The sequence below is a fragment of the Streptomyces sp. NPDC090032 genome, from assembly GCF_044748025.1.
Classification (GTDB): domain Bacteria; phylum Actinomycetota; class Actinomycetes; order Streptomycetales; family Streptomycetaceae; genus Streptomyces.
The window spans coordinates 277,804-504,805 of record NZ_JBIVFF010000007.1 but is presented as its reverse complement, the minus strand read 5'-3'; the positions used below and the strand labels follow the sequence as shown (position 1 = coordinate 504,805).

The following is a 227,002-nucleotide window of genomic DNA, read 5'->3' as shown; positions in this document are numbered from 1 at the left end:
CCCCGGGCGTCCTTCCGTGCCTGGCTGCGCTCCCTCGGGACCTCCGCGAAGACGCTCATCGCGAGTCTGACTGCTCTGTCGGTGGCCTTCTCGGTGGACATCGCGCTGGGCGTGCTCGTCCTGCACGAGCACTGGACCGACTCCACATGGAACGCGGCCCGCGCGCTCACCACGATCGGCTCCTCGCCGGCGGCCGAGCACGGACCGGGCTGGTACAAGGTCCTGTCCGCCGTCTCCATGCTCGCCGTCCTGGTACTGGCGGCCATCTTCACCGCGAGCGTCGTCGACCGTTTCACCGGGCACCGCATGACGAGCATTCTGGGCGCACGCTCCATCCCGCGCCGCGGCCACGTCATCGTCGTCGGCCTCGGACAGGTGGGCCTGCGGCTGTCGGCTCGGCTGAAGGACCTCGGCATCAAGGTCGTCGCCGTGGAGCGCAACCCCCAGGCCGCGTGCCTCCCCCTGGCCCGCTCCCTGAACATCCCCGTCGTCCTGGGCCGCGGCGGTGACCGTTTCCTGCTCGAACGCCTCTCCGTCCTGCGCGCCCGCGGCCTTGCCGCGGTCGGCTCGGACAGTCTGGCGAACATGGCTGTCGCCGTAGCGGCCCGGGCCGTCGCCCCGGACCAGCGGATCATCCTTCGCGCCGGCAGCGACGAGGTCACGACGGAATCGCAGTCCCTGTTCAGGATCGGTGCGGTGTGCGACTTCCCGCGCATCGTCGGCGCGTTCGTCGCCGCGTCGGTACTGGGCGCCGAACCGTCCAGCGTCTTCGTCGCCGAGGACCGCACCTGTGCTCTGTTCCCGGACGGCCAGGTCGTCGACCTCGCCACCTGGGACACGCGCCCCGCCGATCCCCGACAGGGCGCGGAGGAGAGCGAGGCCGGCCGCACCGCGTCGGACGTCGCCGCACCGGTGGCCACGAACTGAGACCGCCCTCATCAGCCGGTGACCTCAACCACCGCACACCGGCTCACCGTCCTGAATCCGACTACAGCCAGAGGCCTGCGCATAGATGGCCGCATGGCGGACCGGCTGCGATGCTTCACCCATGGCGACAAGACGGCGCAGCCAGGCCGAGCGGGACGCGATCACCGTCGAGATCGGCTATGCGCTGGCCAGCGCATGCTTCCTCGGTGGTGTCGTCTTCGCGACCATCGCCGGCCCCGCCGCCGTCTGGCGCCTCCCCCACGCCGTCGAACAGTCCTTGGTGGCCACGGGGACTGTGATGGGCGGTGTCCTGGCGGTGATGCGCGTCGTCCACGTTCTGTGGCGATTCGGCTCGCAACACGACTGACGGGTGTGACCAGACGCGGGCGGACGCCGCGTCAGCACGTGTTGCGGTAGGGAACGTCGGGGATGTGAGCCCTCCATTCCTGTGCCGTCAGGGGCCCGACCTGGCGCAGAGGTACCGGATCAGCCGCGCCGGGGCCCGTATGCCGACTGGTGTGCGGCGGCGAACAGCCTGCCGTCGCCCGGCCTGAATCCGCGAGGAAAGGCGTAGAGAGCAAGAAAGGCAAGGAGGACTTCCCACTCCTTGCCACTCTCAACTTATAGCGCAGTGGGGGCCTTGCGGCAAGGCCCCCGTCATGCCGCACAATCGCTGGCCGAAGCCCGAAGCTGCGGAAGTGGGAGACCAACGAAGTGCATGTGCTGTTGTCGGTTCATGGGTCGTGCGGTGGCGTCGCGCCGGTGTCGGCGCTCGGCGCCGTCATGCGCGTCTGCGCACAGTCGGACCTCGCAGGCCTGACCTCGGATCGGAGCTGATGACATTGACCTCCACGACCACCAGTTCGTTCGGCCTTCCCGAGCGTCTCTCCGCCAAGGCCGATCCGACGCTGATCACTCGGGACGAGGAGCACTTCGCGGCCATCGCGATGAGCCTCGACCAGACGATCACCGAGCTCTCCGACCGTCTCGACACCTTGCGCAGGGCCCCCGGTGGCATCGGCCGGGAGGCGATGGACCGGGACTCGGAGATCCACCGGCTGACCGGCCGCCTGCGCGCCCTGCGACGTTTCGGCCTGGACCTGTGCCTGGGCCGTGTCGTCGGCGCGGACGACGCGGATCCCCTGTACATCGGGCGGCTCGGCCTCACCGACAGTGAGGGCCGACGGCTGCTCGTCGACTGGCGTTCCCCGGCCGCCGAGCCGTTCTTCGCTGCGACCCACGCCAACCCGATGGGCCTGACGAGCCGCCGCCGGTACCGCTGGACCAACGGCCGGATCAGCGACTACTGGGACGAGGTGTTCACCGCCGACGGCCTGGAACAGCGCGCGGCACTCGACGACCAGTCCGCGTTCATCGCCAGCCTGGGCAGCAATCGTTCGGCCCGTATGCGTGACGTCCTCGGCACCATTCAGGCCGACCAGGACGCCATCATCCGGGCGGGGTCCCGCGGCGCCCTCGTCGTCGACGGCGGCCCCGGCACGGGCAAGACCGTCGTCGCCCTGCACCGCTCCGCGTACCTCCTCTACTCCGACCCGCGCCTCAGCCACCGTCGGGGCGGTGTGCTGTTCGTCGGTCCGCACCGGCCCTACCTGGACTACGTGGCCGATGTGCTGCCCAGCCTCGGAGAGGACGGCGTACAGACCTGCATCCTGCAGGACCTCGTCGCCGAGGGCGCCACGGCGAACGCGGAGACCGATGCGGACGTGGCCCGACTGAAGTCGTCCGCGGACATGGTGCGGGCGATCGAGAAGGCCGTCAGGTTCTACGAGGAGCCGCCCGCCAAGGGCATGACCGCCACGACGGCCTGGTCGGACATCTGGGTGAGTGCCGACGACTGGGCCGAGGCGTTCAATGCGCCGGGCCCGGGCGCTTCGCACAACGAGGCGCGCGAGCAGGTCTGGGAGGAACTGGCCACGATCCTCATGGACAAGCTGGCCATGGACGAGGACGAGGACGGCGTCTCGCCCGACCTGTTTCTGCGGTCTCTGCGGCAGGACAGGGATCTGGTCGCGGCTCTCCACAGCGCATGGCCGCTGCTGGAGGCCACCGACCTCGTCTCCGACCTGTGGACGGTCCCCGCCTACCTGCGCATGTGTGCCCCCTGGCTCGGCCGCGACGAGGTGGCGAAGCTGCAGCGCAAGGACGCACCCCAGGCCTGGACGGTGTCCGACCTGCCGCTCCTCGATGCGGCACGGCAGCGCCTGGGCGACCCGGAGGCGGCGCGGCGCAAGCGGCAGCACGACGCCGCGGTCGCCGCCGAGCGCGAGCGTATGGCCCTCGTCATCGACGACATCATCTCGGCCGCCGACTTCAATTCGGCCGGTGACGACAGTGAGGGCGCGGTGCGGATGCTGCGCGGGAAGGACCTCCAGGACAGTCTGATCGACGAGAGCGCGCTGCCCACCGCCGACCCGGACCGGCTCGCGGGCCCGTTCGCGCACATCGTCGTGGACGAGGCGCAGGAGCTGACCGACGCGGAGTGGCAGATGCTGCTCCTTCGCTGCCCGTCGCGGAGCTTCACCATCGTCGGGGACCGTGCCCAGGCGAGGCACGGGTTCACACAGTCGTGGGAGGAACGCCTGGAGGCGGCCGGTCTGGACCGGGTCAAGCTGGCCTCCCTGAGCATCAACTACCGCACTCCGGAAGAGGTCATGACGGAGGCGGAGCCCGTCATCCGGGCCGAGCTTCCCGACGCGAACGTGCCGACGTCCGTCCGCAGGAGCGGCATCCCCGTAGTCCGCGGACCGGTCACGGACCTGGACTCGGTCCTCGACACGTGGCTCGCCGCGCACGACGAGGGGATCGCCTGCGTCATCGGCGACCCCACGTTCCGGGCCACGTCGCGCGTCCGGTCCCTGAGCCCGGAGCTGTCGAAGGGCCTCGAATTCGACCTGGTCGTCCTCGTCGACCCGGAGGAGTTCGGCGCCGGCATCGAAGGAGCGGTCGACCGCTATGTGGCCATGACCCGGGCGACGCAGCAGCTCGTCATCCTGACGAGTTCCTGACCTGGGGAGGCCGGCGGGATCGTCGGCCGGTGTCGGTGGGGGTTGCCGCCGAAGGGTGACGGGTGTGCCCGGGTCCGCCGCGTACGTGGCGGACCCGGGCACACGGTCGTGTCGTATCGGTACGGGTCTCTTCGGGATGCGTCTCTCAGGTGCGGTCGTCGACCAGACGGACCGGCTCCTCCTGACCCGCCAGGGCGCGCGGCATCGGCAGTCCGCCGTCGGTCTCCAGTGTCATCAGGTGCGCGTCGACGGCAGCCTGGCCTTCGTGGAAGCCGAGGTCCATCAGAGCGTCCACCGGCCCGCTGCTGCTCCACGCGTGTTCCTGCCCGTCGCACCGGGCCTCGGTGCCGCCGAAGCCGAGCCGCTTGTCGGCCTGGACCAGGCTGCTGGAGACGAACACCGCGCGAGCGGGTGACGAGGCGTCGCAGCGGTAGGTGCCGGAAAGGGTAAGGGTTCCGCCCGGTGCGATACGGGCCTGCTCATGTGCGGAAATGCTTCCGCTGAAGGAGTCTGCCGACGCGCTCGGGCTGAGCACGACGACTGCGGTCAGGGCGGCCAGGGCCAGTGCGGGAAGGCGCATGAATTCCTCCGTGGGGGCTGGTCGGCGGTGAAGCCGTCGCACCGCATTGTGCTGATCACGCGTACGGAACTCACTCACAGTCACCCGGATGTCGGGGTCACTGCCCCGGACGGCCGCCGGCATGACCGCGCACGCCCACAAAGAGGAGAGTCTCCTTCTGGGAGAAGAAATCCTGGGAGGAGACTCCCCCCTCGACAGCAGAATGCCTCCATGCTCACGCTCACCGACATCGCCGAGGACCCGCTGATCCTGACGCGCGGCCTGCGCCTGCGCGACGCTTCGCCGGCTGTCCTGCGCCCTCTCGTCCACGCCGACGCGGAGCGCCTCGCGGACTTCCTCGCGGGGCTTTCCGCGCAGTCGAGGCGGCTGAGCACCTTCGACGGATACGACCTCGCGGCGGCCCGGGACCTGTGTGCCGCGATCGCGCGCTACGACAAGCTGCGGCTGGTACTCGAGGACGAGTCCTCGGAGCGGATCGTAGGCCTGTTCGAGCTGAGCCTCGCGCTCACCACCTCGGACATCGCGCGCTACCTGGCCGCCGGGATCCAACTCACCGAGCGGACCGACTGCCGCTTCGGCCCGACCCTGGCCGATGCGTACCAGGGCAGCGGGGCGGGCTCGCTGGTCTTCCCGTTCGTCACGGAGGCCGTACGACTGCTCGGCAGGACGCGGATCATCCTGTGGGGCGGCGTCCTCGCCGACAACGCGCAGGCGCTGCGCTTCTACGAGAAGAACGGGTTCCAGCACGTCGGTCCCTTCGCCGGACCGCACGGCACCCCATCACTGGACATGATCCTTCCCCTCCCCGGGCACGAACCACCGCTGACCACCTGACCTGCGCAATCACCGGAGCCGGTCACGGCCCCGGCAGCGGAGGCGGACTCGTCCTCAGGTCTCCGCCTCCACCCCCGGCCTGCACCCATGGCTCTACAAAAGGGGTTCTGCGGTCATACCGGGGGATGACCGGCCACCGCGTCCGACTACCGCAGGCGTGGGCCGGAGTCCGGCCCGGAGGCTGACATCCGGGCTCCGGAATGCGGCGACGATAGAGAGAGAAATCCTGCTGACTTCCCTGACGTGCCATGGCACCGCCGGGCGGTCGCCCCTGCCTCCGCCTCCACCCGACGGGAGTCTCTTTCGCCGTGGCTACCTTCCTTTACAAACTAGGGCGCCTCTCTTTCAGGCGGCGCCGCTATGTGGCACTCCTGTGGGTGCTGCTCCTGGGCGGCATCGGATACGCGTCTTCGGCCGCGCCGGCACCGCCCGCCGACTCGTTCTCCATGCCGGGGACGGACTCCCAGAAGGCCTTCGACCTGCTCGACGAGCGCTTCCCCGCCGCCAGTGCGGAGGGCGCGACCGCCCGTGTCGTCATCCGGGCGCCGGAGGGCGAGAAGATAACCGACCCCGCCGCGAAGGCCGAGGTCAAGCAGCTCGTCGCCGCGCTCGGCAAGGGCTCGCAGGTCGCCGGCGTGGCCGACCCGTACAAGGCGAACGCCGTCAGCAAGGACGGCACCACCGCGTACGCGTCCGTCACCTACAAGGTGATCTCGACGGAGCTCACGGACAAGACGCACGACGCGCTGACCGACGCCACCGACAAGACGCGCGCCGAGGGCTTCACCGTCGAGACGGGCGGTGACGCCGTCCAGGCCGAGCAGGAGATGGGCGGCTCGGCCGAACTCATCGGCATCGCCGTCTCCGCTGTCGTCCTCGTCATCACCTTCGGCTCGCTGATCGCCGCCGGCCTTCCGCTGCTGACCGCCATCATCGGCGTCGGAATCGGTGTCTCCGGCATCGCCGCCCTGGGCAGCGTCCTCAACCTCTCGGGCACGACCTCGACGCTGGCCATGATGATCGGGCTCGCGGTCGGGATCGACTACGCCCTCTTCATCGTCTCCCGCTACCGCGCCGAGATCGCCGAGGGCCGGGAACCAGAAGAAGCGGCGGGCCGGGCCACCGGCACCGCGGGCTCCGCCGTGGTCTTCGCCGGACTGACCGTCATCGTGGCCCTCGCGGGTCTGTCGGTCGTCCACATCCCCATGCTCACCAAGATGGGCCTCGCCGCCGCGGCCACCGTGGCCATCGCCGTGCTCATCGCGCTCACCATGATCCCCGCGCTGCTCGGTTTCGCGGGCAAGCGTGCCCTGCGCCGCAAGGACCGTAAGAACCTCGCGAAGCCGGCCGCCGCGCACCGTGCCGGGGATGCCGAGGGCGCCAAGCCCAACCTCGGCACCCGCTGGGCGCGCCTCGTGCTGCGCCGCCCCGTCACCGTGCTGCTGATCGGTGTCCTCGGTCTGGGCGCGGTCGCCGTCCCGGCGACGAGCCTGGAGCTCGGGCTGCCCGACGAGGGGACGTCGGCGCCGGACACCACGCAGCGCAAGGCGTACGACATGCTGTCCGAGTCGTTCGGGGCGGGCTTCAACGGCCCGCTGATGGTCACCGTCGACACGGGCGGAGCCAAGGACGCTGCTGCCGCCGCCAAGACGGTGAGCACGTCCCTCGCCAAGGTCGACGGCGTTGCCGCGGTCACCCCTGCCTCGGTCAACCCGGCCGGTGACACGGCGATCATCACGGTCGTCCCGAGCACCGGACCGAGCGACCACAAGACCGAGGAACTCGTCAAGACGATCCGTTCGACCACGAGCGGCCTGGAGGCGGATACCAAGTCCGATGTCCTGGTCACCGGGCAGACGGCGATGACGATCGACTTCTCCCAGACCCTCAACGACGCTCTCCTGCCCTACCTGGGGCTCGTCGTCGGACTGGCCTTCCTGCTCCTGATGCTGGTCTTCCGCTCGGTTCTCGTCCCACTGAAGGCGGCCCTGGGCTTCCTGCTGTCGGTCGCCGCGGCGCTCGGCGCAGTCGTCGCCGTGTTCCAGTGGGGCTGGCTCGCGGACATCGTCGGCGTCGACCAGCCGGGCCCCATCATGTCGATGATGCCGATCTTCATGATCGGCGTGGTGTTCGGCCTGGCGATGGACTACGAGGTGTTCCTCGTGACGCGGATGCGCGAGGCGTACGTCCATGGGGCCCGCCCCGCGGAGGCGGTCGTCACCGGCTTCAAGCACGGCGGCCGGGTCGTCGGCGCGGCCGCGATCATCATGATCAGTGTCTTCTCCGGGTTCATCATGGAGAACAACGACATGATCAAGATGATGGGCTTCGGGCTCGCCATCGCGGTGTTCTTCGATGCCTTCGTCGTCCGCATGGCCATCGTCCCCGCGGTCCTCGCGCTGCTCGGCAAGTCGGCCTGGTGGCTGCCACGCTGGCTCGACAAGGTCCTTCCGAACGTGGACGTCGAGGGCGAGAAGCTGCACAAGACCCTCGCGCCGTCGTCGCCGGCGGCCGAGGGCAAGGACGAGCAGGAGCGGGAACTGGAGCCCGTACGCGGCTGATCCCGCGGTCCCGCCCGGTCCGGGACCCTTCCCCGCCACAAGCCCGCCGCCCCGGTGATCACGGTCACCGGGGCGGCGGGCTTGCCTCGTCATCACGACCGCCCTTACGAAGACGGCGGTCGACGTATGACCTTCACCTTCAGCCGCGGATCATCGACATCAACTGCCGGTGGGTCTCGGCGTCGGCGGCCACCACAAGTCCGCGGCCCTCAGGACCAGTTGGAGCGCCGTCGATCCCGGTGACCACGCAGCCGGCGGCCCGGCACAGTGCGATGCCGGCGGCGAAATGCACACTCCCGCTGAGGTCACCGCCATCGGTGATGTACGCGGCGCGCTTGCCGGCCGCGACCCAGGCCAGCGCCAGCGTCGTCGACACGACCCGCGGCCTGAACCGCTCGACGAACGCGGGGTGGGCCAGCAGGTCGACGGCCCGGAAGCCAGGCCGGCCGATGAACGGCGGGTCCAGGTTGACGTCCACCAGCGAGGTGGCGGACGTCGGAGCCAGCGGCTCGTCCACCCCGTCGCGCCGCACCCACGCCCTCGTCCCGTCAGTGAAGAACACCTCGCCGCTGAACGGGTCGGCCACCGCCGCCGCACCGTCGCCCAGCGCCACGTTGACGGCAACGAGCATGCTGCCGACGGCGTAGTTCAGCGTGCCGCACAACGGGTCCACCAACCATTGGCGCGCGGCATTGGCAGTGCCCTGCTGCCCGCCTTCCTCGCCGACCACCGCGTCGCCCGGGCGGGCGGCGCGAAGGATGTCGACAATGGCCTTCTCGGCCTCCACATCGGCGGCGGTAGCAAAGTCCCCCGCGCCCTTGTCGATGCGGGTGAGGCGTCGCCCGTACAGGCTGCGCACCACGTCGGCGCCGGCACTCGCCGCGGCTATCGCGACCGCAGAATCGTCAGAACTCGCAAATGAGTTGATCACGCGGTGCAGAGTATCTGGCGGCGGTGCCGGACCCGGCGGCAGAAAGCTCACCGCCGGGTCTGACCCAAGTGCACATCGCGTTGCGGACGGGTCGTTACGACGCCACTCGCCGGCTCCGCGCTTCCACGGCGGCCGGTTCACTCAGACCGAGGTGGTCGCGCAGTGTGGTGCCCTCGTACTCCGTGCGGTACACCCCGCGCTCCTGGAGCAGCGGGACGACGGTGTCGGCGAAGACGTCGAGGCCACCAGGGGTGATGTGCGGGACGAGGATGAAACCGTCGGCCGCGTCCGCCTGGACGAAGTCGTCGATGGTCTGTGCGACCGTGGCCGGGGAGCCGACGAACGACTGGCGGTTGCCGGTCTCGATGACGAGATCGCGGATCGACCACTTGTTGGCGGCTGCCCGCTCGCGCCACTCACGGGCGGTGGCCAGCGGGTCGCGGTACATGCGGACCTGGGCGCGGCCGCGTGCGACGGTGTGCTCGCCGAGGTCGGGGTCGATGTCCGGGAGCGGGCCGTCCGGGTCGTAGCCGGACAGGTCACGGTTCCAGACGAACTCCAGGTGCTTGATCGCGGTGGCGCCGCTGACCTGCTGACGGCGTACCTCGTGGGCCAGTTCCGCCGCTTCGGCGTCGCTCTCGCCGAGTACGAACGTCGCCGCCGGCAGGATCAGGAGCTGGTCGTGCGCACGGCCGTGGCGGGCGAGGCGGCCCTTGACGTCCGTGTAGAACGCCTGTCCCTCCTTGAACGTGCTGTACCGGCTGAAGATCGCGTCGGCGCTCGACGCGGCGAACTCGCGCCCCTCGTCGGAGTCACCTGCCTGGAAGATCACGGGGCGCCCCTGAGGGCTGCGCGGGACGTTGAACTGCCCGCTGATGTCGAAGTGCTGTCCCTGGTGGACGAAGGCTCCGGCCTGGGCGTCGCGCAGGAAGGTGCCGCTCGCCTGATCGGCGACGATCTCGTCGCCGTGCCACGAGTCGAACAGCTCGCTCGCGGTGGTCAGGAACTCCTCGGCCCGCGAGTACCGCTCGTCCTTCGGCAGGAACCCCCCGCGCCGGAAGTTCTCGCCGGTGAACGCGTCCCAGGAGGTGACGACGTTCCACGCGGCACGCCCGTCCGAGAGGTGGTCGAGGCTGGCGAACTGGCGGGCCACCTCGTAGGGCTCGTTGAAGGTGGAGTTGATGGTGCCGGTCAGTCCGAGGCGCTCGGTGACGGCGGCGAGGGCGGTGAGGATCGTGAAGGTGTCGGGCCGCCCCACGACGTCCAAGTCGTAGATTTCTCCGCCCTGTTCCCTAAGCCGCAGCCCTTCCGCCAGGAACAGGAAGTCGAACTTGGCCCGCTCGGCGGTCTGCGCGAAGTGCGCGAACGAGCTGAACTCGACGTGGCTGCCCGCCTTGGGGTCGCTCCATACGGTGGTGTTGTTGACGCCCGGGAAGTGGGCCGCGAGGTGGATCTGCTTGCGAGACATGGTCTGTGGTCCCTCCGGCTCAGACGGTGGCGGTAGCGGCGTAGCGGTTGGCGGGGCGGGCGAGTCCGAGGAGTCCGCGCAGGGTGTCGGCCTCGTACGCGCTCCGGAACGCTCCGCGCCGCTGCAGCTCGGGGACGAGTCCCTGGGTGATCGCGGGCAGGTCGTGGCCTGCGACGGCGGGGCGCAGCCGGAAGCCGGTGAGACCAGCCTGCTGCAACTCCTGCAACAGATCAGCCAGTTGAGACGGGCTGCCGGTGAAGATCCGGGCGTCGCTCGTGTACGTGTAGCCCGCCAGGCCGTCGAGGCGTTCGCGCCGTGCCGCCGCGGCGGCCGGGTCGTCGTCCAGGAAGACCACCAGGTCGCCGAAGACGTGGAGGGGCTCGTCCGCCCGTCCGGCCGCGGCCTGTTCGGCGCGGATCTCGTCGACGACGGCACGCGCCTGGTCCGCGTCGTGCGGGGTCACGTAGCCGATGTCGGTGGAACGTGCCACGAGTTGGAAGGGCACGCTCCGGTGGGCCAGGGCGCTGACGACCGGCTGGCCTTGGGGCGGACGGGGCGTGATCGAGGGGCCCTTGACGCTGAAGTGCCTGCCCTCGAAGTCGATGTAGTGCAGCTTGTCGCGGTCGATGAAGCGGCCGGTGGCGACGTCGCGGATCTCCGCGTCGTCCTCCCAGCTGTCCCACAGCCGGCGCACCACTTCGATGTAGTCGGCGGCTTCGTCGAAGAGGTCGCCCGTCAGCTCCTTCGTCTCCGGGCTGTCCAGGTCCTCGACGCGCAGGGCGGGGAACGTACGGCGTCCGAAGTGCGCGGCCTCGTTCCGGCGTGCCGACACCTGTACGCGCAGCCCCGCGCGGCCCGAGCTCACATAGTCGAGCGTGGCGATCGCCTTGGATATGTGGAACGGCTCCGTGTGGGTGGCCACCACGGTCGGCACGAGGCCTATGTGCCGGGTCACCGGGGCGACGCGGGCGGCTGTGAGCACGGCGTCGAGGCGCCCGCGGACCTGGTCGGTGCGGGCGTCGGGCTCCGTGAAGTGCGAGGACTGGGGCCCGAGTCCGTCCTCGATCGTCACGAAGTCGAGCAGCCCACGCTCGGCCTCCTGGACGAGGTCGGCCCAGTAGCGGGCGGTGAACAGCTCCCGGGGCCGGGACACTTGCTCGCGCCAGGCGGCCGGGTGCCAGCCGGCGCCGTCGAGCGCCACGGCGAGGTGCAGCGGGGAGGACGAAAGGGGGGAAGAGGGCAGCGCAGAAGACGAGGACACGAAAGGGTGCCTTCCTGATCGACCGTACGAGATGGGCGCCCCTCTGACAGAGACAGAGGGTGCGACGGCGAAGAATCGGTCAGGAACAACAGAGCGCGCCGGCCACGCGCTGGAGGTCGATATGGGCCCGGGTGTACAGGTGCACGGGGCGGTACGGGGCGAGGACCAAGACCCGCAGGCAGGACACCTGGGCCATCAACGCCCCCTCCCCCTCATCGCCGGTGCACAACTGCATTGTCAGCAAGAACGGCCCGCCACCGCTGTCTGTTCCCGCTTCCGACCCCGAACTTGCACAGAACCCCTCGGTGAACAACGGGCGCCTTCAACCGAGGCCGTCCATGGAAACGTACGCGAGGTGCGGTTACGCGGCCGGCTTGCCCGGCTGGTCGTGGGTCGAGCAGTGGATTCCGCCGCCGCCACCCGCGATCGTGTCGATCTTCACGGGCACGATGTCGCGCGTCGGGAAGTGGTCCTGGAGGATCCCCTTCGCACGATCGTCGGCCCGGGAGTCGCCGAAGCGCGGCATGAACACGGCACCATTGGCGACGTAGAAGTTCGCGTACGTCGAGACGAAGTCGTCACCGCGGCCGGTGATCTTGTCAAGGTCCGGCTGAGGCAGGTCGATCACTTCGAGTCGCTTGCCGCGGGCGTCCGTCGCTTCCTTGAGGACCGACCTGGCCTGGTCCGCCGAGCGCGACCAGACGTCCGGCGGGCTGCCGGGGAACGCCTGGTCCACGAGGACGACCCCCGGCGCGGTGAACCTGACGAGGCTGTCGACGTGGGCGTCGGTGATGTCCTGGCCACGCACCCCGGCCAGCCAGAGCACCTTCTCGACACCCAGAGCGCTCTTGAGTTCGGCCTCGATCCGGTCGCGGCTCTTCCCGGGGTTGCGGTTCTTGTTGACGACCGAGCTCTCTGTGAGCAGCAGGGTGCCCTCACCGTCCGTCTCGAAGGATCCGCCCTCGGCGACGAGCGGAGCTTTCGAGCGCGCGATGTCGTACTTCGCCGGCAGGAGACGGCCGACCTGCGCGTCGTTGCGGTGCACCTGCTTGTTGCCCCAGCCGTTGAAGTTGAAGTCGACTCCCAGCAGGCGGCCGTCCGGCTCCTCGACGAACACCGGGACGATGTCGCGCGCCCACAGGTCGTCCACTTCGAGGGGGATGACCTCGACCTGGGAGCCGCAGGCCCGCTGGGCGGCGTCGGCCTGTTCCGGCCGCGCCATGAGCACCACCGCCTCGTACTCCGCCACGGCCCGCGCCACGCGCGCGATGTCGTCGCGCACGGCGGGCAGATCCTCGAACCACACCGATTCCAACGCGGGCCAGGACATGAACGTACGGGTGTGGCTGTCCCACTCCGCGCCGAACCTGCGGCCCGACGCCTTCACCCCCGCCGCGGAGGACGAGGACGCGGAGGAAGCCAGCTCGTCACCGGGACCGCAGGCCGCGGCTCCTAGGGCGAGCGCGCCGATGCCGGCGAAGGAACGCAGGGCGCTGCGACGGGACATGGGGGGATGAGGCACTGAGAACTCCGGAATTCGGCTGACGGGCCCCTCCAGGATCGCTGGATCCTGAATCGTGGGGCCCTGGGGAGAGGAAATATCCGACGAAGGTTGCCATTTCGGGCATCTGGATGCGTCTTCAGGCATCCGCGTGCGTGTGGGGGCTACGGGACGGGTTCGTGCATGGTGGAGCAGTGGATGCCGCCGCCTCAGCCCATGAGGCGGTCGACGTCGAGCTGGATCACCTCGCGCCCGGGGAACACGTCGGAGAGAGCCTCGCGGGCGGCGCCGCCCTTCGTCCGGCCTCCGAACTGCGCGGTGATGACTGCGCCGTTGACGACATGGAAGTTGACTCACCAGGGTCGAGCCAGAGGCCTCTACGGCGTTCACCGTCACGCACGCCGCTACGGAAGCCGACGGCCTGCGGCCCCTACGCGACTGTCGCACTCACCTGTACTCCCCTGTACCCCCCGGGGCGCATGACGCGACCCGGGCAGTGAGCGAGCCGGGCGGCTCGGTGTCACCATGCCCCCATTGTGACACTGACTGGATTTTCAGTCAAAGAGCCGCGCCTAGTTCTGTACGTTCAGCAACGCCTTCAGGAAACCGCCGGGTCTCAGCCCTGGGGATCAGGGCCGCGCATCAAGGAAGGAGCTCGCGCTCCAGCGCGGCGGCCACATGCGCCCTGGCCTCGGCGGTGGTGAGCAGGCCGGCGAGCCAGCGCCCGCTCAGCCCCTCCACCAGCGAAGTCAGCCGAACCGCGGCAGCGCGCGAGTCCACCGAGGCGGGGATGCCCCCCTCGTCCTGACCGTCCTCGATCACCTCGGCCAGCTCGACGAGCCAGCGTTCCGTCAGCGTCGCCAGGACCGGCCGCAGCACCTCGTCGAAGGTGGCCGCCGCCCGCACCTCGCCCCACACCGCGGAGTTCTCGCGTACGGCCCGCTCGTCCTGGAACTCCCCGACCAGCATCCGGAGCAGCAGCTCACGGATGGGGAGGCCATCACCGTCGGAGACACCCGAATACCCTTCGGCACGGTCGTTGACATACTCCAGGGCGCTCGTGACCAGGCCCGACCGGTCGCGGAAGTGGTAGTAGATCAGGGTCTTGGACACCCCCGCCTCGGCGGCGACCTCCTCGACCCGCAGTCCTCTCACTCCCCGCAGGGCGATCACACGGCAGGCGGCTTCCAGCAGTTTGGCGCGTCGCGTACTCACGTCCGTACTGTAACCAGCAGGTCACGGCGGGGCGCGGCGCACACCACCGGAGCGGACAGCACCGAAGCGGGCGCCACCGGGGCGAGCACCAACTACCGGCGCTCCAGCCGCCCCAGTTCGGCGTCGATGGCGTCGAGCATCAACTCGCGGGCGTGCTCGAGCGGGAGGATGCCGCTGAGCCAGCGCATGCTGATGCCCTCCACCAGAAGCGTCAGCCGCTCGGCCGAGGTCGCGAGGGCGGTGACGGTGGCCATCGGCCTTACCTGGCCGAGCAGTTCGGAGATCTCCTGAACCCAGACCAGCGTCGCCCTGGCCAGGTCTTCCCGCAGATCGGGGTCGAAGATGGCACTGGCGCGCAGCTCGCCCCATGCGGTGCTGTTCTCGCGTACGACCGGCTCGTCCTGGAGTTCCAGCAGGAGGGTGCGCTCCAGCTCCTGACGCGGGGTCAGGGGCTCTGCGTCCGCGTCACGCTCCGTGGTGTAGCGCTCGGCGCGGTCATTGATGAACTCCAGGGTCCGGCGCAGGATCCCGGCGCGGTCCTTGAAGTGGTAGTAGATGAGTGCGGTGGACACCCCGGCCTCGACGGCCAGCTCCTCCACCCGCAGCCCGCGCACTCCGCGGCGGGCGATGACCCGCGCGGCTGCCTCCATGATCGCTGTTCTACGGTCGCCCACGATTCCTACCCTAACCGCTTCCACCGGTCGAACCTCCCATCATATTGACTGAAACTTCAGTCACGGGCACCATGCAGTGCATTCCGGAGCGGCCATTCGTCAATGTGCACTCCCCTCACTCGTCTCGCCTCGTCTCGCGCGTGCCGCGCGCAGCCCCCTTCCCGACACCCCCGAGAGGGCCACCGCATGCCTCCGACCGGCGCGCCGCGCCAGCCCCCTTCGAGACCCTGGTCCCCGGGCGATCCGCAAGAGATGAACGGCTACCGGCTGTACGCCCGGCTCGACTCGGGCGGCATGGGCATGTCTACCTGGCCTTGGCTCCCGGAGGCCGGCCGGTGGCCCTCAAGGCGGTGGCGCCGAATTCGACTTCCCCGACGACAGCGACGCCTACATCGCGTACGACGACACCCTGCCCCCCGGCGGCTGCGAGGAGGGAATCCACAGCGAGCCGCTGACCACGCTGAAGTTCGACGACCTGGAGGGCTGGCGTCCGTTCTGCATCCGCAGCGGCGCGAGCGGCAAGGACATAGCGATCGTGCATCTCCTCGACGCCCCGACGGCGAGCGAATCCGTGTCCGTGACGGTCTCGCTCCGCTGCTACCGGAAGACCCCCTGACCCACGGCCGCCGGACTCCACGGGGGAAGGCACCCCGCCCGGCGAACGCTCGTAGAAGTCACACCACGGAAGTCACGTCACCCGTCTTGACTGACTTTTCAGTCAGTGACATCTTCGGGTCAGCACCTGCTGAGCCACCACAGAGAGCACCACCGCAGAGAGCACCACCGCAGAGAGCACACAGAGAGCGACTCACCACCATGCACCTCGACGACGCCACCACCCACGCGCCCACCCGGGGCGGGTTCAGGGAGCCGCCGGTATGCGGCTGACCCCGACGGAGCGCGACCGGCTGCTGCTGTTCGGCGCCGCCGAACTGGCCCGCGCCCGCCGCGCCCGCGGTCTCCGCCTCAACGTGCCCGAGGCGACCGCGCTGATCGCCGACACGGTGTGCGAGGCCGCCCGCGACGGCGCCCGGCTCGCGGAGGCCGTCGCCGTCGCACGCAAGGCCCTCGGGCCCGATGACGTCCTGCCCGGTGTGCCCGACGTGGTCACCGAGATCCACGTCGAGGCGGTCTTCGACGACGGGACCCGGCTGGCCGTGGTCAGCGATCCGTTCGGGGGCGGCAGCCTGGGAGCGCGGGCGCCGGGCGCGGTCCTGCCCGCGGCGGAGGCGCCGTCCGGGCAGTCGGCTCCGGTCCGGACGATCAGCGTCCGCAACACCGCCTCCGTTCCGATCAGCGTCACCTCGCACTTCCACTTCTTCGAAGCCAACCCCCGCCTGGACTTCGACCGGTCCGCCGCCTACGGGATGCGCCTGGCCGTGCCGGCCGGTGCGTCCACCCGGTTCGCGCCGGGGTCGGAAAGCGAGGTGGGGCTCCTTCCCATCGGCGGCGACCGCGTCGTGATCGGGTTCGCCGGTCTGGTCGACGGGCCAGTGGACGCGCCGGGTGTGCGCCGCGACGCGCTGCGCCGCGCGGCGGCCTGCGGCTACCTCGGCGCCAGGCCGGACGACGATCAGGAGGCTTCGGCGTGAGCACCACCATCGATCCGCAGGAGTACGCCGCCGTGCACGGCCCGCGCGCCGGCGACCGCGTCCGCCTCGGCGACACCGGGCTCGTCGTACGCGTCGAATCCGACTCGCAGGCCCCGGGGGACGAGTTCCTGGCCGGGTTCGGCAAGACGGCCCGCGACGGACTGCACCTCAAGGCCGCCGCTGTCCGTGCGACCTGCGACGTCGTCATCAGCAACGTGCTCGTGATCGACGCGGCACAGGGCATCCGCAAGACCTCGATCGGCATTCGGGAGGGGCGCATCGCCTCCGTCGGCCGCGCGGGCAACCCGGACACCCTGGCCGACGTGGACGTCGTGGTCGGCACCGGGACGACGATCGTCTCCGGAGAGGGCATGATCGCCACAGCGGGTGCCGTCGACACTCACGTGCACCTGCTGTCGCCGCGCATCATGGAGGCGTCGCTCGCCTCGGGTGTGACGACGATCATCGGGCAGGAGATCGGGCCCAGTTGGGGTGTCGGGGTCAACTCGCCCTGGGCGCTGCGGCACGCGTTCAACGCCTTCGACGCCTGGCCGGTCAACATCGGCTTCCTGGGGCGGGGTTCGTCCTCCGACCCGGCGCCCCTGGTGGAGGCACTCGCCGAGGGCGGCGCCTGCGGCTTCAAGGTGCACGAGGACCTGGGCGCGCACACCAGGGCGCTCGACACCGCGCTGCGCGTCGCCCAGGAACATGACGTCCAGGTCGCCCTGCACACCGACGGCCTGAACGAGTGCCTCTCCGTCGAGGACACCCTCAGCGTCCTCGACGGCCGCACCATCCACGCCTTCCACATCGAAGGCTGCGGCGGCGGGCATGTGCCCAACGTGCTGAAGATGGCGGGCGTACGCAACGTCATCGGTTCCTCGACCAATCCGACCCTCCCCTTCGGCAGGGACGCCGTCGCCGAGCACTACGGGATGATCTTCAGCGCGCATGCCCTGCAACCTGATCTCCCGGGCGACGCCGCCATGGCGCGGGACCGCATCCGCGCGGGAACCATGGGAGCCGAGGACGTGCTGCACGACCTCGGGGTCATCGGCATCACCTCGTCCGACGCCCAGGGCATGGGCAGGGCCGGGGAGACCGTGCGCCGCACCTTCGCCGTGGCCGGGAAGATGAAGGCCGAACTCGGGCCGATGGACGGCGACGGACATGACGACGACAACGCGCGCGTGCTGCGCTACATCGCCAAGCTGACCATCAATCCGGCGATCGCCCACGGTCTGTCCCACGAGGTCGGCTCGATCGAGAGCGGGAAGCTCGCGGACATCGTGCTGTGGTGGCCCGACTCGTTCGGCGCCAAGCCGCAGATGGTCCTCAAGGCGGGCTTCCCCGCGTACGGGGTGACCGGAGACCCCAACGCCGCCGACGACCGCTGCGAACCGCTCGTCCTCGGCCCGCTGTTCGGGGCGCATGGGGCGACCGCGGCGGATCTGTCGGTGGCGTTCGTCAGCCGGGCCGCGGCCGAGTCCGGCTCCTTCGGCCGGCCCTACGACGCGCTGGCGACCCGGCGCCGGCGGGTGGCCGTGCGCGGCACCCGCGGGATCGGCCCGGCCGACATGGTGAACAACGCCCGCCTGGGTGAGGTCCAGGTGGACGCCGACAGTGGCCTCGTCACTCTGGACGGGGCTCCGATCCGCTCGGAGCCGGCGTCCGAAGTACCGCTCAACCGCCTGTACTTCCTGTAACACACCAGACTTCACGAGTGCCGAGGCCGAACCATCGAGATCCTTCGACCCAGCGGCCTGACTGAATTTTCAGTCACTGATCCGACCTGAACCGGAACCACAGGCTGATCGACCCCCTGATGCACAGACCGACCGCCCCGGACGAACCCGGAGAAGGAGAACCCCGATGACCTTCCGTATGCCCGCCGAGTGGGCCGAGCACGAGCGCTGCCTGATGGCCTGGCCGACCCGCCCCGACCTGTGGGGGAACGTCCTGAAGGCGGTCAAGGGTGAGTACGCCGATGTGGCCCGCGCCATCGCCGGGTTCGAGCCCGTGACCATGGTCGCGCCGCCCGGCCACGGAGCCGAGGCCCGCGACCTGTGCGGTGAGGACGTCGAGGTGATCGAACTGCCCACGGACGACTCGTGGTTCCGCGACTCCGCGCCGCTGTTCGTGCTCGGCCCCGACGGGCGGCGAGCCGGCGTCGACTTCCGCTTCAACGCCTGGGGCGGCAAGCACCACCCGTACGACACCGACGACCGGATCAGTGCGCTGCTGCTCGAACGGCTCGGTGTCCCTGCGGACCGTTCCGAGATGATCCTGGAGGGCGGGTCGATCACCGTGGACGGCGACGGCACGCTGATCACCACCGAGCAGTGCCTGCTCCACCCCAACCGCAACCCTGGCCTGACCAGGGCGGAGATCGAGGCGGAGTTGAAGGCCCGGCTCGGCGTCACCAAGGTCATCTGGCTGCCGTACGGCGGGCTCCTGGACACCGAGACCGACGGTCACGTCGACGGCGTCTGTGCGTTCGTCGCCCCCGGCAAGGTCGTCGTACAGCTCCCCGATGATCCCGAGCACCCCGACTACGCGCGCATGCGAGCCAACCGGGCGGTCCTTGAGGCCACGCCCGATGCCATGGGCCGGACGCTCGAGATCGTCGATCTGCCGCAGAGCGCGTTCGTCGAGGTGGCGGGCGAGCCCGTCGAGGTCGGTTACCTCAACTTCTATGTGGCCAACGGCGGCGTGGTCGTCCCGGTGGCCGGGCTGCCTCAGGACGCGCAGGCCCTGGAGGTCATCGCGCAGGCCTGTCCCGGCCGCAAGGTCGTCGGCGTAGCCGCGCGCGTGATCGCCCACGGCGGCGGCGGTGTCCACTGCATCACCCAGCAGGTCCCCGTCGCGCGCCCGCGCGCCTGAGCAGTTCCTCACCCCTCGGCGACGTACGTACGGAGAGGAACCGCGCCGATGCACACCACACCACCCCGGCGGGAAGACGCGGGGCCCGCCGTCCCGCCCTGCTGGCCGCTGTTCTGTCCGCCGTCCTCCTCGTCCCCGCGTGTGCGGGACCGCCGGGCACGGGCGCCTCGGGCGCGGGGACCGACTTCCGGCTGTCCGCGAGCACGCCACGGGCGAAGGGCCGGATCGACTCGTTCACGTGGGCGCTGTACGCGGAGCCCTCGACGCTCGACTACATCTCAGCGTTCGACTACCCGCAGAACATGATCCTCTCCAACGTGTGCGAGAGCCTGATGCGGTGGACGCCCGACCTGAAACTGGCGCCGGGCCTGGCCAGGAAGGCGTCCCATCCCGACCCGCTTACCTGGGTGTACGACCTGCGCGGCGGCGTGCGCTTCCACGACGGGCGCGTCCTGACCGCCGACGACGTCCTGTTCAGCCTCGGCCGGCAGATGAACCCGCACAACGGGGCGGCGTGGGCGCAGGTCTTCGAGAACGTCGCCTCGCTCGACAAGACCGGCCCGCTCCAGGTCACGGTCAAACTGAAGCGGCCCGACTCGCAGTTCCCCCAGTACATGGCGACCGCCGCCGGAGTGGTGGCGAGCCGGTCCGGGGTCAGGGCCGCGGGCCGGGACTACGGCACGTCCGGTGGACTCGCCTGCTCGGGACCGTACGAGCTGGGCAAGTGGGACAAGGGGCAGTCGATCGAGCTGCGCCGCTTCGGCCGCTACTGGGGAACGAAGGCCAAGTCCGCGAGAGCGGTGTTCCGCTTCCTCAGTGACTCCTCCGCGCGGACCAAGGCCATGCTCAGCGGCGAGGTGGACGGCGGATACCTCATCCCCACCGAGAGCTACGGCGCACTGCGCTCCAGCGGCGTCGGGACCCTCTACTTCGGCGAGGGGCTCAGCACCGTCAACGTCAATGTCACCAACATGCGCGGACCGCTCGGCGATGTCCGGGTCCGGCGCGCGCTGTCACTGGCCCTGGACCGCCGGGGGTTCCTCAAGACGGGCCTGAGCGGCGCGGGAACCGTCACCAACTCCCTTACCACCAAAGCCGCTTGGGCAGCCGCCCCGCAGTCGGTACGCCAGGCCGCCTTCGACGAACTCCCGTCCGCCGAGCCGGACCTCAGCAAGGCCAGGAAGCTCATCAAGGAAGCCGGGGCCACCGGCAGGACGCTCACCGTCGCCACCAGCTCGATCGGTCAGGACGTGTCCCTGCTCGCCACCGCCGTCCAGGCGGCCGGCAGTGAGATCGGGCTCGACATCAAACTGAAGACCGTCGCTCCCAACGCCTTCACCGCGCTGTTCACGGACCCGCAGGCGCGCAAGGGAATCGACATGTTCCCCGAGACGTACTACGACTCGATCACCGATCCGCTGGACCTGCTCGGCAACTTCCGGACGGGCGCCTACCAGAACTTCGCCGGCTACAGCGACCGCTCCTACGACCGACTGGTCGACCGGGCCCGCGCCACCTACGACCCGGTCGAGCGCCTGAAGACGGAGGCCGAACTCCAGCGGAAGGCGGCCGGTCAGGTGCTGTGGATCCCGGTCGCCGAGTGGCCCACCGCCCTGTTCCTCAACAAGCGGATCACCGGCGCCCCCACCACCATCTCCTACCTCTACTCCCCCTGGGCCGCCGGCGTCGGGGCCGCGCGATGAACTTCGTGAAATTCACCGTTCGAAGGCTGGCCGAGATGGCCGCCACCCTGCTCGGCGCCTCGTTCGTCATCTTCGGCGCGATGTATCTGGCGCCCGGCAGCCCGGCGAGCTTCCTCCTGTCGGGGCGGTCCGCCTCGCCGGACGCGCTGCGGGCAGTAAACGAGCAGTACCACCTCGACGACCCGTTCGCCGTGCGGTACTTCAGCTGGCTCGGCCAGTTGCTGCACGGCGACTTCGGCCGCTCGATCACCTACCGCACCGACGTGTCCCGGCTCCTGGCCGACCGGCTTCCCAGTACCCTGCTCCTGGTCACGATGGCTCTGGTCCTCGTCGTGGTAGTCGGCCTCGCCCTCGGCCGGATCGGCGCGGTCCGGGGCGGCGCGGCCGATGCCACGATCCTGGTCACCACCACCCTCGCCGTCGGCACTCCGTCCTTCGTCGCCGCGGTCGTCCTCCAGGGCGTGTTCGCGGTGCGGCTACACTGGTTTCCCGCCGGTGGGACCGGCGAAGGGTTCGGACAGCTGCTCTGGCATCTGACTCTCCCGGCCGTGGCCCTGTCGCTGTACCTGATCGGCATGCTGGCCCGCGTCACACGCAGTGCCATGCTCGACGTCCTCGGCCAGGAGCACGTCACCGTGGCCCTCAGCCGGGGCGTCCCGAAACGTCACGTCATCAGCCGGCATGTGTTCCGTAACGCGCTCGGCACCGTGCTCACCACCGGCGGGCTGATCGTCTCCACCCTTTTGGTGTGCACCGTCCTGGTGGAGTCCGCGTTCGGTGTCGGCGGCATCGGACAGCTCCTCGAACTGTCCATCACCACCAAGGACTTCCCCACCGTGCAGGCCATCTCGCTGACCATGGTCGGGCTGTTCATGGCGGTCAACCTCGTCGTCGACCTCGTCCACCCCCTCGTCGACCCGCGTATCTCCCTCGGCCCGGGGAGGTCCGCCGCATGAGTGTCGCCGTTGCGCGCCGCCCCGGCCTCGCCCGGCTCCGCACCAACCGCCCCCTCCTCCACCTCCTCTGCCTCGGCTTCGTCTGCGTGGTCGTCCTGACGGCCCTGCTCGCCCCTTGGCTGGCCCCGGCCGACCCCAACGCGGCCGACCTCGGCAACGCGCTGGCAGGCACGTCCACCGCCCACCCCTTCGGCGTCGACGCCTCCGGCCGCGACACGCTCTCCCGCCTGGTCATCGGCGCGCGGACCTCCCTGCTCGGCCCGCTCGGCGTGGTCGCCTTCTCGACCGTCGCCGGCGTCGCCATCGGGATCGCCGCCGCCTGGCGGGGCGGCTGGCTCGACTCCATGCTGTCGCGCGGCACCGAACTGGTCTTCGCGTTCCCCGGAATGCTCCTGGCGATCCTGATCGTCTCCGTGTACGGCGAGGGCCTCTTCGCCCCCGTCGTCGCGCTCGCCGTCGCCTACCTCCCGTATGTCAGCCGACTGACCCGCTCGCTGGCGCTGGCCGAGCGCGAACGCCCGTACGTCAGCGCCTGTTCGGTGCAGGGACACTCCGGGTTCCAGGTCTGTCTGCGGCACGTCCTGCCCAACATCGCGCCCGTCGTCCTCGCCCAGTCCGCCATCAACTTCGGCTACGCCCTGATCGATCTGGCGGGTCTGTCCTTCCTCGGACTCGGCGTACCCGCGCTGACGCCCGACTGGGGCCGGATGGTCTTCGACGGCCAGACCGCCATCCAGCGGGGCTATCCCCTGTCGGCGTTCCTGCCGTGTGCCGCGATCGTGCTGACCGTCGTCGCGTTCAACGTGGTCGGCGAGCGCTGGGCCGACCAGGTCGCCAGGAGGGGCCGATGAACGACATCCCGACCGTGCTCGACATACGGGGTCTGCGGCTCCGGCTCCCGGACACCGCCCGACCGGTCCTCGACGGCGTGGACCTCAGCGTCGCCGCCGGGGAGACGGTCGCCCTGGTCGGCGAGTCCGGCTCCGGCAAGTCCCTCACCGCACGCACCATCCTGGGCCTGCTGCCACCAGGGGCCACCGCCGAGGGGACCGTACGGGTCTCGGGCGACGACGTCCTCACGATGACGCCCCCACGCCTGCGCGAACTGCGCACCGGCACAGCCGCCATGATCTTCCAGGACCCCCGCGCCGCCATCAACCCGCTGCGCCGGATCGGCGACTTCCTCACCGAGAGCCTGCGCCTCAACTCCAAGATGCGCGCCGAGGACGCCGACCGGCGCGCCGCGGAGATGCTCGCCGCCGTCGGTCTCTCCCCCGACGCCCTGCGCCGCCATCCGGGCCAGTTGTCCGGCGGCATGCTCCAGCGCGTCATGATCGCGGCCGCGTTGATGGGTGCCCCGGCGCTCCTCCTCGCCGACGAGGCCACCACGGCGCTCGACGTCACCACCCAGGCCGAGGTCGTCGCCCTCCTCGGTGACCTGCGCGCACAGTTCGGCACGGGCCTGCTCTTCGTCACCCACGACCTGGGGCTCGCCGCGACCATCAGCGACCGGGTCTGCGTGATGTACGCGGGGCGGATCGCCGAGACCGGCCCCGCCGAGGCCCTGTTCGACCGGCCGAGGCACCCGTACACGGCCGCTCTCCTCGCGGCCACCCCCCGCCTCGACGCACCACAGGGCCGCCTGGCCGCGATCGACGGCCAACCTCCGGACCTGCGACGGGAGTTGACGGGTTGCCCCTTCGCACCGCGGTGCGCGTACGCAACCGACATCTGCCGGAACGAGGTGCCCGCGGACCGGCCGGTCGGGGACAAGGACGGGCCGCTGCGGCATCGGGTCGCCTGCCACCACAGTGAACGGCTCGAAGGGAAGTCCGGCCATGAGTGAGACCGTCCTCCAGGTCACCCGAGTGAGCCGCTCCTACCGCAGCGTCCAGGCGGCGGACGACGTCTCGTTCACGCTTGGCGTGGGCGGATCACTCGGCATCGTCGGCGAGTCCGGCTCGGGCAAGACGACCACGGCCCGGATCGTCGTGGGCCTGGAGCGGGCCGACGCGGGCGAGGTCCTGGTGCGCGGCGTTCCGCGAACGGCACGGGCGCGGGGCCGGGCGGCCCGCCTGGCGCGGGCCCGGGAGGTCCAGATGGTGTTCCAGGACCCGTTCCTCTCGCTCGATCCGAGAATCACCGTCGACGCGGCGCTGCGGGAGACGCTGCGCCTCCACTTCCCCGACGGGGACCACTCACGGCGTCTCGACGAACTCCTCGACCAGGTCGGGCTCGGCAGCCGGGCGGCCGGCGCCCTGCCCCGGCAGCTCTCCGGCGGCCAGCGCCAGCGGGTCGCCATCGCGCGGGCACTCGCGGTCGAACCGGCCGTACTCGTACTCGACGAGGCCGTCGCCGCCCTGGACGTGTCGGTGCAGGCACAGATCCTCAACCTGCTCGGCGACATCCGCGAACAGACCGGCATCGCCTACCTGTTCATCACACACGACCTCGGCGTGGTGCGCTGCGTCACGGATGACGTGATCGTCATGCGCCAGGGCCGGATCGTCGAGTCGGGACCCACCTCGCAAGTCCTCGATGCTCCCCAACATTCGTACACACAGCTGTTGTTGGAGTCGATCCCGCGGCCCGGATGGAACCCGAAGGCGATCGCCCTGGCCCGCCGCGCGCTGTAGCCCGGGGCCCGGGGTCCGGGACCACCGTCCAGAGATCCGTACACCACAGATGGGAGATCACAGATGAACGACGACCGTGACCGTGCACCTCAGAGCCCGTCCCGACGGCTTCTCGGCAGGAGGAGCTTCCTCGCCGCGACGGGGCTGGCGGCCGGCGCCGCATGGACCGCGAACGGCGGGGGCAAGGCACTCGCCACCCCGGTTCCGGCCGCCGGTACGGGCTTCGCCGTGCCGCTCGACACCGTCCCGCACACCCGGACCTGGATGGCGTGGCCCGACAGCACCGCCATCTGGGGACGCGAGCTGGCCGGTGTGCAGGCGAACATCGCCCTCATCGCGAAGACGATCGCCAAGTACGAACCCGTCACCATGTGCGCCAACTCCGCCAGTGTCCCGCGGGCCCGGAGCGCCTGCGGACCGGCCGTGACCGTGATCGGTTCGATCCCGGTCGACGACTGCTGGATGCGCGACAGCGGCCCGGTCTTCCGCACGGACGGGGCGGGCGGGCTTGATGCCGTGGACCTGAACTTCAACGGCTGGGGCAACAAGCAGACCCACGCGAAGGACTCACTGGTCGCAGAGCGGATCGCGGCCGAGGCCGGGGTGCCGCTCACCACCGCCGGCTTCGTCGGCGAGGGCGGCGCGGTGGAGACGGACGGCAACGGCACGCTCATGGCCACCAGGAGCAGCCTGATCAACGCCAACCGCAACCCGGGCATGACACGCACCCGGATCGAGGCCGCGATGTGCGACGCCTTCGGGGCATCCAAGGTGATCTGGTTCAACGGAGTGAGCGGGCGCGACATCACCGACGACCACGTGGACGCCACCTCCCGCTTCCTCGCGGCGGGTGACGGCCTCGTCCAGATGCCCCTGGCCACCGACACCGACCCGTGGTCGAAGGACGCCCGTCAGCAGTACCAGCTCCTCTCCGCGTCCACCGACGCCGACGGCACGCCGATCGCGGTCACCAAGCTCCAGGGCCCCGACTACGCCCGCATCCGGTCGACCGACCCCGACTTCGTTGCCGCGTACGCCAATTACTACGTATGCAACGGGGCTGTGATCTCGGCCCAGTTCGGCGACACCCGCGCGGACGCCGGAGCCAGGGCCCTCCTTCAGCGGCTGTTCCCGGGCCGCAGTGTCGAGCAGCTCGACATCGACAGCCTCGGGGCGGGCGGCGGCGGCATCCACTGCGTCACACAGCAGCAGCCGCGTCCGTAGCGACCAGGTTCCGGTGCCGGAGCACCGCCCGGCACCGGACCCCTGAGGCGCCTGACCCCGGGTGCTCACCGTTTAAGATCAGCGACGCCGAGGCGGCAACCATGTCATCGGCCAACTCGACGCGGTGAAGGTGGAGCACCGCGTCAGGTACCGCGGAAGGGGCGGGGAGCACATCGTGAGCAAGGGTGGGGCGTCCATATCGGACGAGGAGTGGGAGCGTTTCCAGAAGGAGGCGGAGGCCGGGACTCGGGGTGCGCCCGAGGAACCGTCTGCTCGGGCCCGGATGGTGACGCGACGGCTGCGGGAGGAGACCGCCCGGCCCGCGGGGTGGCGGACGCATGAACCGGCCCGGCAGCGGCGGGGCAGGGGCTGGTACGTGGTCGGTCTGCTCGTCGCCGCGGTCATGCTGTTCGTGGCGCTGGATCCCGGGCGCGTGACCGATTGGTTCGGCGGTGGAGACCGCGCCGAGACACCGCTCGCCGAGGAGTCGGAACGTCCTGGCCGGCCGCCCGTGACGGAATCGGCGGCCCAGCGGCCCACCCTCCAGGAGCCGTTCAAGGGGTCGCCCGCGGCGCGGTGGGGTGACGGAACGGCGGGCATCACCGTCCCCGAGGCCCGGGCGACCGGCTGGATGAGCAAGGCGCAGGTCTCGCAGGCGATCGACAGGTCCCGGGACTTTCTTGCCGCGTCCAATCTGGATTCGGATGTGCTGCTCGGACGGCCGCCCGCGAAGGCGATCGCGTTGATCAATCCGGAGCAGAAGGACGTCCAGGACTACCTGGCGACCGCGTTCCGCACGCCGAGCCAGGACGACGATCCTCTGCTGCTGTTCAGCCGTTTCGCGACGGACAAGGTGCGTCTCGTCGGGGACGTGGTCAAGACGCGCGGGCGGATCACGTACGGGGAGGGCAAGCGCGGTGCGGTCGAGGTGACCACCGACGTCACGTACGTCTATCCGGTCGCCCACGCCGCGGAGGGAAGGGACGAGGTCGCGCGCACGATCGTGCGCCGCGAGGTGGTGATGAGCTGGGACGACCCGGCGAAGGTGATCACCGAACCGGGGACGTTCTCCCTCGTCTCCTACAAGTCGGACACCGCCAACGGCGGCTGTGACAACGACACCGGCTTCTACGTCCCGGAGTTCCCCTCCGCGCGCGCGGACACCGGCCCGGGAGCGGGCCCCGATGTCGACCCGTACGACCGGAGCACAACGATGGACGCGCGCGTGCAGGGCGCCGACGATGCGGAGTGCGGGACCGCGACACGGACGTGAGTGGTGCGGCGGAACAGTGTGAGCGGTGCGGGGTAGCGGACGGGACGCCAAGGGTGAAGTGGGACCGGTCGGCCTGGACACGGGGGCGCGTGCTCGCCGGGCTCGCGGTGGTCACAGCGGGGCTGTCGGCATTCCACCGGGTCGTACCCAATTCCGTGGGGCACCTGGGCAGTCTCCTGGAGCAGTTCCTGCCCTGGCTCGGCCTGGTGGTCGTGGTGCTGCTCGTCCTGGCGCTGCTGCGCCGTTCGGCCGTCGCGCTGGTGGCCCTGCTCCTGCCCGTGGCGGCTTGGACGTACCTCTGCGGCGGGCTGCTCCTGCCGGGGAAGTCACCCGGCGCACACGACCTGGTCGTCGTGCAGCACAACGTCAGTGACGAGAACACCGACCCGGCGGGCACCGCGCGCACCCTGGCCGACGCCGAACCCGATCTCATCGCGCTGGAGGAGCTGGTGCCGGCGGCGCTGCCCGGGTACGAAAAGGTGTTGGCCCCCCGCTACCCGTACCACGCGGTCCGGGGCACGGTCGGACTCTGGTCGAAGCATCCGCTCATGGACGCCCGGGCGGTGGACATCAAACCCCGGGGAATCACGGAGAGTTGGGAGCGTGGGCTGCGAGCCGCTGTCCGCACACCGCACGGCCAGATCGCGGTGTACGTCGCGCATCTGCCCTCGGTCCGCGTCGGGGCGAGCGGGCTGGGATCCACGTGGCGCGACGAGAGCGCGCGCATGCTCGGACGGGCCCTCTCTGCCGAGAAGTCGAATCCGGTGATCCTGCTGGGCGACCTCAACAGCACGGTCGACGACCGGGGGCTGACCCCGCTGACCTCACGCATGAACACGGCCGAGCGCGGCCTCGCGTTCAGCTTCCCGGCCGCCTTCCCGGTGGCCCGGATCGACCAGGTGATGGCCCGCTCGGCGACCGTCACCCACATCCGCACACTGCCCGAAACCGGCAGCGACCACCTGCCCGTCGCCGCCCGCGTCTCACTGGGCCGGTGAGGGGAATCGTCCGGGCCGTGCGTCCGTCACCGCAGGTGGGTGGCGGCCGCACGCGGCGTCAGGACAGCTGATCGGCGAGCGGTCCGATCACGGGGGTCCACTCCTGGACCGACACGTCTCTGACGAGCCCCTGCACGCGGAACGGGTCCGTTTCCGTGACCGCCAACGCCGCCTGCTTGTCGGCGGCGCGGAACAGGAGCAACGCGCCGGGCGCCTCCCCGGCGGCGAAGGGGCCCGAGACGAGGTTGATCCCCTGCTCGACGAGCGCCCCGAGGAACTCCCTGTGGGCGGGGCGGACCGCGTCGCGGGCCGCGGAGTCATCGGTGTAGGTGTAGGTCACGGCGTAGATAGGCATCGTGCTGTTCTCTCCTGTGAGTCCGAGGCAGGTACGAATCGGGCGGTAGGCCTGAGTCCCCAGGCAAGTCTGAGCCCCGAGGCAGGGCGGCGCGATCTCTGTGCGATTATGCTGCCCGGCCTGTCGAAGTGATCGGTACCCCGACCGTGGAGCCTGCTTTCAGGGCGAGCCCCCTCGGGTGGGGACGGCTTGGGGGATAGCGATGCGGGGACGTCCGGGCGGATGCCATTCCGGGACGGCGGCAGCGGTGGCACTGACGGTGGCACTCTGCTGGGGCCTGACCGCCGGGTGCTCGTTCGGCGACAGCTCCGACCCCAAGAAGACTGCGGCCCAACAGCAGCGGTTCTGCGCTCAGTTCGGCCAGTGGCAGCAGGACGACGCCACGCATGACGTCGACTCCGTATCGGCTCAGATGGTGGTCGACGCGGCGAAGGTACTGGACCGGGAGCATCTGGACACGGGCGGCAGTCACATCCTGCGTGACACCGAGGAGGCCGTGGTCCGCCACAGTCACTACAGCGCGGTCAGGGTGACCGCGTACTGCGACCGGGCTGGTTTCGAAATGCTGGTGGCCTCGCCCTAGGGCCTGTCTTCAAATCCCCTCCGTCCGCCCGGTCGGCGGGCCCCGCCGACACGCACGATCGCGTCCGGCCGGGCCTTCGCCACCGCCTCACCGACCGACACTCCGTCCAGCCCCGTCCATCGCGACAGGCTCGGCACCCAGCTCCTCGAGCGGGCCCAGCTTCGCCGTGCTCGTCGTCGTAGCCGTCACCTGGTGCCCCCGGGCCACGAGCTGCGGCACCAGCCGCCGCCCCACGCCCCCGGTCCCACCCGCCGCGAATACCCGCACGGCCATCACCCTCTTGATTCCGATTCGTTCCTTCCCATCTGAGACGGGACGGCGCGGCCTTCTGTGACATGGGGCGTATGGGCGCCCCCGTACTCAGCCGACGTGCAGCGGCAGTTCGGTCAGGCCTCTGAGCAGGGTGCTGGTGCGCCACGTGAGGGTGGCCGGGTCCGTGGCGAACTCAAGAGCGGGGCGGTCACGGAGAAGCAGGCGCAGAGCGATCGTGGCTTCGGCGCGGGCCAGGGGCGCGCCCAGGCAGTGGTGGAGTCCGTGCCCGAAGCCGAGGTGGCTGTTGGGCGCGCGGCGCAGGTCGAACCGGTCCGGGTCGGGGAAATGCAGTGGGTCCCGGGAAGCGGCGGCGAGCGAGACGAGGACCGCGTCGCCCGCAGGGATGTGTGTTCCGGCGATGTCGAGGGGTTCGGCGGCGAAACGGAACGCGCTCGCGTGAACAGGTGAGTTGTACCGCAGCGATTCCTCGATCGCCGCGCCCGTCAGCTCGGGTTCGGCCCTGAGCAGGTCGAGCTGGGCCGGGTGGCTGAGCAGGGCGTGGAGTGTGCCGGAGATGAGATTGACGGTGGTCTCGTGACCCGCGACGAGGAGGAGGAAGGCCATGCCGAGCAGTTCGTCGGTGGCGAGGGGAGCATCACCGGCGGCGCCGGCGACGAGGACACCGAGCAGGCCCGCGTCCGGCGTGCGGCGCTTGCGTTCGATCGACTCGCCTAGATATAGGGTCAGTTCGCTGGCAGCTGTGACCGCCTGCTCGGGGCTCGTCGGCATGACCAGCGCGTTGGACCAGGCGTGGAACGCGGCGCGGTCGGACGCGGGGATGCCGAGGAGATCGCAGATCACGGTGACGGGCAGAGGCAGCGCGTAGGCGCTGACCAGGTCGGCGACTCCCTGGTGCGGGAGTTCGGCGAGCAGGTCGGTGGCGATGTCTGCGATACGCGGGCGCAGGGCAGTGATGCGCCCCGGGGTGAAGTGGCCTGCGACCAGGCGGCGGAGGCGGGTGTGCTGTGGCGGGTCGGTCTGGAGCATGTTGCGCCCGATGGCGTGTCCGCCGTCGTCGCGCCAGGAGGCGGAGTGCCGGATGTCGTTGCTCAGGCGCGGGTCGGTCAGCGCGGCGCGCGCCGCGTCACGCGTGACGACCAGCCACGCCTCACCGCTCTCCGGGACGAGGACGCGGTGCACGGGACCCTTGGCCCGCAGGGCCGCGTATACGGGGAACGGGTCCGCGGCCATGTCATGGCCGTCAGGTGCCAGGGCGTCGAGAGTGGGTGGCTCAGATGACTCGGACGACTCAGGGCGCTTCCCCATTCTCAACACCCCGTCCACAGGCGGGTCACCGTATCCGCGAGCGCCGTGGCCTGGGCATGGCCGGCGCGGGCGGCAGCGGGTCTGCGCGTATCGGCGGTCAGGTCGCGTCCCATGGCGCGACGGGCGGCACGGTCCGGTGACACGAGCAGGATGTCTGCTCCCTCGGCCGCGAGTTCGGCCGTCTGCTGCTGGGCGCTCGGGTGCGGGCCCGGTGCGGTGGTCAACGGAGCGATGACCAGGACACGGCGGTAACCGCGGGCGAGATGGATGTTGGCCGTGGCGCGGCTTCCGCCGTCGATCCAGCGGCGCCCGCCCGCCGTCACCGGCGGCCGGACGACGGGGACCGCGCAACTGGCCGCGACCGCTTCCGCGAGGGGGATCTTTCCGGCCGCGTCGAACGTCTCCAGCACTCCGGTGTGCGCGTCGATCGCCGTGATCCGCAGATCGGTGTTTCCGGGCCAGGCGGTGGCGTCCCGCAGCAGGGTGGCGATCGTGCGTCCGACGTCGGATTCGGGTGCGGTCCGAGCGGCGAGCGCGGCTCGCCCGAGCCGCTGTACGGATCGCTGCGAGTCACGGGACCCGAGTGCCGCCCACAGGAATCGCAGGGTCTGGGCGGCGGTGACCCTCAGGTCGATGCGATCGTCTCGGGCCAACTGCCGCTCGTACGACTCGCGGGCGGGTTCGCCGCAGGCCATACGTGCACCGAAGATCGCGCCCGCCGACGTACCGATGACCACATCGGCCCCACCGAGGAGATCGATCCCGGCGTCGGCGAGCCCGGCCAGCACCCCCGTCATCCAGGCCCCACCCACGGGCCCACCACCACCGAGCACCAACGCGGTGCCGTGGTTGTCGCCACTGTCGCTCACGCCATAGCCCCCTCGAAGCATAAATGGGGAGTGCTCCCCACTTCCTGCCGCGACGATAGCATCGGTTCCGGGGACCACTCCCCGGTACCGTTTGGGGCGATGAAGATGACAGACAGCGCAGACCGTCCGGAGCGGACCGCGGGCAGCGGCAGCAGCGGCGGGGAAGGGACGGGCACCGGCGCACCGGTCCGCCGCCGAGACGCACGGCGCAACAGGGACCTGCTGCTCGAAGCCGCCCACGAGGTGTTCACCGAACTGGGCCTGAACGCGCCACTGGACGTGATCGCCCGTCGCGCGGGCGTGGGAAACGCCACCCTCTACCGGCACTTCCCCCACCGGGCGGCCCTCGTCGACGCGGTCTTCCGCGATCAGCTGACCGGCACGATGGACGCCGGCGAACGCGCCCGGACCACCGACGACGCCTGGACGGGTCTGACCGGCTACCTCCACGCCGTCTTCACCGTCCTGGCCACCGACCGAGGGACGAACGACCTCATGACCACCCACCTCGAGGGTGTCGAGTCACTGGAGGCCGTGCACACCCACAACCACCGCACCGTGGAACTCCTCCTCGACCGCGGTCGCGAGCAGGGCACCATCCGCCCGGACGTCACCACCGAGGACGTGCTCTTCGCCCTCGCCGCACTCGGCCGCGCAGTACCTGCGCTCACCACAGCGACCACCCCCGACGCCTGGCGCCGCCCCCTCGCACTCCTCTGCGACAGCCTCCGCCCCACACCGGCGTCGCCCCCACTCCCCTCCCCCGCACTCACCCCCGCACAACTCAGCGACACGTTGCACCACTTCAGCCGCTGAGCATTACGGTGGCCAGGTGGATCAGGACGAACGTCTCCTTCACAGCTCGTCGTTCGGTGCAGCTGCGACCGCGTACGCCCAGCACCGCCCGGACTACGCACAGGCGGCGGTGCGCTGGGCGCTCGAACCCGCGCCCGGCCTCCGCGTGCTCGACCTCGGCGCCGGAACCGGCAAGCTGACCGCCACCCTGGTCGCACTGGGCGCCGAGGTCGTCGCGGTCGAGCCCGACCCGGCGATGCTGGCCGAGCTGCACCGCGCGCTGCCGGCTGTCCGCGCCTTGCCGGGCAGCGCCGAGGCGATCCCGCTGCCTGACGCGTCCGTCGATGCGGTCGTGTCCGGCAATGCCATGCACTGGTTCGACATGGACGTCGCGGGTCCCGAGATCGCCAGGGTCCTCGCACCCGGTGGCGTGCTGGCCGGCTTGTGGAACGTATTCGACAACCGGGTCGACTGGGTTGCCGGACTCGAGCGGGTCAGCGGCAGCGCGGCCATCGGCCCCCGGGACACGTTCGGCAACTGGCGCGCCCAGACGGCCGGCGCGCACCTTCCGAGCGCCGGCCTGGTCGCCCGGTTCGGCTCGCCGGAGCAGACCGAGGTCCCGCACGGGCAGCTGCGGACCGCCGACTCCCTGGTCGCGACATTCGCGACCAAGGCCGGGATGCTGGTCATGCCGGAACAGGAACGCGAGGCCGCACTCGAGCCGATCCGCGCCTTCCTTGCGAGCAGACCGGAGACCGCCCGCGGCGAGTTCACCCTCCCGATGCTGACCGGTGTGCTGCGCGTCCGGCGCCTGTGAAAGTCATCAACTCGGCGTGAACATCGGTAGTTTCCTCACCCGCAGGGAGTGTGACGCCATTGTGCCGCAGCCCGGCGAGCGCCGCCCCGTTTTGCGTCTTGGTGTCCGCGGCGCGGGCACCGATCGCGTGAACTGGTGTGCGTGCCAGGATTGTTGGGACGTAGGTTAGGCCGTGGAAACAGTTCACGCCTCGGCCGGAAGACGGACGGTACCCATGACGGACCACGCGACGACGCCCGGAGCCTCGTCTCACCAGAAGATCGACACGTCGGTTCCGCACTCGGCCCGGATCTGGAACTACTGGCTGGGAGGCAAGGACAACTACCCCGTCGACGAGGAGGCGGGCGACGCGTACAGCGCCGTGTTCCCCGGCATCTCCACCATCGCCCGCAGCAGCCGCGCCTTCCTGCGCCGCAACATCTCGTACTTGGTCACCGAGGCGGGCATCCGCCAGTTCCTGGACATCGGGACCGGACTGCCGACCGGGGACAACACCCATGAAGTCGCGCAGCGCCTCGCTCCCGAGACCAAGATTGTGTACGTCGACCACGACCCGATGGTCCTCGCGCACGCTCGCGCACTGCTCACCTCGACCCCCGAGGGTGCGACCGCCTACGTCGACGCGAACCTGTCCGACCCCGAACGTATCCTCGCGGCGGCCGCCGAGACGCTGGACTTCACCCGTCCGACCGCCCTGATCCTCAGCAACATCCTGGGCCACATGGGCGACTACGAGCAGGCGCGGGCCATCGTCAAGCGGCTGATGGACGGACTGCCGCCGGGCAGCTACCTCTCGATCAACGACGGGTCCCGCGGCATCGACGCGGGCTTCGAGCAAGCCCAGGACGGCTACAACAGCTCGGGCGCCGTCCCCTACTTCCTGCGTCCTGTCGACGAGATCACGGCGTTCTTCGACGGCCTGGAACTCCTGGAGCCGGGCGTGGTCTCGGTGCCGTTCTGGCGCCCCGAATCCACCTCGCCGGCTCCGGAGCTCATCGCCGAACACGGCGGCCTGGCACGCAAGCTCTGAGCTCTTCCGAAAGCGGAGGCGGAACCGGCTATGCGTCCGGGTTGCTCTTCCGCGACCAGGGACCGGCTCCGAGTCGGCGGCGGCCGGAGTCCGTGAGGTCCGCGTCGTCCGCGAGGCCCGGGTCGGGGAACGGGTCGAGTGGCTGTGGGGCAGCGCCTGCTCGCTCCGCAGCCGTGCGGCCTCGTGCGGCCCGCGCAGGCTCAGCGGCCTGGTCACGGCTCGGTCCGGTGCCCAAGGGGCGGCGGGTATGACTCACACGGGAAAGTCTCGCAGGTCGCCGAGCCGCGTTGCACAACACCCTCAGGACAGCGCCCGCTGAAGGCCGGACCTGTCGGCCGCCGCACCCCGGCCACCGGCCCCCGCCGGATGGCGTAGTGCGATGGCAAGGGGGCGGCAACGCCCCTACGTTGCGGCCATGAAGCGATTCGTGGGCTTTTACCCCTGTATTACCAAGTCAGTTGTCGCCTCGTTCGCCGTCGCGGCGATCGCGGTCGCCCCGGCCGGCGGCGTCGCGGCAGCCGTGCCTCGTGACGATGGGGTGGGCGACCAGATCCAGACCGCGCCGGGGACACCGGACGCTCCGGAGCTGTCCGCCCTGTCGTGGACCGTGACCGACGTCGACAGCGGAAACCTGCTCGCGGCCAAGGCACCCCACCTTCGCCTGCCGCCGGCCAGCACCCTCAAGACGCTGTTCGCGGTGGCGCTGCTGCCGCAGCTACCGGCCACCGCCGAGCACACGGCCGTCACTGCAGACCTCGCCGAGGTGGAGCCCGGCAGCAGTCTCGTCGGCGTGCACGAAGGAACCCGCTACACCGTCGGCGACCTGTGGCGCGGCGCCTTCCTCAGTTCCGGCAACGACGCCGTGCACACACTCGCCAGACTGAACGGCGGAACCCAGCGCACGCTCGACCTGATGCAGGCCACCGCGAACCGCCTCGGCGCGCACGACACCTCGGTCCGCTCCCTCGACGGCTTCGACACCCCGGGGCAGTTCTCCTCCGCGTACGACCTGTCGCTGATCGCGAAGGAGGGTCTGCGGAACCCGGACTTCCGTCGCTACTGCGGCACGAAGTCGGCCCAGTTCCCGGCCGCGGGCGGCTCCGACTCCTTCGGCATCCAGAACACCAACCGCCTCCTGGTCGGATCCCATGGTGTGGAGCCCTATCCAGGGCTGATCGGCGTGAAGAACGGCTACACGTCCGAGGCCGGCAACACGCTCGTCGCCGCGGCCACCCGGGACAACCGCACGATCCTGGTCACCGTCATGAATCCGCAGGACCAGTTGTCCAACGCCGTCTATGAAGAGAGCCGGAAGCTCCTGGACTGGGGCTTCGACGCGGCTCCGGACGCCGTGGCGGCGGGGATGCCGCGAGAGTCGGCCTCGCCCGCAGCGCCGAGTCACCCCGATTCGGCGCACCACGGGACCCCCGCCGTGCGGGCTTCCACCACGTCCGAGGACACGTCGTCCGGCCTCGCCCGTCACCTGGGCGCGGCCGCCGCACTCCTCGGCCTCGCCTGCGTGCCCTTCGTCGTCATGGCCGTACGGCGCAGGCGCAGCCGTACCAAGTGACGGTGCGCGCGCACCGGGGCCCGGCGCCGGACAGGCGCACCTCCTCGAATCCGCGCAGAATGAGGAGGTGGCCACGCCCGGCGCAGCCGTGAACCGGCGCGCCCATGGTTGAGGGCGTACGGGCCAGGAGGGTTTCATGGATCGCCCCATCGAACCGAGCGGCGGGCCCGATACGCAGAGTCATCCCGAGGCCGCCGCCCACGTCGCCCTGGCGGTCAACGGCATGGGCACCTTCTCCTGGGACGTGGCCGCCGGGCTGATGCACTACGACGAGGGCGGCCTGGCCGTGATGGGGTTCAGGCCCGGCGAGTTCGACGGCCGCCTGACCACGCTGGGTGAGCGGATGCTGCCCAGCGAACTCCCGGCCATCACGGATCTCGTGGAGCGTGCCCTGGAGGAGCGGTCCGGATTCAGCCTCTACTTCCGGGTACGGCACCCTGAGGGGCGGCTGCAGTGGACACATGCGCAGGGCCACATCGTCCGGGACGACCACAGCCGTCCCCTGCGAGTCATCGGGATCATCCGTGACGCGAGCCAGGAGCTGCGGGCGGTGGACCAGACCGAGCTGCTGCGGCAGGCCCGGGAGGAGCGCCGCCGTCCGTCCGACGTCGTCGTCCATGTCAGCGACGCGCTCGTGCCGACCGTCACCGTGGAGGACGTCGCGGACGCCCTCACCGACTCGCGGCTGATGGAGCGGATCGGTGCCTCCAGCGTCATCCTGGGCCTGATCGACAACGGCCGCATGGAACTGGTGGGCTCCAACGGAGTCCACGAGGACCTCATCCACGACTTTCACCTGGCGCGTCTGAGCGACCCGCTGCCGCTGACGGAGGCGGCCCGCTCCCGCGAGGCGGTGTTCGTGACGAACAGGCTGGAGTTCATCGCGCGCTTTCCTGCGCTGACGCCGTACCTGTCGCAGTTTCCCGAGGCCGCGGCAGCGGTGTATCTCCCGCTGATCGCCCAGGACACCCCGATCGGTGCCGTCGGGCTCACGTACGAGGGCCGGGCCAGCTTCCCGCCGGAAGAGCGCACCGTGCTGACCGCGCTCGGCAAAGTGATCGCCCAGTCGCTTCAGCGGGCGCTTCTGTACGACCAGGACCACGAGCTCGCCGCGGGGCTGCAGACGGCGATGCTCCCCGGGATCCTGCCGCACGTGCCCGGGGTGCACCTCGCGACCCGGTACCGGCCCACCCGGGCCCGGGGCGGCATCGGCGGGGACTGGTACGACGCCCTGACGCTGCCCGACGGACGGATCGCCGTCGTCGTCGGCGACGTACAGGGCCACGATGTGACGGCCGCCGCCGTGATGGGGCAGCTGCGCATCGCTCTGCGCGCGTACGCCGCCGAGGGGCATCCGCCGTCCACGGCCATGGCGCGAGCTTCCGCCTTCCTCGCCGAACTCGACACCGACCGCTTCGCGACCTGCCTCATGGCTCTCGTCGATCCGCTCACGGGGATGACCTCGGTGGTGCGTGCGGGCCATCCGGAGCCCGTGCTGCGCGCCGCCGACGGAAGCTGTGCCTGGCTCGACACGCCTGGTGGCCTGCCCCTCGGCCTCAACACGCCCAGTGGCCAGCCCGCGTACCCGGTCCTCGAGACGCTCATCGAACCCGGCTCGACTCTGGTGCTGTGCACCGACGGGCTCATCGAGTCGCGGGCCGAGGACATCGACGAGGGGCGTGAGCGGCTCCTCGACGCGCTGCGGGCAGGGCCCGGACAGCCCGACGCCCTCGCCGACCACCTGCTGGACACCATGGCCGCCTTCACCGGCGAGGAGGACGACGTGGCGCTGCTGGTCCTCCAGCGGTCCCGGGGGAAGGCGGCCCCGGCACCCCGGATGGAAGCGGTCATCTCCCCCACGGACCCCGACGCGCTGCGCAACGCACGGGTCGCGTTGCGCGACGCGCTGCACAGCTGGTCGCTGGAGGCTCTCAGTGACACGGCGGAGCTCCTCGCCTGCGAACTTGCCACCAATGCCCTGCTGCACACCGACGGCAGCGCCACCCTGACGGCCAGACCCGTACGGCACAGTGGCCGGGGCCTGCGTCTGGCCGTCAGCGACACGTCGACCGCGTCGCCCCGGCGCCGCGCCGCCCCCGAACGTGCCACCTCCGGCCGCGGCATGATGCTCATCGAGGAACTCGCCACCGCCTGGGGCGTCGAACCCCGCGGCAACGGCAAGACGGTGTGGTGCGAGCTGTCCCTCGATCTGGTCTGACAGGCGTCAAGTACCGCTAGCGCAGGGTGATGTACGGCTCGAAGGCGTCCAGCAGCAGCTCGCGCATCCGTGCCGCGTCCATGTCTCCCGTCCCCGCGAGGACCTGGATGGCCATGCCGTCGACCATGCTGGTGAAGCGGCTGGCCATGGCCTCCGCGTCCGCGCCCCGTGCCATCCCTTCCCGCTGGCAGGTCCGCAGCAGGTCGAGGACGATCTCACGCCAGCGGACGTGGACGCCCTTCTGCCCTTCCCTCAGGGTCGGGTCGAGGATGGCCTCGTTCCACGACTGCACCCACACCGACCATTCGTCGGCGTCCTCTTCGGTGGTCGTCAGCTGCACCTCGATCAGCCGGCGCAGCTTCTCGACGGTGGTGTCGGCCGTTCTGAACTCGTCTTCGAGGCGCGCGTGGAAGCGGTCGGCGTAGAAGACGAGGGCGGCCCGCAGCGCGTCGTCCTTCGTCGGGAAGTGGTAGTGGACGGTGCCGGTGCTGGTGCCGCACGCGTGGGCGATGTCGGCGACCCGAACCTTGTGGAAACCGCGGCGGGCGATGAGCCGGGCGGTGGCTTCCAGGATCTGGGCGCGGCGCAGGTCGGCGTCCACGGCGTCGGCGCGGCGGCGGACGGGCTGCCCGCCGTCCGCCGCCCCGCGCGCGACGGGCGGCCTTCCCGCGCCGGTCCGCAGATACCGCTGGGACACCTTGCCGACCTGGGCGATCGCGGCGACCTCGTGATCCTTGAGACGGCGGTTGCCGCGCAGGGCCTTGGACAGCGCGGTGGGATCCATGCCCACGCGATCGGCGAACTCCCGCTGGCTGATGGGCGCCGAAAGCACCACGAGCCGCGCCCGCTCCGCCAGGGTCGCGGTGTCGTCCGCGACGCCCTCCGCCCCGCCCTGGATCGACGTCATCGCGCTGGGTCCGTTCAGCCTTCCGCTTGGGTCGAGAGTGCCGACACGACCTCGTCGGCCGCTCGCAGGCCCGACGAAATGGCGCCGTCGATGTAGCCGTTCCACACACTAGCCGTCTCGGTTCCGGCCCAGTGCACGGTCCCGGTGGGTTCCCGCCAGCCGCGCCGGCCGTATCCCCTCCAGCCGCCGGGAGTTACGTACGCCTCGTAGCCGCCCTTGGCGAAGGTGTCCTGCGACCAGTTCTTCTCCGTGTAGTCGAGCGGGCGTGCCGCGCGCTCACCGGCCACGGTGGTGAAACTGGCCAGTACGGCCTCGCGGCGGCGAGCGTCGTCGAGGTCGCTCCAGTCGGTGACCCGGTCGCCGTACACGAAGCCGACGAGCACGCCCCGGGAGGCGTCGTCCGGGGAGTTGTCGAACACGACACCCACCGGCCCGTCGTCGTAGAGCGTGGCGACGCCGGAGAGTCCGGCGTCGCGCCAGAACGGGGAGTCGTACACCGCGTGGACCTTGGCGACGCGCCCCATCGGGCTGTGGGACAGCCAGCCGTCCCTGCTGACGGGGAGTCCCGGGGTGAAGTGGATGGTGCGGACCGCTTGGGGCGGCAGCGCGACGATCACCCTGCGGGCCTCCAACACGGTGGACTCGGTCCGGACCCGGACACCGTCGGCGTACTCGATCGACCGCACCTGCTCACCGAGCCGGACGCGTTCGCCGAGCAGGTCGGCGACGGCGCGGGCCGGGCCGGCGGCGCCGGTGACGAAGCGGCTGTCCTGGGCGCAGTCCCGTGTCTCCATGAGCTGCTCGTACCCGCCGGCACAGGCGATGTAGAACAGCACGTGGAACAGGGAGATCTCGTCCGGCTCCGCGCACCACAGGCCCTGGACGGCGAGCGCCAGGCGGCGCCGGGCGTCCGTGTCGTGGGTCTGCTCGCGGAAGAACGACTCGGCTGTCTGGGCGTCCCACTCGGTGAACCGGGGTGTCCGCCAGGGCTGTTGGGTGTCCACGGTCCGGGCGAGGGCGTCCAGGACTTCGCTGACGCGGGTGTACTCCGCGATGCCGGGGCCGTCGGACGGTGCCGCGCCGAGGTAGGGGACGGTGCTGCCGTCGTGCCACACCTCGACGTGCTTTCCGGTCTCCCAGGTCGGGAAGGTGGCGCAGCCGAAGCGGTCCGCGAGGGCGAGCAGGTGTGTCTGGGTCGGGCCGACCCACTGTCCGCCGTGATCGAGGGTCACGCCGGCCTCCCGGATCTCGGAGAGTACGCGGCCGCCCACCCGGTCGGCGGCCTCGACGAGCGTGAAGTCGACTCCCGCGTCGTGGAGTTGAAGAGCTGCGGCCAGTCCCGCGTAGCCGCCGCCCACGACGACGACCTCGGTTTCGACCAGGTCCATTTCGGTCTGTTCCCACATGGCCGCAGAGCATGTCGCAAGACTGATGCGTCAGTCAATCGTTGCGATGAATCCGTCCGGAAGTCTTGACACGCCTCCCCTCGCCAGCATCATTGACCCACGCATCAATCTTGCGAATCGCCGCCCACCCCGGACAGGGGGTCCGCCCATGGCAACGTCACCTGACACCACCTCGGAAGCCGCACCCGACAGCTCGCAGGAAAAGGGCCTGCGCACCGGTGCGCTCGGCATGACGACGAGCCTGATCCTCTCGGTGGCGTCCGCCGCCCCCGCCTACAGCCTCGCCGCGACGCTCGCGTTCATCGTCGCCTTCGTCGGATTCCAGGCGCCGTCGATCGTCGTGCTCGCGTTCGTCCCGATCCTGTTCGTCTCCTTCGGCTACGCCGCTCTCAACCGCCAGGAGCCGGACTGCGGAACCATCTTCACCTGGGCCACCCGCGTCCTCGGCCCGCGCGTCGGCTTCATGGGCGGCTGGGCCATCATCACCTCGTTCACCCTGGTGATGGCGAGTCTGGCCCAGGTCGCCGGCCAGTACGTGTTTATCCTCTTCGGCGCGAAAGGCATCGGGTCCGACCCGTCGAGCCCCTGGGTCCTCCTGGCGGGGCTCGGCTGGATCGCCCTCATGACGGCCGTCTGCTACCGCGGCATCGAAGTGGCCGCCGCCGTCCAACGCGCCCTGCTCTTCCTCGAGTTCGCGATGCTCGGGGTCTTCTCCGTGGTCGCCCTCGTACGGGTCTACACCGGGCACGCCGGTACCGGCGCACGGCAACCGCACTGGTCCTGGCTCAATCCGTTCGAGATCTCCTCACCCAGCGCGTTCGTCAGCGGCCTCGTGCTGATGCTGTTCATCTACTGGGGCTGGGAGACCGCGCTCACCGTCAACGAGGAGACCACCGACCGGCACCGGACACCCGGCATCGCCGCCGTCTCCTCCACGGTCATGCTGCTCGTCCTCTACCTCGTCGCGACCGTGGCGACCCTGGCCTTCGCCGGCATCGGCACGACCGGCACCGGACTCGGCAACCCCGACAACTTCGGTGACGTCTTCTCCGCGATCGGCAGGGCCGTCTTCGGCGACAGCGGCTTCGGCTCCTTCCTGTGGCATCTGCTCGTCCTGATGGTGCTGTCCTCCGCGGCCGCGTCCACCGAGACGACCGTGCTCTCCCTGGGGCGCACGCTCCTGGCCATGGGAGGCCGCGGCGCCGCGCCACGCGTCTTCGCGAAGGTCCACCCGCGCTACTCGATACCGCAGTTCAGCACCATCGCCACCGGAGTCGCGGGGGCGGTCTGCTACGTCGTCATGAACTTCCTCAGCCACGGGCAGGTCATCGGCGACGCCGTGTCCTCCTGCGGCCTCATGATCGCGTTCTACTACGGCCTCACGGGCCTCACCTCGGCCTGGGCCCACCGCACCCGATGGCGGCGCACCGCCGCGGACTTCTGGCTGCGCCTCACCCTGCCCGCCATCGGCGGCCTGACCCTCGTCGCGGCCGGCTTGTGGAGCCTGAAGAACGACTGGGACCCGGCGAACAGCTACACGTCCTGGACCCTCCCCTTCACACCCCACTGGCGCGTCGGCGGAGTCTTCGTCATCGGCGTCGGGACGCTCCTCCTCGGCTACCTGCTGATGCTCACCTACGCGCGCATCGCACCGCGGTTCTTCACCGGGGCGCCCCGGGAGGCCGAAGCCGCCGCCGAGCGCCCGTCCCCGCAGACCGTCCCCCGGTGAACTTCTCAACCCCTCAGTGACCCTGCCACCACGGAGCTCGCCATGCCCTACCCCGTACGCGACGCGCTCGGCCTCTCCGCCGAGCAGCACGACTTCATCCGGCTCGCCCGCGACTTCGCCGCGGCCGAGATCCGCCCCCGCGCCCGCGCCGTCGACGATGCCCAGACCGAGTCGCCGCTCGACCTGTGGGACAAGGCAGCCAGGACCGGCCTGGCAGCCTTCATGATCCCCGCGGCGTTCGGCGGCGGCGGAGTGACCGACATGGTCACGCAGGTGCTCGTACAGCAGGAGCTGTGCCACGGCGACATCGCCATCGGGAACCTGCTGACCTCCAGCGGCTTCTTCGCCGATCCCGTCCTGGAACTCGGCACACAGGCGCAGAAGGAGCGGTGGCTGCGGCCGCTCACCACCGACACTCCCCCGTTGACCGCGCTCGCCGTCACCGAACCCGACCACGGCTCGGACGCCGCCGGCATTCGCACCCGCGCGGTGCGCGACGGCGACCACTACGTGCTCAGCGGTCAGAAGGCCTGGATCTCCAACGCCCCTTACGCACAGCGGTTCGTCGTCTTCGCCACGGTCGACCCGTCGCTCCGCTCACGCGGCGTGACCGCGTTCGTCGTCGACCGGGACACGCCCGGACTGACCGTGGGCAAGCCGATGCGCAAGATGGGGCAGCGCGCCATCGTCAACGCCGAGGTGTTCCTCGACAACGTACGGGTCCCCGCCGCCGACCGGCTCGGCGCCGAGGGACAGGGCTTCCTGGGCCTGATGCGCACCTTCGACGCCTCCCGGATCCTCATCGGCGCGTCCTGCGCCGGCCTGTGCCGGGCCGCTCTCGACCTGGCCGTGGAGTACGCCCAGGAGCGCGTGCAGTTCGGCGTGCCCATCATCGAGCACCAGGCGGTGGCGTTCCGGCTCGCCGACATGGCGACCCGCGCCGACACCGCCCACCTGGTGACGATGCGCGCGGCGCGCCTCTTCGACCAGGGGGAGAAGGTCACGGCGGAGTCGGCGATGGCGAAGCTGACCGGCTCGGAGAACGCCATGTTCAACACGTGGGCCGCCGTGCAGACGCTGGGCGGCTGGGGCTACTCACAGGAGTTCCTGGCCGAGAAGTGGATGCGGGACGCGAAGCTGGAGGAGATCGAGGAAGGCACCTCCGACATCCAGCGGCTGGTCATCTCCAGGGCGCTCGCGAAGTCATGACCACTCTCGACGTCTTCCGCGCCCCGGAGTCGGTCGCCGTCGTCGGCGCCACCGACAATCCGGCCAAGTGGGGCCACTGGCTCGCCCGCGGCGCCGTCGCGGGCGCGCACCGGCGCCACGTGCACCTGGTCAACGCGCGCGGCGGCGAAGTCCTCGGCCGTCGCAGCCACCCGAGCCTCGACACGCTCCCCGAGGTTCCCGATCTCGTCGCCTTCGCCGTCCCCGCCTCCGTCCTCGCCGGCGGAGTCCGCGATGCCGTCGCGCTCGGCGTGCCCGGCCTGCTCGCGATCACCGCGGGCGTCGAGGACGAGGCCGCGATCGGTGACGTGATCGCGGCGAGCGGGACCCGGATGCTCGGGCCCAACTGCCTGGGTCTCTACGACGCGTCGAGCGAACTGGAGCTGGCCTGGGGCCGGTTCACGCCCGGCGCTCTCGCGGTCGTCTCGCAGAGCGGACAGCTGGGCCTGGAGATCGCGGGGATGGCCGCGGACGCCGGCATCGGTGTCTCCAGGTTCGTCTCCGTCGGCAGCCAGCTCGACGTGTGCGCCGCCGAACTGCTCGCCGACCTGGCCCACCACGAAACCACCCGCATCGTCGCCGTCTATCTGGAGAGCTTCGGCGACGGCGAACGGCTGTTGGACGCACTGGACCACCTGCGCGAGGCGGGCAAGCCGGTGCTCCTGCTGACCGTCGGCGCCAGCAAGGCCGCGCGACAGGCGGCCCGTTCGCACACGGGCTCCATGACATCGGGCATCGACGTCGTGGACGCCGCCTGCCGCACGGTCGGCGCCGTACGCGTCGACACACCGGCTCAACTCATCGACACAGCACAGCTGTTGATGCGGTGCGCACCTGTTCGGGGGTGCCGGATCGCGATCGTGACCGACAGCGGTGGGCAAGGGGCCGTCGCCGCGGACACCGCGTCCCGGCTCGGCCTGACCGTCGCCGAGTTCCCCCCGGAGGTCCAGGAGCGCCTGGCGGACCGGCTGCCGTCGCACGCCGCGGTCGCGAACCCCGTCGATCTCGCGGGCGCGGGCGAGGAGGACATTTCCACGTACGCGTCGACACCGGCCGTCCTCGCCGACACCTGCCTCACCGACGCCATCGTGCTCAGCGGCTACTTCGGCAGCTACGGCCGCGACATCCCCGAACACCAGGCGGCCGAGTCGGAGGTCGCCCGGGCCATCGGATCACTGGCGGCCGAGCGGGCGCTGCCGATCGTCGTCCACTCGATGGCCGAACACACCGACACGGTAAGCGAGTTGCGCTCGGCCGGAGTGCCTACCTTCACCGACATCGAGGCTGCGCTGCGGGCGGTGGAGACAGCGCACCGCTTCACTCAGGCACCCCGGCCGCGCATACGGCACGCGTCCGCCGCGAAGTACCGAGTCGCGCCGGGTGCCGGATATTGGGCCGCGCGCGGGCTGTTGGCCGATGCGGGCGTCCCGTTCCCCGCCGCGCTCCACATCGCGCCGGGCTCGCCCGATCCCCGCGCGGCGATGCGGTCCCTCTCGGCTCCGCTCGTCCTCAAGGCCGACTGGCTGGAGCACAAGACGGAGCACGGCGGCGTCGCGACCGGACTTCACGACGCCGACGCGCTCGGCGCCGCCTACGACGACATGGTGGCGCGGCTGGGGTCCCACGGCTACGTGGTCGAGGAGATGGACCGGCGCGCCGACGTGGTCGAGGTGATCGTCGCCGCCCGGCGGGACCCGTCGTTCGGCCCGGTCGTCGTGGTCGGCGCCGGTGGAGTACAGGCCGAGCTCACCCAGGATCTCGCTCTTGAGCTGGCTCCGTGCTCCCACGACACCGCGCGCGAGATGATCCGCCGGCTCCGCTCATGGCCACTCCTGTCCGGCTGGCGCGGCAGCCGCCCTGTCGATGTCGACGCCCTGGCGGCAGTCGTCGTGGCCGTCTCCCAGCTGATCGCCGACCGTGGCGACCTCGGCGAGATCGAGCTCAACCCGGTCCGCGTCTCCCCGGAAGGAGTCCTCGCGGTCGACGCCCTCGTCATAGCGACAGCGGCGCTCGACAGTCCTCCCCGTCCATGACCGCGTCCGGCCGGCGACCACCGGCCGGAACCCGGTGTTCACAAACTCGACCACGTAGAGGTCTAGCCCCAGACCATTAAGTGTCGGCACTCTTGCGCCCGTTGTGTTCGGACGTACGCGTGAGACAAGGGTGAACCGATGACACCGATCAGCCGCAGAGGCTTTGTCGCGCTGGGCGCCGGGATCGCGGCCGGCGCCGCGCTGCCCGCCACCAGGGCGGGCGCAGCCACCACGGGCACCGTCAAGGACGTCAAGCACGTGGTGATCCTCATGCAGGAGAACCGCAGCTTCGACCACTACTTCGGCCGCCTCAAGGGTGTCCGCGGGTTCGGCGACCGCAGCGGCATCACGCTCTCCGGCGGGCAGTCCGTCTTCAACCAGCCGAGCTGGATCGGCCGCCAGTACCCGTGGAAACTCAGCTCCACCCCGGCCGCGGGCGGCGTGGACGGCGAGACGCTCGCCCAGTGCAACGGCGACCTGCCGCACAGCTGGTCCTCCCAGCACTCCGCGTGGAACAAGGGCCGGCTCGACCACTGGGTCGTCGGTGTCGGCAACGTACGCAGCCTCGGCTACCTGGACCGCGGCGACATACCGTTCCACTACGCGCTGGCGGACAACTACACCATCTGCGACGCCTATTTCAGCTCCACCCTGAGCGCCACCGGACCCAACCGCACCTACCTGTGGAGCGGCAAGGTCGACGGCTCCAGCTACGACGGCGGCGACGAGTCGGGGCTGACCTGGGAGACGTACGCGGAGGCTCTCCAGCGGGCGGGTGTCAGCTGGAAGGTCTACCAGAATGCCAATGACAACTACGGCGACAACGGTCTCGCCTACTTCTCGAAGTTCGCCGCTGCCAAGCCCGGCGACCCGCTGCACGACCGGGGCATGGCCTCCGTCCCCGCGGTGACCGGTTCCACGCCCGACGACATCGCCGCCGCGATCAAGGCGGACGCACTGGCCGGCACACTCCCCCAGGTCTCCTGGGTCGTCGCCAACCAGGCGTTCTCCGAGCACCCCTACGCCCCGCCCGGCGACGGAGCCCACTTCGTGGACCTGGTCTACCGCGCCCTGGCGGCCTCCCCCGAGGTCTTCGACTCGACCGTGCTCTTCCTGAACTACGACGAGAACGACGGCTTCTTCGACCACGTGCCCCCGCCGTCACCTCCCGCCGACACGGCCGGCGAGTTCCTGAACGGAACCCCCTTCGGTCTCGGCTTCCGCGTGCCGATGGTCGTCATGTCGCCCTGGACCAGGGGTGGTTGGGTCTCTTCGGAGGTCTTCGACCACACGTCCGTCCTGCGGTTCATGGAGACCTGGACGACTGCCCTCGGCACCCCGGCGACCTGCCCCAACATCAGCGCGTGGCGCCGCAAGGTGACCGGCGACCTGACCGGCGTGTTCGACTTCACCCGGCCCGTGTACGGAATGCCGTCAGGCCTGCCCGCCACCAAGGTCATCGGGTACGACACCTGCGGACCGCTGCCCAACCCCGCGCCGCAGACGAACGCCCTGCCCACCCAGGAGCCCGGCACCCGTCCGGCGCGCGCCCTGCCCTACCAGCCGAACGGCAACCTGGACCACTTCGAGTTCGGCGCGAGTGGCAAGATCCTCGCGTGGTTCTCCATGGCCAACCAGGGCAGCCCGGCGCGCAGCGCCGCCCACCTCTCCATCCACCCGAACGCCTACCGCGACACGACGCCGTGGCAGTACACGGTCGACGCGGGCGGCACGGCCACGGACTACTTCAACATCGGCACGGGGTTCGGATCGGGCGCGTACGACATCACGATGGCGGGGCCGAACCGCTTCCTGCGCCGCTTCCAGGGCGATGCCACGAAGGCCGGCAAGGCGATCGAGGTCGCGGCCCGGTACGCCGTCGAGTCCGGTACGGGCAAGCCTGCCATCTGGTTCAGGATGACCAACTCGGGCTCCGGGGCGGCGCAGTTCACCATCACGTCGAACAACTACCGCTCGGACGGCCCGTGGAACTACACGGTCCCCGCCGGTGGCTCGACGGAGGACTTCTTCAACGCCGTGGCGAACCAGAACGGCTGGTACGACTTCACGATCACGTCCAGCACGGACACGACGTGGTCCCGCCGCTACACGGGCCACATCGAGACCGGCTCGGCGTCCGTCAGCGGCTGATCGCCTTGAACCACTGATCTCCCTGAACCGCTGATCCCCCTGGCCGCACTCGCGGCGACCGGTCGGCCGGGAGCACCCGGCCCGCCTCGATCCCGGCTCCGGCCGACCGGTCCGCGACTACAACTGATCGCTTCTGACCGTTTCTTGCGAGGGGCTGTGACCGAGAGCGGCCGCACGGCAAGATGGGCCCGTGGTAGGCAACCTCCCCGTCATGACGACCAGTTTCGTGGGCCGCGACAGCGAACTGGCCGCCATCGGACGGGCATTGCAGGAACACCGGCTGGTCACCCTCACCGGCGGCGGCGGTGTCGGAAAGAGCCGGCTCGCGCTGCGCGCCGCCGAGGAGGCACGGGACGCGTACGCGGACGGTGCGTGGTGGGCCGACCTCTCCCATCTCTACGACGACCGTCTGTTCACCGCCACCGTCTCCGACGCCCTCGGCCTCCTGGACCACAATCCGCGCGCCCCGATCGAGGCGCTGAGCGAATGGCTGGCCGGGCGGCGTGTCCTCCTCGTCCTCGACTGCTGCGAGCGCGTCCTCGATGCCTGCTGGGACCTGGTGACCGCCCTCCTCGCGGCCGCCCCGCACCTCACCGTCCTCGCCACGAGCAGGCAGCCCCTCGGCATCCAGGGCGAGCACCGCATCGAGGTGGCGCCCCTCTCCACGGGCGACGAAGAGGGCGGCTCCGACGAGGCGGTGCGCCTGTTCCGTGAGCGCTGCGCGACGGCCGCGCCCGACGTGCCGCTCGACTCCCCCGGTGCCGCCGAGACGATCTCCCGTATCTGCCGCCGCCTCGAAGGCATCCCCCTGGCGGTCGAGCTGGCCTGCGCACGGCTGCGCGAGAACAGCCTCGACGAGATCGCCGAGCGGCTGACCTCACGGCTCGACACCCTCGTCGACGACACGATCTGGCCCAAGCGCCACCGCGCCCTGCGCACCGCGATCGGCTGGAGCCACGAGCTGTGCGCCCCTCTCGAACGCCTCGTGTGGGCCAGGCTCTCCGTCTTCCACGGCCCCGTCGACCAGGCGGACGCCCAATCCGTCTGCGCCGGCGACCCCCTCGGCGCCGACGAGATCCCCACGATCCTCGAACGGCTCGCCGACCAGTCGGTCCTGCAACGGGACGGCACCCGCTACCGGATGCTCGACACGGTGCGCGAATACGGCGCCCTGTGGCTCGATGAGCTCGGCGAGCAGCACACCCTGGCCGAGCGCCACGCCGCGCATTTCGCCGGGATCGTCGAGCAGGCCGAGGCCGGCTGGCTCAGCGACCGGCAGGTCGCCTGGTACACCCGCATCTCCGACAGCCACGCCGACGTACGCGCCGCACTCGACCACCTCTTCGTCCAGGACGCCGAGACCGCCGTCGACATGGCGGGACGCACCGGCCTGTTCTGGCCCTGCTGCGGTCACCTGCACGAGTCCCGTGACTATCTGGAGCGCGCCCTCAGGCTCGACACGCCACAGGGCCCCTCCCGCACCCGCGCCCTGTGGGCGCTCGGCATCACCCTCACGCTCCAGGGCGACCACCAGAGCGCCCTGCGCGTCGGCGAGCAGTGCGCCCTCGCCGCACAGCAGGACGACACACCCGAATCCGTACTCTTCGCCGCCCACACCCTCGGCCTCACACACCTCATGACGGGACATCCGCAGGACGCGTACGACGTCAGTGAGCACGCCCTGAACACCCGCGCCTGCACTCCGCCGACCGGCGCCCCGCAGCTCTGCTGCCTGGTGATCAGGGCCTTCGCCCTCTCCGCCCTCGGCCGGCTCGACGAGGCGCACGAGAAGGCCACCAGCCTGCGCCGGCTCAGCCACGAGTACGGCGAACACTGGGCGCGGTCCTACGCCGAGCATCAACTCGCCTTCATCAGCCTCCTCCAGGGCCGCCCGCGCGAGGCCGAGATCCACGCCCGCGCCATGCTCATCAGCAAGCACAACCTCAACGACAACCTGGGGATCGCCCTCGGCCTCGACCTGCTCACGGGAGCCAACGCGGCCCAGGGCAACGGCGTCGAAGCCGCCCGCACCTCCGGCACCGGCCTCGCCTACTGGCACATGCTCGGCCACCCGAACCGCGGCACCCCGGAGCTGTCCGAGATCCGCGACCAGTGGGAGCAGCAGGCCCGCAAGGCGGCCGGGGACAACGCATACGACACGGCGTACCGTCGCGCCCTGACCGACGACGCCGAACACGGCCTCGCCCACGCGCTCCAGGGGCACGCCGGTCCCTGAGGTAGGACCATTTGTGTACCCCGGGCCGCCGACACGTCCGCAGGCTCGAACGGCGGCACGGTCCGCCATACGCTCACGCAGTGTTCAACATGCCCGCTCTGGTCAAACGCCTGGTGATCGGCCGTGCCAAACGCAGCGAAGAGCTGGGCGAGACACTGCTCCCCAAGCGCCTCGCCCTGCCGATCTTCGCCTCCGACCCCCTCTCGTCGGTGGCGTACGCGACCCAGGAGATCCTGCTCGTCCTCACCCTGGGCGGGCTCGCCTACCTGCACTTCACCCCGTGGATCGCCGGAGCGGTGGTGGCGTTGATGACGGTGGTGGTGCTCTCGTACCGCCAGGTCGTGTACGCGTATCCGAGCGGTGGCGGCTCCTACGAGGTCGCGTCCACCAACCTCGGTCCTTCGGCCGGTCTGGTGGTCGCGGCCTCGCTGCTGGTCGACTACGTGATGACGGTGGCGGTGTCCGTCGCCTCCGGCGTGGACAACATCATCTCGGCGCTGCCGGCGCTGAACGACCACCGCGTGCTGCTGGCCGTCGGCTTCGTGGCCCTGCTCACCGCGATCAATCTGCGGGGCGTCCGCGAGTCGGGCAACGCCTTCGCCGCGCCCACGTACCTCTTCATCGGCGGCGTGCTGATCATGGTGATCACCGGCCTGATCCGGTACGCCCTGGGGGACGCGCCGGTCGCCGAGAGCGCCGCGTACGGCATCGTGCCCAAAGCCTCCGACGCGCACCTCGCGGGCCTGGCCCTGGTGATGCTCGTCCTGCGCGCCTTCTCCTCGGGGTGTACGGCGCTGACCGGGGTGGAGGCGATCTCCAACGGCGTACCGGCCTTCCGCAAGCCCAAGTCGAAGAACGCCGCCGCCACTTTGGTGGCCATGGGTCTCATCGCCGTGACCATGTTCGTCGGTGTGACGACGCTCGCGCTGATCTCCAAGGTGCACCTCACGGACGACGCGTGCCGGCTGACGGGACTCGACGGGGACTGCGGGAGCTACACGCAGCGCACGGTCATCGCGCAGGTGGCGGCGGCCGTCTTCGGCGGCGAGCACAGTGTCGGGTTCTTCTTCATCCAGGCCGCCACCGCGCTGGTCCTGATCCTGGCCGCGAACACCGCGTTCAACGGCTTCCCGATGCTGGCCTCGATCCTCGCCAAGGACCGTTTCCTGCCGCACCAGTTGCACAACCGGGGCGACCGGCTCGCCTTCTCCAACGGCATCCTCGCCCTGGCCGTCGTCGCCGCCGCGCTGCTCTGGGGCTTCAAGGCCGATGTCACCAGCCTCATCCACCTCTACATCCTGGGTGTGTTCACCTCGTTCACCCTTTCCCAGCTGGGCATGGTGCGGCACTGGAACCAGGAGCTGGCGACCGAGCACGATCACGTGGTGCGCCGCCGCCACCAGTCCGCGCGGGCCGTCAACGCCCTCGGCGCGTGCGTCACCGGCCTCGTCCTGGTGATCGTGCTCGCCACCAAGTTCACCGAGGGCGCCTGGCTGGCCGTTCTCGCCGCTACGGTGCTGTGGCTGATGATGCGCGGCATCCGCGGCCACTACGACAGGACGTCCGCGGAGCTGGCCGTCGAGGACCCGCACGCCGAACTGGCTTCGCCCTCAAGGGTGCTGGCCATCGTCCTGGTCTCCAGGCTCCACAAGCCCACGATGCGCGCCCTGGCCTACGCGCGGGCGTCCCGCCCCGACCACTTGGAGGCGCTGACCGTGTCGGTCGACCGCGACGAAGCGGCCGCGCTGCGCGAGAGCTGGGACGAGTACGGCATCGACGTACCGCTGAAGGTCATCGACTCCCCGTACCGCGAGGTGACGCGGCCCGTCGTCGAGTATGTGCGCGCCATCCGCCGGGAGAGCCCGCGCGACATCGTCGCCGTCTTCATCCCCGAGTACGTGGTCGGCCACTGGTGGGAGAACCTGCTCCACAACCAGTCCGCGCTCTGGCTCAAAAGCCGCCTCCTGTTCACGCCCGGGGTGATGGTGACGAGCGTTCCCTGGCAGCTCACCTCGTCCGCGCACGCCAACCACCCTGCCCGGCGCGCGCCTGGTTCCGTGCGCCGTGGCGAACCTCAGCGCCCGCGGGCCGGAGCGGGCCGTTCGCGCGGCACCGGGCACAGCTGACGAGCCGTTTACGACCCCGATCCGGGTTCCGCGGGACAGAGGGACGGCATCCCGCCAACTCTGGCGCGAATGAGCGTTGGGTATGCACGAACGAGCAGGTATTCAGGGGGCATGTACCTTCTGCCGATGAAATTTGGACCACTCAACGCAAAAATCGAAGTCCTCGCAGTGGCCCTCGTCCTCTTCGCCGTCGTCTTCCTCTGGTTCAAGCGCTTCCTGCCCCGCATCAACCAGGTGCTGGCCGAGCGCGCCGACCGTACGGAAGGCGCCCTGGAGCGCGCCGAGGCGATCCGCGCGGAAGCCTCGGCCGAGCACGCCGGCGTGCAGGCCCTGCTCGCCGAGGCCCGCCGCGAGGCCGCCAGGGTCACGCAGGCGGCGCGCGAGGAGGGTGCGGCGCTGATTGCCGCCGCTCGCGCGGACGGAATGCGCGAACGCGAGGCGATACTCGCCGACGGCCAGGCCCAGATCGAGGCCGAACGCATCGCGGCGGAGGCCGAACTGCGCCTCACCGTCCCCGAACTGGCCGCCGACCTGGCGAGCCGCATCATCGGGGAGCGCGTCCCGGTCTGACAACGAACCAGGGCCCGGATCCATTGGATCCGGGCCCTGATCGGCAGTAGCGGGGACAGGATTTGAACCTGCGACCTCTGGGTTATGAGCCCAGCGAGCTACCGAGCTGCTCCACCCCGCGTCGGTAGACACCACCGTACGCCATCGGAACAGCTGCTCCTGACCACCACCTGCCAGGACGGCAGGCACCGCTACCGCCAGGAGCTACGCGCCGCTCGCCTTGAGCATGTCGTCACGCTCGACGATCTTCACGCGCTGGCGGCCTTCCGGCTCACCCAGCGCCTTCTCCGCGGCGTCGAGGCGGTACCACCCGTCCCACGTCGTGAAGCGGACGTTCCGCTCGTTGAGGAACGCGTCCACCGCCTCCGGGTCGGGCGAGGCGGGAGTGTGCAGGCGGCCGTTCTCGCGGTCGTCCAGGAGGCTGGCGACCGTCTCGTTGGCGTCGCCCTTGGTGTGGCCGATCAGGCCCACGGGACCGCGCCGGATCCAGCCGGTGACGTAGGTCGACTGCAGGTGCTCGCCGGAGTCCTCGATCACCCGGCCGCCCTGGTCCGGAACGGTGCCCGACGCCAAGTCCCAAGGCAGCTTGGGGAGTTCGTCGGACAGGTAGCCGACAGCGCGGTAGACGGACGTGACGTCCCAGTCCTTGAACTCACCGGTTCCCCTGACGTTGCCGGTGCCGTCGAGAGCGGTCCGCTCGGTGCGCAGGCCGGTGACCTTTCCGTCCTCGCCGAGGATCTCGGTGGGGGACTCGAAGAAGTGCAGGAACAGCTTGTGCGGCCGGGTGCCGACGTCGCGGATGGCCCAGTTCTCGAGCGTCTTGGCGACCATGTCGGCCTGCTTGTTGCCGCGCCGGGTCGCGATCGAGCCGTCGTCGTAGTCGATGTCCTCGGGGTCGACGATGACCTCGATGTTCGGGGAGTGGTCGAGCTCCCGCAGCTCCATCGGGCTGAACTTCGCCTGCGCCGGTCCACGGCGGCCGAAGACGTGGACCTCCAGGGCCTTGTTCGCCTTGAGGCCTTCGTAGACGTTCGGCGGGATCTCGGTGGGCAGCAGCTCGTCCGCGGTCTTGGCCAGGATGCGGGCCACGTCGAGCGCGACGTTGCCGACGCCCAGGACCGCGACCTTCTCCGCTTCGAGCGGCCACGTCCGCGGCACGTCCGGGTGACCGTCGTACCAGGAGACGAAGTCGGCGGCGCCATAGGAGCCGTCGAGGTCGATGCCCGGTATGTCGAGCGCGCGGTCGGCCGTCGCACCCGTGGAGAAGATCACCGCGTCGTAGAACGAACGCAGGTCGTCCAGGCTGATGTCGCCCGGGTAGTCGACGTTGCCGAAGAGGCGGATCTGCGGCTTGTCGAGGACCTGGTGCAGGGCCGTGATGATGCCCTTGATCCGCGGGTGGTCCGGCGCGACGCCGTACCGGATCAGACCGAAGGGCGCCGGCATCCGCTCGAAGAGGTCGATGGACACACCGGGGTCTTCGGCCACCGCGGATTTCAGCAGCGCGTCAGCGGCGTAGATCCCGGCAGGGCCGGCTCCCACAACGGCTACCCGCAGAGGGCGAGGCATGATCAGGTTCCCTTCGTGGCATGGGCACTCGACGGGAAGCCTAAACTAAGGCAAACCTTAGTTAGTAGTCGGGCTGGACCTATGAACCCATAAGGCGGGCTTATGGGCTCCTGCGGGAGGACCTTATGGGTCGCGCCAGGCGTCAAGGGAAGCACATCCGTGACGGCCACGGCGGGCTTCTCGAGCAGGCCGAAATGCGCGTGAGGGGTCTCCACGGCGCTGCCATGCCGCGCCGGTGAATCGTGAACTGACATCAGCTCCTGGAGCGCGGTGCGCCCAGGGGCGACGAACGCGTATTGGATCTGGGGTGCGGCAGCGGGGAGTGGCCCCTGCGGGCCCTCGGCGCGCACCCCCAGCTGCGCGCCGAGGGCGTCGACATCTCCGCGGACGCTCTCGGCCAGGCACGCGAGGCCGCGCGCCCGAGGTGTCGGAGAACGCCTCGCCCTCCATCACCAGGAGGCCGCGGAGTTCCGCTCGCCGCACCCGTTCCTGGTGCTGAGTGTCGGCGCCTCGCATGCCTTCGGCGGCCTGCTTCCCACCCTTGCCGCGACACGCAGGAATCTCGCTCCGGACGGACGCGTCCTGATCGGTGACGGCTTCCGGGAACGTGAGCCGTCACGGGAAGCCGTCGAAATGCTGGGGGACTTCGGCGACTTGGCGACCACCGTGGACCGGGTCGTCACCGACGGATGGACGCCGGTCCACGGACACGTCAGCACGCGGCGCGAACTGGACGACTACGAGTGGGCCTGCTGAGGGTCGCTCGCGTCATGGGCCCTGGACCACCGCGACGACCCGGGCAGCGAGGAGGTACTCGCGACGGCCACGGCGCGCCGCGACGAGTGGCTGCGCGTCTACCGGGACACCTGGGGTTTTGTCAGCCTTGTCCTGCGGCCCACCGACGCGTGACGCGAACGCACCCCCGGCGAAGTCAGTGGTCGGAGTAACTGAAGTCGCCCACGGTCCAGGCGCTCACGTCCTGGATCGCGACGCGGTACATACCGCCCGTCTCGGGGATGCCGACGGTGCCCTGGAGAATGCGGGCCACATGGAAGTGCAGATGGGTGGGCGCGAGGCCACGATCGGGCTCGCCCTCTTCGTGTTCATCGGGCTTCTCGTCGGCGGTGAAGATCTCCGAGAAGGAGCCGAGGTGCTCCGAGTCCGTCAGGACCTCCGAGACGCGTCGCCTCCACACGGCCTCGGGGGCGAGACGTCCGGTGATCACCGCACCGCTGGTGACCACTGTCAGGGACATCTGATTGCTCTGCCCGGACTCGACCATGCCGGCGATGTCGACGAGCAGTTCGTCAGGGTTCGACATGAGAGCGGATTCTAACGGCAGACGCGTCCAGGGACGGCGCCGACGCCCACCTTCCCCAAGGGCTCGGCTTCAGGGCGCACACCTCACGGCCGAGGCCACGGTCGGCCGCCCAGGCGCTCGATGTCCATGTTGAAGCGCCTCAGGTAGGTGGTGAAGGCGGCGATGTCCTCGTCCGCCCAGTCGGTCATGACGCGGTCCAGGCTGCCCACGATGTGATCGCGTTCCTCGTCGAGGACGCGCGCGCCCTTGTCCGTGATACGGAACTTGCGGGCCATGCCGCCCTCGGGATCAGGGATGCGCTCCACCAGTCCGGCGCGCATCGCGGCGGCGGTCTGCCGGTTCAATGTGGAGGCGTCGAGCCCGAAGGCGTCGCTGAGTTCACCGATGGACATCGGCCCCTGCACACGAATGCGGCTCAGCAGGATGTAGGCGCTGCGCTCAAGGGTGCCGCTCTCGGGACGCCCGCCTTTGTGATGCACGAGTCCGTGGCGGCTGAGCAGCATCTGCTCGTACTCGAGCTCGTACGTGGGCCTGGCCATGCGTCTGCCGCCTCCTGCTGTCGTTCCGCGGAGTCGCACCGCGCGTCCGTGTACACCCCCGCGCCAATCGTCGCACAGCCAAATGTAGCTACCACACAATGTGCGCCATACATTAGATGTGTACGATGCACACCCTTACCCCGCCCAAACCCCTCAGTCACCCGAACCCCGCTGACACCCAAGGAGCCCCCTGATGGACGCCCCCCAGCCGACGGCCCGTGCCGGCGGTGTGGTCGCCACCCTGGCCTTCGCCGGCACCACGGCCGCGATCATGCAGACCCTGGTCACCCCGCTCATCGCGGAGCTGCCCAAGATCCTTCACACCACATCGTCCGACGCCGCCTGGGTCATCACCGTGACGCTGCTGGTGGGCGCCGTGTGCGTACCGGTCACCGGCCGTCTCGGCGACCTGATCGGCAAGCGCCCCATGCTGCTGGCGTGCTCGGTCCCGCTCATCGCGGGTTCCGTGGTGTGTGCGCTGTCGTCGTCCGTCGTGCCGATGATCGTCGGACGCGGTCTGCAGGGCATGGGGATGGGCATGGTGCCACTGGGCATCGCCCTCCTGCGGGACGTGGTGGCGAAGGAGAAGCTCAGTTCCTCGATCGCCCTGGTCAGCGCGTCCATGGGCATCGGCGGAGGCCTCGGCCTGCCCATCGCCGCCGCGGTGGCCCAGTACGCCAACTGGCGTGTGCTGTTCTGGGGTTCGGCCGTGCTGGCCGTACTGATCGCCGCGCTGATCTGGTTCCTCGTTCCCGACGTCCCGGCGAGCGCCAGGGGTCAGCGCTTCGACCTGCCCGGCGCGCTCGGACTCGGCGCCGGCCTGGTCTGCCTCCTCCTCGCGGTCTCCAAGGGCGCCGAATGGGGCTGGGGGTCGGCGACGACGCTCATGCTCTTCGCCGCGGCCGTCCTCGTACTGCTGGGCTGGGGCTGGTGGGAGACGCGTACCCGGGACCCGCTGATCGACCTGCGCACCACCGCCCGCCCCCGCGTGCTGTTCACGAACATCGCCTCGGTCTTCGTCGGCTTCGGCATGTACGCGAGCATGCTCGTGCTCCCGCAGCTGCTCCAGTTCCCCGAGGCCACCGGCTACGGCCTGGGCCAGTCGATGCTCGCGGCGGGCCTGTGGATGGCGCCCGGCGGCATCATGATGATGGTCGTCTCCCCGCTCGGCGGGAAGCTCACCGATGCCCGCGGCCCGAAGTTCACGCTCATCTGCGGTGTCCTGGTCATCACCGCCGGATACGGACTGTCGCTCGCGCTGATGGGCTCCGCCCCGGGGCTCATGGTGGTCTGCATGGTCATCAGCAGCGGCGTCGGTCTCGCCTACGGTTCCATGCCGGCGCTCATCATGAGCTCGGTGCCGCTCTCGGAGACCGCCGCCGCCAACGGCTTCAACACGCTCATGCGCTCCCTCGGCACCTCGGTCGGCGCCGCGGTGACCGGCGTGATCCTCTCGCAGATGACCACCACCATGGGCGGCTACAGCTTCAGCTCCGAGGCCGGTTTCCGTACGGCCCTGATCGTCGGCGGAGGCGTCGCGCTCGTCGCCGCGCTGATCGCGGCGGTCATCCCGGCCGTACGTGCCACCCCGGTCGAAGGGGGCACCGAACCGGCTGCAGCCCCCGCCGAGGCCAAGGCATAGGCGCGGGTCACTCCCTGGAGAGGTCGAGAACTGGACTTGCGGGTCCAATTTCTTCGGCGCAGAGTCGGTCTCGCGGTCCGGATCAACGGACCGCCGGGCCGAGTCGGACGGTGTTCCCCGACGGGCTCGTTGAGTGGGTGAAACGAGACTGAGGAGAGCCGACCATGAGTGGACGACTGCAGGACAAGACCGCGCTCGTCACGGGATCGACCAGCAACATCGGGCGGGCGATCGCCGAGAAGTTCGCCGCCGAGGGGGCCCACGTCATCGTGTCCGGGCGCAGTCGGGAGCGCGGCGAGCACGTGGTCGAGGGCATCCGTGCCGCCGGCGGGCGGGCGGACTTCGTCGAGGCCGATCTCGACGGCAGCGCGGACGCCTCCCGCCGCCTCGCCGCGCAGGCGCGTGAGGCACTGGGCGGGCGGCTCGACATTCTCGTCAACAATGCGGGCATCTACCCGCCCGCGACCACCATCACGACGGACGAGAAGACCTTCGACCAGGTCTACGCGGTGAACGTGAAGGCACCCTTCTTCCTGACCGCGGACGTCGCCCCGGAGATGGTGCGCACCGGTGGCGGAGTCATCATCAATCTCGGCTCGTGGATCGCGCGCCTGGGCATCCCGATGGGGTCGCTCTACAGCTCCACCAAGGGAGCCATGGAGACGCTCACGCGCGCGTGGGCTGCGGAGTTCGGTCCGCAGGGGGTGCGGGTGAACGCGATCTCCCCCGGCGTGATCGTCCCCCGCGCGGCCGACGGCACGGAACCGCACCCGGGCGAAATCATGATGAAGGGCACGCCGTTCGGCACGGTCGGAACGCCCGATGCCATCGCGCACGCCGCGGTCTGGCTGGCCTCCGACGAGTCGGCGTTCGTCCACGGCACGGTCGTGGACGTCGACGGAGGCCGCGTGGGCGCCGCAGTGATCGCCGCGTAACCCCGGACGGGCGCCTGTTCCTCGCGGAACCCTCGCATCCGCGCAACATCGATGGCCTAGCGTGGCCCCACAGTTCGAGTGGGCGCCACGCTCGCTCGTTGTTCACCCTCGGCGATTGCGACGTGATACCGCATGCCCCTCGGCCCCACCACACCCCAGCCTGTGCCCTCCCAGGGTGAACGTGCCCTGCAGGCCCACCTCGGCACGAGCGAGCGCGCCGATGACTTCTACGACCGTCAGGTCCAGCCCCGTCTGACGCCGGCGATGCGGGAGTTCATAGGCCGGCAGACCATGGTCTTCCTGTCCACGGCGGACACACGCGGCCACTGCGACGCCAGTTTCCGGGCCGGCCCACCAGGGTTCGTCACCGTCCTCGACGACCTCCACCTGGCCTACCCGGAGTACCGGGGCAACGGCGTCATGGCCAGCGCGGGCAACATCACCGAGAACCCCCATATGGGCCTGCTCTTCATCGACTTCACTCATGACCACATAGGGCTGCATGTGAACGGATCGGCCCAACTGGTGGGCGATCGTGAGCTACGGGCCATCTGCCCCACTCTGCCGAGGGACTCGGCCCCGGGGCGGCAGGCCGAGATGTGGATACACCTCACCGTCCACGAGGCGTACGTCCACTGCTCCAAGCACATTCCCCACCTGGAACCCGCGCACCAGCCGAACCGAAGAGCCTCTGGACGGCCCAAGGACGGTGACTACTTCACCGAGCAGACCACCCACGCCTACCTGGGGTGAGGGTAGGTCAGTTCCCGGCCGGTCCACGCCGCTTCCCGCGGCGACAGGCATATCCGGAGCAGACGGGGGCACACGCTCTGAACGGGGCCGACACGAAAGGCAGGGACATGACGGCAACTTCGGTGCACGCTCATGAGGATGCGCGAGCGCAGGCCACGACGGCAGACGACGCCGACGCGACCGTCGGCGCGGGCGGGCTTCCGTGGGTCGAAGAGGCCGCCAAGGTCGCGCCCAAGGACGCACGGGATCTCTCCCGGGTGTTCTTCGAGCAGCTTCAGGTACTCGAAGAGGGCACTGAGGACTACCAGTACGCCCGCAACACGCTCATCGAGATGAACCTGTCCCTGGTCCAGTTCGCGGCGTCCCGCTTCCGCCACCGTGGCAGTGGCGAGATGGAGGACATCGTGCAGGTCGGGACCATCGGCCTGATCAAGGCGATCGACCGGTTCGACCTCTCGCGTGAGGTCCAGTTCACCTCCTTCGCCGTCCCGTACATCGTCGGCGAGATCAAGCGCTTCTTCCGCGACACCAGCTGGGCCGTCCACGTGCCGCGCCGCCTCCAGGAGTTGCGCGTCGACCTGGCCAAGGGCAAGGACGAGCTGTCCACCGTCCTGGACCACGAGCCGACGGCCAAGGAGCTCGCCGAGCACCTGGAGCTCAGCGAGGACGAGGTCATCGAGGGCATGGTCGCCTCGAACGGTTACACCGCGGGGTCCATCGACATGCCGAGCGATCCCGGCGAGCGCCCGACGGACGCCTCCAGGACGTTCGCCGACGTGCTCGGCGAACCGGACCCGGCGATGGAGACGGTGGAGGACCTCCACACGCTGGCGCCGCTCCTGGAACAGCTCGACGGCCGTGAGCGCCGCATCCTCGAGATGCGCTTCGGCCAGGAGATGACGCAGTCGGAGATCGGCGCGGAGATCGGCGTGTCCCAGATGCACGTCTCCCGCCTCCTGAACCGCACCCTCACGAAGCTCAGAACAGGCATGTTCGCCTGACGACGCGCCCGCTATCGACGTCACCTACGCCCTCGGGCCCTCAACGGCCGTACGTCGTAGGCGTGCAGAGCGGTGCGCGCCGACGCGCACGCCTCAGGACGTTGCGCCGAACGGGCGACAGTGAATCCTTTCGGCTTCTGTCGCCCGTGTGACGGGCCGGCCCATGGGCGAAGCTGCCATGGACCGTCCCCAAGCACCGAATGAGGCTGTTCATGCGCCGTCGCACCACCGTTGCCGCTTCCCTCGCCGCGTTCGCTCTCGCGCTGAGCCTGCCGGCCTCCGCCCACGCCGCCACGGGCGAATTCTCCTACAAGTTCATCGGGCTGGATGGCCGGACGCAGTCGGTCACCCTGCTGGATCCGCCGACCTATCAGTGCATCACCCTTCCGGAGGTCGCGGACCCGGATTCCTCGGAGCCGGCGTTCGCCCCGCACAACAACACGGGCGACTGGGCCATGGTCTTCACCGAGCCCGACTGCGAAGGCGACTCCTGGACGCTGCGTCCGCACGGAAAGCAGGCCACCGACCAGCTCAAGCTGCGCTCCGTGCTCCTCACCCCGGCCGGCAACTGACCTGTCGTACGGCGGAGAGGGGGCGCCCTGCCCCCTCTCCCTCCCCCGTGGGTCTACGCCGACTGCCTGAGCACCAGTTCGGGCTCGAAGATCAGTGACGTGGGCTCGGCCCGGGTGCCCTCGATGTGCTCCTGGAGCAGGCGTGCCATCGCCCCGGCCATCTCCTCGACCGGCTGGCGGACCGTGGTCAGTTGCGGCTTACAGGTGACGGCCACACTTGAGTCGTCGAAACCGACGACCGCGACGTCCTCGGGCACCCTCCTCCCCCGTTCCCGCAGGATCCGGCACACACCCTGGGCCATCAGGTCGTTGGCCGCGAACACCCCGTCGATGTCGGGGTGTTCGCCGAGCAGCCGCTCCATCGCGACCGCCCCGCTGTCGAGAGTGAAGCCGCCTTCGGCGATCGGTACATAGGGGACGCCGCCCCGCTCCATCCCGTCGCGGAACCCCGCCAGCCGCTCCTGACCCGCCGGTACGTCCAGCGGCCCCGACACGGTCGCCACCCTGCGGCGCCCCCGCGACAGCAGGTGTTCGGCGGCGAGCCGGCCGCCGTCCCGATGCGCGAGATCGACGTAGCTGACCGGAACGGCGAGAGCCGGGCGGGCGAAGAAGACGGCGGGCAGCCGCTCGGCCGCGAGGAGCGCCGGCAGCGGGTCCTCGGCATGGGTGGAGACCACGAGCGCCCCGTCCGCGCTGCCCTGCCGCAGATAGGCGGTGACCTGCTTCCTGGCCGTGTCCGACTCGGCGAACATCAGGACCGGGTGCATCGAGCGCGGCCGCAGAAAGCCGACGACTCCGCTCACGATGCGCCCGAAGAACGGATCCGCGAACACGCGTGCCGCGAACGCGTTCTGCTCGCTGTCGGCCTCGTCCCCCGCGCCCGAGACCACCAGGGCGATCGTCTCGGCCCGCCGGGTCACGAGCGAGCGCGCGGCCCGGTTGGGCGCGTACCCCGTCCGGTCGATCGCCTGCCGCACCGTGTCCTGGATGTCCGGGTCGACGTTGCGTACGCCGTTGATGACGCGGGAGACCGTCGCACGCGAGACCCCCGCCTCCCGTGCGACGTCCTCGAGCGTCGGCGCCTGTCTGTTCATGTCGGCACCCTAACTTCCCGCCAGGGGACGGGATAGAGCGCTCTCCCTCCCCTGGCTCCCGTGCGGCCGGCTCAGTTGTAGACGCCGAACTCGTAGAGCGAGTAGCCGTATCCGGTGCCGCGTGCCGTGCCGTTGACGCGGACGTAGCGGCCGGCGCCGTCGACGTCGAAGTCGTCGATCCCGCCGTTGCCCGCCGTCTCCTCGTGGACGGTCTGCCAGTTCTGGCCGTCGTCGGAGGTCTGGATCGTGTACGCCTTCGCGTACGAGGTCTCCCAGTTGAGCTGGACGTGCTTGAAGGACTGGCGGGAGCCGAGGTCGACCTGGAGCCACTGCGGGTCGCTCCAATCGCTCGCCCAGCGCGTGTCGTTCCTGCCGTCGAACGCGTTCGCCGCGGTGCAGGGGCAGTCGCCGCTCCCGGGCTGGTACGAGGACGCCGTGGCGGGCTTGCCGAGGGCGATGTCGGTGCCGCTGACGGGCGGCGGCACGACGCGCACCGAGCGGGTCTCGACGCCGACGTTGCCCTTGCCGTCGGTCGCCTTGACGTAGATCTTCCAGACCCCTGGCCTGTCGGGCGCGGTGACCTTGAACCTGCCTCCGCCCAGGTCGATGAACGGCACCGGCGTGAGCTGCTTGCTCGCGTCGATGTAGTTGCTGTTGGTCAGCACCTCGTACGAGATCTGGTCACCGTCGGGATCCGTGGCCCTGGTCGTCAGCGTGAGGTTTCCGCCGGCGGGCACTTTGGCTGCGTCGCCCTCGACGTTCAACTCGGAGATGACGGGCGGGGTGTTGTCGTGCGACGTGTCGGCGCCGTAGGCCTTCTTCACGGCGTAGTAGGAGAGGCGCTTCTGGCCTGCGGGCAGCAGGTTGAACCAGATGCCTCCGAAGTCGTACTCCGTGCCGTAGTGGAACATGGTGGCGCCCAGGGCGACGCCCTTGTGGCCGGTGACGCAGCCCCAGGCCTTGGTGTAACCGTCGGCCTTGGCCTGGTCGGCCGGCTCGGCAGGCACGCCGTTGGCGTCGTCGGGGACCTCCCACTCGCCCGCGGGACCGGTCTCGGTCACGATGTACGGCTTGGTGTAACCGCCCTGCTTCCAGGCCGACTTGACGTCACACACGGCGTTGTACGAGTTGACCGCGTAGAGATCGAGGTCGGGGGCGTTCTTCTTGTAGTAGGGCCAGGCTCCGACCCAGGCGTCCGTCGAGGTCACGGGGTGGTCGGGGTCGACAGCGTGGACCTTCTTCGTGATGTCGTTGACGAGTGTGGTGTAGGCGTCGCGCTGCTTCTCCAGTTCGTCGCCGCTGTAGCAGTTCTGCAGACCGAGTACGGACTCGTTGCCGACGTTCCACATGAGGACGCCCGGGTTGTCCTTGTAGGTGTCGACCCACTTGGGGAACTCGTCGAGCATCTTGTTCTTGTAGTCGGTGTCCGTGAGGTAGTTGACGCAGCCGCCACTGCCCGGGCCACCGCCGGGCTGGAGCCAGAAGCCCGCGATCACCTTGATGCCGTGGGCCGCCGCCGAGTCGAACAACGGTTTGCTGGAGCCGTCCGTCCCCCAGGTGCGGATGGTGTTGACACCCATGGACCGCAGATCCGGCATGTAGGTGTCGGCGTCGGCCACGGACGGCCCCCAGGTCAGCCCCTTGATCTGGTACGGAGAGCCGTCGACGGTCAGCTGCCAGTTCCCCTGGGAACCGGTGACTTTCACGACACTGCCGGCGGCCTGCGCCTGCTGCGCCGGGAGCGACAGGGCACCTGCGGCGAGCAGCCCCGCGGTGAGGGGAACCGTCAGACGGCGGCGGGATGTGCGAGGTGTACGGGATCTCTGCGCGGTCGTTGCCTGGGTGGCCGTTCCCTGCCTGGTCGTTCTCTGCATGGCCGTTCTCTCCCTGGACGTGGGGGTGGAGGGGGTGCGACGCGGGTGTGCGGCTCCCCGGGCCGGGGCGGCCGGTAACGGTCGGCCCGGCCCGGCCCGGGGAGCGCCTGGGTCAGGGCAGTTCGTAGTTCTCGTCGAGGGCGGCTCCGGCCTCGGGGTGGCTCTGGTCGTAGCCGCGGGGGTCGCACTGGAGTCCGCCGACGACGCAGTGGTCCACCAGCGCCTTCAGGGTCGGGGCGTCCCACGCGTTGAAGAAGTCGTAGTGGAAGGAGTAGCTCGGGCCGCTGGCGAGTCTGAGCTGCGAGAGGTCACCGTTGACCGGGAAGGCCATCTTGAACTCGATCATCGGCAGGGCGACCGGGTGGTCGGCCGGACAGGCGTTGTTGTTGGTGCCGGGGACGACGACCGGGTAGGCCATGTGGCTCTTGTGGTCCGGTGTGTCGAGGTACTTTCCGTCCCAGCAACTGGGCGCCTGGAAGCGGATGTTGAGCTGGGTGTCCGGTGTGGTGGGGCAGTCCTTGGGGAAGTCCACGTTGAAGTAGCTGGTGCCGCACTCCCATCCCTCGACGAAGCCGCGGTGGTCGCGGAACTCCTGGGCGGTCTGCATCGGGCTGCCGACCACGAACCGCAGCCCCTTGGGGAAGGGGCGGACGCTCGTGTAGTCGGTGACGCCGGCCTTGTAGTAGATGGTCTGCTCGCCGACCGGGAGCACGGGCTTGTCCCCGTTGAGCATCGTGGGCATCCAGTACCCGGACTTGTCGCCGGGTGCCAGACACGTGGTGGATCCCGCGTCGAGGGAGGCCGTGGTGCTGTTGGCGTCCGTCGTCGTGTTGCCCATGAAGGTGTGGTCGTGGGACTTGCCCGGCTGTCCCGGATACACGATGGGGTCGTCGGGGCGGGTGTGGGTCACCGTGCAGTGGGCCTGGAACTCGTGGAAGTAGCGGTGCGGGGGCTCCTTCGTGGAGGGTTCCACGCCGGTCACCGGCGGATCGGCGGGGATGTATCCGTCGCCGTCCGGGTCCTCCGCCGAGGCGACGGTGGAAGCGGCCATCACGTGACCCGTGTGCGCTTGGGCCGATGGCCGCGAACTCGGCTTCTCCTGGGCGGCGTTGGCGTTCATCGCCATGCCGCCCACGCCGAGCGACGTCACCAGCAGCGCGCCGGTCACCAGTAACCCTGAAACGATCTTCGATCTCCGTGCCATGGAGACCTCCTGCCACATCGGCATGGATGGGTGGGGGGTGGGTGGCCGGCGCACGTCCTGCGTCACACTGCCACCCGTGGAGCGGGCGCCCCTTGGAGCGGGGCGATGGGAGAGCGCTCTCCGAGTCGGAGTGTTGCGGCAGTGGCGCGAGACTGTCAAGAGACGGTCAACGCCTCTTCTTTCAGAGGGTGTTGGGCTGCCGCCGACGGCGAAGGCACCTCACCCCGAACCCCAACAGCCCCACGCCCGCCACTAATTTCGGCGATTCTGGATTTAAGTCTTGACGCATCGTTCACGCAGATGAAGCATTCGACCGCAAGAGAGCGCTCCCACCCCCCTCATTCGTTCATTTTCTGAACCAGGAGAGTCGCCCTATGCTCACGCCCCCCACGGACGGTTCACCCAGAGCCGGTTCCCCCACAGCAGGTTCCCCCTCCCCCGCTCCCGCCCGCCGCACGGTCCTCGGCGCCATCGCGGCGACCGCTGCCACCGCTCCCGGCCTCCTCGCACTCGGGTCGCCCGCCTCCGCCGCGCCCGCCGCCGACCCCCTGCCCGGCGGCGGTGACCTCGGCCCTCAGGTGATCGTGTTCGACCCCTCCACACCGGGCATCCAGGCCAAGCTGGACGACATCTTCAAGCAGCAGGAGTCCGCACAGTTCGGCACAGGCCGCTACGCGTTCCTGTTCAAGCCCGGCACCTACAACGGCCTCAACGCCCAACTCGGCTTCTACACCTCGATCGCCGGACTCGGCCTGTCCCCCGACGACACCTCGATCAACGGCGATGTCACGGTCGACGCCGGCTGGTTCAACGGCAACGCGACACAGAACTTCTGGCGCTCCGCGGAGAACCTCGCCCTCACCCCTGTCAACGGCACCAATCGCTGGGCCGTCGCACAGGCCGCGCCGTTCCGCCGCATGCACGTGAGGGGCGGCCTCAATCTCGCCCCCGACGGCTACGGCTGGGCCAGCGGCGGCTACATCGCCGACAGCCGCATCGACGGCACCGTCGGGCCGTACTCGCAGCAGCAGTGGTACACCCGGGACAGCTCCGTCGGCGGCTGGACCAACGCCGTCTGGAACATGGTGTTCTCCGGCGTCGAGGGCGCGCCCGCGCAGAGCTTCCCGAACCCGCCGTACACCACGCTCGACACGACGCCGGTCTCCCGCGAGAAGCCCTTCCTGTACCTCGACGGCGCCGACTACAAGGTCTTCCTGCCCGAGAAGCGCACCGACGCGCGGGGGACGACCTGGGGCAGCGGCACACCCCGGGGCACCTCGCTCGCGCTCACGCAGTTCTACGTGGCGAAGCCCGGTGTCAGCGCCGCCACCCTCAACGCGGCGCTCGACCAGGGCCTCAACCTCCTTCTCACGCCCGGCATTTACCACCTCGACGCGGCGGTGGAGGTGAAGCGCGCCAACGCCGTGGTCCTCGGCCTCGGGTACGCCACCCTCATCCCGGACAACGGCGTCACCGCGGTGAAGGTCGCCGACGTCGACGGTGTGCGCCTGGCCGGATTCCTGATCGACGCGGGAGCGGTCAACTCGCAGACGCTGCTGGAGGTCGGGCCTTCCGGCGCGTCCGCCGACCACTCCGCCAACCCCATCACCGTGCAGGACGTCTTCGTGCGGATCGGCGGCGCGGGCCCCGGCAAGGCCACCACCAGCATCGTCGTCAACAGCCGCCACACGATCATCGACCACACGTGGGTCTGGCGCGCCGACCACGGCGACGGCGTCGGCTGGGAGACCAACCGCGCCGACTACGGCGTGCGCGTCAACGGCGACGACGTGCTGGCCACCGGCCTGTTCGTCGAGCACTTCAACAAGTACGACGTGTACTGGGCCGGCCAGCGCGGCCGCACGATCTTCTACCAGAACGAGAAGGCGTACGACGCCCCGAACCAGGCCGCGGTCCAGGACGGCAACGTCAAGGGCTTCGCCGCGTACAAGGTCGCCGACTCCGTGACCACGCACGAGGGTTGGGGCCTGGGGAGCTACTGCAACTACACGTCGGACAACACCATCCGCCAGGACCACGGGTTCGCGGCGCCCAACACGTCGGGGGTGAAGTTCCACGACCTGCTCGTCGTGTCCCTGGGTGGCCAGGGTCAGTACGAGCACGTCATCAACGACATCGGCGCCGCCACATCCGGCACGACCACCGTGCCCTCGACCGTCGTCTCGTACCCCTGACCCCACCGGTGCGGGGCGACGGACCACGGCCTGTCGCCCCGCACCGGCGTCAGTCGATCTCCACCCGGATCGAGTGGTAGCCGCTTGCCCCGTCCGGTACGGGGTCGGCGCGCTTCGCCGTCTGTGTCCGGCCGGTGCCGTCGGTCGCACGGACGGTGAGGCGGTGTCCTCCCGAGGTCGCCTGCCACGGGTAGGACCACTGGCGCCAGGTGTCCCGGGTGTCCTCAGCGGCGAGCGTGGCCCGTTCCCACGGCCCGTCGTCGACGCGGACCTCGACCCTTTCGATCCCGCGATGCTGCGCCCAGGCCACCCCCGCGACCATGACCGTGCCCGCCTTGCGGTTCACGGAGGGCTTGGGGGTGTCGATGCGGGACTCCGTCTTGATGGGCGCCTGCTGGGCCCAGCTCCTCTTCACCCAGTACGCGTCGTAGTCGGCGAAGGTGGTGAGCTCGATGTCCTCGATCCACTTGCAGGCCGACACGTAGCCGTACAGGCCGGGAACGAGCATGCGCACGGGGAAGCCGTGGGCGAAGGGCAGGGGTTGGCCGTTCATCCCCAGGGCCAGCATCGCGTCGCGGCCGTCCATGATTGCCTCGACGGGGCTGCCGATCGTCATGCCGTCGACGGAGCGCGCGACCAGCTGGTCCGCGGGGCCGCCCTTCGACGGGGGCCTGACGCCGCTGTCCGCGAGCACGTCGGCGAGGCGTACACCGATCCAGCGGGCGTTGCCGATCAGGGAGCCGCCGACCTCGTTCGACACGCAGGTGAGGGTGATGGCTCGTTCGATGAGCGGCCTGCGCAGCAGGTCTTCGAAGGTCAGGGTGACCGGGCGCGTGACGCCCTTGCCGTGGATCCGCAGGCGCCATTTCATGGCGTCCACCATGGGCACGACCAAGGCGGTGTCGACCCGGTAGAAGTCCTTGTTCGGTGTGGTGAACGGGCCGATGCCGGGGATCGCCAACTGGGCGTTCGCCGGGGTGGGTCTGCCCGGTGACGCCGGGGCGGGCAGCTTGAGGTTGTTGCGGGACGCCACGGCGTTCACGTCCTGCCGGCCGAGCGTCGACCGCGCCAGCGCTCCGGCGCCGGTGGAGACGACGGCGGCGGCAGTCGCGAGGGTGATGAAACCGCGCCGGTCCCACCCGGGTTCGACGCTGCCCGGGGGCGGCTCCTCGGTCAGCGTGGTCCGCGAGCGGCCGATGAGTGCGTACAGGAGCCAGGCACCCACGAGCGCGCCGACCAGGGACGGCACGGCGTCGGCGATGCTCGTGGAGTCGGGGCGAGTGGTCGCCGCCAGTGCGCCGATCACGCCGAACAGCAGGACGCCGGCCGACCCGGCGCGGCGGTGGCGGGCCGCGACGACGCCCAGGACCACCGCGAGGAGGGCCAGCACGACGACGATGCCCAGCTGCAGTACGAGCTTGTCGTGCGTGCCGAAATTCCGGATCGCCCAGTCCTTGAGGGCAGTCGGCGTGCGGTCGATGGCCGCGCCGCCCACGGCCACCACGGGACTCGCCTGGGGACGGACGACGGCCGCCGCCACTTCGGCGGCGGCCAGAGCCGCGTAACCGGCCAGCAGTCCGCTCAGCGCGCCGAGGTACGCGCGCCGCCGCGCACCGCGCCGCCCCCGGAAATTCCGGCTCTCGCCCGCTCCAGAAATGGGGAAACCTTCCTCGCGGCATGTCCGCCGCACCCTCGAGCTTCGTCAGCCCGACCATGCTGTAGGCGATACCGCGGGCATTCAAGCGGACATGCGCGAGCGTACGGGCGCAAAAGGCGCGGGGGCGCGTCAGGCCGCGTTGCCCCTGAGCCCCCTCCCCTGCCGGTGCCTGCGGACGATGTCCGCGTAGCGGTGGCCGCTGCCCTTGATGGTGCGCCGCTGCGTCTTGTAGTCGACGTGGACCAGGCCGAAGCGCTTGTCGTAGCCGTAGGCCCACTCGAAGTTGTCCAGGAGGGACCAGGCGTAGTACCCGGCGAGCGGTGCCCCCTTGCGGGCGGCGGAGGCGCAGGCCGCGAGGTGCCCTTCCAGGTACTCGATGCGTCCGGGGTCGTCGACGGATCCGTCGGGCCGTACGACGTCGGGGAAGGCGGAGCCGTTCTCGGTCACGTACAGCTTGCGGACGCCGTACTCGTGGGTGAGGCGCAGCAGCAGGGTCTCGATGCCGCTCGCGTCGATCTCCCAGTCCATGCCGGTGCGCGGGACGCCGAGGCGGCGCACCTCGCGAGCGTGCGGGGCGGGGCCCAGGGGGTCGTCGGCGACGACGGCCGGCATGTAGTAGTTCAGGCCGAACCAGTCGAGCGGGGCGGCGATCGCCTCCAAGTCACCTGCCTGCTCGGGCAGTTCGACGCCGTAGACGTCGCGCATGTCGGCGGGGAAGCCGCGGCCGTGGACGGGGTCGAGCCACCAGCGGTTGGTGTGGCCGTCCATGCGGTGGGCCGCCGCGACGTCCTCGGGCCGGTCGGTTGCGGCCTGGACGGTGGAGAGGTTGTTGACGATGCCGATGCGCGCGTCGGGCGCCGCGGCGCGGATCGCCCGGGTGGCGAGGCCGTGGCCCAGCAGCAGGTGGTAGGAGGCGCGGACGGCGGCGGTCAGGTCGCTGATGCCGGGGGCCATGCGGCCTTCGAGGTGGCCGATCCAGGCCGAGCACAGGGGTTCGTTGAGGGTGGCCCACTGAGTGACGCGGTCGCCGAGGCGTCCGGCGACGACGGCTGCGTAGTCGGCGAAGCGGAGCGCCGTGTCACGCTCGGGCCAGCCGCCCCGGTCCTGGAGGGTCTGCGGGAGGTCCCAGTGGTAGAGGGTGACGGACGGCTCGATACCTGCTTCGAGGAGGCCGTCGATCAACTGGTCGTAGAAGTCGAGGCCCTTGGCGTTGACGGGCCCGTCGCCGCCGGGCAGGATCCGCGGCCAGGCCAGGGAGAGCCGGTAGGCGTTGGTGCCGAGCTGTTTCATGAGCTCGATGTCGTCGCGCCAGCGGTGGTAGTGGTCGCAGGCCACGTCCCCGTGGTCGTCGTTGTCGATCTTGCCGGGGGTGTGCGAGAAGGTGTCCCAGATCGAGGGGGCACGGCCGTCCTCGGCGACGGCTCCCTCGATCTGGTAGGCGGAGGTGGCCGTGCCCCAGGCGAAGTCCTTCGGGAGAGCGGCGAAGTCGATGGGCTTGGACACTGACGTCCTTTCGGGCGAGGGGGCGGCTGCTCGGCCGGCCGTACGGGTCACTTCACGGCCCCGGCGGTCAGACCGGCGACGAGGTAGCGCTGGAGCAGCAGGAATCCGGCGACCACGGGGATGCTCACGACGAGTGAGGCGGCCATGATCTGGTTCCAGTACACGTCGTTCTGGGTGGAGTAGTTCTGGAGTCCGACGGCGAGGGTGCGGGTGGTGTCGGTCGTCAGGACGGACGCGAAGAGCACTTCTCCCCAGGCGGTCATGAAGGCGTACACGGCGACCGCGACGATGCCGGGGATCGCCGCCGGGACGACGACGCGGAACAGCGCCTTGAGCGGCCCGCAGCCGTCCACCATCGCGGCCTCGTCCAGGTCCCTCGGGACCGATTCGAAGTACCCGATGAGCATCCAGATCGAGAAGGGCAGGGAGAAGGTGAGATAGGTGAGGATCAGTCCGCCGCGTGAGCCGAACAGGGCGATCCCGGTGGACTGGCCGATGTTGACGTAGATGAGGAACAGCGGCAGCAGGAAGAGGATGCCGGGGAACATCTGCGTCGACAGGACCGTCACCGTGAAGACGCGCTTGCCGCGGAACTGGTAGCGGCTGACCGCGTAGGCGGCGAAGACGGCGATCACGACGGAGCAGACCGTGGCGGCGCCGGCGACGATCAGCGAGTTCAGGAAGTACTTCGCCAGCGGGACGGTCTTCCAGATGTCGAAGTAGGGCCGGATGGTGAGCCCGCTGGGCATCCAGCGGAACTTGCCCGACACGTCCTCCAGCGGTTTGAGCGAGCTGGAGATCATGACGTAGACGGGCAGCAGGACGAAGCCCGTGAGCAGGGTCAGGAAGATCCGGCGGGACCAGATGAAGGAGCGCGGGGACGCCATCGGCGAGCGCGGAGCGCCGCGGGAGACGGTGGGGCTAGCCACGGGAGACCTTCCTCCCTCGTGAGGTGAGCACCAGGTAGATCCCTGTCACCAGGAGCAGGAACAGCAGCAGGAGCACGGACATGGCCGCGCCCGTGCCGAAGTTCCAGGTGGCGAAGGACGACTGGTAGATGTGCACGGAGATGAGGTCGGCCGCCTCGGGCGCCGCCCGCCCGAACAGCACGAACGGTGTATTGAAGTCGTTGAACGTCCACAGGAACAGGACGAGTACGAGCACCTGGTTGACCGGGCGCAGCGAGGGAATGGTGATGCGTCGGATCTGCTGCCAGATGCCCGCGCCGTCCATCGCGGCGGCCTCGTAGAGCTCCTTGGGGATGTTCTGGAGCCCGGCCATCACTATCAGGAAGGCGAACGGCCAGCCCTTCCACACCGAGACGGTCAGCAGTGCGAAGAAGCTGTTGTCGCCGATGAGCCAGAAGGGATGCCCGCCGGTGAGGCCGAGCTGGTCGTGGAGCACGTGGTTGACCAGGCCGTTGTCCCTTTGGAACATGAACGCCCAGGTGATCACGGCCGCGTAGACGGGCAGCGCGTACGGGACCAGGAACAGGGTCCGCAGGAAGCCGCGGCCGGTGAACGTCTCCTGCATGAAGACGGCCGCGGCGGTGCCGAGCAGCCAGCACAGGCCGACCGACATGAGCGTGAAGACGCAGGTGATCCAGAACGAGTGGAGCAGGGCCTTTCCGACGGGTGCGTTGAAGTCGACGGCCACGTCGAAGTTGCCGAGGCCGGCCCAGGGAGCGGCGCCCCAGTCCCGCAGATAGAACTGGGTCAGCTCCTTGAACGCCATGAAGAACCCGATGGCGATCGGCAGCAGGTGGACGAGGATCTCGAGCAGCAGCGCAGGGAGCAACAGCAGGTACGGAAGTCCCAGGCGGCGGATGCGCCCGGGGCGGCGCGGCTTGCGCGTCGCCCCGGGGGTGTCCACACGCACCGCCGGATCCCCCTTCGGGGAGTTCACGATGGTGGTCATGGGCACATCACTCACTGACTGGCCATCTGCTGCTGAGCCTTGGTCAGCTCGGCCTTGACGTCGGCCGTGGAGAGCTTCTTGCCGTTCGCCGCCTGGGCGAAGAGGTTCTTGACGGCGGTGCCGACCGAGGTCTCGAACTGGGACTCGTCCGACACCTGGGGCAGCGCGGTGGCGCTGGTCCCGAGGGTCTCGCGCAGCACCTTGAGCTCGGGCCGGTCGAACGCCGGGTCGCTCTGGGCGGCCTTGACCGGCGGGATGGAGCCGTAGGTCTTGCAGAGCAGCTTCTGCTCGGCGTCGCTGGTCATGAACTTCACGAACTTCATGGAGCCGTCGATGTTCTTCGTGTTCTTGAAGACGGCGAGGTTGATGCCCGCCACCATCGAGTTGGTGGCCTTGCCCGCGCCGGGCGCACCCGACTGGACCGGCACCGGGGCGACGCCCCACTCGTCGTCCTGCATGCCCTGCGACTTGAACGTGGTGGCCGCGGCCTGCCACAGGACCATGGCGGTCTTGCCCTTGGAGAAGTCGCTGAGGGACTGGTTCTTCGCGTACTCGGCGTTGCCGGGCGCGATGATCTTGTTCGTGGCCATCATGTCGACGTACTGCTTGACGGCCGCGACCGCCGCGTCGTTGGTGAAGTCGGCCTTGCCGTCCGCGGTGAAGAAGTCGCCGCCGTGCTGCTTGGCGAGGACGAACACCTGGTGGATGTTGTTGGAGAGGTTGGAGCCCTCGGCGCCGAGTCCCCACTTGCCGCCCTTGGATATCTTCGCGCCGTCCGCGGTGAGTTCGTCCCAGGTCTTCGGCGGCTCGGTGATGCCGGCTTCCTTGAACATCGCCTTGTTGTAGTACAGGGCGTACGCCATCGAGTAGAGCGGTACGGCGGCCGGGTCCTTGCCCTGCGCGCCGGTCGAGCCGAGCGCCGACTCCACGAAGCGGTCCTTGCCGCCGATCTTGTCGAAGTTCTTCTGGTCCCACGGGACGAGGGCGCCGGTCGCCTGGAGCGAGGACGACCAGGTGTTGCCGATGTTGAGGACGTCGGGGCCCTCACCCGAGGTGGTCGCCGTGAGGATGCGGGTGAGCAGGTCGGACCAGGGGACGACCTCCAGCTTGACCTTGATGCCGGTCTGCTTCTCGAACTTGTCGAGTTCGGGCTGGAGGATCTTCTTGTCCGCCTCGACGTTCGGCCCCTGGTTGGACGCCCAGTAGGTCAGGGTCTTGGGCGACTCGTTCGATCCCTCGTCGGATGAACCCCCGCCGCAGGCGGTCGCAGCGGCCAGCAGGGAGACGACGACCGCGCTACTGGCGAGTGCTCGAATTCTTTGCATGGCTCCAGGTGTCCCTTCCTCAGGAGCGTCCAAGCCGGGGCGCGGGTCTGCAGGCCGAAGCGCTCGGCGTTCAGTTCCTGAAGTCACCCACGACTTAATTTAGGCTGTGAGTTAAACCGCGCGGAAAGGTCGCGTCAAGGGTTTGGGCAGGGGTACCTTGCGTCTGTCGCAGGTCAGGAAGGAGCCCAGATGGATCGGCGGAGCAGACGCACGGTGAGTGACCTGCGCAGAGCCAACCGAGCAGCGATACTGCAACAGTTGTATTTCGACGGCCCGATGAGCCGCCAGGCGCTGGGCCCGCTCACAGGACTGAGTTCAGGCTCCGTCAGCAACGTGGTCGCCGAACTAGCCGCCGACGGCCTCGTGGAGGAAGCCGGCAGCATGGACTCCGACGGCGGCCGGCCGCGCATCCTGCTCCGCGTCAGCCCGCACAGCGGCAACCTGATCGGCATCGACGTCGGCGAGACCCGCGTCCGCGTGGAGGTCTTCGACGTCACTCTCACCGAGCTCGCCCGCGCGGACGTCCCGTTGACGGGTGACGGCTACGACGTCTCGGTCGTCGTGGAACACATCCGCAGCGGCATCGAGCAGGTGCTCACCGAGGCCGGCGTGCCGGCGGACGACCTTCTCGGGATCGGGATCGGCGTCCCCGGTGTCGTCGAGCGGGTCCCCGAGTCCGGGGCCGTCGTCCACTGCCAGACGATCGGCTGGGACGCGGTCCCGTTGGAGGCGCTGCTACGGGCTTCCTCCCAACTCCCCTCCACAGTCCCGTACTTCATCGACAACGGCGCCAAGACGCTCGGGCAGGCGGAGATGTGGTTCGGCGCCGGACGTGGTGCGCGCAGCGCCGCGATCGTCCTCTTCGGCACCGGGGTCGGCGCCTGCCTCTTCGCGGACGGCAGGGGCCGGGCGCTGGAGTGGGGCCATCTGACGGTGCAGGCCGGCGGGCGGACGTGCCGCTGCGGCGCGCCGGGCTGCCTGGAGGCGTACGCGGGGGCCGAGTCCGTACTGGAACGGTGGCGCGAGGCCGGCGGGCAGCCGCCCCGGGGAGTCGACGAGGAGACCCAGTTGACGGCGCTGCTCGCCGCCGCGTGCCCGACGGACGGGACCGATCCCGACCCGGTGGCGTACGAGGTGATGGCGAAGACGGCCGAGTACCTGGGCGCCGGACTGTCCGACCTGATCAACCTCTTCCAGCCGGAGCGCATCCTGATCGGCGGCTGGGCGGGGCTCCAGTTCGGCTCCCGCTTCCTCGACGACGTGCGCAGGCACGCCACGAAGTACGCCCTGTCCTACCCGGCCGGAAGGGCCACCATCGAACTGGGCAGACTGGGCCCCGACGCGGTCACCGTCGGTGCGGCGACACTCCCCCTGGAGGACTTCTTCGCCCGCGGCGGCCGCCGCGACGCCCCTGCCAAGGAACCCACACCGCCCGCGTGGCGCACGGCACTTGAGGGCCGCGTTCTCGGGTGACCCGAGCCGGCTTCGTCACCTGGTGGCCGACCGCCGCGCGAGGTCTTCCAGCAGAGCCACCGCCTCCTCCGCCCGCTCGTGGGGGACGAAGAGGTGGTCATGATGGAACCCGGCCACGACGTTGCAGCTCAGGCCCGCGCCGGCGAGATCCTGGGCGACGGCCGCGGTCAGGCCCACGGCCTCCAGTGCCGAGTGGATGCGCAGGGTGATCCACCCTGCCACGTAGTCGTAGCCGAGACCTGCCGCGTCGGCCTCCTCCAGCGGGACCACCAGCGTCAGCGCCTCCCGCTCGGCGACGGTCACCACAGGGATGACGCCGGGCGGAATCGCGCCGGCGACGGTCGTGAAGACGTAGCGCCCAGGGTTCAGCTCCGGCCGCATGCCGCTCAGCAGTGTCCGCAGATCTCTCTCACCACTCATGATCACCAGAGTAGGCGGCCCGCGGCGACCGTCGGCCGACCCGCTGCCCACGGATCATGTTCACCGGCCCCACCGGCACCGCGTCAGGCCTCCGGAGGGGTCGGCAGGGGCCGGTGGGGGGCCATGGCCCAGCGCACCAGCGAAGTGACGCCGCGGCCGAGCGGCCTCACGGCCACGGTGTCGACCAGCGGCAGCCGGAGGAGCTTCAGTTCCGCCGCCGCCCAACCGGGCAGCAGGGAAACGGCGTTCGCGGCGAGAACCCCGTACGGCAGGCGGGCGGCCAGAGGCACCGGTGGGTTCAGGAGGAGGAAGCGGGCGGCGGCGCGGGCCTCGGACGTCGCACGCAGCTCACGCCGGTACGCCGTGAACCGGTCGGCGAGGTCCGCCCGGTTCGTGGGTGGGTCCGGCACGCCGAGCGCGGTGGCGACCCGCGCGGCGTCGGCGACGTAGCCGTCGTACTCGTCGCCGGTCAGCGGGTGGGCGCCGTACCGCTGATGGGCGCGCAGGAAGCTGTCGACCTCCGCGATGTGGACCCAGCCGAGCAGGTGCGGATCTCCTGCGTGGTACCGCTCGCCTTGCGCGGTCACCCCGCGCACCCGCGCGTGGACAGCCCGCACCTGGTCGCAGGCCTCCTGCGCGCCGTCGGCCGGGCCGTAGGTCGTCATCGCCAGGAAGGTGCTCGTGCGCTGGAGCCTGCCCCAGGGGTCGCCGCGGAAGCCGGAGTGGGCGGAGACGGCGGCCATGGCGAGCGGGTGGAGCGACTGGAGCAGCAGGGCGGAGATCCCGCCGATGAACATGGACGCGTCGCCGTGCACCGTACGGATGGGGCGGTCCGGGCCGAACCAGCGCGGTCCGGGGGTCTCGTGGATACGGGCGCGGTTCTTGGGCCCCTCCGGGCCCGCGACACGGGCGAAGAGGTTCTTTCCCAGCCGCTCCTGCACCCCGCGGCCGTCCGGTCCGGTCAGTCTCATGGTGACGTGACGTCCCTTCGGATGCGCGTATCCAGCCTACGTTGTCCGGTCGCGGTGGGTCGTGTGTGTCCGTCCCGGCCACCCGGGGAGACTTCGGCTCGGCGGTGCGGCGAGGATGGGGTCATGATGCAGCAGTCCGGCGGCCAGGAGGAACGGCCTTGAGCACAACGATCCGCACCGTGTCCTATCCCACCGGCAGGGAGCACAAGCCGCTCGACATCCACAACTCCCCTGCAACCGAAGACCCTTGCGTCCTTCTGTGGCACGGCATCGGCCCCGACGAGCGCGATGTACTGGTCCCGCTGGCCCAGGACATCGCCGAACTGGGCCTCACCGTCCTCGTCCCCGACTGGCGTTCGGACACCCCTGACGAAGGCCGCGCGCATCTCACCGACTCGTTGCGGTTCGCCCGCGACTTCGCCGGCCCCTCCCGGCAGCTGGTCGTCGCCGGCTGGTCGGCGGGGGCGGGCGCCGCTCTCGGGGTGGCCCTGGACCCGGAACTCTTCGACGGCCGGCCGCCCGCCGCCGCCGTCGGTATCGCGGGCGGCTACCGGCGCCCGGCGCGCACTACGGGAGCCGTGCCCCTCCAGGCGCTCGGGCGCGCCACGGCACGTGTGCCCGTACGGCTCGTGCACGGCACGGAGGACCCCGCCGTCTCCGTCGAGTCCTCTCGGGAAATGCACGAAGCGCTGCGCGCGCACGGCTGGGACTGCACCCTCGGCGAACAGGCCACCGATCACGCCGGGGTGCTCGGTTGCGTGTACGACCCGGGGGCGGGTCGCTGCGTGGCCGATGCCTCCGTCCGCGCCTTCGGCCTGGCGACGGCCGAGGTGGTGGCGGACGTCGCCCGGTCGGTCTAGCCGGGGGATCCGATGGCGGAGGCCATCACGGACGGCCCGCCTCTCTGTGCCCCCCTCCCCTCCATGACCACTCTCCCCTCTATGGGGACGCCGTCACTGGTCGCGGCGCAGCAGGTCCTCGTACGTCTCGCGGCGCACCACGGCGCGGGCCTCACCGTCGCGGCAGAAGACGACCGGGGGGCGGCGGGCGCCGTTGTAGTTGTTGGAGATCGAGTAGCAGTACGCGCCGGTGACCGGTACCGCGATCAGGTCACCGACGGCCGGGGCGCGCAGCGGTACGTCGCGGATGAGGGTGTCGCCCGACTCGCAGTGGCGGCCGACCAGGTCGCAGGGCTCGCCGCCGCCGACGCGGGAGGTGACGGTCGCCTCGAATCGCTGGCCGTACAGCATCGGTTCGAGGTTGTCGCCCATGCCGCCGTCGACGGCGACGAGGGCACGCGGACGGCCCCGCTTGACGGTGACCGCGCGGTACAGGGTGAGCGCCGACTCGGCGACCAGGGACCGTCCCGGCTCGATGATCAGCCGGGCGTTCGCGGGCAGGTGGGTGCGGGCGGCGTCGGTCAGGGTCCGTACGTACTCGTCGACCGTCGGCGCCCGGTCCTCGTAGGTGTAGCGGACGCCCAGGCCGCCGCCGAGGTCGTACACGGCGTGCTCGCCCAGCTCGCCGAGGGAGGCGATGGCCTCGACGGCGCGGGCGAACGGGGCGGTGTCGAGGAGCTGCGAGCCGACGTGGACGTGCACGCCGTCGAGGCGCAGCCGGTCGCTCGCGCGCAGCCGGGCCGCGGCGCGCACCGCGTCGGGCACGGAGAGGCCGAACTTGGAACCGGCGTGGCCCGTGGCCATCGCCTCGTGGGTGTCGGCCTCGACGTCCGGGATGACACGGACCAGGACGCGCTGCTCGTCCGAGACGATCTTCTCCAGGCGGTCGATGTCGTCGAAGTTGTCGATGACGATCGTGCCGGCTCCGGCCTCGACGGCCATGCCGAGTTCCTCATCGGTCTTGGCGTTGCCGTGGACGACGAGCCGGGCCGGGTCGGCGCCCGCGGCGAGTGCGGCCACGAGTTCCCCGCCTCCGGCGACGTCCACGCCGAGCCCTTCGTCGACCATCACCCGGACCACGGCGGTGCACGGGAAGGACTTCGACGCGAAGACCACTTGTCCGTTCGGCCAATAACGCTTCAGTGCGTCCACGTACTCGCGTGCGCGGGCCCTGAGAGCGCCCTCGTCGACGATGACGGCGGGGGTGCCGAAGCGCTCGGCGAGGTCGTCGAGGCGGCACCCTCCGACAACGATCTCACCGTCGGTGGCTAGTTTTGTCCCCTTCGGGAAGAGGTCGACGATGTCCGAGGTGGCGGTCGTGGCGCTCATGGGCGATGGCTCCTGTCCCTGGTCGATGGGCCTATCCTGACGGCTTCCCCCGTCGCCTTCACCGGCGTCCCGCCCCAGGAATCGAGGCCCCCGTTGTCTGATCGGACAATCCCTGACGGGCGGGCCGCGGGCTCCTTGCGCCTGCTGGTCGGCTCCACCGGCCCGCTCCGGGTCCTCGCCGCGCCCGGTGGTCTCGACGTCCCGGTGCGCGGCACGGTCATCCACGACCCTGGCGATCCGCTGCCCGCCGCTCCGTCGGCGCTGCTGCTGCTCGTCGGCGCGGACGTGGCCGATCCGCGTACGGACACGGTGCTGCGGCGTGCGGCAGGGCAGGGCTACGCGGGGGTGGTCGTCAAGTCCCGCGGCCAGGAGGCGGATCGGCTGACGGCCGAGGCCGAACGGTCCTCGCTGGCGGTCCTTGCCGCCGACGACGCGATGCCGTGGCGGTACGTGGATGCGGAGATCGGCTGCGCGCTCGCGGCGTACGGAGTGGGTGACCTGTCCCCGTCGGCTCCCGCCGGAACCGAGGAGCTGTTCTCGCTGGCCGACGCGATGGCCGCGGTGGTGGGCGGCTCGGTGGCGGTCGAGGACCTGGACCAGCATGTCGTCGCCTACTCGAACGTCCCGGGCCAGCGCATCGACAGCCTGCGCGAACGCGGCATCCTGGAGCGGCGGGTCCCTGACGATCCGGGCCAGCGGCAGCAGTACCGCGACGTGCTGGCGGCCGAGGGCGTGGTGCGCTTTCCCCGGGCTCGTGACGAACTGGCGCGGGCGGCGGTCGCCGTGCGGGCGGGGACGCTGCCGCTGGGGACGCTGTGGGCGATCGAGCCGGAGGACGGCCTGTCGGTACGGGCCGAGTCGGCGCTACGGGACGCGGCGCGGCTGGCGGCCCCGCATCTGCTGCGCGCGCTGAACGCGACCGAGGCCGAGCAGCGCATGCGCCGCGACACCCTGCGCGCGCTGCTCGACGGGTACGGGCCGCCGGCCGAGGAGGCCGCCGCGCGGCTCGGCGTCGGCCAGGGGCAGAAGGTGTGTCTGGCCGCGTTCGCCCCGGACGAGGGCGTCGCCCTCATCGCCCACCTGGAGTCGTCGCTGGTCCGGCACTGCGCGGCACACCTGCCGTCGGCGACGGTGACGGCATCGGCACGTGCGGTGTACGTGCTGCTGACCGCGCGCTCGCCCGCTGCCGCGCGGCGGTTCGCGGACGGTGCGCTGGGGACCGTACGGGCTGCTCTCGGTACGCCGGTGCGGGCCGTGGTGACGCGGGAGTACCCGGATCTGCTGCGGGCCGGTGCGCTGCGCCGCGAGGCGGACGACATTCTCCGGGCCACCGGTGACGGCGGCGCCGACGGCCCCACGGCCACCGCGGAGGACGTACGGCATGTCGTCCTGCTGAACCGGCTCGGCGACGAACTGCGTCGGGAGCCGTGGCTGCGGCTTCCCGGGGTCGCCGCGCTGCTGGCGCACGACGCGGAGCAGGGGACCGACTACGCGGCGACGGTCACGGCCTGGCTGGACGCGACCGGCGACGTCGCGGGCGCCGCCGCCGGTCTGCGGGTGCATCCCAACACCCTGCGCTACCGGCTCCGGCGCGTACGCGAACTCTTCGGCCTCGACCTCGACGACCACGAGGTGCGGCTGGCCGCGTGGCTCGAACTCAGGCTCGCGCAGCGGTAGTTGTCGCGACGGCCTCCTCCGCTGAAACGCCCCGCCCACGCAAGGCGGAGTGGCGGCGGCCGAACACCAGGTAGAGCACCGCCGCGAGCACCAGCCACACGCCGAACAGCACCCATGTGACACCCGGCAGCAGCCACGCGAGGTAGAGGCAGGACGCCGCGGACACGAGCGGCACCACCGGATAGCAGGGCACCTTGTACGGCCGCGGCGCGCCGGGGGCGATGCGGCGCAGGACGATGACGGCCGCCGCCACGGCCACGAACGCGACGAGGGTGCCCATGCTGGTCAGGTCGGCCAGGTACTGCAACGGCACGAACGCGGCCAGCGCTCCGACGCCGGCGCCCACGATCCACGTGTTGCCCACCGGTGTGTGCCGCTTGCGGTCGACCCGGCGGAAGATCTCGGGGACGAGCCCGTCGCGGGCCATGGAGAAGAGGATGCGCGTCTGCCCGTACAGGGTCACCAGCACCACGCTGAAGATGGACACCACGGCACCGGCCGACAGCAGTACGACGGGCCACCCGGCGCCCGTGACGTCGCGCAGGATCTCGGCGAGGACCGCCTCACCCGCGTCGGCCTGCGCACCGAACCGGCCGGTGGGCTGTGCGCCGACCGCCGCGAGCGACACCAGGATGTACAGCACCGTGACCGCGCCGAGCGTCAGGAGCAGCGCGAGCGGGATGGTGCGCCGCGGGTTGCGGACCTCCTCGCTCGCCGTGGCGACGGTGTCGAAGCCGACGTAGGAGAAGAAGACGGCGGAGGCGGCGGCCCCGACGCCGGATGCGCCGTGCGGTGCGAAGTCGGAGAAATGACCGGCGCTGAACGCGGTGAACGCCACGGCGACGAACAGCACGAGGACGCTCAGCTTGATACAGACCATGACGGCGTTGAGCCGTGCGGACTCGCGCGTGCCGCGTGCAAGGAGCAGGGAACAGAGCAGCACCACGACGAGCGCGGGGATGTTCACCACTCCCCCGGCCCCGGGCGGCCCGCTGATCGCGTCGGGCAGCGTGAACCCGAAGAGCGCGTCGGTGAGTTCGTTGAGGTACTGCCCCCAGCTCACCGCCACGGTGGAGACCGCGACGCCGTACTCGAGGATCAGACACCAGGCGACCAGATACGCCGCCCCTTCGCCGAGGGACGCGTAGGTGTACGAGTACGTGCTGCCCGCCACCGGGATCGCGCCGGCCAGTTCGACGTAACAGAGCGCCGCGAGTCCCGCGACGACCGCCGCGACCACGAAGGAGAGCACCACGCCCGGTCCCGCCTTGGGGACCGCGGTGCCGAGTACGAAGAAGATGCCGGTGCCGACGACGGAACTGATCCCCAGCAGGGTCAGCTGCGTCAGCCCCATGCTGCGCCGCAGACCGCCCGGCCCGGAGGCCTCGCCCTCCGCCTCGCCGATCATGCTCTCCAGCGGCTTACGGCGGCACAGTTGACGGACCGTCACGCGCATGCGTCCTCCTGGGTGTCCCGCACCCCGCGGTGGATCGCGAGGGGCTGCGGGGGATGCTGCGGCACCCGGACCACGCACTCAACGTCGGATCCGTGCAAGAGCCGCGGAACGCTTTGGCCGATGCGACAGGTGCGCGAACCATGCGTCGTATCGCCGGAGGCGCAGGTGGCAGCACGGGTGAATGCGCAGGTGAAAACGCCTTCTCCGATTGGCGGTTGATGTCCGCCTTTGTGTTGCTATTACGGCGTTCGGGTGCTCTGGGGGACAGGACGCAACCAACCGGTGGCCCGGCAGCCTCCTGACCGACACAGACCGACACTGTCCGACCGTCGTGAGGAAGTGCCATGAACTCTCCTGCCACCGTCCTGCCGACCCCCGACCTGAACGCGGGCGCCGACTTCCTGCTCCCGCTGCCCGACCCGGGGCAGCGCCTGGACCTGACTCCGCCGACCCGCACGTGCCTGACCTCCCGTGACCGGCACCGCCTCAGCCTGAACGCCACGCTCACCACCGCCGGGATCCCGCCCCACCCCGACGACATGGAAGCCATCGACGCGCTCAGCGCCCTCGACGACACCGTCGCGCTCGCCGTCCAGAGGTGGCTCGTGTCCCGCCCCGCCGCCCTGCTCGGGTGACGTGAGGCACCGGCCTGTCCCCGCCCGCGTGCGCCTTGCGGCGGCTGGTCCATCCGCACCTGCATCAGCCGCGGCCCGATGGCCTCGTAGAACGCTCGTGCCGCGGTGTTGAACTCCCATACGCTCGCGACCAGGCGCCGGCATCCGGCTCGGCGTCCCACGTCACGGACGGCTTCCGCGAGCGCCGCGCCGACCCCGCCCCGAGCGCCGGCGGGGTCCACGGACAGGTGCTCCCTGGAGACCAGCGCGGCGGGCAGGGGGACCAGGAATCCCTCTCATCTCTCGACGCGGCAGAACGTGTAGCCCACCACTTCGCCCTCGTCGGACTGGGCGACCAGGAGGACTTCGCCTGCGCCCTGCTCCGACGCCGAGCGCTCACATGCCTCCGCCGGGCACGCCGCAACGCTCCCGCTCCGAGGGCGTTGCGGCGTCGGCGTGTCACCGCCTCAGGCTCGACTCGGCCACCTTGGCGGCGATGGCGTTCACCTCGTTCTGGGGCAGCCCCGCCTCGCACACGATGGTCACCACGCGACCGTCGTCCAGCGTCGCCCGCCGCACCCCGACGCCCAACGGCACGGACGGTTCCCGCCGCTGCTCCACTTCAAGTTCAAGTTCCTGCTCGGGCATGCGCGCTCCAACCCTCGACGAGGGGCCACGGTAAGCACAGCCGGGAACCCGGATCACGCCAGCCACACAGGTGCTTCACACAAACGAGCTCCCACGTTCCACGCAGACGGAGCACCGCGTCCGTCGGCCGTCAGGACGCGCGGCGCACGCCTGCGATGACGGTGGTGGCCGAGAGCACGAACGCGTCGGGGCGTCGCAGGATGCCGTTCGGCGCCGTGTCGTCGAGCAGGACGTCTAGCGTCTTGCGGTCGTCGGCCTCCAGCGACTCGCTCATCACGTCGCGCAGCCGGGCCAGTTGGTTGCACACGAAGGTGCGGGCCGTCTCACCCAGGGGCGCCGGCAGGTCGAGCAGGTACGTGAAGCTGCCGACATCCGTGAGTCCTGCCTGGCCGAGCATCGCGGGCCAGTCCTCGACCGTGCTGGTGCTGCCCGGCAGCTCGCAGCGCATCCGCTCGAACCAGAACTCCTGCATCGCGTCGAGCCGCGCCTGGAGGCCCGGCGTGCCGATGCCGATGTCGCGGGGGAGGAAGCGCATCGGCAGTCCGCCCTCGGCGACCGCGAGCATGCCGCCGGGCCGCAGCGCGCCGGCGAGCGCGTCCAGGACTCCCTGCTGATCGCCGACGTGGTGCACGGCCTTGCTGCTCCAGATCAGATCGGCCTCGCCGAGACCGCCGCCCGCCTGACCGTCGCCGCCTTCCAGGTCGCCCGGCAGCTCCGCGTGCCGGATCGCCACTCGGCCATCGAGTCCGAGGCGCTCGGCGCGGGCCAGCGCGCGGTCGAGCAGCGCGGGCGCGCCGTCCACCGCGACGACTTGGGCGTCCGGGAACGCCTCGGCGAGCACGCAGGTCATCACCCCGGGCCCACTGCCGATGTCGAGGATGCGGCGGACCTGCTTGTCCGGGCCGAGCAGTTCAGCCAGGCGGGTCGCCGTCTGCTGCAGGGTCGGCAGGTGCAGATCGCCGTTGTTCTCCAGGGTGTCGGCCATGGCCTCCCAGTCGATGTCGGTGCTGTCGGAGTCGGTGCTGCCGGAACCGTGGTCATGCCGGTGCTGGTGTCCGTGGCTCTGCGTGTGTGTGCTCATGGCTGGGAGCGTGCACCCGTCGGGCACGAACGGCAATCTGTGTTGCCGTTTTCGGGACGGCCGGGTGGAATGCCCGCATGGACGATGTGGATGACGTGGACGACGTGGACAAGCCGGCGCCTTATCAAGCGGTCCTCGACGAGGTCGCCCCGCGGCTGAGACGGCTTCGGGACCGGCGCGGTCTCACCCTGGCGGCGCTCTCGGAAGTCACCGGCATCTCCAAGAGCACGCTCTCCCGCCTCGAGTCAGGGCAGCGCCGTCCGAGTCTCGAACTGCTGCTGCCACTGGCCGGTGCGTACGGCGTGCCCCTGGACGAGCTGGTCGGCGCTCCCGAGGTGGGAGATCCCCGGGTCCGGCTGACGCCCCGTCCGATGCCGAGCGGCGGCACGTTCGTCCCGCTGTCCCGGTCTCCCGGCCCTCTTCAGGCGTACAAGATGGTCATCACCGACCGGGGCCCCGAGCCGGAACTGCGTACGCATGAGGGCTACGAGTGGCTGTATGTGCTGGACGGCCGGCTGCGGCTCGTCCTCGCGGAGCACGATCTGGTCCTCGGCCCGGGCGAGGCAGCCGAGTTCGACACCCGGGTCCCTCACTGGTTCAGCAGCGCGGACGGCCGGCCCGTCGAACTCCTCAGCCTCTTCGGGAGGCAGGGGGAACGCATGCACGTCCGCGCCAAGCCCCACAGGTGAGCCGCCTCCCGCGGAAGGCCCGGCGACCGGCACGGTTAAGGTTCCGATGTGTCGTCGTACAGCATTGGCCAGGCCGCGCGCCTGCTCGGGGTGAGTGGGGAGACCGTGCGTCGGTGGGCCGACAGCGGGCGGCTGACGATGGGGCGGGACGGTACGGGCAACCGTGTCATCGACGGCGTCGGTCTCGCGCGGTTCGCCAGGAGCCGGGCCGCGCAGGCCGATCGGGGCGCGGCCGGGGCTCCGCGCACGTCGGTGCGCAACTCGTTCACGGGGATCGTGACGGCTCTCAAGACCGACGACGTCGTGGCGCAGGTGGAGATCCAGTCCGGACCGCACCGGATGGTGTCGATGGTGACGCGCGAGGCCGTCGAGGAGTTGGGCCTCGCCGTCGGGGTCACCGTCACCGCGCGCGTGAAGTCGACGAGCGTGCACCTCGACCGTTCGTAGCCGGGCTCTCGCGGCTCAGCAGCGCGGCCCAGAGGTCGGCGCGGTCGTACAGCCGGGAGAGGTCCCGGCCGGTGAAGTGCTCGATGCGCTGGACGCGGTAGTGGACGGTGTTGACGTGCAGATGCAGTGCCTCCGCGGTGCGCGCCCATGAGCCGTCGCAGGCGAGGAACGTCTCCAGGGTCTGCAGGAGCGCGGCCGAGGACGCGTTCGTCTCGTCGAGCAACGGGCCCAGGACGGTGCGGCCGAACGCGGCGCGCACCTCGGCGGGAACGCCCGTGAGCAGCGTTTCGAGGCCGGTGAGCGAGGCCGCGTCGGTCAGGCGTGAGGCCCTGGGCGTGGTCGCGCGGGACGAGGTCAGGGCGTAACGGGCTTCGGGCAGTGCCCCGTTCAGGTTCCGGGGCGCGGCTGCCGGGGAGGCGATGCCCGCGTGCAGCGGGTCGGACGGGTCGCAGGCCGCGAGCAACGGCCATGCGTCGGCCAGCGTTTCGCCCACGGCGTCCGCCCCGGCGACGACGGCGAACGCGGTGCCGTCGGGGAGCCGTCCCACGGCGGCGGCGGTGTCCTGGACATGGGCGGCCGCCTCGGTCAGCGCGCCCTGCGCCGAGTCCTCACGCCCCGAGCCGACTTCGGCGACGACCACGCGGTACGGGCCTTCCTCGGGGAGCCCGCAGCCTCGGAGCGCTGCTTCGAGGACGGCCTCGTCGGTGTCGGGCGCGGTGAGCAGCGCGCCGAGTTCGCGCACCGCACGGTCCTCGTCGGCCCGGCTGCGGGCCCGGATCTCCTGGCATCGGCCGAGGACCTCCGCGATCTCGTGCAGCATGCGCGGCGGGGCGCCGTCAGGGTCGGGGACGTGCAGATACCAGCGTTCGTAGGGCGAGACCGCGTCGGTGTCGGCCTGGACGGGCAGGGTGACGGACGCGCGGCCGAGCCCCGGACCGAGGCCGGCTCCCGAGGAGTTGCGACTGTTCCTCCGTGGTGGGGCCGTGCCCGTCGTGATCAGGGCGGCGGCGTCCCGTGTCGGGAGGTCGGCCGCGGCGGCGGTGGCGGCCACGGTGCGTCCCGTCGCAGTGAGGACGTGCGCGACCGGCCCGTCGAGGTGGGCGAACGCGGCGTCGACGATCGCGGCCGGGTCCGCATCCTGCGCCAGGAGCCGGCTCAGCGTGACGCGCACGTTCTCGGGCAGGGCGTGGTGGCGGCTGAGCTCGCCCCACTGCTGGAGATAGACCGTGTCGGTGATGGCCCGGAACATGATGTGCGCCGGGACCGCCGCGATGGGGAGCCCGTGGCGGCGGCACGCGTCGACGAGGTCGTCGGGGACGGCGCCGTGCGTCTCCTCCCCCGCGAGGAGCACGGCCGCGCCCGCCGTGCGCAGCGCGGAGACGAACCGGTCCGCCTTGGTCCGCCCGCTCCTCGCGGTCCACCACACCAGGCCGGTGAGTACGACCTCGGCCGTCCGCACGAAGCGGGCCGGGTCCTCCAGGTCGGTGACGGTCACGCCACTGATCTCCTGCCGCAGGTGCGGTTCGTCCGCCCAGAGCAGGCGCAGGCCGAGCGACTCGTCCCTCAGGAGATGTTCGATGTGCATGTGCGCTGACTCCCTGTGTACCCGGGGGCGCAGAAAGCGGCGCCCCCTTTCTCACATTCGCCAGGCGAGTGCGAGTCATCGCATCGTAAATGCCAGAGCGAACGAGCGAAATGCGCCTTGGTTGAACATCCAAGGGCAGGGCCTTCAGGGCTGGAGATTCCGTGCTGCGAACCAGCCGTCCGGACAGCCGCACCTCACACCTGTCCGCTCGCCGTCAGCACGACGCGGAAACGGGGCGCCCGCCTCCGCTCGTAAAGAAACGACCCTCAAACGACCCCGGGCATGTAGTGAAAACCGGCCGCTAGATCGTCACCGTAGAGGCAGGCCCTCCCCTGAGGTGCAACGACGCACTCAGGAGCGGGACCGTCCGACTGTTCCGGCAGCGGTCACATCACGTGGCCATCGAACGTGCCGGTCCGACCACGGGAGCAAAGTGAGGCGATACGTGATCCAGGTGCGCGCCGTCGACGCGAGAGTCCGCGCCGAGCGCACAGGCACGCCCCCGCCCGCTCCCGCCCGGTCCCTCCTGTCACGGAGGCCGTCCGGATGAGGCGTCGGCGGCCGTCCGCGATCGGCCACACATCAGCGAACCATCCCGCCGGCCCGGTCAGCCGTGCCTGATCCAGTTCCACTTCAGGACGACCATGATCGCGGGCCCGAACAGCATGGTGAGGATCCACAGGCCGACACTGGCAGGCGAGTAGATGACGTGCTGCCACGTGTCCGGAAGCGCCGCCGGCGCGAGGAACAGCACGGTCAGAACAACCGAGGTCACCGCCACCACAGTGATCATTCGCACAGCCGTCACATCGTCCTCCCCCTCCGAGACGGCCCAGCATAACCGCAGGCCACGGGCCGTCTCACGCCACCTCACGCCCCTGGCAGGGCTGAGCCTCAGGGGCGCCCCCCGGTCGCCGCGAAGGCGAGCGGCCCGTCCGTACCGAAGGCCAGCGCGTTGAAGCGTTCGCCGATCCGGCGCTGGGTCGCGGCGTCCGGGTGGAGCTGATCCGGCAGCGGCCGCTCGGCGAAGTCCGCCTCGCCGTAGAGGTCGCGGCCGTCGAGGTAGTACAGGTTCGCGTCGTCCGCCGACCGCTGCTTCACAAGACGCGCCAGCTCGTCCCGGATCACGTTGAGCGTCAGCTTCCCGGCCGCCCGCTCCGCCGGGTCACCGAGGGCCACGAACTGGAGCCTGCCCTCGCCGAGGTTGCTGAAGTCCGGGGCGCAGGGTCCCGGAGTGTCCTCGTGGATGGCGCAGTAGATCGGTGACACGACCAGCAGCGGCACGGTCGGGTGTCCCTCGCGGATCGCGTCGAGGAAACCGTGCACCGCCGGGGCGAAGGCGCGCACACGCATCAGGTCGGCGTTGACAATGTTGATGCCGATCTTGACGCTGATCAGGTCCGCGGGGGTGTCCCTCATGGCCCGCGCGGTGAACGGGTCGAGCAGGGCGCTGCCGCCCAGGCCGAGGTTCATCAGGTCCACGCCACCGAGGGACGCTGCCAGCGCAGGCCAGGTCGTGGTGGGGCTCGCGGCGTCCGAGCCGTGACTGATCGAACTGCCGTGATGCAGCCACACCTTGCGTCCGCTGTCCGGTGCGGACTCGACCGGGGCGTCGGTGCGCAGTGTGACCAGCTCGGTGATCTCGTTGTACGGCAGCCAGATCTCGACGTCCTTCAGCCGGTCGGGCAGGCCGGTGAACCGGACGCTGCCGACGGGGCCGGGCCGGGTCTCCCTGGTGCCGGTGGTCATGTCCATCATCTGTACGTTGCCGCCGGTCACGCCGGCCTGCGCGGCCAGGCGGCCGTCGACCAGCAGGTCGTACACGCCGTCCGGACCGGGCGGCGCACCCTTGTAGGCCATCTTGGTCCGGAGCGCGTCCAGCTCGATGACGGTGGCCCGGGTACGGAACACCAGCCGCACGCCGGAGGGCTGGGACTCCGCCATGGCCAGTTGACCGTCGGACCACTGTGCGCGCGCCCGCGCGGGCAGCCGGTGCGGGAGGACGCCGTGCTCGGTGCGCTCCAGCTCGCAGGCGCCGCGCACGAGGTCAGCAGTGACGGGTGTGGTGGTCCAGTTGTCGTTCATGTGCATTGCTGCCTCAACCTGTTGATCAATGTGTCTGGAGGGTCCGGGCCATCCGGCCCGAGCCGTGTGGCGCGTTCGACCGTGGTCAGGGTGCGGGCCAGTTCCGCAGCGTGGCGTCGAGGGAGTCGAGGATCCGCGACCAGCTTTCCTGCGAGTCGGGGGCGCTGTGACTGAACCCTCCCTGCATCTCCAGGCTGACGTAGCCGTGGAAGACGCTGCCCAGGAGACGGACCGCGTGGGTCTGGTCCGGTTCCGTGAGGTCGTAGCCACGCAGAATCGCCCGCGTCATCTGCGCGTGCCTGACGCCGGCACCGGCGGCCGCTGTCTCCGGGTCGAGCCGCAGCTGGGCTGCCGCGTAGCGACCGGGGTGTTCCCTGGCGTAGTCGCGGTAGACGTTCGCGAAGGCGGCGAGGGCGTCCTTGCCCGCGCGCCCGGCCAGTGCCGCGGCACCCCTGTCGGCCAGCTCCTCCAGGGCGAGCAGCGCGATGCCGGTCTTGAGTTCCTGGGAGTTCTTCAGGTGCGAGTACAGGCTCGCGACCTTGACGTCGAACTGTCTCGCGAGCTCCGAGACGGTCACCTTGTCGAACCCGACCTCGTCGGCCAGCTCGGCGCCCGCCCGGATCAGGCGCTCCCTGGTCAACCCCGCACGAACCATGACGTCCACCCCAATCAACGAAATCGATTATGCAGTTTCCTAATACATTTAGGCAACTTCTTAATCACCTTAGGGTCGACGTCCCAGGGCGGGAGCAGCCCGCAGGCGGATCGCTTCAGCGGCGCGTCGCCGGGTCGATCGGGGCCTGGAGTGGTGGCATGGGCGAGGTCATTACCGGTCGCGTCCTTGGGTAGGCGGCCGGATGATCGTCTGGGTGGGCACGCTCATCCAGGCAGGACCGAAGAACAGCGACACCTGGGAGGTAGCAATGTCCTCGAAGCGACGACGCAAGAAGAAGGCCCGCCGCAAGCACGCCGCGAACCACGGCAAGCGCCCCCAGTCCTGAGGGAACTCGCCGGACAGATCAGGGGCGGTGCCGGACGGCGCCGCCCCTGACCCGTTTCGCTCACACTCCTCCGGCATTCGTGTTCACCCGCGCGAGCGCTGACCGGGATCGTCTCGACGGCGACCTAGGATCCGCTGCGTGGCACACACCTTCGACGAACTCGTCGAGAGACAGCAGGCCGCGAACGCGGCACACCACGAGGTCCTGAGACTGCGGGACGGCTATGGACCACCGGGGCTCGAGCCGTTGAGCGAGTCGCAGACGCAGACCTACGAGACGGCCTGGCGCGCGTGGCGGGACCTGGCCCGCGATGTACAGCAGGCCGTCACCGAGTACGCCAAGGACGAGGGCCTCGCCAGGAACGACGTCGAGGCGGACGTGAAGGCGAAGGCGGGTGGCGGCGCCGGATAGCCCGGTCAGGTGGCGAAGACCTGCGCGTCGTCGGCGAACGCCTTGAACTCCAGGGCGTTGCCCGCCGGGTCGAGGAGGAACATCGTCCACTGCTCGCCGGGCTCGCCCGCGAAGCGGACATAGGGCTCGATGACGAACTTCGCGTCTGCGGCGCGGAGCCGGTCGGCGAGCTCCTGGAACGCCGGGATCGTGAGGATCAGGCCGAAGTGCGGGACGGGCACGTCGTGCCCGTCGACAGGGTTGTGGATGTGCTGGGCGCGGGTGGGGGCGAGGTGGGTGACGAACTGGTGGCCGTGCAGGTTCCAGTCCACCCATGTGCCGGCACTCCTGCCCTGCGCAAGGCCGAGCACCTCACCGTAGAAGTACCGGGCGGCGGCCAGGTCGTCCACGGGCATGGCCAGGTGGAACCGCGGGATCGGCGAGTCGGGTTCGGTCATGGTGAGGCGGTCTCCTTCCGGGAGACTGTGCGGTGACGAGGCGTCAGCAGAGCTTGCCGCGTCGGACGACCTTGGCGTACCCGTCCGCAGCGTCGACGTCACGCCGGCGAGGCCGCGATCCGTACGGGCGTCGGATCCTGGCGCGTTTTCGCCGCCCACCGCGACACGGGCCCCAGCGCGTACGAGGCCGCCAGGACCAGACCGCCGAGCAGCAGCCAGCCCGGCGTGCCCATTCCCAGCAGCAGCGCGGTGAGCAGCAGCGGGCCCAGTGTGCGGGCGACCGTGACGCCCGTACCGAAGAAGCCCTGGTACTCGCCGATGCGTCCGGCCGGGGCCAGGTCGAAGCCGAGCTGCCAGGATCCGGCCGACTGGAGCATCTCGGCGGCGACCAAAAGCACCGATCCCCCGACCAGCGCGGCGACCGCGGCCCAGACCGATCCGGAGGCCGAGGCGGCGAAGACACCGCAGGCCAGGAGCATCAGCACGCCTGACCGGCGGATGGCGCGGGCCGCCGTGGGGAGGCCGGAGACCGAGCGGGCCGTGCGGACCTGGAAGAGCATCACGGCGCCGGTGTTGAGGATGAAGAGGGCGGAGACGAGCCACGTGGGGGCTTCGGTGCGCTCGTTGATCCACAGCGGGAGCCCGAGGCTGAGCAGCGGCATCCGCAGAAGAAGGGCGGTGTTGAGGAGCGTCACGGCGGCGTAGGGCCGGTCCCGCAGGACTTCGAGCCGCGCGCCCCGGACGGCCGGGGCCGGTGCGACGCGCGGGAGCCGCAGCAGGACGAGCGCGCACAGGACGAAACTCAGGGCGTCGATCGCGAAGACCGCGAGATACGCGGACCTCGTCCCGGCGGACAGGGCGAGGCCGCCGAGCGCCGCGCCCACCGCGAGACCCGCGTTGAGGGTCGACTGCAGGTGGGCGAGCGCACCAGTGCGGTCCTCCTTGGCCACCAGACCGGCGAGCAGCGCCTGGCGTGCGGCCGCGAGTCCCGACTGTGCACTCGCGTAGAGGCAGGCGGCCACGAGGAAGGGGAGGAAATCGCGTACGACCAGGAAGGAGGCGACCGCCGCGCCGGTCGCGAGGGCGAGCAGGACCGCCGTCCCCCGGGGGCCCCGGCGGTCCGCGATCCGGCCGAGCGGCACCCCGACGACGGAGCCGGCCGCCCAGGCGACGGTGAGACCGAGGCCGATCCTGGCGGGCGCGAGGCCCACGACGTGGGTGAAGTAGAGCGCCGAGGTGACGTAGTACGCGCCGTCGCCCAGCGAATTGCTCAACTGGGCCAGGGCGAGGGTGCGTTGAGGGCCGGCGGGCGGCAGCAGGTTCGGCATGCCAATGACGGTACGCACGTATCGGCCCATCCATGTGGGGCAATTCCGGGCCTTGTACTTGGGCCATTTAGCAGGCGCACTGCGTGGCCGGAAACCGTCGTAGACTCGAACACATGTCCGAACTGCCGCCTGATCTGCCACGGCTCCGCACGCTGGAGACGTGGCTCGTGCTGTCCCTGGACAGGGTGCGCCGCAAGATCGCGGAGGCGGAGCGGCAGGAAGCGGAGAGGCGGCGTGGCGAGCGGGACCGGCCACCGGCCCCCGACTGGCTGCTAGAGATGGGCCTCGGCGGACGCGCCCCTGTGTACGTGCACGTCGGCGGCTGCCACATGGCGGGCAAACGGTCGCGAGGCGTCACGGACGACCAGGCGCGCCGCGCCCTCTGGGAGCAGGTGCCAGCCTGCCCGCACTGCAACCCCGACGCTGTGCTCGGCGTACTGGACTGAACCCTCACGGCCTCCCGTAAGAGCGCCGTCGCGAGGCGGCCTCCGGGTTCCCGCCCCAGGACGCTTCCCGGCCCAGGACGCCTGCCGGCCCAGGATGCTTCCGCCCCCAGGAAGGACCTCTCCCCCCTTTTCGCGCTCGCCCTCGAAAGAACCCGAGACCTTTCACGCGGCCGTCTCCTTCCATGCCACGTCGAGCGACATGTCCGTTGCGGGCGCCGGGCGTTGAGCCCAGCGGACGGCGAAGGGGGCCGCCAGGCCGGTGACGGTGAACAGGGCTCCCATGACGTACCAGCCGGGTCGGCCCCACGTGATGCAGAGCGCGATCAGCAGGCTGGGGCCGAGCGCGTCGGCGAGGCCCGCACCCAGTCCGAACACGCCGAGGTACTGGCCGGTGGCGCGTTCGGGGGCGAGGGCGAAGGACACCTCGAACCCCGCGGCGGAGTGCCACAGTTCGCCGACGGTATGGACCGCCACCCCGGCCAGGAGGAGCGTCGCGGCGGCCCAGGCCGGTGCGCCCGCGGACAGGGAGATCAGCGAACAGGAGACGAGGAAGACCACCCCTGCCCGCCGGTACGCGCCCCCGGCCGCCGCCGGGGAGTTGACGGAGCGGCTGGCCCGCACCTGAAGGGCGATCACGATGACGGTGTTGCCGAGCATCGTGCCCGAGACGAGCCAGTGCGGCGCGCTGGTGGCGACGACCAGCCACAGCGGAATGGCCACGGTCAGCACCTTGAACTGGATCGCCATGATGCCGTCCAGCGCCGTGAGCAGGAGGTAGGGCCGGTCCCGCAAGGCGATCCAGCGGGGGCCGGCGGGCATCGGTTCCGGAGCCACCGGCGGCAGGAAGAGCAGGATCGCGGCGGAGGCGCCGAAGGCGACAGCATTGCCGACGACCAGGAGCTGGTACGCGGTGTGGGTGCCCACCTGGAGAGCCACGCCCGCCAGCAGCGCGCCGAGGGAGATACCGGTGTTGGTGACGGCCCTGAGGTAGGCGCGGTACTCCTGCGGACGGTCCCCGCCGAAGCGCCTGATGAGCGGGCTGCGCGCGGCCCGTCCCGCAGCCGTCGCCCCCGTCGCGGCACAGACGGCCAGGACGAACGGCCAGAAGCTGTCCACCAGGACGAAGCCCGCCGTCGCCAGCGCCTGCACGACGATGGTCGCCGCGTAGACTCCGCGCGCTCCGCACCTGTCCGCGAGGTGGCCCGCGGCTATGCCCATGGCGAGCGAGGCGAAGCCGGCGACACCGAGCCCGAGTCCCACCTGCGTCGCGGGGAGACGGACGTCCTGGGTGAAGTACAGGACGCCGGCGGTCAGGTAGAGGCCACTGCCGACGGTGTTGACGAAGTTCGATGCGGCGATGACGCGTTGGGGTCCTGCTTCGGGCACCAGCTGGGGCATGTCGTGGCTCCGCGTCCTAGGGCGGGCGGTAAGGACCGGGCCAGCTTGTTGCACATTACGTGCAATAGCAAGAGAGTTGCGCAGTAACTCCGTCGGACAACCACTGAAGAGCCCGCACGCACAGAGCGAGCCCCGCCCGGCCGGGGGGGGTGGGCCGAGCGGGGCTCTGTCTCTATCTTCCAGGAAAATCGCCAGGCCACCGGACGCACGCGCCCGGCATTCGGATGACCCTGGCCCCATGGACGTCGGGCCGAACGCCGCGCACCGCACCTCGCCACAGGCGGGCGCAGAGTGGCGGCGCACGGACAGATCCCTCGGTCGCGCACTCCGACATCGCCGAGCCCCTGCGCCAGGCCGGGCTGTCGCCGGACGCGGAGATGCCGCTGCGGGCGAGACGGCCCGTCAGGTCCGCACAGTGCAAGCGGAATTGGCCATGACCGCACCCTTGCCTCCGGACCACCCGGCTCATATAACGTTGTAAAGCGCCACGCGATGAGCACACATGGTGAAGCACGCACGGTGAAGCACCGCCCCGCACCTGCGGTGTGCGCGGCTGCGCGTCGAGGCCGTGAACAAGAGCGCCGAGCCGCTACCTTCTCTGGCAACCCGTCAGCATTCATAGCCCCCTCCGCATTCGGCAACAGCGCCCCCGTGAACGGTGACAACGTTATCAATTGCCCTGCAGCCGTGAGCTGTTGAGCAGAAGGCGAGATCCCGCATGACGTCAGCCTTCCCTTCCCCCTCCTCTCCCTCATCCCCTTCCGCTCCCTCCTCCCCTGCCGACAAGAGAACCCTCACCCGCCGCGGCATTCTGCGCGGTTCGGTCCTGCTCGGCGCCACGGCCGCGACGTCCGGCCTGCTGGGCTCCCCTGTCGCCGCGGCGGCGGCAAGGCCCGTCGCGGCCTCGGGCGGCCGCCGCCTTCCCCCGGCGGACCGCGCGAAGGCGGCCCAGGTGCGCGCCGAGTTCCTCCATGGCTGGAACGGCTACAAGAAGGCCGCCTGGGGGCACGACGAGGTCAAGCCCGTGTCCGGCACGAGCAGTGAGTTCTTCGTCCCGGGCCACCCCGTCGCACTGTCGGTGATCGAGGCGCTGGACACGCTCTACGTGATGGAGCTCGACGACGAGCTGAAGCTGAGCTGCGACTACCTGGAAAAGCATCTCGACCTCGACATCGACGGCGACTTCCATGTCTTCGAGGCGATCATCCGCGTGGTCGGCGGACTCCTGTCCGGCTATCTGGTGACCCGCAGGCCGAGGCTCCTGGAGCTGACCCGCGAGGCGGCGGACCGGCTGCTCCCGGCGTTCACGAAGTCGCCGACCGGCATCCCGTACACGCAGGTCAACCTGCGCACCGGGGCCGTCTCGGGGAACACGCCCCCGCTGGCCGAAGTGGGCACGAACATCCTCGAGTTCGGGGTGCTCTCGCAGCTGACGGGTGATCAGAAATACTACCGGGCGGCGAAGAAGGCCTACCGCGAGACGATGCGGCGCATCTCGCCGCTCGGGCTGCTCGGTACGTCGCTGAACGTCGAGACCGGGAAGTGGGCCGACGGGACCGACACGGCTCCGAACCCGCCGGTGGACTCGTTCTACGAGTATCTGTGGGGCGGCTGGGAGCTGTTCGGCGACCGGGACCTGCTCGACTGGTACCGCGAGACCACGAACGCGATCCTGCGGCGCCAGTCGGTGACCGTCGACGGTCATCTGTGGTTCCGCCAGGTCGACATGAACACGGGCGAGACCACCGGGACCCGCGCCTCGGAGCTCGCCTCGTTCTACGGCGGTCTCCTCGCGATGGGCGGCGACCAGCCGCACGGCGAGGCGTACTACCGGTCCTGGTCTGCGGTGATGCAGCGCTATCCCGTGCTGCCGGAGGAGATCGACTACACCGACTTCTCGGCGACGCAGAAGGGTAACCAGCTGAGGCCGGAGTACGTGAACTCCTCGTTCAACCTCTTCCAGCTAGATGGCCGGCAGGAGTGGCGCGACACCGCGTGGACGTACTTCAAGGGGATGAAGAACCTGCGCGTCGACGGTGGTTACACCATCGCCTCGGACGTGACCACCTCGCCGATGACGCTCGGAGATCTGACTCCGGCGTACTGGTTCGCGGAGAACATGAAGTACCTCTACCTCATCTTCGCCGCCGCCCCGCGCTACGACTACAAGACCGGCTATCTCTCGACCGAGGGCAAGCTGCTGCGCGGCGTGCGCTGATCCCGGCGGGCCCCCGGCGGTACCCGGGGGTCGTCTTGTCATGACCCTGGACAGCGCCCCTGAGGGCGTGCTGTCATGCCAACTGCCCGTTCCTTCCAACGTTGTACAGACGCAGGCGACGAGCCGCCCCCCTTCCTCAGTCAAGGAGGATTCGTGCGCACCAAACGACTCAGAGGCCGACTGGCCATGCTGCTGGCCGCGGGCCTGGGCCTCGCGGCACTCACCGTGTCGCCGTCGGCGACAGCGGCCGGCGACCCGGTCGAACCACACGGCCTCAAAGGCGAGTACTACACCCAGTCCGCCCCCGGAGCCTTCGACTTCCACGAGCTCAAGGCCACCGGTTTCGACCCGAAACTCGACTTCGACACCCTCGAGCCGCGGCTGCGGACCGCCACCGGCCAGGCCGACGACGCCAGTGTGCGCTGGACGGGCAAGGTCGTACCGGAGAAGACCGGCGCGACAACGTTTTCCGTCACCGGCGACAACGGGTTCCGGCTGTGGGTCGACGGCAAGCTCGCCATCGACCACTGGGTCGACGACTGGGACAAGGAACAGACCTCCCAGCCCGTCGACCTGACGGCCGGCCAGGCCTACGACATCAAGGTCGAGTACTTCGAGCACTTCGGTGGCTCGAACCTCCATCTGCGCTGGACCGAGCCGGGCGAGACCAAGGAAGCGATCCCCTCCTCCGCCTTCCGGCTGCCCGACGGCTGGGACTACGACGGAGCGATATCGACGACCGTCCTCAAGGACGGCCGCACTCTCAAGCTCGACTTCGCGCAGTCCCTCGCGGCCCCGCCGGCCGGCATAGCGGATCACCTCCAGGCCGTGATCGGCGGCGCCCAGTGGCCGCTCTCCACGATCAAGGCCGACCCGGCCGACCCCCGCACCCTGCTCGTCGGGCTCAAGGAGCCGGTCGTGGGCAAGAAGGGCGGCGGCGCGTCCGGCCAGGCCGATGTCACGTACGACGGCAAGGGCGGGCTGACCGGAACGGGCGGCAAGGCCGTCGGCCAGTTCTGGAGCAGTGGCCCGAACGACTCCGAGTACGAGCTGCGCACCAAGTGGGCCGATGAGGTGGGGCCGAAGAACGCCCACCCCGAGTACCCGCGCCCGCAGCTCACCCGGGACGCCTGGCAGAACCTCAACGGCGAGTGGCAGTTCGCCGCGGCGAAGTCCGGCGACAAGCCGCCGGTCGGCAAGCAGCTCGGTGAGAAGATCCTCGTGCCCTACCCGGTCGAGTCGCAGCTCTCCGGCATCGAGCGCCACGAGGACCGCATGTGGTACCGCCGCACCTTCACGGTCCCCGCGGGCTGGAAGGTCGGCGACGGCAAGCGCCTCCAGCTGAACTTCGGGGCCGTCGACTGGCAGTCCGAGGTGTACGTCAACGGCACCAAGGTCGCCGAACACAAGGGCGGCTACGACAAGTTCAGTGCCGACGTCACGGACGCGCTGAAGCCGGGGCGCACCCAGGAGCTGATCGTCGGCGTCTACGACCCGACGGACGCGCAGGGCGGTGAGAACCCGCCGGTCGGCAAGCAGCGCCTCGACCCGAGCGGCATCTGGTACACCCCCTCCTCCGGCATCTGGCAGACCGTGTGGATGGAGTCGGTCGCGGCCGACCACGCCGCCGACCTCAAGATCACCCCGGACGTCGCGGCGGGCAAGGCCACCGTCGAGGCCAAGGGCGTGCGGGACGGCGTGCCCGTCACGGCGACGGCGTACGACGGCAAGCGGAAGGTCGCCACGGCGAGCGGGGTCACCGGCGCGCCGCTGACCCTGAAGATCGACAAGGCGCATCTGTGGTCGCCCGACGACCCGTTCCTCTACAACCTCAAGGTGAACGTCGGCAAGGACAGCGTCGGCAGCTACTTCGGGATGCGCTCCATCTCCGTCGAGAAGGTGAACGGTACGCCGCGCACCCTCCTCAACGGCAAGCCCGTCTTCATGATGGCCACGCTCGACCAGGGCTTCTGGCCCGACGGGCTGCACACCGCGCCGACGGACGAGGCGCTGGCCTACGACCTGAAGATGCACAAGCAGATGGGCTTCAACTCGGTCCGCAAGCACATCAAGGTCGAGCCCGACCGCTGGTTCTACTGGGCGGACAAGCTCGGTCTGATGGTGTGGCAGGACATGCCGGCCATGAGCGCGACGCCGGACACGGCCGCGCGCGCCGAGTACGAGCGTGAGATGAAGACGATGATCGACCAGCACAGCAGCCACCCCTCGGTGGTCATGTGGGTCACCTTCAACGAGGGCTGGGGCCAGTACGACGTGGGCCGCATCGCCGAGCAGGCCAAGGCCTGGGACCCGACGCGGCTGGTCAACAACATGTCGGGCCTCAACCTGGGGGCGGACGGCGGGACCGGCGACATCATGGACGAGCACGGCTACCCGAGCCCGGCCCTGCCGCCGCATCCCGACGGCAAGCGCGCCCTGGTCAGCGGCGAATACGGCGGCCTCGGCCTCGCGGTGCCCGGTCACGCCTGGGCGGTGCAGCAGTCGTACGTGGATGTCGACCCGGCGAAGTACACGGACGACTACCTCGCGCGGCTCGCCGAGGTGCACAAGCTGGCCTGCCAGGGCAGCAACGGCGCCGTGTACACCCAGATCTCGGACGTCGAGGGTGAGCTCAACGGCCTGCTGACGTACGACCGCAAGATCGTCAAGCCGGATGTGAAGCGGGTGAAGGCGGCGCAGGAAGCGCTGATCCGCGACGCGTCGCAGGCGACCGTGGCCGGCTGCTCCGGCAGCTGAGCGCGGTCGGTCCGGCAAGTGCCCGGTCCCCCTTTCGCGCCTTTCGGGGCGGAGGGGGACCGGGGCACGGCTCGCCCTCTCCCCTGTGCACGACCCCCTTCGCATCTCCTCCCCCGTACCCCTGAACAGGAGCACCCGCATGCCTGTCAGCAGACGCGCTCTTCTCGGCGTCGGCGCCCTGGGCCTGGGCGCCGCGGCGCTCGGCGGCCCGTCCGCCACGTCCGCGGCGGCGGCTTCACGGCCGTCGGCCGGCACACTGCTTCCGGATGCGTTCCGTAAGCTGCCCTCGGGCAGTGTCACCGCCCATGGCTGGCTCGCCGGGCAGCTGAAGCTCCAGCTCGACGGGCTGTGCGGCCGGTACGAGGACCTCTCCCACTTCCTGGACTTCGACAACACCGGCTGGGTGCACCCCGAGCGCGGCGCGTGGGAGGAACTTCCGTACTGGCTGCGCGGCTATGTACCGCTCGCGGTCGCCACCGGTGACGCACACGCTCTGGCCCGCTCGCGGGAGTGGATCGACGCGATCCTCGCCACGCAGGAGAGCGACGGCTTCTTCGGTCCGCGAGCACTGCGCACCTCGCTCAACGGCGGTCCGGACTTCTGGCCGTTCCTGCCGCTGCTGATGGCGCTGCGGACGTACGAGGAGTACACGCGCGACGAGCGCGTCGTCCCGTTCGTGACCCGCTTCCTGAGTTTCATGAACGCCCAAGGGCCCGGGGCGTTCAACTCCAGCTGGGTTTCCTTCCGTTGGGGTGACGGCCTCGACATCGTGGTGTGGCTGTACCGCCGTACCGGGGAGAAGTTCCTCCTCGATCTGGCAGGCAAGATGCACACCCTCGGGGCGGACTGGACAGGCGATACGCCCTCGCGCCACAACGTGAACATCGCCCAGGGATTCCGTGAGCCGGCCCAGTACGCGCAGCTCACCGGATCGGCCGAGCTGACCCGGGCCACCTACCGCGGTTACGAGGCCGTGATGGGCGCCTACGGCCAGTTCCCCGGCGGTGGCATGGCGGGGGACGAGAACTACCGGCCCGGCTTCGGGGACCCCCGGCAGGGCTTCGAGACCTGCGGCATCGTCGAGTTCATGGCCAGCCACGAACTGCTCACGCGCATCACGGGCGACCCGGTGTGGGCGGACCGCTGCGAGGAACTCGCGTTCAACATGCTGCCCGCCGCGCTCGACCCGCAGGGCAAGTCCCTGCACTACGTCACGAGCGCCAACAGCGTCGACCTGAACAACACCCCCAAGACACAAGGGCAGTTCCAGAACGGCTTCGCCATGCAGTCCCTGCAGCCCGGCGTCGACCAGTACCGCTGCTGCCCGCACAACTACGGCATGGGCTGGCCCTACTTCAACGAGGAGCTGTGGCTCGCCACCCCCGGCGACGGCCTCGCCGCCGCCATGTACGCACCCTGCACGCTCCGCACGCGCGTCGCCGGTGGCACCGAGGTGTCCATCGTCGAGGAGACGGGCTACCCCTTCACCGAGACGGTCGAGTTCCGGCTCTCCACTCCGAAGCCGGTACGTTTCCCGCTCCAGCTGCGTATCCCGGGGTGGTGCCGCGGGCCCGAACTCCTCGTCAACGGCAAGCACTCGGCGGCGAAGGACGGACCGGTCTGGGCCAGGGTGGAGCGCACCTGGCACGACGGGGACGTGGTGACGCTGCGCCTGCCGCAGCACACTTCGCTGCGCCACTGGCCCGGCAACCATGACGCCGTCAGCGTCGACCACGGACCGCTCACCTACTCCTTGAAGATCGGCGAGCAGTACGAGCGCTACGCGGGCGACGACACGTTCCCGCACTACGAGGTGCACGCGACCTCCGCCTGGAACTACGGCCTGTCGCCCGACGCCGGCCTCGCGTTCCGGCGCGACGACGGGCCGGTGGGGGACAACCCCTTCACTCACGGCACGACGCCGGTGCACATCACGGCGCGCGCCCGTCGTATCGAGGAGTGGGTCGCGGACGACGAGCACGTCGTCGCGCCTCTGCAGGGCGGACCGGCCCGGAGCGAGGCGCCCGTGGAGACGGTGACGCTCGTCCCGATGGGAGCGGCCCGGCTGCGGATCACTGCGTTCCCCCAGGCCTCGCCCGACGGCAGGGCGTGGACGCCGGAGCCCGCGTTCCGGCGGATCGCCAACAAGCACAGCGGGAAGGTCCTGGCGGTCGACGGGATGTCGACCGAGAACAGTGCCCGCGTCGTCCAGTTCGCCAACTCCGGTACGGGCGACCACGCGTGGCAGCTCGTCGACAAGGGCGACGGCTGGCACCTGATCCGCAACGGCCAGAGCGGCAAGGTCCTCGGGGTCGACGGGATGTCGACGGCCAACAGCGCACACGTCGTCCAGTACGAGGACAACGGCACCGCCGACCACCTGTGGGCGCTCGTCGACAGCGGGGACGGGTGGTACCGGATCCGCAACAAGAACAGCGGCAAGGTCCTTGGCGTGGACGGGATGTCGACGGCGGACAGCGCGCAGGTCGTCCAGTTCGACGACAACGGGACCGACGACCACTTGTGGCGGCTGCTCTGAGGTCGTGATCGGTTGTGGCGCGCCGGACGGATCCCGGCGCGCCACGCCGTCGGTGCGCGGGGGACGGGGGTCTGCTTCCTCGACGTTCGAGCCGCTGGTCCAGCGGCCGGTCCTGGGTGGATCCATCCCCTTGCCACCTTTCGCCATGCGGACGTATAACGTTGCAAGCCCGGCTCCAGAGCTTTTGCGCCGGGGCCATGGCTCCGGCGCCGTGCGGGCACGCACCGGTCCCCGGCGCCCGGCAGGCCACCGGAAGGAATGTTGTGCGGGTCAGCCTCAAGGACGTCGCCGCGCGTGCGGGCGTGTCGATCAAGACCGTCTCGAATGTGGTGAACAACTACCAGCACGTCACACCCGCGATGCGCGAGCGGGTGCAGCAGGCCATCGACGAGCTCGGCTACCGCCCCAACCTCACCGCGCGGCACCTGCGACAGGGGCGGACCGGCATCATCGCTCTCGCCCTGCCCGAGCTGGGCAACCCGTACTTCGCCGAACTCGCGGCCGCGGTGATCGACGCCGCCGCCGTCCACGACTACATCGTGCTCCTCGACCACACAGGAGGCCGGCGCGAACAAGAGGTCCTGGTCAGTCAGGGGTTCCGCGCCCGCGTCATCGACGGCCTGATCCTCAGCCCCATCGAGCTGGAGGCGGAAGACCTGCGCGAGCGGACGGAGAACGTGCCGCTGGTCCTGCTCGGTGAGCGCCACTACGACCTGCCGTACGACCACATCGCCGTGGACAACGTCGCCGCGGCCCGCGCCGCCGTCCGTCATCTGATCGACCTCGGGCGCCGCGAGGTGGCGTTCATCGGCGCCCGCCGTGGCCACAGCCAACCCGCCCACCTGCGAGTTCAGGGGTGGCGCGAGGAACTCCTGTCGGCGGGCCTCTCCGTGGACGACGGGCTGATCGCGACGACCGAGGGGTGGGGGCACGCGGACGGCGCGGCCGCGATGACCCGGATCCTGGAGACCGGACGCCGGCCCGACGCCGTGTTCGCGTACAACGACCCCATCGCCATCGGTGCGATGCGGGTGCTGTCGGAGCGTGGCATGCGCGTGCCCGAGGACGTCGCCGTGGTCGGCTTCGACGACGTCGTGGAGGGGCACTTCGGGGCGGTCACGCTCACCTCGGTGTCGCCGGACAAGGAGGCGATCGCGCGGATGGCGGTGGAGTCGGTGCTGGCCCGGCTCAGCGGCCAGGCGCCCGAGCCCCGACGCGTCTGGGCGGACTACCGGCTCATCGCACGCGAGAGCACGCTGGGGCGGAACACGTAGGCCGGGCGGCGGGGGCGGCCGCCCGCCCATTGCGCCGCGAAGGCGACTTCTCGCCCACCTCCCCGACCTGACAGGCGCCGGACGACCACCGAAAAGGCACCGGATTACCGAGGGCCTGACGCCGGAGGACCGAGGGGTCGGCGCCGATGACCGCCGGACAACCGAAAGATCCGAGCAGATACCTGTACCGGTCTCTTACAACGTTGTAATGTCCAGGCGTCCGCAGCTGCCGGTCTCCGGCTCCGTCCGCGCCCCCGCCGGCATCGCCCGCGTCCGGCGCCGGCCGGAGCCCGGCCCTCACCCCCGCGAGGAGCCCATGTCCTTCGCCGCCCCTTTCCCGGCACCCTTCGGCGCCACCCCCTCGGGCCTCCCGATCGAGCGCTGGACTCTGCGCAGTGCGAGCGGAGTTGAGGCCGCCGTGCTGACGTACGGCGCCGTACTGCATTCCCTGTCTGTCCCCGGCCCCGGGAGGCGGCCACCCGCCGGGGTCGTGCTCAGCCTCCCGGACGTGAAGCACTACGTCACCCATGGCGCGTATCTCGGCGCCGTGGTGGGGCGGTTCGCCAACCGCATCGCCGCGGGCTCGTTCACCCTGGACGGAACGCGGCACCACATCCCCGGCAACGACCGGGGCAACGCGCTGCACGGCGGGGCCGACGGGTTCGACCGCCGGGTGTGGCGGGCCGAGCCGTGCGAGCGGCCCGACGGCGCCGCGAGTGTGCGGCTGAGCCTGGACAGTCCGGACGGCGACCAGGGCTTTCCCGGTTCGCTCCGGGTGTCGGTCACCTACACCCTGACATCCGACGGGTCCCTCACGCTCGACTATCACGCCGTCACCGAGGGTCCCACGCCGGTCAATCTGACACACCATGCCTATTTCAACCTCTCCGGGGACCCGGACCGAGGGGTGCTCGACCACCTTCTGACCGTGGACGCCGCCACGTATCTGCCCATCGACGAAACGGGCCTCCCGCTCCCTGGAACTCCCGCACCGGTGGCCGGTTCGCCGTTCGACTTCACCCGGTCGCGGCGGATCGGTGCGCGGATCACCGAGCCCGACGTTCAGCTGACGCGCGCCGGCGGCTACGACCACTGCTGGGTGCTCGACGACCGCGTCCGCCCTTCTGGCGACGGGCAGTTGGGCCTGCGGCGCGCGGCTCGCCTGGAGGACCCCGGCAGTGGGCGCGTGCTGGAAGTGCACACCAGCGAGCCCGGGCTCCAGGTGTACGCGGGGCAGCAACTCGACGGCGGTTTCAGCGACTTCCTGGGCCGCAGGCTGGGCGCCCACGCGGGCCTGTGCCTGGAGACGCAGCATTTCCCCGACTCCCCCAACCGCCCCGACTATCCGGACACCGTCCTGCGCCCGGACCAGATCCTTCGCAGCCGGACCGTGCTCAGCTTCCCGCACCTCACAGCGGTCGCACCGTGACCGCGGCCGGGCGGGCCGTCCGAATCACAGGGCGGTCACGTCCCGTACAAAGGCTTTACACCCTCCTTTCAACGATGTAAAAACTCCTGCGGGCGGACCGGTAAAGGCTCTCGCCTCGTCGAGCCGCACACTCGCCGCCCTCGCTGCTCCCTGCCAACCCTCCGTCGCCGCGTCACCCGGATCGGGGTCACCATGAAGCACTTCACCCACCGCCGTCACCTCACCGCCCGCCCTGTGATCGTGGTCCTGGCCGCCGCCATGGCCCTCGCCGCCTCCGGCTGCGCCAAGTCCGAGGACGACGCCGCGAACAAGTCGGACTCCTCCGCGTCCGCCGCCGACGCGGGCCAGAAGGTCGTCACGCCGAAGCCCGGCAGCAAGGGCTGCACGATCGACGCGTACGGCGGGAAGAAGCTCGATCTCAAGAACGCCACGGTCGGCTTCTCGCAGTCCGAGAAGGAGGCCAACCCCTTCCGGATCGCGGAGACGGCCTCGATCAAGGCCGAGGCGGACAAGCGCGGTCTGAAGCTGCTCACCGCCAACGCCCAGTCCCAGTTCTCCAAGCAGATCAGCGACGTGCAGGACCTCCTCGCCAAGGGCGCCGACCTGTTGGTGATCGCCCCGCTCAACTCGGACGGCTGGGAACCCGTGTTGAAGGCTGCCGCGGCCAAGAAGGTGCCGATCGTCACCATCGACCGCAAGATCAACGCCACGGCGTGCAAGGACTACGTCAGCTTCATCGCGTCGGACTTCGTCGACCAGGGCGAGCGCGCCGCCGACCAGATGATCGCGGCGACCGGCGGCAAGGGCGAGGTCGCCATCCTGCTCGGCGCGGCGGGCAACAACGTCACCACCGAGCGCACCAAGGGCTTCAAGGACCGCATCAAGGAGAAGGCCCCGGACCTCAAGGTGGTCTTCCAGCAGACCGGCGACTTCGCCCGCGAGAAGGGCCAGCAGGTCACCGAGCAGCTGATCCAGTCCAAGCCCGGCATCAAGGGGATCTACGCCGAGAACGACGAGATGGGGCTCGGCGCGGTCGCCGCGCTCAAGGGCGCAGGCAAGAAGGCCGGGGACGTGAAGATCGTGACGGTCGACGGGACGCGCAACGCGGTCCAGGGCATCGTCGACGGCTGGATCAGCGGTGTCATCGAGTCCAACCCGCGGTTCGGCCCGCTCGCCTTCCAGACCCTCGACACGTTCACCCAGGGCAAGGAAGTCCCCCAGGACGTCATCATCCAGGACGGTGCCTACGACGCTAAGAACGCCAAGTCGGACATCGGCAAGGCGTTCTGACACTGCTTCAGACGGGCGGGGGCAGGGTCCGAGCGGCCCCACCCCCGCCCCCCGGTACTCCCCTTTCCTCGCCCGAGCCCTCACCCACCCTGGAGGCACAGGTGGCTCCCTCCGACGAAGTCCTCACCGTCCGCGGACTCAGCAAGTCGTTCCCCGGTGTCCGGGCCCTGGACGGGGTGGACCTCGCGCTGCGCGCCGGTGAGGTCCACGCCCTGATCGGCGAGAACGGCGCCGGCAAGTCGACGCTCATCAAGGTGCTCACCGGCGTGTACCGGCCCGATGCCGGAGACATCACCTACCAAGGCCGCCCGGTCTCCTTCGCGACACCGCTGGAGGCCCAGCACGCGGGCATCTCCACGATCTACCAAGAGGTCAACCTCATCCCGCTGTTGAGCGTGGCCCGCAACCTCTTCCTGGGTCGCGAGCCGCGCAACCGGTTCGGGCTGCTCGACTTCGGCCGTATGCACCGTGAGGCCGAGGAGACGCTGCGCGCCTACGGAGTGCGGGTGGATGTGCGCCGGCCACTTCGCATGCTGGGCGTCGGCGCCCAGCAGATGGTGGCCCTGGCCCGGGCCGTCGCCACCGACGCTCGGGTCGTCATCATGGACGAGCCGACCTCCTCACTCGAACCGCGCGAGGTGGAGACCCTGTTCGAGGTGATCCGCCGGCTGCGCGCGGAGGGGATCGCCGTCATCTACGTCAGCCATCGGCTCGACGAGCTGTACGCCGTGTGCGACACCGTGACGGTACTGCGGGACGGCTGCCGGGTGCACACCGGACGTCTCACGGATCTGGACCGGCTCACGCTGGTGTCCACGATGCTGGGGCGTGACATGGGTGAGGTACGCAGCGAGGGCGTCACCAAGTTCACCGGCGACCACCATGCCGCGGATTCCGAACCTGTGCTCAGCGCACGGAATCTGACGGTTCCTCACAAGCTGCTCGGAGTCTCGCTGGACATCCGTCCCGGCGAGGTCGTCGGTCTGGGCGGGCTCCTCGGGTCGGGGCGCACGGAGACCGCCAAGGCGATCTCCGGCGCTCTGCCGTCGAAGGCGGGCAGTGTCACCGTGGCCGGGGTCCCGCTGCGCGCGGGCTCCACGCCCGCCGCCATCCGCGCCGGCATCAGTCTGCTGCCGGAGGACCGCAAGAGCGAGGGCATCGTCCCCGGGCTCTCCGTCCGCGAGAACATCGCGCTCGCCGCGCTGCCGAGGCTCTCCCGCTTCGGTCTGGTCTCCGAGGCCCAGGTCGACAAGATCGTGGACACGTTCGTCAAGCGACTTCGTATCAAGGCCTCTTCGCCGCACCAGAAGGTGGGTGAGCTGTCCGGCGGCAATCAGCAGAAGGTGCTGCTGGCCCGCTGGCTGGCCATGCACCCGAAGGTGCTGCTCCTGGACGAGCCCACGCGCGGCATCGACGTGGGGGCCAAGGCCGAGGTGCAGAAGCTGGTCGACGAACTGGCCGAGGACGGCCTCGGTGTCCTGCTCATCTCCTCCGACCTGGAGGAACTCATCGAAGGGTCCGACCGCGTGGTCGTGCTGAAGGACGGCGCGGTCGTCGGCGAGCTGACCGGCGACGACGTCACGGAGGACAAGCTGATGCACACCATCGCGGCGGGCAGCCCCGCCCCTGGCGCCGCCGGGGAGGTGACCCGCCATGGCTGAGGCCGCGATACGGCCGGCCGTCCTCGACCGTGCGCGCGTCCTGCAGTGGATGCAGACGTACGGCGTGTACGCGGGCGTGGCCGTCCTGCTCGTCGTCAACATCGCCGTGACCCCGCACTTCCTGTCCGCGGAGAACTTCCGGACGCAGGCCGTGCAGGTCGCACCCGTGATCATCGTCGCGCTCGGCATGGCCCTGGCGATCGGCACCGAGGGCATCGACCTGTCCGTGGGTGCGGTCATGGCGCTCGCCGCCTCGGTCACGGCCCTCTATCTGGGGTACGGGCTCGTGCCGGCCCTGCTCGCGGTGGCGCTGTTCGCCGCCGTGGTGGGCCTGGCCAACGGGGCACTGGTCGCCTGGGTCGGCGTCCAGCCGATCGTGGCCACCCTCGCCCTCATGGTCGGCGGCCGGGGCGTCGCCCTGGTGCTGCTGCCGCAGCTCAAGGACCTGCACAACCCGGGGCTCGCGTCGCTCGGTTCGGGTGACGTCCTCGGCATCCCGTACCTCATCGTCATCGCCGCCACGCTCGCGCTGCTGGTCGCCTTCGTCGTCCGACGCACCACCTTCGGGCGGCAGTTGCTCGCCATCGGCGACAACCGGGCGGCCTCGAAGCTCGCGGGGCTCCCGGTGCGCCGCGTCCTGATGCTCGTCTACGTGGCGTGCGCGCTCCTCGCCGCTGTCGCGGGTGTACTCGCGACCGCGCGGCTCCAGGCCAGCGACCCCACGTCGCTGGGCAATCTGATGGAGCTGTCCGCGATCACCGCGGTGGTGGTCGGCGGCACCCCCCTGAGCGGCGGCAGGGTCAACATCGCCGGAACGGTGGCGGGCGCCGTCCTCATCCAGCTGCTCACCGCCACCCTCATCAAGCACGATCTGCCGCCTTCGTGGACGCAGATCGCCCAGGCCATCGTGATCGTGCTGGCGGTGTACGCGGCGCGCGGACGGGGGAAGCGATGACGGCGACCAGGACGGAAACGGAAGGGACCGTGGCCCCTACGGGGAAGGAACTGCTCGACGCCGCCGAGCCCGTGGGCAGCAGCCGCTCCGAGCGGCTGAGCGCGCTGGTCCAGCAGCACGGCGCACTCGCGGTCCTCGTGATCGTGTCGGCGGTGGCGTCGCTGAGCTTCGACTCGTTCGCCACCGGGGACAACCTGTCCAACATGGCGACGAGTTCGGCGTTCCTGGCGGTCGTCGCCCTCGGCATGACGTTCGTCATCGTCACCGGCGGCATCGACCTGTCCGTCGGCTCGCTCTTCGCCCTGGGCGGCGTTCTGGCCGCGTGGGGTTCGCAGTACGGCACCCTGGTGGCGCTCCTGCTGCCGATGACGGTCTGCGGTCTCATCGGTGTGGTCAACGGCCTGTTGATCGCCCGCTCGCGGCTGGCTCCCTTCATCGTCACGCTGGCCGCGATGCTGGGTGCGCGCGGCCTGATGCTCTCCCTCACCGACGAGGGCGCCGACACCTATCTCGTCAAGAAGGGGTCGTTCCTGGCCGAGCTCGGGCAGGGCACGACCCTCGGCGTCGGCAACCCTGTGTGGATCACCCTGGCCCTGTTCGTGGCGGGCGCGGTCGTCCTGCGCCGCAGCCGCTTCGGCCAGCATGTCTACGCGGTCGGCGGCAATGAGGACGCGGCCGCCCTCATGGGTGCTCCCGTGGCCCGTACCAAGATCCTCGTCTATACGCTGTCCGGCGTCCTCGCGGGCCTGGCGGGTGCGCTCAACGCCGCCTGGCTGGCCTCCGGCGTCACGATCCTCGGTAACGGCATGGAGCTGGAGGCCATTTCGGCGGTCGTCATCGGCGGGACCCTGCTGACCGGCGGCCTCGGCTACGTCAGCGGTTCCCTGGTGGGCGTGCTGCTCCTGAAGGTGATCCAGAACGTCATCAACCAGATCGGCTCCCTCGACTCCTCCTACCAGCAGGTCGTCAGCGGCGCGTTCCTGGCGGTCGTGGTCATCGCGCAGACGTGGCTCGGCCGGAGGCGGCAGTTGTTGTAGCCGACGGGCGCGGTGCCGCTACGACGCGGCCCCCATCGGGCGGGTCCGGCAGATCAGGAGGGCCACGTCGTCGTGGTCCTCCTGGGCGCGCAGTGCGACGAGGAGATGGTCGCAGACCTCGTCCAGGGACCCCTGCGGGTCGGAGAGCAGGTCGAGCAGTATGTTGATGCGGGCGTCTATGGCGTCGGAGCGCGTCTCGATCAACCCGTCGGTGTAGAGCACGAGTTGGTCGCCGCACTCCATCTTCACGGTCGTCTCCTGGAAGGCGATGTCGCCCACCCCTAGGGGTGTCCCGGTGGGCAGGTCGAGAAGTTCGGGGCGCCGACCGGATCTGACCAGTATGGGCGGCAGGTGGCCCGCGACGGCGATCCGGCACTCGCCGCGGTGCGGGTCGTACACGGCGTAGATGCACGTGGCGAACGCGGGGTCGAGTTCGGCGGCGGTGTGGTCGAGGTGGCGGAGCACTTCGGCCGGCGCGAGGTCGAGATCGGCCAACGTGCGGGTGGCGGTGCGGAGTTGGCCCATGGTGGCGGCGGCGTTGATGCCGCTGCCCATCACGTCACCGATCACGAGGGCGGTCTTGTCCCCGGCCACCGGAATGGTGTCGAACCAGTCGCCGCCGATCTCGCTGGCCGACTGGGCGGGCTGGTAGCGGTAGGCGATCTCCAGGCCGGGCCTGCGGGGCGGCCTGGGCGGGAGCAGGTGGCGCTGGAGGGTGAGGGCGGTGCGGCGTTCGCTCTGGTACGAGCGGGCGTTGTCGATGCAGACCGCCGCGCGGGCGGCCAGCTCACCGGCCAGGACGACATCGTCCTCGTCGAACGGTGACTCGTTCCTCGCGCGTGCCAGGTCGAGCGCTCCCAGCACTTCACCGCGCGCGATGAGCGGCACTGCCAGATAGGAGTGGAGTCCCGCGCTGGACAGGACCCGTGCGGACTCCGGATCGGGGGCGATGCGCACCAGGTCCGCTTCGCTCACGTGCTCCACAAGGACCGGGCGCCCTGTGGTCACGCACTGGGTGATGTACCGGTCGGCCGCGTAGCTGGCGATCTGCCCGGGAGCGTCAGCGGCGTGGAGGGCGTCGGTCGAGTAGGCCGCCTTCACCGCCAGGGCCCGGAACAGGGCTGGTCCTCCGGCGGCCGGGGTGGCCCGGCGCCTGCCCTGGAGCACGGCGTCGAGGATGTCGACCGCCGCGAGGTCGGCCAGCTCGGGGACGACCACCGACGCCAGTTCGTTGGCGGTCTGCTCGACGTCCAGGGTGGTGCCCACGGTCCTGGACGCGTCGGCGATGACGGCCAGGCGCCGACGGGCCCGTGCGGCTTCCGTCGAGGCCCGGTGCTGTTCACTCACGTCCACCACGGAGATCGCCAGTCCGAGGACCCGGCCGGCCGAGTCGTCCAGCCGGTAGTAGGACGCTGACCAGGCATGTTCCACGTCACCGGGGCCGCCGGGGCGGCCGAGGGTGAACTCGTTGAGCAGCGGGGTGCCCGTGGCCAGGACCCGGCGCATCGTGGACGTGATGGCGTCGGTGTCCAGGAACGGAAGGACGTCCCCGACAACGCGGCCGATGTGCTGCTCGGCGGACAGGGCGTTGATGCGTTCCAGCGCCGGGTTGACCATCACGTAGCGCAGGTCCGTGTCCAGGACCGCGAGCCCGATGGGCGACTGGGCCACGAGCTGCACGGACAGCGCCAGGTCCCTCTCGACGCTGCGCAGGAGAGCGCGGTCGCCGGCAAGGCCCAGGGCGTAGACGTCTCCGAGCTCGTCGTGGAGCCGCATGTTACGGAACTCCACGAGACGGGTGCTGCCGTCCTTGTGACGTACGGGGAAGACGCCTGCCCAGCTCCGGCCGCTCTCCATGACCTCCGCGAACAGGCTCAGTACGAGGTCGACGTTTTCCGGGGCGACCAGGAGCGGTGCGGCGAACTGTCCGAGCGCCTCCTCGGCGGTGAAGCCGAACAGTTCCTCGGCCTGCGGGCTCCACAGGCAGATCCGGCCCTGGGGGTCGATCATCACCGCGGCCACGCCCAGGGCATCCATGAGCCCGCCGGGCTCGGAAAACGTGCCCGCCGACGTCAGGCCCGTCCGTGACGATCCGATCGCATCCATCCAGTCACCTCCCCAGAATCGCCAGGGTCCGAGGGACGGCTGAAAGGGATCAGCCCGGTTCGGGATGTCATCGACTCCATCGAGGACGAGTATTTTGTCAGCCGGAGCCCAGGCGTGTGGTGCGGTCCAGATTCTCGGCCATGCTGCCTCCAGGCTCCCCACGGCATTTTATGCCCCTTTCCCGGGGAAGGTCATGTTCGCTTCCTTCTCTGCTGGTGGGCCGCGCCCGCCCTGGGCCGACGTTCTATCGCGCGCCGATCATCGCCAGGCTGTCGACCGCCGCAGGGGAGAGCTCGGAATCCCGCAAGCCGGACAGGGGCATCCAGGTGACGGCACTGGTGGAGTCGTCCGCCTCGGTCACCACGGGAGAGCCGGGTTTGAGGTCGACGCGGTAGAAGAGCCCCACCAGATGCCAGTCGACGCCGAGCCGGTGAGCGGTGTACGCCCGCGCGTCGACCAGGCGGGCGTCCAGGAGCTCCAGGCCCGTCTCCTCGTACAGTTCGCGCCCCAGCGTCTCGCGCGGCTGCTCCCCCGGGTCGATCCCGCCACCGGGCAGATGCCACAGACCGGGCTCGAACACCGGTGAACTGTCGGCGAGTTGAGTCAGCAGCAGCTGCTCGTCCAAGACGGCGATCGCATACGCCGAGACTCGCGAACGCATCTGACCTCCCACATTGCACCACTGCGGACATCGCCGTCCCGATGACGGCAGATGCAGGGGAACAACCTATCGATCACGCGTGCCGCACGGTCGGGAATCACGGTGAACGTGCTGAGCCCGTGCCGCGCGTCAACGTGACACTCCGATCCGCCCCGTGCGGGTGTCCCGTACGGGCATGGCAGAACATGGCACATGTCCGCTCGTTGGAAAACCCGAGGACGTCTTCGGGTTCCTGTCGTGGCGACGGCAACCGGTGCACACCCTGAGGGCGAGCCTCCATCACGGCCCCCTCCGCGCCCCCACCGGGTACGGAGGGGGCCTTCCTTCCATCAGCCGTTCGGTTGACCCCGATGTCGTCCGTCGGGCTCCCGCACCGCAGACGGCAGGCCGACCGGTGAGCCCGGGACCGGCCGGAGAATGGACACAAGGAACGGAAATCGAAGGCGCCCCCGTTTCCTCCCTACGGATCCTTCCCTGCGGATCTTCCCTACGGACATGGAGCACCGAGATGCACGACCGCGACCGCCGACTCCTGGACGCCGCTCGCCGCGGCGACGCCGCCGAGGTGCGCGCCGCCCTCGACGCCGGGGCCTCGACAGCGACCTGCGACGAGGAACTGCGCTCCCCGCTGCTCCTGGCCGCGCTCAACGATCACGTGGAGGCCGCGCGGGTCCTGCTCTCGGCCGGTGCGGACCCGGACGCGCAGGACAGGCGCCACGACAGCCCGTGGCTCGTCACCGGCGTGACCGGCAGTGTCGCGATGATGCGCGTCCTGCTCCCGGCGGGCCCGGATCTCACCCTGCGTAACCGGTACGGGGGCGTCTCGGTGATCCCCGCCAGCGAGCGCGGCCACGTCGCGTACGTACGGGCGGTGCTCCGGGAGACGGACATCGACGTCAACCACGTCAACGACCTCGGCTGGACCGCTCTTCTCGAAGCCGTGATCCTCGGCGACGGGGGCCGCGCGCACCAGGAGATCGTGGAGCTGCTGCTGGCGGCGGGCGCCCGCCCGGATCTCGCGGACGCGGAAGGTGTCACGGCCCTGGAACACGCGGAACGCCGCGGCTTCGACGCCCTCGCCGCGCTGCTCACGGCGGCGGCATGACCGCCCGCGCGCGCGGTGCGCTCAGGGCGATGGCCGTCGTCCTCCTCGCGGCGGGGTGCACGGCGACCGGCACGGCCGACTCCACCGACGCCTCCTCACCGCGGGCCGCCACCGTCACTCCCTCGGTGCCGGCGCCCGCGCGGACCGCCCAAGGCACCCTGCTGGTGGCCGACTTCGGCAGCGACACGGTCACGTTCGTGGACCCGGAGCGCGGCGCCCTCGACTCGGTGAAGGTGGGCACGGCACCGTACGGGCTCGTCGTCGGCGAGGACGGCCGGGCCTGGGTGGCGACGGCTGAAGGCGTGGCCGTCGTCGACACCCGGACGCGCGAGAACGTCGGCCGCGTCCCGTACACGACGGAGACCGGCCCCGCCACGACCGGCGAGTACCGCGGCGGCGGCATGGGCATCGCGCTCGCGCCCGACGGGAAGCATGTCTACGTAGGCGTCAACGTCCCTGACAGGAATGGGGTGTTGGAGGTCATCGACACGGCGACGCGGAAGGTCACGGACAGCGTCCCGGTCGGCCGCCGCCCCTTCGACGTCGACGTCGCCCGCGACGGCAGCGAGGCGTACGCGACCGGGCACGACTCGTTCGACGTGACCGCCGTACGCACCGACACGCTCACTCCGCGCCGGTTCGAGGTCGCCCCGTACGGCACGGAGGGCGGGCTCGGCTCGTGGCTGAAGCCGCACTACGCCGCCGTGCGCGACGACGGGAAACTCCTGCTGCCCTTCGAGGGCGAGAAGCTGGCCGTGCTCGACCCGCGCACCGGCAAGGTGGCCGTCGAACCGATGACCGCCGACACACACCAGCACGGCGCCCAGCTCACCCCCGACGGCACCCTGCTGGCCGTCGGCACAGGACCCATCAGCGCCGGCGACCACGACGCCTCGCTCACGATCCGTACCGCCGGAGGGAAGGAGCGCGTCGTCCCCCTCGACGGCCCGCACGAGGACGTCGCCGTGTCACGCGACGGCCGCACCGCCTACGTCACCGGGGGCTTCACGCGGGACGGATTCTGGGACGGGATCACCGTCGTGGACCTCGACAGCGGGGACACCCGCAGGCTGCCCGCAGGCCATCGGCCGCTGGGTGTCGCCGTACTGTGACGGCGCCCGCCCCATGAGCGCCCGGCCGTGACTCAGATGCGTACCGGCAGCCCCGTCGGATAGGTGCCGTCGCCCGCGAACCCGACCCGCTCGACGGTGTCCCGCTCGACGGCCAGCTTCAGGCTGTCGCGGCGCAGGAACAGCTCGTCGAGGATGACCTCGGTCTGGAGGTTGGCGAGCGCGGCGCCGATGCAGCGGTGCGCGCCGTGCCCGTAGGCGATGTGCCCGGCCCCGCGCGCCACCTCGCGGGCGAGGTCGAGCCGCGTGGCTTCGTCGAACGTTCCCGGGTCGCGGTTGGCGGCGAGCAGACCGCTCGTCACGCCCTCGCCCTGGCGCACCAGGACGCCGCCGAGCTCCACGTCCTCGGTGGCGTAGAGGGTGGCGCCGACCCGCACCGCCGACACGTGACGGAGCAACTCCTGGACGGCGCGCGGCAGCAGGTCGCGCTCGGCCCGCAGCCGGGCCGTCTCCTGTGGGTGGTCGAGGAGGGTGAGGACCGCGTCGGTGAGGAAGAAGGCGGGCGGCGCGATCCCCGTGTTGATCAGCAGGAAGACGAGCGCGATCATCTCCTGCCGCGTGAGGCGCTGCCCCGGGGCCGCCGTCGCGCTGGAGCGCAGCAGATCGGAGACCAGGTCCTCCGCGGGGGCCGTGGCACGGAGGTCGAGCAACTGGCCGATGTGCGCGGCGAGATGGTCGATGCCGGGCAGGAACCTGTCCGGTTCTCCGGACTCGTAGTCCCTGATCCAGCCGGTCACCTTCGGCCGGTCGGCCGCGTCCACGCCGATGACCTCGCAGATGATGTCCGTCATGACCGGGTAGGCGAAGGCGCTCAGGAAGTCGAACTGGTCGCCCTTCGCGGCGAGTTCACCGGTCGCTTCCTGGACGATGCGCTCGATGCGCGGACGCAGTGCGGCGATCCGGCGTGGCGCGAAGGCCCGCATCACGTGCGTCCTCAGCCGGGTGTGCTCGGGCCCGTCGACCATCACGAGGATCTCCAGGTACTGCCGGTACTCGGGCGGCAGGCCCGCGTCGTCGAGCAGCTCCGTGCCGACACCCCCGCCCTGCGCACCGGGAACCTTCGCCAGGTCCCGCACGAATCGGCTGTCGCCGAGCGCCGCCTTCACCACGCCGTAGCGCGTGGCCAGCCACACGGGCGTCGTGGTCCCCGGGAGTGTCACCCGCACCAGCGGGATGTCATGACCGTGCGACGCCTCGTCGATATCGGCGTGGGTCAGTTCCAGTGGTGCGGCGGTCGGATCGGTCATGTTCTTACTCCGTTTCGCGAGCACGTCTCCCCTGACGTGATCTCGGTCGCCAGCATCCAATGGAACAGAGGTGCGAGTGGGGGGCGTGACCGGTTCGTGATGAAGGGGTGAGCCTCACGCTCGGTGACCGGTATCGCCTGCGGAGAGCCGCTCAACGGCCAGGGACGTTCTCTCGGCTTTCCGCTGGGCGGCCTTCCGTTCGCGTGCGGCGTCCCGTACCCGTACGGACGCCTCCTCCGCCGTCGCGGCAGCGGTGCGCCGCTCCTCCTCGGCCTCGCCGAGTTGAGCCGTCAGGAGTGCGACGCGTTCGTCCGCCGCGGACCGCCGTGCGGTGGCCTGCTCCAGCTCCTCCTCGGCCCGGCGCACGTCGTCTTCGCGGCGGCTCGCTTCGGCGGCGGCCTCGGTGGCCGCCTTCATCGCCTCCTTCAGGCGGGCGCGGCGCTTCTCCAGCGCGGCGTCGGGCGCCTTGCGCGCGGAAGTCGGCGCGGAGGCGGGAGCGGCCGCAGCGGGCTTGTTCGCCTGGGCGCTGCGAGCTGACACCTGCGCCAAAGAGGCCGTACCGGGGAAGTCGGTGGAGACAGCGGGGACCTTCGTGAGCATGCCCGTTGCCCATCGCTCAGCGACCTCCGGGTCGGCCAGCACCGCGTGGAGGATCTGCTCGACCTCGTGCAGCACGCTCACGCTCACCGGCTGGCCGGCCTGCCGGGCGAGACCGCCCGCCTGCCGCGCGAGGCCCGTGATCACCGCATGCTGCTGGTGACTGAGGGTCCGGAACTGCTCAGGGTCGAGCGTACGGTGCGCTTCCCGCAGCGCCTGCGCGAGTTCGAGGAGCTGCCCGGCCTCTTCCCTCTGCCGCGCCAGGAGGTTCGACACCCAGGCTGCGAGAGTCGGCTTGCGGAACCCGGCGATCCGGCGTGCGGTGGCCGCGTCACCGTCCCGTCTCGCCTCGGCGGCCCGCGCGCCACGCGCGGCCGTGAACTGTGCGGGCGGCAGGCGGTAGAGGTCCTCGGCGACATCATCTGCATCCACACGTCCACTCTGCCGTGCGGGCGGCGCGCTCGGCCGAGACGCGCCGGTCACGGCGGTTCAGCGCCTGTCCGGAGAGTCCGTACGACCGGCGAGGCGGTCGCCCGCCTCCGTCCGCCGGTAGACCACGCGTCGCCCCACCCTCGTACCGATGACCATGTCCGCGTCGCGCAGGACGGCCAGGTGGCCGCCGACGGTGCCGAGCGACTGGCCCAGTTGTGCCGCCAGTTCGCTGCTGGTCGCCGGGCGTTCGAGTTCGTGGAGGAGGGCGGCGCGGCTGCTGCCGATCAGCCGTTCCAGAGCCTGCGGCGCTCGCGCCCGCCCGGTCGGCCCGGCCGTGCCGCGGGCCGGGTAGACCAGGGCGTACCGGTCGGGGGGCGCCTCGGCGAGCCAAGTACCGCTCGTCACGCAGACCGGGACGAACAGCATTCCGTCCGCGCCGACGACGCAGTCGGGAGCCGGCTGGTCACTGAAGCGGATCCCGTCGGCGCCGACCCAGGCGCTGCGGCGGTTCATGTGCTGCAGGGCTCTGGGCCAGCCGTACGCGGCGAGCAGCCCCGCCCGGTACGTGACGTCCCGCTCCAACAAGGCGCGGCGGCGCGGCCAGTCCGGCGACACATGCGTCCTCCACACGTGCCGGAAGAGGTCGGCGGTCCGGGCTCCCCACCCGCGGCCGGTCAGCCACTCCAGATCATGGCGCTTCCAGCTGCGGGCCACGGCCGCGTCGAGGTCCGCGCGTATGTCGTCGTCGCTCGCTTCGGCGACGGCCTTCATTTCGTCGGCGAGCGTGGTGCGCATTCCGCCGGACGGCGGGCGGCTCACATATCCGGGGAGGTACTTGGTCGAGCAGATCAGCTCGACAAGGCCCCTCGCGAACGGGTCCGCGTCGAGCGTGGCATGGAAGCCGCCGTGGTGGCGGGCGTACCAAGGAGCGAGCCACGGGTCGGAGCAGGGCTTCATCAGGACACTCATCGACCCCAGCGTCTCGGCGCTCGGCGACAGCGCGAACCGGGACTGGGACAAGGCCATCGGACTCAACCGCAGCAGCACCATCTTTCGCCTCCTGCCGAAACGTTAGCGTGCGCGCCCGCGGTTCCCCACACTCGGGCCGATGCGCTCCTCCCTCCTCCAACAGGCCGCGTTCCGCCCGTTCTTCGCCGGACGTCTGGTGTCCCTGCTCGGCAGCTCGATGGCGCCCGTCGCACTCGCCTTCGCCGTCCTCGACGCCTCCGGCAATGGCCATGACCTCGGGGTGGTGCTCGCCGCCCACATGGTGCCGCTGCTCGCGTTCCTGCTGGTCGGTGGCGCGGTCGCCGACCGGTTCTCCCGCCGGACCGTCCTGGTGGCCGCCCATCTGGGGGCGGCGATCACGCAGGGCGCCGTCGCCGCGCTCCTGATGACCGGGCACTACTCGCTGCCTCTGGTGGCCGCCCTCGAGTTCCTCAACGGCGTGCTCGCCGCCTTCACGACACCGGCGCTGCGCGGCGTCGTCCCTCAGATCGTCGCCAAGTCCCTTCTGCGGCAGGCGAATTCCGCGCTCGGTTCGGCGGGCAACGCCGCGAAGATCCTCGGGCCGAGCCTGTCGGGTGTGCTGGTGGTGACGGTCGGGAGCGGCCCCGCCATCGCGTTCGACGCGTTCACCTATCTCGTGGCGGCCTGCTTCCTCGCACGGCTCTCCCTCACCGGCGCCTTCGAGGCGTCACCGCGGGAGACGGTGTCGGCCGATATCCGCGACGGCTGGAGCGCGTTCCGCGCGATCCGGTGGGTGTGGGTCGGCACACTGTCCTTCTGCCTGCTGAACCTCGTACAGACCGGCACCTGGCAGATCCTCGGACCTCAACTCGCCCGGCAGATCGGCGACGAGACGACCTGGGGGTTCGTCCTGGGGGTGCGCGGCGTCGGCATGCTGGCGTCGAGTCTGCTGATGTACCGGCGGGCGGTGCGGCACCTGTTGCGGTTCGGGCAGCCGGCCGGGGTGCTGGGCGCGCTTCCGCTGCTCGCGCTGGGTGCGCAGGTGAACGCCGTGTGGCTGATCGCGGCGGCGTTCGTCGCGGGGCTCGGTTCGTCCGTCACCGCGGTCGCGTGGGACACCTCGCTTCAGGAGCACGTCCCCGGGCACGTGCTGTCGCGTGTCGCGTCCTACGACGACCTGCTGTCGTACGTCGCGATTCCGGTCGGGCAGCTCTGCGTGGGCCCACTGGCCGAGACGTTCGGCGCGTTCCGGGTGACCGCGGTCGCCGGAGTGGTCGCCGCCGCTTCCGCAGCGCTGCCCCTGGCCTCCAAAGCCGTACGTCGCCTCCCCCACGCCCAGCCCGACACCGCCGCGTCGGGCGTACAGAAGTTGTCCGAGTCACTCGGCGGGACCCCTTGACAGTCACAGAAACGACAACCTACGTTCAGGGAGCTACGTCAGACATCTGATGTAGTTGGAACGGTCAAGGAGGTCGAGCAGCGATGGCGCTGTCCGATGAGATTGCCGAGCAGCTGCTGACGTCGATCATCGACGGTCACCATCCGGCCGGCTCCCTGCTTCCGGTCGAGGAAGAGCTGGCCCAGGCGTACTCGGCGAGCCGGCTCACGGTCCGTGAGGCCGTCAAGGTGCTGCGCGCGCAGAACATCGTCCGCATCCACCGCGGCCGCGGCACCTACGTGAACGCGCCGGATCAGTGGACCGCGATCGAGCCGATGATCCGCGCGGAGGCGCGCCGCCCCGGCGGCACCGTCTCCGAGAAGCTCATCGAGGCCCGCGAGCTGATCGAGGTCGGCTCCGTGCGACTGGCCGCGGCGCGCCGCACGGACGACGACCTCACCGAACTCGCCGAACTCCTGGACGAGATGAGGCAGGCGGCGCAGGCCGGCGACACCGACGCCTTCGTCGACGCCGACATCGCGTTCCACGAAGTGATCATGCGGGCGTCCGGCAACGCCTTCGTGCCGCTGCTCTTCCAGCCCTTCGGGCGGCTGCTCGTGGAGGGCCGCCGCGAGACCTCCGACGTGCCGCAGATCCGCGAGAACGCCATCGCCCACCACGAGCGCGTCCTCGACGCGCTGCGGGCCGGCGACGCGGAGCTGGCGCGGCAGGCCATGCAGGCGCACATGGCACAGACCGCGGACGACCTGCGCACGCACGTACTCAAGAACGACGGGCCGGACCCGGACAGCGGGTCCACCGAGTAGGCCCGCTCCCGCCGCCCGCCCTTCCCGTACGGCACACCCCCGCCGTAGGGCGCACCCGGCCTGCCCACACGCGGCCACCCAGCCACTCCGCACCGCACCAAACACCCGCACGAAAGAGCACCTTGATGTCGCATCCGACCCACCCCACGGCCCCCGTGCCTCTGGGCCACCGCACCGAGGCGGAGCTGCTGGCCGGTCTCCCGCCGGTCCGCGCCGTGCCCGCCGGCGAGGTCGCCGCCGCGATCAGCGGCGGCCGCCGGCTCGTCGTGCTCGACGACGACCCGACGGGCACCCAGACCGTGTCCGACGTCCCGGTCCTGACCGACTGGGCCGTCGACGACCTCCGCTGGGCCCTGCGCCAGGACAGCGGCGCGTTCTTCGTGCTGACCAACACCCGCAGCCTCGACGCGGCCGGCGCCGCCGAGCGCAACCGCCAGGTCGTACGCGCCCTGGTCGAGGCGTCCAGGGCGGAGGGCGTGGACTTCGTGCTCGCCAGCCGTGGCGACTCGACGCTGCGCGGTCACTTCCCGCTGGAGACCGACGTGCTCGCCGACGAGCTGGCCGCGGCCGGCGCCGGCGGTACCGACGGTGTGGTGGTCGTCCCCGCGTACATCGAGGCCGGCCGGCTCACGGTCGACTCGCTGCACTGGATGCGTACGGCCGACGGCATGCTGCCCGTCGGCGAGAGCGAGTTCGCCCGCGACGCCACCTTCGGCTACGTCCACTCGCGTCTGCCGGAGTGGGTCGAGGAGAAGACCTCAGGTCGCACCCTCGCCGCCGACGTCGTCCGCATCACTCTGGACGACCTGCGCGTGCACGGCCCCGAGCACGTCGCGGGCCTGCTCGGCGCGCTGCGCGGCGGCCGGACCGCCGTCGTCGACGCCACCTGCGACGACGACCTGCGCGTCCTCGCCCTCGCCTGCGCGCTCGTCGAGAGCCGCGGCAGCCGACTCCTGTACCGGGTCGGCCCCTCCTTCGTCCGGGCCCGCGCCGGACAGGCCGCGCGCGCCCCGCTCAGCGCGGCCGAACTGGGCACACCCGCCGCACCGCACGGGCTGATCGCGGTGGGCTCGCACGTCGGTCTGACCACCCGCCAGCTGGACCGGCTTCGCGAGGCGGGCGGTCTCGCCGAATTCGAGCTGGACGTACGCCAGTTGATGGACGACGAGCGCCGTGCCGCGCACATCGCGGAGGTCAGCGAGGCGGCCGCCGGCGCGCTGGCCAGCCAGGACGTCGTCGTACGCACCACCCGCACCGTCGTCACCGGCGCCGACGCCGACGCGTCGCTTGCGATCTCGCGCGGCGTCTCGGCCGCGCTGGTGGAGGCCGTACGCGCCATCACGGCCACCCGTACGCCCGCCTTCGTCATCGCCAAGGGCGGCATCACCTCCAGCGACACCGCCACCGAGGCCCTGGAGATCCGCCGGGCCTGGGCGCGCGGCACGCTGCTGCCCGGGATCGTCTCCCTGTGGGAGCCGGTCGCCGGGCCCGCCGCGGGAATCCCCTACATCGTCTTCGCCGGGAACGTCGGCGGCGACGACGCCCTGGCCGACGCCGTACGACTGCTCAGGAGCCGTTGATGCTGCTGCGAGGAACCGGCGCGCTGCGCGCCGCCGCCGAGGCCGGCACCGCGATCCCCGGCTTCGTCGCCTACAACCTCGAGACCGTCCAGGCCGTCGTCGCCGCGGCCGAGACGGCGGGTACGCCCGTGCTGCTCCAGGCCGGGTCCAGCGCCTTCAAGCACGCGGGCCGGGACGCGCTCATGTCCCTCGCGCTCGGTGCGGCCCGCCGCTCGACGGCCGACCTGGGCGTACATCTCGACCACAGTCGCGACCTGGCCGAGATCACCGCGTGCCTGGAAGCCGGTTACACCTCGGTGATGGTCGACGGTTCCCACCTGCCGTACGAGGAGAACGTCGCCCTCACCCGCGAGGCCGCCCGGCGCGCGCACGACGCGGGCGCGTGGATCGAGGCCGAACTGGGCGCGCTCGCCGGGGACGAGGACGTCTCCACGGGTGCCGCCGCGGCGGCCGGGTCGATGACCGACCCCGCGCAGGCGGCCGAGTTCACCGAGGCCACCGGTGTGGACGCGCTGGCCGTCGCGGTCGGCAACGTACACGGCTTCACGGCCACGCCCGTCCGGCTCGACCTGGACCGCCTGGCCGAGATCCACAAGTCGGTGCCCGTACCGCTCGTGCTGCACGGCGCGAGCGGGCTCCCCGAGGAACAGCTCCTGGGCGCACTCGAGCGCGGTGTCGCCAAGGTCAACGTCAACGCCGAGCTGCGCCGGGCGTATCTGCGCGCCGTCGCCGACGCACTGCCCACCGCGCTGCCGGGGTCCGACACCGTGGCGACCTGGGCGGCGGGCCGCGAAGCGGTCACCGCGGCGGCGCTCGACATCACCCGCCGGCTGAGCCGGGGCGCCAGGTAGGCGTAGGCCCATCCCTCAACACCCTTGCGTATAGGGCTTGTTGGGTCGCGCGCCTGCGCGCCGGCACGTACCTGCGCAGCCCGTGCACACCGTTGGCCGAACCCCTCGCATCCCCTCCACCACACGCCCGGCCGCATCCCACAGCCGGCGTGTCATCCACGGACCCGCGTTCCCGGCCGGTCCGGCGGACCAGGCATGCCTCATCCGGCCCCCGACCCCGGTCGGCCTGCCTGGTCCGCACCGCTCCGACTCGCCCCACGCGCCACCGCTCCACCCCCTCCACTCCCCTCTCTGAACCGCACCGCCCCGCACCGCTAGGAGCCGCAGATGTCCACCCCTGTCCCCCGCACCGCCGTGATCGGTCTCGGCGCCATGGGGCTGCCCATGGCGCGCCGGCTGGCCGGCACGCTGCCCGTCACCGTCTTCGACATCGCCGCCGAACGGCGCGCGCTGGTCACCGCCGAGGGTGCGGCCGAGGCCGGGACCCCGGCGGGCGCCGCCGACGGCGCCGACATCGTGCTGCTCGCCGTCCGCGACCAGAGCCAGGTCGACGCGGCCCTGTTCGGCGAGAACGGCGCCGCGTCCGTGCTGCGTCCGGGCGCCGTCGTCGTCCTCACCAGCACGGTGGGCCCCGAGCCGGCGCGCGCCACCGCCGCCCGCCTCGCCGAGCAGGGTGTGCACCTCGTGGACGCCCCGGTCAGCGGCGGTCCGACGCGGGCGGGCTCCGGCGATCTGCTGATCGTCGTCGGCGCCACCGAGGAGGCGCGGACCCTCGCGGCGCCGGTGCTCGAACGCCTGGCGTCCACCCTCACCGTCATCGGCGACAAGCCCGGCGACGGCCAGTCCCTCAAGGCCGTCAACCAGCTGCTGGCCGGCGTGCACATCGCGGCCGCGGCCGAGGCCGTCGCCCTCTCGCGCGGGCTCGGCCTGGACCCGAAGACCGTCATCGAGAGCCTGAGCCAGGGCGCCGCCGGTTCGTTCATGTTCAGCGACCGGGGTCCGCGCATGGCTCTCGCCTACGAGGACGAGGAGGTCGAGGTCCGCTCGCGTCTGGACATCTTCGTCAAGGACATGGGCATCGTGAACGGGGTCGCCCGGCAGGCGCACGTTCCGGTTCCGCTGGCCGCCGCGGCCGAACAGCTCTACCTCCTCGGCGAGCGCGCGGGGCTCGCGGCGCGTGACGACTCCAGCGTCGTCACTCTCCTCTCGCCACCGGAGGAGACCCGATGAGCACCCTGTCTCCCGCGCTTCTCGCCGCCGACACCCCGACCACGCCGGGGCTGAGCCCCGACGCACTGCTGCTGATAGCCGTGGCCGGGGTGGCCGCCCTGCTATTGATGATCATGAAGGCGAAGATCGAGCCGTTCGTCGCGCTCGTCGTCGTCTCCATCGGTGTCGCGCTCGCCGCCGGCGTGCCCGCGGCGGACCTGGTCGCCACCATCGAGGAGGGCATGGGGTCCACGCTGGGCCACATCGCCACGATCATCGCGCTGGGGGCCATGGTCGGCCGCATCATCGAACTGTCCGGCGGCGCGGCCGCGTTGGCGCACTCCCTCATCGACCGCTTCGGCAAGAAGCGCACCCCGCTCGCCCTCACCGCCACGGGCTTCCTGCTCGGTATCCCGGTGTTCTTCGAGGTCGGCCTGATCATCCTGATGCCGATCGTCTACGGAGTGGCCCGCGCCTCCCGCAAGCCGCTCCTGGTGTACGCGCTGCCGATGGGCGCCGCGATGCTCACCGTGCACGCCTTCCTGCCGCCGCACCCCGGCGCCGTGGCCGCCGCCACCGCCGTGGGCGCCCAGCAGGGCTGGATCCTGCTCTTCGGCATCCCGCTGACCGCCGTGGTCATCCTGCTCGGCTACCTGATGGCGCGCCGGATCACCCGTCGCACATACCCGATGGCGCCCGAGATCGCCGCGAAGGTTTACGGCGACGAGGCGGGCCCGGACGGCATGGAGAGCGCGGGCGACAATCCTGACGCGGGCGCGAGGAGCGGCCTGTCCGAGAGTGCGGGGCAGGCCGTCGAGAACCCGCCGTCGTTCGCGATGGTCGCGTCCCTCATCCTCACCCCGATCGTCCTGATCCTGCTGGGCACCATCGGCACCAACGCGCTCCCCGAGGGCAACACGCTGCGCGCCGTCCTGACCGTCCTGGGCGCCCCCATGGTCGCCCTGCTGATCGCCGCCGCTCTCTCCGCGTACTTCCTCGGTGCCCGCCGCGGCTGGTCCCGGCAGCACATCGGGCAGGTCATGGCCTCCGCGCTGCCCGGCGTCGCCATGGTCATCCTGGTCGCGGGGGCCGGCGGGGTCTTCGGGAAGGTCCTGGTCAAGACGGGTATCGGCAACGCGGTCGCGGACCTGCTCGACCGCACCGGCCTTCCGCTCCTGCTGCTGGCCTTCGTCATCGCGATGCTGCTGCGCGCGGTGCAGGGTTCGACCACGGTCGCCCTGGTCACGACCGCGGGCCTGGTCACTCCGCTGCTCCAGCGTGCCGACCTGTCCCCGCAGCAACTGGCCCTGGTCTGTCTGGCCATGGGCGCCGGCGGCCTGTCGCTGTCCCACGTCAACGACGCCGGCTACTGGATGTTCACCAAGCTGGTGGGCCTGGACGTGGGCACGGGCCTGCGCACCTGGACGGTCCTGACCACCGCGATGGGAGTGACGGGCTTCGCGCTGACGGCGGCGCTCTGGCAGGTCGTCTAGGAGGACCTCCGAGCCTCGGTCCCCGCGCGACCGCTCAGACCCCGCGCTCGCGCGCCGTCGTCGGTGGCACCCCGTCGAGGTGCACTTCGGCCTGGTCCGTCATGGGGAGGCCGTTGAGGAGCGGGCGGAGCAGGTGCCGGGCGGGTACGCGTTCGATGACGAGGAGCGCGACGTCGTCGTTGAGCTGCCCGCCGGTGTGGGCCAGCAGGTCACGGTGGATGTGGTGCAGCAGGGAATCCGGGCCGCCGGCGGGGAGCGAGGGGAAGGACGCGACCCGCTCGGCGAGCGGATAGAAAGCGCCGGTGGGCGAGCGCGCCTCGATGACTCCGTCGGTGTACAGGACGAGGAAGTCACCGGCCGTGAAGGCGAAGAGGTCGCTCTGGAGCGGGGCGACGTGCAGTTCGCCCATGCCCAGGGGCGGCGCGGGTTCGCCTGGTGCCAGCTCGATGACCTGGCGATCGCGCACCAGCAGCGGCGGTGGATGGCCGCAGGTCACCATCTCCGCATGCGGGCGCTCGTCCGGGATGTCGAGGACGAGGGCGGTGACGAAGTGCTCGCCGGCGTCGTGTTCGGTGTCGGCGACCTCCTCCAGATTCCGGGCGATGCTGTCGTCCATGGCCGCCACCAGCTCGGGCAGCAGCTCATGGCGGTGCGCGCCCTCGCGGAACGCTCCGAGCACGACCGACGCCTCACCGATGGAGGCGAGGCCCTTGCCGCGTACGTCGCCGATGACCACGCGGGTACTGGGGTGAGCGGCGCGGGCGACCGCGAACAGGTCGCCCCCGATCTTGGCCTCGTCCCCCGCGGCCAGATACAGCCAGGCCACGCGCAGCGGACCGACCTTGTGCGGCGGAGGTCTCAGCAGCACCCGCTGGGCCGCCTCGGACACCGACCTCACCCGGTTCAGCTCCCGGCTGCGCCGGTCCCGCGCGCGGGCGAAGAACACGATCAGCGCGGAGAGCAAGGTGATGGCGACGATCTGCGAGACGTGGTTGGTCGTGGCCAGACCGCCGTGCAGCGCCCCTATCAGGATCTGCGCGCCCACGGCCAGGAGTCCGACCAGGGCGGTCAGCCGGGGGCCGGCGACGGAGGCGGTCAGGGCCGGTGCGATGACGAGCAGCGGGCCGAGGTGGACGTCGGTCGGGGAGAGGACGTCCACCAGGGTGATCACCCCGATCAGACCGAGCGGAACGACCACCAGACCGCGGCCCGATGGCCGCTCCAGGAGGCGATCCATCGACCATCGCCGGAATCTCACAAGGGAATTTTATACCCCGGTGACGCCGGTGCCCTGTCGCACGGATGGCCCACCGACGCCCACCACACCCCTTGCGACCTGCGCAAATACCATGCGCACCCGGTACCGCACTCCCCCGGCGCGGGTGCGCCACTCGGGCGTTCCCGCGTCACCGGCAGGATGCGGGCCGCCGACGGGATCTCCGGACCTCCACACAAAAGGGAAGCAAAACTGCTCAGCTCAAACTGGACAGGTCAACCTGTCGAATCTACGCTGGGGGCATGAGCAAGAACGCCGGGACCCCGCCACGCACCCGCCAGAGGCTGACCCGCCCATGAGCAACCCCGACATACCCGCGACGACGGCCGACGGCGCCACCGCAGAGTCCGAACCCGGGCCGCGCGGCGCCCCGGCGGGACAGTTCGACCGCAGGCTCATCCCGCCGATGATCCTCGGCTCGGTCCTGAACCCGATCAACTCCACGATCGTCGCCGTGGCCCTCGTCCCGATCGGGGCGGCGTTCGGGGCGCCTCCCGCGCAGACCGCGTGGCTCGTCTCGGCGCTCTACCTGGCCACCGCTCTCGGGCAGCCCGTCGTGGGACGGCTCATCGACCTCTTCGGGCCGCGGCGCCTCTTCCTGATCAGCACGTCCCTGGTCGGCATCGCGGGCATCGCCGGCACGCTGGCCCCCAACCTGGGCGCCCTGATCGCCGCACGCGTACTGCTCGGCTTCGGCACCTGCGCCGGCTACCCGGCCTCGATGTCCCTGCTGCGCAGCGAGGCGGAGCGGACCGGCCGGGACAGTCCCGGCACCATTCTCACCACCCTCGCGGTGTCGGGGCAGACGATCGCCGTCATCGGACCCTCCCTCGGCGGACTCCTCATCGATGTCGGCGGCTGGCGGGCAACGTCGGCACTCAACATCCCCCTCGCGGCGGTCGCCCTGATCCTCGGCGCACGCCGGCTGCCCGTGCAGTCCCGCCCGCGCCGCACCGGGGGCAGGAGCATCGTGTCCGAACTCGACCTCCCCGGGATGGCCCTGTTCGCCGCGCTGCTGTTCTCGCTCCTGCTGTTCCTGATGAACCTGCACGCCGACACGTGGTACCTGCTCGTCGTCGCCGCCGCGTCGGCCGCGGCGTTCGCGGTGCGTGAACTGCGCGCTCCCGTACCGTTCATCGACCTCAGGGTGCTCGCCGGCAACACGCCGCTGCTCGCCACCTACGGCCGGGCGCTGGTCGCCTACGTGGTCTCGTACGCCTTCCTCTACGGGTTCACCCAGTGGGCGGAGGAGGGCCGTGGGCTCTCGCCCTCCCAGGCCGGCCTCGTACAGGTGCCGATCTTCCTCACCGGTATCGCCGTCTCCACCCTCACCGGGCGCCACCAGGCCATCCGCGGCAAACTCGTCATCGGAGCGGTCTTCCAACTGGCCGCCTGCACCCTCCTGTTGAGGCTCGGCGGCACGAGCCCCGTCTGGATGCTGCTCGCCGTCGCCCTGATCTTCGGGGTGCCCCAGGGACTCAACAGCCTCGCCCTGCAGAACTCGGTGTACTACCAAGCCGATCCGGCGCGCGTGGGCACCTCCTCAGGGCTGCTCCGTACGTTCATCTACCTCGGCTCGATGGTCGCCTCCGCGGCGAGCGCGACCGCGTTCGGACAGCACGCCGACACGGGTGGGCTGCACCATCTGGCCTGGTTCATGCTCGGTGCCGGGGCGCTCTTCCTGCTCCTGACGGTGTTCGACCGGGGGCTGCGCCGCATCGCCGTCCCGAGCTCCCCCGCCTGACCCCGGAGGTCGGCTACCGTGCCTTCGATGACCACCACAGCGATCGGCGCGGACTTCAACACCCCCATCGGGGAACGGTACTTCGAGGATTACGTTCCCGGGGCCGGCTACGTGTACGGGAGCCTCACGGTGACCGAGGAGGAGATCCTCCGGTTCGCCGGCGAGTTCGATCCGCAGGACATCCACACGGATCCCGAAGCCGCGGAGCGGGGCCCCTTCAAGGGGCTGATCGCGAGCGGCTGGCACACCGCCTCCCTGATGATGCGCATGTACGCCGACCACTATGTGAGCAAGGTCGCGAGCCTTGCCTCCCCCGGCGTCGACGAGTTGCGCTGGACCCGCCCCGTGCGGCCCGGTGACAGCCTGTCGATCCGTACGACGGTGCGCTCGGCACGTCCCTCGCGGTCCAAGCCCGACCGCGGCATCGTGCACACGGACATCGAGGTGTTCAACCAGCGCGGCGAAACCGTGCTCACACTGTCGGCGATGAACATCCTGCGGCGCCGGACGCAGTGACTGCGGGCGCCCGGCGGGGGTGACGCGGGCCGTCGGTCACGGACCCTCGGCGCCGCCCTCCGGTCGCGGCCTGGGTGCGAAGACCGTGAGCTGGGCGCCCTCGGGGTCGAGCAGGGTCACGGAGTCACCCATCGCCTCCGAGTCCCGGCCCTTCACCGTTCCGCCGTGCCTCACAGCGGCCCGCGCACACTCCTCTGCATCGGCGACGGTGAAGCGAACCTGCCAGCGCGGACGCAGATGAGGGTCGGGGGCCGATCCCAGCGCCCCGCCGACGAGCGCGGCCACCGGCTGTCCCTCGCAGACGAGGACGACCTCCTCGTCCTCGTACCGCACGTCGCAGCAGCCCGGGCTCGTCCACCCGAGGACTTCCCCGTAGAAGATCGCGGCGTCGAAGGCGTCGCGTGTGACAAGGCGCAGCCACAGGGGTGCCTCCCGGCGCCAGGCGCCGAAGTTGCGTATGAGCGCGCCGGCCCAGATCCCGAACACCGCGCCGGCGCGATCGGACACCAAGGCCGCCCGCCCGGTGGGGAAGCCGATCGGGCCGACCCCGACCGTGCCGCCGCGCTCCTGTACCCGGCCGGCCGTCTCGTCCGCGTCGGCCACGGCGAAATAGGGCGTCCACGCGACGGGAACCTGCAGAGCCGGAGCGACCGCCCCGATCCCCGCCACATCTCTCCCCTGCGCGAGCGCCACCACGAACCGCTCACCCAGTGTTCCCGCGCGGAACGTCCAGCCCAGGACAGCTCCGTAGAACGACTGCGCGGCCGCCAGATCGCGCGCCGCCAGGCTCACCCAGCAGGGAGAACCGAGGACCGCGTGGTGCGACGTGGAGTCGTCCGGTCCGGTCCTGGAGATCAGCTCGCTGCTCATGGAAAGCCGCCCCCTTTCGGTGCCCGGGGACTCGGTCGGGGCTCTGCCGACGACCGGGTACCCCCACCGCCGCGTCCGACACACCCCACTTCGGAGGAACACCGTCCGCCGAACGTCCATGACCTGCAGTGACGTGGCGCCCGTCGAGTCGCATCCGGGCACGTGCGGCCGGAGAATCGAAGAGCAGTCGCATGTCGATGCTTCGGACCGGAGGCACCTACCCGGCGAGTGGCGTTCCGCTCCTGATGGATGCCGGCGCCCGTTCCCGCGGCCCGCGCCGGCACACCGTTGAGGAGCGAACCACGATGCTCAGTGACCTCACTGCGGGCGCCACCCACCGCCGTCGGACCTCCCGCCGCGCCCATGACGACTCCCCCGACACGACGGCGGCCTTCACGCGCATGGCCGGTCTCGCCGAGGGCCCCGAGCGTGACCTGCTGTGCGAGGAGCTCGTAGAAGCATGGCTGCCCATGGCGCACCGCATCGCCCGCCGCTACCGCAACAAGGGCGAGAGCACGGAGGACCTGGAGCAGGTCGCGGCCGTCGGACTGATCAAGGCGATCAACCACTACCGGCCCGAGCGCGGCCCCTTCCAGTGCTACGCCGTGCCCACCATCACCGGCGAACTGCGCCGGCACTTCCGCGACCGGATGTGGGACGTACACGTACCCCGCCGCGTGCAGGACCTGCGCAACAAGGTCCGTGCGGCCCGCCGCGAACTCACCGAGCAGCCGGGCAGCCCCGAGCCCGGCATCGGCGCCATCGCCGCGCACACCGGGCTGACCGAGGCGGAGGTCCTCGACGGGCTCAAGGCGATCGAAAGCTACAGCGCCCTGTCCCTCGACGCGGAACTCTCCCCGTCGGGTCACGACGGACAGAGTCTCGCCGACGCGCTCGGTGCGCCCGACACCGCGTACGACCTCATCACCGACCGCGAGGCGGCCAAGACGGGGCTGCGCCACCTTCCCGAGCGCGAGCGCGCCATCCTCTATCTGCGTTTCTTCGAGGGCATGACGCAGGCGCGCATCGCCGAGCGGTTCGGCATCTCCCAGATGCACGTCTCCCGCCTCATCCACCTCAGCTGCGCGCGGGTACGCGCGGAGGCGGGCCGGGAGTACGGGGCGCCCGACGGTGTGCGGGTCGCCTGACGTCGGCGCTTCGCCCGGCGACGGGAGGACACTGGAACCAGGGGCTGAACTCCGCCCCCTGCCCCCGGCCCCCCTGCGGGAGCAAGGGTGGCAGCCGGCGGGGAGCGGCCGCCGCCGGGATGACTTGGGCGACGGCCGCTGGGCGCGAGGACGCAGCGCTTCCCCTCCGCAAGTGTCCTCGTGCCCGCCCCTCATCGCCCCCGCACTCGACGAGCGCCTCACCTGCATCACGGTCACCATGTTCGAGGGGGGTTACGGGGGATTTACGGGGCACGGCGCGGGAACCCGATCGCAGGTGACGGGAAGGAGGACCTCCGTGGCGCCGAGAATGGAACTGCCGGGGCGCGGCGAGTCGTACTGGATGCACACCAGCGGCACGACCGCCTACCCGCCGCTGGCCGAGGACATCGAGGTCGACGTCGCGGTGATCGGCGGCGGAATCGCCGGGCTCAGCACCGCCTGGGAACTGACGCGCGCCGGCCGGACCGTCGCCGTCTTCGAGGCCGACCGCATCGCCGCCGGAGTCACCGGCTACACCACGGCCAAGGTGTCCGCGCTGCACACCCTCGTGTACGCCCGCCTGCGCCGCACGCACGGCGAGGAGGCCGCCCGGCTGTACGCGACATCGCAACAGCGCGCGGTGGAGCGCGTGGCCGAGATCTGCGCCGGGGTGGCGATCGACTGCGACCTGGAGCGCGTTCCGGCCTTCACCTACTCGGTCCGCCAGGAGGGCACGGCAGTGCTGCGCGCCGAGGCCGAGGCCGCCCGTGAGGCCGGTCTCCCGGCGCGGTACACCGAGGACACGGGACTGCCCTTCGCCGTCGCGGGGGCGGTGCGGGTGGACGATCAGGCACAGTTCCACCCCCGCAAGTACCTGCTGGCCCTGGCCGATGATCTGGTCGCCCAGGGCTGCGTGATCTTCGAGCGGTCCCGGGTGACCGAGATGCTCGGCGGCACCCCGTGCACCGTCACCACCGACGCGCAGCACACGGTGACCGCGAAGGCCGTCGTCGTCACCACCCATTACCCGATCTTCGACCGCGCGCTCCTGTTCGCCCGCCTCCAGCCGCGCCGGGAACTGGTCGTCGCCGCCCCGCTCGCCTCCGACCCCGGCCCGCTCGGCATGTTCATCACCGAGGACGAGGGCAGGCGTTCGGTACGCACCGCCCCGTACGGCGCCGACGGACGGCGGCTGCTCATCGTGACCGGGGAGAGCTTCACACCGGGTACGGGCGACGCGACGGCGGCCTTCGCCCGGCTCGACTCGTGGATGCGCGAACGCTTCGCCGTCGAGGCCACCGCGTACCACTGGGCGGCCCAGGACAACGACTCCGGCGACGGGATCCCGATGATCGGGCCCCTGCATCCGGGGGCCCGGCACGCGTACGTGGCGACGGGCTTCAACGGATGGGGCATGAGCAGCGGTGTCCTGGCCGGGCAGCTGCTGAGCGGGCTGATCACCGGCGACTCCCCACCGTGGGCCGACCTGTACGACCCCCGTCGCCTGTGGAGCGCGGTGCGGGAAGCACCCGCTCTGCTGCGCCAACAGGCCGATGTCGCACGGCACTTCGTCCGCGACCGGCTGCACACCGCCCACGTCGACTCCGTCACCGAGATCCCGCCGGGATCGGGCGCGGTGGTGCGTGTCGACGGACACCGGTGCGCGGTCTACCGCGCCGAGGACGGCACGGTCCGCGCGGTCTCGGCGCGCTGTACGCATCTGGGCTGCATCGTGGCGTTCAACGCGGCGGAGACGACGTGGGAGTGCCCGTGCCACGGTTCGCGCTTCGCCACGGACGGATCGGTGCTTCAGGGGCCGGCCATGTGGCCGCTGGCACCGGTGGAACTGCCGGGTACATCGCTTGCACCGGATGACGGGGAAGGGGGCCCGAGCGGGACGTGACAGGACCGCCCGCTCCCACCGAGAGCCACAGACACACACGAGAGACACCGAGAGACACCGAGAGACACGGAGAACGACGTGAACGGCACATCAGCTTCGACGGCCTTCCCGGCGGAGGCACCCTCGGCCCGGGACCTGGTGGAGGTCGTGCTCGGCGACTGCTCCGCGCCGGACGCCGACGCGGTCTTCCACCTTCTGGCCGACCACTTCGACCACGACCGCGGCGAGGCCGTCCCGCACGGCAACGAGGGGCCGCGCCCCGCCGCCTGGACGGGCAACTTCCTGGTGGAGCACGTCCCCGCCGAGGTCGCCGGCATGGTGCTGGCCGGAACGGTCACGGCTGACCTCCAGGGCTGCCCCGTCGCCGTGGAACGCCTGTGCCGGACCCTGGACGCGGCCTTCGCCGTCGAGAAGGTCGGCACCGTCGCCGGCGACCAGGAGGTCGAGGTGCAGCTCCACCTCAAGAACCCGTGACCACCCCCGCCGTAGTTCGCTCAGGAGGGAACGACCATGCCCCGAGGGTCCAACGCCAAGCGGGAGCGCCAGTACGAGCACATCAAGGAGAGCGCCGAGAAACGGGGTGAGAACCGGAAGCGGGCCGAGGAGATCGCCGCCCGCACGGTCAACAAGGAACGCGCCCGCGCCGGTGAGTCCCGTACGGCCAGCAAGAGCTCGACGCAGGACATGTCGTCCGGCGAAAGGGGCGGGCGGCGGTCGCGCTCCGGCGCCAAGGGCCCCACGTACGACCAGTTGTACGCGCAGGCCCAGCGGCGCAACATCCACGGGCGGTCGTCCATGGACAAGGTACAGCTCAAGAAGGCCCTCGGCTCCTGAGCCCCGCCCGGCCGTACTCACTCCGCCTCACTCCGCCTCACTCCGCGGTGGCGACGGCGGCCTCCGGGACCACCGCCCGCTCGGCCCGGCGCTGCGTGCGGCCGACGCGGCGGGCGGTGGCCACGCCGAGGAGCGCCAGCGCGCCGCAGGACGCCCAGACCGTGTGACGTACGCGGTTCTCCGAGGCGACGTGCGCGCCGCGCACCTCCACGAGGAGACGGTTCATGACCGCGGCGAAGGCCGCGCCCGCCACCGAACCGGCCAGGGTCTTGAGGGTGTTGTACATGCCGGTTCCGATGCCGGTCTGGTCGGCGGGCAGGTGCCGGATGAGCAGCGTGGCGATGGCGGTTCCGACGCCCGCGCCGGCCACCATGCCGAGGACGGCCATCTGCCAGGGCGCGCTGTGGGCGAGGACCATCCCGGCGTAGCTGAGCGCCACCAGCGTGAAACCGCCGACGAGGGTGTGCTGCGGGCCGAACCTGCGCACCACACGGTCGGCGCAGGTGCCCGCCGCGGCCATCGCGACCGCGCCGCTGACCGTGAGCAGCGAGATGCCGAGCGTGTCCAGACCGAAGCCGAGGGGACGCGGGGCGGCGAAGAAGGACGGATTGGCGGTCTGGGACCCGTACAGCACACAGCCCGTGAGGAAGCTGAGGACGTAGGGCAGCGCCATGCTGGGCCGGGCCATGAGGCCGGCAAACGCCCCGCACGACGCTCGCAGTAGGCGCACAGCCCGTCGACCAGGGCGTGGATGGCGGGACGGGCGTGGTGCGACGCGTCCCACCCCGCGTACATGGGGACGGTCAGGGCGCGCGCATCGGCGAGCTGACGGTGGGGGCGACCGTCGTCGGCGGGCGGGTCGCCCATGACGCCGGCGCTCTTAAGGTCTCGTGAGCGGCCCGGGGCCGTCAGTCGCGCGCGGCCCCCCGTTCCTGGTGCAGGCGCCGGGCCGCCATCAGTTCGGCGAGCGTCCCGGGGGGCACGGCGAGTTCGCGTTCCGCGGTGGTGACGACCATGGCCGCCACCGCCGGGGGACGGTCGGTGCGTTCCGCGTTGGCGTGGACGCCCAGGCCGTCCAGGACCACGAGGATCTGGATCGCGCTCACCTCGGGGTCCTCGGTGCGGAAGACTCCGGCGGCCACGCCGTCGCGGATGAGCTGGATCAGGCGTTCGCGCCACCGGGCCTCCTGGAGGTCCACCCGGTCGCGCAGCCTGTCGCGGTAGCGGCTCAGGTGCCTGGCGTTGAGCCACAGCCGGCTCATGCCGTCGTAGCGGTCCCCCGCGGTCAGGAGGAAGAAGCGGGCCAGGTCCTCCAGCGCCTCGCCGTCGGGCCGGTCGGCGGGGATCAGCTCGTCCAGCTCGGCCGTCGCCGCCACACCGAATGCCTCGGCGACGAGGTCCTCCGCGACCGGGAAGTAGTGGCTGATCAGGCCGGGGCGCACCGCGAGCTCGTCGGCGACCCGGCGCATCGTGATGCATTCGAGGCCCTCATCGAGGGCGATGGCCGCGGCGGCGGCCACGATCTCGGCGCGGCGGGCCTCGGGGTTCTTCCGCACCCGTTTCGGCCGAGTGCTTGACGGCACCCCCTGCTCACTATTGGATACGTGGCCAATAGACAAGTCGGCTCCCGTGCTCGCCTGTTCGGAGGACTGCATGGCTCCCACGATCCCAGACCCCTCGGCGCCTGCCGCCGCGCCCCCCGCCGACCAGGCCGGGCGTGTGGAGGCGCACGGCATCGACTTCATCCCCGAGGCCGAGCGGCACGGCCGCGCCCGCGAGCTGTTCGCCGTGTGGGCCGCGCCCAACGTCAGCTACCTCAGCCTCGTGGTCGGCGGCGCGCTGATCCTGATGGGCCTCGGCCTCTGGCAGGCGCTGGCGGTGATCGCGGTGGGCAACCTGTGCTGGGCGCTCGTCGGACTCGTCGCCGTGAGCGGTCCCGCGGCCGGCACCCCGAGCCAGGTGATCATGCGCGCGATGTTCGGCGTCCGGGGCAACCGGGCGAACATCGCCCTGACCGGCTGGTTCGTGTCCGTCTGCTATCTGGCCATCAGCTGGGCCGCGGCCTCGCTCTCCGCCTTCAGCCTCGTCGACAAGGCCGGCATCGCCGTCACGACAGGCGTCAAGGTCGTCGTCATCGTGGCGCTCGCCGCGGCGACGCTCGCCATCAGCGTCTACGGCCACGCCACCATCGTGAAGCTCTACCTGCCGTTCACCCTGGCCCTGGCCGCGGTCTTCGTCGTCCTGTCCGGCTACGTCCTGGGCCACGTCGACTGGGGCTACGCGCCCGAACACCCGCTCCACGGGACGGAGTTGTGGGCCGTGGTGATGGGCGGCATCACACTCGTCGCCGCCGCGCCCCTCTCGTACAGCAACAGCGCCGACTTCGCCCGCTACCTACCCCGCACCACCTCGCCGGGAGCGATCGCCGGGTGGACCGCACTCGGTGCCTACCTGCCTGGCGTCCTGTTCACCTCGCTCGGCGCCCTCGCGGGAACCGCGCTCGACATGTCCGACCCGCAGACGGCTCTCGAAACCATCCTGCCGGCCTGGTTCAAACCTGCCTTCCTGCTGGCCGTCATCCTCGGCGCGATCTGCAACAACGCCATGACCGCCTACAGTTCGGGCCTCGCACTGCAGTCGATAGGCGTCCGGATCCGCAGGTCCCGCAGCGTCGCCCTCGACGGAGCCCTCGGTGTGGCGCTGACGCTGTACGCGCTGCTCGTCTCCAACTTCCTCGACACGGTGAACAACATGCTCGAACTCATGGTGGCGCTGATGGGCCCGAGCATCGCCATCTACGCGACCGACATCCTGTGGCGCCGCAACCGCTACGACGGCAGGGAACTGACCGACGAGACCCGGGGCAGCGCGTTCTGGTACACGGGCGGCGTCAACTGGGCCGGGGTGACCGCCCTGGCGGTCGCCACCACCGTCGCCTCCCAATGCGTCAACACGCAGATGTACACCGGGCCGATCGCCCGGGCGGCGGGCGGCACTGATCTCTCGCTGCCGGTCGGGATCCTGGTCGCCGCGGCCGTGTACCTCGCCATGATGCGTGCGCAGCGCCCTGCCGCGGCCGGGCGCGGGTGACCGGGGACGCCACCGCAGGGCAGGCGGTCACCCGGCGCCGCCAAGTGCCGCGCCGGGCCGGTCTGTTCACCTCACCTGAGCAGGCGCCTGCGCCTCGCGCTCGCCACGAGCTCGTCCACCGTGGCCAGCTTGACCCGTGGCCGGCCGGTCTCGCGACCTCGCGCGGCCTCCGCCCGTTCGATCGCCACCAGGCCCTTCGCGTCGAGGACACGCCGGTTGCGGCGCCTGGCCAGTCGGTGGAAGGCCTTGGGCGCGTGCGGTGGCGTCGGCAGCGCGCCGGAGACTGCGTCGGCCAGCAGCGTGGCGACCGTCTCGGCCGCGCAGGTGCGGTTGGCGCCGATGCCGCCACTGGGGCCGCGCTTGATCCAGCCCACGACGTACGTTCCGGGCATGCCGGTGACACGTCCGCCCTCGTGCGGAACGGTGCCGGTGGCCTCGTCGAAGGGGAGGCCGCGAAGCGGTCCTCCGCGGTAGCCGATCGCGCGCAGCACCATGCCCGCCGCGATCACCCGCTCCCCCGACGCCCCTTCGGTGCGCACGGCTTCGACCTGTTCGGATCCGAGCAGCTCGACCGGCGAGCTGTGGAAACGAAGGACGATGCGCCGCCCGGGCGGCGGTGCCACGTCCCCGTCGAAGGAGCCGCGGGGAACGCCACGCAGGACGGCGGCCCTGTCGTGGGGACCGGCCGCGTCGATGGCCGTACCGATCCTGGGATCGTGGTCGTCGACGAGCAGTTGGAGACCCGGCACGTGCTTGAGCGCGAGCAGCTCCGAGGTGGTGTACGCGGCGTCCTCGGGACCACGGCGGCCGAGCAGGACCACTTCGCGCACGGAGCTCGCGCGCAGCGCCTTCAGTGCGTGGTCGGCGATGTCGGTGCGGGCGAGGGTGTCCGGGTCGGCCAGCAGGATCCGGGCGACGTCGAGGGCGACGTTCCCGTTGCCGACTACCACGACGCGTTCGGCGGAGAGGTCGATCGCGTCGTGCGCCACGTCCGGATGGGCGTTGTACCAGGCGACGAAGGTGCGGGCCGAGATGCTGCCGGTGAGGTCCTCGCCCGGGACGGACAGGCCGCGGTCGGCGGTGGCACCGACGGCGTAGACGACCGCGTCGTGGTGCTCGGCCAGCTCCTGCGGGGTGACGTCCTCGCCCACTTCGAGGCCTAGGTGCATGCGTACCCGGTGATGGGTGTGGAACCGGGCGAAGGTCTCGCCGACCTTTTTGGTGGCGGGGTGATCGGGTGCCACGCCGTAGCGCACGAGGCCGCCGGCCACCGGCAGCCGGTCGATGAGGGTCACCTCGGCGTTGGTGTGCAGGAGCAGGTCCTGCACCGCGTACATCCCGGCCGGTCCGGTGCCTACGACGGCGATCTTGAGCGGTGCCAGGTCGGACGGCAGGACGCGCGGGAACGAAGGGCCGCCCCACGCATGGAAGTTGGGGCCGTCCTCGACCGCGCCCGTACCCGGATCCGTAGGCCCGTCCCTGTCTTCGAAGTACGCGGCGTTGATCGCGGCGTACTCCTGCTGAGACGGGGACAGGCGGTCCACCGGGAAGATCGCGTCGACCGGGCACGCGTCGGCGCACGCGCCGCAGTCGATGCAGGACACCGGGTCGATGTGCAGCATCTCCGTGCTGCCGAACGCCCGCTCCTCGGGGGTGGGGTGGATGCAGTTGACCGGGCAGACGGCGACACAGGTCGCGTCGCTGCAGCAGGTCTGGGTGATGGCGTACGTCATGTCGTCAGCTCACGTCGACTCAGATGAGGTTGGCACGCTTGTAGAACGCCAGCGCCGGCTTGGTGAGCAGCCGGGCGGAGGCCAGGAACTCCATGAGGCCCGAGCAGCTCGCACGCATCATGGACTTGTGGTGCTCGTTGGCCCCGGCCTCGGCCACGGCGCGCCGCACGTCGAGTCCGGCGCTCTCGTAGACCTGCCGGCGCACCATGCTCGTCACGATGAAGTAGGACGCCGTCGCGACCAGGAAGGCGTTGATGTGCCGGCGGATCCGGCCCGCGCCCGCGAGGCGCTTGCGCGTCTGGTCGCGGGCGAACTTCATGTGCCGTGACTCCTCGACGACATGGATGTTGTTGATCGTCCGGACGAACGGCACGACCCGCTCGTCGCGCATCCAGTCGCGCTGCATGACGTCGAGGACCTCCTCCGCCACCAGGATCGCGGCGTACGCCGCCTCCCCGAAGGCGAGCGTCTTGAAGACGCGGCCGAGTTCGATGACGAGCCGGTGCGGCCGGTAGGCCGGCGCCCCCAGCTTCTCGGCTCCGCGGGCGAACATGATCGAGTGGCGGCACTCCTCGGCGACCTCGGTGAGCGCCCACTGGAAGTCGGCGCTCGTCGGGTCCTTGGCGTACATGTCGCGCAGCACCATCTGCTGAAGGATCATCTCGAACCAGATGCCGGTGCTGGCCACCGACGCGGCTTCCTGTCGCGTCAGTTCCCTGCGCTGTGCCTCGGTCAGCTCCGCCCAGTACGCGGTGCCGTAGAGCGTGCTCCACTCCGGGCTCGCGCCGTGGAAGTCCTTGTCCAGCGGCGTCTCCCAGTCGACCTCGGTCGCCGGGTCGTACGCCAGCACGGCGGCCGACTCCAGCAGTCGCTGCGAGACGCCGCGCTCGTCGGGGAGTTCGTGCGAGTCCGGCCGAACAGTGCTGCTTGCCATGCTGCGGCTCCTTGGATCAGACGCGTGCGTTCCCTGTCGGTGCGCTGCCGTGCCCGTCGCGGCCCGTCGGCGGGGCGCCGCCTGCCGGCTCCGCGGGCTGCGCAAAGACACCCGGTCAGCACAGGTGGACGGGGGCTCCGCAGAGGCCACCCGCCCCCTTGTTAGACGGACCGTATAACAAGGGGGGCGCCTTGGCCTACCCCCCGGTAAGTAGCGGGCCACGGCCCCGTGCGCCCCTGCCGGTGGCGCAACGCGGTCATGCCTGCCGGTAGCCGCGATCCTGGACCAGGCCGCGCGCGACGCGGGCGAAAGCGCGCGCGGCCGCGCTCTCGTAGGCACTCTCCCTGCGCAGGAGCACGGCGGTGCGGGTCGGCAGCGGCGGATCGAGAGCGACGGGCCGCAGGTGCGGGTGGTCCTCGGCGATCGCGTCGGGAAGCACGGTGGCCAGCAGGCGGGAGCGGCGCACGATCTCGGTGAGCGCCAGGATGCTGTTGGCCTCGACGGCGACCGTCGGATCGACGCGGTGCGCGGCGAGATAGTCGTCGATGTGACCCCGCGTCGCGAAATCTCCGCTGAGCAATGCGAGTTGGCGGCCGGACAGATCGCGTACGGGTAGCGGCCGGTCACCCCCAGCCGCATGGCCTTCGGCGCTCACGACGAGGCTCAGATGTTCGGTGAAGAGCGCCGCGGCGGCGATTCCCGTCTGGTGCACCCCCTCGAAGGCGATCCCGAGGTCGAGTTCGTCGGCGAGCAGGCTCGCCTCGATGCGATCCTGCGTCATCTCCTGTACGTCCACAGTGATTCCGGGATACCGACCGCGCAGCGCGTCCACCAGTGGACCGATGAGGTAGACGGTGAATGTCGGCGTCATGGCCAGGCGGAGGTGACCTCGCGAGAGGTCCGCGACGTCGAGCACTGCGCGATCGGCGGCCGCCAGGTCCCTCAGGACGCGCTTCGCGTAGTACACGTACGCCTCGCCCGCGTCGGTGGGACGCACGGTCCGGCCGCTGCGGTCGAGGAGCTGGGCACCGACGACCCGCTCCATCTGTTTGATCTGCTGCGACAGCGTCGGCTGGGAGATGCGCAGCTCCTCGGCGGCGCGGGTGAAGTTGCCGTGCTCGGCCACCGCGATGAGATAGCGGAGATGACGAAGTTCGGGTCCCATGTTCCGACTATAGGCCGGGCCATAGATGTCATCGATAGGAGTCATGGTCATTGCGTCTTGGACGCTATAGGTACTGGTCATGCATGGTGGATCTCGTCAGCCCGACGGGCCGGCAGTCAGCGAAAGGAGTGACCCGTGCAGGACCTCTCGGACGGACTCGCGCGATTTCACCGCGATGTCTTTCCAGCGAAGGCGGGGCTCTTCGCCCGCCTGGCCACGACCCACCGCCCGACGACGCTCTTCATCGGCTGCTCGGACGCCCGCGTGGTCCCCGAACTGATCACGCAGAGCGAGCCCGGGGAGCTGTTCGTCGTCCGCACCGCGGGCAATCTGGTCCCGGCTTACGCGTCGGACCCCGACGGCATCGCGGCGAGCATCGAGTACGCCGTCGCCGTGCTGCACGTGAGCGACATCGTCGTCTGCGGCCACTCCGCCTGCGGGGCGATGACGGCCCTGGCCGAGGGGCACGACCTCAGCGCGGCGCCGGTCGTCTCCCGATGGCTGCGGCACGCGGACGCCGCCCGGGCGCGGGTCGCCGCGGTCCCGGCCGCACCAGGCCCCGCCAGGGTCGCCGCCCTGGTGCGGGCGAACGTGGCCGCGCAGTTGCAGAACCTCGCCACCCACCCCTCCGTGGCCCGTGCGCTGACCGACGGAACGCTCACCCTGCACGGCTGGGTGTTCGACATCGCCACCGGCTGCGTCGACCCGGTCGACGGCGCCGCGGTCGCGGCCTGACCGCACCAACCAGACCCACACACCGATCCCCGGACCCTGAGGAGGAACTCCCCATGCCGCACGCCCAGTTCGACCCCACCGCCCGCGAGACCCTCGCCGTCACCGCCGTCGAGGCCAAGACCCGCAAGGACCTGACCTGGCAGCAGATCGCCGACGCCGCCGGGCTGTCGCCGGCCTTCGTCACCGCGGCCGTGCTCGGCCAGCACGCCCTGCCGCAGACGTCCGCCGAGGCGGTCGCGGAACTCCTCGGTCTCGACGACGACGCGGCCCTGCTGCTCCAGACCATCCCGACGCGCGGCTCGATCCCCGGCGGCATTCCGACCGACCCGACCATCTACCGCTTCTACGAGATGCTCCAGGTGTACGGCACCACCCTCAAGGCCCTCGTCCACGAGCAGTTCGGGGACGGCATCATCAGCGCGATCAACTTCAAGCTCGACGTGAAGAAGGTCGCCGATCCCGAGGGCGGCGAGCGCGCCGTGATCACTCTCGACGGCAAGTACCTTCCCACGAAGCCTTTCTGAATCTGCATCAGAGGCTGTCAGTCACCCGTGCGCGGCCGGAGCCCGACCCGGCTCCGGCCCGCCGCCCCCGGCCCGCTCAGCGCCGCTGTGCCGGTCGGTCACGCAACTCCCCTGAGGACCCCCATGGACTTCGCCCAGCGCACCATCGACCTCGCCCGCCGGAACGTCGAAGAGGGCGGGCGCCCCTTCGCCACCGTCATCGTCAGGGACGGCGAGATCCTCGCCGAGAGCCCCAACATGGTGGCCCAGACCTCCGACCCGACCGCGCACGCGGAGATCCTCGCCATCCGCGAGGCCTGCCGCAGGCTCGGCACCGAGCACCTGGTCGGCGCCAGCATCTACGTACTCGCCCACCCCTGTCCGATGTGCCTGGGCTCGCTGTACTACTGCTCCCCCGACGAGGTCGTCTTCCTCACCACCCGCGACGCCTACGAGCCGCACTACGTCGACGACCGCAGGTTCTTCGAACTCGACACCTTCTACGGCGAGTTCGCCAAGGACTACACCGAGCGGCGCCTGCCCATGCGGCACGAGCCGCGGGACAACGCCGTCGAGGTGTACCGGCTGTGGCAGGAGCGCAACGGCGGCAGCCGCCGGGTTCCCGGCGCGCCGACTGCCTGAGTCCGGCCGCACGCCGCCTCACCCCGGGACGCCGCTGCCGACCTGCGCCGGAAGCGCGAACGCGGTGCACCCCTGTGGCACATCCGCCGTCGGCAGGCCGCCGCGGCTCCCCCGGTCGATGTCGGCGATCAGATTCCGCAGCGCGGCGCAGCCGTGCGGTGCCGGCAGCCGGGCGTCCACGGCGGCGAGCGTGCGGTGGGCGCGCTGCCGGGCCCTGCCGGTGCGGCCGTCGCTGTGGTCGACGACCGCCTGGGCGTAGCGGGCGACGAGACAAGCCCAGGCATCGCCTCGCATGCCGGGCTGGCTCAGGGCACGACGTGCGCTCCCGCGCGCCGCCCGCGGCGAGCGCACTGCCTGCATCACCGCGAGAGCGGCCAGGCTCACCGCGGGCGGCAGACCTCCGGGGGCGTACGGCGGGATCGTGTCCGCCGCCTCCTGGAACTGCTCGGTGGCCCGGTCGAGGTCGCCCTCATGGAGCGCCAGCATGCCCTGGACGTGCGCGATCCGCCCGATGGTCGCGTCGTCCCCCGCCAGGACCGCGGCCGGCCATGCGTGCTGGAGCAGTTCGTTCGCTCCCAGCGGGTCGCCGTACGCCGTGAGCCAGGCGGCGAGGCACAGGCCTCGCGCGATCAGGAGGGTGTCCGAGCGGCACATCGGGAGCAGCCGCAGCAGATGGCGGCGTCCCTCGTCGACGGCGTCGTAGACCGCCCACCAGAACCACAGGTTCAGCACGGACTCCAGGGCGGCCGCCGCGAGTTCGGGCTGCCTGGGCGCGTACTCCAGCATGGCCCTGAGCCCTTCGGCCTCCTCCATGACGAGCCGTACGGCCTGCGGCTGGCTGCCGAGGCTCCACAGGCTCTCCGCGAGTGCGGCGACCCGGTGGAAGTGGATCGCGCGGCGTTCGGCGGCGACGTCGAACTCCCTCGCCTCGCGCAGCCGTTCACCACCGAAGTCGTGGGCGACGGGGGCCATGCGGTAGCGGGGTTCGCGGATGCCTCCGGGGTCCCGTACCGGAGTCAGGACGCCGACCGCGGCGAGGCGGTTCAGGCACGCGGGCACCCGGGACGGTGCGAGGCCGCCGCCGGCGCAGACGAACGCCGCCGTCGACTCGTCGAAGTCCCCGGCCAGGATGCTGGCGCGGGCCCACACGATCCGCTCGTCCCGGTCGCACAGTACGTAGACCGCGGCGACGGCGTCCCTCAGCGACCGGTGCCGGGGAGCCGCCATCCCGGGGGCGCTCAGCCAGCACTGGTGTTCCTCCAGCCGGGCAGCGACCTCCTCCACGCTGCTCCTGGCGGCCTGCGCCGCGGCCAGCTCGACCGCGAGCGGCAGCCCGCCCACGGACCGGCAGATGTCCGCCGCCGGACCCAGGTCCGCATCGTCGGTGTCGAAACCGGCGCCCGCCCGGTCCAGGAGTCGGTCCGTGAGCCGGTCCAGGAACAGTTCCACCGCAGGCGCGGTCCCGTGGTCGTCCGCGGGCTCGGTACTGAGCGGCGCGAGGCGCAGCACGGCCTCCTCGCCGAGGCCGAGGGGCCGGCGTGCGGTCACCAGAACGCGCAGCGACGGTACGAACTCCAGCAGCGTCTGCACCATGCCCACGCACTCGGCATGAACCGGATCGACGTCGTCGAGAAAGAGCAGCACGTCGGCTGCGCGCAACCGGTCCCCGAGGGCGACGGCACCTGCCGCGCCGCGCCGCCCGCGCATCCCGGCCGCCGCCTCCATGACGGCCGCGGTCAGCGAGTCGGGCGCGTCCGGGTCGACACAGGGAGCAGCGTCCGGCTCGGCACCGGGCCCAAGGTCCGGCTCGGGACCAGGCCCGACGACCGCCTCGGCACCACACCCAGCGCCCTGCCCGCCCTCCGGCCAGCGGACGAACAGGATGCGCGCCTTGGACCCCTGAGCGCGGATGTCGGCGATCGCGTCGGCGGCGAGCCGGCTCTTGCCCACGCCCACCTCGCCGGCCACCGTCACCAGCCGATGGTTCTCCAGGAGCGTGCGCAGGGCCCGCGACTCCCGCTCCCGGCCCACGAGAGGGCCGGGCGCCTGGCCGCGGCTCTCCGGCGACGGTGTCCTGTCGCCGCCCCTGAGTGTCCACACGTCCGCCATGCTCCGCACATTCCTGCCCCTCGTCCGTAGACAGTCGCCGCCGTCCGTAGCCCGCGCCCACCCTGTGCAGAACCGTCACTGCAACCGCGTCACGGCAACCCCAACGCCTGAGCGGCCCCAGGGTGTCGTCGCCGGGCGAGGGTCCACCCTTCGCGCGGAACCCTCGAACCCGTGCCCGACTCCACGGACACGACTCCACGGACACGACTCCGTGGAAGTGAGGAGGGGCGGAGGGGCGGAAACGAGGGCCACCGGAAGTGAGCAGTTTTGGAGAAGCGCCGGTCATGCGCCGCGCCTAGCCTGAACTCCGTGGACAGCGCCCTTCACGGCAGCTTCCCGTCCGCCCGCAAAGCCGGCCGCCCGCAAACCGGGCGGCCACGCCCACCGACTTCAGGAGTGATCATGACCAGCTCTGCCACGCAGGGAATCAAGACCGTGCTGCACCCCGTCTCCGACGTGGAGAAGGCCAAGGCGGTGTACGCCGCCCTGCTCGGCGCGGAACCGACGGCCGACGCGCCCTACTACGTCGGCTTCGACGTCGCGGGCCAGCACATCGGGCTCGTGCCGGGCGGCGGGGGCATGACCTCGCCGGTGACGTACTGGCACGTTCCGGACATCGAGGCGAAGCTCGCCGAGGTGACCGCCGCGGGCGCCGTGGTGAAGGAGGCCGCACACGACGTCGGCGGCGGCCGCCTCGTGGCCACGTTCACCGACCCCGACGGCAACGTCCTCGGACTGCTCCAGGACAGTTGACGGACGGCCCGGCGGGCCGGGCCCCGGGCAGAAGCCCAGCAGGAGAGCCCAGCAGGAGAAGAGAACCAGGCGGAGGGCTCGAAACTGGTTAGATCGAGCCGGCGACGCCGACGGGGCCCGCGAGGGCGGTCCCGCGCAACAGATGGAGACACGATGAGCATGGCCAAGGGGACGCAGGCGCAGTCACCTGCGCTGCACGCTGCCGACAGCCACGATCTGATCCGCGTGCACGGTGCGCGCGTGAACAACCTCAAGGACGTCAGCGTCGAGCTCCCGAAGCGCCGCCTGACGGTGTTCACGGGTGTCTCCGGCTCGGGCAAGAGCTCGCTGGTCTTCGGCACGATCGCCGCGGAGTCGCAGCGGATGATCAACGAGACGTACAGCACCTTCGTTCAGGGCTTCATGCCGACGCTGGCCAGGCCCGAGGTCGACGTGCTCGACGGTCTGACGACCGCGATCATCGTCGGCCAGGAGCGGATGGGCGGCGACGCCCGCTCCACGGTCGGCACGGCCACCGACGCCAACGCGATGCTGCGCATCCTCTTCAGCCGGCTCGGCAAGCCGCACATCGGCTCGGCCAAGGCGTTCTCCTTCAACGTCGCCTCCATCAGCGGCGCGGGCGCGGTCACCATCGAACGCGGCGGCGAGAAGGTGAAGGAGCGGCGCAGCTTCAGCATCGTCGGCGGCATGTGCCCGCGCTGCGAGGGCCGTGGTTCGGTCACCGACTTCGATCTGACCGCGCTGTACGACGAGAGCAAGTCGCTCAACGAGGGCGCGCTCACCGTCCCCGGCTACAGCGTCGAGGGCTGGTACGGCCGTATCTACCGCGGCTGCGGCTTCTTCGACCCGGACAAGCCGATCCGCAAGTTCACCAAGAAGGAACTGCACGACCTTCTCCACAAGGAGCCGACCAAGATCAAGGTCGACGGCGTCAACCTGACGTACGAGGGTCTGATCCCGAAGATCCAGAAGTCGATGCTGTCGAAGGACATCGACTCGCTGCAGCCGCACATCCGCGCCTTCGTGGAGCGGGCGATGACGTTCACGTCCTGTCCCGACTGCGGCGGCACGCGGCTGAGCGAGGCGGCCCGGTCGTCGAAGATCAAGAAGATCAGCATCGCCGACGCCTGTTCGATGCAGATCAGCGATCTCGCCGAGTGGGTGCGGGGCCTCAAGGAGCCGTCGGTCGCACCGCTGCTGAAGGCGCTCGGAGACACCCTCGACTCGTTCGTGGAGATCGGGCTCGGCTACCTCGGTCTCGACCGCCCGGCGGGCACACTCTCCGGCGGCGAGGCACAGCGCGTCAAGATGATCCGCCACCTCGGGTCGTCCCTGACCGATGTCACGTACGTCTTCGACGAGCCGACGATCGGGCTGCACCCGCACGACATCCAGCGGATGAACGACCTGCTGCTGCGGCTGCGGGACAAGGGCAACACGGTGCTGGTCGTCGAGCACAAGCCGGAGGCGATCGCGATCGCCGACCACGTCGTCGACCTGGGCCCGCGCGCGGGCACCGACGGCGGCGAGGTGGTGTTCGAGGGCACGGTCGAGGGGCTGCGGGCCAGCGACACGCTCACCGGGCAGCACCTTGACGACCGCGCGAAGCTGAAGCCGACGGTACGCACGCCGACGGGGAAGCTGGGGGTACGCGGCGCAGCCACGAACAATCTCCAGGACGTCGACGTCGACATTCCGCTCGGCGTACTGACCGTCGTCACGGGCGTCGCGGGCTCGGGCAAGAGCTCGCTGATCCACGGCTCGGTGGCCGGGCAGGACGGGGTGGTCACGGTCGACCAGGCCGCGATCCGCGGCTCGCGGCGCAGTAACCCGGCGACGTACACCGGACTGCTCGACCCGATCCGCAAGGCGTTCGCCAAGGCCAACGGTGTGAAGCCGGCGCTCTTCAGCGCGAACTCCGAGGGCGCCTGCCCCACGTGCAACGGCGCGGGCGTCATCTACACGGACCTGGCGATGATGGCCGGTGTCGCCTCCGTCTGCGACGACTGCGAGGGGAAGCGGTTCCAGGCCTCGGTCCTCGACTACCACTTCGGCGGGCGCGACATCAGCGAGGTGCTCGCGATGTCGGTGGCCGAGGCCGAGCAGTTCTTCGGCGCGGGCGAGGCGCGCACGCCGGCCGCGCAGAAGATCCTCCAGCGGATGGCTGACGTCGGGCTCGGCTACCTCACCCTCGGGCAGCCGCTCACCACGCTGTCCGGCGGCGAGCGGCAGCGGCTCAAGCTGGCGACGCACATGGGCGAGAAGGGCGGGGTCTACGTCCTCGACGAGCCGACGACCGGCCTCCACCTCGCCGATGTCGAGCAGTTGCTCGGGCTGCTCGACCGGCTCGTCGACTCCGGCAAGTCCGTCATCGTCATCGAGCACCACCAGGCGGTCATGGCCCACGCCGACTGGATCATCGACCTCGGCCCCGGCGCCGGTCACGACGGCGGACGGATCGTGTTCGAGGGCACACCGGCCGAACTCGTCGCTGACCGCTCCACCCTGACCGGTGAGCACCTCGCGGCCTACGTCGGCGGCTGACCGGGAGGCGGGTGCGGACATCCTCCGGTGCGGACGCGAGCAGGTGGTGCGCATGCCACCTGCTCGCAACGGCGTGGGGCTCCCTGCGTGCCGTTTCACGGACCGACCGCTACCCGCAGCGGCGGCCCCACCGGAAAGCAAGCCTTCCCACCCGGCCGATTGCCCGAATCCGCCGGGCGCTACCGCAGCGCCGTCGCGACGAGCCCACGGATCTCCGGCTCGGAGACGCGTCCGCCGCCCAGCAGCCGGTCGAAGACCAGCCTGTCGACGCATGCCGGCCGAGTGAGGGTGCGCCCCTCGGCGTCCGCCACACCGCGCGCGGCCAGGTAGTCGCGTAAGGCGTCGCGCGCCGCGTTCTCGCGCGGCACGAGGCCGGCCCGCGGCTCGGGATGGCACACGCTCTCGACGGCGCAGGCGTAGCGCGCCAGGGACCGCCGCCGCCCCTCCCCCGTGAGCCGCTGCTCGATGAACTCGCCCATCTGCTCCGTCAGTTGGTCCGCGTCCCGCAGCGGCGGCAACTCCTCGCCCGCCGAGCGGAGTTCGGCCTGGTCGCGCTCCACGAGCCGCCGGACCAGCGCCGTGAGCAACGCCGCCACGTGCGAAGTAGGCGGCGGTGGTGCCCGCGGACATGGCGGACCGCGTCGCCCTCCTCGGTGACGCGGCGCACGCCATGACGCCGAACCTCGGCCACGGCGCATGCCAGGCCCTGGAGGACGCGGCCGTACTAGCCGCCCTCGCCGGTGAACCCTCCGTGGAAACGGCACTCGCCCACTACGACGCGCAACGCCGCCCCCGCAGCCAGTCCGTCGCCCACGCCGTCCGGCATGACGGTCCGCGCGATCCTGCGCCATGCGGACTGGGCATCTCCCCAGCTCCAGCTGCCGAGCAGCCCTGAGTCTCACGGAGCGTAATCGTCCACCGCGCGGCTTCGGTGGCGTCGTTCTACGTTGGTCGAGCAAGACCCGTACAAGACAAAGGAGTCGCAATGCCTGACAAGGGCGGCATGGACAAGGTCAAGGGCAAGGCCAAGGAGATGACCGGTAAGGTCACTGGCGATCGCCGCAAGGAAGCCGAGGGTAAGACCGACCAGGCTAGGGGCGAAGCCAAGAAGAACATGGGCGACGCCCGCGACCGCGCCCGAGGAGTCCACGACTCCCTCAAGCGCGACGGCTCCTGACCCGAGCCTCGTTGAAGCCCCCGCGCGCGCTGCGCGGGGGCTTCTCCCCTGCCGTCGAACAGCCCATCCGTTGAAGACGGCCCATCCGTTGAAGCGGCCTACGCGTAGAAGTTGCGCTGCCAGCGGTGCCCGGCCAGCACGGCGAGCTGCTCGGCGGTCAGTGGCCGTCCGTCGCTCAGGGCCGTGTTGCGCTCGACGTTGCGTACGGTGCGCATGCCCGGGATGACGGTGGAGACGGCGGGCGAACTCAGCACGAAGCGCAGTGCGTGCTCGGCGATCTCGTCGGGCGCGATGCCCAGGTCGGCGACGATGGCGGCGACTTTCTGCTCGACCTGCGCGGGCCGGTCGTCGCGGAAGTAGCGGGCACGGAAGTCGCCCTCGGGGAACGTCGTACCGGCGGCGATCCGGCCCGTGAGCCCGCCCTCGTCCAGCGCCACACGGACGATGACACCGACGCCGTGTTCTTCGCACACGGGCAGCAACGCGTCGGCGGGCGCCTGGTCGAAAATGTTGTAGATGACCTGCACGGTGTCCACGAAGCCGCTGCGCACGAGGACGAGTGCGTTGGCGGGCTGATGGTCGTTGACGGAGACGCCGAACAGGCGGATCTTCCCCTCCTTCTTCAGCTCCTCGACCGTCTGCAGCCAGTCGCCCCGGCCCACCCACTCGTCGCTCCAGACGTGGAACTGCACCACGTCGAAGTGGTCGAGTCCGCTGACCCGCAGACTGGTCTCCACGCTCTCGCGTATGTGGGCGCCCGGGAACGCATCGGCGGGGTCGATGCCGTCGGGCGCGGGCCAGATCCTGTTCATCGGCGGCACCTTGGTCGCCACCAGTACGTCGTCGCCGGCCCGTTCGCGCACGACCCGGCCGACGATCCGCTCGCTCTCGCCGTAACCGCGGGCGGTGTCGATGAAGTTCACCCCGAGGTCGATGGCACGGTGCAGGGCGCGTACGGACTCGTCCTCGGTGGCGCCCACCCACCCGGACGCACCGATGCCCCAGGCGCCGTAGCCGATCTCGGACACGGACATTCCGCTGCGGCCCAGCTCGCGGTAGCGCACTCTCACAACCTCCATGTCGTGGTTCTCGTCCGGGCCGCCGTTGACGCCGGTGCCCGGAAGCGTTCCGACGATCCATACCCTCTTCAGGGGCCTCGCGTCCCCGGATATGGACACTTTGCCTACGGCGCAAAGGTCACCGGTAGACTCGTTGGCTGATTCCTCCGGTGCCGGGGGCGTCGCCAGCCAAGGAAAGAGGGAAGTCTCGACGTGTGGGCCGCACAGCACGAAGCTCCGATCTACAGCCGGCTCATCCAGGAACGAGGCGACATCCCCGCCCAGGTCCGTGCCGTAGCCGAACAGACCCTGCGGGATCTGGAACGGGTGATGCCGGCGCCGCTGCCGCGCTCCATGCCGACGCAGGCGCCCCAGTCCCAGGCGCCGGCGCTCAACAGCGGCGGGCAGGGCTCGCTCTAGGACATCTCCTCATAGGACATCTCGCTCCAGGGCACGCGGGAGCCGGCGGCGCAGGGAATGATTCCCGAGCCGCCGGCTTCCGTCGTGTTCCGCTCCCGATCAGCTTCGCGGCCAAGTCCTTGTACGCCATGTCGAGTTGAGATCAGCCCAGGCCGAAACTCCACCGCCGCTGCGGCACTTCTGGTCTAGACCTTGACAGGTTCAGACCAGGTTCGCTTGAGTGACGGCACCCCCCATGGCGGCGCCGGGCTCACCAACTCGCGCCGCGCGAAGGAGCGTTGGCATGATCAAGCGCGTCACGAGTCTTGTCGCCACCCTGGCCGCGGTCAGCGCCGTGGTCGTCATCGGTCCGGCCGGCACGGCATCGGCGGCCGAGTGCGCCGCACCCTGGAACTCCTCGTCCGTCTACACGGGCGGCGGATCTGCCTCGTACAACGGGCACAACTGGAACGCCAAGTGGTGGACCCAGAACGAGACCCCGGGCACCTCCGACGTCTGGGCGGACCAGGGCGCCTGCGGCGGCGGCGAGACGAACCCCGGCGACCCTGATCCGTCCGGCTTCGTCGTCAGCGAGGCCCAGTTCAACCAGATGTTCCCGAACAGGAATCCGTTCTACACGTACAGCGGACTGACCGCCGCGCTCAGCGCCTACCCCGGCTTCGCGAACACCGGCAGCGACACGGTCAAGCGCCAGGAGGCCGCGGCGTTCCTGGCCAACGTCAGCCATGAGACCGGCGGTCTGGTGTACATCGTCGAGCAGAACACCGCCAACTATCCGCACTACTGCGACACCAGCCAGTCCTACGGCTGCCCGGCGGGCACCGCCGCGTACTACGGCCGCGGCCCGATCCAGCTCAGCTGGAACTTCAACTACAAGGCCGCGGGCGACGCGCTCGGCATCGACCTCCTCCACAACCCGTACCTCGTGGAGCAGGACGCGGCCGTGGCGTGGAAGACGGGCCTTTGGTACTGGAACACGCAGAGCGGCCCCGGCACCATGACGCCGCACAACGCCATGGTGAACGGTGCGGGCTTCGGCGAGACGATCCGCTCCATCAACGGCAGCCTGGAGTGCAACGGCGGCAACCCCGGCCAGGTCCAGAGCCGCATCGACCGGTACAAGGCGTTCGTCCAGATCCTGGGCACCACACCGGGCGACAACCTGAGCTGCTGAGGCGCCACCGCGTACGACCTGCCGCCGGGCGGGCCTGGAACCCACCAGGTCCGCCCGGTGCGCGCTTCTCTGAACACCCCTGGATGCGCGGCGAGTTGAACCGCCCGTGGCTGTCGAACCGTACGGCTTCCGCGCCGTCAGGGCTCCAGGATCTCGACGTGATCCGCCACCGCCACGACCACCACGCGTGAGTCCGGCTCGACGGCGTGCCAGCGGTGCCTTACGCCGCCGGAGAGCAGGATGCTGTCGCCGCGGCCGAGCCGGTGCACCCGGCCTTCCGCCTCCACCTCGACGGCACCGTCCGCCACGTACATCAACTCGTCGTTGCGGTGCCGGAATTCACGCCCGGCGTTCTCCTCGCCGGTGAACTCCAGGGCGTGGACCTGGTGCGTCCCGCGCGTCAGCGGGCGCACGCCGGTGCCGGACGCAAGGCCTCCCGGGTCTCCCGCACGGACGACATCGACGGTGCGGGTGGCGTCCGAAGCGGCGAGGAGCTGGACGGCCGTGGTGTCGAGAGCGTCGGCGATGCGCTGGAGCGAGCGCATGCTGGGGCGCGCCCGGTCGTTCTCGATCTGACTGAGGAACGGCACCGACAGACCGCTGCGCCCGGTGACCGCGGCGAGCGTCAGGTCGAGTGCGCGGCGGCGCCTGCGGACGGCGGCACCGACCCGCGGTGTCCGCTCCTGGTTCTCGGCGTTCCCGTCGGCGTTCCCGTCGGCGTTCCCGTCATCGTTGCTGCCCACGACAGCGCCCTTGCTCATGTCCGAACCCTAATCGTGGCCCGGCTCCGGTTTCGCACTGCCGTTACACCCACTTAACAGAACTTCACTACGGTCAAACTTGCTTGACCTCATCAAAGAAACTTTGAAACCTAGAGGGAGACATCCACGTGCCCGCCGTCGACCAGAACTCGCGCCGCCGCCACGCCACCGGACTGATCGCCCACGACCCGGACACCGCGTTCCCGGGCTACACCCTCTTCGCGCCGCTCACCGGCTCCGGCGAGGTGTACCTCGTCGACATGGAGGGACGTACCGCGCACGAGTGGAAGCTGCCGTACCGGCCGGGCCGGCACGCGCGGCTGCTGCCCGACGGCGTCCTCGCCTACAACGGCGTGCTCCCCGGCGAGGAGGCCCTCTTCCCCATGTGGCACAAGTACCGCGGTGGCGTGATGCTGAAGGCCGCTCCGGACGGAACCGTCCTGAGTGAACACCGCGACCCGCTCCAGCACCACGACGCACACCACCTCGACGACGGCCGGATCCTGTACACGGGCCTCGAACCCCTGCGAGGCGGGGACGCGGCCGGTGTGGTCGGTGGCGTGCGCGGCACCGAGGCCACGGGCGGAGTGGTCTGGGCCGACACCATCCAGGAGGTCGACGCCGACGGCACGGTGCTGTGGTCGTGGCGCGCCTCCGAGCACCTCGACCGGGACACCTACGCGCTGCACCCCGCGTACGCCCGCGAGCACTGGCCGCTGATCAACAGCGTCACACCGCTGGCCGACGGGAACATCCTGGCGAGCCTGCGCAGTGTCTCCGCCGTCGTCGTCATCAGCCGCGCGACCGGCGAGATCCTCTGGCGCAGCGAGCCGGGCACCGTCTCCCAGCAACACGCCCCGACAGAACTGGAGTCGGGCGCCTTCCTCGTCTTCGACAACGGCGTCTTCCGGCCCGACTGCGACGTTCCGTACTCGCGGGTCGTCGAGATCGACCCGGCGAGCGGGAAGGTGGCGTGGGAGTACCACGACCCGGCGCGTGAGTTCTTCTTCGCCCCCTTCATGGGCAGCGCGCAGCGCCTGCCGAACGGCAACACCCTTGTCACCGACTCCCCGTCGGGCCGCCTCTTCGAAGTGACGCGGGACGGCTACCTGTGCTGGGAGTACGTCGTCCCGTACTTCGCCGGCTACGGGGAGTCCGAGGTGCGCGGTCTCTTCCCGTCCGAGCCCAACGCGGTCTTCCGCTCCTACCGTTACGCCGCCTCGCAGCTTCCCTGGCTGACCACCGGCGGCGCGGCGTGACCGCCGTCCCGTCCCCGGTCGACGAACGCGTTCCGCTGCGGCGCCTCGTCCCCCTGTCCGTGCAGCACGTCCTGGCGATGGTCGCCGCGCCGGTGTCCACGGTGTTCCTCACCGCGGGCACCCTGCACCTGTCGCCCGCGCGCACCGCGTCACTGCTGAGCGCGGTCCTGATCCTGTGCGGGGCGGGGACGCTGCTCCAGTCCCTGGGGGTGTGGCGGACCGGGGCGCGGCTGCCGTTCGTGATGCTGCCCGGAGGGGCCGCCGCCGCGCTGTTCCTCCAGATCGCCCAGGACCACGGGGCGGCCACGGCGAGCGGCTCCGTGTTTCTCGCGGCGCTGCTCCTGGTCGCGGTCCTTCCCCTGTACGCGCGGATCGTGCGGCTCTTCCCGCCCCTGGTGATGGGGGTGACGGTGCTGTTGATCGGCATCGCGATGGTACGGGTGGCGGCGCAGCTGATCACCGGGCCCGACGGGCAGGGGCAGCCGCGCGCCGTGGCCCTCGCGGGTCTCACGGTGGCCGCGACCGTCGGCGCGTACCTGCTGCTGCGCGGGGTGTGGCGGCAGACGGCCGTCCTGATCGGCATGGCGGTGGGCGCGCTGCTCGCGGCCGTCACCGGCCTGGGCAGCTTCGGCTCTGCCGCCGGTTCCGGGTTCTCCCTGCCCTCCTTCCTCCCGTACGGCGCCCCGCACTTCGACGTCCTGGCCGCGCTCCCGCTGCTCATCTTCAGCCTCACGACCCTGGCCGAGATCACCGGGCAGACCGTGCTGGTCGGCGAGACAGTGGGCCACGCCGCCGCACCCGCACGGGACGTGCCCCGGGTCGGGCGCGCCGACGCGCTCGTCTCCGTGGTCGGCGGCCTCTTCGGTACGTCGCTGATGGTCACGAGCGCCGAGAACATCGGCATCGTCCGCCTCACGGGCGTACGCAGCCGCTTCGTGACCGCGGGCGCCGGTGCCCTCCTGGTCGTCATGGGCCTGCTCACACCCGTCTCGCGGGCCGTCGCGGGGATCCCGTCGGCGGTCGTGGGCGGCTCCTCGCTCGTCGTGTACGCCGTCATCGCCGTCCTCGGCGTCGACATGCTGCGCCGCGCGGACCTGGGCCGGGGTGCCGACAACTCGGATGCGATGGTCGCCGCGCTCGCCCTCGCGGCGGGTTTGCTCCCCCTGCTCTCCCCGAGCCTGTACGAGGGCTTCCCGAGCTGGGCCCGCGCGGTCCTGGGCAGCGGGGTGGTCGCGGGCACGCTGACGGCGGTGGTCCTGTCCGCGGTGTTCAGGTACTGGCGGCCCGGACTGTCGGAGGATGCGGGGGCCGGTGTGCGGGAGGCGGGTTGAGGGGTCGTCGAGGGGCCGTGGCGGGAGGGTGGTCGGTCAGCGTGCCGCCCGGGCGAATCGGTCGTGGTCGGCGATGACCTCGTCGATCACGCGGTGGTTGGACGCGGCGCTTTCCGGGTCGGTGCCGAGGGACTGGGACATGACCAGCAGGGACTTCCACAGGGCCCAGCCGCGGGCTCGGGCCCACGTGTCGGCGTCCTGGGCGACCGTGCGGCGGAAGGCCTCCCGGCTGTCTCCGGTGAACGTGCACCAGGCGATCACCAGATCGCAGGCGGGGTCGCCGACGCCGGACGTGCCGAAGTCGATGACGGCCGTGAGTCTGCCGTCGGCGACGAGCAGGTTGCCCGTGGCGATGTCTCCGTGGAACCACACCGGCGTCCCTTGCCACCGCGCCGCGAGCGCGGCCTCCCACACGGCGGCCGCCCGGCGCGTGTCGACATGGCCCTCCAGCGCCGTGAGGCAGCGGCGGGTCTCGTCGTCGTAGTGCGTGAGCGACGCACCCCGGTACCAGCTGTGCTTCCCGGCCGACGGCCCCCCGGTGGCGTCGCAGCGCTGCAGCGCGAGGACGAACTCGGCCACCGAGACCGCGAACTGCGCCATGTCGTCGATGCTGCCGCGGGCCGCCGTCTCTCCGTCCAGCCAGCCGCGCACGGACCACGGAAAGGGGTACTCCTCACCGGGCTCGCCCTGGGCCAGGACGGGCGGGACGGCCACAGGCAGCGAAGGCGCGAGGCGCGGCAGCCACTCGTTCTCCTTGGCCACCGCGGGAACGTAGCCCTCGGCGGTGGGCAGGCGGGCCGTCATGGCGTCACCCAGGCGGTACGTCCTGTTGTCCCAGCCGTCGACCTCCACCGGCGTCACCGGAAGGCCGCTCCACTGAGGGAACTGGGCGGCGATCAGACGTTCCACGAGCGCGACGGTGATTCCGGCACGGCCGTCGGAAGGGGAGGGACTCGGAGTCGAAGCCATCCAGGGATCATCACGCCCGGGAGCCGGGCGCGGCAACGGAATATCCACGCCCCCGACCCGCCGTGACTACGGCTTGCGACGCGGCTTCCCACGCTTGGCGCCGCCCTTGGAACCGCCCTTGGCCGCACCCTTCGGCCCGGCCTTGGTCCCGCCCTTGGCGCCACCCTTCACGCCGCCCTTGGCGCCGCCGCCGCGCGGGTTCTTCCCCGCGGCCGGCTTCTGCCGTGCCCCGCCGCTCCTGTCGGTGCGCGCGGCCTTGGGCTGCGGCGGTGTCGCCGTACGGCCGCGTGAGCTGTTGACCGTCCGCCCGCGGACGATGCCGATGAACTCCTCCACCAGGTCGGTGGTCTCGTCCTCCGGCCACGACAGTGCGACCTGGGACTCGGGGGCGTCGGTCACCGGACGGTAGGTGAGGTCCTTGCGGTGGTGCAGGCGCGCGAGCGACTGCGGGACCACCAGCACACCGATCCCGGCGGCCACCAGCTCGACGGCGTCCGCCGTCGTCTCCGGTCGCTCGAACGCGGGCTCGCCCGGGAGCTGCTCCCAGCCGAGGGTGTCGTCGAGGGGGTGCAGCACGGTCTCGTCGGCCAGATCCTCCAGGGACACCTCGTCGACCGCGGCCACGACGTGGTCCTTGGGGATCACGACCACGGTCGTCTCGGTGTAGAGGGGGATCGCGCTGAGCACGGTCCGGTCCACCGGCAGCCGTACGAGGCCGGCGTCCGCCCCACGGTCCCGCAATACGTCGGATGCCTCGCCGGCGGGCGTCGCGATGAGGGTGAGCGGAACGCCGGGCAGCCGCTCGTTCCAGATCCGCACCCACTTGGTGGGCGTCACTCCCGGGACATACGCGAGCCGGAACGAAGGGGATACTTCCGAGCCTGTCACTCCGCCAGGTTACCGGTCGTGGTCGGAGGTCTCGCACACAGTCGATACCCTTGACACCATGACGTCGCACCAGACCACCCAGACCATGAAGCCCGCGACCGCGGCGAAGAAGCTGGGTGTGTACCTCGAGGCCACCCCCGCCGAGTTCCAGGAGGGTGTCGTCTCGCGCAGCGAGCTCAACACGCTGCAGGCCGATCCGCCCGAGTGGCTCCAGGAGCTGCGTCGCAACGGCCCGCACCCTCGTCCCGTCGTCGCGTCCAAGCTCGGCATCTCCATCTCCGGTCTCGCCCGCGGCGGGATCACCGAGGCGCTCACCACGGAGCAGATCGAGGCGCTCAAGACCGAGAGCCCCGAGTGGCTCCAGCAGGAGCGCGCCACCCAGGCCGCGGTCCGCAAGGAAGCCACCCGCATCAAGGAGCGGAACGCGCAGCGCGCCGAGCAGTCCGGCGACCAGCGTTCCTGACGTCCCCTGACCTCGTTCGGCGGCCTCGGCCCGGTCCGCGGTGATCGTGCCGATGGCATCGTCATGGCGTCGACCACGTCGGGCGGGAGCGCGAGCGCGCATCAGGAGGACGAGCCGGTCGAACGGGCCAACCCGGTTGGGTTGGCCCGTTCGCGTGACCGCCGTGGCGGCGACAGCCCCCGTTGATACTGCCGTCCAGGTCGGCGCCCGCGAGGATGCGGTGGTCCTGCGCCCTCGTCTCCGCCGCCGTGTCGCCCCCGAGCGCGTGCCTGAACATGACGGACCCGCCCCCGGGGCGGCCAACAGGGGTGCGGTCACCACGAGTTGCCCGTGTGGCACAGGTCACCGGAACGCGTGCGTGGGTGCGGAGAGGTACCGGACGTGAAGCGCAACGAGAAGGAGTGCGGATGCGTGCACGGATCCGGGCAGGGGACCGCGAGGCGTTCGCCGACCTGTATGAGGAATACGCGCGGGCGATCTACAACCACGCCCTGCGTCTGACCGGCGACTGGTCGCTCGCCGAAGAGATCATGTCCGACACGTTCCTCACCGCATGGGCGACCAGGGAACGTCTCGACCCCGACGCCGACGCGCCACTCGGCCCCTGGCTCTACGGCATCGCGACGAACAAGGCGCACAACGCCCGGCGCGGGATGCGGCGCCGGCTGGCGTTCCTGGCCCGCCAGCCCGCCGCACCCGACGTGGCCGACTTCGCGGAGGAGACGGCGGGACGTATCGACGACGCTCGCCGACTAGCCCGTATCCACGGCTCGTTGGCCAAGTTGCGGCGGGCCGAGCGGGACGTGATCGCCCTGTGTGTCTGGGCCGGGCTCGACTACGCGCAGGCGGCGGACGCGTTGGGCGTCCCCGTGGGCACGGTCCGTTCCCGGCTGTCCCGGGCGCGCGCCAAGCTGCAGCAGCTCAGTCAGCAGGAAGCACCGGAACCGCGGCCCGGTCGCGGAGAGGTATCGAGTGAGGCCGCGTTCGCGGCCCTGCCCCTGCGGGAGGAGACCCGATGAACGCAGCACACCCCTTCGGGAGTGACCGCGAGGAGGCCCAGGAGGTGTCGCGGCTGCTGCCGAAGGCGCCCGAATGGGATCTGCCGCGGGGGCGACACCGCCACCACAAGGACATCCTGATGCAGCAGATCGACCGCCACCGCGAGAGCGTCGCACCCACCATTCCGCCGCGTCACCAGGAAGGCGCCACCGCCCGCCGGCGCTTCCTGCGCCCCGCGATGGCCGTGCCCGTCGCGGCCCTCGCGCTGACCGGCGCGCTGGCCGCCGCCTTCACCTTCGTCGGCGACGACCACGGCGCGGCGCCCGTAGCCCATGCACCCGCGCCGGACAGCGGAGCCACCGTCCTGCTGAACCAGATCGCCGACGCGTCCCTCAGGACGGACACCACACCGGTCAAGGACGGCCAGTACGTGTACGTCCGCAGCACGGTCCGCTCGAACGAGGGCACGTTCGCCGGGCCGGTCGAACTCGGCGCCCCGCACCGGCGCGAGGCCTGGACGGCGCAGACGTCCGAGCCGGTGAAGGACCTCGGCGTCATCAAGGAGACCGGCAAGGGCGTTCCGATGTCCGGGCAGCGGCTCCCCTACGAGTCGGCCGACCCGCTGGCACCCGGCCTCGACCGTCCGACGTACGCCTGGCTGGCCTCACTGCCCACCGATCCCGACCGGCTCCTCGACGAGCTCTACGCCGGGACCCGGCCCTCGGGCCGCGAGTCCAGGGACCAGGCCGTCTTCGAGAAGATCGGCTCCCTCCTCGACGAGACCGTGATGCCGCCGAAGAACGCCGCGGCGCTCTACAAGGCCGTCGCGCGGATCCCGGGCATCCAGCGGATTCCCGACGCGGTGGACGCCGCCGGGCGCCATGGGGTCGGCATCGCCCGTCAGGACGCCCGGTCAGCGACCCGCAGCGAGTGGATCTTCGACAGCGAGCGCCTCACCTATCTTGGCTCGCGCTCATACCTGGACAAGGACGGCAAGGGCATGAAGCTGGCGGGTACGAACGCGATCCTGCGCCGCACCGTCGTCGACAAGTCCGGCGCGATGCCCGCCGACACGACGGCCGACAGCTGACAGAACGGCAGGGGGAAGGGACGGAGGGACGGCGGGGCTGCTTCGAGCGGCACCGTCGTTCCACTCAGTCGCCCTCAGGCCCCCTCGGGCCGGTCCACCGTCTCCGCGCCGTCGAGCGGGCTGCGCTCCAGGAAGGCGGCCGCCGCGGGCACGGCCGTGCGCAGCCTCAGCAGTCCGGCCGCCGTCAGGGTGCGGCACACCGAGTCCTCCTCCGCCATGACGCGTTCGCCGAGGCGGGCGTGGAAGTCCGCAGGGGTGAGGGCCGCGCCCGGCCCGGCGGACCAGGTGCGGCCCGCGGGTGTGGGCCGCGAGGTCTGGGCGCACACGGCCAGGCGCCCCGACTCCACGTACCAGAGGACCACGGGCTCCGCGCGGGGTGGCTCGATTGTCTGGCCGGCGGTCAGGGACATGGTGCCGAAGCAGTCCGAGACGGCCTGCGCGGCCTGCTCGCCGGCCCTCCCGAAGAGGTCGCTGTCCGTCAGGGGGACCGGTGCGCAGGGGTCGAGGCCGAGGCCGGTCAGGAGTTCGTCCTCGCAGGATTCGATGGCGCGTCCCAGGTCGGCGAACTCGTCCTTGGGGTGCGTCACGGGGCGGGTCGAAGGGTCGGCGATCACCATGCGGATCCCGCGTTCGCGCAGGTCATGGCCCAGGGCGCGCAGGAGGTCGGCCGCGACGGGTTCGATGCGGCCGACCCGCGCGAGGTCCAGGACGAACCAGCGGGCGGCCTTCGGGAGGTCGCGGGCCGCGCGCAGGGTCTGTTCGGCGGTGGCGAAGTCCAGGTCGCCCTGGAGGACGTGGACGCGGATGCGGTCGGGCCGTTCGTCGAGTGCGGCCCGCTGGTCGCGGGGGCGATGGCGCAGCGAGCGCAGCGGGCCCGGGTCGAGGGAGCGCGGTGGGAGGGGACGGCCGCTGCTGCCGGTGGCGCGCATCAGGTGCAGTCCGAACTGCTCCGAGAGGAGGTGGCAGGCGGCGATGGCCCGGACGCTGTTGCCCTTCTCGTCCAGGGGCGGGCTGAACACACCGATGCCGAACTGGCCGGGCAGCGCCACCCCGATCCCGCCCGAGACGCCGCTCTTCGCCGGGAGACCCACGCGCAGCATCCACTGCCCCGAGGCGTCGTACATCCCGCAGGTGGCCATGACGGCGAGGACGTGCTGGGCGTGGCGGGAGGCGACGACCCGCTCGCCGGTGAGCGGGTTGGTGCCGCCGCCGGCCAGGGTCGCGTGCATCACGGCGAGGTCGTCGCAGGTCACGAGCACGGAGCACTGCCGGAAGTAGACCGCGAGCTGCTCCTCGACATCGCCGGTGAGCGATCCCGCGTTGTGCATGAGGTAGGCGAGGGCGCGGTTGCGGTCGCCGGTGGCGCGCTCGGAGGCGAAGACGGCGTCGTCGACGGTCAGGTCCCGGCCCGCGAAGGCTCCCAGGCCCGTGAGGATGCGGGCGAAGCGCTCGTCGGGGCTTGCCCCGGCCACCAGTGAACTGGTCACGATGGCACCGGCGTTGACCATCGGGTTGGGCGGGCGTCCGGTGCCGGGTTCGAGGCGGATCGAGCTGAAGCCCTCGCCGCTCGGTTCGGCGCCCACGCGCGCCAGGACGTCCTCGAGGCCCTGGTCGGCGAGCGCGAGCGCGAAGACGAAGGGCTTGGAGACGGACTGGACGGTGAACGGCACGTCGCTGTCGCCGCAGCTGTAGACCTGCCCGTCGAGGGCGCACAGGCTCAGCCCGAACAGGTCCGGGTCGGCCCTGCTCAGCTCCGGGATGTACGAGGCCGGCTCGCCGTCCGTGAGGTCGCGCAGCCGGATGCGGACGCGGTCCAGGAGCGCGGCGAGGGGATCGTCCGGCGGCTTGTTGTGCCTCACGCAGCAATCGAACACCACGGCCGGGCGATGCGCCTTCCCAAGCAGGCAACAGGAGCCCGCGATGCCCGGGTCAGATCCGGCTGCCGGACGCGGTGTCCGAGGAGAGGCGCTGGGCGAGGTAGATCGGGATGACGGACAGCAGGACGAGGACGGCGGCGACGACGTTGACGACGGGGGCCTGCTGCGGGCGGGCCATGTTGGAGAAGATCCAGACGGGGAGTGTCTGGATGCCGGGCCCGGCGGTGAAGGTCGTCACGACGATCTCGTCGAAGGACAGGGCGAAGGCGAGCAGTCCGCCCGCCACCAGCGCGGAGCGCACCAGCGGGAACGTGATGTCGACGAACGTGCGGAAGCTGTGCGCCCCGAGGTCCATGGCGGCCTCTTCGTACGACCCCGGCATGCGCCGCAGCCGGGCGATGACGTTGTTGAAGACGACCACGATGCAGAACGTGGCGTGGCCGACGATGACGGTGAACAGGCCGAGGCCGACGCCGAGCGGTTCGAGGACCGTGCGGAACGCGGTGTTGAGCGCGACGCCGGTGACGATTCCGGGCAGCGCGATCGGCAGGACGACGACGAAGGAGATGGCGTCGCGGCCGAAGAACCTGTAGCGCTGGCAGGCGAAGGCGATGAGCGTGCCGAGGACGAGGGCGATGGCGGTCGCGCCGAGCCCCGCCTTGACGGAGGTCCACAGCGCGTCGCGGGCGCCGGAGCTGTGCCAGGCGTCGACCCACCAGTCGAAGGTGAGACCGGGCGGCGGCCAGCCCGAACTTCGGTCCGGGTTCAGGGAGTTGACGAGGACCAGGAGCAGCGGGACGTAGATCACCGCGAAGCCGAGCGCGGCGGCGATGCGCAGGGTGATGCGCGCGGGGCGGGAGAGATTCATCGAGAGGGACCTTCGCTGTGCGTGATCCGGAGGGGCGGCGGGGCGGGACGTCAGGGGCTTCGGTGCAACCGGAGGGCTCCGGGCGTCACAGGCTGCTGAGGGCTCCGGTGCGGCGTACCGCGAGCAGGTAGAGCACGATGATCACCACGGGCACGGTGCCGAGCGCGGCGGCGAGCGGCAGGTCGAGGGTGATGTTGGAGTAGATGAGGTTGCCGATCAGCTGGGTCTTGCCGCCGACGATCTGTACGGCGATGTAGTCGCCGAGGCTGAGCGAGAAGGTGAAGACCGAGCCGGCGGCGACGGACGGCAGGATCATCGGCAGGACCACGGAGCGGAAGGTGCGGCCCGTGCGCGCGCCGAGGTCGGCGGAGGCGTCGAGGAGGCTGTCCGGGAGCTGTTCGAGTCCTGCGTGGATCGGCAGGATCATGTACGGCAGCCACAGGTAGGTCAGGACGAGGACGGTGGCGGTGAGGCCGTAGCCGGGGCCCTTGATGCCGAGCGGCCCCAACACCCAGTCCAGCAGGCCGCCTTGGGCGAGGATGAGCCGCCAGGCGTACGCCTTGACGAGGTAGCTCGCCCACAGCGGGGTGAGGATGGCGACGACGAGGAGCGGCCGCCACCGAGGGTTCGCGATACGGGCCGTGTAGAACGCGATCGGGAACGCGATGAGCACGCACAGCGCGGTGACCGCGAGGGCGACGCCGATGCTGCGCAGGGCGACCTGCCGGTAGACGTCGGTGGCGAACAGGGCGGTGAAGTTGTCCGTGTTCCAGATCTTCACGACGTTCGACGTGAAGGAGTCCGTGGTCCAGAACGCGGACAGGAACAGGACGGTGAGCGAGCCGAGATAGGCCAGGACGAGCCAGGCCAGTGGTGCGGAGAGCAGCAGGGACAGCTGTAGCCGGGGGCGGCGGTACAGGGCCCCGGCGAGCCGCCGGACGGGTCCGGCGGCAGGCGCGGTGTCGGTCATCGGCGGCAGGTCCTAGCCCTTGATCTCGGTCCAGGCCTGGACCCACTTGGCGTACGGGACGCACTTGGTGTCCGAGCGGCCGTCGATGCACTGGGCGATGGGCGTGGTCCAGAAGTGGACGTTCTTCCAGTACGCCTCGTCGGCCGCGTGGTAGGTGGCGCAGTGGTTCTTGTCGGCCGTCTGGTCGCAGGCCTTGGCGTTGGCGGGCGCCTCACCGAAGTATTCGGCGACCTGGGCGTTGGCCTTCGGCGAGATGATCCAGTCCATCCACTTGTAGGCGCAGTTGGGGTGCTTGGCCTTGGCGGAGAGCATCCAGGTGTCGGACCAGCCGGTGGCGCCCTCCTTGGGCAGGACGCCCTTCACGGGGACCTTCTCCCCCTGGGCGGTGTTGAGGATCACCTGCCAGCTGGTGCCGATCACGGAGTCGCCGCTCTTGAACGCGGAGACCTCCTTGAGGTAGTCGCTCCAGTATTCGCCGACGTTGGAGTTCTGCGCCTTGAGCAGCGAGACCGCCGCGTCGAACTGCTTCTGGTCCAGGGCGTACGGGTCCTTGATGCCGAGGGACGGCTTGGACTTCATCAGGTACAGGGCGGCGTCCGCGAGGTAGATCGGCGAGTCGTACGCGGTGACCTTCCCCTTGTGCGCCGAGGCCTTGTCGAAGACGGCGGACCAGGAGTCGGGCGCCGGGGAGACCTTCTTGGTGTTGTACATCAGGAGGTTGGCGCCACGGCCGTGCGGGATGCCGTAGGCGACACCCTTGACCGAGTTCCACTGCTGGTTCTTCAGCCCGGCGAAGACGTCCTTGTAGTTGGGCACCAGCTTGGTGTTGACGGGGGCGGCGTCACCCGAGGCGATCAGCCGCAGCGACGCGTCGCCCGACGCGGACACCGCGTCGTACTGGCCGGTCTTCATCAGGTTGACCATCTCGTCGGACGTGCCCGCGGTCTTGGTGTTGACCTGGCAGCCGGTCTGCTTCTCGAAGTCGGTGACCCAGTCCACCTTCGGGTCGTTCGAGCCGTCCTCGGCGTATCCGGCCCAGGCGATCAGGTTGACCTGGCCCTCCGTCCTGCCGAGGGTCTTCTGCGCGGAGAGCTTCGGCGGGGTGAAGTCGCCGCCGGGCGAGGATCCGGCGGTGTCCGAGGAACCGCAGGCGGAGGCGAGAAGCAGGGCGCCGAGCGCGGCCACCGCTCGGGACGTTCGGGTCAGTCGCACGGGGATCTCCACGGTGAGGGGACGGGCGGGCAGGCGGTAACGATCGTGCGGGGTCTACGGCGATACGTGCTTGCCAGGAGCGAGTGCGGCAGATGGCCAACCGGGGTCAGGAACCTGGAAGTTGTGCCGCCGGTGCCACTGCAGTCTGACCCGGGAGCCGCGCAGGGCGGCCACGTCCTCGGACGAGGTCTCCAGGTTCTGCTGGAGGGCGGTGAGCCGGCCTCCGGCGTCGAGGTCGACGAGGAACCGGGTCGCGTCCCCCAGATAGACGACCTCCGCTACGGTGCCGGTCGCGCTCGCGTGTTCCGGCTCGGCGGCGGCCGATTCCTTGAGCACGTGGATCTTCTCCGGGCGGATGCTGTACGTCGCCCGGTCCCCCACGACCTGCTCCGCCGCGTCGCCGGAGAGCAGGTTCGAGGTGCCGACGAACCCCGCGACGAAGGGGGTGGCGGGACGCTCGTATATCTGGGCCGGGGTGCCGACCTGTTCGACGCGGCCCTGGTTGAAGACCGCGATGCGGTCGCTCATCGTCAGCGCCTCCTCCTGGTCGTGCGTGACGAAGACGAAGGTGATGCCGATCTCGCGCTGGATCGCCTTGAGTTCGACCTGCATCTGCTCGCGGAGCTTGAGGTCGAGGGCGCCCAGCGGCTCGTCGAGGAGCAACACCTTCGGGCGGCCGACGAGGGCGCGGGCCAGGGCCACGCGCTGACGCTGGCCGCCGGACAGCTGGGAGGGCCGGCGCCCGCCGAAGCCTTCGAGCTGCACGCTCGCCAGGGCCTGCCTGGCCCGCTCGCGGCGCTCGGCCTTGGGCACCTTGCGGACCTTGAGGCTGTAGGCGACGTTCTGCTCCAGGGTCATGTGCGGGAACAGGGCGTAGTCCTGGAAGACGGTGTGCACGTCGCGCTCGAAGGGGGCCCGGCGGGTGACGTCGGCGCCCGCGAGCTCGATGGTCCCGGCGCTCGGGGCCTCGAAGCCCGCGATCATCCGGAGCACGGTGGTCTTGCCCGAGCCGGACGGCCCCAGCATCGAGAAGAACTCACCGTCCGCGATCTCCAGGTCGACCCCGGCCACGGCCTCCGTCCTGCCGAAGGACTTGCGCAGGTTCTGCAGGCGGACGGCCATTCCCTCCATGGGCGGGAACCTTTCTGGTGCTGTCGGGAGTTGCCGGTAAACATATGAAGCCATAGTTCTAATTTCAAGGCCCCGCTAAGGTAAAGGCTGCGTCAAGTGGCAAGGTGGTGACCGTGAACCGAGACAAAACCGGCGTCCGAAGAGCCGTCTTCACACCCGTCGACACGCTCGCCCGCGTGGACGCCGTGGTGCGGCGGCTCGGTGACGCCATCGACCTCGGGCTGCTCGCCGACGGAGAGCAGCTGCCCGGCGAGAGCGACCTCGCCGCCCAGCTCGGCGTCTCCACGGTGACCCTGCGCGAGGCCCTCATGGCGCTGCGGCAGCGCGGCCTGGTCACGACCCGCAGGGGCCGCGGCGGGGGCAGCTTCGTCACCGTCCCCGACGGCCCCGCCGAGGACCGGCTCCTGGCCCGCCTCGCCGACTGGAGCACCGAGGAACTGCGCGATCTCGCCGACCACTGGGCCGCCGTCTCCGGTGCCGCCGCCCGCCTCGCGGCCCGCCGAACGGAGCCCGCCGATCTGCGGCAACTGCAGAGGTCTTTGGGAGAGTTGATGGACGCCAAGGACTCGGGAACGCGCAGCCGCGTCTACGGTCGCTTCCATGTCGAGCTGGCAGCCGCCGCCCAGTCGGCCCGTCTGACCAGGGAAGAAGTCACTCTGCAGACCGAAGTCGGGGCGCTGCTACGGCTGGTGCTGCACGACGACGGACTGCTCGCGGACGCCGCGGACCGTCACCGCGCCGTGATCTCGGCCGTGCATGATGGGGCGGACGAGCGTGCCAGGGCCCTGGCCGAACAGTGTGTGCAGACCTCCATGGCGCGCCTGATCGAACTCCGCCTCGGCCCGGCCGGCGGCGCGAGCGGTCCCCGTCCGAAGGAGGCCCCCGATGGGCAGCAACCCCCGTCCCGCACACGCCGGATCGGCGCTGCTTGACGATCTGCCGGCAGTCGACGCGGCCGCCCGCGTCCGCGACGCGCTCGAAGGGGTCTTCGACGCCGTCGGCGCCACCGCCGCGGACATCGAGTCGGTACTCTCCTCCGTCGCCACCGAGGGCCGTCGGCCGGCCACGGACGACCTGACCGCACTCCGCCCCGGGCTGCACAACCGGCTCGACCGCTACGACCTGGTCTCGGGGATCGGCTTCGTCGCGGCGCCCGGCCTCCTCGACGGCGTACCCGCATGGCTGGAGTGGTGGCAGCGGACCGCCGACGGATCCGTGCAGCCACTGCTGCTCGACCTGGACCCGCAGCGCTCCGCGTACTCGGACTACACCCACTGGGACTGGTTCACGCTGCCCCGCGACACCGGACAGCGGGCCGTCGCGGGCCCCTACGTCGACTACCTCTGCTCCGACGAGTACAGCCTCACGCTCTCCGCGCCGGTGACGGTCAGGGGCCGCTTCATGGGGGTGGCCGCCGCCGACGTCTACCTGCGGCGTTTCGAGTCCGTCGTCATGCCGCTGCTCCAGCGCCTTGCCGGGCCCGCCCGCCTGGTGAACGCGCGCGGCCGCGTCGCCGCCTCCACGGACCCCCACCACCTCGTCGGCTCTCTCACCAAGGGCCCCGACTTCGCGGCGGCACTGGCCGGACCGGCGCAGGGCACGGACCACGACGGGCTGCGCCTGCTGCCCTGCGACGGCGTCCCGCTGATCCTGGCCACGACACCGCCGACGCCCTCTGCCATGCAGTCGTGAGCCTGTCCCCTCAGGAACCTGTTCCCTCAGGCGACACCCGGCCGTCGAGCCGCCGCCGCGACGGCGCTGTAGGCACGGCCGTCCACCACGTACTCACCCAGGGGTGTCATGCCGAACCCGTCCACGTGGACCCGCCAGGAGGGCCGGTTCGTCGACTCGATGAACGCGACCACCGCGTCGGCCCGCGCCGAGGCCGCCTCGACGGCCATGGTGAACAGGCCACGTGCCACGCCACGCCCCCGGTAGGCCGCGTCGACGACCACGGGCCCGTAGAGCAGCCAGCGCACCTCGCTGAGCGGACGGCCGTCCCAGCGCAGCGAGTCCTGCGCCGCGAGCAGGCCCACGACCGGTGGCGGCGGTGCGGCCAGGTCGTCGGGGCCGGAGAGCGCGAGGAGACCCGCGACCTGTCCCTCGTCGTCGGCGACCAGCAGGGTCCCGGCGGCGGCCATGACGCGGAGTGTGGCGGCGTCGAAGCCCCCTTGTACGAAGCCCTGTTCGTCCCGCTGCTCTTGCGTCAGGCTGTCGCGGTGGTTGGCGGCGAAGAGCGCGGCCGTGGCGGGGGCATCGGCCTCGGTCGCCCAGCGATAGATCATGGAACGATCCTGGCACGTCGGGCATGTCGAACATGACATCGACTACCCCAGGAACGAGACCACCGTCTGTGTGAAGCGATGCGGGTCGTCGACCCACGGGAAGTGGCCCGCGCCTTCCTGGACGACCAGTTCGGCGTGCGGCAGCAGCTCCGCGACAGCGGCGGCGACCCGGGGCAGCGGGCCACCGTCCCGCTCGCCCGCCAGGACCAGGACCCGCGCGTCCCAGCCGGCGAGGGCGGCACGGGCCGCGTCGGGGTCGAAGGCTCCGGCGGACGCGTAGGCGTCAGCCGCCTCCTCGTTGGTCTGCTCGACCTCTCCGGCGGCGTGCGCCTCGGAGGCCGCGTCCCAGCGCCCGTAGAAGAACGGGACCGCCGCGTCGAAGTCGTCGTCGGTCGCGGTGCCGTCCCACACCCGTCCGAACGCGTCGCGCGCGGCAGCGAACCACGGTTCGGCCGTGCGCAGGGCGGCCGCCTCGAACCGATGCTCCGTGGTGAACTCGACACCGAGGGCCCGTGCGCGGGCGGTGACCATCGTGAGGGTGCGGACGCGCTCGGGGTACCTGGCCGCGTAGAGCAGGGCGAGGTCCCCGGCCGCCGAGTGCGCGAGCAGATCGACGCTCCCCAGGCCGAGTTGGACGCGGAGCGCTTCGACGTCGTCGACCTGCCGGTCGCAGCGGTACGTGGACGGGTCCGCCGGGACGTCGGAGTCGCCGGTGCCGCGCAGATCGAGCAGCACCAGCCGGCGCCTCTTCGCCAGCCCGCCCAGGTCGCCGAGGTAGGCGGAGGCACGCATGGGCCCGCCGGGCAGGCAGATCAAGGGCTCGCCTTCCCCCACTACGTGGTAGGCGAGCCGGGTTCCGTCGGGTGCGGTGAAGGCGGGCATGGCGTCATCCTCGGGTCCGCGCGCCGATCATGGCAAGCGGACGGCCGCCCGCTGGACGAGGTCGCGAGTCACTGGCGGGGATCCGGATCGGGTACGCGCATGAACTCCCTTACGACTGAAGCAAGTTCGGCCGACCGGTCCAAGGGGATGAGGGTGTAGGTGTCCCCGATCTCGACCAGCTGTCCGTGCGGGAACAGTTCGGCGAGGCGCCGGCCGTGGGCGGGCGGCATCACGCGGTCCTCGCGGGCCCAGACGACGAGCGCGGGGCGGTCGAATTCCGGCAGGCGCTCCGCCGCCCCGAGCAGGACGCGCCGGTCGGCGAAGACAGCGCGCAGCATCCGTACGGCGTCGCGGCGGATCTCCGGCCGCGTGATGACCGGCCTCATCCACCGGCCTGTCGTGGCGCCACCCCGTTTGGTCAGCCACCCGAACGCGACGGGCGACCGCCGCACGGCGCCGAGCCGCATCTGCTGCATGAACAGCCCGAACATCCGCGGCGACAGTTTCCCCGCGAGAGCGAGCGTCCTGCCGGTCAGCCCGGGTGGCAGGTTGTCGAACGTCTCGCACGAGACGAGCACCACGCGCCCCACACGGTCGGCGGCGCCCTCGGAGACGACCAGTTGGACGAGCGCTCCGCCGGTGTCGTTGCCGACGAGGGTGACGTCGCGCAGGTCCAGACGGTCGAGGAACTCGGTCACGAGCCGGGCGACCCCGGGCAGCGACAGGTCGGCATCGTCGCGCATCGCGCGGCGGTGTGCACCCAGGGGCAGAGTCGGCGCCACGCACCGGTGTTCGCGGGCCAGTTCCGCGATCGGCCCGTCCCAGAGCGAGGCGTCCATCATCAAGCCGTGCAGAAAGACGACCGTGGGACCGGCGGCGCCTGTTTCCTCGTACTCGATGGTCCCTGCGGACAGCTCGATCTCCCTCATGACCGGCTCCGAGCCGCGGGATCGGCGGTCGCGGCGGCAGCAAGACCGGCGGGCGCATGGCCGGCGGGCGCATGGCCGGCGGGCGCCTCATCCGACAAGTGGCGCCGTAGAAAAGCGAGTTCAGCCTCGACGGCTGGTTCGTGTGCCTCCATGAAGGGCGCGTAGTGGCCTCCTGGCAGGTGAACCACCTCGGCCTGCGGTGCCCGCCGTGCCGCGTCGACAGCCGGCCCCGGCAGGGCGGACCGGTCCTCGTCGCACACGACGATCAGCAGCGGACACTGCGCCTTGGACACCTGGCGGCCCGGCCGGTAGAAGCTGAGGATCAGCGCCGAGCGGGCGGCGACCTCCTGCTGCCACTCCGGGTAGCGGTTCCCGGGATTGAGCGCCCGGTCCCCGTCGTTGCCGTCGGGCGTGGTGAGCATCGCCACCGTCCCGGGCGGACCGGCGAGCGCCATCAGCAAGGGCTTACGGCCGAACAGGCCACCGGCAGCGTCGATCAGGCCCCTGACGGTGAGCCGCAGCATGCCCCACGGCGTCTGATACGTCATCGCCTTGCGCGACGCCGCCAGACCGTCGGCCAGCGGTGTCTGCGCGATCGCCGCCGCCAACTGCGGTGCGCGCGCCGCGACTTCGAAGACGTGACCACCCGACGCCGAGAACCCCCAGGCCGCGACCCGGGCGGGGTCGACCTCCGGCAGGGTAGCGGCGCACTCGATCGCGGCCCGCCAGTCGGCGAGTTGCTCCTTGATGTTCAGGATCTGGCGCGGCGCGCCCCCGCTTTCGCCGAGGCGCCGGTAGTCGAAGGCCAGGACGCTGAAGCCGGCGGCGTGGAAGCGCGCGGCGAACGGGTCGGTGCCCGGCTCCTCGGTCACCCCGCCGCCCGGCGCCATGACCACGCACGCGCCATTGGTCCCCGGGTAGTGCCACGCGGCGCAGTCGGTGCCGCCGCTGGGGAAACGGACTTTCTCCCGCTCCATGGACATCCGCATGACCGGCCTCCGAGTGGACCCACATGGATCCGAGTGGACGAGAAGCACCCTCACAAAAAGTGAACCATGTGGTTCGCAAACTGTCCACGGACCCCGGCCACGGGGTCCGGTCATGAAGTCCGGTCATGGGGTCCGGTCATGGGGTCCGGTCATGGGGTCCGGATTCCGAACGCGGTCACTCCCCCGCGGCCTCCTCCCGCTCCAGCGCGCGGGCCAGCGCCTCGAACCCGGCGGCGACACCCTCGGCGTCACCACTGGTGCGCGCGTCCACCAGAAAGCCCCGGAGCGTGGCGAGGACCATCTCGGCGACCTCGAGTTTGCGGCGGTCGGACCACTGGTCGGGGCACACGGACAGCAGCGTGGGCAGATACTGCTGCGACGCCTCACGGCCCAGCGCCGCATGGCGGTCGGGGTCGTACATCGCCAGCCCGATGGCCTGGTCGAGTACGCGCGCCTCCTCCCCCACGAGGATCGGCCAGACCGCGCGCACCCAGTCCGCGAGCGTCCTGCGGTCGTGGCCCTCGGTGGCGGCTGCCAGCGCCCTCGCGATGCGCCGCTCACGCAACTGGACGATCGCCTGCGTGAGCAGGTCGTCGGCCCCGTCGAAGTGGTACAGGAGCACCTTGTGCGTGGTGCCGGCCGCCCGCGCCGCACGCCGGAGCGAGAAGTCCACGAGCCCGTTGACCGCGAGGTCGTCGGTGACCAGGGCGAGGAGTTCCCGCCGCCGGGCCTCGCCGCGCGGCGACCCGGCCGAGCGCCGGTAGCCCACCCGTCCTGGCGGGCCGTCGTCGGCAGGGGTGTTCACATCGGCGGCTTCCATGACCGGTCCTCCTCGCGCAGCGAACGCTCGGGCCGACCATAGCCCCGGGATCGGACCATGATCCGTACGTCCCACAGGGTCCCGGTCAGCGAGGGAGCGCCGCCACGGGGCGCGGGCGCCGCAGCAGCCACTGCCAGAAGCCGCGGCGGGGCGGCCTGGGCGGCCGTATGGTGAGGCTGCCGTTGTGCACCTCGCCCGTCATCTGGATGCGCAGCCTGACCGGTGCCGCGGGTTCGGGCCGCGCCTGATGGCGCACGCTGCCGCCGCGTACGGCCACGTCGTCGACGCCGGCGACGACGTCCGGCGGCACCAGCAGCGTCACCGAACCGCTGCGCACCGCGACCTCGATCTCCAGGGTGGGCGCCGCGACGACGGCCTGGGTGAAGTCGAGAACGACGGAACCGCTCCTCGACTCGATCTCCAGACGCCTCGGGACCACCCAGTCGCCGTCCCGCTTCGCGCTCGCGCTGTCGACGACGATCCGCGACATGTCCTTCGGGGTGGCGGACGCCACCCCCGCGGCCCACGCGGGGCCGGTGTCCGGCAGGTCGGCGAGCAGGGCCGCCAGCTCACCGTGGGTACGGGCGGTCAGGGCGACTCCGAGCCGTTCGTCCAGCTCGTCCGCGGTCAGCCTGCCGTCACCGGCGGCGACGGTCAGCCGCTCCACGACCTGATCGCGTTCCTCGTGCGACGCACGCAGTTCGCGGCGGTCTGGCAGCATTTCACCGGGCATGGACGCACTCTAGTGGCGTGGCCGCCACCCATGGAACCGGCCCGAGCGGCCACCCGCGACCGGCCCGCCCCCGTCAGGAGTCCAGTACCGCCGCGACGCCCTCGATCTCCACGAGCTGGTCGTAGTACCCGAGCACCGTGACCCCCATCAATGTGCTGGGGACGTCGTGGTCGCCGAACGCGTCCCGCACGACCTCCCACGCGGTCACCAGATCCTCCTGGCGCGTGGACGCGACGAGGACGCGGGTGCTGATGACGTCGTCCAGCGTGGCACCGGACTCGGCGAGCGCCGTCCGCATGTTCTCCAGCGCCTTGGCCGCCTGACCGGCGTAATCACCGACGGCCGCCGTGGAGCCGTCCTCGTTCAGCGGACAGGCACCCGCGAGGAAGATCAACCGTGCTTCGGCGGGGGCCGTGGCCGCGTAGGCGTACTCGGCGACATCGGACAGCGAGGAGGAGCGGATCAGCGACACGGAGCGGGGCACGTGGATTCCCTTCGAAGCGGGCACGACGGGCGGCCATCCTCGCAAGGAACGCGGGGCGGGCGCCCCCGATTTTTCCGGCGTGGGCGCGCGCGGACGGCCAACAGGCGCCGTCATCCGCACACGAGGTGAAGAATGGAGGATAGGGAAAAGCAACTCTCAGGACGGAGCGGGGCGCCGTGGGGACGAGCGAGCACAGCGATGCCGCCGAGCAGCGCTTCGACGTGGCGGACGCCGCGCCGGTGCTGCTCGACGCACACGGGATGGTGTCCGGCTGGTCCGTCGGAGGCGGGCAGCTGCTGGGATACGCGGCCGCCGAGGTCGTGGGCCGGAAACTGACCGAACTGCTGCTGCCCGCGGACGCGGCCCGGATCCCCGCGATCGGCGAGCAGTGCAAGAGGGACGGGAGCTGGTCCGGGATCCTGACGGCGAGGCACCGCGACGGACACCCGGTCGCCCTGATGGTGCGCATCGCGGAGGCTCAGCTCGGCCCGGGGTCCGAGCGCTGGATCATGCTCGTGACGGACCTGGCGGGGGCGCAGGGATGGGCCATGAGCCGCTCCGTCCTCGAGCAGATGGCCACGCGCTCTCCCCTGGGGATCGCCATCGTGGACACGGACCTGCGGTACGTGTGGTCGAACGACGCGCTGGCGCAGTTCGGCGGCGGCCCGGCGCAGGAACGTATCGGACGCAGGCTGGCGGACATCCAGCCGGGGCTGGACTCCGAGCGGCTCGAAGCGAAGATGCGCCAGGTCCTGGAGACGGGCGAAACGGTCGTCGGATACGAGCAGGTGGGCCGCGTGCAGTCGGCCCCGCACCGTCAGTGCTGCCACGCCATGTCGTTCACACGGCTCCACGACGACAGCGGGCACCCGCTGGGCGTGTACTACACGGCCATGGACATCACCGAGCGCTATCTGGCCCGGCAGCGGCTCGCCCTCCTGAACCGGGCCGGCGAGCACATCGGCCGGAGTCTGGACGTCATGCAGACCGCGCAGGAACTGGCCGACGTGGCGGTGCCCGGGCTCGCGGACTTCGTCGCCGTGGATCTGCTGGATTCGGTGCTCGAAGGGGCCGAGCCGTTGCCGGGGCCGCCGAGCGACTCGGAGATGGTCACGCTGCGGCGCGCGGGCCACCGGTCGGTGCGGGAGGGCGTCCCCGAGACCATCATCCGCATCGGGCAGACGGCCCGCTACCGAGCGGAATCACCTCCCGTCCGTGTCCTGACCAGCGGCGAGTCCTGGTACGAGGAGCAGGTGGATCCCCGGGCCATGGACTGGACCGCCACCGACCTCGACCGCGCGGCGGCCTCCCTCGTGGAGCTCGGGCTGCACTCGATGATGATCGTGCCGATCCGCTCGCGTGGCATCACGATAGGTGTCACCAGCTTCTTCCGCCGCGACCGCCCGGACCCGTTCGACGAGAACGATCTGGCTCTCGCGGAGGAGTTCGTCGCCCGCGCCGCGATCTGCGTGGACAACGCCCGCCGCTACACACGCGAACGCGACGCCGCGCTGGTGCTTCAGCGGAGTCTGCTGCCCAGCCACCTGCCCGACCAGGACGCGGTGGACGTCACCGCCTGCTACCGGCCCGCGGACGAACTGACGGGCCTCGGCGGGGACTGGTTCGACGTCATCCCGCTGTCCGGTGCCCGGGTCGCCCTCGTCGTGGGCGACGTCCCCGGCCACGGCATCGACGGCGCCGCGGCCATGGGACGGCTGCGCACCGCGGTCCAGACCCTCGCCGATCTGGACCTCCCGCCGGAGGAGGTGCTCGCCCACCTCGACGACCTCGTCATCAGAGGCGCGCGCGAGGAGGACGCCCCCAGCGCGGTCCAGGCCGTGGGCTCCAGCTGTCTGTACGTGGTGTACGACCCGGTCAGCGGCCAGTGCGCCATGGCCAGCTCCGCGCATCCCCCGCCCGCGCTCGTCACCCCCGACGGCGCGGTCTCCTTCCCCGACCTTCCGATCGGGCCGGCGCTCGGGACGGGCGGCCTGCCCTTCGAGGCGGCCGAGTTCTGCCTGGCGGAGGGCTCCGAGCTCGCGCTGCACACCGACGGGCTGCTCGCCGTCGACCGACGGGAACCCGGCCGCGAGCCCGACCTCGACGCGGGCAGGGAACGCCTGCGCAACGTACTGGAGTTGCGCACCCCGTCCTTGGACGGCCGCTGCGTGGCCGTCGTCGACGCACTGGTTCCTTCGCGCCCGAACGACGATGTGGCCCTGCTGCTCGCCCGCACCCACCGCCTGGGCACCGGGCAGGTCGCCTCGTGGGACCTGGAGAGCGATCCGGCGGTCGTCGCCGAGGCACGCAAGAAGGTCACCCGACAGCTGGGCGATTGGGGCCTGGAGGAACTCGCCTTCACCACGGAGCTCGTCGTCAGCGAACTCGTCACCAACGCGATCCGGTACGCGTCCGGGCCGATCCGGCTGCGTCTGATCGTCGAGCGGGCACTGATCTGCGAGGTGTCCGACGCGGGCGCCAGCGCACCGCATCTGCGCCACCCCCGCACCACCGACGAGGGCGGGCGCGGCCTGTTTCTCGTCTCCCAGTTCTCCCAGCGCTGGGGAGCGCGCTACACCCTCGAAGGGAAAATCATCTGGGCCGAGCAGTCCCTCACCGGCGAACCGGCCCCGGAGATCGACGAACCGACCGCTGACGCTTCGACGCGCTGACGCCTCGACGCATTCCCTCCAGGACTAATGCAGTTGACGTTCCACGAGGCCCACGATTTCCTGCTGCGATGACTGAACTGCGCATGGAGAAGGTACGGGGCGACGCCCTGATCGAGGACTGGCGTCACGTCCACAACCTGATCATCCCTGCCGACCCGCTGTGCCTCGACGACGTACGTGAGCGGGTGGGGCGCAATCATCTGGAAGTCGCCTATCTCGGCGACACCCCCGTGGGCTGCACGACGGTGCGCCCGCCGACGAACGACACCGCCACGGCCACGGTGATCGCCCGGGTGCTCCCCGACCACCGCCGGCAGGGCTTCGGGGAAGTGCTCTACCGGCACGGCCTGAAGCACGCGCGCGCACTGGACGCAGCAGTCATCGAGACGGTCGTCCTCGCGTCCAACGTGGCCGGGGTGCGGTTCGCGGAGAAGCACGGATTCGTGGAAGTGGAGCGCTACGTGCTGCCGGAGGACCCCGCACTGTGGTTCACGATGCGGCTCGCCGAGAACGGGCTCACCTGAGGTTTCGTCTATCTTGGCGCGTATGCAGTCCTACACGATCGGCCAGGCCGCCCGGCTCCTCGGCGTGAGCCCGGACACCGCGCGCCGGTGGGCCGATGCGGGCAGAGTCGCCACCCATCGTGACGCGGGTGGGCGGCGCCTCGTCGACGGCAGGGACCTGGCCGCCCTCTCCGTCGAGATCGCCAGGACCGGCGTCGAGGACGACATCTCCTACACCTCCGCGCGCAACGCCTTCCCGGGCATCGTCACCGCCGTGAAGCTGGGCGATGTCGCGGCCCAGGTGGAGATCCAGGCGGGCCCTCACCGGCTGGTGTCGCTGCTCACCCGTGAGGCCGTGGAGGAGCTGGGACTTGAGGTCGGCGCGGAGGCCACCGCCCGCGTGAAGTCGACGAACGTGCACATCGACCGCGCCTGAACGCCTGCGGGCAGCGGCCGTCTCAGCAGGCTCAGGAGTCGCCGGCCGAAACGGCGCGGGAGTGCGCGGCCTCGGGAGGTCCGGGGTGCCGGTGGCGCTCGCGCCCTGTCACGCCCACGACGTGTAACGGCCGTCCACGCGGATCGCGTTGATGCCGCTGATGTGCCGGGCACCGCAGCGGTCCTGGGGAAGGACGAGCTGCGGTCCGGCCCGGTCGAGGGGCGTGTCGTCGATGGTGACGGCGAGCAGGACGGGGGCCTGCCCGAAGTCCGGGTCGATCTCCGCCCAGGACAGCAGGGCGTGATGGCCGTCGGCTCCGGTCACCGCGATCAGGAACCGCAGCCGGTCCTTGCGCCGGGCGGGGTCGAAGCCGGGTCCCGCGTCGTGCAGGACGTCGTGCAGCAGCGGGCCCTCGAAGCTGTGCTCCTGGGTGCCGCTGGTGGCGCACTCGAAGCTGACCCGGGCCGTGTGCTGCGGCCAGTCGAGCAGATCGGGCACCGTCAGCCGGGCCGGGCGCGCGACGTCGCCGGTCAGGGCGAGCTCTGCCACCGGACCGGCGGCCGTAAGAGATTGACGCACGGACTACCACCTCCCGAAGGACGGTACCCGGGCTACGGCATCAGCACTCTCATACAAACGCACATGCCCGCCCTATTCGCGCATGATCCAGCTCATGCGATGCAACAAGAGACTTCTCCCTCGCATCTGCGGCAGTATGATCCGTGCATGCGCACCTACCGGATCGGGGAGGCGGCCGCCTTGATGGGCGTCAGCGCCGACACCCTTCGGCGCTGGGTCGACAGTGGGAAGCTGCATGCCGAGCGTGACGAGCTGGGCCGCCGGATCATCCCCGGGCCGGACCTGGCGTCCTTCACTCGCGAGTTGCACCGCGCCGAGCGGACGAACAACGGATCCTCGGCGCGCAACCGGCTGTCCGGCATCGTCACCGAGGTGATCCTCGGGGATGTGTCGGCTCAGGTGGAGATCCAGGCCGGACCCTTCCGGGTGGTGGCCATGGTCAGCCGGGAGTCGGCCGAGCAGATGGAGCTGGAACCCGGTGTGCCTGCCGTCGCCGTGATCAAATCGACCAATGTGGTCGTCGAGAGTCCTTGAAGTGTCCGCCGGACGCTTCGCGGAGAATCAGCCCGATTCTCCTCAAGAGAGCCCTAGGGAGTAACCCCGTGATGACCCGTTACGCGCGCCGTACCCGCCGGACCCTGCAGGTGACCGGCATAGGCGTCGCCGCGCTGCTGGCGCTGAGCGCCTGTTCCTCCGGCTCGGACTCGTCGCCCAAGAAGGACTCCTCCGCCTCGGCGTCCAAGGACTCCTCCAAGAAGCTGACGGGCACGGTGACCGTCTTCGCGGCCGCCTCGCTCAAGGAGAGCTTCACGACCCTGGGCAAGGACTTCGAGAAGGCCCACCCAGGCACGAAGGTGACGTTCAGTTTCGGCGGCAGTGACACCCTCGCCGCCAGCATCACCGGCGGCGCGCCCGCCGACGTGTTCGCCGCCGCCAGCCCCAAGACGATGGCGATCGTGACGGACAAGAAGGACGCGTCCGGCGCCCCGTCCACGTTCGTGCGCAACCAGCTGGAGATCGCGACCCTGCCGGGCAACCCCGACAAGGTCGCCTCCCTCAAGGACCTCACCCAGTCCGACCTCAAGGTCGTGCTCTGCGACAAGACGGTGCCCTGTGGCGCCGCCGCGCAGAAGGCGCTGGACGCCAGCAAGCTGAAGCTCACCCCGGCCTCGTACGAGCAGGACGTCAAGAGCGCCCTGACGAAGGTGGAGTTGAAGGAGGCCGACGCCGCCGTCGTCTACAAGACCGACGTGAAGGCCGCGGGCAACAAGGTGGAGGGCGTGGAGTTCCCCGAGTCCGCCAAGGCCATCAACGACTACCCGATCGCTCTGCTGAAGGACGCGCCCAACGCCGAGGCGGCCAAGGAGTTCATCGCGCTCGTGCAGTCCCCCGAGGGCCAGAAGGTCCTGACGGCGGCCGGGTTCCTCAAGCCGTGACCGAGCTCGACAAGTCCAGCGCCGCGGCCGAGGTCCGCACGGGTGGCGACACCCGTGGGGCCGGGCCGCGGCGTCGGCGTCTGCGGGCGGGCACAGGGCGCGGCGTACCGCTGCCGCTTCTGCTGCCCGCGCTCGTCGGCCTCGCGTTCCTGCTGCTGCCCCTGATCGCCCTGCTCGTACGGGCCCCTTGGCGCGGCCTGCCGGAACAGCTCACCAGTACGGAGGTCTGGCAGGCCCTCCAGCTGTCGCTGATCTGCGCGACGGCGGCCACGGCGGTGAGCCTGGTCCTCGGGGTGCCGCTGGCCTGGCTGCTCGCCCGCACGGAGTTCCGCGGGCGCGGCCTCGTCCGGGCCCTGGTGACGCTGCCGCTCGTACTGCCGCCGGTGGTGGGCGGTGTGGCCCTGCTGCTGGCCCTGGGCCGCAACGGCGTCGTCGGGCAGCTGCTGGACTCGTGGTTCGGGATCACGCTGCCGTTCACCACGGCGGGGGTCGTGGTCGCGGAGTCGTTCGTGGCGATGCCGTTCCTCGTCATCAGTGTGGAGGGCACGCTGCGCGCCGCCGATCCGCGGTTCGAGGAGGCCGCCGCGACGCTGGGCGCCTCCCGTTTCACTGCGTTCCGCAGGGTGACGCTGCCGCTGATCATGCCGGGCATCGCCGCGGGTGCCGTTCTCGCCTGGGCCCGCGCGCTCGGCGAGTTCGGCGCGACCATCACGTTCGCGGGCAACTTCCCCGGCCGTACGCAGACCATGCCGCTGGCCGTGTACCTGGCGCTGCAGAACGACCCGGACGCCGCCATCGCCCTCAGCCTCGTGCTGCTCGCCGTGTCGATCGCGGTCCTCGCGGGGCTGCGGGACCGCTGGATGACGGCGTCATGACCGGCCCCGCCCGCCCCCTCACGGTCCTCGCCGGACCGTCCGACCACCGGATGACGACCTCATGACGCACATCGACCAGGTCGCCGGTGGCGCCCCCGCCGAAGGAACCCGCGCCGAAGGGCTGGATTCCCACCTCGTCGTAGACCGGGGCACCTTCCGTCTCGACGTCGCACTGAACGTCGCCCCTGGAGACGTCGTCGCGCTCCTCGGGCCCAACGGCGCCGGCAAGACCACCGCCCTGCGCGCCCTGGCCGGGCTCACGCCGCTCACGGGCGGTCATCTGCACCTCGACGGCGCCGCGTTGGACCGTACGGCGCCCGAGTCGCGGCCGGTCGGCGTGGTATTCCAGGACTACCTCCTCTTCCCCCACCTGAGCGCCCTGGACAACGTGGCCTTCGGACCGCGCTGCCACGGCGCGTCCAAGGCCGAGGCGCGCGAGCAGGCCGCGAAGTGGCTGGACCGCATGGGCCTCGCCGACCATCACGGGGCCAAGCCGCGACGGCTGTCCGGCGGTCAGGCCCAGCGCGTCGCCGTGGCCCGCGCGCTGGCCACCCACCCCCGGCTGCTGCTCCTCGACGAGCCGCTCGCCGCGCTCGACGCCCGCACCCGCCTCGACGTGCGCGCCCAACTCCGGCGCCACCTGGCCGACTTCGAGGCGGTCGCCGTGCTGGTCACCCACGACCCGCTCGACGCGATGGTGCTCGCCGACCGCCTCGTCGTCATAGAGCACGGCCGCGTCGTCCAGGAGGGCGCCCCCGGCAACATCGCCCGTCGTCCGCGTACGGACTACATCGCCCAGCTGGTCGGCCTCAACCTCTACAAAGGGCAGGCCGACGGGCACGTGGTGCGGGTCGACTCCGGGCCGGAGATCGCGACCAGCGAGGAGCTGTCGGGACCCGCTTTCGTGGCGTTCCCGCCGATCGCCGTGACCCTGTACCGGGACCGGCCCACGGGCGCCAGCGCCCGGAATCTGTGGCGCTGTCAGGTCGCCGGCCTCGAGACGCACGGGGACCAGATCCGCGCGGACCTGACGGGTGAACTCGAGCTCGCCGCCGACCTCACCACGGTCGCCGCCGCCGAACTGAACCTGCACCCGGGGGCCCCGGTCTGGGCCGCGGTCAAGGCGACGCAGACTCACGCGTATCCGGCCTGACGCGGCACCCGCGAGAACCGGTGGCGGAGTCGGCACCTCCGACCTGCCAGTCACTCACGCCACTTCACCTCTCAGATGCGATGGGCCTCACACACGGCCGTACCCGACCCGGCTACGGTGAGCCCTACGCAGGCCCAAAGCCTGACATTCCATACCATTTCTGTGAGGCGTTCCGTATGAGCCTGAGCATCCGCAATCAGCTTCCCGGCAGCGTTACGGGCATCACCGCGGGTGAAGCCATGGCGACGGTCAGGGTCCGCCTCGACGGCGGCCAGGACATCACCGCGGCGATCACCCTGGACGCCGTCAAGGACCTCGGCCTCGCCGAGGGATCCGCCGTACGCGCCCTGGTCAAGTCCACGGAGGTCTCCCTCGCCACCGGCACGGTCGGGGGCCTGTCCATCCGCAACCAGCTTCCCGGAACGGTCGACGACATCGCTACGGGCGGCGCCATGGCATCCGTCAAGGTCAGCGTCCCGGGCGGCGAGCTGACCTCCGCCATCACCAAGGACGCCGTCGCCGACCTGGCCCTGGCCCCCGGTACCTCCGTCGTGGCCCTGATCAAGTCGACGGAGGTCTCGCTCGCGACCGCGTGACGTCGGGCACCGATCGGGACCCGACCGAGGGAGCGTGGCCGCCGGAGGAGGCGCCGCCCGGACTGCCGGCCGTCACATGTTGATCATGTGTCCGGCCAGCCCGTGGACCGCCTCCTTCACGGCCTCGCCGAGTGTCGGGTGGGCGTGCACGTTGCGGGCCACTTCGTGGACGGTCAGGTCCCACTGCTGAGCCAGCGTCAACTCCGGGAGCAGTTCGGTGACTTCGGGGCCGATGAGGTGCGCGCCGAGCAGTTCGCCGTACCGGTTGTCGCTGATGAGCTTGACGAAGCCCGTCGGCTCACCGAGGCCGTGGGCCTTCCCGTTCGCGGAGAACGGGAACTTCGCCACCTTCACGTCGAAGCCGAGCTCGCGGGCCTGGGCCTCGGTCCAGCCGAAGCTGGCGATCTGCGGCTGGCAGTAGGTGGCGCGCGGGATCATGGTGAAGTCGACCTCCATGGTCTCCGCGCCGCCGATCGTCTCGGCGGCGATCACGGCCATGGCCTCCGCCGCGTGCGCCAGCATCAGCTTCGCGGTGACGTCGCCGATCGCGAAGAGGTGGGGCACGCTGGTGCGGCCCCGCCCGTCCACGTCGATCGCGCCGCGCTCGGTGAGCCGTACGCCGGTGTTCTCGAGCCCGTATCCGGTGGTCCGCGGCGCGAAGCCGATCGCCTGGAGGACCTTGTCGGCCTCGATCACACGCTGCTGCCCGTCCTTGGAGACGGTGACGCGCACCTTGGCCGCCGGATCGCTGTCGTCGATGGACTCCACCCGGGTCCCGGTGTGCACCTCGATGCCCAACTTACGGTACTGGCGGGAGAGTTCCTTGGACACGTCGGCGTCCTCGGTCGGCACCATCCGGTCCAGGAACTCGACGACGGTCACCTTGACGCCGTAGTTGTGCAGGACGTACGCGAACTCGACGCCGATCGCTCCGGCGCCCGCGATGACGATGGACTCGGGGAGCGTCTCGGAGAGGATCTGCTCCTCGTAGGTGACCACGCGGTTGCTCAGAGCCGTGCCCGGCAGGAGGCGGGTGGTGGCGCCGGTCGCGATGATGCAGTTCCCGAAGGTGAGGGTCTCGGTGCCACCGGCCGTGAGGTCGACCCGGAGCGTGTGGTCGTCGGTGAACGTGCCGCGCCCGTCGTACTCGGTGATGTCGTTCTTCTTCATCAGGTAGTGCACGCCCGCGACCCGGCCGTCGGCGACCTTGCGGCTGCGCCGGTAGGCCTCGCCGTAGTCGAAGCTGACCTCTCCGTCGACGTGGATGCCGAACGTAGAGGCCTGCTGCGTGAAGATGTGCGCGAGCTCGGCGTTGCGCAGGAGCGCCTTGGACGGGATGCAGCCCACGTTCAGGCAGACACCACCCCAGTACTTCTCCTCGACGACCGCCACGCGAAGTCCCAGCTGGGTGGCGCGCACGGCCGCGGTGTAGCCACCGGGCCCGGCGCCCAGGACGACGACGTCGTAGTGCGTGGTACTCATGGAGCGTTCCTGCCGTTTCGGTGAGACACGAGTATGGCCCTGACGGTATTGGCCCTGACGTGCACGACGGTACGTCCGAGACCCCGGCGCACGCACATACGCAACGCCCACGCCTCTGAGATCATGACCATCCGTCATCATCCCCTGCGGCGTAAGGAAGTTGATCTGTCATGTCGTTCGTGCCCGCCGATCCGACCGTGCTTCACCCCATGCCGGAGCAGTCGCGGGTCGTATTGCTCAAGCCGCTTGTCACCTCGCCGCTGATCGAGGTCGGCGAGTTCTCGTACTACGACGATCCCGGCGACCCGACCGCGTTCGAGACGCGCAACGTGCTGTACCACTACGGGCCGGAGAAGCTGGTCATCGGCAAGTTCTGCGCGCTGGGCGAGGGCGTGCGGTTCATCATGAACGGCGCCAACCACCGTATGGACGGCCCGTCGACGTTCCCCTTCCCCATCATGGGAGGTTCGTGGGCGGACCACTTCGATCTCATCAGCGGCCTGCCCGGCCGGGGTGACACGGTCGTCGGGAACGACGTGTGGTTCGGCTACCGCACCACGGTGATGCCCGGCGTGCGCATCGGACACGGGGCGATCATCGCCTCGGGTTCCGTCGTCGTCGACGACGTGCCCGACTACGGGATCGTGGGCGGCAATCCGGCGAAGCTCATCCGCCGCCGCTACTCCGACGACGACGTCGAGCGCCTGCTCGCCCTCGCCTGGTGGCACTGGCCCGCCGAGCACCTCACCGAGCACGTGCGCACCGTCATGTCCGGCTCCGTGGACGCCTTGGAGGCTGTGGCACCGAAGCCGATGTAGGTGGCGTGGCGGGTTCCTCGTCGAGCGCCTCCCGTGCGTGCGCCCCGTTCGGGTACCACGGTCCGCGCGACCCCGCAGTCACGGCGCCTGCGGGGTCGCGCCTTGCACTTGGTACACGCCAATGCCTTGACGCCACGATGGGCACTCCTTTAAATCAAGAAGTGAAGGAAGTGCCTCAAGTGGCCGCCGTCGGCGTTCACTTCCGGATACTTCGTTCGCTTCTTTGTCATGCACGCGACCCCCCACACGCCCCCCCACGTGAAGCGATGTGATGACCTTGCGCTCATCCTGGCGCCGCCGCGCCTCCCTGTACGCCGCCTCCCTGGCCTGTTGCGCCGCAAGCCTGGCGGCGATACCCAGCGGCGCGTCCGCCGCCCCGGCGCCCATCGACAGTCCCGCGAAAGCCGCCGCGGCCACGTTCACCGATGATTTCAACGGCGCCGCGGGCTCTGCCGTCGACGGCGGCAAGTGGCAGATCGAGACCGGCGACAACGTCAACAACCATGAGCGGCAGTTCTACACCGCGGGCAACAGCAACGCCGCGCTGGACGGCCAGGGCAACCTGGTCATCACGGCCCGCAAGGAGAACCCGGGCAACTACCAGTGCTGGTACGGGCGTTGTGAGTACACCTCGGCCCGCCTCAACACCTCGGGCAAGTTCACCCAGGCCTACGGCCACGTCGAGGCCCGTATGAAGGTGCCGCGCGGGCAGGGCATGTGGCCCGCGTTCTGGATGCTCGGGGACGACATAGGCAGCGTCGGCTGGCCGGCCAGCGGCGAGATCGACGTCATGGAGAACGTCGGCTTCGAACCCAGCACGGTCCACGGCACGCTGCACGGCCCCGGATACTCCGGATCGGGCGGCATCGGCGCGGCGTACACGCTGCCTGGCGGGCAGGCCTTCGCCGACGGATTCCACACGTTCGCCGTGGACTGGGCCCCGAACTCCGTCAAGTGGTCGGTCGACGGCAACGTCTACCAGACCCGCACGCCCGCCGACGTCGGCGGCAACCAATGGGCGTTCAACAAGCCGTTCTTCCTGATCCTGAACCTCGCGGTCGGCGGCTACTGGCCCGGCGACCCCGACGGCAGCACGAGCTTCCCCCAGCAGCTCGTCGTGGACTACGTCCACGTCACCACCCAGTAGGAGGGGACGATGTCCCGGGGCGGCCGGTGTCCGACGGACCCCGCTGTCCCGGGACATCGACGTCCGGATCACGATGCTGCTGGGCCGTACCCGGTCAGCTCGTCCGTCAGGGCCATCAGGCGCCGACGCGCCTCCTTGTCGTAGGCCTGCTCGTGGGCGCGCGCGTCCCTGAAGCGGTCGAAGTACCGGCCTGTGGTGGAGGCGAGCTCCGGGTCCGTGATCAGCCGCACCGTCGGCCGTACCCCCTCGTCGATTCCCGTCACGGGGGTGAAGCCATACGCGCGCACGCCCTCCGTGTCCATGAGATGCGCCGGATGCAGGGCATTGACCGTGACACCCGTGCCTTCGAGTTCCGCACCCAGCGCGAACGTTGCCATGATCAGGGCGAGCTTGCTGCGGCAGTACGCCCGCAGCCCCTCGTAGTCCCGCTCCAGCATGACGTCGTCGAAGTCGATGCGCTCCTGCCCCATGGACGCGACGTTGACGACGCGCGTGGGGGCGGAGGCCTTGAGCAGGGGCAGGAGGCCACGGATCAGGGCGTACGGGGCCAAGTGGTTGACAGCGAACCGCAGTTCGTGGCCCTGCGCGCTCACCTCCCGCCGCAGCGGATCCGCGCCGGCGCCGGCGACCGCGTTGTTGACCAGCGTGTCCAGACGGGGTTCGGCGTCGCGGATCCGGTCCGCCATGGCCCGCACCTGGTCGAGGTCCGAGAGGTCGGCCAGGTACGTACGGACCGTGGCGTCCGGTGCGGCCTCCCGCACGTCGGCGGCGACCGCTTCGAGCCGCCCCGCGTCGCGGCCGTGCAGGAGGAGGGTGTCGCCGCGCGTGGCGAGGTCGAACGCGATGCCGCGGCCCAGGCCCTGGGTCGCTCCGGTGATCAAGGTGACGCGTGGGTTCATGACGCCCATCCTGGACGGCGCGGCGCCACAGATGGGGGAGCGTGCCACGCCTGGTGTTCCCACCACCACTCATCGACGCGCACGTCTCTCCTCCCGCCGTTCGACGACGGCCGTCGCCAGCTCCCGTACGTCGGGGTCCGGGTCGGCCACGAGGCGGTCGAGGAGCGCGTCGACCCCGGGCGTCGACCAGCCGGCGACCGCGTCGGCGAGAGCCTCGCGCACCGCCGGCTCCGGGTGGTCGGCGAGCCGCGAGAGGCGCTCCACCGGGCCCCGCCGACGCAGGCCGAACCAGTGCAGCGCCTCGCACAACGCCGTGGCGTCGCCCGGATCTCCGGCCGTCTCCACGCGTCGCAGCAGGACCGGCGCCGGGGGCGGCGGGCCGTCGTGCGGGTGCGGCCTGCGTTCACGCAGCCGCCGGGACCCGTATTCGCCTCGCACCCGACAGCCCGCGCACGTGCACGGCACGACGCCGTGCGCGTCGGGGAAGTAGCGCCATCCGGTCACCTGCCGGACGGCGCGGACGCGCTGTACCTCGCCTTTGGCAACAGCCCGGGGGACGAACACCTCCCACCCGCGCGGGTCGTCCATCGCGGCCACGCGGCGCACCGCGTCACTCGCCGTCGTCGCCAGCGGGGCGCGGTTGTACCGGCCCACCGTGACCGGCTCGTCGTCGGACAGCCGCACCTGGACGGCGACAAGCCCGCGCGGCCCGCCGTGCCGTGCCAGCTCCCGCAGCCACTGGTGCGTGAGCGTGTACGACGCGAGCACGGGGAAGCAGAACACCCCACGCCCGCCGTCCTGGTGCTTGCCGCCGGCCCGGATACCCGACCGCCTGATGCGCGTCGCGTTGGCCTGGGGCGTCAGGTGCACGAACATTGCCATGACCGCGATCCTAGGCGCCGCCGTCCGCAGACCGGCCGGGGTGTCACTTGCCCAGTTCGGCGGCGCGGGCCGCTCGGCGGGCGAACACACTGTCCTTCGTGTCCTCCATCTCGCTCAGCGCCGCCTTGCGTTCGCGTCGGGCGAGCCGGTCCAGGTACGTGCGGCCGTAGAGGTGATCCGTCTCGTGCTGCAGGCAGCGCGCGAAGTAGCCCCGCCCCTCGATCACCAGCGGATCGCCGTCCTTGTCGCGGCCCCGGACGACTGCGCGCTCCGGCCGAGGCACGAGCTTGTAGGGCCCGGGGACCGACAGGCAGCCCTCCGACTCCTCGGCCAGGACGCGCTGCGCCGCGGGCAGTTCGTCGAGGACGGGGTTGGCGATGTGTCCGACATGACGCACGCCCCAGTCGTCAGTGATGTCCCACACGAACAACTGGAGGTCCACGTCGACCTGGTTGGCGGCGATGGCCGCGCCGTCCGCGACGGCGTTCGTGGCAAACATGTCGTCGATCAGGCAAGCCAGTTGAGGGGTTCCGAACTGCGTCACCTCGCGGCAGCGGCGGTGCAGGATCTCCTCCCCCACGACGGTGATGCGGCGCACCGTTCCGCGCGCGACCTCGGGGGGAAGGGCCGGGTAGGAGTCCACCGCAACACCCTGCACCCGCACCCTGAGGTCCTGTGATGTTCCGTCACTCAGCCGAAAGGACATGGGTGTTGACGCCTCCTGAGCAGGCCGGAGAAGGACCGGGGCGCATCCCCCGGCCCGGCCCGGCAGACCTGACCGACTTGACCAACTGCTTTGCAAAGTAGCACTCTTTGCAAAATGAGCGACAAGGAACGATCCACAGCCCCCAACCGCCCCGGCCCTGCCGTCGGCTCCGGCCCGTGGATCCCGCCGCACGGAGCACGCCGCCCCCTGCCCGACCATCCGGTCCGGATCGCACTCCTCGACCTGCTCGCCGAGGTCGGCACGGTCACGTCCACCGAGGCCGCCGCCCGCCTCGGCCACAGCTCCGGGCTCTGCTCGTTCCATCTGCGCCAGCTCGCGCGCTACGGCCTCATCGAGGAGGCGCCGCCCACGGACGGACGGGCCCGTCCGTGGCAGTTGCGCTGGGAGTCCGCCCACCTGACGGACCAGGCCGGCCCGGTGGAGTTCACCGCGCCGACCCACGGCCTGGACGAGAGCTACCGGCACCGACTTGCTCACCTGGAACAGGCACCGGCGGCGTGGCGTCACGACGAGTCGTTCAGCGCCGTGCTGCGCCTCAGCCCCGAAGAGACGGCCCAGCTGGCCGCGTCCATACGCCAGTTGATGACAGAGTTCCAGGCGCGTCACGACGCGGCCGCGACGCGCCCGGCGGACACCGTGGCAGTCGCGGCCGCGGCGCGGCTGTTCCCCCTGTTCGACGAGGACGCGGCTCCCGCCCGGAGGGCAGACCGGACCCCCGACGTCGGCTAGCGGACCTTGAAGCTGTCCACGATCAGATAGGCGCCCGTCTTCATCACGCCCTTGATGGTGTGTTCGCCCGGCGTCAGGCCCGACTTGGTGAACACGGTCTGCTGATGCTGCCGAGTGGGGCTCGAGTTGTCGATCGTGCCCACCGGCTGTCCGTCCACGTACAGGTCGACCTGCCCCTCGTCGCTGTTGATCTGGGTGATGACGTCGATCGCCGTGCCGTTGAAGGTGAGCTCGAAGGAGTCGCCCTTGTTCTGTGTGGCGTGCACGTCGTCGGCCCAGCCGCCCGCGCCGCCGCGCGAGGCGTTCTTCCAGTCCCAGCCCGAGCCGCCGTACACGACCCCGGACGTGTTGTTGATCTGTTCGCCCGACTCGGGCTTATGGACAGTGAGTTGGCTGGAGGCCTGGCTGCGCCAGATCGTCAGCGGGACGTCGGCGCCCGGGGCCGAGCGGTTGTAGACGCTCCAGAAGCTGTCGCGGCCGGTGACCTTCTTGCCGTCGATCTCCCGGATGACGTCGTTCGTGCGCAGACCCTGCCGGTATGCCTCCGACGTGGTGGGGACGGTGGGCACATACAGACCGTCATAGTCGGTCAGACCCGTCGCCGACTTGACCGCGTCGGAGTAGATACGTGTCACCGATGCTCCCAGCAGCGGCTCCTGGAACGCATCGAGCGTGTCGGTGGGGGTGTCGTCGACCCATTCGAGCGGGGGCGGCGTGGGACTGCCGGCCTTCCCGAAGCCGTCCATCGCGAAGGGACGGAAGCCGAGGGCTCGGGCCGGGGAGTCCGCCTGGAGCGTGTAGTCGAGCTTCTTCGGGTCGGTGAAGGGCGAGGCTCCGGTGAACGCGGGGTCGGCCGTCACCGAGTGCCTGTCGAGGCCGAGGGCGCGCCACGCGTCGGTCACGCCGGTGACCGGCCTGCCGTTGTTCCAGAACAGGTTGTTGTCGACGGTCGGCCTGCTCTTCGCCATGTCGGCCTGGATCAGGCTGTACGGGGTGCCGGTGACGAAGATGTTCTTCTCCACCGTGTCGCCGCTGTCCGCGTACCAGACGTGGAAGTGGGCGCCGCCGTTGACGAAGACGTTGTTGCGCACGGTCCGGTGGAAGCCCTCACGGAGCTTCACCCCGCCGTTGAGGAGGAGGTTGTCCTCGATGAGGTAGTTCGAGCTGCCGTCGTCGAGGTCGATGTCCCAGTGCGAGGAGTGGCGGATCCGGTTGTGCCGGATGACGGTGGTGTCCATCGCGTCGAGCTTCGCGTACGACTTCTTCGTCGCGTCGTCGGCGGTCAGCGGCCAGAACCTGTCGCGGCCCCAGGAGTTGATCGGCCCATGGTCGGAGGTCTCCTTGACGCAGTTGAAGATGTCGTTGTTCTCGATGACGTGCCCGCCCCAGGTGCCGTCGTTGATGTCGACGCAGGCGCGTGGTCCGTCGTGGATCGTGTTGCCGTCGACGGTGACGCGCCGGCTCATCGAGATCTGCACGCCGGAGGTCTGCTTCTCGAACTGCCCGTTGTCATGCATGTAGTTGTCGCTGATGCGGATGTCGCGCGGGTAGTTCTCGGACTTCGGGCCGGGTGCGATGTCCGTGATGGTCTTGCGCATGCTGTCCCAGGTGGACGGCTCGCGTACCGCGTCGCGGTTACCCACCACGGCGACGTCGGAGGCGCCCGAGTGGCTGAACTCGTTGCCGGAGACGGTGTCTTCGCTGTTGTAGCCGTCGACGAAGAGGGCGTTGCCGCCGACCTGGTCGAAGAGCGAGTCGCGCACGGCGACGTTCTCGGTGTTCTTGAGGTGGACCGCCGCGGCGCGCGCGATCGCCCAGTCGCCGAGCTGGAGCTTCTCGTACGGCTGGTCGAACAGGGTGCGGTGGGTGCGGGCGAACGTGAAGCCGGAGAAGCTCAGATCGTGCACGGCGTCGTCCGGTCCGCGTCCCTGCACCCTGATGAGTTCGTCGAGTTCGGCGGTCTCGACGTGCGACGAGGCGAGATCGGCGCCCTTCGGAGGGAAGAAGTAGAGCTTCCCCGCTGGTTTGTCGTAGAACCACTCGCCGGGGGCGTCGAGCTCCTCGAAGACGTTCTCCACCATGCGGTACGTGGTGTGCAGGCCGCTGCCGCGGTTGTTGTCGCCCACCCAGTCGAGTTGCGGGGTGCCGTCGGCCTTCAGCCCGGTGACCCGATAGGAGTTGCCGCCCCACTCCCCCTGGTGCAGGCCGCGTACGAGCGCGGTGGTGGGGTTCTTCCAGCGGGCGACACGCTGCGCCGAGATGGCGTCCGCAGCGTAGCCACCCAGGATCGCGGTCTTGGGGTCGTAGTCGGGGTAGCGGGCGAGAACCTGGCGTTCCCCGTCCAGGAAGAGACCGTCGAAGTCCAGACCCGCGCCTACGTCGGCGACCTTGACGGTGTCGTTGTACGAGGTCCACTGAGGCCGCAGGGATCGGCCGCCGCTGATGACGACGCGTTCACCGGGTGCGGCGAGGTAGCGGACCGGGGCGCGGTCCGTGCCGGAGTCTTCCGGGCCGAACGTCAGGGTGTGGTCCAGCCGGTAGGTGCCCGCGTGCACCACGACGTCGACGGGTCGCGCCCGGTGCTTGCGCACCTCCTTGCGAGCGGCTTCCTGGGCGCGCTCCACTGTGCGGAACGGCCTGGCCGCCGAGCCGTTGGCGTGATCGTCGCCGGTGGGCGCCACGTGGAGGGTGACGGTCTTGCCGCCACCCGCGGCTGCCGACGCGGTGGGCGCGGTGGCGGCGCCGAGGCCCAACGTGACGGCCACCGACGCGGCGAGCAGACCGGGGAACGGAGATCTTCGACTCTTGCGGAAACCTGGGACGGTACGCACGGGGACTCCTGAGGCCGGGCAGGTCGGGATTGACCATCGATCTACGGACCGAACATCCAACGTTTGATGGACAGTTGGCTCAATTGTGGAGCGTCTGGCCACGGAAGCTATAAATTCATCGGATGACTGTCAAGGGATGCTGCACTCATCGGCTGCCCGACGCCCTCATCGAAGACATCCGCCGGACGGAGAGGCGATCAACTACCCTGCCTGCGACCGCTGCAGCAGGGCGGTCACCGCGGTACCCCCAGCTCCCCCACGCTTCCCGGCCCCAGTGGCACACCTCAAGAGATGCGGTCCGTCATGCGCGAAGACGCCCTCGTTCACGCCGCCACCGGCGTTCATCTGGTGCACGGCAGCAACACGAACTGGGTCATCCTGAGCGAGGGCGACGCCGTCACGCTCATCGACTGCGGCTACCCCGGCGACCGGCAGCAGGTCCTGGAGTCACTGGCCGATACGGGCCACTCCCCCGAGGCCGTCACGGCGATCCTGCTCACCCACGCGCACAACGACCACCTCGGGTCCGCCGAGTACCTCAGCCGCTCCTTCGGCGCCCCGGTGTACGCACACGAGGCCGAAGTCCCGCACGCCCGCCGCGAGTTCCTGCACCAGGTCTCGGTCGGCCAGGTCCTGCGCAACAGCTGGCGCCCCGGCGTCCTGCCCTGGGCCGTGCATGCCCTGCGCTCCGGCGGGACGAGGGACGTCCGTGTCGAGGAGCCCCAGCCGTTTCCCGCTCAAGGTGCCCTCGACCTGCCGGGTCACCCCGTCCCGGTTCACACCCCCGGCCACACCGCGGGCCACTGCGCCTACCACCTCCCCGGCGCGGGCATCGTCATCTCCGGCGACGGCCTGGTCACCGGCCACCCCACCTCGCGCACGCGGGGGCCGGGGCTTCTGCCGGCCATGTTCGACACGGACCGCGAGCGCACCCGCGACTCTCTGAGCGTGTACGAGAAACTCGCGGGCGACATGCTGCTGCCCGGGCACGGCCCGGTGCACCACGGCTCGGTGAGCGCGGCAGCGAGGACCGCACGCGAACGTGCGACCCCGGCGCGGCAGAGGTCTTCAGCGGTGCGCGCACGGGCCTGAGCGGCCCGTCTCAGTCCTGCGAGCCGGAGCGGCGCCTTGCGGCGTACACACCCGCGCCGCCCAAGGCACCGGCCACCAGCGCGGTGCCCGCCACGAGCTGCACGGTGTCGAGCTGGAAGAGGCTGCCGCCGGCTCCGGCTTCTACGCCCCGCGGCACGGAGGGCGAGTCGGGAGGGGCACCACCGTCTGTACGACCGCCGGTGCCACCACCATCCGTATGACCGCCCGTGCCACCACCGTCTTTACGACCACCGGTGCCACCACCGTCTGTGCGACCAGCGGTACCGCCACCGTCTGTGCGACCAGCGGTACCGCCACCGTCTGTGCGACCGCCGGTACCGCCACCGTCCGTACGACCACCGGCGCCACCACCATCCGTACGGCCACCGGTGCCACCGTCCGTACGGCCGTCGGTGCCACCACCATCCGTACGACCACCGGCGCCACCACCATCCGTACGACCACCGCTACCGAGGTCGGTACCGCTGTCGGAGCGGACGCCACTGTCGGATTCGTGAGTGGGCGCGGGGTCGCCACCGTCGAGGGGGGTGGTGCCGCCGACGTCAAGCGGCGCGGTGCCATCGGCAGCGAGGGGCGCGGTGCCGTCGGCATCAAGCGGCGCAGTACCACCGGCATCAACGAGGGGGGTGGTGTCCACAGCGTCGTCCGCCACGGACGCCGGTGCGGTCACGGACATGAGCGCGGCGGCGCCGAGCAGTGCTGCGGAAGCCAGACTTACGGAACGCACAGTGAACCCTCCAGACAGAAATACCCCCTGTCCATGGGAACGCTAGGTTCGGCCCCGGAGCGCAGCGACCCGGGCGCCGCCGAACGGACCAGCCCAGCGGCACTGCGCACGGGATCACGTTCAGTGACCGGCGAGGAGTTCCGTCACGAAGGCGTTGCTGAACTTCCCTGCCGGGTCCAGCTCTTGTCGTAGCCGCTGGAAGTCGGGGGCGCGTTCGTAGAGCGCGGCGACGCTGCCGGGGGCTGCCGTCGTCACTTTCCCCCAGTGGGGGCGTGCCCCGAGCGGCAGCAGCCGCTCCTCGACGGCACCGAGGACAGGGAGTACGTCGTCGGGGCGGGGCGCCCACGTGAAGTGCAAGGCGACGGATGCGCGGCCGTGGCTCGGGCTGAGCCACAGGTCGTCCGCGGCGACCGTGCGGATCTCCGAGACGAGGAGCACCGGGGCGATCCGGTCTCCGAGCGCACGCAGAGCCGACATGGCGTCGGCCGCGGCCTCGCGCGGCAGCAGCAGTTCGGACTGCAGCTCTTCGCCGTTGCTCGGGGTGAACTCCGGCCGGAAGTGCGGCAGGCGCTCGTGCCACGGTCCGGGGACGCCGAGTTGCCCGGTGCAGGACGCCGGAGGCATGCCGGGGACCGGGTGGCGTGGGCCGTCGGCGAGCCGGCCGCCCATCCACTTCTCCCCCGGGGCGCCACTCGGCAGCCGGTCGGTGCGGCGCTTCAGCCACACCGTGGCGGTGTCCGCGCGCCAGTCGGTGAACGCGCTGACGCTGTACGCGGCGCCGAACACGGCGTCGAAGTCCGCAGCGATCCGGTCCAGCGGCACGTCGTCGTACACCCATTGGGCGACGTCGAAGGCGGGCTCCACGGCGAGTGTCATGGCGACGACGACGCCGAGCGCGCCCAGGTTCACGACGGCTCCGGGGAATCGGTCCGGATCGGACGCACGGTCCAGCGTCGTCCGCGTGCCGTCGGGGCCGATGAGCTCGATCCCGGTCACTGCGGTGGCCAGACCACGCAGCGAGTCTCCTGAACCGTGCGTGCCGGTGGCGCAGGATCCCGCGACCGAGATGTGTGGCAGCGAGGCGAGGTTGGCGAGAGCGAGACCCTGGGCCTGGAGTGCCGAGGCGACCTCCGCGTACCGCATGCCCGCCGAGACGGTCACGGTGGCACGGTCCTCGGACACCCGCACCCGGCGCGTGAGCCCGTCAAGGAGCACCAGGTCGCCGTCCGTGTCCGCGATGCGGTTGAACGAGTGTCCGCTGCCGAGGACCCGTACCTTCTCGGCGGAGGCGACGGTCCGGCTCAGGTCGGCCTCCGACGTCGGACGGTGGACCCGCGCCGGGGCGAAGGTGACGTTTCCCGCCCAGTTCCGCAGTGGTGTGTCGGTCGCGGGCATCCGCATGTCCGTTCTCAGAGGGTTCGAAGATCACGGTTCGCGTTCAACTATTTCGGCACTGTAGCCGCATGTTGCGAAAAACTAGAAGGATCTTGCTGGTGCGTCAAGGCGCCATGGTGCGCCGATCCCCTTGCCCTGCCGCACCCCCAAGAAGTTACGATCCGTACCGTGAACTCCTCAGCGGTGCAGAAGAAGCAGACACCGGCGTCCAAAGAGGCCCCCGAGGCCGGCACGGCGACGCTTGCCGAGATCGCCCGCGAAGCGGGAGTCTCCGCTCCGACTGTTTCGAAGGTCCTCAACGGCCGGGCCGATGTGGCTCCGGCGACCCGCGAGCGGGTCGAGGCACTACTCCGCCGCCACGGCTACCAGCGCCGCAGGGCCAACACCCCGGCCATCCCCCTCCTCGAACTGGTCTTCCACGAGCTGGACAGCTCCTGGTCGATGGAGGTGATCCGCGGGGTCGAGAACGTCGCCCGCGAGGAGGGGCTCAGCCTGGTCCTGTCCGAGCACGCCGGGCAGCTCAGCATCGGACAGTCCTGGGTCGACGGGGTCCTCGCCCGCCGCCCCACCGGCGTGATCCTCGTGCTGTCCGGGCTCGACGCCGCCCAGCGGGCACAGCTCACCAGCCGCGACATCCCGTTCGTGGTGATGGACCCGGCCGGCGACCCCGGCGAGGACGTGCCCGCGATCGGCGCCACGAACTGGCAGGGCGGGCTCGCCGCCACACGGCACCTGCTGGAGCTGGGGCATCGCCGGATCGGTGTGATCGCAGGACCGACCGGGATGATGTGCAGCCGGGCCCGGATCGACGGCTACCGGGCGGCCCTGGAGACGGCCGGGGTCGCCTTCGATCCCGCGCTGATCCGCGAGGGGACCTTCCACCACGAGTCCGGCCACGCGGCCGGTCTCGAACTGCTCGGCCTGCCGGACCGGCCGACCGCGGTGTTCGCCGGAAACGACCTCCAGGCGCTGGGCCTCTACGAGGCGGCCCGCGAACTGGGCCTGCGGATTCCGGACGACCTCAGCGTCGTGGGCTTCGACGATCTGCCGCTGGCCCGCTGGGTCGGGCCGCCGCTGACCACCGTCCGCCAGCCCCTGGTCGAGATGGCCGAGGCGGCGGCACGACTGACGCTCGACCTGGCGCGGGGCAGGAAGCCCCCGACGCTGCGCATGGACCTGGCGACCCGTCTTGTCGTACGGAACAGCACAGCGGCGCCCACCGTGCGGTAGCCCTCGCCCCTCCCGCCTCCTCGCCGCGACGCTCCACAGTCCTCCCGCTCCGCGGTGCGGTCTTCGAAACTGTCGGAGCCCGCTGCCCGCACCCTCCTCGGCGGCCCGAACCAGGGTCGTCTCGCCGTCGCGCCCTTTTGCCGCAAGGCCCGACCTGCGCCAGGCGCCCGAACCGATAACGCTTCGGAAACCCGTACGCCGAGGGTTGACCGCCCCCTCGGAGCGCCTTAGCGTCACACCGCCCAGCATATTTCGCTGTCTTGACCGACACTTTCGAGAGGTCTCGAAGATGAAGACACCTGCACGGATCTCACGCGCCATCGCCGGAGGTGTGGCGCTCACTCTCGGTCTGACCCTGTCGGCCTGCGGCGGCGGTTCCTCCGACTCGGCAGGCGGCGGGGACTCCGACAAGATCCACGTGCTGGTGTACGGGGACGCTGCCAACAAGGTCGAGAAGCAGCTCGTCGCCACCTTCAACAAGACGTCGAAGGTCAAGGCGGTCCTGGACACCATCCCCGGCGCCGACTACCAGCAGAAGCTCCAGACCATCATCAGCACCCCGCAGGCCCCGGACGTCTTCTTCAACTGGGGCGGTGGCAGCATCAAGCCCTTCGTCGACGCCGACCTCCTGCTGCCGCTCGACGGCTTCATCAAGGACGACCCGGCCCTCAAGTCCAGCTTCCTGCCGTCGGTCTTCGACAGCGCGTCGGTGAACGGGAAGCCCTACGGCGTCCCGATGCGCGGCACGCAGCCCGTGCTGCTCTTCAACAACAAGAAGGTCCTCGCCGAAGCCGGTGTCACGCCGCCGAAGACCTGGGACGACCTGCTCGGCGCGGTCAAGTCGCTCAAGGCCAAGGGCGTCACCCCGATCGCGCTCGGCGGCGGCGACCAGTGGCCGACTCTGATGTGGTTCGAGTACCTCTACGACCGTGTCGCCGGCCCGGAGGTGTTCCAGAAGGCACTCGGCGGTGACAAGAGCGCCTGGGAGAGCGCGGGCAGCAAGAAGGCCCTGGGCATGATCAGGCAGCTCGTCGACGCGGGTGCCTTCGGCACCAACTACGACTCGGTCAAGTTCACCGACCAGGGCTCGCCGACGCTGCTCGCCACCGGCAAGGCCGGCTTCGAACTCATGGGTTCCTGGGAGTTCTCGACCCAGCAGGACTCCCACCCCGCCTTCGCCAAGAAGGACCTCGGCTACTCCTCGTTCCCGACGGTCGCGGGCGGCACGGGCGACGCCGGCAACCTCGTCGGCAACACCAACAACTTCTACTCCGTGATGAAGAAGACGAAGCATCCTGAGGCCGTCGCGGAGTTCCTGAAGCTCCAGTACTCCGACGAGTTCGTGAAGGCGCAGCTGGGCATCGGCAACCTGCCGACCACGACCAACACGGAGAAGTTCCTCGGCTCCTCCGCGAGCCCGGCGTACTCGAAGTACCAGTTCGACCTCGTGAAGAAGGCCCCCTCGTTCCAGCTCTCGTGGGACCAGGCCTACCCCCAGTCCGCCTCGACACCCATGCACCAGGCGGTCCAGCAGTTCTTCAACGGCGGGCTCGACACCGACGGCTTCATCAAGGCCATGCAGGCCTTGCCCACCGCGTGAGACCGGGTGCCGAGATGACCACCACCGTCACCAAGGCCGCGGTCGTGGCCGAACGACGGCCCGCCAGGGGGCGTGCGGGCGGCGTGGGCCGCCCGGGTTTCGCCTGGGCGCTGCCCGCCACCGCGTTCTTCGTCCTGTTCGCCGTCGTCCCGCTCGTCCTGGTCGCCGTGCTGTCCTTCACGAGCTGGAACGGTCTGGGCGCACCCCGGTTCGCCGGGCTCGACAACTGGACCAAGCTCTTCGACGACCCGGTGATGCTCAACAGCCTCTGGCTGAGCGTGCTGATCACCGTCCTGGGCGTGCTCGTCCAGACACCCCTGAGCATCCTGCTCGGCGTCTGGGCGGCGGGCCGCCAGCGCAACCGCGCCGTCCTGTCGGCGATCTACTTCATCCCGCTGCTGTTGTCCGCCACCGCGGTCTCCGTCCTGTGGCGCACGCTACTCGACCCCAACTTCGGTGTGCCGTCGCAGGCCAAGTGGCTGTTCGGCGACGGCAATCTGCTCGGCATGCAGAGCGGGGCCATCGGGGTGCTGGTCTTCGTGGGGGCCTGGCAGTTCACCCCGTTCCACACCCTGATCTACCAGGGCGCGGCGCGGGCCATCCCTCAAGTCCTCTACCAGGCAGCCCAGATCGACGGTGCGGGCACGGTGCGCCAGTTCTTCCACATCACGCTGCCGCAACTGCGCAACACCATGATCACGTCGATGATCCTGATGGTCGTCGGCGGCCTCACCACGTTCGACACGGTCCTGATCCTGACCCAGGGCGGCCCCGGCACGGACACCACCATCAGCGCCTACTACATGTACCAAAAGGCCTTCAAGAGCTTCGACTTCGGCGCGGGCTCGGCCATCGCGCTGCTCCTGGTGGTGGTCGCGACGGTCATCTCGCTCGTCGTCGTACGGGTCTCGGGCTACGACAAGATGCGCAGCTCGGTGGAGGGCCTGTGAGCAAGCAACGCCCCAACTACCTGGCCGGCCTGGGCTCCGTGGTCTGGCTGCTCGTCGTCGGCGCACCGCTCTACGTCCTGGTCTCGGCGTCCGTGCAGTCCCGCGCGGACTACGGCGCGAGCGGTCCGCTGAGCCTGCCGCGGCACTTCACGCTGCGGAACTACATCGACGACTTCTCCACAGGCTTCGGCCGGTACTTCCTCAACACCGTGATCGTGACCGTGTGCGTGGTCGCCATCGTCCTCGTGGTGGTACCGCCGCTGTCGTACACCATCGTCCGCAGCCGGGGCCGCGTCACGACCGCCGTCTTCCGCCTCTTCCTGCTCGGCCTCGCCATCCCCGCGCAGGCGGTGATCGTGCCGATGTTCTACGTCATCAGCAAGGCGGGGCTCTACGACAACCTCATCGGCGTCATCCTGCCGACCGCGGCCTTCTCGCTTCCCATGTGCGCCCTGGTCCTGACCGGTGTGATGCGCGACATCACCCCGGATCTGTACGAGGCGATGGCCATCGACGGCGCCTCCTCGTGGCGGGTGTTCGGCCAGCTCGTGCTCCCCCTGTCACGGGGCGGGCTCTCGACGATCGCGGTCTTCTCCGCCCTCCAGGCGTGGAACGGCTTCCTGTTCCCCCTGGTGCTCACGCAGTCCGACTCCACCAAGGTGATCACCTTGGGGCTCTACAACTTCCGCACCCAGTACGGCATCAACGTCCCGGGGCTGCTGGCCGCCGTGGTCCTGTCCATGGTGCCCGTCCTGCTCGTCTACCTGTTCGCCCGGCGCACCCTGGTCCAGGGGCTCATGGGCGTGGGAGGAAAGTGACCCACAACGTGGCCGTAACGACAGAATCCACCACACCCCTGTGGCGCGACACGACCCTCGACCACGAGACGCGCGCCGACGTCCTCATCGCCGAGATGACCCTCCAGGAGAAGGTCGCCCAGCTGTTCGGCGTCTGGGTCGGGGCGTCCGACGAGGGGGGCGAAGTCGCCCCGCACCAGCACGAGATGGAGGAGGCGGTCGACCTCGACGCGCTGCTGCCGCACGGTCTCGGGCAGCTCACCAGGCCCTTCGGCACGGCCCCCGTCGACCCCGCTCTCGGCGCGCTGTCGCTGCTGCGCACCCAGCGCCGCATCGCCGCGGGCAACCGCTTCGGCATCCCGGCCGTCGCCCATGAGGAGTGCCTCGCGGGCTTCGCCACCTGGGGCGCGACCGCCTATCCCGTCCCGCTGTCGTGGGGCGCGACGTTCGATCCCGCGCTGGTACGGCGCATGGCCCGGGCCATCGGGGAGGACATGCGCTCGGTAGGTGTGCACCAGGGCCTCGCCCCCGTACTCGACGTCGTGCGCGACGCGCGGTGGGGCCGCGTCGAGGAGACCATGGGCGAGGATCCGTACCTCGTCGGAACCCTCGGCACCGCCTACGTCCAGGGCCTGGAGTCCGCCGGGATCGTCGCCACCTTGAAGCATTTCGTGGGCTATTCCGCCTCCCGTGCGGGCCGCAACCTCGCGCCCGTCGGCATGGGGCCCAGGGAGCGCGCCGACGTGATGCTGCCGCCGTTCGAGATGGCGCTGCGCGAGGGTGGCGCCCGCTCGGTGATGCACGCCTACACCGACACGGACGGTGTCCCGTCGGCAGCCGACGAGCAGTTGCTCACCGGGCTGTTGCGGGACGCCTGGGGCTTCACCGGGACGGTGGTGGCGGACTACTTCGGCGTCGGGTTCCTCAAGACCCTGCATGGTGTCGCCGCCACCTGGGGTGAGGCGGCCGGGGCCGCGCTGGGCGCCGGGGTGGACGTGGAACTGCCCACCGTCAAGGCGTTCGGGCAGCCGCTCCTCGACGCGGTCGCGGACGGGACGGTGTCCGAGGTCGTGGTGGACCGCGCGCTACGCCGTGTGCTCGTGCAGAAGGCTCAGCTGGGGCTTCTCGACACCGGCTGGGACGCGGTGCCGCAAGCACTGGCCGGTGCCGACCTCGGGGATCCGCAGGCGCTGCGCGGCACGGTGGCCCTCGACACGGCGGACCGCCGGGCCCTCGCCCGGGAGATCGCCGAGCAGGCCGTCGTCCTGCTCCGCAACGACGGCACACTCCCCCTGGCGCGGCCCGCCAGGATCGCGGTCGTCGGCCCGACCGCCGACACCGCGACGGCCGTCCTGGGCTGCTACGCGTTCCCGGTGCACGTGGGTCAACAGCATCCCGAGGTTGCGGCCGGCATCGAACTGCCCACCTTGGTGGAGTCGTTGAGGGCCGAGTTCCCGGACAGCGATGTCGTCACGGCTCTCGGGTGCGGCATCGACGACACCGGCACCGACGGCTTCGCCGAGGCCGTGGAGCTGGCCCGTGGCGCCGATGTCGTCGTCCTCGCACTGGGCGACCGCGCCGGGCTCTTCGGCCGGGGCACCAGCGGCGAGGGCTGCGACGCCGCCACGCTCGCGCTGCCGGGCATGCAGGAGCAGCTCCTGAACACGCTCCTGGACACCGGCACACCGGTCGTGCTGACACTCCTGGCGGGGCGTCCGTACGCGCTCGGGCGTGCGGTACGGGAGTCGGCCGCCGTCGTCCAGTCGTTCTTCCCCGGCGAGGAGGGCACGCCCGCCCTCGCCGGTGTGCTCAGCGGGCGGGTCGCCCCGGCGGGACGGCTGCCCGTCAGCGTCCCGAACGCGCCGGGCGCGCAGCCGTCCACGTATCTGGCAGCGCGGCTCGGGCACGTCAACGGGGTGTCGAACATCGACCCGACGCCGGCGTTCGCCTTCGGTCACGGCCTGACGTACACCTCGTTCGACTGGTCCGACCTCACAGTGGACCAGTCGACGGTCGGGACGGACGGCGAGGTCCAACTCGCCTTCACCGTAAGGAACTCGGGCGACCGGGCCGGCAGCGAGGTCGTGCAGCTCTATCTGCACGATCCGGTCGCCTCGGTCGTGCAGCCCGTCCAGCGGCTGATCGGGTTCGTGCGCCTGGCGCTCATTCCCGGGCAGGCCGCGCGGGTCCGGGTGACGGTGCCGGCGGACCTCGCGTCGTTCACCGGGCGGGACGGGCGGCGGATCGTCGAACCGGGCGAGGTGGAGCTGCGGCTCGGCGCGTCCAGCGCCGACCTCCGGCTGACCGCGAAGGTGACGCTCACCGGGCCCGTACGGGTGGCGGACCACACGCGCAGACTGCACGCCGACTTCGGCGTCACCGCGTCCTGAACCAGCCGTGGCCCGTACTTTCCAGGAAGACCTCCTGGAAAGTACGGGCCACGCGTCGTCGGCGTGCTACCAGATGCGCACGCGGTCGGCCGGGTCGAGCCACAGGCCGTCGCTGTCCGACGTGCTGAACGCGTCGTGGAACTCGTCGAGGTTGCGCACGATGTTCGCGCGGAACTCCGGCGGCGAGTGCGGGTCGATCGTCAGGTACTGCTGCTCCTGCTCCTTGCGCCGCTTGGTGCGCCAGCAGTACGCCCAGTTGAGGAAGAGCCGCTGGGAGCCGGTGGTGGCCTCGTGCTCCGGCGACGGGGTGTCGCCGAGCGAGATGACGTACGCCTTGTGGCCGATGGTCAGGCCGCCGAGGTCGCCGATGTTCTCGCCGACGGTGAGCGCGCCGTTGACGGTCTCGCCGGGCAGGTTGCGCGGCGAGAAGCCGTCGTACTGCTCGATGAGAGCCTTCGACTTGGCCTCGAAGGCCGTCTTGTCGGAGGCGGTCCACCAGTCGTTGAGGTTGCCCGCGCCGTCGTACTGGGCGCCCTGGTCGTCGAAGCCGTGGCCGATCTCGTGGCCGATCACGGAACCGATGCCGCCGTAGTTCTCCGCCGGGTCGGCGTCCGGCGCGAAGAACGGCTTCTGCAGGATGCCCGCGGGGAAGCAGATCTCGTTCGTGCCCGGGTTGTAGTACGCGTTCACCGTCTGCGGCAGCATGAACCACTCGTCACGGTCGACCGGCGAGCCGATCTTGGCGAGCTCGCGGTCCGTCTCGAACGCGGCGGCCGCCTGCGCGTTGGCGAGCAGGTCGTCCGTGGTGACCTGGAGCTTGGAGTAGTCGCGGAACTTGTCCGGGTAGCCGATCTTGGGACGGAACGTGGCGAGCTTCTCGTACGCCCGCTCCTTCGTCTCGTCGGTCATCCAGTCGAGCTGGGCGATCGACTGGCGGTAGGCCTCAAGGAGGTTGGCGACGAGCTCGTCCATCATCGCCTTGGACGCCGGCGGGAAGTGCCGGGCCACGTACTCCTTCCCGACGGCCTCGCCCATCGCGCCCTCGACGAGGGCGACGGCGCGCTTCCAGCGGGCGCGCAGCTCCGGGGTGCCGTTGAGCGTGCGCCCGTAGAAGTCGAAGTTGTTCTGCACGAACGCGTCCGAGAGGTACGGCGCCGAGGCGCGCAGCACGCGCACCAGCAGCCAGTCGCGCCACTGCTCGATGGGGAACTCGGTCAGGACCTGGGAGAGGTGCGCGAAGTACGACGGCTGCCGGACGCAGGTCTCGGCGATGGTCACGTCGGTGCCGCCGATGCCGACGGTGTAGGCGTGCCAGTCGAACTCCGGCGCCAGGGCCTTGAGTTCGTCCAGCGCGGTGAGGTTGTACGTCTTCTGCACGTCACGGGTCTCGGCCCGCTCCCAGTGGCCCGCGGCCAGCTTGGTCTCGATGGCGAGGACCGTCCGCGCGGCGGCCGCGGGGTCGGCGTGCTGGGCGAGCTTCAGGAGATCGGCGAGGTAGGTGACGTACTTGTCGCGGATCTCGGCGAACTTGTCGTCCCGGTAGTACGACTCGTCGGGCAGGCCGAGGCCGCCCTGTACGACGTTGACGAGGTAGCGGTCGGAGTTGCGGTCGTCGGTGTCGACGTACGACCCGAAGAGGCCGGAGCCGCCGACGCGCTCGAAGCTGCCGAGGAACGACGCGAGGCCCCGGAGGTCGGTGATGGTGGCGACCTCGTCGATCAGCGGGCGCACCGGGGCGAGCCCGAGCGCCTCGATGGCCTGCTCGTCCATGAAGGAGGCGTAGAGCGCGGCGATCTTGCGCGCCTCGCCGGTGTCGGCCGAGGCCGCGTCGGCTCCCGCCGCGAGGTCCTCGATGATCGCCTTGACCTGCTCCTCGGCGGTGTCGGCGAGCTGCACGAAGGGGCCCCAGCTCGAGCGGTCCTCGGGGATCGGCTCGGTGTCCAGCCAGTGGCCGTTGACGTGGCCGAACAGGTCGTCCTGCGGCCGGATCTCGGGGTTCATACCCGGGCGGGCGTCATCAAGAATGCTCATCGCCGCAGCTTATGCGAGGCGCGGCCGGGACGTTTCGTAATCCCCCGGGCCCGGCTCGCCGCGAGATTTCACGAACATGTTCGGTAAAAACTTGTTCGTAACGAACATGTTCGTTACGGTCGAGGCGAGGCCCCCGGAACGGCGGGCGCCACCCCCACCCGAAGGAGCACGCCATGGCCACCACCCACCACCCCGTCGCGATCGTCGGAGGAGGCCTCGGCGGCCTCGTCCTGGCACGCGTTCTGCACCTCGGCGGCGTCGATGCGGCCGTCTACGACCTGGAGGCCTCGGCGGCCGCCCGCCCCCAGGGCGGCATGCTCGACATGCACGTGGAGTCCGGCCAGGCCGCACTGCGCGCCGCGGGCCTCTACGAGGAGTTCCTCGCCGCCATCCACCCGGGCGGCGAGGCCATGCGGGTCATCGACCGGCACGGCGCCGTGCGCATGGAGGAGAGCGACGACGGCGGCACGGACGGCCGGCCGGAGGTCAGCCGGCACGACCTGCGCGACATGCTGCTCGCCTCGCTGCCCGAGGGCACCGTCCGCTGGGGCGCCAAGGCCACCGGCGTCCGCCCGCTGACCGGGGGCCGCCACGAGGTGACCCTCGCGTCCGGCGAGAGCTTCACCACCGATCTGCTCGTCGGCGCCGACGGCGCCTGGTCCAAGATCCGCCCGCTGCTCTCCGCCGCACGCCCCGCCTACTGCGGCATCTCGTTCGTCGAGGCGTACCTCGACGACGCGGACACCCGGCACCCGGAGAGCGCGGCTGTCGTCGGCGGCGGATCGCTGTTCGCGCTCGGGGACGAGAAGGGCTTCCTCGCCCACCGGGAGAGCGACGGCCGGCTGCACATCTACTGCGCGCTGAAGGTGCCCGCCGACTGGTTCACCACCAGCGGCGTCGACTTCACCGACACCGAGGCGGCCAAGGCTCGTATCCTCACGTCCTTCGACGAGTGGGACGAGCGGCTGCGCGGGCTCATCCGCGACGCCGACGGAGCACTCGTCCCGCGGCCCATCCATGCCCTGCCCGTCGGACACCGGTGGGACCGGGTCCCGGGCGTGACCCTGGTCGGCGACGCCGCCCACCTGATGTCACCGTTCGCCGGCGAGGGCGCCAACCTGGCGATGCTCGACGGCGCGGAGCTGGCCGCCGCGATCCTGGCGCACCCCGGAGAGACCGAGAAGGCACTCGCCGTCTACGAGGAGGCGCTCTTCCCCCGCAGCGAGCAGGCCGCGGCCGAGTCCGCCGCCAACCTCGACGTCATCTTCCACTCCGACGCACCCCAGGGCCTGCTCGACATGTTCGCGTCATTCGGCGAGCGGGCGGAAGGCGCGGGAACAGGTTCGTGACGAACTTGTTCGTCACGAACCGGATCGTTACGGTGACACCGTGTCCCCCCAGCCCGCAGCACCCCGCAGCCGCCGAGAGCGCCCGGCCAAGCCCGCCCTGACCCGGGACGGCATCGTCGCGACCGCGGTCGCGATCATGCGCGACGAGGGCCTCAAGCGCGTCACCATGCGCCGTCTGGCGCAGGAGCTCGACACAGGCCCGGCCTCGCTCTACGTGTACGTGCGCAACACCGCCGAGCTGCACGCGGCCATCCTGGACGAGCTGCTCGGCGCGGTCGACCTCTCCCCCGCCACCGCTCCGGGCGACTGGCAGGACCGCCTGGTGCGGATCCTGTCCTCGTACACCGCGGTGCTGTTCGAGCATCCGAGTCTGGCCCGGTCGGCGCTGGTGGCGATGCCCCGCGGTGAGCACTACCTCGACCTGCTCGAAGCCCTTCTCGTACTGCTCGCCGAGGGTGGCGTCCCGGACGCGCAGGCCGCTTGGGGCGTGGACGCCCTCATGCAGTACGCCACTTCGACCGCGGCCGAGCAGTCGACCCGCGACCAGGACGAGGAGGCCCAGGGCGAGTGGGCCGCACTGGCCACCGTGTTGCGCGACATGTCCGCCACCACGCACCCGCGCCTCGCGGCGCTGAGTGACGAACTCCTGTCCGGGCCGGGCGAGGCCCGCCTGGGCTGGGGCCTGCGGGTGCTGCTCAACGGAATGCCGCACACACCGAGGCCGTCCACGGCCGACACCCCGTGACCCGGAACCACCCGTCACGGGAGGTCAGCGCGTCGCCCTGACGTCCAGGCGCACGGTCAGCCGGCGGCCGGTCATGCCCTTCGCGGTGGTCACGCCGAAGGCGTAGCGGTCCACGACGGCCGACCCCACGACCGACAGCCGGCGGCCCTCGACGGCCACACTCTCCACCGTGACGTCGACCCGTCGGCTGACACCCATGACGGTCAACTCCCCTGTCAGGACCGTCCCGTTGGACCCCACCTCGACACCGTCGGCGCGGTACGCGAGTTCGGGGTGGGTGGCCACATCGAGGTAGTCGGCCGACCTGACGTGTTCGTCGCGGCGCGCCACACCCGACTCGAACGTGTCCGCTCCGATCCTGACGTCCACAGTGGACTTCTCGACAGGTCCGGCCACCTCGATCCGACCCCTCGTGATCCGGAAGCTGCCCCGCACCGGGAACAGCCCGAAGACGGTGCGCGTACGGAAGTTCACGCTCGACGCCGCCGGATCGATCTCGTACGTGCCGCTCTCGGGCACAGGATGTTCTCCCACTCGCGATGCCACCATGACCTCCATGGGTCTCGTCACCGCAGGCGCGGCGGCCGACTTCAGCATCTCCGGCGGCGGGCGGCACGCGGCAGAGCGAGATGTCGTCACCCGACCGGTACAAATGTCACCCCTGACGGCCCTCGCACAGGTGCCATGTCCACCCGATACGGTCAACTCCCATTTCACATAAGGGTGTTGGCGTTCCACACACCTCTTCCGGCACCCCTCGAAGCTCCCCGCACGGCCGTACACGGTGTCACCCCACCAACACCGCGTAGGGGCAATGCACCGAAGGACCGTGCACAAGTGTGTGCGGTGTGAGTACCCTTCGGCACCAACACACAGCCCCACAGCACAGGAAGCGGGCAGCCATGTCGGACAGCAACACGCTCAAGTCCCAGTACTCCGCCCAGGTAGAGGCAGACCTCGAGCGCAACGCCAAGGAACAGGAACGCGTCACCGCCGAGTTGGCCGCGCTTCAGGAGCAGCTCCAGACTCTGGACCACGACCGCACCCTGCTGGCGGGGATGCGGGAGGCGCTCTCCACTCAAGGCGGCGCGGCAGCGGTGGCCGGGGAAGCACCGGTCACGCCGCAGGCTGCGCCTCCGGTCGAACTGCCCAAGGCACGCAAGCCGAAGGGCGAGAGTGCGGCACCCAAGCAGCGCGCGAAGAAGGCCGACGGCAAGAAGGCCTCCGCGAAGCAGGCGCCCTCCGTGACGCAGCCCCGCACACCCGGCTCACCCACCCTGCGCGAACTGGTCCTGAACCTCATCACCGCGAGCACCGAGCCGCGTTCGGCCGCCGAGGTCACCACGACGCTCGCCGAGACCCACCCGGAGCGCAAGGCCGGCGGCACGGTCGTGCGCAACACCCTCGAATCGCTGGTCGCCCGCGGGCAGGCCGAGCGCACCAAGCAGAACAAGTCCGTGTTCTACACCCCCCTTCCGGCCGCGGCCACTTCCGAGGACCCCGACAAGAAGGACGCGCCGGCGAACGCCTGAGACGGCATGGCGGACACCAGGTGGGTGCGGGCGGTGCGGGCGGTGCGGACGGCGCGTGCGGTGCGCCCGGTGGGTGCGGTGCCTGTGGTGCGTACGAAAATCCCGGTCGGCGCCGGACAACCGCCGCTATCGTGCGCCCTCATGGAACCCACCCCTGAGACGTACACAGCACTGGCGACCCGTATCCGGGCGGCGCCGCCGCGGTGCGGCCCGGTCAGGCTCGTCGCCGTCGACGGCCCGTCGGGCGCGGGCAAGAGCACGTTCGCCGAGCGCCTGGCCGGAGCACTCGCCGGCGCGCGGATCGTGCACACGGACGACTTCGCGTCGTGGGACGACCCGTTGGGCTGGTGGCCCCGCCTCGAGGAGCAGGTGCTCCAGCCGCTGGGGAGCGGGGTGGCCGGCCGGTTCCAGCGCTACGACTGGGTGCGCCGCGAACTCGCCGAGTGGCACGACGTTCCCGTCGGCCACACCGTCGTCCTCGAAGGTGTGTCGACCGCGCGCCACGCCGTCGCCGACCGTCTCACCTGCGCCGTATGGGTCGAGACGGGCCGGACGGTGCGTCTGCGCAGGGGCCTTGCCCGGGACGGTGAGGACGCGCTGCCGCTGTGGCGCCGGTGGATGGCCGCGGAGGACGAGCACTTCGCCCAGGACGGGACGCGGGAGCGGGCCGATGTGGTGGTCGACGGCAACCCGCTCACCGCACCCGCCGATCCGGCACACACCTACATGCGGCTGCGCTAGACACCTTTCTCCGTACGGGAGTTCAGGTGCGGCCGGCACGTGACGCGCGGCGGGCCAGGATGTCCAGGACGCGCTCGCCCCACCGGAGGTTCTCCTCCTCGAAGGAGCGGCCGCGCATCAACGTCAGGTAGGGGCCGATGCGTTCGGCGTCGCGCAGGTACGTGTCCTCGTCACGCCCGTTCAGGAGCCGCTCCCGAAGACGTTCGTAGCGGGCCAGTTTGCCGCGCGCCCACCCCATGCGCTCCTCGACGAGCGCGCGTACGGCGTCCGGGTCCGCGCCGTCCGAGGCCTGGATCTTGACCATGAGTTCGTCGCGGATGGCGGTGGGCCTCGGAGGGGCGACGACGAAGTCGTCCAGGGCGGCACGTCCCGCGTCGGTGAGCGTGAACATGCGTTTGTTCGGCCTGCGTTCCTGTGGCACGACCCGCGCCTCGACCAGGCCGTCCACGGCGAGGCGCTCCAGCTCGCGGTAGAGCTGCTGCGGGGTCGCGGACCAGAAGTTGGCCACGGCCACGTCGAACACCTTGGCCAGGTCGTATCCCGACGCCTCGCCCTCCAGGAGGGCCGCGAGGACCGCGTGCTTCAGAGACATCTGGACACGCTAACACCAGCGCGACTAATCTCAGGCGCACCTACTCAACAAATTGACTATGGAGCGCGCGCATGCAGGCATTCCGCAAGGCCGTGGAGGCGAACGACCCCGACGCCGTCGAGGCGCTCCTCGCCGAGGACGTCGTGTTCACCAGCCCCGTCGCCTTCCGCCCGTACCCCGGCAAGGCGATGACCGCCGCGATCCTCAGGGGCGTCATGCGGGTCTTCGAGGACTTCCGCTACGTACGGGAGATCAGCAGCGCCGACGGACGCGACCACGCCCTGGTCTTCGTCACCCGCGTCGGCGACCGCGAGGTCAACGGCTGCGACTTCATCCACCTCGACGAGGACGGGCTCATCGACGACTTCACGGTCATGGTGCGCCCGCTGTCCGGCGCCGAGGCCCTCTCCGAGGCCATGGGAGCGCAGTTCGAGCGGATCCGGCAGGAGGCCGCGGGCGCGTAGCCGCGTCGCCAACCGCGCGAGGGCCGGCCGGGACCATCAGCCCCGGCCGGCCTCCTGGAGCTGTTCGCGGACGAGGGCGATGTGCGGCTGCCCGGCGTCCCGGGGCGCTGGACGACGTGACCGGTACGGGCGCGGCGACGAGGACGAACGGGGAGACCCGTCCTACGGTCGGTGGCATCGCCACGCCGACGATCTGAGCACAAGGCGTCAGCGGTTCCGCGATCCGAACCGTCCGCCGGGCCCGCGGGTCCACATCCTCGGAGCACTCACCATGTCGAAGATCCTTTTCGTAGTCACCGGCGCCACCCACTGGACGCTGGCCGACGGCACCCTGCACCCGACCGGCTTCTGGGCCGAGGAGGCCGTCGCCCCGTACGAAGCCTTCAAGGCCGCGGGCCACGACATCGTCGTGGCCACGCCCGGCGGCGTCGTGCCGACCGTGGACAAGGGCTCCCTCGCGCCCGAGTTCAACGGCGGCCAGGAAGGCGCGGACCAGGTGGCCGCCGCGCTCGCCTCCTTCACCGAACTCCAGCATCCGGTCAGGCTGGAGGACGTGGACCTCGACGACTACGCGGCGGTGTTCTACCCCGGCGGCCACGGCCCCATGGAGGACCTCTCCGCCGACGCCGCCTCGGGCAGGCTCCTCGCCCTCGCCCTGGAGACGGGCAAGCCGCTCGGCATCGTCTGCCACGCCCCGGCCGCCATGCTCGCCGCGATCAAGGCCGACGGCACCAACGCCTTCGCCGGGTACCGGGTGACCGGCTTCACCAACACCGAGGAGGCCCAGGCCGGCTTCGCCGACAAGGCGAAGTGGCTGCTCCAGGACCGGCTCGTCAACGCGGGCGTGGACTTCCAGGAGGGCGAGCCGTGGGCCCCGAAGACCGTCGTCGACCGCAGCCTGGTCACCGGCCAGAACCCGTCCTCCGCCGCCCCGCTCGCGGCCGAGCTCCTCAAGAAGCTGGCCTGACGACGGGCGCCGACCGACTCGAAGGGGGCCTCGGCAGCCCCGTAACCGTGTGCACCTCGCGGGTGACAACGCCCGGCGGGGCGCCGCGCGGATCCGCGCCCGGCCGTCGTGAGCGACGAGACTGTGCCCACCCCGTCCCCAGGCCACCGCGGGACTCTTCCCCACCCCTGACCTCCCGCTCGACACCCGCCGAGCACCCCTCCACAGGAGACCCCTCGTGACCGACGCCGAAGACCTTGTCGCCCGCCTCCGCGCCACGTTCGTCAGCGGCCGCACCAAGCCGCTCGCCTGGCGCAAGGAGCAGCTCACCCGGCTACGCGCCATGTTCACCGAGCACCGAGGTGACATCGCGGACGCCCTGTACACCGATCTGCACAAGCCGCGCGCCGACGTCTTCGCCACCGAAATCGACTTCCCCGTACGGGAGATCGACCACACGCTGAACCATCTCGACGAGTGGCTGCGCCCGCGTCCCGTGGCGTCCGGCGCGCTCGCGAGTCTGCCCGACGGGTCGGCGGCCGGAACACAGTACGACCCACTGGGCATCGTCCTCGTCATCGCGCCGTGGAACTACCCGGTGCAGCTGCTGCTCGTGCCCCTCGTCGGCGCGCTCGCTGCCGGCAACACCGTCGTCCTCAAGCCGAGCGAGGTCACCCCGGCGACCTCCGCGCTCATCGCCCGCCTGGTGCCCGAGTACCTCGACAAGGACGCCGTCGCCGTCGTCGAGGGCGGCATCCCGGAGACCACCGAGCTGCTCGCCCAGCGCTGGGACCACATCTTCTACACCGGCAATGGCATGGTGGGCCGCATCGTCATGCGCGCCGCCGCCGAGCACCTCACCCCGGTCACCCTCGAACTGGGCGGGAAGTCACCGGTGTTCGTGGACCGCGACGTCGATCTGAACCGCGTCGCCGAGCGCCTCGCGGGAGCCAAGTTCCGCAACGCCGGGCAGACATGCGTCGCCCCCGACTACGTACTGACGGACCCGCAGACCGCCCCCGCGCTCGCCGACGCGCTCGCCAAGGCGGTCGAGGCGATGTTCGGCACCGACCCGCAGTCCTCGGACGCGTACGGGCGCATCGTCAACGAGCGGCACTTCGACCGGGTGTCCGCGCTGCTCGACTCCGGGACGACGGCCTTCGGCGGGCAGACCGACCGTGACGACACCTACATCGCGCCGACCGTCCTGACCGGTGTGAAGCCCGACGAGCCGGTCATGCGGGAGGAGATCTTCGGCCCCGTCCTGCCCATCGTCGAGGTCGCCGGGCTCGACGAGGCGATCGGGTTCATCAACGACCGCGACAAGCCGCTCGCCCTCTACGGCTTCACGGAGAGCGAGGACACCCGGCGCCGCCTCGCCGACGAGACGTCCTCAGGCGGCATCGGATTCGGGCTGCCGATGGCCCATCTCCGCGTCCCCGAGCTGCCGTTCGGCGGAGTCGGCGAGAGCGGCCTCGGCAACTACCACGGCCCGCACTCCATCGCGACGTTCAGCCACCGCAAGGCCCGGCTCGACGTGCCGCTGCGCTGAAACCGGCCGGGCCGGGCGGGTCCCGGCGGCCCGCCCCTCTCGCAGTCGCGAGCCGTGAGCCTCAAGCGGCCCGCATACGCGAGTGTGTGGCGTTCATGTGGAACTTGCCCGCACCGTGTTCACCGCCCGCCTCCCGCGCCCTAGGCTCCCCGGTTGATCAACTCAATCCGTGCGCCGGGAGGCACCCCATGGCAGAACAGAGCCGTTCGCCACGCGAACCCGCACAGCCCGATGGCCCCAGTGGTCCCGGCGGCCCCGGACGGCGGCGGGTGCTCGCCTATCTGCTCGCCGCGCCGACGCTGGCGGTCGGTGCGCGCATCGGCCTGGACGCCGTCGGCGGTGAGTCCGCAGAAGCGGCGGTGCCCTCCCTGCCGCAGCCGGAGGAGCTCTTCGACCTCGGTGACATGCAGAACCTGGCGGCGGCGCCCACGTCCGGCCTGATCTCCGTCCAGGTGCACGCCGACGGGACGGCGTCGTTCGCGGTACCGCGCGCCGAGGTGGGCCAGGGCATGACGACCGCGGTCGCGATGATGATCGCCGAGGAGATGGACCTCCCGCTGGCGAAGATACGGGTGTCCCTGGCCGACGCCCGCCCGGAACTCCTGATGAACCAGCTGACCGGCGGCTCCAACTCGATGCGCAGCATCTACCTCCCCGTCCGCTCGGCGGCGGCCGTCGCCAGGCAGCGGCTCGTCGCCACGGCCGCGCAGCGGTGGGGCGTACCGGAGTCCGAACTGGCCACCCGGGACGGTGTGATCACTCACGGCACCGCGAAGAGCGCGACGTACGGCTCGCTCGCCGAGGCCGCCGCCACCGCGCGCACCGTCACCGCCTCCGCCCTCCTCAAGTCCACGTCCGACTTCACGGTCCTGGGCACGCCGCAGAACCGTATCGACGCACGCGACATCGTCACCGGCGCCAAGAAGTTCGGCATGGATCTGCACGTGCCCGACGCCAAGCCGACGATGGTGCGCAGGCCGCCCACAATCAACGGCACGGTGGTCTCCGTCGCGAACGCCGACGCCGTCAGGAGCATGCCGGGCATCACCGATGTCGCCACCGTCGAGCACGGTGTCGCGGTTCGCGGCGAGACCTTCGGCCAGTGCATCGACGCGCTGCGGGCGCTCGACGTGACATGGGGCCCCGGCACCGTGGACAAGGAGTCGGACGACACCGTCCTCGCCAAGCTCAGGGCCGCGGCGCTGCCCATGGTGGTACCGCCGCTCCTCACCAAGAAGATCGACGCCGAGTTCACCTTCGCGTTCGCCAGCAACAGCCCGCTGGAGCCGGACAACGCGATCGCCGACGTGCGCCCCGGCCGCGCCGAGATCTGGGCGAGCCTCAAGGTTCCGATCGTGGCGCAGCGCGACATCGCCGACCGGCTCGGCCTGCCGCAGACGGCTGTCACGGTGCATGTGGTGGAGGGCGGCGGTTCGTTCGGGCGGCATCTCTTCCATGACGTGGCCGCCGAGGCCGCGGAGATCTCGCAGAAGATGGGCAAGCCGGTCAAGCTGTCGTGGTCGCGGACCGACAACTTCCGGCAGGGCAGGACCCACCCGATGTGTGTCTCGCGAGTGCGCGCCACGTACGCGCTCGGCAACGTCGTGAGCTACGAGCAGCGTCACACCAGTTCGCAGACCGACTTCGGGCACGGGCTCGGAGAGATGATCACGTCGACGGCGGCGAAGCTGCCCGTGGCCGGCAATCTCACGTTCGCCGAGACCATCTTCCAGCTGACCCAGTCCACGCCGTACAACTTCGGTGTCACCACGCAGCTCCTCAACGAGGTGCCGCTGAAGTTCAACACGGGCAGCATGCGCAACATCTACTCGCCCAACGTGGCCTGCGCGCGCGAGCTCGTCGTCGACCAGCTCGCCGCGAAAATGGGCAAGGACCCCGTCGCGTTCCGCCGCGAGTTCCTCAAGGAGAAGCGGCTGCGCGCCGTCCTGGACAAGGCGGCCGAAGCCGGGGAGTGGGGCAGGGCGCTGCCCGCCGGGGTCGCGCAGGGGATCGCCCTGCACACGGAGTACCGCGGCGCGGTCGCCTCGCTCGTCGAGATCGACTGCCGGCCCGAGACGGTGAACCGCAAGGTCAGGGACGGTGTCACCGGCCCGCGTGTGACCCGGGCCCTGATGGTCGTCGACGCCGGATTCGCCATCAACCCCCGTGGTCTGGAAGCCCAGATGATGGGCGGGATGAACGACGCGCTCGCGATGGCCCTCACATCCAGCCTGCACATCAAGGACGGCATCCCGCTGGAGGGCAGCTGGGACCACTACTTCTACACGCGGCAGTGGAACACCCCGCCCGAGCTGCGCGTCATCGTGATGCCGGCCACGGGTGACAAGCCGTCAGGGGCGGGCGAGCTGGGTGTCGCGCCCGCGTTCGCCGCCATCGCCTGCGCCTACGCCCGCGCCACGGGCACGTTGCCGACGAGCTTCCCGATCAACCACGCCACCCTCTCCTTCGACCCGCTGCCCCTCGAACCGTCCACGCCCCAGTCCCCCACCGACGGTCTCGACCGCGCCTTCTGAGGAGCCCTGTCATGCCCAGTCACACCTTCAAGCTCAACGGCGAGCAGATCACGGTCGAGGCCGAGGACGACGTACGGCTGCTGTGGGTGCTGCGTGACCTGCTCGGCGTCACGGGACCCAAGTACGGCTGCGGCCTCGGCGTGTGCCAGGCCTGTACGTCGCACATCAACGGCAAGGCGTTCAACCCGTGTTCGGTGCCGGTGTCGAAGATCGGCTCCGACGACGAGGTCACCACGATCGAAGGTCTGCCCGCCACCGTGGGCCAGGACCTCCACCCGATGCAGGAGGCCTGGCTCGACCTCGATGTCGCGCAGTGCGGATACTGCCAGCCGGGCCAGATCATGACGGCGGTCGCCAAGGTCCGGCAAGCGGCGGAGGCCGGCCGCGACATCACCGACGCGGACCTCGACGAGATCCGCAACATCTGCCGCTGCGGCACGTACACGCGTATCCGCGAGGCCATCAGGACGGGCGCGAAGAACATGTGAACGGCCCTTGTGCTCGGCCCCGGTGAAAGGCCCTAGGTCAGCGGCCGGGGCGGCGCGGGTCCCCTGCCGACGTCGCGTACGAGGTCCAGGCCGAGCACCCGGTCCACGTACGCGAAGGTCTCGAAGAGCGCTCCGGCCGGGGCGTCCCCGGAGTGCTCCAGGCGGTGCAGCGTGTGCAACACCCCGGGCAGGTCGAGATTGTCCTCGAGGCAGTCGCGGATGCTGTCGCGGGCGGGGCCCGGCATGGGCCGGGACGGGCTGTCCGCCCAGGTGGCCACCGCGTGCCGCCAGCGCAGGAGCGTGTGATGGGCAGCGGCCACCGACGCGGGCGGGAGGCGGAGCGGCTCGGTGCGCGGCTCGGTCAGCAGCGCGAGGCGCAGGGCCAGGGGGTCGTCGGCCCTCTCCGCGACGCCGTCGGCGGCCTGGGCGTCGCCGACGGCGAGCCGGATGACGTCGCCGTCCACGTCGTCCGGTGCGTCCTCGTTCCGGCTCACCCGGACGGCGAAAGGACCCCCCAGCTCACCCTCCACGCCCCGCTCGTCGCCGTGCGCGGCGGCCGGATGCATGCCGAGCTCGGCGGCCCGCGCCTGGAGCGCCGCCCGCCGCTCGTCGGCCCCGTCCGGGCAGATCAGCCCCGTGTACGCGATGGTTCCCGACAGTTCCAGTACGCGGGTCAGGACGTCGGCGACGAGCATCGCGCGGACGTCGGAAAGCGCCTCGCCGCCCTCGGGAAGCGCCACGGGTACGCCGATGCGCACCACGCTCCGGTGCATCACCGGAGCGACAGGAAGGCCCGAGCAGGCATCGACGAGGCGCAGCATGGCGCGAAGCCTATGCGCAACTCCCTCCGCTCGCCGAGACGTGCGGCCGAATCAGGACCTCGCGCGTCGCGGATCCCGGGTCCGGGGGCGGCATTCTGCCCGAACTGACCTTCCCTGTTGGGGAGTTGGCGTGGCGGTGCGGGTCCGTCACGTGTGGCGGAGGCTGATGCCGGTGACGGCCAGCAGGAGGACGGCCGCGGCCTGGATCGCGGCCACCACAGTGATCAGCACGGGGATCGAGACGTCGTAGAGCGCCCCCGTCAGTGCCCCTCCGGCGAACGCGGCCACGCCCACGACCGCGGCGAAGACGCCGTAGGCCGTCGCCCTGCGGCCGGGCGCGACCAGATCGGCCACGACGGCGCGCACGGTGGACTCCTGCACTCCGGTGGCCGCGCCCCACACCAGAGACCCGAGTACGACCGGGGCGAGGGAGTCGGTGAACGCGAGCGCGGGCACCGCCGCCGAGAGAACCGGCAGGACGATCAGGACACGAGGCCCGACCCGGTCGTACACCCACCCGGTCGCCAGCGCGGCGAGCGCGTCGACGGCCATGGCAGCCACGTAGAGCAGGGGAACCGGCGGTCGGAACGAGACCGCGCGCGACGAGGTGGAAGGAGAGCACACCGAACGTCGCGAAGCCTGTCATCGTCGCGGCGGTGAAGGACGCGTACACCCAGAAGGCGCGCGGCAGTCGGGCGCCGGGTTGCGGCTGCTCGTCCTTGGGCGTGACCGCGCGTTCGTAGGCCGCCGGGTCGGGGACCTGTCGCCGCAGCCATACGAGCAGGGCGAGTACGGCGACGCCGGGCACCGCGAGGACCGCGAGCGTGGGCCCGTAGTCGTCACCCGTCAGCGCCAGCATCCCCGCCACCGTCAGTGGGCCGAGCAGCGCGCCCACCTGATCCATCGCCTCGTGCACCGCGAAGCCCTTGCCGCGCCCGGTGGCCGCCGCCGCGTGGGAGAGCAGCGTGTCCTTCGCGGGTGAGCGCACCGCCTTGCCGACCCGTTCGGCGATGACGAGCGCGCACGCCGCCCACAGCGCTCCGGTCAGGCCGAGCGCGGGGACGCTGGCCACCGTCAGCGCGTAACCGGCGATCGCCCACCCCCAGAACCGGCCGCTGCGGTCGGCCAGCGGTCCCGAGCCGAGGCGCAGCAGGAGCGCCGCGGCCTCGCCCGCTCCCGTCACGACGCCGACGACGGCCGCGGACGCGCCCAGCGAGGCGAGGAGGGGGCCGGTCACCGAGCGGGCGCCTTCGTAGACGAAGTCGGCGAGGAGGCTGACCGTCCCGAACCAGACCACGAACCGCCAGGGCCTCATCGTTGTCGCCTCTTGGGTCATCCAGCTACCTCCCCGCCGCCTTTCGGGTGCGTCGGCGGCGCCCCGGCCGATGATTCCGCGCCGCGCGGGGAGTCTCCCCTTCGACACCACACTCAAGAAGGTGGATCGATGACCAGCTTGCAGGACATTCTCGCGCCGCACGTCCGTGACGGCTCGCTGCCGGGGGCGGTGGCGCTGGTGGCCCGCGGTGACCGGGTCGAGGTGGAGACCGCCGGTTCGACCGCCCTCGGAGGCGGCGTCCCGATGGCCCGGGACTCGATCTTCCGGATCGCCTCGACCACCAAGCCCATCGTCGCCGCGGCCGTGATGATGCTGGTCGACGAGGGGCGGATCGCGCTGACCGACCCGGTCGACCAGTGGCTTCCCGAGATCGCGAAGCCGGTTGTGGTCCGCACGCCGGACGCTCCCGTCGACGACGTGGTCCCCGCGGCCCGGCCGATCACGGTGGCCGATCTCCTGACGTTCCGCGCGGGGTGGGGCTTTCCGTCCGACTTCTCGCTGCCGGCGGTCCAGGCGCTGTTCGGCTTCCAGAAGCACGGGCTCTCCCCTCAGCTCGTCCCACCGCCCGGCGAGTGGATGGCGCGCCTCGCCCATGTCCCGCTGCTGAACCAGCCGGGTGAGGCGTGGCTGTACAACACCTGTTCCGACATCCAGGGGGTGCTGATCTCCCGGGTGACGGGGAGCACGCTGCCGGACTTCCTGGCTGAGCGCGTCTTCGAGCCGCTCGGCATGACCGACACCGGATTCATGGTGCCGGCCGGCAAGCTCGACCGGTTCACCACGTCCTACCGCCCCCGTCCGGAGGGCGGCCTGGAGCAGGCGGACGCTCCCGACGGACAGTGGAGCAGCCTGCCCGAGTTCCCGTCCGGCGCGGGCGGGCTCGTCTCGACCGCCGACGACTGGCTCGCCTTCGCCAGGATGCTCCTCGCGGAAGGGGTCGCGGGCGACCGGCGTCTTCTGTCGGCGGACGCCGTGCGGCAGATGACGACGGATCATCTGACACCTGCCCAGCGCGAAGCCAGCGGCCTGTTCACGGAGGGACAGGGCTGGGGCTTCGGCGGCTCGGTCGACGTGGCGCCCATCAATCCGTGGAACGTCATGGGCCGCTACGGCTGGGTCGGCGGCACCGGAACGGCGGCGTATCTCGTCCCGTCCACGGGCGCGGTCAGCATCCTGCTCACGCAGGTGGAAATGACCGGCCCCACCCATCCCCCGCTGATGCGCGACTTCTGGCGGTACGTGGCCGCAGAGGCCGCCTGACGGTCGGGTGAGGCCGAACGGCGTCGGCCGGCGTTTCAGTGCGCGATCGAGTCGATCAGCTCACGCGCTCCCTGTCGCAGCAGGGCGACGGCGACCGAGGTGCCGAGGGTGGCGGGGTCGAGGGGGCCGGCCCACTCGTGGGCGTTGAGCACCGTCTTCCCGTCCGGGGTGAACACGCAGGCGCGCAGCGACAGATCACCGCTGCGCTCCGCCCTGGCGAACCCGGCGATGGGGCTGTTGCAGTGGCCCTGGAGTACGTGGAGGAACATGCGCTCCGCACTCGCCTCGCGGTGCGCGCCGGGGTCACCGAGGCCGGAGACCGTGTCGATCAGGTCGGTGTCACCCTCACGGCACTGGAGAGCCAGGATCCCGGCGCCGATCGGCGGGCACATGACCTCCGGCGAAAGGATCTCCGTGATCACGTCCGTACGTCCGATGCGTTCGAGGCCGGCGGCGGCCAGCAGGAGCGCGTCGGCGTCGCCCGCCGCGAGCTTCTCCAGGCGCCGGTTCGCGTTGCCGCGCATCGGCACGCACTCGAGGTGCGGATACGCGGCGGCGAGCTGGGCGATGCGCCGCACGGACGAGGTGCCGATCCGGGTGCCGGGCGGGAGTTGATCGAGTGTCAGGCCGTCCGGATGGATGAGGGCGTCCCTGATGTCGTCCCGCTTGAGGAACGCGGCGAACACCGTTCCGGCGGGCAGGGGCCGGTCGGCGGGCACGTCCTTGACGCAGTGCACCGCGAGGTCGGCCTCACCGGCGAGCAGCGCGGCGTCGACCTCCTTGGTGAACGCCCCCTTCCCCTCGACCAGGGACAGGTCACCCATCCACTTGTCGCCGGTCGTCTTGACGGGGACGACCGTGGTGCGGATTCCCGGGTGCAGGGCGGCCAGTTCGGCGCGTACGCGCTCCACCTGGGCCAGCGCCATGGGCGAGTCGCGGGAGACGATTCGGATCAGTTCAGGGGCGGACATGGCCTCCACCTTAGAGGGTCGTGTCCGCCCCGCCCGCGTGACGTGTTCAGCCGTCGCGCATGAACTTGTCACCCGTCGCCGTGACCATTGCCGATGTGCGCGACCGGGCTCCGGCTGTCCGTGGTGATCCTTCTACTATGTCGGCGGCGATCGGACGAGAGGCGAGCATTCCGTGGACACGAACCAGGCACTGCACACCGACGGCGACATCACGGTCCGCAAGGGAGGGGCCGAGTTCATCGACGGCCTCGCGCCCCTGTGGCTCGCGCTGCACGCCCATCACCAGTCCGTGCAGCCCGGGTTCACCTACTTCCCCGACGAGGACTCCTGGGAGCTGCGCCGCGACTGCTACCGGCGCTAGATCCTCGACGAGGGCTCGTTCGTGCTGCTCGCCGAACGCGACGGGCAGGCCGTCGGCTACGCCTTCGTGCAGATCGAGGAGGGCCCCGACGACACCTGGGTGACCGGCACCCGCATCGCGGAGCTCCAGACGCTGTCCGTCCTGCCGGCCGAGCGCGGCCACGGCATCGGCACGCTCCTGCTCGACCTGGTCGACGCCGAACTGGACCGCATGGGCGTCGCCGACCTGCTCATCGGCACCCTGGCCGCGAACACGGGGGCGCAGCGCCTCTACGAACGCCGCGGCCTGCGGCCGGTGATGGTGCACTACGCCCGGTTCGCCGCCGACGACGCGAAGCCGGCCTAGGGCCTCTCGTTCGGATCAGGCCGGGCTCACGGTGTCCCGATCCGCGCGACGGCGCAGCGCGGCGCGGGTCCCGTCGTCCATGAATCCGGCCTCGACGGCGGCCAGGTCGACGGCCCTGAGCGCGGGTGCGTCGAAGCCGAGGTCGCGGGCGAGGAGCCGGTACTCGCCGCTGAGGAGCGAGCGGGTCTGCATGGGGTTGTCGTCGCCGAGCACGACAGGGATCCCGGCCTGGCGGAAACGGGGCGCGGGGTGGTGTCGGAGTGAACTCGTCGCGCCCGTATACCAGTTGGACGTGGGGCAGACCTCGACGGTGATGCCTGCGCCCGCCGCCCACTTCATGGTCTCGGCGTCGTCCGCGATGTGGGTTCCGTGGCCGATGCGGGTGACGCCGAGGTGCTCGACCGCCTCGCGCGCTGCGGAGGCCGGGCCCGCCTCGGCGGCGTGGCACGTCAGCCCGAGTCCGGCCGCCCCCGCGAGGGCGAACGCGCCCGCGTAGGCGCGGACGTCGGGGTGGAGGGCCTCGTCCCCGGCGAGATCGAAGCCGACGACGCCGTCGCCGGCGTGGCGGGCCGCCGCGCGGGCCACCTGTTCGTTGAGCTGCGCCCCGTGGTGGCGCAGAGCCGCGACGACGATCCCGGCGGGCATCCCGGTGGCGGTGACGCCCTCGCGCAGCCCCTGGCATGCGGCCGCGATCACGTCGTCGAGGCCGAAGCCGGGCCGGACATGGGTGGCCGGCCCGAAGCGCAGTTCCAGATAGTCCTGGCCGTCGGCCGCCGAGTCCTCGACGGCCTCACGGGTGATGCGGGCCAGGGTCTCGCCGGTGTCGAAGAACGGGTACGTGGCCGCCACCTTCGCGAGGTAGACGGTCAGGTCGGCCGGGCCGTCGAGCCGGATGGCCGTCTCCCAGCCCTGGCCGGGTTCCACGAGCCCGGCCCGCCGGGCCAGTTCGGCCGCGGTGGACGGGCGGACCCGCCCTTCCAGGTGCGTGTGCAGGTTGATCAGCATGACGTACCCCGCGGTGGTCAGAGGGCGAGCATGCGCTCGGTGAGGTGGGCGGCCACGTCGGTGTCCGTGGCGAGGACGACGCGGCAGCGTGCGCCCGGCTGGTCCGGGAAGCCCTGGTGGGCGCCGCGCAGGTCGCAGATGGTCTGGCCGCGGCCGGGGCCGTCGGTGTCGTCCACGCTCACGTGCACGCGCGGGGCGAGGCTCGCCACGACTCCGCCGGTGGCGACGGCGGCGGCCAGCGGGTCGTGCGCGGCGCAGCACGGGCGGCCGAACGTCTGGACGTAGAAGGCGAAGTAGAGGTCGAGCATCTCGCCGAGTGCGCGCGCCAGGGGACGTTCCGACTCCAGGAGTTGGGTGCGGTGCGACTCTTCGAGGGTGTGCGAGAGGGTCACGTCGAGGGGGACGAGGGTGATGTCCCAGGGCGCGGAGAGGACCGCGTTGGCCGCCTCGGGGTCGTTGTAGATGTTCGCCTCGGCGACGGGCGTGACGTTCCCGGAGACGAGTCCGGCGCCGCCCATGATGGTGATGTCCTGGACCAGGGACGGGAGTTCGGGGTCGAGCTTGAGGGCCGCCGCGATGTTCGTGAGGGGGCCGGTGGTGAGGAGCCGCAGGCGGCCCCCGTGGGCGCGGGCGAGACGGACGATCATCTCGGGGCCGCTCTCGGCCTCGGGTGCGGCCTGGGCGTCGGCCACTTCGATGTCACCGATGCCGTTCGCGCCGTGGATGTGGGGGACGCCGCCGGGGAAGGTGCCCGCGAGCGGGTCGTGTTCGCCCACGGCGACGGATATCTCGGGCCGCCCTGCCAGTTCGAGGAGCGCGAGGGTGTTGCGGGCGGCCTGCGTCGAGTCGACGTTGCCGCTGACCGTGCCGATGCCGACGAGGGAGATCTCGGGCGAGGCGAGGAGATAGGCCAGGGCCATCGAGTCGTCGATGCCGGTGTCGCAGTCGAAGTAGAGCGGCTGGGGCGCGTTGTTCATGTGGTTCTCGGCTTCCTTGTGCGCGTGCGGGTTCGGGGAGGTCAAGGTTTCGGGCGTGACCGGTGCGGAGTTCGGGAGGTCTGGGTCTCAGTCGCCGTCCATGTGGAGTTCGGGGAGGTCGGGGTCTCAGTCGCGGTCGGTGCGGGGCGTCGCGATGAACAGGCTGGTTCCGAGGGCCAGGACGGTGATGGCGACCGAGATCCACAGGGCGGTGGCATAGCCGCCTGCCGTGGCGCGGGCCGCGTACGGGGCGACGATGCCGATGCCGAGACCCGCGCCGATGCCGAACGCGGCGCCGTTCAGACCCGGGAGCGCCGCGGGGGCGTCCTTCGGCGAGAGGAGGACGCCGAGCCCGTTGAGCGTCGTGAGGACCAGGCCGTTGTACGTGATGCCGAGGAACGCGACCGCCCCGAGGACGAGCCACTTGTCGAGCGGGAAGACCGCGACGGCGCAGAGCGCCAGGATGCTCAGGACGAGGCCGGCGCGCAGCGTGATGAGCCAGCCGCGCTTGCCCGCGAGCCATCCGGCCATCGGCGCGGCCCCGAGACCGATGAGCGCGGCCGGGGTGAGGAAGAGCAGAGCGGAGTCGGTCGCCGAGAGGCCGAAGCCGGTGTCGGGGTTCTGGCTGATGACGACGACGGTGAAGTTGATGACGGCGAAGACGCCGGACAGGACGAGCACCGTCGTCGTGACGAGCGGCCACATACGGCGGGACTTGAGGTGGGCCAGGGAGACCAGCGGGGTGGCCCGGCGGCGCTCGACGAGGCCGAACGCGAGGGCGGAGACGAGGGTCCCGGCGAGGTAGCCGAGCGTGCTCGGGCTCGTCCATCCGTCGGACGAACCGTGCGAGACGAAGTACGTGACGCAGTACAGCGCGACGGACAGCGCACCCGCGCCCCACCAGTCCATGCGGCCCTCGGTGACCGACGGCCGGTCCTTGGGGATGAACAGCGCGACGCAGACGGCCGCGAGGACACCGACGACCAGGATGACGGCGAAGATGGCGCGGAACCCGTAGCGGTCGGAGAGCGCTCCGCCGAAGAATCCGTCGACGCCGCCGACCCCGCCGTTGATGGCGGTGAGGACTCCGAGCGCGGTGCCGAAGACCTTCGCGCTCAGGCGTTCGTTGAGGATCACGTACGCGATCTGGAAGGCGGCGCTGGACGCGCCCTGGAGGACCCGGCCGATGAGCAGGACCGGCAGGTTGGGGGCCAGGAAGCAGATCAGGGTGCCGACGGCCGTCACGGTGAGCACCGCGACGAGGACCTTGCGCCGTCCCACGAAGTCGCTGATCCGGCTGAGGACGACACCGCCGATGGCACCGGCCAGGAAGAACAGTGAGGACACCTGGGCTATGTCGTCCAGGCTGCCGCCGAGCCGCCGGGCCATGTCCGGCAGGGCGGGCGTGACCATGCTGGCGTTGAGCTGGAACGAGATCACGCCGAGCAGCAGTGTGGCGACCAGGCCCACGACCTGCGCGCCGCGCAGGGGCGGCGCGTCGGACGCGGCTTCGAGGCCGGCGCTCTCTCTGTTCTGCACACCGTGAGTAACCATGTTGGACACCTTGATTTCGTAGCGTCGCCGCCCGGTTGATGTGTGATGTTATACCTCTCGGTCCGACATGCGTCCAGAGCCGTGTATCTGCGGCTACTCTGGTGCCCCAATCCAGCAGCACGGCCTAGTGAGGTGCAGTGGTCGCGACCGTCGACAACTTCGACGACTTCTTCGCTCAGCCCCTGACGGTTCCCCTGGGGCAGCCGCGACGTGTGGCGGTCTACTCACGCCTCGCCGCCGGCATCCGCGCGCAGGTCTTCCCGCTCGGCTCGCTCCTGCCGAAGGAGAGCGACCTCGGCGCCCGCCTCGGCGTCAGCCGCACAGTCGTCCGGGAGGCCCTGATGCTCCTGGAAGAGGACGGTCTCATCCACACACGGCGCGGTGTCGGCCGTTTCGTGGCGCCCGAGTTGCCCCGCGCGGGCCTCGAACGGCTGCGGCCCTTCGAAGAGGTGCTCGCCTCCCAGGGCAAGACCGTCGGCGTGGAAAACCTCCAGGCGACCATCCAGCACGCGACGGACTTCGTCGCGGGCGGCCTCAAGTTGGACCCCGATGCGAACACCTGGTTCTGGGAGACCCGTCTCACGCGCGACGGCGAGCCGGTGGCGCTCGTCCAGGAACACATCCCCGCCGGGCGCGACCTGCGCGACATCAGCCCGCTGCTCGCCGAGCGACTGCGGGACACCCAGGATCCGGGCCGCACCCTGTTCGCCGTGATGACGGACATACTCGGCCCCGTCTTCGGCCCGGGCGAGTGCGCGATGACGGCGGGCGTCGCGGGGGCCACCCGCGGACGCCTGCTGTCCCTGGCCCCCTCGGCCCCGCTGCTGATCCTTACCCAGACCGCACAGCACGGCGGCCGGGCGGCCTATCTCGCGAAGTACATCGTCCGCGCCGGTGAACGGCTCTCGATCAACCAGCCGCCGCAGTCGTAGACCGCTCCCAAGTGGGCTTCTGTCCGGGGCTGGTGGCCCGGACATCGCACGGGCGGAGGCACGGGCAATACGGTCGGCGCACCCGTTCGGACCGTGCCTGAGGAGCCGTCTCAGCCACCGCCCAGCCCGCCCCTCGCGGCCACCATCGTCATGCCGAGTCCGCCGACCGCCTTGCCCAGACCGGGGGCCACGGCGTCGAGCCGTCCGGTCAGCTCCTCGATGCGGTCCTTGCGGGCGTGGGCGTCCGAGCGGGAGACGACCGACCGGATGCCGCCGGCGGCGGCCAGGGCCACCAGCGCGGCGTCGTCGGGCGCGATCCGCGCGGCGGGCCCGTTGCCGTGCAGGAGTCCGGCCGCCGTGGCCTGGAGCGAGGTGACGGCGGAGGCGTCCCGCACCGTCACCTCGCGCCGGGACCGGCCGAAGGACCTCTTCTCCGCCACGGTCAGGACGCCCTGGGCGGCGAGCCGGTCCTCGACCGCGTGCAGCGTCTCGTTGCGGCCGTGCTTGATCCAGGACTTCCAGCCGCGCCGGTCACTCGCGACATGGCTGAGCGTCAGGTCGAGGACCGGGTCCCCGATGGGTCCCGGCGTCGCGACGGACACAGCGCCGCCGGAGCCGACGAGGTTCCCCCGGATCGCCAGCTCGGCCAGAACGGCGGCGCGGAGCAGGAACCCGGTCCTCGTGCGGTCGTAGAGGCCGTGGGCTGCGGTGTCGTAGGCCGTGAGGTAGACCCGGCCGTACAGAGTCTGCGTCATGACAACGACGCTACGGCGATCGTGACCGTGTGTGCTCCGCCCAGCGGGTGGAGGGGCGCTGGGCAGAACGGGTGAGTCGACCTGGCGCTCACGCTGAAGGGCGAGTCACGCCACCGGGGGCGCCGGCCGGGCGTCAGGCACACTCCTTGGCGTAGGCCTCCAGCCGGTCGGCGAGCTCCATCGGGTGGCTCAGCGCCGCCAGATGCCCGCCCGGCACCTCGTCGGGGGTGATGCCGAGCCGGTCCTCCGCCACCCGGCGCTGGAAGTCGGCGGGGAAGAAGCGGTCGTCGCGGCCGGTCACCACCCGCGTCTCCACCGCAGGCCACACGTCGAGGGTGAACGGCGTGGCGAAGGCCGCCTCGGACTCCTCCGTGGCGTGCTCCGCCGACGCGTCGATCTCGGCCTGCGAAAGGTCGTGCAGGAAGTACGTCTCCAGGTCGGTCTCCGCGTCGGGGTCGCGGCCCTCACGCACGTCGTTCGCGCGGCGGGCCTCTTCCTGCCCGGTGTGGGCCCACCACTCCCCCGGCGTCTCGCCGGGCCGGGGGATCATCCCGTTGACGAGTACGAGGAGCGACACGGGCAGGCGCGGGCAGACCAGCGGCGCGGTGAACCCGCCGAGTGACTGCCCCACGACCACCAGGTCGGTCCGGTCACCGACCGCGTCGACCACCGTGTCCACGTACTCCGGCAGACCCGCCCGGACGTCGTCTCCGGGGAGGTCCACGGACACGACGTCCCACCCCCGGCGGCTCAGTTCGTCACCGACCCCGTGCCAGTACCAGGCAGAACCACCGGCTCCGGGGATCAACACGTACGTGGTCATGGCGCACCCTCCGCAATGGGACCGTCCGTCTTCTGAGTGACCGTCGTCCGCACGACCGTCCTCTCTCTGACTGTCGGCCCCCGCGGAACTCACCGCATGTCGGCGGGCCGCTCCTTGGACTCGAACGGGAAGCGGCGGCGGAAGTCGTCGGCCGCGTCCTCCAGGGTGCAGAAGGAGACACCCTCGTGGGCCGAGACATAGGCGATGAAGCGCTCCAGCATCAGCAGCACCTGGGGACGACCGGAGACGTCCGGGTGCAGGGTCACCGGGATGACCGCGTAGTCGAGCTCACGGTGGACCCAGTCGAACTGGTCCTTCCAGTCCTGTTCGAGCGCCCGCGGCGACACATATCCGTGGCTGTTGTGCGAGTGCTTGTTGAACATCATGGGCGGGAGGTCGTCCACGTACCAGTTGCCGCAGAACTCGACGAGGTCGACCTCGTGCCCGTGGATGAGGGGCTTCATCCAGTCCTTCGCCTCACCGGCGTAGTCGATCTTCGTCCAGGAGTCGCCGACACGGGCGTAGAAGGGGGTGAAGTCGCGGTAGTTCTGGGAGTGGTCGTAGGAGAAGCCGTACTTGTGGAGCAGCGCGGCGGTGGACTCGGACATCTCCCACCAGGGGGCGACGTAGCCCTTGGGCCTGCGGCCGGTGAAGCTCTCGATCAGCTCGACGGACTTGGCGAGGACGTCCTCCTCCTGCTGTGGGGACATCGCGATGGGGTTCTCGTGGCTGTAGCCGTGCGCGCCGATCTCGTGGCCCGCCTCGACGATCATCCGGGTCTGCTCGGGGAACGTCTCGATCGAGTGCCCGGGTATGAACCACGACGTGCGGATGCCATGGCGTTCCAGCAGTTTGAGCAGGCGCGGGGTGCCGATCTCGCCGGCGAAGACGCCGCGCTGGATGTCGTTCGGGGAGTCCTCGCCGCCGTAACTGCCGAGCCAGCCGGCGACGGCGTCGACGTCGACTCCGAGGGCGATCTTGATGTCCTTCATGGTGCGGCTCCTAGGTCACAGGGCGGTACGGATGCGGGTGACGGCGTCGTCGAGCGCGGCGGTGTCGGTGGGCGTCCAGTCGCGTTCGGCCAGGCTGTGGACGGAGATCCAGCCGGTCATGGCTCCGCCGGTCTCTACGGGGGCGAGCATCTGGGCCCGCACGCCGTAGACGTCGATGAGGGCCTGCGGCGGGTGGGGGTCCGCCTGGAAGTGGGGCTGGATCAGGGGCTTGCGGTGGTGTTCGAGCCACACGACCGTGTTCAGGTTGCGCTGGTCGAGTGAGGCGTCGCGGCGGATCGGGCGGACGCCGGGGCGCAGCGCCTCGCCCGCGGTGAGGTCGACGTGGAGGCCGAGTCCGGGCAGGTCGACGCGGAACGTGGTGCGGTCGGCGCCGGTCGCGTCGAGGAGGCCGGTCAGGGTGTCCTGGATCAGGGCGCGCAGGCTGCCCGACCGCAGCAGGTCGCCGTGGCCGGTGAGCCGGGGGGCTGCGCCCGCGAGGTCGAGGGCCTTCCAGAGGGTGACGGTGACCGAGTCCAACACCGGTATGCGCAGGGCCTGTTCGAGCCGGTCGGCCTCTGCGGCACCGTGGACGTTCGTGCAGAGGACGGCCACGGCATGCATGCCGCCCTCGGCGGCCCGCTCGATCTGCCGGGCGACGTCGGCGGGGGGTATACGGGCGAAGGCCTCGTTGTCGTCCTCGCCGAACGGCTCCGCGAAGGAGCAGGTGATCCCCTCCTTCGCATACGTCTCGACGATCCGCTCGCACACGTCCCGGGTGTAGGGCAGGGCGAGTCCGAGCTCGGTGACGCCGTACGCGGCGCAGGCGTCGAGGAGGGCGAGCGTGGAGGTGGTGGCGGGGATGCCGGTCTCGGCGGTGATCGCGGTGGCGAGTGCGCGGTCGTGGTCGATGCCGAGCCACGAGCCCGAGGTGCCGTTCCACGCGATGACGTCGACCTTGGCGTCGGCGAGCTGCCGGGCCGCGGCCAGCATCGGGGCGGGGTCGAACTGGGCGTCGCTGTCCCCGTCCAGGGCGATCCGGGTGACCGGGACGCGGGCGAAGTGGGCGGTGGCGGCATCGGTGCCGTGCAGGAGGGCGTAGGTCTCCGGCTCAAGAGCGGTGTTGGACGACGGGGTGAGCATCCCGAGGCGGGGCGGCGTGTGACTGGTCATCGGGTGGCGAGCCTCCTGGAGTAGTCGATGACGAGGGACGAGACGGTGAACAGGACGCCGGCGCCGACGAAGTAGAGCAGCGCCCAGGTGTAGGAGCCGGTGCCGCCGACGATGAATCCGACGGCGATGGGCGTGACGATTCCGGCGATGTTGCCGGAGAGGTTCATGGCGGCGCCGACGACACCCGCGTTGGCCCGGCCGCCGAGGATCGTGGGCAGGGACCAGTAGAGGCCGGCCCAGCGCAGGAAGAAGAGGACGACGGAGAGCAGGGCGACCGCGGTCAGGGCGTCGGGCACGAGGACGACGCCGAGGAGCCCGGCGACGACGGCGGCGCCGGCGATGCCCATCAGGGTGCGCATCACGCGGTTGGCTCCGGCGCCGGTGGCCTGCCATCGGTCGGAGATCCACCCGCCCGTCAGCTCGCCCACGAAGCCCGCGCCGAAGATGGCGAGGGTGGACCAGCCGATGGTCTTGATGTCGAAGCCCTTGGTCTCCGAGAGGTAGAGCGGGCCCCAGGTGAGGATGCCGTAGAAGACGCCGTTGAAGCCCATCCAGCCCAGGCACATGCCCCAGAACGAGCGGTACTTGAGGTAGGCGCCGAGGCGGGCGCGCCGGTCGGTGCCGGCGGTGGCGTCCTCGGCGGCGTGGGCGCGCTCGATGTAGTCGGCCTCGGCCGCGTTGACGCGGCGGTGGGCGCGCGGGGTGTCGCGCAGGAACCACAGGGCGAAGAATCCGATGGCCGCCGTGAGGACACCGGCGACGACGAAGCTGATGCGCCAGCTGCCGGTCCAGGCGATGAGTCCGGAG

206 protein-coding genes, 1 tRNA gene and 4 pseudogenes (2 of these 211 running past the window's edge) are annotated in these 227,002 nt (G+C 70.7%); 116 read left to right on the top strand and 95 right to left on the bottom strand.

Features of this window, described 5'->3' with window-relative positions:
• The 3 genes from ACIPWY_RS20520 to helR all read left to right on the top strand — a co-directional run.
• Positions 1–927, top strand: the 3' portion of a protein-coding gene (locus ACIPWY_RS20520) for an NAD-binding protein (RefSeq protein ID WP_401534223.1). It extends 516 nt beyond the left edge of the window; 927 of the gene's 1,443 nt are visible here — the last part of the coding sequence; its start codon lies off the left edge, out of view; it ends in the stop codon at positions 925–927.
• 121 nt (positions 928–1,048) lie between these two features.
• The gene (locus ACIPWY_RS20515; protein ID WP_362903205.1) at positions 1,049–1,294 is read left to right on the top strand and encodes a DUF6332 family protein; all 246 of its coding nucleotides are present in this window, start codon (positions 1,049–1,051) and stop codon (positions 1,292–1,294) included.
• A gap of 475 nt (positions 1,295–1,769) precedes the next feature.
• On the top strand, positions 1,770–3,953 hold the full coding sequence (gene helR / locus ACIPWY_RS20510; protein ID WP_401534351.1) for an RNA polymerase recycling motor ATPase HelR: 2,184 nt from the start codon (positions 1,770–1,772) through the stop codon (positions 3,951–3,953).
• Between the two features lie 145 nt (positions 3,954–4,098).
• On the opposite strand, the gene ACIPWY_RS20505 is transcribed toward helR, so the two are convergent.
• On the bottom strand, positions 4,099–4,533 hold the full coding sequence (locus ACIPWY_RS20505; RefSeq protein WP_401534221.1) for a DUF6299 family protein: 435 nt from the start codon (positions 4,531–4,533) through the stop codon (positions 4,099–4,101).
• A 210-nt stretch (positions 4,534–4,743) separates the two neighbouring features.
• Here ACIPWY_RS20505 and ACIPWY_RS20500 point away from each other — a divergent pair, with 210 nt between their 5' ends.
• Both ACIPWY_RS20500 and ACIPWY_RS20495 read left to right on the top strand, forming a co-directional pair.
• Positions 4,744–5,367 (top strand): GNAT family N-acetyltransferase, encoded by a 624-nt coding sequence (locus ACIPWY_RS20500; protein ID WP_401534219.1) that lies wholly within the window; start codon positions 4,744–4,746, stop codon positions 5,365–5,367.
• A gap of 308 nt (positions 5,368–5,675) precedes the next feature.
• Positions 5,676–7,928: an MMPL family transporter gene (locus ACIPWY_RS20495; protein ID WP_401534217.1), complete on the top strand. Its 2,253-nt coding sequence runs from the start codon at positions 5,676–5,678 to the stop codon at positions 7,926–7,928.
• Between the two features lie 139 nt (positions 7,929–8,067).
• Here the strand turns inward: ACIPWY_RS20495 and ACIPWY_RS20490 are convergent, their stop codons facing one another.
• From ACIPWY_RS20490 to ACIPWY_RS20450, 9 genes and pseudogenes are all read right to left on the bottom strand, one after another.
• The gene (locus ACIPWY_RS20490) at positions 8,068–8,859 is read right to left on the bottom strand and encodes an inositol monophosphatase family protein (RefSeq protein WP_401534349.1); all 792 of its coding nucleotides are present in this window, start codon (positions 8,857–8,859) and stop codon (positions 8,068–8,070) included.
• Between the two features lie 94 nt (positions 8,860–8,953).
• Entirely contained in the window at positions 8,954–10,327 is a 1,374-nt protein-coding gene (locus tag ACIPWY_RS20485; protein WP_362903198.1) for an NtaA/DmoA family FMN-dependent monooxygenase, read from the bottom strand.
• 19 nt (positions 10,328–10,346) lie between these two features.
• On the bottom strand, positions 10,347–11,588 hold the full coding sequence (locus ACIPWY_RS20480; protein WP_401534214.1) for an LLM class flavin-dependent oxidoreductase: 1,242 nt from the start codon (positions 11,586–11,588) through the stop codon (positions 10,347–10,349).
• A gap of 79 nt (positions 11,589–11,667) precedes the next feature.
• Complete coding sequence (locus ACIPWY_RS20475) at positions 11,668–11,784, bottom strand: putative leader peptide (RefSeq protein WP_362903196.1); 117 nt, start codon at positions 11,782–11,784, stop codon at positions 11,668–11,670.
• 165 nt (positions 11,785–11,949) lie between these two features.
• Positions 11,950–13,095 carry an agmatine/peptidylarginine deiminase gene (locus ACIPWY_RS20470; protein ID WP_401534212.1) on the bottom strand — a complete coding sequence of 382 codons (1,146 nt, stop codon included), beginning with the start codon at positions 13,093–13,095 and terminating at the stop codon, positions 11,950–11,952.
• Between the two features lie 203 nt (positions 13,096–13,298).
• Positions 13,299–13,430: pseudogene (locus ACIPWY_RS20465) on the bottom strand (agmatine deiminase family protein); the annotation flags it as partial.
• 301 nt (positions 13,431–13,731) lie between these two features.
• Positions 13,732–14,304 (bottom strand): TetR/AcrR family transcriptional regulator, encoded by a 573-nt coding sequence (locus tag ACIPWY_RS20460; RefSeq protein ID WP_362903192.1) that lies wholly within the window; start codon positions 14,302–14,304, stop codon positions 13,732–13,734.
• A 92-nt stretch (positions 14,305–14,396) separates the two neighbouring features.
• Entirely contained in the window at positions 14,397–14,954 is a 558-nt protein-coding gene (locus ACIPWY_RS20455; protein WP_362903386.1) for a TetR/AcrR family transcriptional regulator, read from the bottom strand.
• A 411-nt stretch (positions 14,955–15,365) separates the two neighbouring features.
• Positions 15,366–15,506, bottom strand: a complete 141-nt coding sequence (locus ACIPWY_RS20450) for a hypothetical protein (protein WP_401534210.1) — start codon at positions 15,504–15,506, stop codon at positions 15,366–15,368.
• 350 nt (positions 15,507–15,856) lie between these two features.
• Between ACIPWY_RS20450 and ureA the strand changes: the two genes are divergently transcribed.
• The 11 genes from ureA to ACIPWY_RS20395 all read left to right on the top strand — a co-directional run bounded on the left by ureA (position 15,857) and on the right by ACIPWY_RS20395 (position 28,243).
• On the top strand, positions 15,857–16,570 hold the full coding sequence (gene ureA / locus ACIPWY_RS20445) for an urease subunit gamma (RefSeq protein ID WP_401534208.1): 714 nt from the start codon (positions 15,857–15,859) through the stop codon (positions 16,568–16,570).
• Complete coding sequence (locus ACIPWY_RS20440) at positions 16,567–18,276, top strand: urease subunit alpha (RefSeq protein ID WP_393701012.1); 1,710 nt, start codon at positions 16,567–16,569, stop codon at positions 18,274–18,276. Before ureA ends, ACIPWY_RS20440 begins: the two co-directional genes overlap by 4 nt.
• 166 nt (positions 18,277–18,442) lie before the next feature.
• Positions 18,443–19,453: an agmatine deiminase family protein gene (locus ACIPWY_RS20435; RefSeq protein ID WP_362903185.1), complete on the top strand. Its 1,011-nt coding sequence runs from the start codon at positions 18,443–18,445 to the stop codon at positions 19,451–19,453.
• A 302-nt stretch (positions 19,454–19,755) separates the two neighbouring features.
• A complete protein-coding gene (locus ACIPWY_RS20430; RefSeq protein WP_401534205.1) occupies positions 19,756–21,156 on the top strand; it encodes an ABC transporter substrate-binding protein in 1,401 nt (466 codons plus the stop codon).
• A complete protein-coding gene (locus tag ACIPWY_RS20425; protein WP_393701007.1) occupies positions 21,153–22,112 on the top strand; it encodes an ABC transporter permease in 960 nt (319 codons plus the stop codon). Before ACIPWY_RS20430 ends, ACIPWY_RS20425 begins: the two co-directional genes overlap by 4 nt.
• Positions 22,109–22,963 carry an ABC transporter permease gene (locus ACIPWY_RS20420; protein WP_362903179.1) on the top strand — a complete coding sequence of 285 codons (855 nt, stop codon included), beginning with the start codon at positions 22,109–22,111 and terminating at the stop codon, positions 22,961–22,963. The genes ACIPWY_RS20425 and ACIPWY_RS20420 overlap by 4 nt, the downstream gene beginning before the upstream one ends.
• Positions 22,960–23,958, top strand: a complete 999-nt coding sequence (locus ACIPWY_RS20415; RefSeq protein WP_393701005.1) for an ABC transporter ATP-binding protein — start codon at positions 22,960–22,962, stop codon at positions 23,956–23,958. Before ACIPWY_RS20420 ends, ACIPWY_RS20415 begins: the two co-directional genes overlap by 4 nt.
• Positions 23,951–24,748 carry an ABC transporter ATP-binding protein gene (locus ACIPWY_RS20410; protein WP_401534202.1) on the top strand — a complete coding sequence of 266 codons (798 nt, stop codon included), beginning with the start codon at positions 23,951–23,953 and terminating at the stop codon, positions 24,746–24,748. Before ACIPWY_RS20415 ends, ACIPWY_RS20410 begins: the two co-directional genes overlap by 8 nt.
• A 63-nt stretch (positions 24,749–24,811) precedes the next feature.
• The gene (locus ACIPWY_RS20405) at positions 24,812–25,972 is read left to right on the top strand and encodes an agmatine/peptidylarginine deiminase (RefSeq protein WP_393701001.1); all 1,161 of its coding nucleotides are present in this window, start codon (positions 24,812–24,814) and stop codon (positions 25,970–25,972) included.
• A 175-nt stretch (positions 25,973–26,147) separates the two neighbouring features.
• Complete coding sequence (locus ACIPWY_RS20400) at positions 26,148–27,245, top strand: hypothetical protein (protein WP_393700999.1); 1,098 nt, start codon at positions 26,148–26,150, stop codon at positions 27,243–27,245.
• A gap of 53 nt (positions 27,246–27,298) precedes the next feature.
• Positions 27,299–28,243 carry an endonuclease/exonuclease/phosphatase family protein gene (locus ACIPWY_RS20395; protein WP_393700997.1) on the top strand — a complete coding sequence of 315 codons (945 nt, stop codon included), beginning with the start codon at positions 27,299–27,301 and terminating at the stop codon, positions 28,241–28,243.
• A 58-nt stretch (positions 28,244–28,301) separates the two neighbouring features.
• On the opposite strand, the gene ACIPWY_RS20390 is transcribed toward ACIPWY_RS20395, so the two are convergent.
• Positions 28,302–28,598, bottom strand: coding sequence for a YciI family protein (locus ACIPWY_RS20390; protein ID WP_401534199.1), 297 nt, complete (start codon positions 28,596–28,598; stop codon positions 28,302–28,304).
• A 247-nt stretch (positions 28,599–28,845) separates the two neighbouring features.
• On the opposite strand from ACIPWY_RS20390, the gene ACIPWY_RS20385 reads away from it, so the two are divergent.
• Positions 28,846–29,181 carry a hypothetical protein gene (locus ACIPWY_RS20385; protein ID WP_362903165.1) on the top strand — a complete coding sequence of 112 codons (336 nt, stop codon included), beginning with the start codon at positions 28,846–28,848 and terminating at the stop codon, positions 29,179–29,181.
• Between the two features lie 87 nt (positions 29,182–29,268).
• Here the strand turns inward: ACIPWY_RS20385 and ACIPWY_RS20380 are convergent, their stop codons facing one another.
• The 3 genes from ACIPWY_RS20380 to ACIPWY_RS20370 form a co-directional block, all read right to left on the bottom strand.
• Positions 29,269–29,454, bottom strand: a complete 186-nt coding sequence (locus tag ACIPWY_RS20380; protein ID WP_393700994.1) for an NAD(P)H-binding protein — start codon at positions 29,452–29,454, stop codon at positions 29,269–29,271.
• Positions 29,455–29,541: 87 nt separating this feature from the next.
• Positions 29,542–30,684, bottom strand: a complete 1,143-nt coding sequence (locus tag ACIPWY_RS20375; RefSeq protein WP_393700992.1) for a cytochrome P450 — start codon at positions 30,682–30,684, stop codon at positions 29,542–29,544.
• Between the two features lie 77 nt (positions 30,685–30,761).
• On the bottom strand, positions 30,762–31,628 hold the full coding sequence (locus ACIPWY_RS20370) for a patatin-like phospholipase family protein (RefSeq protein WP_362903159.1): 867 nt from the start codon (positions 31,626–31,628) through the stop codon (positions 30,762–30,764).
• Positions 31,629–31,733: 105 nt separating this feature from the next.
• On the opposite strand from ACIPWY_RS20370, the gene ACIPWY_RS20365 reads away from it, so the two are divergent.
• The 5 genes from ACIPWY_RS20365 (at position 31,734) to ACIPWY_RS20345 (ending at position 38,058) form a co-directional block, all read left to right on the top strand.
• A complete protein-coding gene (locus ACIPWY_RS20365; RefSeq protein WP_401534347.1) occupies positions 31,734–32,444 on the top strand; it encodes a TetR/AcrR family transcriptional regulator in 711 nt (236 codons plus the stop codon).
• Between the two features lie 16 nt (positions 32,445–32,460).
• Positions 32,461–33,240, top strand: coding sequence for a class I SAM-dependent methyltransferase (locus tag ACIPWY_RS20360; RefSeq protein ID WP_393700989.1), 780 nt, complete (start codon positions 32,461–32,463; stop codon positions 33,238–33,240).
• A 214-nt stretch (positions 33,241–33,454) separates the two neighbouring features.
• Positions 33,455–34,270: an SAM-dependent methyltransferase gene (locus ACIPWY_RS20355; protein ID WP_401534195.1), complete on the top strand. Its 816-nt coding sequence runs from the start codon at positions 33,455–33,457 to the stop codon at positions 34,268–34,270.
• Between the two features lie 415 nt (positions 34,271–34,685).
• Positions 34,686–35,840 (top strand): serine hydrolase, encoded by a 1,155-nt coding sequence (locus tag ACIPWY_RS20350; RefSeq protein WP_362903151.1) that lies wholly within the window; start codon positions 34,686–34,688, stop codon positions 35,838–35,840.
• Positions 35,841–35,976: 136 nt separating this feature from the next.
• Positions 35,977–38,058, top strand: a complete 2,082-nt coding sequence (locus ACIPWY_RS20345; protein ID WP_362903149.1) for a SpoIIE family protein phosphatase — start codon at positions 35,977–35,979, stop codon at positions 38,056–38,058.
• Between the two features lie 16 nt (positions 38,059–38,074).
• On the opposite strand, the gene ACIPWY_RS20340 is transcribed toward ACIPWY_RS20345, so the two are convergent.
• Complete coding sequence (locus tag ACIPWY_RS20340) at positions 38,075–38,965, bottom strand: TetR/AcrR family transcriptional regulator (protein ID WP_362903147.1); 891 nt, start codon at positions 38,963–38,965, stop codon at positions 38,075–38,077.
• A 14-nt stretch (positions 38,966–38,979) separates the two neighbouring features.
• The gene (locus tag ACIPWY_RS20335) at positions 38,980–40,371 is read right to left on the bottom strand and encodes a flavin monoamine oxidase family protein (protein ID WP_401534192.1); all 1,392 of its coding nucleotides are present in this window, start codon (positions 40,369–40,371) and stop codon (positions 38,980–38,982) included.
• Positions 40,372–40,519: 148 nt separating this feature from the next.
• Here ACIPWY_RS20335 and ACIPWY_RS20330 point away from each other — a divergent pair, with 148 nt between their 5' ends.
• The 7 genes from ACIPWY_RS20330 (at position 40,520) to ACIPWY_RS20300 (ending at position 52,443) form a co-directional block, all read left to right on the top strand.
• Positions 40,520–42,100: an APC family permease gene (locus ACIPWY_RS20330; RefSeq protein WP_362903143.1), complete on the top strand. Its 1,581-nt coding sequence runs from the start codon at positions 40,520–40,522 to the stop codon at positions 42,098–42,100.
• Between the two features lie 42 nt (positions 42,101–42,142).
• On the top strand, positions 42,143–43,309 hold the full coding sequence (locus ACIPWY_RS20325) for an acyl-CoA dehydrogenase family protein (RefSeq protein WP_401534190.1): 1,167 nt from the start codon (positions 42,143–42,145) through the stop codon (positions 43,307–43,309).
• Positions 43,306–45,360, top strand: coding sequence for an acetate--CoA ligase family protein (locus ACIPWY_RS20320; RefSeq protein ID WP_401534188.1), 2,055 nt, complete (start codon positions 43,306–43,308; stop codon positions 45,358–45,360). The genes ACIPWY_RS20325 and ACIPWY_RS20320 overlap by 4 nt, the downstream gene beginning before the upstream one ends.
• Before the next feature lie 138 nt (positions 45,361–45,498).
• Positions 45,499–47,511, top strand: a complete 2,013-nt coding sequence (locus ACIPWY_RS20315; protein WP_401534186.1) for a phosphocholine-specific phospholipase C — start codon at positions 45,499–45,501, stop codon at positions 47,509–47,511.
• 211 nt (positions 47,512–47,722) lie between these two features.
• A complete protein-coding gene (locus ACIPWY_RS20310) occupies positions 47,723–49,747 on the top strand; it encodes an NB-ARC domain-containing protein (RefSeq protein ID WP_362903135.1) in 2,025 nt (674 codons plus the stop codon).
• A gap of 89 nt (positions 49,748–49,836) precedes the next feature.
• Positions 49,837–51,873, top strand: coding sequence for an amino acid permease (locus ACIPWY_RS20305; protein WP_401534345.1), 2,037 nt, complete (start codon positions 49,837–49,839; stop codon positions 51,871–51,873).
• Positions 51,874–51,999: 126 nt separating this feature from the next.
• On the top strand, positions 52,000–52,443 hold the full coding sequence (locus tag ACIPWY_RS20300; RefSeq protein ID WP_401534184.1) for a hypothetical protein: 444 nt from the start codon (positions 52,000–52,002) through the stop codon (positions 52,441–52,443).
• Between the two features lie 47 nt (positions 52,444–52,490).
• On the opposite strand, the gene ACIPWY_RS20295 is transcribed toward ACIPWY_RS20300, so the two are convergent.
• A tRNA-Met gene (locus tag ACIPWY_RS20295) sits at positions 52,491–52,564 on the bottom strand.
• A gap of 83 nt (positions 52,565–52,647) precedes the next feature.
• Complete coding sequence (locus ACIPWY_RS20290; RefSeq protein WP_401534182.1) at positions 52,648–54,012, bottom strand: FAD-dependent oxidoreductase; 1,365 nt, start codon at positions 54,010–54,012, stop codon at positions 52,648–52,650.
• Between the two features lie 254 nt (positions 54,013–54,266).
• Between ACIPWY_RS20290 and ACIPWY_RS20285 the strand changes: the two are divergent.
• A pseudogene (locus ACIPWY_RS20285) lies at positions 54,267–54,921 on the top strand (SAM-dependent methyltransferase); the annotation flags it as partial.
• A gap of 22 nt (positions 54,922–54,943) precedes the next feature.
• Here ACIPWY_RS20285 and ACIPWY_RS20280 read toward each other — a convergent pair.
• Both ACIPWY_RS20280 and ACIPWY_RS20275 read right to left on the bottom strand, forming a co-directional pair.
• Positions 54,944–55,333: a hypothetical protein gene (locus ACIPWY_RS20280; protein ID WP_362903129.1), complete on the bottom strand. Its 390-nt coding sequence runs from the start codon at positions 55,331–55,333 to the stop codon at positions 54,944–54,946.
• A gap of 83 nt (positions 55,334–55,416) precedes the next feature.
• Positions 55,417–55,872: a MarR family winged helix-turn-helix transcriptional regulator gene (locus tag ACIPWY_RS20275; protein ID WP_389482920.1), complete on the bottom strand. Its 456-nt coding sequence runs from the start codon at positions 55,870–55,872 to the stop codon at positions 55,417–55,419.
• A 193-nt stretch (positions 55,873–56,065) separates the two neighbouring features.
• On the opposite strand from ACIPWY_RS20275, the gene ACIPWY_RS20270 reads away from it, so the two are divergent.
• From ACIPWY_RS20270 to ACIPWY_RS20250, 5 genes are all read left to right on the top strand, one after another.
• Positions 56,066–57,514, top strand: a complete 1,449-nt coding sequence (locus ACIPWY_RS20270) for an MFS transporter (RefSeq protein WP_362903125.1) — start codon at positions 56,066–56,068, stop codon at positions 57,512–57,514.
• Between the two features lie 164 nt (positions 57,515–57,678).
• Positions 57,679–58,449, top strand: coding sequence for an SDR family NAD(P)-dependent oxidoreductase (locus ACIPWY_RS20265; RefSeq protein WP_393700973.1), 771 nt, complete (start codon positions 57,679–57,681; stop codon positions 58,447–58,449).
• A 132-nt stretch (positions 58,450–58,581) separates the two neighbouring features.
• Positions 58,582–59,202, top strand: a complete 621-nt coding sequence (locus tag ACIPWY_RS20260) for a pyridoxamine 5'-phosphate oxidase family protein (protein WP_393700971.1) — start codon at positions 58,582–58,584, stop codon at positions 59,200–59,202.
• A gap of 107 nt (positions 59,203–59,309) precedes the next feature.
• Positions 59,310–60,203 carry an RNA polymerase sigma factor SigF gene (locus ACIPWY_RS20255; RefSeq protein WP_383884307.1) on the top strand — a complete coding sequence of 298 codons (894 nt, stop codon included), beginning with the start codon at positions 59,310–59,312 and terminating at the stop codon, positions 60,201–60,203.
• A gap of 212 nt (positions 60,204–60,415) precedes the next feature.
• Positions 60,416–60,775: a hypothetical protein gene (locus tag ACIPWY_RS20250; RefSeq protein ID WP_393700969.1), complete on the top strand. Its 360-nt coding sequence runs from the start codon at positions 60,416–60,418 to the stop codon at positions 60,773–60,775.
• Between the two features lie 53 nt (positions 60,776–60,828).
• Here the strand turns inward: ACIPWY_RS20250 and ACIPWY_RS20245 are convergent, their stop codons facing one another.
• The 3 genes from ACIPWY_RS20245 to ACIPWY_RS20235 all read right to left on the bottom strand — a co-directional run bounded on the left by ACIPWY_RS20245 (position 60,829) and on the right by ACIPWY_RS20235 (position 64,947).
• Positions 60,829–61,869, bottom strand: coding sequence for a LacI family DNA-binding transcriptional regulator (locus ACIPWY_RS20245; RefSeq protein ID WP_389537697.1), 1,041 nt, complete (start codon positions 61,867–61,869; stop codon positions 60,829–60,831).
• A gap of 71 nt (positions 61,870–61,940) precedes the next feature.
• Positions 61,941–63,743, bottom strand: a complete 1,803-nt coding sequence (locus ACIPWY_RS20240; RefSeq protein ID WP_401534177.1) for a discoidin domain-containing protein — start codon at positions 63,741–63,743, stop codon at positions 61,941–61,943.
• A 112-nt stretch (positions 63,744–63,855) separates the two neighbouring features.
• On the bottom strand, positions 63,856–64,947 hold the full coding sequence (locus tag ACIPWY_RS20235) for a DUF1996 domain-containing protein (RefSeq protein ID WP_401534175.1): 1,092 nt from the start codon (positions 64,945–64,947) through the stop codon (positions 63,856–63,858).
• Positions 64,948–65,321: 374 nt separating this feature from the next.
• Here ACIPWY_RS20235 and ACIPWY_RS20230 point away from each other — a divergent pair, with 374 nt between their 5' ends.
• Complete coding sequence (locus ACIPWY_RS20230; RefSeq protein ID WP_393700963.1) at positions 65,322–67,142, top strand: coagulation factor 5/8 type domain-containing protein; 1,821 nt, start codon at positions 65,322–65,324, stop codon at positions 67,140–67,142.
• Positions 67,143–67,191: 49 nt separating this feature from the next.
• Here the strand turns inward: ACIPWY_RS20230 and ACIPWY_RS20225 are convergent, their stop codons facing one another.
• The 5 genes from ACIPWY_RS20225 to ACIPWY_RS20205 all read right to left on the bottom strand — a co-directional run bounded on the left by ACIPWY_RS20225 (position 67,192) and on the right by ACIPWY_RS20205 (position 73,544).
• Positions 67,192–68,799 carry a sulfite oxidase gene (locus tag ACIPWY_RS20225; RefSeq protein ID WP_393701179.1) on the bottom strand — a complete coding sequence of 536 codons (1,608 nt, stop codon included), beginning with the start codon at positions 68,797–68,799 and terminating at the stop codon, positions 67,192–67,194.
• Positions 68,800–68,928: 129 nt separating this feature from the next.
• Positions 68,929–70,302, bottom strand: a complete 1,374-nt coding sequence (locus tag ACIPWY_RS20220) for a GH1 family beta-glucosidase (protein ID WP_362903107.1) — start codon at positions 70,300–70,302, stop codon at positions 68,929–68,931.
• 47 nt (positions 70,303–70,349) lie between these two features.
• Positions 70,350–71,189, bottom strand: a complete 840-nt coding sequence (locus tag ACIPWY_RS20215) for a carbohydrate ABC transporter permease (protein ID WP_100594671.1) — start codon at positions 71,187–71,189, stop codon at positions 70,350–70,352.
• 34 nt (positions 71,190–71,223) lie between these two features.
• Entirely contained in the window at positions 71,224–72,219 is a 996-nt protein-coding gene (locus ACIPWY_RS20210; protein WP_362903105.1) for a sugar ABC transporter permease, read from the bottom strand.
• An 11-nt stretch (positions 72,220–72,230) separates the two neighbouring features.
• Positions 72,231–73,544, bottom strand: coding sequence for a sugar ABC transporter substrate-binding protein (locus tag ACIPWY_RS20205; RefSeq protein WP_362903103.1), 1,314 nt, complete (start codon positions 73,542–73,544; stop codon positions 72,231–72,233).
• 189 nt (positions 73,545–73,733) lie between these two features.
• Between ACIPWY_RS20205 and ACIPWY_RS20200 the strand changes: the two genes are divergently transcribed.
• Positions 73,734–75,017 carry an ROK family protein gene (locus tag ACIPWY_RS20200; RefSeq protein WP_401534171.1) on the top strand — a complete coding sequence of 428 codons (1,284 nt, stop codon included), beginning with the start codon at positions 73,734–73,736 and terminating at the stop codon, positions 75,015–75,017.
• Positions 75,018–75,032: 15 nt separating this feature from the next.
• On the opposite strand, the gene ACIPWY_RS20195 is transcribed toward ACIPWY_RS20200, so the two are convergent.
• Positions 75,033–75,437: an ACT domain-containing protein gene (locus tag ACIPWY_RS20195; protein WP_362903099.1), complete on the bottom strand. Its 405-nt coding sequence runs from the start codon at positions 75,435–75,437 to the stop codon at positions 75,033–75,035.
• Between the two features lie 83 nt (positions 75,438–75,520).
• Positions 75,521–76,408, bottom strand: a complete 888-nt coding sequence (locus ACIPWY_RS20190; protein ID WP_362903097.1) for an oxygenase MpaB family protein — start codon at positions 76,406–76,408, stop codon at positions 75,521–75,523.
• A gap of 158 nt (positions 76,409–76,566) precedes the next feature.
• Between ACIPWY_RS20190 and ACIPWY_RS20185 the strand changes: the two genes are divergently transcribed.
• Entirely contained in the window at positions 76,567–77,268 is a 702-nt protein-coding gene (locus ACIPWY_RS20185) for an alpha/beta hydrolase (protein ID WP_401534169.1), read from the top strand.
• Positions 77,269–77,361: 93 nt separating this feature from the next.
• Here the strand turns inward: ACIPWY_RS20185 and lysA are convergent, their stop codons facing one another.
• Positions 77,362–78,636 (bottom strand): diaminopimelate decarboxylase, encoded by a 1,275-nt coding sequence (gene lysA, locus ACIPWY_RS20180; protein ID WP_401534167.1) that lies wholly within the window; start codon positions 78,634–78,636, stop codon positions 77,362–77,364.
• Between the two features lie 93 nt (positions 78,637–78,729).
• Here lysA and ACIPWY_RS20175 point away from each other — a divergent pair, with 93 nt between their 5' ends.
• The gene (locus tag ACIPWY_RS20175) at positions 78,730–80,313 is read left to right on the top strand and encodes a PucR family transcriptional regulator (protein WP_401534165.1); all 1,584 of its coding nucleotides are present in this window, start codon (positions 78,730–78,732) and stop codon (positions 80,311–80,313) included.
• Here the strand turns inward: ACIPWY_RS20175 and ACIPWY_RS20170 are convergent.
• Entirely contained in the window at positions 80,294–81,769 is a 1,476-nt protein-coding gene (locus tag ACIPWY_RS20170; RefSeq protein WP_362903089.1) for an APC family permease, read from the bottom strand. The two genes, ACIPWY_RS20175 and ACIPWY_RS20170, sit on opposite strands and share 20 nt — an antisense overlap.
• Before the next feature lie 344 nt (positions 81,770–82,113).
• Between ACIPWY_RS20170 and ACIPWY_RS20165 the strand changes: the two genes are divergently transcribed.
• The gene (locus ACIPWY_RS20165) at positions 82,114–82,404 is read left to right on the top strand and encodes a hypothetical protein (protein WP_362903087.1); all 291 of its coding nucleotides are present in this window, start codon (positions 82,114–82,116) and stop codon (positions 82,402–82,404) included.
• A gap of 86 nt (positions 82,405–82,490) precedes the next feature.
• On the opposite strand, the pseudogene ACIPWY_RS20160 reads toward ACIPWY_RS20165, so the two are convergent.
• The 3 genes and pseudogenes from ACIPWY_RS20160 to ACIPWY_RS20150 form a co-directional block, all read right to left on the bottom strand.
• A pseudogene (locus ACIPWY_RS20160) lies at positions 82,491–82,625 on the bottom strand (GNAT family N-acetyltransferase); the annotation flags it as partial.
• A gap of 217 nt (positions 82,626–82,842) precedes the next feature.
• Positions 82,843–83,031: a hypothetical protein gene (locus tag ACIPWY_RS20155; protein ID WP_362903085.1), complete on the bottom strand. Its 189-nt coding sequence runs from the start codon at positions 83,029–83,031 to the stop codon at positions 82,843–82,845.
• A gap of 130 nt (positions 83,032–83,161) precedes the next feature.
• Positions 83,162–84,112 (bottom strand): class I SAM-dependent methyltransferase, encoded by a 951-nt coding sequence (locus ACIPWY_RS20150; protein ID WP_401534162.1) that lies wholly within the window; start codon positions 84,110–84,112, stop codon positions 83,162–83,164.
• 77 nt (positions 84,113–84,189) lie between these two features.
• On the opposite strand from ACIPWY_RS20150, the gene ACIPWY_RS20145 reads away from it, so the two are divergent.
• Positions 84,190–84,801, top strand: coding sequence for a helix-turn-helix domain-containing protein (locus tag ACIPWY_RS20145; protein ID WP_393700947.1), 612 nt, complete (start codon positions 84,190–84,192; stop codon positions 84,799–84,801).
• Between the two features lie 48 nt (positions 84,802–84,849).
• Positions 84,850–85,248, top strand: a complete 399-nt coding sequence (locus ACIPWY_RS20140) for a molybdopterin-binding protein (RefSeq protein WP_401534158.1) — start codon at positions 84,850–84,852, stop codon at positions 85,246–85,248.
• Here the strand turns inward: ACIPWY_RS20140 and ACIPWY_RS20135 are convergent.
• From ACIPWY_RS20135 to ACIPWY_RS20120, 4 genes are all read right to left on the bottom strand, one after another.
• Entirely contained in the window at positions 85,202–86,833 is a 1,632-nt protein-coding gene (locus ACIPWY_RS20135; RefSeq protein WP_401534156.1) for a PucR family transcriptional regulator, read from the bottom strand. The genes ACIPWY_RS20140 and ACIPWY_RS20135 overlap by 47 nt on opposite strands.
• 607 nt (positions 86,834–87,440) lie before the next feature.
• Entirely contained in the window at positions 87,441–87,641 is a 201-nt protein-coding gene (locus ACIPWY_RS20130; protein WP_362903075.1) for a hypothetical protein, read from the bottom strand.
• Between the two features lie 86 nt (positions 87,642–87,727).
• On the bottom strand, positions 87,728–88,924 hold the full coding sequence (locus ACIPWY_RS20125) for a GDSL-type esterase/lipase family protein (RefSeq protein WP_393700943.1): 1,197 nt from the start codon (positions 88,922–88,924) through the stop codon (positions 87,728–87,730).
• 79 nt (positions 88,925–89,003) lie between these two features.
• Positions 89,004–89,573: a TetR/AcrR family transcriptional regulator gene (locus ACIPWY_RS20120; protein WP_362903072.1), complete on the bottom strand. Its 570-nt coding sequence runs from the start codon at positions 89,571–89,573 to the stop codon at positions 89,004–89,006.
• A 202-nt stretch (positions 89,574–89,775) separates the two neighbouring features.
• Here ACIPWY_RS20120 and ACIPWY_RS20115 point away from each other — a divergent pair, with 202 nt between their 5' ends.
• Together ACIPWY_RS20115 and ACIPWY_RS20110 are read left to right on the top strand one after the other, a co-directional pair.
• Entirely contained in the window at positions 89,776–89,919 is a 144-nt protein-coding gene (locus tag ACIPWY_RS20115) for a 50S ribosomal protein bL37 (protein WP_362903071.1), read from the top strand.
• Positions 89,920–90,057: 138 nt separating this feature from the next.
• Entirely contained in the window at positions 90,058–90,330 is a 273-nt protein-coding gene (locus ACIPWY_RS20110; protein ID WP_362903069.1) for a hypothetical protein, read from the top strand.
• A 5-nt stretch (positions 90,331–90,335) separates the two neighbouring features.
• On the opposite strand, the gene ACIPWY_RS20105 is transcribed toward ACIPWY_RS20110, so the two are convergent.
• The gene (locus ACIPWY_RS20105) at positions 90,336–90,767 is read right to left on the bottom strand and encodes a VOC family protein (protein WP_393700938.1); all 432 of its coding nucleotides are present in this window, start codon (positions 90,765–90,767) and stop codon (positions 90,336–90,338) included.
• A gap of 98 nt (positions 90,768–90,865) precedes the next feature.
• Positions 90,866–92,095, bottom strand: a complete 1,230-nt coding sequence (locus tag ACIPWY_RS20100) for an MFS transporter (protein ID WP_401534151.1) — start codon at positions 92,093–92,095, stop codon at positions 90,866–90,868.
• 113 nt (positions 92,096–92,208) lie between these two features.
• Here ACIPWY_RS20100 and ACIPWY_RS20095 point away from each other — a divergent pair, with 113 nt between their 5' ends.
• A complete protein-coding gene (locus ACIPWY_RS20095; RefSeq protein ID WP_362903063.1) occupies positions 92,209–92,541 on the top strand; it encodes a DUF6233 domain-containing protein in 333 nt (110 codons plus the stop codon).
• A 162-nt stretch (positions 92,542–92,703) separates the two neighbouring features.
• Here the strand turns inward: ACIPWY_RS20095 and ACIPWY_RS20090 are convergent, their stop codons facing one another.
• Positions 92,704–93,939, bottom strand: coding sequence for an MFS transporter (locus tag ACIPWY_RS20090; RefSeq protein WP_401534149.1), 1,236 nt, complete (start codon positions 93,937–93,939; stop codon positions 92,704–92,706).
• A gap of 718 nt (positions 93,940–94,657) precedes the next feature.
• Here ACIPWY_RS20090 and ACIPWY_RS20085 point away from each other — a divergent pair.
• The 9 genes from ACIPWY_RS20085 to ACIPWY_RS20045 all read left to right on the top strand — a co-directional run bounded on the left by ACIPWY_RS20085 (position 94,658) and on the right by ACIPWY_RS20045 (position 109,099).
• Positions 94,658–96,157, top strand: coding sequence for a glycoside hydrolase family 47 protein (locus ACIPWY_RS20085; RefSeq protein WP_362903059.1), 1,500 nt, complete (start codon positions 94,658–94,660; stop codon positions 96,155–96,157).
• A 153-nt stretch (positions 96,158–96,310) separates the two neighbouring features.
• Positions 96,311–98,914 (top strand): PA14 domain-containing protein, encoded by a 2,604-nt coding sequence (locus ACIPWY_RS20080; protein WP_401534145.1) that lies wholly within the window; start codon positions 96,311–96,313, stop codon positions 98,912–98,914.
• A gap of 139 nt (positions 98,915–99,053) precedes the next feature.
• Positions 99,054–101,453, top strand: coding sequence for a beta-L-arabinofuranosidase domain-containing protein (locus ACIPWY_RS20075; RefSeq protein ID WP_401534143.1), 2,400 nt, complete (start codon positions 99,054–99,056; stop codon positions 101,451–101,453).
• Between the two features lie 263 nt (positions 101,454–101,716).
• On the top strand, positions 101,717–102,727 hold the full coding sequence (locus ACIPWY_RS20070; RefSeq protein ID WP_401534141.1) for a LacI family DNA-binding transcriptional regulator: 1,011 nt from the start codon (positions 101,717–101,719) through the stop codon (positions 102,725–102,727).
• 316 nt (positions 102,728–103,043) lie between these two features.
• The gene (locus ACIPWY_RS20065; RefSeq protein WP_393701176.1) at positions 103,044–104,156 is read left to right on the top strand and encodes an aldose epimerase family protein; all 1,113 of its coding nucleotides are present in this window, start codon (positions 103,044–103,046) and stop codon (positions 104,154–104,156) included.
• A gap of 192 nt (positions 104,157–104,348) precedes the next feature.
• Positions 104,349–105,446 (top strand): ABC transporter substrate-binding protein, encoded by a 1,098-nt coding sequence (locus ACIPWY_RS20060; protein WP_362903053.1) that lies wholly within the window; start codon positions 104,349–104,351, stop codon positions 105,444–105,446.
• A gap of 101 nt (positions 105,447–105,547) precedes the next feature.
• Positions 105,548–107,107 carry a sugar ABC transporter ATP-binding protein gene (locus tag ACIPWY_RS20055; protein ID WP_401534139.1) on the top strand — a complete coding sequence of 520 codons (1,560 nt, stop codon included), beginning with the start codon at positions 105,548–105,550 and terminating at the stop codon, positions 107,105–107,107.
• Positions 107,100–108,062: an ABC transporter permease gene (locus tag ACIPWY_RS20050; protein WP_401534137.1), complete on the top strand. Its 963-nt coding sequence runs from the start codon at positions 107,100–107,102 to the stop codon at positions 108,060–108,062. The genes ACIPWY_RS20055 and ACIPWY_RS20050 overlap by 8 nt, the downstream gene beginning before the upstream one ends.
• The gene (locus tag ACIPWY_RS20045; protein ID WP_401534135.1) at positions 108,059–109,099 is read left to right on the top strand and encodes an ABC transporter permease; all 1,041 of its coding nucleotides are present in this window, start codon (positions 108,059–108,061) and stop codon (positions 109,097–109,099) included. The genes ACIPWY_RS20050 and ACIPWY_RS20045 overlap by 4 nt, the downstream gene beginning before the upstream one ends.
• An 18-nt stretch (positions 109,100–109,117) precedes the next feature.
• Here ACIPWY_RS20045 and ACIPWY_RS20040 read toward each other — a convergent pair whose 3' ends face one another.
• Both ACIPWY_RS20040 and ACIPWY_RS20035 read right to left on the bottom strand, forming a co-directional pair.
• A complete protein-coding gene (locus ACIPWY_RS20040; RefSeq protein ID WP_362903045.1) occupies positions 109,118–111,205 on the bottom strand; it encodes a SpoIIE family protein phosphatase in 2,088 nt (695 codons plus the stop codon).
• A gap of 244 nt (positions 111,206–111,449) precedes the next feature.
• The gene (locus ACIPWY_RS20035) at positions 111,450–111,866 is read right to left on the bottom strand and encodes an NUDIX domain-containing protein (RefSeq protein WP_362903043.1); all 417 of its coding nucleotides are present in this window, start codon (positions 111,864–111,866) and stop codon (positions 111,450–111,452) included.
• 508 nt (positions 111,867–112,374) lie between these two features.
• Between ACIPWY_RS20035 and ACIPWY_RS20030 the strand changes: the two genes are divergently transcribed.
• Together ACIPWY_RS20030 and ACIPWY_RS20025 are read left to right on the top strand one after the other, a co-directional pair.
• Positions 112,375–112,971 (top strand): ankyrin repeat domain-containing protein, encoded by a 597-nt coding sequence (locus ACIPWY_RS20030; protein ID WP_401534132.1) that lies wholly within the window; start codon positions 112,375–112,377, stop codon positions 112,969–112,971.
• Positions 112,968–114,083 (top strand): hypothetical protein, encoded by a 1,116-nt coding sequence (locus ACIPWY_RS20025; protein ID WP_401534130.1) that lies wholly within the window; start codon positions 112,968–112,970, stop codon positions 114,081–114,083. The genes ACIPWY_RS20030 and ACIPWY_RS20025 overlap by 4 nt, the downstream gene beginning before the upstream one ends.
• A gap of 32 nt (positions 114,084–114,115) precedes the next feature.
• Here ACIPWY_RS20025 and ACIPWY_RS20020 read toward each other — a convergent pair whose 3' ends face one another.
• The 3 genes from ACIPWY_RS20020 to ACIPWY_RS20010 all read right to left on the bottom strand — a co-directional run bounded on the left by ACIPWY_RS20020 (position 114,116) and on the right by ACIPWY_RS20010 (position 117,427).
• A complete protein-coding gene (locus ACIPWY_RS20020) occupies positions 114,116–115,348 on the bottom strand; it encodes a cytochrome P450 (protein WP_362903038.1) in 1,233 nt (410 codons plus the stop codon).
• Positions 115,349–115,462: 114 nt separating this feature from the next.
• Positions 115,463–116,377: a hypothetical protein gene (locus tag ACIPWY_RS20015; protein ID WP_401534127.1), complete on the bottom strand. Its 915-nt coding sequence runs from the start codon at positions 116,375–116,377 to the stop codon at positions 115,463–115,465.
• 57 nt (positions 116,378–116,434) lie between these two features.
• Positions 116,435–117,427, bottom strand: coding sequence for an ArsR/SmtB family transcription factor (locus ACIPWY_RS20010; protein ID WP_401534124.1), 993 nt, complete (start codon positions 117,425–117,427; stop codon positions 116,435–116,437).
• A gap of 58 nt (positions 117,428–117,485) precedes the next feature.
• Between ACIPWY_RS20010 and ACIPWY_RS20005 the strand changes: the two genes are divergently transcribed.
• The 6 genes from ACIPWY_RS20005 (at position 117,486) to ACIPWY_RS19980 (ending at position 124,684) form a co-directional block, all read left to right on the top strand.
• Positions 117,486–118,745, top strand: a complete 1,260-nt coding sequence (locus ACIPWY_RS20005) for an MFS transporter (RefSeq protein ID WP_401534122.1) — start codon at positions 117,486–117,488, stop codon at positions 118,743–118,745.
• An 83-nt stretch (positions 118,746–118,828) separates the two neighbouring features.
• On the top strand, positions 118,829–119,551 hold the full coding sequence (locus ACIPWY_RS20000; RefSeq protein ID WP_362903032.1) for a FadR/GntR family transcriptional regulator: 723 nt from the start codon (positions 118,829–118,831) through the stop codon (positions 119,549–119,551).
• Positions 119,552–119,676: 125 nt separating this feature from the next.
• The gene (locus ACIPWY_RS19995) at positions 119,677–121,131 is read left to right on the top strand and encodes a four-carbon acid sugar kinase family protein (RefSeq protein WP_401534118.1); all 1,455 of its coding nucleotides are present in this window, start codon (positions 119,677–119,679) and stop codon (positions 121,129–121,131) included.
• Complete coding sequence (locus ACIPWY_RS19990) at positions 121,131–121,982, top strand: ketose-bisphosphate aldolase (protein WP_401534116.1); 852 nt, start codon at positions 121,131–121,133, stop codon at positions 121,980–121,982. Before ACIPWY_RS19995 ends, ACIPWY_RS19990 begins: the two co-directional genes overlap by 1 nt.
• 327 nt (positions 121,983–122,309) lie before the next feature.
• Positions 122,310–123,212: an NAD(P)-dependent oxidoreductase gene (locus ACIPWY_RS19985; RefSeq protein ID WP_401534113.1), complete on the top strand. Its 903-nt coding sequence runs from the start codon at positions 122,310–122,312 to the stop codon at positions 123,210–123,212.
• Entirely contained in the window at positions 123,209–124,684 is a 1,476-nt protein-coding gene (locus tag ACIPWY_RS19980) for a GntP family transporter (protein ID WP_401534111.1), read from the top strand. Before ACIPWY_RS19985 ends, ACIPWY_RS19980 begins: the two co-directional genes overlap by 4 nt.
• A 34-nt stretch (positions 124,685–124,718) precedes the next feature.
• Here ACIPWY_RS19980 and ACIPWY_RS19975 read toward each other — a convergent pair whose 3' ends face one another.
• Complete coding sequence (locus ACIPWY_RS19975; protein WP_362903022.1) at positions 124,719–125,942, bottom strand: PP2C family protein-serine/threonine phosphatase; 1,224 nt, start codon at positions 125,940–125,942, stop codon at positions 124,719–124,721.
• Positions 125,943–126,255: 313 nt separating this feature from the next.
• On the opposite strand from ACIPWY_RS19975, the gene ACIPWY_RS19970 reads away from it, so the two are divergent.
• Complete coding sequence (locus tag ACIPWY_RS19970; RefSeq protein WP_401534109.1) at positions 126,256–127,704, top strand: MFS transporter; 1,449 nt, start codon at positions 126,256–126,258, stop codon at positions 127,702–127,704.
• Between the two features lie 27 nt (positions 127,705–127,731).
• Positions 127,732–128,220 carry a MaoC family dehydratase gene (locus tag ACIPWY_RS19965; RefSeq protein ID WP_362903018.1) on the top strand — a complete coding sequence of 163 codons (489 nt, stop codon included), beginning with the start codon at positions 127,732–127,734 and terminating at the stop codon, positions 128,218–128,220.
• A gap of 36 nt (positions 128,221–128,256) precedes the next feature.
• Here ACIPWY_RS19965 and ACIPWY_RS19960 read toward each other — a convergent pair whose 3' ends face one another.
• The gene (locus ACIPWY_RS19960; RefSeq protein ID WP_362903016.1) at positions 128,257–129,090 is read right to left on the bottom strand and encodes a VOC family protein; all 834 of its coding nucleotides are present in this window, start codon (positions 129,088–129,090) and stop codon (positions 128,257–128,259) included.
• Between the two features lie 305 nt (positions 129,091–129,395).
• On the opposite strand from ACIPWY_RS19960, the gene ACIPWY_RS19955 reads away from it, so the two are divergent.
• The 4 genes from ACIPWY_RS19955 (at position 129,396) to ACIPWY_RS19940 (ending at position 132,975) form a co-directional block, all read left to right on the top strand.
• Positions 129,396–130,238, top strand: coding sequence for a SigB/SigF/SigG family RNA polymerase sigma factor (locus ACIPWY_RS19955; RefSeq protein WP_362903014.1), 843 nt, complete (start codon positions 129,396–129,398; stop codon positions 130,236–130,238).
• 328 nt (positions 130,239–130,566) lie between these two features.
• The gene (locus ACIPWY_RS19950) at positions 130,567–132,141 is read left to right on the top strand and encodes an FAD-dependent oxidoreductase (RefSeq protein ID WP_362903378.1); all 1,575 of its coding nucleotides are present in this window, start codon (positions 130,567–130,569) and stop codon (positions 132,139–132,141) included.
• A gap of 78 nt (positions 132,142–132,219) precedes the next feature.
• A complete protein-coding gene (locus ACIPWY_RS19945) occupies positions 132,220–132,615 on the top strand; it encodes a hypothetical protein (RefSeq protein ID WP_362903012.1) in 396 nt (131 codons plus the stop codon).
• A 36-nt stretch (positions 132,616–132,651) separates the two neighbouring features.
• Positions 132,652–132,975 carry a plasmid stabilization protein gene (locus ACIPWY_RS19940; RefSeq protein ID WP_393700895.1) on the top strand — a complete coding sequence of 108 codons (324 nt, stop codon included), beginning with the start codon at positions 132,652–132,654 and terminating at the stop codon, positions 132,973–132,975.
• A gap of 37 nt (positions 132,976–133,012) precedes the next feature.
• On the opposite strand, the gene ACIPWY_RS19935 is transcribed toward ACIPWY_RS19940, so the two are convergent.
• A complete protein-coding gene (locus tag ACIPWY_RS19935; protein ID WP_393700893.1) occupies positions 133,013–133,759 on the bottom strand; it encodes an MFS transporter in 747 nt (248 codons plus the stop codon).
• 124 nt (positions 133,760–133,883) lie between these two features.
• Positions 133,884–134,558, bottom strand: a complete 675-nt coding sequence (locus ACIPWY_RS19930) for a TetR/AcrR family transcriptional regulator (protein WP_393700891.1) — start codon at positions 134,556–134,558, stop codon at positions 133,884–133,886.
• Positions 134,559–134,628: 70 nt separating this feature from the next.
• Here ACIPWY_RS19930 and ACIPWY_RS19925 point away from each other — a divergent pair, with 70 nt between their 5' ends.
• On the top strand, positions 134,629–136,065 hold the full coding sequence (locus ACIPWY_RS19925) for a purine-cytosine permease family protein (RefSeq protein WP_401534104.1): 1,437 nt from the start codon (positions 134,629–134,631) through the stop codon (positions 136,063–136,065).
• A gap of 71 nt (positions 136,066–136,136) precedes the next feature.
• Here ACIPWY_RS19925 and ACIPWY_RS19920 read toward each other — a convergent pair whose 3' ends face one another.
• The 3 genes from ACIPWY_RS19920 to cynR form a co-directional block, all read right to left on the bottom strand.
• A complete protein-coding gene (locus ACIPWY_RS19920; RefSeq protein WP_401534102.1) occupies positions 136,137–137,798 on the bottom strand; it encodes an FAD-dependent oxidoreductase in 1,662 nt (553 codons plus the stop codon).
• 19 nt (positions 137,799–137,817) lie between these two features.
• Entirely contained in the window at positions 137,818–138,732 is a 915-nt protein-coding gene (locus tag ACIPWY_RS19915) for a diiron oxygenase (RefSeq protein ID WP_362903001.1), read from the bottom strand.
• A 256-nt stretch (positions 138,733–138,988) separates the two neighbouring features.
• Positions 138,989–139,897 (bottom strand): transcriptional regulator CynR, encoded by a 909-nt coding sequence (gene cynR, locus ACIPWY_RS19910; RefSeq protein ID WP_393700883.1) that lies wholly within the window; start codon positions 139,895–139,897, stop codon positions 138,989–138,991.
• Between the two features lie 135 nt (positions 139,898–140,032).
• Between cynR and ACIPWY_RS19905 the strand changes: the two genes are divergently transcribed.
• The 3 genes from ACIPWY_RS19905 (at position 140,033) to ACIPWY_RS19895 (ending at position 141,777) form a co-directional block, all read left to right on the top strand.
• On the top strand, positions 140,033–140,632 hold the full coding sequence (locus ACIPWY_RS19905) for a carbonic anhydrase (RefSeq protein ID WP_362902997.1): 600 nt from the start codon (positions 140,033–140,035) through the stop codon (positions 140,630–140,632).
• 53 nt (positions 140,633–140,685) lie between these two features.
• Positions 140,686–141,156, top strand: coding sequence for a cyanase (gene cynS / locus ACIPWY_RS19900; protein ID WP_362902995.1), 471 nt, complete (start codon positions 140,686–140,688; stop codon positions 141,154–141,156).
• Between the two features lie 123 nt (positions 141,157–141,279).
• Complete coding sequence (locus ACIPWY_RS19895) at positions 141,280–141,777, top strand: nucleoside deaminase (protein WP_362902993.1); 498 nt, start codon at positions 141,280–141,282, stop codon at positions 141,775–141,777.
• An 18-nt stretch (positions 141,778–141,795) separates the two neighbouring features.
• Here the strand turns inward: ACIPWY_RS19895 and ACIPWY_RS19890 are convergent, their stop codons facing one another.
• Positions 141,796–143,886 (bottom strand): ATP-binding protein, encoded by a 2,091-nt coding sequence (locus ACIPWY_RS19890; RefSeq protein WP_401534096.1) that lies wholly within the window; start codon positions 143,884–143,886, stop codon positions 141,796–141,798.
• 402 nt (positions 143,887–144,288) lie between these two features.
• Here ACIPWY_RS19890 and ACIPWY_RS19885 point away from each other — a divergent pair, with 402 nt between their 5' ends.
• Together ACIPWY_RS19885 and ACIPWY_RS19880 are read left to right on the top strand one after the other, a co-directional pair.
• Positions 144,289–144,639 (top strand): VOC family protein, encoded by a 351-nt coding sequence (locus tag ACIPWY_RS19885; protein ID WP_362902989.1) that lies wholly within the window; start codon positions 144,289–144,291, stop codon positions 144,637–144,639.
• A 153-nt stretch (positions 144,640–144,792) separates the two neighbouring features.
• On the top strand, positions 144,793–147,183 hold the full coding sequence (locus tag ACIPWY_RS19880; RefSeq protein WP_393700878.1) for an ATP-binding cassette domain-containing protein: 2,391 nt from the start codon (positions 144,793–144,795) through the stop codon (positions 147,181–147,183).
• 179 nt (positions 147,184–147,362) lie between these two features.
• Here the strand turns inward: ACIPWY_RS19880 and ACIPWY_RS19875 are convergent, their stop codons facing one another.
• Positions 147,363–147,779: a TetR family transcriptional regulator gene (locus tag ACIPWY_RS19875; RefSeq protein ID WP_401534094.1), complete on the bottom strand. Its 417-nt coding sequence runs from the start codon at positions 147,777–147,779 to the stop codon at positions 147,363–147,365.
• Between the two features lie 32 nt (positions 147,780–147,811).
• Between ACIPWY_RS19875 and ACIPWY_RS19870 the strand changes: the two genes are divergently transcribed.
• The gene (locus ACIPWY_RS19870) at positions 147,812–148,078 is read left to right on the top strand and encodes an FAD-dependent monooxygenase (protein ID WP_401534092.1); all 267 of its coding nucleotides are present in this window, start codon (positions 147,812–147,814) and stop codon (positions 148,076–148,078) included.
• A gap of 90 nt (positions 148,079–148,168) precedes the next feature.
• Positions 148,169–148,360 carry a CsbD family protein gene (locus ACIPWY_RS19865; protein ID WP_362902985.1) on the top strand — a complete coding sequence of 64 codons (192 nt, stop codon included), beginning with the start codon at positions 148,169–148,171 and terminating at the stop codon, positions 148,358–148,360.
• Between the two features lie 98 nt (positions 148,361–148,458).
• Here the strand turns inward: ACIPWY_RS19865 and ACIPWY_RS19860 are convergent, their stop codons facing one another.
• The gene (locus ACIPWY_RS19860; protein ID WP_393700871.1) at positions 148,459–149,424 is read right to left on the bottom strand and encodes an aldo/keto reductase; all 966 of its coding nucleotides are present in this window, start codon (positions 149,422–149,424) and stop codon (positions 148,459–148,461) included.
• Between the two features lie 207 nt (positions 149,425–149,631).
• On the opposite strand from ACIPWY_RS19860, the gene ACIPWY_RS19855 reads away from it, so the two are divergent.
• Positions 149,632–149,838, top strand: a complete 207-nt coding sequence (locus ACIPWY_RS19855) for a hypothetical protein (protein ID WP_362902981.1) — start codon at positions 149,632–149,634, stop codon at positions 149,836–149,838.
• Between the two features lie 283 nt (positions 149,839–150,121).
• On the top strand, positions 150,122–151,012 hold the full coding sequence (locus ACIPWY_RS19850; protein ID WP_362902979.1) for a glycoside hydrolase family 19 protein: 891 nt from the start codon (positions 150,122–150,124) through the stop codon (positions 151,010–151,012).
• Positions 151,013–151,149: 137 nt separating this feature from the next.
• On the opposite strand, the gene ACIPWY_RS19845 is transcribed toward ACIPWY_RS19850, so the two are convergent.
• Complete coding sequence (locus ACIPWY_RS19845; RefSeq protein WP_362902977.1) at positions 151,150–151,773, bottom strand: cupin domain-containing protein; 624 nt, start codon at positions 151,771–151,773, stop codon at positions 151,150–151,152.
• A gap of 128 nt (positions 151,774–151,901) precedes the next feature.
• On the opposite strand from ACIPWY_RS19845, the gene ACIPWY_RS19840 reads away from it, so the two are divergent.
• Together ACIPWY_RS19840 and ACIPWY_RS19835 are read left to right on the top strand one after the other, a co-directional pair.
• The gene (locus ACIPWY_RS19840; protein WP_362902975.1) at positions 151,902–153,032 is read left to right on the top strand and encodes an aryl-sulfate sulfotransferase; all 1,131 of its coding nucleotides are present in this window, start codon (positions 151,902–151,904) and stop codon (positions 153,030–153,032) included.
• A complete protein-coding gene (locus tag ACIPWY_RS19835) occupies positions 153,029–154,363 on the top strand; it encodes a uracil-xanthine permease family protein (protein ID WP_393700868.1) in 1,335 nt (444 codons plus the stop codon). The genes ACIPWY_RS19840 and ACIPWY_RS19835 overlap by 4 nt, the downstream gene beginning before the upstream one ends.
• Before the next feature lie 36 nt (positions 154,364–154,399).
• Here ACIPWY_RS19835 and ACIPWY_RS19830 read toward each other — a convergent pair whose 3' ends face one another.
• Positions 154,400–155,332 carry an aminoglycoside phosphotransferase family protein gene (locus tag ACIPWY_RS19830; RefSeq protein WP_393700866.1) on the bottom strand — a complete coding sequence of 311 codons (933 nt, stop codon included), beginning with the start codon at positions 155,330–155,332 and terminating at the stop codon, positions 154,400–154,402.
• Positions 155,333–155,398: 66 nt separating this feature from the next.
• On the bottom strand, positions 155,399–156,220 hold the full coding sequence (locus ACIPWY_RS19825) for a LysR family substrate-binding domain-containing protein (RefSeq protein ID WP_362902969.1): 822 nt from the start codon (positions 156,218–156,220) through the stop codon (positions 155,399–155,401).
• A 58-nt stretch (positions 156,221–156,278) separates the two neighbouring features.
• Between ACIPWY_RS19825 and ACIPWY_RS19820 the strand changes: the two genes are divergently transcribed.
• The 3 genes from ACIPWY_RS19820 (at position 156,279) to ACIPWY_RS19810 (ending at position 158,772) form a co-directional block, all read left to right on the top strand.
• The gene (locus ACIPWY_RS19820; RefSeq protein ID WP_362902967.1) at positions 156,279–156,683 is read left to right on the top strand and encodes a DUF5997 family protein; all 405 of its coding nucleotides are present in this window, start codon (positions 156,279–156,281) and stop codon (positions 156,681–156,683) included.
• Between the two features lie 407 nt (positions 156,684–157,090).
• The gene (locus tag ACIPWY_RS19815; RefSeq protein ID WP_393700863.1) at positions 157,091–157,702 is read left to right on the top strand and encodes an RNA polymerase sigma factor; all 612 of its coding nucleotides are present in this window, start codon (positions 157,091–157,093) and stop codon (positions 157,700–157,702) included.
• Positions 157,699–158,772, top strand: a complete 1,074-nt coding sequence (locus tag ACIPWY_RS19810) for a CU044_5270 family protein (RefSeq protein ID WP_393700861.1) — start codon at positions 157,699–157,701, stop codon at positions 158,770–158,772. The genes ACIPWY_RS19815 and ACIPWY_RS19810 overlap by 4 nt, the downstream gene beginning before the upstream one ends.
• A 74-nt stretch (positions 158,773–158,846) precedes the next feature.
• On the opposite strand, the gene glsA is transcribed toward ACIPWY_RS19810, so the two are convergent.
• From glsA to ACIPWY_RS19785, 5 genes are all read right to left on the bottom strand, one after another.
• On the bottom strand, positions 158,847–160,631 hold the full coding sequence (gene glsA / locus ACIPWY_RS19805) for a glutaminase A (RefSeq protein ID WP_362902962.1): 1,785 nt from the start codon (positions 160,629–160,631) through the stop codon (positions 158,847–158,849).
• A 70-nt stretch (positions 160,632–160,701) separates the two neighbouring features.
• Positions 160,702–161,517: an ABC transporter permease gene (locus ACIPWY_RS19800; protein ID WP_401534084.1), complete on the bottom strand. Its 816-nt coding sequence runs from the start codon at positions 161,515–161,517 to the stop codon at positions 160,702–160,704.
• A gap of 85 nt (positions 161,518–161,602) precedes the next feature.
• Positions 161,603–162,487, bottom strand: coding sequence for an ABC transporter permease (locus tag ACIPWY_RS19795; RefSeq protein WP_401534082.1), 885 nt, complete (start codon positions 162,485–162,487; stop codon positions 161,603–161,605).
• A 12-nt stretch (positions 162,488–162,499) separates the two neighbouring features.
• Entirely contained in the window at positions 162,500–163,699 is a 1,200-nt protein-coding gene (locus tag ACIPWY_RS19790; RefSeq protein ID WP_393700854.1) for an ABC transporter substrate-binding protein, read from the bottom strand.
• Between the two features lie 54 nt (positions 163,700–163,753).
• Positions 163,754–164,830, bottom strand: a complete 1,077-nt coding sequence (locus ACIPWY_RS19785; protein WP_393700852.1) for an ABC transporter ATP-binding protein — start codon at positions 164,828–164,830, stop codon at positions 163,754–163,756.
• Between the two features lie 113 nt (positions 164,831–164,943).
• Here ACIPWY_RS19785 and ACIPWY_RS19780 point away from each other — a divergent pair, with 113 nt between their 5' ends.
• A complete protein-coding gene (locus ACIPWY_RS19780; RefSeq protein ID WP_383884063.1) occupies positions 164,944–165,762 on the top strand; it encodes a FadR/GntR family transcriptional regulator in 819 nt (272 codons plus the stop codon).
• On the top strand, positions 165,716–166,522 hold the full coding sequence (locus ACIPWY_RS19775) for a cache domain-containing protein (protein ID WP_401534079.1): 807 nt from the start codon (positions 165,716–165,718) through the stop codon (positions 166,520–166,522). The genes ACIPWY_RS19780 and ACIPWY_RS19775 overlap by 47 nt, the downstream gene beginning before the upstream one ends.
• Positions 166,523–166,548: 26 nt before the next feature.
• Here the strand turns inward: ACIPWY_RS19775 and ACIPWY_RS19770 are convergent, their stop codons facing one another.
• From ACIPWY_RS19770 to ACIPWY_RS19740, 7 genes are all read right to left on the bottom strand, one after another.
• Positions 166,549–167,115 carry a GNAT family N-acetyltransferase gene (locus tag ACIPWY_RS19770; protein WP_362902948.1) on the bottom strand — a complete coding sequence of 189 codons (567 nt, stop codon included), beginning with the start codon at positions 167,113–167,115 and terminating at the stop codon, positions 166,549–166,551.
• A 42-nt stretch (positions 167,116–167,157) separates the two neighbouring features.
• Complete coding sequence (locus ACIPWY_RS19765) at positions 167,158–167,997, bottom strand: alpha/beta hydrolase (protein WP_362902946.1); 840 nt, start codon at positions 167,995–167,997, stop codon at positions 167,158–167,160.
• A gap of 68 nt (positions 167,998–168,065) precedes the next feature.
• Positions 168,066–168,926: an alpha/beta fold hydrolase gene (locus ACIPWY_RS19760; RefSeq protein ID WP_401534076.1), complete on the bottom strand. Its 861-nt coding sequence runs from the start codon at positions 168,924–168,926 to the stop codon at positions 168,066–168,068.
• Positions 168,923–169,915 (bottom strand): alpha/beta hydrolase, encoded by a 993-nt coding sequence (locus ACIPWY_RS19755; RefSeq protein ID WP_401534074.1) that lies wholly within the window; start codon positions 169,913–169,915, stop codon positions 168,923–168,925. Before ACIPWY_RS19755 ends, ACIPWY_RS19760 begins: the two co-directional genes overlap by 4 nt.
• Positions 169,916–170,090: 175 nt before the next feature.
• Complete coding sequence (locus tag ACIPWY_RS19750; RefSeq protein ID WP_362902940.1) at positions 170,091–170,735, bottom strand: TetR/AcrR family transcriptional regulator; 645 nt, start codon at positions 170,733–170,735, stop codon at positions 170,091–170,093.
• 85 nt (positions 170,736–170,820) lie between these two features.
• Positions 170,821–171,468, bottom strand: coding sequence for a DUF1707 domain-containing protein (locus ACIPWY_RS19745; RefSeq protein WP_362902938.1), 648 nt, complete (start codon positions 171,466–171,468; stop codon positions 170,821–170,823).
• Between the two features lie 73 nt (positions 171,469–171,541).
• On the bottom strand, positions 171,542–171,952 hold the full coding sequence (locus ACIPWY_RS19740; protein ID WP_393701173.1) for a RidA family protein: 411 nt from the start codon (positions 171,950–171,952) through the stop codon (positions 171,542–171,544).
• 176 nt (positions 171,953–172,128) lie between these two features.
• Between ACIPWY_RS19740 and ACIPWY_RS19735 the strand changes: the two genes are divergently transcribed.
• The 3 genes from ACIPWY_RS19735 to ACIPWY_RS19725 all read left to right on the top strand — a co-directional run bounded on the left by ACIPWY_RS19735 (position 172,129) and on the right by ACIPWY_RS19725 (position 175,563).
• On the top strand, positions 172,129–174,624 hold the full coding sequence (locus ACIPWY_RS19735; RefSeq protein ID WP_393700840.1) for a SpoIIE family protein phosphatase: 2,496 nt from the start codon (positions 172,129–172,131) through the stop codon (positions 174,622–174,624).
• A 68-nt stretch (positions 174,625–174,692) separates the two neighbouring features.
• Positions 174,693–175,148 carry a GNAT family N-acetyltransferase gene (locus ACIPWY_RS19730; protein ID WP_401534071.1) on the top strand — a complete coding sequence of 152 codons (456 nt, stop codon included), beginning with the start codon at positions 174,693–174,695 and terminating at the stop codon, positions 175,146–175,148.
• Between the two features lie 22 nt (positions 175,149–175,170).
• Entirely contained in the window at positions 175,171–175,563 is a 393-nt protein-coding gene (locus ACIPWY_RS19725; RefSeq protein WP_362902932.1) for a helix-turn-helix transcriptional regulator, read from the top strand.
• Between the two features lie 108 nt (positions 175,564–175,671).
• Here ACIPWY_RS19725 and ACIPWY_RS19720 read toward each other — a convergent pair whose 3' ends face one another.
• Entirely contained in the window at positions 175,672–176,142 is a 471-nt protein-coding gene (locus tag ACIPWY_RS19720; protein ID WP_362902930.1) for a molybdopterin-dependent oxidoreductase, read from the bottom strand.
• Positions 176,143–176,289: 147 nt separating this feature from the next.
• Here ACIPWY_RS19720 and ACIPWY_RS19715 point away from each other — a divergent pair, with 147 nt between their 5' ends.
• From ACIPWY_RS19715 to ACIPWY_RS19695, 5 genes are all read left to right on the top strand, one after another.
• The gene (locus ACIPWY_RS19715) at positions 176,290–176,676 is read left to right on the top strand and encodes a helix-turn-helix transcriptional regulator (protein ID WP_362902928.1); all 387 of its coding nucleotides are present in this window, start codon (positions 176,290–176,292) and stop codon (positions 176,674–176,676) included.
• Between the two features lie 71 nt (positions 176,677–176,747).
• Positions 176,748–177,578 (top strand): molybdate ABC transporter substrate-binding protein, encoded by an 831-nt coding sequence (gene modA, locus ACIPWY_RS19710; RefSeq protein ID WP_362902926.1) that lies wholly within the window; start codon positions 176,748–176,750, stop codon positions 177,576–177,578.
• Entirely contained in the window at positions 177,575–178,453 is an 879-nt protein-coding gene (gene modB / locus ACIPWY_RS19705; RefSeq protein WP_390018213.1) for a molybdate ABC transporter permease subunit, read from the top strand. The genes modA and modB overlap by 4 nt, the downstream gene beginning before the upstream one ends.
• A gap of 61 nt (positions 178,454–178,514) precedes the next feature.
• A complete protein-coding gene (locus ACIPWY_RS19700) occupies positions 178,515–179,606 on the top strand; it encodes an ABC transporter ATP-binding protein (protein ID WP_401534066.1) in 1,092 nt (363 codons plus the stop codon).
• A 176-nt stretch (positions 179,607–179,782) separates the two neighbouring features.
• Entirely contained in the window at positions 179,783–180,202 is a 420-nt protein-coding gene (locus ACIPWY_RS19695; RefSeq protein ID WP_362902920.1) for a TOBE domain-containing protein, read from the top strand.
• A 72-nt stretch (positions 180,203–180,274) separates the two neighbouring features.
• Here ACIPWY_RS19695 and lpdA read toward each other — a convergent pair whose 3' ends face one another.
• Positions 180,275–181,684 (bottom strand): dihydrolipoyl dehydrogenase, encoded by a 1,410-nt coding sequence (gene lpdA, locus ACIPWY_RS19690; protein WP_393700830.1) that lies wholly within the window; start codon positions 181,682–181,684, stop codon positions 180,275–180,277.
• A 170-nt stretch (positions 181,685–181,854) separates the two neighbouring features.
• Here lpdA and ACIPWY_RS19685 point away from each other — a divergent pair, with 170 nt between their 5' ends.
• Entirely contained in the window at positions 181,855–182,502 is a 648-nt protein-coding gene (locus tag ACIPWY_RS19685; RefSeq protein WP_401534063.1) for a CatB-related O-acetyltransferase, read from the top strand.
• Between the two features lie 271 nt (positions 182,503–182,773).
• On the top strand, positions 182,774–183,649 hold the full coding sequence (locus ACIPWY_RS19680; RefSeq protein WP_362902914.1) for a glycoside hydrolase family 16 protein: 876 nt from the start codon (positions 182,774–182,776) through the stop codon (positions 183,647–183,649).
• Positions 183,650–183,717: 68 nt separating this feature from the next.
• Here the strand turns inward: ACIPWY_RS19680 and ACIPWY_RS19675 are convergent, their stop codons facing one another.
• The 3 genes from ACIPWY_RS19675 to def all read right to left on the bottom strand — a co-directional run bounded on the left by ACIPWY_RS19675 (position 183,718) and on the right by def (position 186,136).
• Complete coding sequence (locus ACIPWY_RS19675) at positions 183,718–184,548, bottom strand: SDR family NAD(P)-dependent oxidoreductase (RefSeq protein ID WP_401534060.1); 831 nt, start codon at positions 184,546–184,548, stop codon at positions 183,718–183,720.
• Between the two features lie 69 nt (positions 184,549–184,617).
• The gene (locus ACIPWY_RS19670) at positions 184,618–185,430 is read right to left on the bottom strand and encodes a HEAT repeat domain-containing protein (protein ID WP_401534058.1); all 813 of its coding nucleotides are present in this window, start codon (positions 185,428–185,430) and stop codon (positions 184,618–184,620) included.
• A gap of 43 nt (positions 185,431–185,473) precedes the next feature.
• Positions 185,474–186,136 carry a peptide deformylase gene (gene def / locus ACIPWY_RS19665; protein ID WP_401534056.1) on the bottom strand — a complete coding sequence of 221 codons (663 nt, stop codon included), beginning with the start codon at positions 186,134–186,136 and terminating at the stop codon, positions 185,474–185,476.
• A gap of 114 nt (positions 186,137–186,250) precedes the next feature.
• Between def and ACIPWY_RS19660 the strand changes: the two genes are divergently transcribed.
• The gene (locus ACIPWY_RS19660) at positions 186,251–186,886 is read left to right on the top strand and encodes an ArsR/SmtB family transcription factor (protein ID WP_401534054.1); all 636 of its coding nucleotides are present in this window, start codon (positions 186,251–186,253) and stop codon (positions 186,884–186,886) included.
• On the opposite strand, the gene ACIPWY_RS19655 is transcribed toward ACIPWY_RS19660, so the two are convergent.
• Positions 186,883–189,717, bottom strand: coding sequence for a right-handed parallel beta-helix repeat-containing protein (locus tag ACIPWY_RS19655; RefSeq protein ID WP_401534052.1), 2,835 nt, complete (start codon positions 189,715–189,717; stop codon positions 186,883–186,885). The genes ACIPWY_RS19660 and ACIPWY_RS19655 overlap by 4 nt on opposite strands.
• 303 nt (positions 189,718–190,020) lie before the next feature.
• Between ACIPWY_RS19655 and ACIPWY_RS19650 the strand changes: the two genes are divergently transcribed.
• Entirely contained in the window at positions 190,021–190,809 is a 789-nt protein-coding gene (locus ACIPWY_RS19650) for an MBL fold metallo-hydrolase (protein WP_401534050.1), read from the top strand.
• 10 nt (positions 190,810–190,819) lie between these two features.
• Here ACIPWY_RS19650 and ACIPWY_RS19645 read toward each other — a convergent pair whose 3' ends face one another.
• On the bottom strand, positions 190,820–190,966 hold the full coding sequence (locus ACIPWY_RS19645) for a hypothetical protein (protein ID WP_362902900.1): 147 nt from the start codon (positions 190,964–190,966) through the stop codon (positions 190,820–190,822).
• Positions 190,967–191,026: 60 nt separating this feature from the next.
• Here ACIPWY_RS19645 and ACIPWY_RS19640 point away from each other — a divergent pair, with 60 nt between their 5' ends.
• The gene (locus tag ACIPWY_RS19640; RefSeq protein WP_401534048.1) at positions 191,027–191,749 is read left to right on the top strand and encodes a hypothetical protein; all 723 of its coding nucleotides are present in this window, start codon (positions 191,027–191,029) and stop codon (positions 191,747–191,749) included.
• On the opposite strand, the gene ACIPWY_RS19635 is transcribed toward ACIPWY_RS19640, so the two are convergent.
• Positions 191,678–192,952: an FAD-binding protein gene (locus ACIPWY_RS19635; RefSeq protein ID WP_401534046.1), complete on the bottom strand. Its 1,275-nt coding sequence runs from the start codon at positions 192,950–192,952 to the stop codon at positions 191,678–191,680. The genes ACIPWY_RS19640 and ACIPWY_RS19635 overlap by 72 nt on opposite strands.
• Positions 192,953–193,120: 168 nt before the next feature.
• Between ACIPWY_RS19635 and ACIPWY_RS19630 the strand changes: the two genes are divergently transcribed.
• From ACIPWY_RS19630 to ACIPWY_RS19610, 5 genes are all read left to right on the top strand, one after another.
• Positions 193,121–194,182, top strand: coding sequence for a LacI family DNA-binding transcriptional regulator (locus tag ACIPWY_RS19630; protein WP_393700811.1), 1,062 nt, complete (start codon positions 193,121–193,123; stop codon positions 194,180–194,182).
• 289 nt (positions 194,183–194,471) lie between these two features.
• Entirely contained in the window at positions 194,472–195,782 is a 1,311-nt protein-coding gene (locus ACIPWY_RS19625) for an extracellular solute-binding protein (protein WP_362902894.1), read from the top strand.
• A gap of 14 nt (positions 195,783–195,796) precedes the next feature.
• Entirely contained in the window at positions 195,797–196,732 is a 936-nt protein-coding gene (locus ACIPWY_RS19620; RefSeq protein ID WP_362902892.1) for a sugar ABC transporter permease, read from the top strand.
• Positions 196,729–197,550, top strand: coding sequence for a carbohydrate ABC transporter permease (locus ACIPWY_RS19615; protein WP_362902890.1), 822 nt, complete (start codon positions 196,729–196,731; stop codon positions 197,548–197,550). Before ACIPWY_RS19620 ends, ACIPWY_RS19615 begins: the two co-directional genes overlap by 4 nt.
• Positions 197,547–199,919, top strand: coding sequence for a glycoside hydrolase family 3 N-terminal domain-containing protein (locus ACIPWY_RS19610; RefSeq protein ID WP_393700807.1), 2,373 nt, complete (start codon positions 197,547–197,549; stop codon positions 199,917–199,919). Before ACIPWY_RS19615 ends, ACIPWY_RS19610 begins: the two co-directional genes overlap by 4 nt.
• A gap of 66 nt (positions 199,920–199,985) precedes the next feature.
• On the opposite strand, the gene ACIPWY_RS19605 is transcribed toward ACIPWY_RS19610, so the two are convergent.
• Positions 199,986–201,950, bottom strand: coding sequence for a M13 family metallopeptidase (locus ACIPWY_RS19605; RefSeq protein ID WP_401534043.1), 1,965 nt, complete (start codon positions 201,948–201,950; stop codon positions 199,986–199,988).
• A gap of 173 nt (positions 201,951–202,123) precedes the next feature.
• Between ACIPWY_RS19605 and ACIPWY_RS19600 the strand changes: the two genes are divergently transcribed.
• Both ACIPWY_RS19600 and ACIPWY_RS19595 read left to right on the top strand, forming a co-directional pair.
• Positions 202,124–203,299 (top strand): FAD-dependent oxidoreductase, encoded by a 1,176-nt coding sequence (locus ACIPWY_RS19600; RefSeq protein ID WP_401534040.1) that lies wholly within the window; start codon positions 202,124–202,126, stop codon positions 203,297–203,299.
• A 40-nt stretch (positions 203,300–203,339) separates the two neighbouring features.
• A complete protein-coding gene (locus ACIPWY_RS19595; protein ID WP_362902884.1) occupies positions 203,340–204,044 on the top strand; it encodes a TetR/AcrR family transcriptional regulator in 705 nt (234 codons plus the stop codon).
• Positions 204,045–204,068: 24 nt separating this feature from the next.
• On the opposite strand, the gene ACIPWY_RS19590 is transcribed toward ACIPWY_RS19595, so the two are convergent.
• Entirely contained in the window at positions 204,069–204,563 is a 495-nt protein-coding gene (locus ACIPWY_RS19590) for a YceI family protein (RefSeq protein ID WP_401534039.1), read from the bottom strand.
• Positions 204,564–204,946: 383 nt separating this feature from the next.
• Between ACIPWY_RS19590 and ACIPWY_RS19585 the strand changes: the two genes are divergently transcribed.
• Both ACIPWY_RS19585 and ACIPWY_RS19580 read left to right on the top strand, forming a co-directional pair.
• A complete protein-coding gene (locus ACIPWY_RS19585) occupies positions 204,947–205,576 on the top strand; it encodes a hypothetical protein (protein WP_393700801.1) in 630 nt (209 codons plus the stop codon).
• Between the two features lie 141 nt (positions 205,577–205,717).
• Positions 205,718–206,317 (top strand): uridine kinase, encoded by a 600-nt coding sequence (locus tag ACIPWY_RS19580; RefSeq protein WP_393700799.1) that lies wholly within the window; start codon positions 205,718–205,720, stop codon positions 206,315–206,317.
• Positions 206,318–206,339: 22 nt separating this feature from the next.
• On the opposite strand, the gene ACIPWY_RS19575 is transcribed toward ACIPWY_RS19580, so the two are convergent.
• The gene (locus ACIPWY_RS19575; protein WP_362902876.1) at positions 206,340–206,909 is read right to left on the bottom strand and encodes a PadR family transcriptional regulator; all 570 of its coding nucleotides are present in this window, start codon (positions 206,907–206,909) and stop codon (positions 206,340–206,342) included.
• 71 nt (positions 206,910–206,980) lie between these two features.
• Between ACIPWY_RS19575 and ACIPWY_RS19570 the strand changes: the two genes are divergently transcribed.
• From ACIPWY_RS19570 to ACIPWY_RS19550, 5 genes are all read left to right on the top strand, one after another.
• Positions 206,981–207,373 carry a nuclear transport factor 2 family protein gene (locus tag ACIPWY_RS19570; RefSeq protein ID WP_362902874.1) on the top strand — a complete coding sequence of 131 codons (393 nt, stop codon included), beginning with the start codon at positions 206,981–206,983 and terminating at the stop codon, positions 207,371–207,373.
• 271 nt (positions 207,374–207,644) lie between these two features.
• Entirely contained in the window at positions 207,645–208,340 is a 696-nt protein-coding gene (locus tag ACIPWY_RS19565; protein WP_393700796.1) for a type 1 glutamine amidotransferase domain-containing protein, read from the top strand.
• Positions 208,341–208,557: 217 nt separating this feature from the next.
• Positions 208,558–209,871 (top strand): aldehyde dehydrogenase family protein, encoded by a 1,314-nt coding sequence (locus ACIPWY_RS19560; protein WP_393700794.1) that lies wholly within the window; start codon positions 208,558–208,560, stop codon positions 209,869–209,871.
• Positions 209,872–210,059: 188 nt separating this feature from the next.
• Positions 210,060–212,405, top strand: coding sequence for a molybdopterin cofactor-binding domain-containing protein (locus tag ACIPWY_RS19555; protein ID WP_393700792.1), 2,346 nt, complete (start codon positions 210,060–210,062; stop codon positions 212,403–212,405).
• A gap of 11 nt (positions 212,406–212,416) precedes the next feature.
• Positions 212,417–212,893: a (2Fe-2S)-binding protein gene (locus tag ACIPWY_RS19550; protein WP_362902866.1), complete on the top strand. Its 477-nt coding sequence runs from the start codon at positions 212,417–212,419 to the stop codon at positions 212,891–212,893.
• 32 nt (positions 212,894–212,925) lie between these two features.
• On the opposite strand, the gene ACIPWY_RS19545 is transcribed toward ACIPWY_RS19550, so the two are convergent.
• The 3 genes and pseudogenes from ACIPWY_RS19545 to ACIPWY_RS19535 form a co-directional block, all read right to left on the bottom strand.
• Complete coding sequence (locus tag ACIPWY_RS19545) at positions 212,926–213,714, bottom strand: hypothetical protein (protein WP_362902864.1); 789 nt, start codon at positions 213,712–213,714, stop codon at positions 212,926–212,928.
• Positions 213,715–213,861: 147 nt separating this feature from the next.
• Positions 213,862–214,266 carry an MFS transporter gene (locus ACIPWY_RS19540; RefSeq protein WP_401534340.1) on the bottom strand — a complete coding sequence of 135 codons (405 nt, stop codon included), beginning with the start codon at positions 214,264–214,266 and terminating at the stop codon, positions 213,862–213,864.
• A gap of 118 nt (positions 214,267–214,384) precedes the next feature.
• Positions 214,385–215,029, bottom strand: a pseudogene (locus ACIPWY_RS19535) (MFS transporter); the annotation flags it as partial.
• A 129-nt stretch (positions 215,030–215,158) separates the two neighbouring features.
• On the opposite strand from ACIPWY_RS19535, the gene ACIPWY_RS19530 reads away from it, so the two are divergent.
• The gene (locus ACIPWY_RS19530) at positions 215,159–216,310 is read left to right on the top strand and encodes a serine hydrolase domain-containing protein (RefSeq protein ID WP_362902860.1); all 1,152 of its coding nucleotides are present in this window, start codon (positions 215,159–215,161) and stop codon (positions 216,308–216,310) included.
• A gap of 35 nt (positions 216,311–216,345) precedes the next feature.
• On the opposite strand, the gene hemC is transcribed toward ACIPWY_RS19530, so the two are convergent.
• Positions 216,346–217,281, bottom strand: coding sequence for a hydroxymethylbilane synthase (hemC, locus tag ACIPWY_RS19525; RefSeq protein WP_362902858.1), 936 nt, complete (start codon positions 217,279–217,281; stop codon positions 216,346–216,348).
• 172 nt (positions 217,282–217,453) lie between these two features.
• On the opposite strand from hemC, the gene ACIPWY_RS19520 reads away from it, so the two are divergent.
• Positions 217,454–217,642, top strand: coding sequence for a hypothetical protein (locus ACIPWY_RS19520; protein ID WP_393700786.1), 189 nt, complete (start codon positions 217,454–217,456; stop codon positions 217,640–217,642).
• Positions 217,643–217,987, top strand: a complete 345-nt coding sequence (locus tag ACIPWY_RS19515; protein ID WP_393701171.1) for a GNAT family N-acetyltransferase — start codon at positions 217,643–217,645, stop codon at positions 217,985–217,987.
• Between the two features lie 15 nt (positions 217,988–218,002).
• On the opposite strand, the gene add is transcribed toward ACIPWY_RS19515, so the two are convergent.
• The 3 genes from add to ACIPWY_RS19500 form a co-directional block, all read right to left on the bottom strand.
• Positions 218,003–218,992 carry an adenosine deaminase gene (gene add / locus ACIPWY_RS19510; protein WP_393700784.1) on the bottom strand — a complete coding sequence of 330 codons (990 nt, stop codon included), beginning with the start codon at positions 218,990–218,992 and terminating at the stop codon, positions 218,003–218,005.
• Between the two features lie 17 nt (positions 218,993–219,009).
• Positions 219,010–220,014, bottom strand: coding sequence for a nucleoside hydrolase (locus ACIPWY_RS19505; RefSeq protein ID WP_401534032.1), 1,005 nt, complete (start codon positions 220,012–220,014; stop codon positions 219,010–219,012).
• Between the two features lie 81 nt (positions 220,015–220,095).
• Positions 220,096–221,523, bottom strand: a complete 1,428-nt coding sequence (locus ACIPWY_RS19500; protein ID WP_362902850.1) for an MFS transporter — start codon at positions 221,521–221,523, stop codon at positions 220,096–220,098.
• Between the two features lie 137 nt (positions 221,524–221,660).
• On the opposite strand from ACIPWY_RS19500, the gene ACIPWY_RS19495 reads away from it, so the two are divergent.
• Positions 221,661–222,455: a GntR family transcriptional regulator gene (locus tag ACIPWY_RS19495; protein WP_362902848.1), complete on the top strand. Its 795-nt coding sequence runs from the start codon at positions 221,661–221,663 to the stop codon at positions 222,453–222,455.
• Between the two features lie 110 nt (positions 222,456–222,565).
• Here the strand turns inward: ACIPWY_RS19495 and ACIPWY_RS19490 are convergent, their stop codons facing one another.
• The 5 genes from ACIPWY_RS19490 to ACIPWY_RS19470 all read right to left on the bottom strand — a co-directional run.
• A complete protein-coding gene (locus ACIPWY_RS19490) occupies positions 222,566–223,210 on the bottom strand; it encodes a GPP34 family phosphoprotein (RefSeq protein ID WP_362902846.1) in 645 nt (214 codons plus the stop codon).
• Positions 223,211–223,343: 133 nt separating this feature from the next.
• Positions 223,344–224,033: an alpha/beta fold hydrolase gene (locus ACIPWY_RS19485; protein WP_362902844.1), complete on the bottom strand. Its 690-nt coding sequence runs from the start codon at positions 224,031–224,033 to the stop codon at positions 223,344–223,346.
• An 89-nt stretch (positions 224,034–224,122) separates the two neighbouring features.
• Entirely contained in the window at positions 224,123–225,025 is a 903-nt protein-coding gene (locus ACIPWY_RS19480) for a polysaccharide deacetylase (RefSeq protein ID WP_362902842.1), read from the bottom strand.
• Between the two features lie 15 nt (positions 225,026–225,040).
• Positions 225,041–226,195: a GAF domain-containing protein gene (locus tag ACIPWY_RS19475; RefSeq protein WP_401534027.1), complete on the bottom strand. Its 1,155-nt coding sequence runs from the start codon at positions 226,193–226,195 to the stop codon at positions 225,041–225,043.
• On the bottom strand, positions 226,192–227,002 hold the 3' portion of the coding sequence (locus tag ACIPWY_RS19470) for an MFS transporter (RefSeq protein ID WP_362902838.1). It continues 527 nt past the right edge of the window; 811 of the gene's 1,338 nt are visible here — the last part of the coding sequence; its start codon lies beyond the right edge, outside the window; the stop codon is at positions 226,192–226,194. Before ACIPWY_RS19470 ends, ACIPWY_RS19475 begins: the two co-directional genes overlap by 4 nt.

Excerpts from the sequence above, each read along its gene's own strand:
- ACIPWY_RS20515 (WP_362903205.1), top strand. The coding sequence starts at position 1,049 with ATGGCGACAAGACGGCGCAGCCAGGCCGAGCGGGACGCGATCACCGTC.
- ACIPWY_RS20505 (WP_401534221.1), bottom strand. The coding sequence starts at position 4,533 with ATGCGCCTTCCCGCACTGGCCCTGGCCGCCCTGACCGCAGTCGTCGTG.
- ACIPWY_RS20500 (WP_401534219.1), top strand. The coding sequence starts at position 4,744 with ATGCTCACGCTCACCGACATCGCCGAGGACCCGCTGATCCTGACGCGC.
- ACIPWY_RS20485 (WP_362903198.1), bottom strand. The coding sequence starts at position 10,327 with ATGTCTCGCAAGCAGATCCACCTCGCGGCCCACTTCCCGGGCGTCAAC.
- ACIPWY_RS20475 (WP_362903196.1), bottom strand. The coding sequence starts at position 11,784 with ATGGCCCAGGTGTCCTGCCTGCGGGTCTTGGTCCTCGCCCCGTACCGC.
- ACIPWY_RS20470 (WP_401534212.1), bottom strand. The coding sequence starts at position 13,095 with ATGTCCCGTCGCAGCGCCCTGCGTTCCTTCGCCGGCATCGGCGCGCTC.
- ACIPWY_RS20455 (WP_362903386.1), bottom strand. The coding sequence starts at position 14,954 with ATGGAGGCAGCCGCGCGGGTCATCGCCCGCCGCGGAGTGCGCGGGCTG.
- ACIPWY_RS20450 (WP_401534210.1), bottom strand. The coding sequence starts at position 15,506 with ATGTCCTTGCCGCTCGCGCCGCTGCGGATGCAGAACGGACGCCAGCCC.
- ureA (WP_401534208.1), top strand. The coding sequence starts at position 15,857 with ATGCGGCTGACCCCGACGGAGCGCGACCGGCTGCTGCTGTTCGGCGCC.
- ACIPWY_RS20435 (WP_362903185.1), top strand. The coding sequence starts at position 18,443 with ATGACCTTCCGTATGCCCGCCGAGTGGGCCGAGCACGAGCGCTGCCTG.
- ACIPWY_RS20430 (WP_401534205.1), top strand. The coding sequence starts at position 19,756 with ATGATCCTCTCCAACGTGTGCGAGAGCCTGATGCGGTGGACGCCCGAC.
- ACIPWY_RS20425 (WP_393701007.1), top strand. The coding sequence starts at position 21,153 with ATGAACTTCGTGAAATTCACCGTTCGAAGGCTGGCCGAGATGGCCGCC.
- ACIPWY_RS20420 (WP_362903179.1), top strand. The coding sequence starts at position 22,109 with ATGAGTGTCGCCGTTGCGCGCCGCCCCGGCCTCGCCCGGCTCCGCACC.
- ACIPWY_RS20415 (WP_393701005.1), top strand. The coding sequence starts at position 22,960 with ATGAACGACATCCCGACCGTGCTCGACATACGGGGTCTGCGGCTCCGG.
- ACIPWY_RS20410 (WP_401534202.1), top strand. The coding sequence starts at position 23,951 with ATGAGTGAGACCGTCCTCCAGGTCACCCGAGTGAGCCGCTCCTACCGC.
- ACIPWY_RS20405 (WP_393701001.1), top strand. The coding sequence starts at position 24,812 with ATGAACGACGACCGTGACCGTGCACCTCAGAGCCCGTCCCGACGGCTT.
- ACIPWY_RS20390 (WP_401534199.1), bottom strand. The coding sequence starts at position 28,598 with ATGCCTATCTACGCCGTGACCTACACCTACACCGATGACTCCGCGGCC.
- ACIPWY_RS20380 (WP_393700994.1), bottom strand. The coding sequence starts at position 29,454 with ATGGCCGTGCGGGTATTCGCGGCGGGTGGGACCGGGGGCGTGGGGCGG.
- ACIPWY_RS20375 (WP_393700992.1), bottom strand. The coding sequence starts at position 30,684 with ATGGCCGCGGACCCGTTCCCCGTATACGCGGCCCTGCGGGCCAAGGGT.
- ACIPWY_RS20365 (WP_401534347.1), top strand. The coding sequence starts at position 31,734 with ATGACAGACAGCGCAGACCGTCCGGAGCGGACCGCGGGCAGCGGCAGC.
- ACIPWY_RS20355 (WP_401534195.1), top strand. The coding sequence starts at position 33,455 with ATGACGGACCACGCGACGACGCCCGGAGCCTCGTCTCACCAGAAGATC.
- ACIPWY_RS20350 (WP_362903151.1), top strand. The coding sequence starts at position 34,686 with ATGAAGCGATTCGTGGGCTTTTACCCCTGTATTACCAAGTCAGTTGTC.
- ACIPWY_RS20345 (WP_362903149.1), top strand. The coding sequence starts at position 35,977 with ATGGATCGCCCCATCGAACCGAGCGGCGGGCCCGATACGCAGAGTCAT.
- ACIPWY_RS20340 (WP_362903147.1), bottom strand. The coding sequence starts at position 38,965 with ATGACGTCGATCCAGGGCGGGGCGGAGGGCGTCGCGGACGACACCGCG.
- ACIPWY_RS20335 (WP_401534192.1), bottom strand. The coding sequence starts at position 40,371 with ATGTGGGAACAGACCGAAATGGACCTGGTCGAAACCGAGGTCGTCGTC.
- ACIPWY_RS20330 (WP_362903143.1), top strand. The coding sequence starts at position 40,520 with ATGGCAACGTCACCTGACACCACCTCGGAAGCCGCACCCGACAGCTCG.
- ACIPWY_RS20325 (WP_401534190.1), top strand. The coding sequence starts at position 42,143 with ATGCCCTACCCCGTACGCGACGCGCTCGGCCTCTCCGCCGAGCAGCAC.
- ACIPWY_RS20320 (WP_401534188.1), top strand. The coding sequence starts at position 43,306 with ATGACCACTCTCGACGTCTTCCGCGCCCCGGAGTCGGTCGCCGTCGTC.
- ACIPWY_RS20315 (WP_401534186.1), top strand. The coding sequence starts at position 45,499 with ATGACACCGATCAGCCGCAGAGGCTTTGTCGCGCTGGGCGCCGGGATC.
- ACIPWY_RS20310 (WP_362903135.1), top strand. The coding sequence starts at position 47,723 with ATGACGACCAGTTTCGTGGGCCGCGACAGCGAACTGGCCGCCATCGGA.
- ACIPWY_RS20305 (WP_401534345.1), top strand. The coding sequence starts at position 49,837 with ATGCCCGCTCTGGTCAAACGCCTGGTGATCGGCCGTGCCAAACGCAGC.
- ACIPWY_RS20300 (WP_401534184.1), top strand. The coding sequence starts at position 52,000 with ATGAAATTTGGACCACTCAACGCAAAAATCGAAGTCCTCGCAGTGGCC.
- ACIPWY_RS20290 (WP_401534182.1), bottom strand. The coding sequence starts at position 54,012 with ATGCCTCGCCCTCTGCGGGTAGCCGTTGTGGGAGCCGGCCCTGCCGGG.
- ACIPWY_RS20280 (WP_362903129.1), bottom strand. The coding sequence starts at position 55,333 with ATGTCGAACCCTGACGAACTGCTCGTCGACATCGCCGGCATGGTCGAG.
- ACIPWY_RS20275 (WP_389482920.1), bottom strand. The coding sequence starts at position 55,872 with ATGGCCAGGCCCACGTACGAGCTCGAGTACGAGCAGATGCTGCTCAGC.
- ACIPWY_RS20270 (WP_362903125.1), top strand. The coding sequence starts at position 56,066 with ATGGACGCCCCCCAGCCGACGGCCCGTGCCGGCGGTGTGGTCGCCACC.
- ACIPWY_RS20265 (WP_393700973.1), top strand. The coding sequence starts at position 57,679 with ATGAGTGGACGACTGCAGGACAAGACCGCGCTCGTCACGGGATCGACC.
- ACIPWY_RS20260 (WP_393700971.1), top strand. The coding sequence starts at position 58,582 with ATGCCCCTCGGCCCCACCACACCCCAGCCTGTGCCCTCCCAGGGTGAA.
- ACIPWY_RS20255 (WP_383884307.1), top strand. The coding sequence starts at position 59,310 with ATGACGGCAACTTCGGTGCACGCTCATGAGGATGCGCGAGCGCAGGCC.
- ACIPWY_RS20250 (WP_393700969.1), top strand. The coding sequence starts at position 60,416 with ATGCGCCGTCGCACCACCGTTGCCGCTTCCCTCGCCGCGTTCGCTCTC.
- ACIPWY_RS20245 (WP_389537697.1), bottom strand. The coding sequence starts at position 61,869 with ATGAACAGACAGGCGCCGACGCTCGAGGACGTCGCACGGGAGGCGGGG.
- ACIPWY_RS20240 (WP_401534177.1), bottom strand. The coding sequence starts at position 63,743 with ATGCAGAGAACGACCAGGCAGGGAACGGCCACCCAGGCAACGACCGCG.
- ACIPWY_RS20235 (WP_401534175.1), bottom strand. The coding sequence starts at position 64,947 with ATGGCACGGAGATCGAAGATCGTTTCAGGGTTACTGGTGACCGGCGCG.
- ACIPWY_RS20230 (WP_393700963.1), top strand. The coding sequence starts at position 65,322 with ATGCTCACGCCCCCCACGGACGGTTCACCCAGAGCCGGTTCCCCCACA.
- ACIPWY_RS20215 (WP_100594671.1), bottom strand. The coding sequence starts at position 71,189 with ATGGCGTCCCCGCGCTCCTTCATCTGGTCCCGCCGGATCTTCCTGACC.
- ACIPWY_RS20210 (WP_362903105.1), bottom strand. The coding sequence starts at position 72,219 with ATGACCACCATCGTGAACTCCCCGAAGGGGGATCCGGCGGTGCGTGTG.
- ACIPWY_RS20205 (WP_362903103.1), bottom strand. The coding sequence starts at position 73,544 with ATGCAAAGAATTCGAGCACTCGCCAGTAGCGCGGTCGTCGTCTCCCTG.
- ACIPWY_RS20200 (WP_401534171.1), top strand. The coding sequence starts at position 73,734 with ATGGATCGGCGGAGCAGACGCACGGTGAGTGACCTGCGCAGAGCCAAC.
- ACIPWY_RS20195 (WP_362903099.1), bottom strand. The coding sequence starts at position 75,437 with ATGAGTGGTGAGAGAGATCTGCGGACACTGCTGAGCGGCATGCGGCCG.
- ACIPWY_RS20190 (WP_362903097.1), bottom strand. The coding sequence starts at position 76,408 with ATGAGACTGACCGGACCGGACGGCCGCGGGGTGCAGGAGCGGCTGGGA.
- lysA (WP_401534167.1), bottom strand. The coding sequence starts at position 78,636 with ATGAGCGCCACGACCGCCACCTCGGACATCGTCGACCTCTTCCCGAAG.
- ACIPWY_RS20170 (WP_362903089.1), bottom strand. The coding sequence starts at position 81,769 with ATGCGCGTGACGGTCCGTCAACTGTGCCGCCGTAAGCCGCTGGAGAGC.
- ACIPWY_RS20165 (WP_362903087.1), top strand. The coding sequence starts at position 82,114 with ATGAACTCTCCTGCCACCGTCCTGCCGACCCCCGACCTGAACGCGGGC.
- ACIPWY_RS20155 (WP_362903085.1), bottom strand. The coding sequence starts at position 83,031 with ATGCCCGAGCAGGAACTTGAACTTGAAGTGGAGCAGCGGCGGGAACCG.
- ACIPWY_RS20150 (WP_401534162.1), bottom strand. The coding sequence starts at position 84,112 with ATGAGCACACACACGCAGAGCCACGGACACCAGCACCGGCATGACCAC.
- ACIPWY_RS20145 (WP_393700947.1), top strand. The coding sequence starts at position 84,190 with ATGGACGATGTGGATGACGTGGACGACGTGGACAAGCCGGCGCCTTAT.
- ACIPWY_RS20135 (WP_401534156.1), bottom strand. The coding sequence starts at position 86,833 with ATGCACATCGAACATCTCCTGAGGGACGAGTCGCTCGGCCTGCGCCTG.
- ACIPWY_RS20125 (WP_393700943.1), bottom strand. The coding sequence starts at position 88,924 with ATGCACATGAACGACAACTGGACCACCACACCCGTCACTGCTGACCTC.
- ACIPWY_RS20120 (WP_362903072.1), bottom strand. The coding sequence starts at position 89,573 with ATGGTTCGTGCGGGGTTGACCAGGGAGCGCCTGATCCGGGCGGGCGCC.
- ACIPWY_RS20115 (WP_362903071.1), top strand. The coding sequence starts at position 89,776 with ATGATCGTCTGGGTGGGCACGCTCATCCAGGCAGGACCGAAGAACAGC.
- ACIPWY_RS20105 (WP_393700938.1), bottom strand. The coding sequence starts at position 90,767 with ATGACCGAACCCGACTCGCCGATCCCGCGGTTCCACCTGGCCATGCCC.
- ACIPWY_RS20100 (WP_401534151.1), bottom strand. The coding sequence starts at position 92,095 with ATGCCGAACCTGCTGCCGCCCGCCGGCCCTCAACGCACCCTCGCCCTG.
- ACIPWY_RS20095 (WP_362903063.1), top strand. The coding sequence starts at position 92,209 with ATGTCCGAACTGCCGCCTGATCTGCCACGGCTCCGCACGCTGGAGACG.
- ACIPWY_RS20090 (WP_401534149.1), bottom strand. The coding sequence starts at position 93,939 with ATGCCCCAGCTGGTGCCCGAAGCAGGACCCCAACGCGTCATCGCCGCA.
- ACIPWY_RS20085 (WP_362903059.1), top strand. The coding sequence starts at position 94,658 with ATGACGTCAGCCTTCCCTTCCCCCTCCTCTCCCTCATCCCCTTCCGCT.
- ACIPWY_RS20075 (WP_401534143.1), top strand. The coding sequence starts at position 99,054 with ATGCCTGTCAGCAGACGCGCTCTTCTCGGCGTCGGCGCCCTGGGCCTG.
- ACIPWY_RS20065 (WP_393701176.1), top strand. The coding sequence starts at position 103,044 with ATGTCCTTCGCCGCCCCTTTCCCGGCACCCTTCGGCGCCACCCCCTCG.
- ACIPWY_RS20060 (WP_362903053.1), top strand. The coding sequence starts at position 104,349 with ATGAAGCACTTCACCCACCGCCGTCACCTCACCGCCCGCCCTGTGATC.
- ACIPWY_RS20050 (WP_401534137.1), top strand. The coding sequence starts at position 107,100 with ATGGCTGAGGCCGCGATACGGCCGGCCGTCCTCGACCGTGCGCGCGTC.
- ACIPWY_RS20045 (WP_401534135.1), top strand. The coding sequence starts at position 108,059 with ATGACGGCGACCAGGACGGAAACGGAAGGGACCGTGGCCCCTACGGGG.
- ACIPWY_RS20040 (WP_362903045.1), bottom strand. The coding sequence starts at position 111,205 with ATGGATGCGATCGGATCGTCACGGACGGGCCTGACGTCGGCGGGCACG.
- ACIPWY_RS20035 (WP_362903043.1), bottom strand. The coding sequence starts at position 111,866 with ATGCGTTCGCGAGTCTCGGCGTATGCGATCGCCGTCTTGGACGAGCAG.
- ACIPWY_RS20030 (WP_401534132.1), top strand. The coding sequence starts at position 112,375 with ATGCACGACCGCGACCGCCGACTCCTGGACGCCGCTCGCCGCGGCGAC.
- ACIPWY_RS20025 (WP_401534130.1), top strand. The coding sequence starts at position 112,968 with ATGACCGCCCGCGCGCGCGGTGCGCTCAGGGCGATGGCCGTCGTCCTC.
- ACIPWY_RS20020 (WP_362903038.1), bottom strand. The coding sequence starts at position 115,348 with ATGACCGATCCGACCGCCGCACCACTGGAACTGACCCACGCCGATATC.
- ACIPWY_RS20010 (WP_401534124.1), bottom strand. The coding sequence starts at position 117,427 with ATGGTGCTGCTGCGGTTGAGTCCGATGGCCTTGTCCCAGTCCCGGTTC.
- ACIPWY_RS20005 (WP_401534122.1), top strand. The coding sequence starts at position 117,486 with ATGCGCTCCTCCCTCCTCCAACAGGCCGCGTTCCGCCCGTTCTTCGCC.
- ACIPWY_RS20000 (WP_362903032.1), top strand. The coding sequence starts at position 118,829 with ATGGCGCTGTCCGATGAGATTGCCGAGCAGCTGCTGACGTCGATCATC.
- ACIPWY_RS19995 (WP_401534118.1), top strand. The coding sequence starts at position 119,677 with ATGTCGCATCCGACCCACCCCACGGCCCCCGTGCCTCTGGGCCACCGC.
- ACIPWY_RS19990 (WP_401534116.1), top strand. The coding sequence starts at position 121,131 with ATGCTGCTGCGAGGAACCGGCGCGCTGCGCGCCGCCGCCGAGGCCGGC.
- ACIPWY_RS19985 (WP_401534113.1), top strand. The coding sequence starts at position 122,310 with ATGTCCACCCCTGTCCCCCGCACCGCCGTGATCGGTCTCGGCGCCATG.
- ACIPWY_RS19980 (WP_401534111.1), top strand. The coding sequence starts at position 123,209 with ATGAGCACCCTGTCTCCCGCGCTTCTCGCCGCCGACACCCCGACCACG.
- ACIPWY_RS19970 (WP_401534109.1), top strand. The coding sequence starts at position 126,256 with ATGAGCAACCCCGACATACCCGCGACGACGGCCGACGGCGCCACCGCA.
- ACIPWY_RS19965 (WP_362903018.1), top strand. The coding sequence starts at position 127,732 with ATGACCACCACAGCGATCGGCGCGGACTTCAACACCCCCATCGGGGAA.
- ACIPWY_RS19960 (WP_362903016.1), bottom strand. The coding sequence starts at position 129,090 with ATGAGCAGCGAGCTGATCTCCAGGACCGGACCGGACGACTCCACGTCG.
- ACIPWY_RS19955 (WP_362903014.1), top strand. The coding sequence starts at position 129,396 with ATGCTCAGTGACCTCACTGCGGGCGCCACCCACCGCCGTCGGACCTCC.
- ACIPWY_RS19950 (WP_362903378.1), top strand. The coding sequence starts at position 130,567 with ATGGAACTGCCGGGGCGCGGCGAGTCGTACTGGATGCACACCAGCGGC.
- ACIPWY_RS19940 (WP_393700895.1), top strand. The coding sequence starts at position 132,652 with ATGCCCCGAGGGTCCAACGCCAAGCGGGAGCGCCAGTACGAGCACATC.
- ACIPWY_RS19925 (WP_401534104.1), top strand. The coding sequence starts at position 134,629 with ATGGCTCCCACGATCCCAGACCCCTCGGCGCCTGCCGCCGCGCCCCCC.
- ACIPWY_RS19920 (WP_401534102.1), bottom strand. The coding sequence starts at position 137,798 with ATGACGTACGCCATCACCCAGACCTGCTGCAGCGACGCGACCTGTGTC.
- ACIPWY_RS19915 (WP_362903001.1), bottom strand. The coding sequence starts at position 138,732 with ATGGCAAGCAGCACTGTTCGGCCGGACTCGCACGAACTCCCCGACGAG.
- cynR (WP_393700883.1), bottom strand. The coding sequence starts at position 139,897 with ATGGGACCCGAACTTCGTCATCTCCGCTATCTCATCGCGGTGGCCGAG.
- cynS (WP_362902995.1), top strand. The coding sequence starts at position 140,686 with ATGCCGCACGCCCAGTTCGACCCCACCGCCCGCGAGACCCTCGCCGTC.
- ACIPWY_RS19895 (WP_362902993.1), top strand. The coding sequence starts at position 141,280 with ATGGACTTCGCCCAGCGCACCATCGACCTCGCCCGCCGGAACGTCGAA.
- ACIPWY_RS19890 (WP_401534096.1), bottom strand. The coding sequence starts at position 143,886 with ATGGCGGACGTGTGGACACTCAGGGGCGGCGACAGGACACCGTCGCCG.
- ACIPWY_RS19885 (WP_362902989.1), top strand. The coding sequence starts at position 144,289 with ATGACCAGCTCTGCCACGCAGGGAATCAAGACCGTGCTGCACCCCGTC.
- ACIPWY_RS19880 (WP_393700878.1), top strand. The coding sequence starts at position 144,793 with ATGAGCATGGCCAAGGGGACGCAGGCGCAGTCACCTGCGCTGCACGCT.
- ACIPWY_RS19870 (WP_401534092.1), top strand. The coding sequence starts at position 147,812 with ATGGCGGACCGCGTCGCCCTCCTCGGTGACGCGGCGCACGCCATGACG.
- ACIPWY_RS19865 (WP_362902985.1), top strand. The coding sequence starts at position 148,169 with ATGCCTGACAAGGGCGGCATGGACAAGGTCAAGGGCAAGGCCAAGGAG.
- ACIPWY_RS19850 (WP_362902979.1), top strand. The coding sequence starts at position 150,122 with ATGATCAAGCGCGTCACGAGTCTTGTCGCCACCCTGGCCGCGGTCAGC.
- ACIPWY_RS19845 (WP_362902977.1), bottom strand. The coding sequence starts at position 151,773 with ATGAGCAAGGGCGCTGTCGTGGGCAGCAACGATGACGGGAACGCCGAC.
- ACIPWY_RS19830 (WP_393700866.1), bottom strand. The coding sequence starts at position 155,332 with ATGGCTTCGACTCCGAGTCCCTCCCCTTCCGACGGCCGTGCCGGAATC.
- ACIPWY_RS19820 (WP_362902967.1), top strand. The coding sequence starts at position 156,279 with ATGACGTCGCACCAGACCACCCAGACCATGAAGCCCGCGACCGCGGCG.
- ACIPWY_RS19815 (WP_393700863.1), top strand. The coding sequence starts at position 157,091 with ATGCGTGCACGGATCCGGGCAGGGGACCGCGAGGCGTTCGCCGACCTG.
- ACIPWY_RS19810 (WP_393700861.1), top strand. The coding sequence starts at position 157,699 with ATGAACGCAGCACACCCCTTCGGGAGTGACCGCGAGGAGGCCCAGGAG.
- ACIPWY_RS19800 (WP_401534084.1), bottom strand. The coding sequence starts at position 161,517 with ATGAATCTCTCCCGCCCCGCGCGCATCACCCTGCGCATCGCCGCCGCG.
- ACIPWY_RS19795 (WP_401534082.1), bottom strand. The coding sequence starts at position 162,487 with ATGACCGACACCGCGCCTGCCGCCGGACCCGTCCGGCGGCTCGCCGGG.
- ACIPWY_RS19785 (WP_393700852.1), bottom strand. The coding sequence starts at position 164,830 with ATGGAGGGAATGGCCGTCCGCCTGCAGAACCTGCGCAAGTCCTTCGGC.
- ACIPWY_RS19775 (WP_401534079.1), top strand. The coding sequence starts at position 165,716 with ATGGGCAGCAACCCCCGTCCCGCACACGCCGGATCGGCGCTGCTTGAC.
- ACIPWY_RS19770 (WP_362902948.1), bottom strand. The coding sequence starts at position 167,115 with ATGATCTATCGCTGGGCGACCGAGGCCGATGCCCCCGCCACGGCCGCG.
- ACIPWY_RS19765 (WP_362902946.1), bottom strand. The coding sequence starts at position 167,997 with ATGCCCGCCTTCACCGCACCCGACGGAACCCGGCTCGCCTACCACGTA.
- ACIPWY_RS19760 (WP_401534076.1), bottom strand. The coding sequence starts at position 168,926 with ATGAGGGAGATCGAGCTGTCCGCAGGGACCATCGAGTACGAGGAAACA.
- ACIPWY_RS19755 (WP_401534074.1), bottom strand. The coding sequence starts at position 169,915 with ATGCGGATGTCCATGGAGCGGGAGAAAGTCCGTTTCCCCAGCGGCGGC.
- ACIPWY_RS19750 (WP_362902940.1), bottom strand. The coding sequence starts at position 170,735 with ATGGAAGCCGCCGATGTGAACACCCCTGCCGACGACGGCCCGCCAGGA.
- ACIPWY_RS19745 (WP_362902938.1), bottom strand. The coding sequence starts at position 171,468 with ATGCCCGGTGAAATGCTGCCAGACCGCCGCGAACTGCGTGCGTCGCAC.
- ACIPWY_RS19730 (WP_401534071.1), top strand. The coding sequence starts at position 174,693 with ATGACTGAACTGCGCATGGAGAAGGTACGGGGCGACGCCCTGATCGAG.
- ACIPWY_RS19725 (WP_362902932.1), top strand. The coding sequence starts at position 175,171 with ATGCAGTCCTACACGATCGGCCAGGCCGCCCGGCTCCTCGGCGTGAGC.
- ACIPWY_RS19715 (WP_362902928.1), top strand. The coding sequence starts at position 176,290 with ATGCGCACCTACCGGATCGGGGAGGCGGCCGCCTTGATGGGCGTCAGC.
- modA (WP_362902926.1), top strand. The coding sequence starts at position 176,748 with ATGACCCGTTACGCGCGCCGTACCCGCCGGACCCTGCAGGTGACCGGC.
- ACIPWY_RS19700 (WP_401534066.1), top strand. The coding sequence starts at position 178,515 with ATGACGCACATCGACCAGGTCGCCGGTGGCGCCCCCGCCGAAGGAACC.
- ACIPWY_RS19695 (WP_362902920.1), top strand. The coding sequence starts at position 179,783 with ATGAGCCTGAGCATCCGCAATCAGCTTCCCGGCAGCGTTACGGGCATC.
- lpdA (WP_393700830.1), bottom strand. The coding sequence starts at position 181,684 with ATGAGTACCACGCACTACGACGTCGTCGTCCTGGGCGCCGGGCCCGGT.
- ACIPWY_RS19685 (WP_401534063.1), top strand. The coding sequence starts at position 181,855 with ATGTCGTTCGTGCCCGCCGATCCGACCGTGCTTCACCCCATGCCGGAG.
- ACIPWY_RS19680 (WP_362902914.1), top strand. The coding sequence starts at position 182,774 with ATGACCTTGCGCTCATCCTGGCGCCGCCGCGCCTCCCTGTACGCCGCC.
- ACIPWY_RS19675 (WP_401534060.1), bottom strand. The coding sequence starts at position 184,548 with ATGAACCCACGCGTCACCTTGATCACCGGAGCGACCCAGGGCCTGGGC.
- ACIPWY_RS19670 (WP_401534058.1), bottom strand. The coding sequence starts at position 185,430 with ATGGCAATGTTCGTGCACCTGACGCCCCAGGCCAACGCGACGCGCATC.
- def (WP_401534056.1), bottom strand. The coding sequence starts at position 186,136 with ATGTCCTTTCGGCTGAGTGACGGAACATCACAGGACCTCAGGGTGCGG.
- ACIPWY_RS19660 (WP_401534054.1), top strand. The coding sequence starts at position 186,251 with ATGAGCGACAAGGAACGATCCACAGCCCCCAACCGCCCCGGCCCTGCC.
- ACIPWY_RS19650 (WP_401534050.1), top strand. The coding sequence starts at position 190,021 with ATGCGCGAAGACGCCCTCGTTCACGCCGCCACCGGCGTTCATCTGGTG.
- ACIPWY_RS19640 (WP_401534048.1), top strand. The coding sequence starts at position 191,027 with ATGACCGCCCGTGCCACCACCGTCTTTACGACCACCGGTGCCACCACC.
- ACIPWY_RS19635 (WP_401534046.1), bottom strand. The coding sequence starts at position 192,952 with ATGCCCGCGACCGACACACCACTGCGGAACTGGGCGGGAAACGTCACC.
- ACIPWY_RS19625 (WP_362902894.1), top strand. The coding sequence starts at position 194,472 with ATGAAGACACCTGCACGGATCTCACGCGCCATCGCCGGAGGTGTGGCG.
- ACIPWY_RS19620 (WP_362902892.1), top strand. The coding sequence starts at position 195,797 with ATGACCACCACCGTCACCAAGGCCGCGGTCGTGGCCGAACGACGGCCC.
- ACIPWY_RS19605 (WP_401534043.1), bottom strand. The coding sequence starts at position 201,950 with ATGAGCATTCTTGATGACGCCCGCCCGGGTATGAACCCCGAGATCCGG.
- ACIPWY_RS19600 (WP_401534040.1), top strand. The coding sequence starts at position 202,124 with ATGGCCACCACCCACCACCCCGTCGCGATCGTCGGAGGAGGCCTCGGC.
- ACIPWY_RS19585 (WP_393700801.1), top strand. The coding sequence starts at position 204,947 with ATGTCGGACAGCAACACGCTCAAGTCCCAGTACTCCGCCCAGGTAGAG.
- ACIPWY_RS19580 (WP_393700799.1), top strand. The coding sequence starts at position 205,718 with ATGGAACCCACCCCTGAGACGTACACAGCACTGGCGACCCGTATCCGG.
- ACIPWY_RS19575 (WP_362902876.1), bottom strand. The coding sequence starts at position 206,909 with ATGTCTCTGAAGCACGCGGTCCTCGCGGCCCTCCTGGAGGGCGAGGCG.
- ACIPWY_RS19570 (WP_362902874.1), top strand. The coding sequence starts at position 206,981 with ATGCAGGCATTCCGCAAGGCCGTGGAGGCGAACGACCCCGACGCCGTC.
- ACIPWY_RS19565 (WP_393700796.1), top strand. The coding sequence starts at position 207,645 with ATGTCGAAGATCCTTTTCGTAGTCACCGGCGCCACCCACTGGACGCTG.
- ACIPWY_RS19555 (WP_393700792.1), top strand. The coding sequence starts at position 210,060 with ATGGCAGAACAGAGCCGTTCGCCACGCGAACCCGCACAGCCCGATGGC.
- ACIPWY_RS19550 (WP_362902866.1), top strand. The coding sequence starts at position 212,417 with ATGCCCAGTCACACCTTCAAGCTCAACGGCGAGCAGATCACGGTCGAG.
- ACIPWY_RS19545 (WP_362902864.1), bottom strand. The coding sequence starts at position 213,714 with ATGCTGCGCCTCGTCGATGCCTGCTCGGGCCTTCCTGTCGCTCCGGTG.
- ACIPWY_RS19540 (WP_401534340.1), bottom strand. The coding sequence starts at position 214,266 with ATGGCCGTCGACGCGCTCGCCGCGCTGGCGACCGGGTGGGTGTACGAC.
- ACIPWY_RS19530 (WP_362902860.1), top strand. The coding sequence starts at position 215,159 with ATGACCAGCTTGCAGGACATTCTCGCGCCGCACGTCCGTGACGGCTCG.
- hemC (WP_362902858.1), bottom strand. The coding sequence starts at position 217,281 with ATGTCCGCCCCTGAACTGATCCGAATCGTCTCCCGCGACTCGCCCATG.
- add (WP_393700784.1), bottom strand. The coding sequence starts at position 218,992 with ATGCTGATCAACCTGCACACGCACCTGGAAGGGCGGGTCCGCCCGTCC.
- ACIPWY_RS19500 (WP_362902850.1), bottom strand. The coding sequence starts at position 221,523 with ATGGTTACTCACGGTGTGCAGAACAGAGAGAGCGCCGGCCTCGAAGCC.
- ACIPWY_RS19490 (WP_362902846.1), bottom strand. The coding sequence starts at position 223,210 with ATGACGCAGACTCTGTACGGCCGGGTCTACCTCACGGCCTACGACACC.
- ACIPWY_RS19485 (WP_362902844.1), bottom strand. The coding sequence starts at position 224,033 with ATGACCACGTACGTGTTGATCCCCGGAGCCGGTGGTTCTGCCTGGTAC.
- ACIPWY_RS19480 (WP_362902842.1), bottom strand. The coding sequence starts at position 225,025 with ATGAAGGACATCAAGATCGCCCTCGGAGTCGACGTCGACGCCGTCGCC.
- ACIPWY_RS19475 (WP_401534027.1), bottom strand. The coding sequence starts at position 226,195 with ATGACCAGTCACACGCCGCCCCGCCTCGGGATGCTCACCCCGTCGTCC.